The sequence below is a fragment of the Aquitalea sp. LB_tupeE genome (genome assembly GCF_013391415.1).
Lineage (GTDB): Bacteria > Pseudomonadota > Gammaproteobacteria > Burkholderiales > Chromobacteriaceae > Aquitalea.
In genome coordinates this window covers 1-177,477 of the sequence record NZ_JACAXB010000011.1, presented here as the reverse complement: position 1 = coordinate 177,477, position 177,477 = coordinate 1, and the positions used below count along the sequence as shown (strand labels likewise).

Below are 177,477 nucleotides of genomic sequence, written 5' to 3'. Positions count from 1 at the left end.
GGGGGATTAGCTCAGTTGGGAGAGCACCTGCTTTGCAAGCAGGGGGTCGTCGGTTCGATCCCGTCATCCTCCACCACCTCAACTCAAACAAAAGCGTATCTGGAAACGTTGTTTCCGGGTGTCTTTTTGTTTGCGTTGAATTGACCGTCAGGTCAAACGCCCGATCTTTAACAAACTGAAGAAGCCGAATTAATTAGACGGCGAGATGAAACACCTGCAGTTAACTCTGCAAGTGGGACAAATCGTCATCTTGGGAATTTGATTGTATCTAATGTCATGTCGCCATATCAAAAGGGGCGGTGTGACATGTCGCACAAACACAATCCTGTCGGATTGGTGACTTAGGTTACTGAAATGATAGGGTCAAGCGACTAAGTGCATCTGGTGGATGCCTTGGCGATCACAGGCGATGAAGGACGTGTAAGCCTGCGAAAAGCGCGGGGGAGCTGGCAATAAAGCTTTGATCCCGCGATATCCGAATGGGGAAACCCACCCGCAAGGGTATCCCGTACTGAATACATAGGTACGTGGAAGCGAACCGAGTGAACTGAAACATCTAAGTAACTCGAGGAAAAGAAATCAACCGAGATTCCGTCAGTAGTGGCGAGCGAACGCGGAATAGCCTGTATGTGATAGAGATTGAGATAGTGGAAGGACCTGGAAATGTCCGCCGTAGTGGGTGATAGCCCCGTACACGAAATTTCATTCTTGGTACTGAGCATACGAAAAGTAGGGCGGGACACGCGAAATCCTGTCTGAAGATGGGGGGACCATCCTCCAAGGCTAAATACTCGTGATCGACCGATAGTGAACCAGTACCGTGAGGGAAAGGCGAAAAGAACCCCGGGAGGGGAGTGAAATAGAACCTGAAACCGGATGCATACAAACAGTGGGAGCCTCGCAAGGGGTGACTGCGTACCTTTTGTATAATGGGTCAGCGACTTACGTTCAGTAGCAAGCTTAACCGCATAGGGGAGGCGTAGGGAAACCGAGTCCGAATAGGGCGCTTTAGTTGCTGGGCGTAGACCCGAAACCGAGTGATCTATCCATGGCCAGGATGAAGGTGCGGTAACACGCACTGGAGGTCCGAACCCACTAGTGTTGCAAAACTAGGGGATGAGCTGTGGATAGGGGTGAAAGGCTAAACAAACTCGGAGATAGCTGGTTCTCCCCGAAAACTATTTAGGTAGTGCCTCATGTATCACTTCCGGGGGTAAAGCACTGTTATGGCTAGGGGGTCATTGCGATTTACCAAACCATGGCAAACTCTGAATACCGGAAAGTGCGAGCATGGGAGACAGACGGTGGGTGCTAACGTCCATCGTCAAGAGGGAAACAACCCAGACCGCCAGCTAAGGTCCCAAATGATCAGTTAAGTGGTAAACGAAGTGGGAAGGCCCAGACAGCCAGGATGTTGGCTTAGAAGCAGCCATCATTTAAAGAAAGCGTAATAGCTCACTGGTCGAGTCGTCCTGCGCGGAAGATGTAACGGGGCTCAAACTGATAACCGAAGCTGCGGATTTGCACGTAAGTGCAGATGGTAGGGGAGCGTTCTGTAGGTCTGTGAAGGTGTCTCGTAAGGGATGCTGGAGATATCAGAAGTGCGAATGCTGACATGAGTAGCGATAAAGCGGGTGAAAAGCCCGCTCGCCGAAAGCCCAAGGTTTCCTACGCAACGTTCATCGGCGTAGGGTGAGTCGGCCCCTAAGGCGAGGCTGAAAAGCGTAGTCGATGGGAAACGGGTTAAAATTCCCGTACTTTTGTGTAGTGCGATGTGGGGACGGAGAAGGTTAGGTCAGCGGCCTGTTGGAATAGGTCGTTCAAGCCGGTAGGCGTGAAGGGTAGGCAAATCCGCCCTTCTTTAACGCCGAGAAGTGATAACGAGGGTCTACGGACCTGAAGTGACTGATACCACGCTTCCAGGAAAAGCCACTAAGCTTCAGCTACACAAGAACCGTACCGCAAACCGACACAGGTGGGCAGGATGAGAATTCTAAGGCGCTTGAGAGAACTCAGGAGAAGGAACTCGGCAAATTGATACCGTAACTTCGGGAGAAGGTATGCCTGTTGTGGTGAAGTCCCTGCGGATGGAGCTACGACAGGTCGCAGAGAATCGGTGGCTGCGACTGTTTATCAAAAACACAGCACTGTGCCAACACGAAAGTGGACGTATACGGTGTGACGCCTGCCCGGTGCTGGAAGGTTAAGTGATGGGGTGCAAGCTCTTGATCGAAGCCCCAGTAAACGGCGGCCGTAACTATAACGGTCCTAAGGTAGCGAAATTCCTTGTCGGGTAAGTTCCGACCCGCACGAATGGCGTAACGATGGCCACACTGTCTCCTCCTGAGACTCAGCGAAGTTGAAGTGTTTGTGAAGATGCAATCTCCCCGCTGCTAGACGGAAAGACCCCGTGAACCTTTACTGTAGCTTTGCATTGGACTTTGAAGTGGTTTGTGTAGGATAGGTGGGAGGCTTTGAAGCAGGGACGCTAGTTCCTGTGGAGCCGACCTTGAAATACCACCCTGACCCCTTTGAGGTTCTAACCTTGGTCCGTGATCCGGATTGGGGACAGTGCATGGTAGGCAGTTTGACTGGGGCGGTCTCCTCCCAAAGTGTAACGGAGGAGTTCGAAGGTTACCTAGGTACGGTCGGAAATCGTGCTGATAGTGCAATGGCAAAAGGTAGCTTAACTGCGAGACCGACAAGTCGAGCAGGTGCGAAAGCAGGACATAGTGATCCGGTGGTTCTGAATGGAAGGGCCATCGCTCAACGGATAAAAGGTACTCCGGGGATAACAGGCTGATACCGCCCAAGAGTTCACATCGACGGCGGTGTTTGGCACCTCGATGTCGGCTCATCACATCCTGGGGCTGTAGCCGGTCCCAAGGGTATGGCTGTTCGCCATTTAAAGTGGTACGTGAGCTGGGTTCAAAACGTCGTGAGACAGTTTGGTCCCTATCTGCAGTGGGCGTTGGAAGTTTGACGGGGGCTGCTCCTAGTACGAGAGGACCGGAGTGGACGAACCTCTGGTGTACCGGTTGTCACGCCAGTGGCATTGCCGGGTAGCTAAGTTCGGAAGAGATAAGCGCTGAAAGCATCTAAGCGCGAAACTCGCCTGAAGATGAGACTTCCCTGAGGGCTTGACCCTCCTGAAGAGTCGTTCGAGACCAGGACGTTGATAGGTCGGGTGTGGAAGCGCTGTGAGGCGTTAAGCTAACCGATACTAATTGCTCGTGAGGCTTGATCCTATCATTTGAGTGGCTTGGGAAACCGAGACCGGATGGATAGTGAGTGTGCGACGCGATCAAAGACCCAATCTAATTAATTCAGTGCTGCAGACCGAGTCTGGAGTACAAAGCTTCTTCAAGTTTGTTGACAGTTTATGTCTGGTGGCCATAGCAAGGTGGTCCCACGCCTTCCCATCCCGAACAGGACCGTGAAACGCCTTAGCGCCGATGATAGTGTGGCATTCGCCATGTGAAAGTAGGACACCGCCAAACTACCCATTCGCCAGCTATCTGGCAGTAAAAAGCCCGGACATCAAGTTCCGGGCTTTTTGCATTTTGCTGGTGCAAGATCATGTCTTTCGACCGGCAAGCTCCAGCAAGCTGTTGATTTCTGCTTCATTAAATATCTGGATATTGTGCTGGCGTAGCAGGCTGCTGCTTACACCTTCGCCAGGCTGTAGCTGACCGGTGAAACTGCCGTCATAAATGTGCCGGTTGCCGCAAGACGGGCTATTGGCCTTGAGTAAGGCGAGTTGACAGCCATACTGTTGTGCCAGACCCAGGCTGTGCTCTGCGCCATTGGTAAATGCCGTGGTGAGGTCCTTGCCGTCAGCAGTCATAACCTTTGCTTTGCCTTGCCATACGTCGGAGCCATCTCCACCACTAATTTCAGCCGCCGGGCGGGGAACGGACAGGCCTCCAGCGCATTCCGGACAGGTGGGAATCAGTTGAAAACGTTCAGCCAGTGCAGCCAGTTGATCTGGTGCTTGTCCCTTGGCTTGGCCATCGTAGCGGACGGGTTCTCCTAGCAGGCAGGCGCTGATCAATAATGCGGGTTTGTCAGTATTCACAGTAAGGGTTCTACCAGTTGGGCCAGTCGCAGTGCTGACTGGCGAATGTCGTTTTCCTCGACCCCGGCATAGCCAAGGACCAGTCCGTTTCGTTGCCGTGCACCCAAAAAATGGCGTGACAGCGGGCGTAGCCACAACCGCTCGGCCGCAGCTTGCTGACTGAGCAGCTGATCATTGACCGAGGGGGGCAGGCTTGCCACCAAATGCATGCCGGCTTGGCCGGAAGAGAGGGGAATGGCATCCCCTACGGCTTGCTGTAATGTGCTGCGCAGCAATTGCTGGCGTATGCGGTACAGGTCGCGCATGCGGCGGATGTGGCGGGCAAAATGTCCCTGTGCAATGAAATCGGCCAGCGCTGCTTGCTGAGCATAGCAGCCCTCACGATACAGGCGGGCATAGGCTGAGAGGAAGGCATCGACCAGCGCTGGCGGTATAACCAGGTACGCCAGTCGCATGGCAGGAAACATGACTTTGCTGAAGGTGCCGATGTAGATGACCCGTGCACTGTCGGCCAGCCCCTGTAACGAGGCAATGGGTTGGCTATCGTAACGGAATTCGCTGTCGTAGTCGTCTTCGATGATCCAGCTGTTATCAGCTTCAGCGCGCTGCAGCAGCTCCAGGCGGCGGGCAAGGGACATGACGACGCCACTGGGATACTGGTGCGATGGCGTTATGTAAATCAGCCTTGGTCGGCTATCTGGCGGTGCGGCCGCGGGATTCAGTCCTTCATTGTCGACCGGTACCGGGATGATATGTAAACCGGCTGCCTGCATGGCTGCCTGGGCACCGGCGTAGCCCGGGTCTTCCATCCAGGCCTCGTCCGCCGGGTCGGCAAGTAATCTGGCGGTCAGTTCCAGTGCTTGCTGTGCACCTTGCACCACCAGAATTTGCTCTGGGTGACAGTGAACCGAGCGGGATAGTTGCAAATAGCTGCAAATGGCCTGGCGTAAGGCGGGCAGCCCACCTTCTTGCTGATAGTGCCACCAGTGTGACGGCGCTTGCCGGTTATGCTGATGTTGAAGGCGGTGCCACACGGTATGCGGAAATTGGCGTAACTCCGGCAAACCAGGTGCAAAAGCACCACTCAGTCCGGTGGGGAGCCGGTATTGCTCGGATAGCGCCTGTCCCCGTTGCGACAAGCCGGCATGTTCACTGGCGGATGCCTGGTGTTGACCAAGGCTGCTAAACGCCGGGCTGACAAAAGTCCCGGCCCCTGGCCGACTGTAAAGATAGCCTTCGGCCAGTAATTGATCGTAGGCGGCCAGCACGGTATTGCGACCGATCTGTAAGGCTTGTGCCAGCATGCGACTGGCGGGGAGTGCCGTGTCTGCCACCAGCTGCTGGCGCGCAATGGCTTCACGCAGCAGCTTGTATACCTGCTGTGACAGCGTTGATTGCCCTTGTCGCTGCAGCTGTCCTTGCAGATAGTCAATGATCCAGTCGGCATGCATGGGGGAAGTGGTTCCTTGTCATCCGCAAAGAGTGGTTCTTTTAGAGGAATCAATTTGCCCGTAATCTGCAGCTATTGCAAATGCATCAAGCAAGGAGAAGCTCATGACACAGCTGGAGTTTTACCAGGCCAAACTGGCCTATGAAATTGATGCCGCCGATGTCAAGGCTGCGCTGGAAGCGGGTGAAAAACTGATTTTGATTGATACGCGTGCCACTGTCGCGTTCGAACGTGAAAGCATTCCCGGCGCATTATCCCTGCCACATCGCACCATGAATGCAGAAACCACTGCCGCTTTGCCGCGGGACGCCCTGCTGGTGCCCTTCTGTGATGGCATTGGTTGCAATGGCTCTACCAACGGTGCCATCAAGCTGTTGCAGCTCGGGTTCCGTGTGAAGGAGTTGCAAGGTGGGCTGGATTGGTGGAAGCGCGATGGCTTCGCCACGGCAGGCAGCCATGCGACGGCCGGTTCATCCATTCAGTGTGCGTGTTAGGAGACAAAATGTCTGATGAGTTTATCGCGCAGCGCCTGGCGCAGGGTGAACTGAACCAATATGGCCAGTTGCATGGTGTGGCCTTGCCCGAGTGGCGGGCTTGCCCGGCACCGCAGCCGGTTGTCCTGCAGGGGAAATATTGTCGTCTGGAGCCACTATCGGCCGTAGAGCATGCCGCAGGGCTGCATGCGGCCATGCAGGCTGATGGTGCGGATGCAAACTGGACATATCTGGGTTACGGGCCGTTTGCCAGTCTCGCCGACTACACGGCCTGGCTGACTGGCATGGAAGGGCTGAGTGATCCGCAGTTTTATACCATTGTCGATATAGCTAACGGGCAGCCGGTGGGCCTGGCAAGCTATCTGCGCATTGATGCGGCCAATGGGGTAATTGAAGTCGGGCATCTTAACTATTCCCCGCTGTTGCAGCAGAAGCCTGCCGCCACCGAGGCCATGTATCTGATGATGCGCCATGCCTTCGAACTGGGATACCGTCGCTATGAGTGGAAGTGCAATGCACTGAACTTGCCATCGCGGCGTGCAGCAGAGCGGCTGGGCTTTCTGTTTGAAGGCTTGTTCCGCCAGTCCATGGTGATCAAGGGGCGCAATCGGGATACTGCCTGGTACTCCATCCTGGATAGCGAATGGCCTGCAGTGAGGCAAGTTCTGGAGCAATGGCTGAATGCGGAAAACTTTGATGCGACAGGTCGGCAGCGTCAGGCTTTGTCCCGGCTGATGTCCGCCTGGCGTAACCGGGGTGTAACAGACAACTAGCTCATTTCGCACCGCAGCGGTTTCGCCACGTGGGGGTGGCGGGTACAATAGGATGTTTTTGCAGATTTTTTTGGTTGATCGATGACTCCGCATCCCCGTAATGCCCGTATCAAGGGTGAGCCGCAGCCGCCTAACCGTTTCATCTTTGGCGATGCCGTGGACGCGTCAGGCCTGGAGGCCACCGAATATCTGATCCACACCGCAGCCCCTGCCTTTGTTTGCCGCCTGGTTGGCAATGACTTTACCGAGTTTGTAGGTCGTGATACTGACGCATTTGCCAGTGATCTGCTGTTTGATCCGGCCGACAACCAGAGTGTTTATGTCTGCAATCGCGGTTTGCGGCTGTTTGATTTTGTCTTCAGTGCCGAGGTGCCGACGGCAGCCCGCCTGCAAGCGATCTGCGATGAAGCCATGCACACTTATCAGCGGCTGCATGAGGCTTATGCCGAGCGTGAGGTGGGCCCGCGTCCGCGTGAAATGCGCCTGGGGCCGACCGAGCCCTTACCGCCAGCCGAGCGCAGTCAGGCTATCCGCACCTTGCGTGACGCTGCCCGTGCTGCCGCCCTTGACCCCATGCATCGTGCCGGTTTTGCCGCCCAGGTGCAGCAGGCCTTGATGGGTGGCGATCAGGCGGTGTTTACCGAAGCCCAGCTTTCCCTGCTGACGGAACCGGCAGCGCGTGCCTTGCTGGTGAATAGTGCGCGCGATGCCATTGCTTTTCCCGAAGTGGTACGCGCCGACGGTTCCGTGGTTTCCTTCGAATTATGGGCGCTGCCTTTTGCCTTTTCGCGCGCGCAAGGCGGCGTGTGGTGGCATTTCCCCTTGCTGGAGCGGCTGGAAACCCCGCTGGCGGATGCGCTGGATGTGCCGGAAAAGGCCATCCTGTGGATATCTCCCACCCTGTTCACCGTTGACATGCTCAATGAGCGTGCTTGCCAGAACCTGATGCATCTGGCCAGCGTGATGGATGCAGGTTGTGACTTTGCACCGCTGGATCCGGCTTCTTCGCGTGCCACTTATGAAGCCGCACGCAAGACGCAGGACCCGCAGCTGGTGATTTCCTGGCTGCCTTTCCTGGTGGAGCGTGGTGCCTTGCCGGTTGATCAGGCACGCCAGCTGTCGCGCAAGGCGCTGGATGCCGTGATGCCGCTGGTGCAGCAGGCCATTGGTGCCGAGATGGAGTATGGCGAGGCCGAACTGTTTGCTCCGCTGCCGTGGTGGGAGGCGCTGTCCGCTGGTGTGCGTGCCTGGAACCGCAAGCGTCTGGGCCTGACTGTGGCTCTGATTGCCGGCAAGGTGGGCGGCTTGCAGGATCTGGAGGCCGTGGCGGAATATCAGCCGGAAATGCAGGGCTACGAGGTGGGGCTGAAGCTGCAGGGCAAGGATGAACTGCTGGCCCGCTCGCCCTGGTTGCTGGTGCCGGATGTGGCACCGGACAAGGATGCCTGCTGGAAAGACCTGTGTGACTGCCTGCGCGAGGCAGACATTCCGCTGTCGGAAACCATCGTCAAGCTGCACTGAACTGTGCCGCTATCGCAATAAAAAAGGCCGCAAACGCGGCCTTTTTTCGTGGTAGCCGGACTTACTTGTCCAGGCCGCCCAGCAAGACGTACTTGATTTCCAGGTAGTCTTCAATACCGTACTTGCTGCCTTCGCGGCCCAGGCCGGATTGCTTCACGCCACCGAACGGTGCGGCTTCGTTGGACAGCAGGCCGCTGTTGACGGCAACCATGCCGTATTCCAGACCTTCGGAGACGCGGAAGATACGACCCACATCACGGGCATAGAAGTAGCTGGCCAGGCCGAACTCGGTGTCGTTGGCCATCTGGATGGCTTCTTCTTCGGTCTTGAAGCGGAAAACCGGAGCCAGCGGGCCGAAGGTTTCTTCCTTGGCCACCTTCATGGCCGGGGTCACGTTGGTGATCACGGTCGGTTCGAAGAAGCTGTGGCCCAGTGCGTGGCGCTTGCCACCGGCGATCAGCTTGCCACCCTTGGCCAGGGCATCGGCGATGTGCTCTTCCACCTTGGCCACGGCGTTCTGGTCGATCATCGGGCCTTGGGTGATGCCGGCTTCCAGGCCGTTACCCACGTTTAGCTTGGCCACGGCGGCGGCAAATTTTTCGGCGAAGGCATCGTACACGCCATCCTGTACCAGAATGCGGTTGGCGCAGACGCAGGTCTGGCCGGCATTGCGGTACTTGGAAATCATCGCGCCTTCAACGGCGGCATCCAGATCGGCATCATCAAATACGATGAACGGTGCGTTGCCGCCCAGTTCCATCGACACTTTCTTGACGGTGTCGGCACATTGGGCGATCAGCTTGCGACCCACTTCGGTAGAGCCAGTGAAGGAGAATTTCTTCACGGTGTCGCTACCGGTCAGCACGGCACCGATTTCGCTGGAGCTGCCAGTCAGTACCGAGAACACGCCAGCCGGAATGCCGGCACGTTCGGCCAGTACGGCAATGGCCAGAGCCGACAGTGGAGTCTGGCTAGCCGGGCGTACCACCATCGGGCAGCCAGCGGCCAGCGCCGGGGCAGCCTTGCGGGTGATCATGGCATTGGGGAAGTTCCACGGCGTGATGGCGGCGGTAACGCCGATCGGCTCCTTGGTGACCAGAATGCGACGGTCGGATGCCGGAGCTGGAATGGTGTCGCCATACAGGCGCTTGGCTTCTTCGCCATACCATTCGATATAGGAAGCGCCGTAGGCGATTTCGCCCTTGGCTTCGGTCAGCGGCTTGCCTTGTTCGCTGGTGAGGATAACAGCCAGGTCGTCCTGGTTGGCCATCATCAGTTCAAACCAGCGGCGCAGGATGACGGAGCGCTCTTTGGCGGATTTCTTTTTCCAGCTCTTGAAGGCTTCGGCGGCACCGGCTACGGCGCGCTCGGCTTCCGCCTTGCCCATTTTCGGTACGCTGGCAATCACTTCACCGGTGGCCGGGTTGGTGACCGGGATGGTTTCGCCATTGTCAGCATCCAGCCACTGGCCGTTGATGTAGCACTGCTGCTTGAGCAGGGAGGGGTCTTTCAGATTCAGCATGTTTCTCTCCAGAATGGGTGGAGGATGGTGTGCGTGCAGACGGCCAACCCCGTTGCCGGGATTGGCCGTCATCATCAGTCCGTGACGGATCAGGCCTTCAGTGCGGCTTCCAGCTTGGCCAGCGCTTCGGCGAACACTTCGTCTTCGATGGTCAGCGGGAACAGGAAGCGAACCACGTTGTAGTACACGCCGCAAGTCAGCAGGATCAGGCCGGATTCCAGTGCCTTGGTCTGTACCTTCTTGGTGAATTCGGCATCCGGCTCGTGAGTGCCCGGCTTGTTGAATTCAACAGCTACCATGGCACCCAGGCCACGGATGTCGGCGATCTGCGGGATGTCCTTCTTCAGGCTGTGCAGTTTTTCCTTCAGCAGGTCGCCCAGCTTGTTGGAACGTTCCAGCAGGTTTTCTTCCTGGATCACATCGATAACGGCATTGGCAGCAGCCAGGCCCAGTGGGCTACCAGCATAAGTACCACCCAGGCCGCCCGGTGCCGGTGCGTCCATCAGTTCGGCCTTGCCCACCAGTGCGGCCAGCGGGAAACCACCAGCCAGCGACTTGGCCATGGTGGTCAGGTCGGCGGCAACGTCGAAGTGTTCCATGGCAAACAGCTTGCCGGTACGGGCGAAGCCGGCTTGTACTTCGTCGGCAATCATCACGATGCCGTTGTCGTCACACAGCTTGCGGATGGCGCGCACCCATTCTGCCGGGGCAGAGTAGAAACCACCTTCGCCTTGTACCGGTTCGAAGATGATGGCGGCAACGCGCTTGGCTTCGATGTCGTACTTGAACAGTTTTTCGATGCTGGCCAGCGAATCTTCAACCGATACACCATGCAGGGCGTTCGGGTAAGCGGCGTGGTAGATCTCGCCAACAAACGGGCCAAAGCCGATTTTGTACGGGGCAACCTTGCCGGTCAGTGCCATGCCCAGCATGGTACGGCCGTGGAAGGCGCCGCCAAATGCGATCACACCCGGGCGGCCGGTAGCAGCGCGCGCTACCTTGATGGCGTTCTCGACTGCTTCAGCACCCGTGCTGAAAAAGGCGGCTTTCTTGGCGAAGTTGCCGGGGCTGAGCTTGTTCAGCTTTTCGGCCACGGCAACATAGGATTCGTAAGGCACAACCTGGTAGCAGGTGTGGCTGAACTTGTTCAGTTGTTCGGCCACGGCAGCCTGTACCTTGGCATGCAGATGGCCGGTATTCAGTACGCCGATACCACCAGCAAAGTCGATGTAACGATTGCCTTCAACATCCCATACTTCGGCGTTCTTGGCCTTGTCGGCAAAGAAAGTACACATGACGCCCACGCCGCGCGGGGTTGCATCGGCCTTGCGTTGCATCAGATCTTTGTTGCTCATTCCATCTCTCCTAAAGATTGGGGTGCCTGGTGGCATTGTCCTGAACATGAATGCTGGAGCACCTAGGGCATTTGGCGATGCTTTTATCAGTGTCAACCAGTTGGCTGGGCCAGTTTCTGGCGTTTTCCAGAGTGGTTTGATTCTAATCAGGTGTTTAGCAAAAAGCTACACCTGCATCGAAAAGTTAAACACTTGTTGCAAGACAAGCACACCATGAAAAAAGGGCTGCTGCGCAAACAGTAGCCCTATTTGATCACAAATGGCAAATTTGTCTAATGGCGGATTGCTGCGTTCACGATTTGCAGCCGGCCTTCATCCAGCGTGCCGGCCACTTGTTCCAGTTGCAGGCGCGCGGTGAGGTAGTCGTATTTGGCGGTGGCCAGGCTGGTCATGGCATCGTAGTAAGACTGCTCGGCCTGCAATACATCCAGATTGGTACGGATGCCGACTTCCTTGCCCAGCTTGGTGGAGTCCACCTTGCTTTTGGCTGATACCAGCAACTGCTGTTGTGCCCGTACCAGGGCTGCGCCATTGGTCACGCCCAGCCAGCTCTTGCGTACATCCTCGCGTAGCTGGCGGCGGGTGGATTCCAGCTTGTCGCGGGCGGATTCCTCCTTGGCCAGTGCTTCGCGGATTTGCGAGTTGATGCCGCCACCGGCAAACAGCGGCAGGCTGACCGACACGCCGATGCTGCTGCCACGGGTGACAGGTAGTGCACCGTTCTGATTGCTGCGGTTGTCGTTGAAACCTGCATTGAGCGCCACCACCGGTAATTGGTTGCCGCGTTTTTCGGTGACGGTCTGGCTGGCATATTGCAAGGCCTGTTCAGCTGCGCGCAGGGCCAGGCTGTTGTGGGTGGCCAGTTCCAGCCAGCTTTGCAAATCGCCAGCGGGGGGAGGGGGCAGTTGCGCTTTGAGTGGCTGGATGGCACGCGGGTCCAGCCCGGTGAGCCGACGCAGATTGTTCTGGCTGATTTCCTGCTGGTTGAGCGCCACGATTTCCTTGGCGCTGGCAGCGTCAAAACCAGCCTGGGCTTCGTGGGTGTCGATGATGGTGGCCGTTCCCAGATCGAATGCGGTTTTGGCCTGTTGCAGCTGGGTCTGGTACGCCTTCTTGCTAGCGCGGGTGGCAGTCAGGGTGTCTTCGGCCAGCAGGACGTCAAAGTAGGCGCGGGCGATGTCCACCATCAGCTGTTGTTCGGCAGCACCAAAGCTGGTGTCGGCCTGCTGGCTGGCGATTTTGCCTTTCTGATAGGCGCTGTATTTACTGATATCAAACAAGGGCTGTGCCAACTGAATGCCATAGCCGGAGCTGTCGTAAGTGGCCTGGCCTGCTGGCTGGGTGGGGTTGGTATGGCTGTAGCTGCCAGTCAGGCCGACTTGTGGTAACAGCTGGGCGCGGCCTTGTACGGCCAGTTCGCGACCGGCCTCAAGGTCGGCACGCGAGCCGGCGTAGTCGCTGTTGTAACTGCGGGCGGCCTGCCAGGCTTCGCTCAGGTCGAAGGCAAAACTGCTGGTGCTGGCCAGCAGCAGGGCCAGTGCAGGCAGCAAGGGCGTGAATCGGGCAGGATGTTTCATGTTGTTCTCTTTTGCGGACGGTCCACCTTGAACCACTGAGCATACAGGGCCGGCAGGAACAGCAGGGTCAGTACCGTGGCCACCAGCAGTCCACCCATGATGGCCACCGCCATCGGCCCCCAGAAGGTGCTGCGGGTGAGTGGAATCATGGCCAGGATGGCCGCCAGTGCGGTGAGCATGATGGGGCGGAAGCGCCGTATCGTCGAGCCGATAATGGCTTCGTGGCGGTCTATGCCTTCGCTGATGTCATGTTCGATCTGATCCACCAGGATCACCGAGTTACGCATGATCATGCCGGACAGGGCAATCACCCCCAGCATGGCGACAAAGCCGAATGGTGCCTGGAACAGGATGAGGGTAAGCGTGACCCCTATCATGCCTAGCGGTGCAGTCAGCAATACCATCAGCGTGCGCTGGAAGCTGTGCAATTGCAGCATCAAGAGGGTGAGCACCACCACGATCATGAATGGTGCTACTGCGGCAATGGCCGTTTGTGAATTGCTGCTGGATTCCAGCGAGCCGCCCAGTTCGATGTGATAGCCCAGCGGCAGCGTCTGTTCCAACTGCTGCATCTGCGGCCACAGCGCGGTGGAGACATCATCGCCCTGCACGCCATCGGCCACGTCGGCATTGACGGTAATGGTGGGCAGACGGTTGCGCCGCCAGATGATGGATTCTTCCGGCTGATAGTCAATCTTGCCCAGTTGCGACACCGGTACAAAGCGTCCGCTGCTGGTTTGCACTTGCAAATTGCCCAGTGCCGCGACATCGCTCTGCTCCTGCTTGTTCAGCCGCGCCACGATGCCGACGGTGCGGTTGCCATCGCGATAGTCGGTGACGGTGGCTCCGGAAATCAGCATTTGCAGCTGTTGGGACAAGGACTGGCTATTGATGCCCAGCAGGCGGATCTTGTCCTGATCCAGCGTGATGCGCAGCGCCTTCAGCTGCTCGCCCCAGTTGATGTTGACATGGCGGGTGGCCGGATTGGCTCTGACCATTTTTTCCACTTCGGCGGCAATGGCGCGGATCTTGTCATGGTCCGGCCCCATCACGCGGAACTGCACAGGGTAGCCCACCGGCGGGCCGTTTTCCAGTCGGGTGACGCGGCCGCGTACCAGGGGGAAGTCGTGATCGAAAATCTGTTCGATACGGCTCTTCACCAGCTCGCGCACATGCTCGTCACCGGTCATCACCATCAGCTGGGCGTAGTTCAGGTGCTGCTGTTGCTGATCCAGCGGTAAATAAAAGCGAGGGCTGCCGCTGCCGACATAGCTGGTGACGCTGCGCACATTTTTGTCCTGGCGGATCAGCGCTTCCAGTTTTTTCACTTCGCTTTCGGTGGCGGCATAGCTGGCACCGCGCGGCAGCCACAGGTCCACCATCAGCTCCGGCCGGTTGGACGAGGGGAAGAACTGCTGCGCCACCAGCAGGCGGAAGGCCAGCAAGGACAGCACGAAAATGCCCAGGGTGATGGCAATCACGGTTTTGCGGTAGTGCAGACACCATTCCAGCAGGCTGCGGAAGCGCAGATAGAAGGGTTTGTCATAGACATCGTGCTGCTGGTGATGTGCGGTTTTCTCCGACAGCAGTTTGTAACCCAGGAAAGGGGTGAACACCACCGCGACTATCCAGGACAGGATGAGGGCCAGACCCACCACGGCGAACAGGCTGAACACATATTCGCCCGCGTCGGATTTGGCCAGCCCCACCGGCAGGAAGGTGGCGGCGGTAATCAGTGTGCCGGTCAGCATGGGGAAGGCGGTGCTGGTGTAGGCGTAGGTTGCGGCCTGGAATTTGTTCCAGCCTTGTTCCAGCTTCAGCGCCATCATTTCCACTGCGATGATGGCGTCGTCCACCAGCAGGCCCAGCGCAATGATGAGCGAGCCCAGCGAGATGCGTTGCAAGTCCAGCTTGAAGAAGTACATGGCGAGGAAGGTCATGGCCAGCACCAGCGGGATGGACAGCGCCACCACCACGCCGGTACGCAGGCCCAGACTGAAGAAGCTGACCGCCAGCACAATCAGCACGGCTTCGATCAGCGAGCGCATGAATTCACTGACGGCACTCTTGACCACCTTGGGCTGGTCGGAAACCGCGTGAATCTCGATGCCCACCGGCAGCTTGGACTGGATTTGCTTGAGGGTGGCGTCCAGGTGCTCACCCAGTTGCAGGACATCACCACCGCTTTTCATGGTGATGGCCAGGCCCAGCGCCGGTTGGCCATTGAAACGCATGCGGAAGCTGGGCGGGTCGACAAAGCCGCGATGAATCTGCGCGATATCGCCCAGGCGCAGGTTCTTGCCATTGGCAATGATGGGCGTGTTGGCGACGGATTCCACCGTGCTGAAATTGCCGGTCGGGCGCACCCAGATGCGGTCGCTGGCGGTTTCATACGTGCCAGCCGGCATCATGGCGTTCTGTTGTTGCAGAGCGCTCCAGATGGTGCTGGTGTCCAGGCCCAGCGAAGCGAGCTTGCTGCTGGACAGGTCGATGTAGATGTTCTCGCTCTGCTCGCCAATCAGGTTGACCTTGGCGACATCCGGTACGCGCAGGATTTCCTCTTTGGCCTGGTCCACCACACGGCGCAGCTCTTCCGGTGTGAAACCGTCACCCGTGAAGGCATAGATGTTGCCGAAGGTATCGCCGAACTCGTCGTTGAAGAAGGGCCCTTGCGTGGTGGTGGGCAGGCTGTGACGTACATCGCCCAGCTTTTTGCGCACCTGATACCACAGTGACTGCACATTCTTGGCCGGGACGTCCTCTCGCAGAGTAATCAGCAGCAGGGATTCGCCCGGCTTGCTGTAACTCTGCACGTACTTGATTTCCGGCATTTCCTGCAGTTTTTCTTCCAGCCGGTCGCTGATCTGCTGTTCGACCTCCACCGCCTTGGCACCCGGCCAGTAGGTTTGCACCAGCATGGCCTTGAAGGTGAATTCCGGGTCTTCCTTTTGGCCCAGCTGGGTATAGGCCCACAGGCCGGATACCATCAGCATCACCATGAAGTACAGCACCAGCGCCTGATGACGCAGCGCCCATTCCGACAGATTGAGTTTTTTCATTTACAAGGCACCTTGCAGCAAGGTGACGCGCTGCTGGTCGTGCAACAGGTGTACGCCCGCGCTGACCACTTTTTCACCCGGCCGCACGCCGCCCTGCAGGGTGACGCTCTGGCTGTCAATGCGCTGTACGACGACCGGACGACGGCTGACGCGCAAGGTCTTGTCATCCACCACCCACACATAATGCTTGCCCTGCTCGTCCAGCAAGGCGGTCAGCGGCAGACGCAGGCTTTGAGTCTGGCTTGCACCATTGCCGCTCAGGGTGACGGTAACTGTCTGACCCAGTGCCAGTGCGCTGGCATGAGGCAGGCTGATCCGGGCGGCGTAGGTGCGGGTGGCAGGGTCGGCATCGCCGGCCAGTTCACGCAAGCTGCCTGCAAACTGTTGTTGGCCGGCCCACAGGGTGACGGCAAATTGCTTTTGTTGGCGCACCTGTTGCAAGGCATTTTCCGGCACCTGAATGGCAGCTTCCCGCTCACCATCGTGTGCCAGACTTGCCACCGGCTGTCCGGCGGCCACCACCTGACCCGGTTCGGCTGAAATCTGGCTGATAATCCCGTCGGCATCAGCCAGCAATTGGGTGTAGCTGCCCTGATTGCGGCTGGCGCTCAGTTGGGCACGGGCTTCATCCCGTTTGGCGCGGGCGGCATTGACGCCATTTTGCTGGCTGTCTACCTGCGCCTGACTGATGAATTGCTTGGCCAGCAACTGCTGATAACGTTGCAGGTTCAGTTGCTGTTGTGCAAGGTCGGACTCCGCCGCCGCCAGCTGCGCCTGTTTGGCACTGATATCCAGGCTGGTGTCGCTGGGGTCAAGGCGGGCCAGAACCTGGCCTTTTTTTACGTGTTCGCCACTGTTCACCAGCTTGGCAATAATCTTGCCGCCAATGCGAAAAGCAAGGTCGGTTTCGGTGCGGGCGCGGATCTGCCCGGCAAAACTATCGCTAGGCTGGCTGCCAGGCGTCCCGGCAGTGGTGATGCGTACCGGGCGGATTTCTTCCACGCTGTTGTCATGCTGTTGGCAAGCACTCAGCAGCAGGGTGAGGGCTACCAGACTGGCGAGTCGGAAGGGAATGGACATTGGCAGTGTTCCTGTCAGTTCTTTTTCAGGCCGTGCAATACCAGATCAAGCGCATCCTTGAGGAAGCCGAGCGGGTCCTTGGTGGAGCCGATGCAGCAGCCGGGCAGCTGGGCGAAGGAGTGATTGAAAATCATCGTGGTCAGCAGAGGGGCCAGCAGGGCATCCACGGTATGTTCCAGCGACACTTCGCGAAATTCGCCGCTGGCGATGCCGCGCTCCAGCACTGTGCTGAGCATCTGGTTACTGGGGGCGATCACTTCTTCAAAGTAGAACTGTGCAAGTTCCGGGAAATTGGCTGCTTCGGCAATCATCAACTTGCACAGGCCGGCGGATGGCGCAGAGCCTACCTCTTGCCACCAGTGCTCTATCATGTGATGAAACAGCGCGCTGGTACTCCCCTGGAAGTCGGCCGCAACCTGGGCCAGTTGCTGCAGATTGGCAACAATGGTGCTACGGGCGATCGCCTTGAAAATCTCTTCCTTGTTCTGGAAATAAAGATAGGGCGTGCCTTTGGTCACGCCTGCGGCGCGGGCTATGTCTTCCATCTTGGTGGCGCGGTAGCCCTTTTCGACAAACTGGATCAGTGCTGCATCCAGAATTTCGGCCGGCCGTGCTTCCTTCTTCCTGCGCCAACGCGCGATTGGACAGTTTTCTGTCATGGATTTATCTGAATGCCTGTTCATTAATGCTGTGCAATGTAGTGCAAAGCAGTAAGCAGTACAATTAATAAATCAGTGTTCAGTAGTTTGATTGATTAGAATGCAACACATTGTCGCCCATGGCCGGAGCGCTTCCGGCCTTCACTCTGCAGAAGGAGATCGTTGTGTCCGTAAATGCCGCTGAAAAAGCGTTGGTTCTCGCCGAGGCCCTGCCGTATATCCGCCGTTTTTCCGGCAAGACCATCGTGATCAAGTACGGTGGCAATGCCATGACCGACGATGCACTCAAGGAAGGCTTTGCCAAGGACATCGTGTTGCTCAAGCTGGTGGGCATCAACCCGGTGGTGGTGCATGGCGGTGGCCCGCAAATCAACGAGCTGCTGGAACGCGTTGGCAAGGAAGGCAAGTTTGTTCAGGGCATGCGCGTAACCGACCAGGAAACCATGGACGTGGTGGAAATGGTGCTGGGCGGCCTGGTGAACAAGGAAATCGTCTCGCTGATCAACACCCATGGTGGCAAGGCCGTTGGCCTGACCGGCAAGGATGGCCACTTCATCCGCGCGGAAAAGATGTTCCTCAGCGATGAAAGTGAAGAGAAGATCGACATTGGCCAGGTGGGTGAAATTTCCAGTATCGACCCGTCGCTGGTGTCCTTGCTGGACCGCCAGGACTTCATCCCGGTGGTGGCTCCCATCGGCGTAGGGGCAAATGGCGAAGCCTACAACATCAATGCCGATCTGGTAGCGGGCAAGCTGGCGGAAACCCTGAATGCCGAAAAGCTGATCCTGATGACCAACACCCCCGGGGTGCTGGACAAAGAAGGCAAGCTCTTGACCGGCCTGTCCGCCCAGCAAGTGGACGCCCTGTTTGCCGATGGCACCATCCACGGCGGCATGCTGCCCAAGATCAGCTCGGCACTGGATGCCGCCCGCAGCGGCGTGAACACCGTGCACATCATCGACGGCCGTGTGCCGCACGCATTGCTGCTGGAAATCATGACCGATGACGGCGTGGGCACCATGATTCGCGCCAGCTGAACGACTGCTGCGCATTGACCAGGCCGGGGGCGTTCTGCCTGCCGGCCTTTTTCTTGCCTGCCGCCAGCCATGTTGTTGATCAAACTTGTTCTATAGTATTGAAACAGCCTGTTTCAGGTTCTCTTGGCCGATGAGGAGGGTGCAATGCAGACAGTCAGACAGTTGCTGGAGCAAAAGTCCGGGCGGGTACTGGTTACCGTTACGCCGGAAAGTACCGTATTTCAGGCATTACAGGTAATGGCGGAACATGATATCGGTGCGGTGCTGGTGATGGATGGCGGCGAGGTGGTCGGTATTTTCTCTGAACGGGATTACGCCCGCCGCATTGTGCTGCAAGGGCGCACTTCGGCCGGAACCCGCATCCGCGACATCATGACCAGCAAGGTGGTGTATGTCACCCCCGAGCAGAACTCCGACCAGTGCATGGCGCTGATGACTGAAAAACATATCCGCCACCTGCCGGTGCTGGAGGGCAAAACGGTGTTGGGCATGCTGTCGATTGGCGATCTGGTTCATGCCACCATCCATGAGCAGGCGCAGGTCATCAACCAGCTGGTGCATTACATCCAGAGCGCTTGATCCCCAGCCGGCCTGCAAGAAAAAAGCCGCCATTTGGCGGCTTTTGCCATTTTGCCGGAGCCATCAGGCCACCGGCACAATGCGCTGGCGCAAGGCAATCAGCGCGGGTGCCACTTGCTGCTGCATCACCTCGGCGCTGAAGGCAAATGCCGGGCCACTGGCATTCAGGCTCATCGGCGGCTGGCCGGGCGTGGGCGAGGGCAGGTGCACGCCAACGGCCATCACGTCCGGTTCGTACTCGCCGAAGGACGCCGAGTAGCCGCAGCGCTGGTATTCCTCCATCGCCTGTTGCAGGCGTTGTTGCAGCTCCGGCCAGCGTTCGCCATAACGTGTGGCCAGCTCGCCATCCAGTTGCTGGCGCACGTTCACCGGCAGTCCGGCATAAAAAGCCCGGCCGATGGCGGTGGTGGCAATCGGCACGCGTGAGCCCACGGTCAGTTGCACGCTGACGCGGGACTGGCTGCGGTAGGTTTCCAGGTAAACCATGTCGGTGCCGTCGCGCATCGCAAGGCTGATGGAGACATTGTTTTCCAGCGCAAATTCGCGCATCAGCGGCCCGGCCACCTGGCGGATGTCGTAGCTGGCCAGCACCACCGAGCCCAGTGCCAGCAAGGCCACGCCCAAGCGATAAAAGCCGCTGTGCTCATCCTGCGACAGATAGCCCAGCGTGGTCAGGGTGTAGGTCAGCCGCGATACCGTGGATTTGGGCAGGCCGGTGCGCTTGGCGATTTCCAGATTGGACAGTGCCGACTCGCCTGGGCGAAATGCCGCCATCACCTGCAAGCCACGCGCCAGCGCGGTAACGAATAGTCGGTCCTTGTCATCTTCTTCCTGCATTGCATTCCTCATTTCTATATGGATGGCCGAAACATCTGGTATGGGCAGCCTGGCGCGAGCGGCAAGCATAGCCTGCTTGCGACCACGATAAAAGAAAACGCTTTACAGCCGATTTTGGAGTTGCTAGTCTATTCTGCAATGTAAAATGCAATTCCGCAATGCGGAACAAGTTCACCAAGGAGATACCTCGATGGCCGCATCCAACAGCCGCGCACCCTTTGCCTGGGAAGATCCCTTCCTGCTGGCCGACCAGCTGACCGAAGAAGAGCGCCTGGTCCAGCAGACTGCCGAAGCCTACTGTCAGGACCGCCTGCTGCCGCGCGTGCTGACGGCCAACCGTGAAGAACGCTTCGACCGCGAAATCATGAGCGAGATGGGCGAACTGGGCCTGTTGGGCTGCACCATCGACGGCTACGGCTGTGCCGGTCTCAGCCACGTGGCTTATGGTCTGGTGGCACGTGAAGTGGAGCGTGTCGATTCCGGCTACCGCTCGGCCATGAGCGTGCAGTCCAGCCTGGTCATGCACCCGATCTGGGCCTATGGCTCGGAAGCGCAGAAAGACAAATACCTGCCCAAGCTGGCCACTGGCGAATGGGTGGGCTGTTTCGGCCTGACCGAACCGGATGCCGGTTCCGACCCCGCCGGCATGAAAACCCGTGCCCGCAAGGTAGACGGCGGTTATGTCCTGTCCGGCAGCAAGATGTGGATTACCAACAGCCCGGTGGCTGATGTATTCGTGGTGTGGGCCAAGGATGACGAAGGTGAAATCCGCGGCTTCGTGCTGGAAAAAGGCATGAAAGGCCTGTCCGCACCGAAGATTCACGGCAAGTTCAGCCTGCGTGCCTCCATTACCGGTGAAATCGTGATGGACGAAGTGCTGGTGCCGGAAGATGCCATCCTGCCGGGCGTGAAAGGCCTGAAAGGCCCGTTTGGTTGCCTGAACAAGGCCCGTTACGGCATCGCCTGGGGTGCGATGGGTGCCGCCGAGTTCTGCTGGCATGCCGCCCGTCAGTACACGCTGGACCGCAAACAGTTTGGCCGCCCGCTGGCCGCCACCCAGCTGGTCCAGCTGAAACTGGCCAATATGCAGACCGAAATCGCGCTGGGCTTGCAGGCTGCCATCCGCGTGGGCCGCTTGCTGGACGAAGGCAAGGCCGCGCCGGAAATGATTTCGCTGATCAAGCGCAACAACTGCGGCAAGTCGCTGGATATCGCCCGCATCGCCCGCGACATGCACGGCGGTAACGGCATTGCCGACGAATTCCACGTGATCCGCCACGTGATGAACCTGGAAGCCGTCAACACTTATGAAGGCACGCACGATGTGCATGCCCTGATTCTGGGCCGCGCCCAGACCGGTATTCAGGCATTTGCCTGATAGCACAGCGGGGGTGTGGCTCCACCTGCCCCCGTTGTTGGTTCCTGTCTGTCCTTGCGAGGCCCGGTGCTTACCGGGCCCTTTTTTTGGTGAACATTGTCATGTGGCTGCATCAGCGGCGGCATCACACTGTCCATCCGGCCGCCAGACGGCCACTAACGAATCAATCAGGAGAACACCATGGCGGGCGCACTTGCAGGCATCAAGGTTCTGGATCTTTCCCGGGTACTGGCCGGGCCGTGGGCTGGGCAGTTGCTGGCTGATCTGGGTGCCGAAGTGCTCAAGGTGGAGCGCCCCGGTGCCGGTGACGATACCCGCCAATGGGCACCGCCCAGCTTGCCGGATGGCACGGCCGCCTACTTTTTGTGTGCCAACCGTGGCAAGCGCTCGGTGACGGTGGATATTACCAAGCCGGAAGGGCAGGAGATTGTCCGTGCACTGGCACGCGATGCCGACGTGGTGATTGAAAACTACAAGGTGGGCGGGCTGAAAAAATACGGGCTGGATTACGACAGCCTCAGTCAACTCAACCCGCGGCTGGTGTATTGCTCCATCACTGGGTTTGGGCAGGATGGCCCTTATGCCGAGCTGCCGGGTTACGACTACATCGTGCAGGGTATGTCTGGCCTGATGAGCATTACCGGCCCGGCTGATGGCGAGCCGCACAAGGTGGGCGTGGCAGTCACCGACCTGTTCACCGGCATCTATGCCAGCAATGCCATTTTGGCTGCCATCATCGCGCGCCAAAGCAGCGGCAAGGGCCAGTACATTGACATGGCACTGTTCGATTGTGCGCTGGCGTCCTTGGCCAATATCAATATGAACTGGCTGATCGGGCAGCAAGTGCCGCCACGGCTGGGCAATGCCCACGCCAATATCGTGCCCTATCAGGTGTTTGCTTGTGCCGATGGCCATTTCATTCTGGCTTGCGGCAACGACAAGCAATTCCGCGCGGTATGCCAGGTCATCGGCCTGCCGGCACTGGCCGATGACGAACGCTTTGCCAGCAATCCGCAGCGGGTGAAGCACCGCGACAGCGTGGTACCCTTGCTGGCTGAAGCCTTCATGGGCAATACCCGTGAGCAATGGCTCAAACGGCTGGATGAAGCCGGTGTGCCATGTGGACCGATCAACACCGTTGACGAGGCCTTTAACGATCCGCAGATTCGCCATCGCGGCATGGAAATACACATGCAGGACAGCGTAGGGCAAAATGTGCCCCTGGTAGGGTGTCCGATCAAACTTTCCGGCACGCCGGTCGAGTACAATCAGGCCCCTCCCAAACTGGGTGAACATACCGACGACGTACTGCGCGCGCTGGGCTACGACGCTGCCAGGATTGCCACACTGCGTGAGCAAGGCACCGTTTAAACGCTTGTTTGATTTTGACGAGCGTGGCTGCTTCATTGCATGATGACTGCCAGCCAATAAGGACAGCCCTCCGGGCGCAAAGGAGATGTGGTGCAACGCGATTATATGGAATACGACGTGGTGATCGTCGGCGGCGGCCCTGCAGGGCTGTCTGCTGCGATTCGCCTGAAGCAAGTGGCCGAACAGAACGGCCGGGAAATCAGTGTCTGTCTGCTGGAAAAAGGCTCGGAAATCGGCGCACATATCCTATCCGGTGCCGTGATCGAAACCGGGGCGCTTGGCGAGCTGATCCCGGACTGGAAAGAAAAGGGCGCGCCGCTGAATACTCCGGCGCTGTCCGACCGTTTCCTCTACCTGACGGAAACCGAGTCCATTCAGCTGCCAACCCCGCCGCAGATGCACAATCACGGCAACTACATTGTCAGCCTGGGTAACTTCTGCCGCTGGCTGGGCGAGCAGGCCGAAGCCCTGGGCGTGGAAATCTACCCCGGTTTTGCCGCCGCCGAAGTGCTCTACCATGCCGACGGTTCGGTCAAGGGCGTGGCCACCGGTGCCATGGGCACCGGCAAGAATGGCGACCAGCCGGGTGAACCGGGCATGGAGCTGTGGGCAAAACAGACCATTTTTGCCGAAGGCTGTCGTGGCTCGCTCACCAAGATGCTGTTTGAGCGCTTTGGCCTGCGTGACGGTGCCGACCCGCAAACCTACGGCATCGGCATCAAGGAATTGTGGGAAGTCAAACCGGAAAACCACAAGCCCGGCACCATCACCCACACCGTGGGCTGGCCGGTGGATACCGCCACTTACGGCGGCTCCTTCATGTATCACCTGGAAGACAATCAGGTGGTGGTGGGCTATGTGGTGGGGCTGGATTACACCAACCCCTACCTGTCGCCATTCGAGGAATTCCAGCGCTTCAAGACTCACCCGGCCATCAAGGGTGTGTTCGAAGGTGGCCGTCGCCTGAGCTACGGCGCGCGTGCCTTGTCCGAAGGCGGCATCCAGAGTCTGCCCAAGCTCACCTTCCCGGGTGGCTTGCTGGTAGGTGATACCGCGGGCTTTCTCAATGTGCCCAAGATCAAGGGCACCCATACTGCGATGAAGTCCGCCATGCTGGCGGCCGATGCGGTGTTCGCACTGCTGCAGGCCAATCCGGAAGCGCAAGGGCTGGAAGCAAGCGGCTACTCGGCCAGTTTCAAGCAAAGCTGGCTGCATGAAGAACTGCACCAGGTGCGTAACATCCGCCCGTCCTTCCGCTGGGGCCTTTGGCCGGCCATGATCTACTCGGCCATCGACACCTTCCTGTTCCGTGGCAAGGCCCCGTGGACGCTGCGTCACAAGCATGCCGACCACGAAGCGCTGCGCCCGGCCAGCGAATGCACGCGCATCGACTATCCCAAGCCGGACGGGGTGCTGACCTTCGACCGCCTGTCCTCGGTGTTCATTTCCAACACCAACCACAGCGAAGATCAGCCCGCGCACCTGAAGCTGAAAGACGCCAGCGTGCCGATCAGCTTCAACCTGGCCAAATACGATGCACCGGAGCAACGCTACTGCCCGGCCGGTGTGTATGAAATCGTCGGTCAGGAAGAAGGCAGCCCGCGCCTGCAAATCAATGCGCAGAACTGCGTGCATTGCAAAACCTGTGATATCAAGGACCCCAGCCAGAACATCAACTGGTGCACACCGGAAGGTGGTGGCGGTCCCAACTATCCCAATATGTAAGCAGTGCTCAGGATTGCTGTTGCAAAAACCCGGCCAAGGCCGGGTTTTTTTGTGCAATGCAACGATTTCTTGCTTTCCGCCTTGACAGCCCACTGCCCTTGTTGGCAGGATGGTCGACATGATTACTTTTTCCGCAGTCTTTAACGCCTATTTTTATTGGTACCGCACATCATGGCGGCTCCAAGGGGCGTCTCTGCAGCAATAAAAAGTAACAGAGAACGAACACACCCGAACAATGCCGCCGCGGACAACTCCGGCGGCATTTGTTATTTCCAGACAAAGCAGGCGCCGGACCCACCCAGGCAAGCAGACTGGAGATCCAGGTCATGAATGAAGTCAGTGATGCAAGGCAGATTGCCCGAGAAAGCGCCAATCTGGTGCTGGACGGCGCCGTATGGTCCGTAACCCTGTTGACCGATGGTGAGGCCCTGGCCAATACCGTGGCACCGCAAATGGACAGCCTGTATCGCACCCTGCAACAACATGATCAGGCCGCAGCCACCCCGGTACTGGAATCCCTGCTGCCGGATATTCGTGCCCTGGCCATGTTGCTGTCTTCATTGCGCAGCAAAAGCACCTGTTCGCCCAGTCGCTTTGCCGATGAAGCCGACTGGCTGGCTGCCCGGATTGCCGTTCTCGCCTTGAGTCATGTCGCAGTTACCCTGCCGGAGCTGAGCCTGCTGGACGAGGCCAACCGCCGCCTGCGGATGCTGTCTGATCGCTTGCACATGACGCTGCCAACGGCCGCACCGGTTTTGTTGACTGCGCCGCAGCGTAATCCTGGCATGTTGCAGGGCTGGAGCCGTCAACGCATGAGTGGCATGGTCGGTGTGGCGCACGGCATGCAATCCTTGTTCATGGCATCGCGTCTGGCGGCCCAACAATGCCGCGACCGTCTGCACCCGCTGTGGCAGCGACTGCAGGCCCCGGCTGGCAACTGAAAGACAAGCATGGATTTATTCACCCGCGACGATGAGCGTCGATTGAACAACCTCACCCTGCTGGTTTACATCCTGCAAGGCATCAGTCTGTTTACCGGCCTGCCCATGGTGGTGGCGGTGATCATCAATTACCTCAAGCGCGATGATTGTCGCGGAACGCTGTACGAAAGCCATTTTGACTGGCAGATCCGCACCTTCTGGTTCTGCCTGCTCGGCAGTGTGCTGGGCTACGCCTTGCTATGGATACTGGTTGGCTTTGCCATTCTGGGGTTGACCTGGCTGTGGTGCCTGTACCGGGTATTGCGCGGCATTCTGGCCTTGAATGACGGCAAAGCACTGCCGCACTGAGCAAAAAAAGAAGGGCAACCAAGGCTGGCTGCCCGAAGAGGCCTTGAGCGCGAAAGCAGGCTACCGCCTGCTGCCATGTGCAAGCATGCATGGGCACGCTGCCTGCGCCAAAGAACCTACGTCGCTATCACTGAACTGACTTCGTATTGCGGTCGCAATCGGAACCGACCAGACCCCGGTAACGAATGGCCACCATGCTATCCCGTCCACGCCGGTTTTCGACAGAAAAATGACAACGGCACTTGTCGCAGGTCAAATCCGGCAACTCGACAATAAAAGTCCGACAAAACAAGGCTGTGGCGTAAAATGGCAGCCTTTGGCACAATGCGCCTCCTTCAGTCCGGTCTGAAAGCATGCAACAAGAAGATCTGCAGCGTCTGGTTACCACCGCAATGCCCTTTGGCAAACACCAGGGTGTACTGATTTGTGATTTGCCTGGCAATTACCTCAACTGGTTTGCCCGCGAGGGTTTTCCCAAGAGTGAGATCGGACGTCTGCTGCAATTGATGCAGGAGATCGACCACAATGGACTGAGTTATTTACTGGACCCGTTAAGAAAGCGTTAAAGCATGGCAATTCAATGGTTTCCCGGCCACATGAACAAGGCGCGCAAAGATGTGATGGAGCGCCTGAAAGAAATCGATGTGGTCATCGAAATGCTGGATGCGCGCTTGCCGGCGTCCAGCGCCAATCCGATGCTGGCGCGCATGGCCAAGGGCAAGCCGCGCCTGATGATCCTCAACAAGCAAGACCTGGCCGACCCCGCCATCACCAGCCAGTGGCTGGAATGGTATCGCGCCAAAAAGCAGACCCAGGCCATTGGCCTGGATGCCGGCGAGCGTGCGCCGTCGCAAAAGCTGGTGGCCGCCTGTCGTGAGCTGGCCCCCAATCGTGGCGGGCTGGACAAGCCGCTGCGTGTACTGATTTGCGGTATTCCCAATGTCGGCAAGTCCACGCTGATCAACAGCATGAGCAGCCGCAAGATCGCCAAGACCGGCAATATGCCTGGCGTCACCAAGAATGAGCAGCGCATTATCCTGGCCGATGATGTCGAGCTGTACGACACGCCCGGCATGCTGTGGCCCAAGATCGAAGTGGAAGAGGGTGGCTACAATCTGGCCGCTAGCGGTGCTGTTGGCCGCAATGCCATGGACGAGGAAGAAGTGTCGCTGGAGCTGCTCAAATACCTGCTGCAACACTATGTCCCTGAACTGACCGCCCGCTACAAGCTGGATGATGTTGACGGCCTGCAAGACTGGCAGGTGCTGGAAATGATAGGTCGCAAGCGTGGAGCCATGCTGGGTGGTGGTCGCGTCAATATCCAGAAAGCGGCCGAAATCGTGCTGACCGATTTTCGCGATGGCAATACCGGCCGCATCACGCTAGAGCGTCCGCAAGAATGGGTGGTGTGGGAAAAACGCGCCAAGGAACTGGCCGCCCAGAAAGCCGCGGCGCGCGAAGCCATGATGAGCGAAAAGGAAAAGCGCAAGCACGCATCGCGTAACAGCTGATTGCTACCCAAGGCTCAAACCCTTTCGGTTTGAGCCTGCTCATTCTGATTCTTCCTGTTCTTGCTACCGGCATCTGCCAGTGAGCACCGTCCCTGACTTGCTGCATGCCAGCCAGACATGTCCTCTTCTGTTTGTTTTCAATATCAATCCCTTGCTGAACATTCCTGCCTGATTTGTTGTCTGCCCGCTTGCGCATGGCAGTTCTGGGCTTGGCAGATAGGCCAGTAGCATACGGTTTGATCCCTCTCTACCGTGCAGGGCTGTTTCGTCCGATTTCTCCTGGCTGACCTGCGATCTGCAGTCGGCGCGGAGTGGCAGTCCAACCCGTTGGCTGGAGGTGGCAAGGTGGAAAATCCGGTTTCCCGTAAACGGCAAATCATTGCTGCAGTGCTGGGCAATACGCTGGAGTGGTACGACTTCATTGTCTATGGCTTCATGACCAGCATCATTTCCAAACTGTTCTTCCCGGCAGATGGCAACGAATTCATCTCCCTGTTGATGGCAACGGCTACTTTCGGGGTCGGTTTCTTCATGCGGCCCGTCGGTGGGGTGCTGCTGGGCATTTATGCCGATCGCAAAGGACGCAAGGCCGCCATGCAGCTGATCATGGCCATCATGGCGCTGGTTTCCCTGCTGATCGCCTGTGCTCCACCTTATGCTGCCATTGGTGTGGCAGCTCCCTTGCTCATCGTGCTGGCCCGTTTGCTGCAGGGCTTTGCCACCGGAGGAGAATATGCCAGCGCAACGGCATTCCTGGTAGAAGCAGCCCCACCGCATCAGCGTGGCCTGTATGGTTCCTGGCAACTGGTTGGTCAGATGCTGGCTATTCTGGGCGGCGCAGGAATGGGGGCCTTGATCACCCATAATCTGGATCAGGGGCAACTGGAGAGCTGGGGCTGGCGGCTGCCTTTTGTCGTGGGGCTGCTGATTGCGCCGGTAGGCTTGTGGATACGCCGCTACATGGATGAAACCGAGGCATTCGTCGATGCCGCGCAAACCGATGCCAGCGATGAAGCTACTTCCATGCAGGCTGCCTTGCAGCAAAACCGGCGTCATATCCTGCTGACCATCGGCTTGACCATCCCCGGCACTGCTGCCTTCTATGTACTGCTGGTGAACATGCCAGCGTATGTCCATCGCCAGTTCGGCTTGCCGCTGGATCAGGTGTTTTCCATTCAAATGCTGGTGGTGGCCTGGATGACATTGCTGATTCCGCTATCTGGTGCCTTGTCAGACCGCATCGGCCGCCGCCCATTGCTGCTCTGGCCCTATGTCGGCCTGCTGCTGGCTGTCTATCCCGGTTTTGCCTGGTTCGCCGCTGCGCCCGGCATAGAGCGCCTGTTATTGGTGCAGTTACTGTTCTGCACCTTGCTGGGCCTGAGTTTTGGCCCGGCACCCACGGCGGTTTCGGAATTATTCCCGGTCAAGGTGCGCTCCACCGGGGTTTCCATCGGCTACAACCTGGCCGTAATGATTTTTGGCGGCTTTGCGCCCTTCATCGTTACCTGGCTGTCCGGTTCAACGGGTTCACCAATCGCCCCTGTCTACTATTTGCTGTTTTCCACAGCCTTGGGTGTGGTGGCCTGCTATTACCTGCCCCGCGAAGAGGCCGGAATGCAGCCACGGTCAGATGGGATTCCTGCTGGTCAGCATCCGTCCTGATACTTCGTGTGCGAGGCCACTCCGGCTAACCGTACTGTGCCGCGATGATGGGGTGCGCCATTCGCTTTGATGTGCTGCCCTTGGTCGCAGCTTTCAGCGTTTCAACTGCATTTGTATCTATCTTCCAGGAGTTCCCATGCTGGCCAGTACCTCTTCCCTTAACCCGATCGTGGCACTGGACGCGCTGCAATTGTCGCGTGCCATCCATCAGCGGCACTATTCCTGTGTCGAGGTCATGCAGGCTTATCTGTCCCATATCGCGGTGATCAACCCCCAGGTCAACGCACTGGTGTCCTTGCAGGATGAAGAAGGCTTGCTGCAACAGGCTGCGCAATGTGATGCCGAATTACATGCCGGCAAGTCGCGCGGCTGGATGCACGGCATGCCGCAGGCCATCAAGGACTTGTCTGCCACGCAGGGCATTCCCACCACCATGGGCTCGCCCTTGTATCAGAACCACATTCCTGCGGCGGACAGCATCATGGTGGCACGCATGCGCAGCGCCGGTGCCATTGTCATCGGCAAGACCAATACGCCTGAATTCGGTGCCGGTTCACACACCTACAATGCTGTTTTTGGTGCCACGGGCAATGCCTATGATCCCGCACGCAGCGCCGGCGGCAGCAGCGGTGGCGCTGCGGTTGCCCTGGCCTTGCGCATGCTGCCCGTTGCCGATGGCAGCGACATGATGGGTTCCTTGCGTAATCCCGCAGCATTCAACAATGTATTCGGTTTTCGCCCCAGCTGGGGGATGGTTCCCTTGGGGTCATCGCCCGAACTCTTCTTGCAGCAGCTGGCAACCGAAGGGCCAATGGGCAGGTCGGTTCCGGATGTGCTGGCTTTGTTGCGCACACAGATGGGGCCGGACTCAAGAGCTCCGTTAGCCTGTGCCCCGTCATTGCCGGAACAGTCGCTGGAGCAAGACTTCGGAGCTTGCCGCCTCGGCTGGCTGGGCGACTGGAATGGCTATCTGCCGATGGAGCAGGGCGTGTTGTCACAATGTGAGATAGTGCTGTCCGATTTCACCGCGCTTGGCTGTTCCGTAGAGGCCTGCAGCATCGATTTTGATCCATCCAGCCTGTGGGAAAGCTGGGCAGTGCACCGCCACTGGTTGATGGCAGGCAGCCTGTATGCCGATTATCAGGACCCGGCGCGCCGTTGCCAGCTCAAGCCTGAACTGCTGTGGGAGATAGAAGGCGGGCTGCAATTGAGTGCGCTGGATGTTTATCGTGCATCCCGTATCCGCAGCGACTGGTATCGTGCCGTGCTGCGTTTGTTTGAGGACTACGATTTCCTGCTATTGCCCAGTGCTCAGGTCTACCCGTTTGCGCTGGAACAGCATTGGCCACGGATGATTGCCGGGCGCGTGATGAGTAGCTATCACCGCTGGATGGAAGTGGTGATCGGGCCGACCATGGCCGGCTTGCCGGTGATGAATGTACCGGTTGGATTTGGCAGCCAGGGTTTGCCCATGGGCTTGCAAATTATCGGGCGACCGCATGGCGACATGGCCGTCTTGCAATTGGCTCATGCCTATGACCAGCAGTGCCAGTGGGTGCAGCGCTTCCTGCCATCGCTGTTGCACAGGTCGGCTGATGTTGTTTGATTATTCGGCTGTGACAAGAAAAAACCCGCAGTTGCGGGTTTTTTCTTGGGTGTGAGCTGTTAGGGCTTACTGAGCCTTGACGGCTTCAATGGCTACTTTCAGGGTCACGTCGTCAGCAATGGCCGGCAGGAAGGTTTTCATGCCGAAATCGCTACGCTTGATGGTGGTTTCCGCGTTGGCACCGTAGGTTTCCTGGCCGCTCATCGGGTTCTTGCCGCCACCGAAGTTGGTAACGGTCAGGGTAACCGGCTTGGTTACACCCAGAATGGTCAGGTTGCCGTTAACAGCAGTCAGCTTGTCGCCAGCAAATTTCAGGTCGGTAGACTTGAAGGTGATGGTGGGGAACTGGGCCACATTGAAGAAATCCTTGCTCTTCAGGTGGTTGTCGCGGGCGGCCAGGTAGGTTTGCAGGGAGTTGGTGTCGATAGTGATATCAACAGCACCCTTCTTGGCTTCGGTATCCAGCACCACGGTGCCGGCAGTCTTGGTGAATACACCGGACTGCACCGAGAAACCCAGGTGGCGCACATCGTACTGGGCTACGGTGTGGGTCGGATCCACGCTATAGCTTACCGGAGCTGCAACAGCCGCACCTGCAATGGCGGAAAACACGGCAGCGAACAGGGCTTTCTTCATCATGACTTCAACTCTCCTGAGTGTTTATTTGCTGGCCGGAATGGCCACTTTGAACTTGATTTGCACTTCATCAGCCACTGTGCCGGTATCGGCCCAGTCGCCCTCACCAATCTTGTAAGCCAGGCGCGAAACCGGCAGTACGCCTTCCACCACGGTCAGACCGCCTTCCTGACGTGCGGTGAACGGTGCAGTCACATCACGGGTATTGCCCTTGATGGTCAGCTTGCCTGCTACTTGCAATTTGCCACCACCCAGCGGCTTGATGCTGCTGCTGACAAAGCGCGCAGTCGGGAATTTGGCCACATTGAACCAGTCGGCCTTTTTGGCCTCGCCCACCGCTTCGGCTGTGGGCAGGCTGATGCTGGCCGTGTCTATGGTGATGTCAGCCTTGCCGGCTTCCGGCTTTTTCAGGTCCAGCACCACATTGCCGCTGAATTTCTTGAAGCTGCCATTCACCGGCACATTCAGCTGCTTCATGGTGAAGTTGATCTGGCTCTTGCCGGCATCCAGTGCGGCAGCCTGGGTCAGCGGGGCGGCAACAATCAGGGCTGCTGCCATCAGTTTCAGTTGATGCATGCGCATTCTTGCTCCAGTTAACAGTTTTATTGACGGGGACCGCGCAGGCTCATGCGGAAGAGCATGCCGTCCTTGTCCACCACATGATGTTTCACTGCCGCCAGTACATGGCCGACCACACAGGCCGCCATGATCCAGTTCAGGGTTTCATGCACGGTTTTCAGTGTGGCTGCCAGTTGTTCGTTCTGGGCCACCAGATCCGGCAGTTGCACCAGCTTGAACAACACCACCGGGAAGCCATAGGCCGAACTCATCAGCCAGCCGGTTAGCGGTACGGCAAACATCAGCAGGTAGAGGGCGATGTGACCGCCATGTGCCAACAGACGTTCCATGTTGCCCATATGAGCCGGCAGCGCTGGTGGCTGCTTGAGCAAACGAACCACCAGTCGCACTGCAACCAGGGTCAGAACCGAAATGCCAGCCCATTTATGCCAGGCGATATATTTGAACTTGGCCGGGGAGAGCGGCATGTCTGATACCACCAGTCCCCAGATGAAAGTGGCAATGATCAGGCCGGCAATCAGCCAGTGCAGCAAAATGGCTGGCGGCGCATAACGTTCAGTCGGTTTCAATTTTCTTTTGCTCCAATACTTGGTTGAAGGCTGCACGCAAACGTGCCAGTTGCTGGCAAAGTTCAGACATGACGGCAGGTTCCAGCAAATCAAATGCAGGCTGCATGAATGCAAGATGAGCCGGAAAAACCTGCTGGAACAAAGCCTCGCCTTGCGCTGTCAATGCCACCATCACGCTGCGGCGGTCCTGCTCCAGTGTGCAGCGGGTGACGATACCCTTGTCGATCAAGCGGTCAATGACACCCGTCAGCGTGCCCTTGGTAATCAGCGTTTTTTCCGACAGTTCCTTGCAACTCATTCCCGGGGTATTCCCCAGGGTCGCCACAACGTCAAATTGTGGCGGGGTGAGATCCATTTGCCGGATATGAAAGGCCGATAATTGTTCGAATGCCTGGTAAGTCCGGGCCAATTCACGAATGACAGACAGGGACAGCTCCTTGTTGACATGAGGCATGAGGCAACCTTTGTTTTGATCAGTATAGTTCTTGTTAGTACAAAATAACAAGCCATTCGAGAATAATTCTCGTCGCAGCAACAAAAACGCCACAGTACTATCCCGGCGCAAATTGACTGTATTAAACGAAAATAATTCCTGATGGCTGTCGACAAGGAAAAGAAATCGCTATTCTGAATACTATCCGTTTATGTGCAATCGGTTTAACACCCTATCACCCGGTAGCAACATCATGAGCACTCTGCAGGATCGTTTTGGCCGCAGTATTGACTACCTCCGCCTGTCGGTGACCGACCGTTGCGACTTGCGTTGCAGCTATTGCATTCCCAAAGGATTCAAGGACTTCGAAGAGCCGGAGCACTGGCTCACCTTTGAGGAAATCAACCGCGTGGTGGCAGCGTTTGTCCGTTTGGGTACCCGTCGGGTCCGCCTGACCGGCGGCGAACCCTTGCTGCGGCGCAACCTGCCGCAGCTGGCGGCCAGCCTGGCTGCGCTGCCCGGATTGCAGGACCTCTCGCTCAGTACCAATGCCACTCAGCTTGCGCGTCATGCACATGCCTTGCAGGCTGCGGGTGTACACCGGGTGAATGTCAGCCTGGATTCCTTGCGCCGCGAATGCGTCAACAGCATCACCGGCCATGACAGTTTGCCGCAGGTGATGGCCGGGCTGCAGGCCGCCAAGGCGGCGGGCCTCTCTCCCATCAAGATCAATATGGTTGCCATGAAGGGCATCAACGAGGCTGATATTGAAACCATGGTGGGCTTCTGTATCGAGCACGGCTTCATCCTGCGGCTGATCGAAGCCATGCCGATGGGCGATACCGGTCGCAACACCAGTTATCTGGATTTGCAACCTGTACTGGAACAGCTGCGCCAGCGTTTTGCCTTGTTACCGCAAAACCAGGAGCTGGGCGGCGGGCCTGCCCGCTATTGGCGCAGTGCGGATGGGGCCTTCACCCTGGGGGTGATTACCCCGATCTCCCAGCACTTCTGTGCAACTTGCAATCGGGTCCGGCTGTCAGTAGATGGCACACTCTATATGTGCCTTGGCCAGGAGGAACGCTTCGCACTGCGCCCATTGTTGCGGGCCGGTATCAGCGATGCCGAATTGGAAATGGCTATCCGGGAGGCGATCGAACTGAAACCCGAGCGCCACGAATTCCGCGAAAAACCGGGCAAACTCATCCGTATCATGTCGATGACCGGCGGTTAAGCGCACAAACGCTGCAAGTTTGCGCCAGACATAGCCTGTACGGGCCCGCTTTCGTTATACTATTGGCAAATTATTCGCCTTAACGCGGACGGCCTAATGAGCGAATTGCAGATTGGTGTATTGATATTGGGCGTGGCAGTGATTGCCCTGGTGTTCGGATTCAATGTTTTTCAAGAGTGGCGCTTTCGCAAGAAGGCCAGCCAGGCTTTTGCGCGCCCTCATGACGACGTACTGCTGAACGTCCCTAAAAACAATGTGCGTGACGGTGTGCGTGCCGATCGCATGGAGCCAGTGCTGGCTGACGGCATGCATGTTCCGGCGTCATATGATGACGAGCCGTTCGAACCGGAAATTCCGGAAGATACCAGCCTGATCATGCCGGCAGCGGTGGAGCGCCCGGTGCCGCAGCCCGAACCCATGCCCTTGCCCGCGCGTGACGACGAAGAGAACAGCGGCTTCGAATCGGCCGATCACCAGGCACTGGTCGCTGCCTTGCTGGATCCCTCGCTGGACTTCATCGCCGAGGTGGTGTTCCACGAGCCGCACGAACTGGCCGCCATGCCGCGTTTTAACGTCGGCAAACGTACCCACATCATCGGTCGCACCGAAAAGGGCTTGTGGAAACCGGCCGAAGCCCTGCCAGGAACCCGTTACAAGCAAATCAATATCGGCATGCAGATGGTGGATCGCAGCGGTGCCGTTACCGAACCGGAACTGGCCGGCTTTTGCCAGCAGGTTTCCCGTTTTGCCGAAGAACACGATGCCGCAGTCAGCTTCCCGCAACGTCAGCAAAAGCTGGTGGCCGCGCGCGAATTGGACCGCTTCTGTGCCGATGTGGACGTATTGATCGGCATCAATGTGGTGCCACGGGTGGCCGTGGAAGGCACCCGCCTGCGCAGTTTTGTCGAGGCCGGTGGCCTGCAACTGGAGCCGGATGGCGCATTCCATTATCTGGCTGACTCCGGCAATACCCTGTATTCGCTGATGGCGGCAGACCAGATGCCCTTCACCTTCCATACCCTGCTGGACAAATCCTTTCCGGCGCTCACCCTGCTGTTCGACGTGCCGCGCGTAGCCGGTGGCGTGGATGTATTCGACCGCGCCGTGCTGTTTGCCAAGCAACTGGCGGCGGAGTTCGATGCCCAGCTGGTGGATGACAACCGCCGGGTGCTGTCCGATGTGGGGCTGGCCCGCATTCGCGACCAACTGGTCCATATTTACAGCAGCATGGATGACCGGGGTATTGCTCCGGGCAGCGTGGCTGCCCTCAGGTTGTTTGCCTGATACCCATTGCACGCAGGCCGGCTCATGCCGGCCTTTTTCTGTTTGAGACCACGAGATGAGTACCAACGATCTTGTTGCCCGCGCCAGCGACTTGCGTCAACGGCTGACGCGCTATGGCCACGAATACTATGTGCTGGATGCCCCCAGCGTACCGGATGCCGAATACGATCGGCTGTTCCGTGAACTGCAAGCGCTGGAAGACGCCCACCCGGAACTGAAAACCCCGGACTCTCCCACCTTGCGGGTGGGGGGAGCGCCTTTGCCCGCGTTCAGCCAGGTCACCCACCGCGTGCCCATGCTGTCGCTGGGCAATGCCTTTTCCGACATGCAAGCGGATGATTTTGACCTGCGCCATGCCGAGTTGATCCAGTTTGACGAGCGCATTCGCCGCGAACTGGGCGAAACAGTCATCCGCTATGCCACCGAACCCAAATTTGACGGTCTGGCCATCAGCCTGCTGTACCGTGACGGCGTGCTGGAGCAGGCGGCAACCCGCGGTGACGGCATTACCGGCGAAAACGTAACGGAAAACATCCGCACCATTCAGTCCATTCCCCTGAAACTGGCCATCAGCCAGCCACCGGCCTTGCTAGAGGTACGTGGTGAAGTGCTGATGTTCAAGCGGGACTTCGAACGGCTGAATGCCGAGCAACTAGCTCGTGGCGACAAGACTTTTGCCAACCCGCGCAATGCGGCGGCAGGCAGTTTGCGCCAGCTGGATTCCCGCATTACCGCCCAGCGTCGGCTGTCTTTTTTTGCTTATGCCATTGCCCAGGTGGAAGGCGCCAGCTGGCCCGCCACCCATGCAGCAGAAATGGACTGGCTGCAGCAGCTGGGCTTTCCGGTGGTGGCGGCAGACTTGCGTCCGGTAGTGGAAGGTGCCGCAGGCCTGGCCAGCTACTACGAAACGGTCATGCAGCGCCGTCCCGCACTGCCGTTCGAAATTGACGGCGTGGTGTACAAGGTGGATAGCCGTGCCTTGCAAGAAGAGCTGGGCTTTGTGTCGCGCGCGCCGCGCTGGGCCATTGCCCACAAATTCCCGGCCGAAGAGGCCGTCACCCTGGTGGAAGCCATCGAGGAGCAAGTTGGGCGCACTGGTGCCATCACCCCGGTTGCGCGCCTGCAAGCGGTGTTTGTCGGAGGGGTGACCGTCACCAACGCCACCTTGCACAACGAAGACGAAGTGCGCCGCAAGGATGTACGCGTTGGTGACAGCGTTATCGTGCGCCGGGCTGGTGATGTGATTCCCGAAGTGGTAGCCGTGGTGCTGGAGCGCCGCCCGATGCGCCCGCAAGCCGGTGGCGACCTGTTCAGCCAGGGTGAAGAACCGCAGTATCCGGCCTATCGCCTGCCCAGCCATTGCCCGGTATGTGGCAGTCATGTGGTGCGCGAAGAAGGCGAAGCCATTGCCCGCTGTTCCGGCGGACTGTCCTGCCAGGCCCAGCGCAGCCAGGCCATCCAGCATTTTGCCGGACGCCGCATGATGGATATTGACGGCCTGGGCGAACGTTACATCGACAAGCTGGTGGAGTATGGCTATGTGCACAGCGTGGCCGATCTGTACCGGCTGACGCTGGATGATCTGCTGGAAATGAAACGCCGGGCGGATGAAGACGAAGGCGTGACGCCGGAAACGGTAAAAGCCGGCAAGGTGGCCAGCAAATGGGCAGAAAACCTGCTGGAGGCCATAGCCGCCAGCCGTACCCCGCCGCTGGCACGCTTGCTGTTTGCACTGGGCATTCGCCATGTGGGTGAGTCCACCGCCAAGACACTGGCAGACTGGCTGGGTTCACTGGCGCTGATCCGCCGTGCGCCTGCCGCCCTGTTTGCCGCGCTGCCCGATATTGGCGGTGTGGTGGCGCAATCGCTGGCAGATTTTTTTGCCGAAGCCAATAACGAAGCGGCGCTGGATGCCCTGTTGCAGTATGTCAGCCCGGCTGACGAGCATGCCCCCTCTGCCAAGCTGGCAGAGCGGCTGGAGCCGGCAGTCCTGCTGGCCAGGCTGGACATTCCACGGCTGACCGAGGTGCGCAGCCAGCAACTGGCGGCCCAGGTCAGCGGGCTGGAGCAGCTGGCGCGCATGGAAAGACGCCAGCTCTTGCTGCTGCAATTGCCGGCCGAAGTCATCAATGCGCTGGCCGACTGGCTGGACGTCCCGACCCAGCGCAGTGGCTTGCAGGCATTGTCTGCCTTGCGTGACGAAATCCTGACGCAATTGCCATCCGAGACCGCAGCCGCCCATCCGCTGTTTGACGGCAAAACCTTCGTGCTGACCGGCACCCTGCCCACGCTGTCACGCGATGCAGCCAAGGCGCTGATTGAGGCCGCGGGAGGCAAGGTGTCTGGCAGCGTTTCCAAGAAAACCCATTTCGTGGTGGCCGGAGCCGAAGCAGGCAGCAAACTGGCCAAGGCCGAAGAGCTGGGCGTTGCCATTCTGGACGAAGCCGGGTTGCAAGCCATGTTGCAGCAAACTGCGGACTGAAAGGGACATCATGCGCGAAACGGCATTCGAGCGCGGCAACCGTCTGGCGGCAGCCGATCAGCAAGAGCAAGCCATTGCTGCCTTCAGCCAGTGTCTGCAACACAATCCGCAGGATTGGCAGGCCTTGTTCAATCGTGGCACGGCGCATATGCGGCTGAAACAGTACCCGCAGGCATTGGAGGATTATCTGGCTGCTGCAGCCCTGAATCCGTCCTCCAGCAATATCAAATGCAATCTGGCGGTGCTGCTCAAAGAACTGGGCGAACTGACCCTGGCGGAAAACCTGCTGCTGGAAGTGTTGCAGGCCGAACCGCAGCATGCCGAGGCCTGGAGCAATCTGGGCGTGGTGTTGCAATACGCGTTGCGTTACGACGATGCCGTAGTCTGCCACCAGAATGCCCTGCAACTGGCCGGCGCCAGTGGAGGGCTGCTGAACAATCTGGGCAATGCCCTGACTTGCGCCTTGCGGCTGGAAGAGGCGGTCACTGCCTATCGCCAGGGTCTGGAACTGCAGCCGGATAATGCTTATCTGGCTTTCAACCTGTCGGTGGCCTTGCTGTTGCAGGGCGAGTACCGCGCAGCCTGGCCGCTGTACGAACAGCGCTGGCGCACCATCATGCAGCCGCGTTACCGCGAACATGCCTGGCAAGGCCAGCCGCTGGGCGATCAGCACTTGCTGGTGTGGGCCGAACAAGGGCTGGGCGATACCCTGCAAATGGCACGCTTCCTGCCCGTTTTGCGTCAGCAGCACCCGGCAGCTCGCATTACGCTGGCTTGTCAGACGGCTTGCCTGCGTTTGTTCGGTCAGCTGGAGGGCATTGACCTGGTGCCACTGGAAGATGCCCCGCCAGCCTTCGATTGGCAAATTCCACTGATGTCCTTGCCACTGCGGCTGGATGTCACCCTGGACACCTTGTCCGACCAGCCCTATCTACGAGCCGACCCCGTACTGTGTACCGCGCAGGCGCAACGCCTGCCAGCCAGACAGGCTGGCCGCCTGCGGGTGGGGATAGTCTGGGAAACCGGCAGCTGGGGCGTGGGCATTGCCGACCATGGCCGCCAGAACAAATCGGTGCCGCTCGCGCAGTTTCTGCCCTTGCTGGACATGCCGCAGGTGGATTTTGTCTCGCTGCAACTGGGCGCACTGCCTGCGGAATTGCAAGGGCGCGTCCATGCCGCCCAGATCGGCGATTTTGCCGATACCGCCGCCATTATCGAACAGCTGGATCTGGTGATCAGCGTCGATACCTCGGTGGTGCACCTGGCCGGGGCATTGGGCAAGCCGGTATGGGTGTTGATGCGGGCGGAAAGCGCACCGTTTTTCATGGCCAGCGCAGAAGTGTCACCCTGGTATGCCAGCATGCGTATTTGCCGTCAGCAGACCCCGGGCGATTGGCCGCCACTGATTGACAGCGTGGCAAAAACGCTGCGGCAGTGGCATCCCTGTTGAGTTGTTGTTTGGAGCGGCGTGCAAGTCAGGTATAGAATGCGCGCCAGTCAGAAATATTTTCAATTGAAGACTTTTTACGACGATGAAAAAAATCAGCAAGGCTGTATTCCCGGTTGCCGGTCTGGGCACCCGTTTTTTGCCGGCAACCAAGGCCAGTCCCAAAGAAATGCTGCCAGTGGTGGATAAACCGCTGATCCAGTATGCAGTGGAGGAGGCCATCGCCGCCGGCATTACCGAGCTGATTTTCATCACCGGTCGTAACAAGCGCTCCATCGAAGATCATTTCGACAAGGCCTACGAGCTGGAAACCGAGCTGGAGAACAAGAACAAGCAGAAGCTGCTGGACACGGTGCGCGGCATCATCCCGCCGTCGGTCAGCTGCATCTACATCCGCCAGACCGAGGCCCTGGGCCTGGGCCATGCAGTATTGTGTGCCCGTCCGGTGGTGGGGGATGAACCGTTTGCCGTGATTCTGGCGGACGACCTGATTGATGGCGAGCCCGGTGCCATGGAGCAAATGGTGAGCCTGTTCGATACCACGCACAGCTCGGTGCTGGGGGTGGAAACCGTGGCACGCGAAGAGACCGGCTCTTATGGCATTGTGGAAGTCAGCAGCCAGCAGCATGGTCAGCAGCGTGTGGTCAGCATTGTGGAAAAGCCGCATCCGGATGTGGCACCGTCCAATCTGGCCGTGGTGGGGCGTTACATCCTCACCCCGCGCATTTTCGACAAATTGCTGAATACCACGCCGGGTGCCGGTGGTGAAATCCAGCTGACCGACGGCATTGCCGCCTTGCTGAAAGAAGAGGCCGTACTGGCGCTGCCGTTCAAGGGAACCCGCTTTGATTGCGGTTCCAAGCTGGGCTATCTGAAAGCCACGGTCAGCTACGGCCTGAAGCACCATGAAGTAGCAAAAGATTTCTCGGCTTATCTGCAAGAACTGCAGGGCTGATCCATTATTAACCATCACGCCGCTCCAGCGACGGAGCGGCGTTTGCATTTTCTCTAGGAGCCAACATGCCTAACATTGCCGAAGCCCGTGGCCTGATCAACAGTTCGGATATTCTGTTTACTGCCGAACAAGTGAGCGCAGCCGTTGATCGCATGGCAGAAGAAATCACTGCCAAGCTGGGGGAGACCTACCCGCTGGTGCTGTCCGTGATGGGTGGTGCCGTGGTGTTTACCGGTCAGCTGCTGCCGCGTCTGAACTTCCCGCTGGATTTCGACTATGTGCACGTATCCCGCTATGGCGACAAGACCCACGGCGGCGAACTGGTATGGAAACAGGCTCCGAAAGAGGACGTGCAAGATCGCGTGGTACTGGTGCTGGATGACATTCTGGACGAAGGCCACACCATGGCTGCCATCCGCGACAAAGTAATGGGCATGGGTGCCAAGGAATTCTACAGCGGCGTATTTGCCAACAAGCTGATCCCCAAGGACAAGCCGATTGCTGCTGACTTTGTCGGCCTGGACGTGCCGGACCGTTATGTATTCGGTTATGGCATGGACGTACGTGGCGCCTGGCGTAACCTGCCGGCCATCCATGCGCTGAAGTAATCAAGCACACGAAGATCGGCCAGAAAGCCGCCCGCAGTCAGACTGCTGGCGGCTTTTTTCATGCCCGCTGCCCGTCAGGGCGCTTGCAGCGAGAAAGTAATGGGGACTTGCAGGCTGGACTCGAGCGCCACCCCATCCTGCTTTGCCGGGATGAAACGCCAGTCGGCCACCGCTTGCCGGGCCGCTTCGTCCAGACGACGGCTGCGGCTGCTGCCAGTTACTTCCACTTGCAGCGCACGTCCCTCGGCACTCACCCGCACCTGCAAAATCACCCGGCCTTGTTCGCCCAGCTCGCGGGAGCGTTCCGGGTAGGGTGGTTCAGGGTTGTGCAGATAGGCTGAGCGGTACAGTGCAGGCTGATGCACGCTTGCCCCGCTGTTTGCGGGTTTGGCGTTGCTGCCCTCGCCAGTATTGGTCATGGTGCTGCCCGGTGCCGTGCTGACTGTTGCAGCCGGGTTGGCAGTGGCCGCCGGATGCGGGCTGCTGTCGGCCACAGGCTGCACCTGCGTGTTGGCTGGTGCCGTCATCGTGGCATGAGCACTGTGGCTTGTGCTGTGCAGCGGGGACTGGCTGGCTGCTGCACGTGTTCTTGCCTTGGTGGCTGTCGGGGCGGGAGCGGCTTGTAATTGCAATGGCAAGGCGGCGGGCAGCGGCGGTGGTGTGTGCAGCAGGGCAGGGGCCAGCCCGAACAACAATGTGCCATGCAGCAGGCCGGATAGCAGCAAGGCGGTGGACAGCCTGGAGCGGGGCAGAAAGGTAACAGGCATCACGGTTGGTCTTGGGGGCTCAGCAACGCATGCTGGCGCGCGGGCGGGCGTATTGCCACCATGCTACCGCCATCGAAACCAGATAAAAAGCCAGAAACAGCAAAAATGCCGGAACAAAGCTGGCAAACCAGTCCAGCGCATTGCCAAATGCCTTGGGAATGAAAAAACCGCCCAAGGTGGCGGATACCGAACTGATGCTCATGGCGGCCACGCCACGGCGGCCTCCACGGGCATAGGCATCGGCCACGCTTTCACCGCTATCCCTGGCCTGCCGCCCGGCCTCAATCAGGAATACCTTGGGGGATAGCTGATAGGAGGAACCGTTGCCCATGCCGGCGGCAAAGAAAATCAGCTGCATGGACACCAGAAACAGGCTGAAGCTGCCGCCATCGCTGTCGCTCGGCAGGCTGTACAGAACGCCCAGTGTTGCCAGCGCCATCAGCAGATTGCACATCAGCGTGGTGATGCCGCCGCCGATGCGGTCGCCGCACCAGCCGCCAATCGGGCGTGCCAACGCGCAGATCATGGGCCCCAGAAACAGATAGGGCGTGACATTCACCTGCGGGAACAGCGCATGGGCCAATAGCGGGAAGGCGGCAGAAAAGCCGATGAAGGTGCCATAGCTGCTGAGATAAAGCAGGCAGATATACCAGGTATGGCGTTCCTTCATCATCAGCCACTGGTCGTGCAGGGTCAGCCGCAGCTTGGGCAGGTCGTGCGCATACAGGAGGCAGAGTAAGGTCATCAGCAAAATCGGCAGAATCCAGATATAGCCAGCATTTTGCAGCCATATCGGATGGACCTGCGCGCCGCGACCCCAGATTTGCGCATCGCCCGCCAGGCTGCCGAACAGTGGCAGGCTGATTGCCAGCGGTACCACGATCTGCACCACTGACACCCCAAGATTACCCATTCCCGCATTCAGCCCCATGGCAAAGCCCTTGGCTGATTTGGGGAAGAAAAAGCTGGTATTGGACAAGTGGGATGAAGACGCTGCACCACCAATGCCGCAGCAGGCTGCTACCAGCAATAGCAGCGGAAAGGGCGCGCTGATGTCCTGCACCAGCCAGCCCACGCCCAGCGCAGGAATCAGCAGGAACAGGGTGGAAATACCCAGCCAGGTGCCGCCGCCCACCCAGCTCCAGATGCAGGCATAAAACAGGCGCATGATGGCGCCGACCAGCGGCGGAATGGATACCAGCAGAAACTGCTGCTGACCTGTCATGGCAAAGCCGACTGCCGGCAGATTGCTGACAACAATGCTCCACATCATCCAGACGTTGAAGTTCAGATGCAGGGCGAGGGTGGAAAGCAGCAGATTGCGGTTGGCAATCCTGCGGCCGCGGGTCAGCCAGAAAATGATGTTTTCCGGCTCCCAGCGCGTGATGCGGACGGTCATGCCAGCGGTCCCAAAGAAGAATAATCGCAGCCCGTTTTGCTGCAAGTCGCGCAGTATGAGCGCCACCGTCAGAAGATAGATTGCGATGTATCAACTGGGCTACGCAGAAACTTGCGTAGATGCGTCATGCAATTTCGCGCATCTTCAGGGCTTCCACGATATCCACCGCCACGATGCGGCTGACCCCTTGTTCCTGCATGGTCACCCCCACCAGCTGCTCGGCCATTTCCATGGTGAGGCGGTTGTGGGAAATATAGAGGAACTGGGTGCGTTCCGACATTTGCTTGACCAGATCGCAAAAACGGCTGGTGTTGGCATCGTCCAGCGGCGCATCCACTTCGTCCAGCAGGCAGAAGGGGGCCGGATTGAGCGAGAACAGCGAAAACACCAGGCTCATGGCGGTCAGCGCCTTTTCGCCACCGGACAGCAAGTGGATGGTGCTGTTTTTCTTGCCCGGCGGCTGGGCGATGATTTGCACGCCGGCATCCAGCAAGTCCTCACCGGTGAGTACCAGCTCGGCACGGCCACCACCAAACAGGGTGGGGAAGAATTCCCGCATCTTGGCGTTCACCGCCTCGTAAGTGCCTTGCAGCATCTGGCGGGTTTCGCCATCAATCTTCTGGATGGCTTCTTCCAGCGTGGCCATGGCCTGGTTCAGGTCCTCGGCCTGGTTAGCCAGGTATTCGCCGCGCTTGCGCGCTTCTTCCAGCTCTTCCAGTGCCGCCAGATTGACTGCGCCCAGCCCTTCCAGCGCACGGGCCAGGCGGGCGATTTCCGCTGCCAGCGCATTGGGCTTGATGGCGTCGGTCAGGTCGGCCAGCAGGGCGGCTTCATCGGCCTGGGCTTCTTTCAGTTCCTCGGCAAAGCGTTCCATCGCCAGCCGCGCTTCCTGATGTTTGAGCAGCCAGTCGGAGCGTGCCTCGCGCAGGGCTGGCAGCGCGGCATTGGTATCGTGCTGGCGCTGAGTGAGCTGGCGCAGTTGCTCGGTCAGGCCGTTCAGCCGGTCGCGGGTGGCAGCCAGTGCGGCCTCTTGCCGGGTGCGCAGTTCGATGGCCTGTTGCATGGCCTCTTCCGGGACGGTGTCTTCCACCACTTCGGCTTCTTCGGCCAGGGTTTCCAGCCGCTCGGCCAGTTGCTGGTCGCGCTCGTCCAGTTCGCGGGCGCGGCGGGCCAGTTCGGCAGTCTTTTGTTCGGCGGTGTGCAGCTCAAGGCGGATTTCATGTAACTGGCGTTCGGCATCACGGGTTTTGTTGCGCGCCAGTTGCAGGCCGGTTTCGGCATTCAGCCGGTCCAGCCGCACTTCTTCCATTTGTTCGGCCAGTTCTTCCAGCGTCATGGCGGCTTCTTCGCCTTGCAGTTCGCTTTCTTCGATGTCCAGCTGGGCTTGCTGGCGTTCTTCCTGCAGGCGTTGTTGCTCGGCATGGATGAAGGACAGGCGGGCCGCGCCTTGCCGTGCGGCCTGATCCAGCTTGACGTGCTCAAGTGTTACCGCATTGAGTTCGGCTTCCAGCCGGGTAAGCGCCCCTTTTTGCGCCCGCACCGCTTCGGCCAGCATGCCGTTCATGCTTTGCAGTGATTCGCGGCGGCGTTGCAAGCGGTCGATTTCCGGCTGCATCTGCTGCTGGCGTGCCTGGGCGGCTTCCAGTTGCTGTTTGCGTTCCATCACGCCACTGCCACTTGCCGCACTGTAGAAACACACGCTGCTGGCGCTGACCCGATGGCCTTGCGGGGTGAGCAGACATTCGCCAGCCTGCAGTTGTTTGCGTTGGCTGATGGCCTGAGCCAGGTCATCGGCCAGATAGACGCCGCTCAGCCAGTCTTGCAGCGCAGCGTCAAACGGTGCGCTGGCGGTCAGTTGATCCAGCAGCCGTGGCCAGTCCTGAGCCGGGCTGTGCAAGGGAGCGGCCTGACCATCCACCAGGGTCAGTGCGGCAGGGGGGATGTGCTGGCTGGAGGCGGCGCGGGCATTGAGCCGCTCGCCCAGTATGGCTTCCAGTGCGGTTTGCCACTGCGGTGCAACTTGTACCGCCTGCCACAGTTGCGGGGCATCGGCCAGGCCTTGCTCGTGCAGCCAGTCGCCCAGTTTTTCCCCGGCGGCTTCGCGTGCCAGCACGGCAGCCAGTGCCGCGACTTCGGCTTCGGCGCGTGCCAGTTCGGCGCGTTGCTGCGCGAGTTGTTCGTCCAGCTTTTCGCGCTCGGCGGCCAGGTCGGCCAGCTTGGCCTCGTCGGCCACCACGCGGGCGCGCACCGCGTCCAGTGCAGCACGGGCGCGTTCGACTTCGGCCAGTGCGGCGGCTTGCTGCTCCTGATCGGGCAGGTTCAGTTCGGTCAGCTCGCGTTGCAGGGCTTGCTGGCGGCTGGCCAGCTGTTCCAGCGTGCGGCGCTGGTGTTCGCCCTTTTGCCGGGCCAGGTCGCGCTCGCGGGTGAGGTTGGCTTGCTGTGCCAGCAGTTGTGCCTGCAACTGGTCCTTGGCGCGGAATTCGGCTTCGGCGCTGGGTAGCAGGTCGGCACCGTCTTCCAGTGCCATCTGGGCTTCTTCCAGCCGCATTTGCGCCTCTTCACGCCTTGGCAGCCAGTCATCCAGCTCCATGGCGGCCTGCTGGCGGCTTTCCGCCAGTTGCTGGCGTTCGTTACGGGCACTGGCCAGTTCGCGTTCTACCCGTACCTGGTTTTGCTGGCGATGGCGTTGTTGTTCTTCCAGCCGGGCCAGTGCGGCATTGGCTTCAAACAGTTGCTGTTGCGCTTCGTGTACGGCGTCGCTGGCGGCGTAGTGGCTTTCGCGCACGGTTTCCAGCTCGGTGTCCAGATGGGTGAGCGCCGCTTCCATTGCCGCTTCTTCGGTTTCGATGCGCGACAGCTCGGCGCGGGCATGGGCTTCGTTGCGGCCGGCTTCTTCGCGCCGCGCCAGCGCCAGCAGGTTCTGCTTGTGGGTCAGGGTGCCGCGCAGGTCGTGGTACTGGGCGGCCACTTCGGCCTGTTCGCTCAGCCGTTCTACCTGGCGTTCCAGCTCCTGGCGCAGGTCTTCGATGCGTTCCAGATTGGCGCGGGTATCGGCAATGCGGTGTTCGGTTTCACGGCGGCGTTCCTTGTATTTGGACACCCCGGCGGCTTCTTCCAGATAGGCACGCAGTTCTTCCGGCCGCGCTTCGATGATGCGCGAGATCATGCCTTGCTCGATCACTGCATAGCCACGTGCGCCCACGCCGGTGCCGAGGAACAGATCGGTAATGTCGCGGCGGCGCACCTGCTGGTTGTTGATGTAATAGCTGGATTCACCCTGCCGTGTCAGCACGCGCTTGATGGAGACTTCGGCGTATTGGCCCCACGGGCCGGTGAGTTGACCGTCGGCATTATCGAATACCAGCTCCACCGAGGCGCGGCTGACCGGCTTGCGAGTGGAGGATCCATTGAAGATCACGTCTTGCATCGACTCGCCGCGCAGCTGCTTGGCGCTGGATTCGCCCAGCACCCAGCGCACCGCGTCAATCACATTGGATTTGCCACAGCCATTGGGGCCGATTACCGCCACCAGCTGGCCGGGGACCGGAATGCTGGTGGGGTCGACAAATGACTTGAAGCCGGACAGTTTGACGTGGGTGAGGCGCAAGGCGTTCTCGCAAGAAAAGGAAGCAACCGCGGCATTTTATCAGGGTGGCGGCTTTTGTTTGCTTTTGCTGCAAGACAAGCGCATGGGCGCTGTTGTGGCTTGGTAGAACTTTTGTCAGATGTGTTGTGCCATAATGCCCCCATGGAACCGTTATCGCTCACCGATCACTTTCTGATTGCCATGCCCAATATGGCCGACCCGCTGTTTGCCCGCTCGCTGGTGTACCTGTGCGAACACGGCGACCACGGCGCGATGGGCTTGATCGTCAACAAACCGTCGGGCATTGCCATGGCGCAGTTGTTCGACCAGATCGACCTTGCGCTGGAGATCGACCCGCTGCGTGGCGAGTCGGTGTTTTTTGGCGGGCCGGTGCAGCCGGATCGCGGCTTTGTGCTGCACGCACCGGCCGGGCAATGGCAATCCAGCCTGGTGGTGAAGGACGACTTGGCGCTCACCACCTCCAAGGATGTGCTGATTGCTGTGTCGGAAGGCCGGGGGCCGCAGCGCCTGTTGCTCACCCTGGGCTATGCCGGCTGGTCGGCCGGGCAGCTGGAGCAGGAAATCAGCGACAACAGCTGGCTGACCGTCAAGGCCGATCCGGACATCCTGTTCGACCTTCCCGCCGAGTCGCGTTACGACGCTGCCATGGCCTTGCTGGGTTTTGACCCGTCTCTGCTGTCCGGAGATGTCGGCCATGCCTGAGGGAACGGTACTGGCTTTTGATTTTGGTGAACGTCGTATTGGTGTAGCCATGGGTGAAACCATGCTGGGCATTGCCCATCCGCTGCTCACCATTGATACCGAAGTGACCGACGCCCGCTTTGCCGCCATCGGCAAGCTGATCGACGAATGGCATCCGGCCCAGCTGGTGGTGGGCCTGCCCATGCATCAAGACGATACCGAACACCAGATGACCCAGCTGGCACGGCGTTTTGCCAATCGCCTGAAAGGGCGCTTTGGCCTGCCGGTGTGGCTGGTGGACGAGCGGCTGACCTCGGTGATTGCCGAATCCATGCTGGCCGAGGCCGGCGTGCGTGGCCGCAAGCAAAAACCGGCGCTGGACCAGGTAGCCGCCCAGGCCATTCTCACCACCTGGTTTGAAAGCCACGGCACGGCGGTCTGAGCCAGCCCATCATGCATCTTTCCCCGCGTTGGCAAACTTCCATCCTGATGCTGGCCTTCCTGCTCAGTCTGATGGGCCTCATCAACCTGCTGCTGGACCCGGCCCAGGCCGTACAGCACTGGCAGGCTGCTCCCGGTCATGTGGAATCCAGCCGCATCATGGTCAGCAGCCCGGAAGGGCATCCGGACCAAACCCGCTGGGAGCCCTACGTACAATACCTGTACACGGTGAATGGTGAGGTGTACCACGGTGACCAGCTGTATGCGGTGGCCAGTGCGCTGCCCGGCGATCACAGCAGTGCCGAAGACCTGACGCGGCGCTTTCCCACCGGCAAGGCCGTGGTGGTGTATTACAACCCGCAAGCACCGTCACGCTCCGTGTTGATTCGCGAGGGTGACAGCAGCATCGGCAGTGGCCGCTTCATTCTGGCAGCGCTCAGCACCCTGTTTGGCTGGGCCCTGTGCGACCGCTTGTTGCAACGCTGGCGTCATGTCCGGCGGCTGAGGGCTGGTGCCCATGGTTGAAAAACTGCTGCAAGGCCTGATGCTGCTGGCCGGGCTGGCCGCCTTTGCCTATCTGTGGTGGCTGGGGGCCAAGGGCGACGCTTCGGCCAGTTGGCCCAGTGCGGTGGGTATCGTGCAGGAAAGCCGGCTGGAGCAACGGCAGGTGAATGCCGGCGGCGATCGCGACAATACCTGGGAATATTTTCCGCAGCTGCGTTATCAGTACCAGGTACAAGGCCACACCTACCAATCCGGCAACCGCCGTTTTCCCAATCCCGGCTACAGCCGCAGCCAGCAGGAAGTGACGGCCATTCTGGCGCGTTATCCGGCCGGCGCGCAGGTACGGGTGTATTACAATCCGGCCAATCCGGCCGAGGCTTGCCTGGAAACCGGCCAGCACTGGACGGCATGGGTTGGCAAGGCCATTGCCTTGCTGATTGTCGCGGTGGCGGCCTGGTTGCTGTTGCGCGCCGATTAAGCGGCTGCAGCCGCTTGATGCCATCTGCCGGGCTGATGGTTTTCCTCCGGCAAATCATTCCCGGTTTGCCCTGTCCGGGGATAAAGCAATTTATCCCCCCGTCCGATTCAGCCATAATGCGGTAAAAACCAAGCGGCATGGCGTTTGCATTGACGCCATGTCATTACAAGGGGGACCGACTATGTTGGCCATCATCGGAGGCAGCGGCCTGGCCAAGCTGCCCTTACTGGAAGTAACCCATCGTCAGGTTGTGCGCACACCTTATGGCGACCCGTCCTGCGCACTGACATTCGGCCATATCGGCCAGCAAAACGTGGTGTTCATTGCCCGTCACGGTCACGGCCATTCGCTGGCCCCGCACGAAATCAATTACCGCGCCAATATCTGGGCGCTGCACAACCAGGGCGTCAAGGGCATCCTGTCCATCGGCTCGGTCGGTGGCATCCGCGCCGACATGGGGCCGGGCACCCTGGTGGTGCCGGACAACATCATCGACTACAGCTGGGGCCGCAAGCACACCTTTTTTGATGGCCCGGAGCGGCCGGTCGTGCATGTCGACTTCAGCAATCCTTACGACGATGCGCTGCGCGCCAGGCTGATTGCCGCCGTCAATGCCAGTGGCAAACCGGCGGTGAATCAGGGCGTGTATGCCTGCACCCAGGGCCCGCGGCTGGAAACCGCAGCGGAAATCCTCAGGTTGGAGCGGGATGGTGCCGATATTGTCGGCATGACCGGCATGCCGGAGGCCTGCCTCGCCCGTGAAATGAACCTGCCTTATGTCCATCTGTGCCTGGTGGTGAACTGGGCGGCAGGCAAGGGCGGCAGTGCCACGGTGAATTTCGACCCGGCCACGGCCGAAGCCGGCATGAATGATGTCACTGCCGTGCTGCTGGAATTGCTGAGCGTTTGATGCTCCATATCTCTATCCGGATGTAGTTTGATTTGCACCGGTAAATTAAGTGAACGGTTTAGTTCGTATGGCTGCCGAGGTAGACATGAGTACCGAAAATTTTCGAGGCTGGGTGGATAGCCTGGATTGCAATGAAATAGCAGGCTGGGCTGCAAATATAGCGCATAGTGAATCGCCTACTTATGTGTCAATTTATTTGAATGGACAACATATTGGTATTGCTGTGTGTGACGAAATCCGTTCCGATGCAGTGGCAGCAGGTATTCCGGGGGCTCGTCAGTTTCGCTTTGACATGAAGGGCAGGGTAACAGCAGGAGGACGTGTGCAAGTTGGTTTTGAGCATCATCCCTTGCAGCTGCCTCAGGGCGATAAATGGATTGCCGCACAGTCGCAATCTTCAGTGCCAGTGAACAAGCAGATCGTGCATGTAAACCGTCCGGGTATTTATGTGTATGACGAAGATGATTTCAGAATTTTGAAATTCAGTAGCTCAACGCCCACTAGACAAACTTGCATTTCACTCAAGAACCCAGCATTGCTCATGTTGGAATATACCCGCCTCATCATGGCATCCTTTTATCTGAATCCACAGCCGGCCAGCGTTCTGATTATCGGATTAGGGGGTGGCGTCTTACCCGCGGCATTCTGGAGTATTGCTCCTCATGCCACCATTGATATGGTGGAAATTGATGAAGATGTCATTCAGGTCGCACTTGAATACTTCGGGCTTGTGATGCGCAATGACTCTGCCGTTCATCAAATGGACGGCAGGATGTTTGTTGAAAAAGCCTTGGCGAATGGTAAAAAATACGATCTTGTTGTACTGGATGCATTTATCGATGGTGATGTGCCTGTTCACTTGAAAACACTGGAATTTTTGCAGGAAGTTCGTCAAATCCTGAGTGATGACGGAGTATTTGTTGCAAATACATCATGTGGTAGCGTGGATTACCATAAAGAGAGCGCAACCTATTACCAGGTGTTTGGTCGGTATTTGTACATTAAAAAAGCAATGCGAGTGATTTTGGCGGCTAAAAATAATAATTTCACAATGGCTGGGGTGCGAAATCAGGCATCAATGCTTGAACAAGCATTGCAGCAAGTTGGCGTTTCAAATGATGTTTTGCTTTCTGCGTTGCAAGAATTTAATCAGTCTGAAAATTTGGATGATATTTTGCTTGATCCTGCCTGAGTTGTGGTTTTTTCATGATGGATTGATGCCGGATCAAAGGGGTTATGTATGAAAATAGGTATTATGCAGCCCTATTTTTTTCCTTATCTGGGCTATTTTCAGCTCATTGATTCGGTTGATCTATTTGTGCTGCATGACGATGTTCAGTTCATCAAGTCAGGTTGGGTGCATCGAAATCGTTATTTGCGGGATGGAAAGCCGGTATGGTTTGGCTTGTCCCTGGCCAAGGCTTCCTCATTTGCTCTCATCAACGAGCGGCATATTGCTGAAGACTTTGATCCGCAATCCATGATAAGAAAGCTGGATGAAGCATATCGTAGAGCCGCGCGAAGGCAATACGTTATCGATATGGTTTCGGAAGTTGTTTCAAAGAATGAAAAGAGCTTGGCTGCAATTAATGAAAGAGGATTGCGTGCGATATGTGGTGTTGTCAACATCACTACGCCTATTATTTCTTCTTCTTCATTGCAATTACCTTCTTGTTTGACCGGACAGCAACGTGTGATTGAAATTGTTCGACGCTGCCAAGGAACTCGCTATATCAACCCGATTGGTGGCTTGTCGTTGTACAGTGAGGCAGAGTTTGCAAAAAATGGCATCGAACTCAGTTTTCATCGCATGTTACCATGCGAATACAATCAGGGGGTGACTGTATTTGAACCCTCGCTTTCTATTGTTGATGTACTGATGCATGTTGAACCGGCTCAGATGCCTGAATTATTACAGTCAAAACAAATTGAGAGCTTCAGCTTTTATCAGTAGTGGAATCATTGGTTTGATTGATGAATTTTTATCGGTCATGAGTGTTTGAGCCTTTGCGCGCGGGGATATCGCCTTGAATTTTTCGGCTTCTATTAATATTGTTCAAAATGGTGTTGGTAAGGACTATCAAACCAATGTCAATATGCTTGATATTCAGCGCAATGGAATTGCCTGGTGCGAGGTGGTTCGACGCGCATTGGAGGGGAATGGGGATTTAGTCAGCAAACTGGCTACCTTGCTGAATGTTGCTACTGTTTGTCACGCTCAAGGCAAGTATATTGATGAACTTGCTGCATTAAGAATTGCACGGCGGATTGCCAATGGTCGATTCGCTCCAGTGAATGAACTCCTTGAATCGAGATCCGCAGCAGGCCACTTCCCCATGGCTGCGGATGATCGATTACGGATCGTTTCATTTGCTGACGATGGGGTGGAGTTTAGGCAATTGCTTGGTCAGGATGTAATCTGCAACAATTTCGTGCACCCAGGGGCAGTATTCGGTGGTTTGCTGGGCGTTGAAGGGCAAGCAATCCTCCAAAATGATGATAGTGTCGATAATGTTTCCTTTGCGGTTTGTAAGGGAAAACAGCTTTTGGCAGTCGTTCCATGTGTGATTCATTCTGATAATGTCATCAGTTGGGTAGCCCCGATCGTCGCAGACGGAGGTATCCCGATCAGTATTCATTTTGTTGAACCACTATGTGATAAACGAATGGTGTTGGACCTGGTGCTACGATATCTGGAGCATCTGTTGCGTTCTTATGGTGCCAAGGAATATGTCATCAAGGAAGCTAGTCCGGAAGAACTTCTACTCTATCAACTGCTAAGCAAACAGCATGCATTTTCTGCCGAGGTGTGGGATCGCCCAGTGCTCGATCTGAACCAGAGTGAAGAAAGCATTTTCCAGGTAGTCAGGAAGAGCTATAAATCACATATAAACTGGGGGAAAAGCAATTTGGTGGCGGAATATCTTTCTGGTGCTGCTATTGATAATGCAGCGGTTGAAAGAATTTACCAAGCTATTCAACTTTGTCACCAGAAAGTAATCAGCAAGTATGGTGATGGAATGACGGCGGAATTGTTCATGCAGCCAATAGTGCTGTGCCAGCGAGGATTTGGTGAGGTAGCTATTTATCGCACGCAGGAAGGTACTGTTTGTGGTGTTACGGTCACGACGATTGTTGGTGATGTTGCTTATTATGCATTGGGTGGGTCAATCCCACAGGGTAATAAAAACCCCGGGCAGTATGTTGTCTATAATTCGATACTGCGTGCCAAGGCGCGGGGTGCACATACTTATTCATTGAATCGAGATTTTTCGGCACCTATTTCGATGGATAGATTGCAGCTGCGGGTGAAAAGCCAGCATGACATGAATCTGATTTTTTTCAAGCGAGGATTTGCCGGGCAATTGCAGGCAATGAATGTTTATAAAGTTATGCCACTATTACTTGGTTTGCTTGGCCGTGATTGATGCTGCTTGTAATTAATGGTTGCATTGTCCTGAATATTGCCGGTTATTTGCCTTAATTATTGTCCTGATCTCATTAAGGCATTTCTGTGAAAATTGTTTTCTGTTATTCCTAGTGAGGTCTGGCATGACAAGTGAAAATCATCCTGTAAAATGTGGGGCGAAAAATGATTTGACTGATTTGGCCTTGTTTGGTGGATCTGCCCTTTTTGATAAATTTTTGTCTACATCGAATCTGGTCAAACCCTCTTTTGATGTATTTTTAGATTATTCGAAAATTTTCTACACGCAGGGACAGTATACCAATCGTGGACCATTAAGTCAGATGCTGGAAGCCAGGTTGGCAAAGTTGCATGATGTGAAGCACTGCTTGGTTTTATCCGGTGGATTTTGGGCCGTGGTCTTGTCGCTGAAATGTCTGGCACTGACTGGCCGTAAGAATGTAATTCTGCCTTCGTATACCTATCGTAAGTTGGCTGATATTGTCTCATGGGCCGGACTTTCTCCGGTTTTTTGTGAGGTGGATGCTTCCACCCTGGCCATGAGTGCCGAGACCGTTGCCCCTCTGATTGATGACAATACAGCAGCAATATTGGCAGTTCATCCAATTGTCAACCAGTGTCCGGTTGATGATCTGGAGACATTGGCCCAGTCAAGAAAAATTCCGCTTGTTTTTGACTCTGTTGAGTCAACTTATGAAACCGTTAATGGAAGACCCATTGGTTCTTTTGGCGATGCTGAGTGCTTTTCCATGCATGCCAGTAAGCTGATTAATGGTTTTGAGGGAGGTTATGTCACAACGAATAATACGGAATTGGCAAATCAGCTGTATGCAATGAGAGCTTTTGGTTTCGTTGGTCAGGATGAAGTGGTTACATTTGGCATGAATGCAAAGCTTAACGAGGTGCATGCGGCGATGGCTTTGGCGTGTCTGGATGATCTTGACTCGCAGATTGTCCGTAATCAAGAGCGATACCGAACCTACTACACCGAATTTTCTACTGTGCCGGGTGTAAGGCTGCTTGAATTTGATGAGGCAGAACGCTGTGGTTATAAATGTGTAGTGATTGAGTTGCTTGAGAGCTGGCCACTTTCTAGCGAAGTGACACTGAAATTATTGCATGCTGAAAAAGTGATAGCCAGAGCCCAATATACTCCACCTTTGCATCACGTCAGTGCTTCCAGTGAGGTTCGTAATGCCGAGATGGTGGTTACCAATAGCTTGGCAGGAAAGTACTTGCTGCTTCCTAGTGGCCATACAGTTGAGTGTGCAGATATTAATCAGATTGCTGAATTACTGAAATATATCGCAAGCAATTCAAAAGGCATCATTGCGGAGATCAATGGGAGATCGCTATGAAAACTAAAATTTCCGACTTCGCAATTGCTGGTGGGCGTCCGATTTTTGATGTGGCTTTACCCGTTGGTCAACTATATTTTCCTGAGTGGTCTGATTACGCAGCAGAAATGCGTGGTATTTTTGACCGTGGATACTATACCAATCATGGACCCTTGATTGAGCAGTTTGAAAGTGAGCTATCCGCATATCTGGGGGTGAAGCACGCAATCTGTGTCACCAATGCCACGATAGGTTTGATGCTTGCGGCAGTCGCACTTGAATTGGAAGGCAAGGTCATTATGCCTTCCTTTACTTTTGTGGCAACCGGACAATCACTGCTTTGGAATGGTTTGACACCTGTCTTTTGCGATTCCAATCCTGTCGATGGCCAGATGCAGATTGAACATCTTGAATCCCTGATTGATGAAGATACATCAGCCATTCTCGGGGTCAATCTTTGGGGTGGTGTCGCTGATATCCAAGCAATGGAACAGCTGGCGATAAAGTATGGCTTGCATTTGTACTTTGATTCGGCTCATGGCTTTGGCAGCCGGATTGCAGGAAGAACCCTCGGCGCCAACGGTGAGCTGGAGGTCTTCTCTTTTCATGCAACCAAGGTGATGAGTACTGCAGAGGGTGGGTGCATCACAACTAACGATGATTTTGTTGCTGCACGTGTACGCAGCATGCGCAGTAGTTATGGAATTGGCACACAGGTCAAGGTTCCGGTTACTTGTAATGGTCGCTTCTCTGAGGCGCAGGCTGCTATTGGTTTATTGAATCTGAAAGCATTGCCTGTGTATATTTCTCATAACAAGAAGATTTATGATCGATATAGGGAACGCATTTCATCTATACCTGGTTTGCGTATCATTGAGGCAAGTGGTGTTGATTTCAGTAACTGCCAGTATTTTGTTTGCGATGTGGATGCTGATGTTTTTGGTCTGGATAGAGATACTTTGATAGCTTTGTTAAAGCTGGAAAATATTAATGCACGACGTTATTTCTATCCGGGTACACATCGGGTAGTTTCTTTTGCCGATGAATTCTCGCGTAGTGGTAGAAGTCTTCCCGGGGTAGACCTTCTTTCTCGACGTATTTTCCAATTGCCGATAGGGGCGAAGGTTAGTCTGGAAATGGTTGATAAGATTTCTGAACTTTTACATGCCATTCATGTTCATGCGGAAGGGCTGAAAGCGCGTTTCTAGCGATGCAGGATCAGGATTGGGCTGATGTCCGGTTGATGATGTTGCCATCCCTGTGGTTTATTAGTAGGTACTGGTTTGTCGATGGTGGTGGGTTGGCTGCATCATCATTAAGTCTGGTTAGTGATGATGTTTTTTTGTCATGCTGAGTGCATTTTGTGGCGTTGGTTTCTCATGAAGGAATACTTGTGAGTTTGTCTGAGCTGAATATGGTCCATCATCCGTATTATATTGTGTCGCCACCATATCGTGAGACTTCTTCCGGGGTGCGCGTACTGCATTTGCTATGCCATTATTTGCGCCAGCGTGGCATGAATGCCTATGTGACGACGAGTGACGGTGATGCTGCACTGGATACTCCGCAATTGACCGATAAGTTGCGTAAATCACATCATGAAGCCGGGCTTGAGCCAATAGTAATTTATCCGGAAATTATTCCGGGAAATCCTTACGGCGCACGTACTGTCGTTCGCTACATATTGAACAAACCGGGTTTTCTGGGTGGGGAAAGCAAGTATCACAACGCAGAGTTGCTATTCACCTACAATCAGGCTGATTTTGTGCCGGCAGGAATGCAGGCGGATGTTCTCCGGGTTCCGGTTTTCAATACTGAGTTGTTCAATAACAATAATAATCCTCATGATGGCCAGCGCAAGGGGCGCTACTATTATGCCAATCGTTATTGCACATTAGGCGGAGTGGTTGATCCGGAGATTGTCCAGAATGCTACTGAGCTCAGTATGGCCAATCCTCGTAGCTTATCGGAACTTGCCGCCTTGTTCCGTGAAGCGGAGTGTCTTTATAGCTATGAAATGAGCGCGATGTGTACCGAGGCGATGTTATGCGGTTGCCCGGTTATTTACATTCCCAATCCATGGATGCAGAGTATCCCTGCATTACAGTTCTTTCATGGCGATGGTGTTGCATGGGGTAATACTCCTGAGCAAGTCTCCCATGCCAAGGCGACGGTACATAAAATTCTTGGTCATTACCAGGAACATATCCGTCAATTTGATGAGCAGCTGTCCCGCTTTATCGAAGTAACCCAGAAGGCTGCAAGTGATGCTCACCAGCGCTTGATGTCTCGGGTGAGCTTGACCGGTGGTGCATCTGATTTGCGTACGCGTCGCTCATTGCCGCCGGTGTTTGAATCCGGTAATCAACTCCCTTCTCCGGAGGAGCGAATTCGTGTGGGTGTATTGTCCGGCGATGTCGTGGATGGAGCCTGCATGCGCTTGCGCTTGCATGACGGCTTCTCCTTGCTCTCCCCATGGCTGGATACTGTTTATTTCCCCGGTAATGGTGTGTATGGGTGCCGTCCAGAGGCCGTTGATATCGAGCGTCTGGTTGCCTGGTCTGATGTATTTGTCCTGCAGCGCGGTGCGTTCTCTGACCGGAACGATAAGTTTATCAAAGCCCTCTTTGCATCCGGCAAGCCCATTGTGTTCGAGCTGGATGATTGGCTACCGGCAATGCCCAGCTCTCATCGTCAATACTTGGAGTTTGATCCGAACGGTTTGTGGCGTACTTGGAAGCAGCATCTCCATCAGATCAGTGCAGTTACTGTCAGCACAGAGGCAATTGCAGCACATCTCCGCCCATTGCATGACAATGTGCAAGTGTTGCCGAATGCCTTGCTGGCATCTCGTTATGACAAATTGTCTCTGAATGAAAATGACTCATCGAAACCTTTGACCATCGGTTTTGCTGGTACGTCGACTCATGTGGGTGACATCAAGGTAATCAATCAGGCCCTGCTGAATATCCAGCAGAAGTACGGCCCGCATATGGTGCGCTTCGTATTCTGGGGATGTGTACCTCTAGGGTTTGAGGGGGCTCAGAATGTGCGTGTTGTCTCCCAGGGCGTGACTTATCCGCATTATCTGGAACAACTGAACAAGTTAGGGTTGGACATTGCGATTGCTCCGCTGGAAGACAATCTTTTCAACCAAGGCAAATCCGATCTCAAATGGCTTGAATATTCGGCGGCAGGTGCTGCTGCTGTATTGAGTGATGTCGTTGCCTATGAGGAAGCCAAGCAGCTGCAGTTGGCACTGGTGGTGTCGAATGACACCAAGAGCTGGGAAAGTGCACTGATACAACTGATTGAAGATGCTTCGCTCCGGACCAGCTTGGTCGCCCGTTCACGCGAGTATCTTCAACAATTTGCCACTTTGGAAACCCAATGCTATCGGTGGATTGAGTTATTGAAGCCTTTGTTGCCAACTTCCCGGGCCAAGATTCTGGATGGCTATCACCCTGCGTTGCAATCTAACGCACAGCAAGGCGACATCATGTTGATGGGGCCGGATCCGTATCGCGCATGGCAGAACTGGAAAAATAAGCATGAGCTGCGCGAAATCGACGCCGAGATGATGGCCGAGCGCATGTTGATGCAATGGCAGCAACGCCCGCAGTTCCTGATGCTGATGACCATCCGCGCCAGCGAAGCCCAACTGCTGGCCAATACCATCGATGCCCTGCAACAGCAGCTGTACAAAAACTGGAAGCTGATTGTCATTGCCGACTGGGACATGCCGGACCCCATTTTCAGCCAGAACGACACCCTGGGCTGGCTGCAGCTGGACACGCTGGATGACCCGCAGCTGTTCACCATGGCGCTCAACGGTTTGCTGGGCGAAGTGCCGGCTGACTGGGTAATGCTGCTGCCGGCCGGCGCCATGCCTGCCCCACAGCTGTTCTTGCGCATGGGTGACACCATCCACGCCCAGCCGCAAGCGCTGGCCATTTACACCGACCATGACAGCTATACCCAGCCTGAGTGCCGCGTACTGCCGCAACTGAAGCCGGACTTCTCGCTGGATTACCTGCGGGCACAGGATTATGTCGGTGCCGCCGTGGCGCTGTCCTATCAGGGGCTGGCCAGTCTGGGCGGTTTCGAACCCTACCCGGCTTGCGAATGCTGGAACCACCTGCTGCGTCTGGCCGAAAACTTCGGCCTGAACGTGGTGCAGCATATCGACGAAGTGTTGATGCATCTGCCAGCCGAACCCTTGGGTGTGCAGCATCAGCGCGAGGCTGCGCGTCAGGTGGCACTGGAAAATCACCTGCAGCGTCTGGGGATTGCTGCCAGTGTGGTCAACGGCTATGCCGAGAACACCCTGCATGTGGAATACCAGGTCAGCGGCACGCCGCTGGTCTCTGTCATCATCCCCACCCGGGACAAGATGGAATACCTGCAGCCATGCGTGGAAAGCCTGTTTGCCCGCACCACGTATCATCATTTCGAATTGCTGATCATCGACAATGGCTCGCAAGACCCGGACACCTTCCGCTTCTACCAGGACTTGCAACAGGATTACCCGGACCGGGTGCGCATCATTGATTACCCGCAGCCCTTCAATTTCTCCGCCCAGTGCAACCTGGGGGTGGAGCAGGCACGGGGTGAATACATTGTCCTGCTGAACAACGACACCGAAATCATCCAGCCCGAATGGCTGGAACGGATGATAGGCATTGCCCAGCGTCCGGAAGTCGGTGCCGTGGGCATCCGGCTGGTGTATCCGGAAAGCGGCAGCATCCAGCATGCAGGCATTGTACTGGGCTTGCCGGGCGGAGTGCTGTCGGTGGCGGACCACGTATTTGAAAAGTCCGAACTGGACGCGCCGGGCTATATGAACCGCCTGCTGACCGAGCAGAATTACTCCGCCGTCACCGCTGCCTGCCTGATGGTCTCGCGCGAGAAATACCAGGCAGTCGGCGGCTTTGATGCCGAGCAGCTCACCGTGCTGTTCAACGACGTGGACTTCTGCCTCAAGCTGCAGCAGCAGGGCTTGCTGAACGTGTTCACACCCTATATCACCATGGTGCACCACCATGCCAAGAGTATCGGCAAGCTCACTTATGAGCCTGCGGTTGCTCTGGCCGCCGCCGTGCGCGAGCAGCAGGAACTGGCCGTGGTGCTCAAGCGCTGGCTGCCACAGCTGGCGCGTGACCCGGCCTACAATCGACACCTGACTTTCCGTACCAAGGACATGGCGTTCGAGCCGACACGGGATGTGAACTGGCTGCCGCACCTGGCTGGCCGTTACAAGGTGCTGGGCCTGCCCATTCCGGGTGGCAGCGGCGAGTACCGCGTTTCCTTGCCCTTCCATGCCCTGCAAGAAGGCGGGCGACTGGATGTCGCCATGATCTCGCCCGAGAACGGTGCCGCGCCGCTGCTGTCGGTGGTCGAGATGGCACGTTTCAACCCGGATGCCTTGCTGATTCACACCATGCTGACCGATGGCGTTTTGCATGCCGTGAAGCAATACCGTGAATTCATGCCGAACCTGCGTCTGGTATTCGGCCTGGATGACCTGGTGGGAGCCCTGCCGGAAAAGAGCATTCTCAACCGGGTATGGCGCAAGACCATGCCGGATGCCCGCCCGCGCCTGCGTGCCATGCTCAAGCATTTCGACACCCTGGTGGTGTCTACCGAGCCACTGGCCGAGGCCTGCCGCGACATGATTGACGATATCCGCGTGGTGCCAAACCGTTTGGCGCGGCATATGTGGGGCAAGGTGTCCTCATTGCGCGGGCAAGGCAAAAAGCCACGGGTAGGCTGGGTGGGGGCCCAGCAGCATCAGGGCGACCTGTCGCTGATCATCGATGTGGTCAAGCAAACGGCAGATGAAGTCGAGTGGGTATTCATGGGTATGTGCCTGCCGGAAATGCGCCCGTACATTGCGGAAGAACACCCTTGTGTGTCTTTCCAGGAATATCCGGAAAAAATGGCCAGCCTGAATCTGGATCTGGCCATTGCGCCGCTGGAAATCAACCCGTTCAACGAGTCCAAGAGTAATTTGCGCTTGCTGGAGTACGGTGTGATGCGCTGGCCGGTGATCTGCACCGATATCTATCCCTATCGCACCAATGACGCACCGGTGTGCCGCGTGCCCAACACCACCGAGGCGTGGGTGGAAGCCATTCGCAGCCGGATTCATGATCTGGAAAGCACATACCGGGAAGGGGATGCCCTGCGTGCCTGGGTTGACCGTCATTACTGGATAGAGGATCACCTGGAGGACTGGCAGCAGGCACTTACCGGCCAGGCGGTAAAAAAATAATTATCCCGGTACTAAAGTTTGCCAACGGGGGGTCGATAACTAGTCAAGGCCCACACAGTCGCCCCCCCGAATGCTCTAAGGAGAATCATCATGGCACTTACCGTCAACACCAATATTGCGTCGCTCACCGCGCAGAACAACCTGAGCAACTCCAGCACCTCGCTGAATTTGTCCTTGCAACGCCTGTCCTCCGGTCTGCGCGTAAACAGTGCCAAGGATGATGCTGCCGGTCTGGCCATTTCCCAAACCCTGACCTCCGCCATTCGTGGTAACAACCAGGCCATCCGTAATGCCAATGACGGTACCTCTGTCGGCCAGACGGCTGAAGGTGCGTTGGGCCAGATCGGTAACAACCTGCAACGTATCCGTGAAATTGCCACCCAGTCTGCCAACGGCTCGGTCAGTGACACCAACCGTTCGCAGCTGCAAAAAGAAGTTGACCAGCTGACCCAGGAAATCTCGCGTATCGTACAAACCACCCAGTTCAACGGCACCAAATTGCTGTCTGGTGGTAATACCCTGACTTTCCAGGTTGGTTCTTCTGGTTCGACTGACAACACCGTATCGGTATCAGCGTCTGACCTGACCACTCAGTTGTCCTCTTACAACTCGTCTCTGACCAACACCGCTACCATTAACGTGTTGAGCCAGACCGGTGCTCAGGCACAGTTGTCGGCCCTGGATGCGGATATCGGCACTGTTTCCAATATCCGTTCCACTTTCGGTGCGGTACAAAACCGTTTTGATGCTGTGGTTGCCAACCTGCAAAACTACGTGACCAACCTGACAGCAGCGAACAGCCGTATCGTGGACGTGGACTTCGCGTCGGAAACTGCCAACCTGACCAAGAACCAGATTCTGCAACAGGCCGGTACTTCCATCCTGAAACAGGCTAACTCCCTGTCCCAGTCCGCACTGACCCTGCTGCAGTAAGCTACAGTAATAGCTTAAGCTGAAGAGCCGGCCTCGGTCAGCATGCTGACCGGGGCCGTTTGTCCGGGAGTCGTTGTCATGCAAATATCATCTACGAACAACCCTGTTCTTCCTCTGACAGCCACACCAACGGCTCGCCAGCAAAACCAGCTGACTCAGGGAAATACGGCGGATGCCACAGCCAGCTCGGTCACACCCAATACGCCAGGTGGCGTTGTTGCCGTAGGCCAAAGCCAGGCGCAAAATTCCACCAATGACGGAACTCAGCAGAAAAAGCCGGATCCACTGGAATTGCAGAATTCAGTCAAGCAACTGAACGACGTGGCCAAGCTGTATTCCAGCCAGCTGGAGTTCTCGGTCGACAAGGAAACCAACATCCAGGTCGTCAAGGTAGTGGATCAGGAAACGCATCAGGTTATCAGGCAGATACCGACTGAAGATGCAATACGCATTGCCAAGGCGATTGACGATTTCAAGGGCTTGCTGCTCAAGGACAAGGCCTGAGTCCGGCAGCGCTCGCATGCAAGGGAGGTAATGCCAGATGGCTTCAATAACGACGAGTGTCGGTACGCTGGATGTCCAGTCCATCGTCAGTCAGCTGATGACCATTGAGCAGCAGCCTTTGCAAGCCAGCCAGCAGCGCTCCAGCAAATACAATACCCAACTGAGTTCGATCGGTCAGATCAGCTCCGCCTTGTCCAACCTGCAGTCCGTGTCCGGCAAGATGTCCACCGGTGCTTTCCTGCAGCAATTCAAAGCTGGTTCGACCGATACCAGCGTTGCCAGTGTCACCACCACCACCGGCGGTACGGCTGGCAGCTATGCGCTGAACGTGACGCAGCTGGCCAAGTCGCGCCAACTGGTGTTCGACCAGTATGGTGGCAATGCCATTACCGATCCCAAGGCCACGCTTGCCGGTGCGCCCACTTCCTTGACGCTAACCGTAGCTGGCAAGAATACCGTCATCAACCTGACACCCAGCGCCAACGACACCGTAAGCCTGCAGTCCATTTCCGACCGTATCAACCAGAGCGGTGCCGGTGTCAGTGCCTCGGTGGTACAGAACAATGGCCAGTACAAGCTGGTGTTGGCTTCGTCCAATTCCGGCAGTGATAATTCATTCAGCATCAGCGCTGGCGGGACTGATTCGGGTACTACCTCCGGTTCCACGCTGCTGGGGCTGACGCAAAGCACCACCGCTGCCAGTGAATCGGCAGCAGCTTCGGACGCCTTGCTCACCGTCAACGGGGTCAGTGTTTCCTCCGGCAGCAACCACCTGACCAATGTCATTTCCGGTGCCAATGTGGACATTACCAAACTGGGGCAGTCCACCATCACCATGACCTCGGATAGCAGTGGCATCACCACCTCGCTACAGGGTTTTGTCGACGCCTACAATCAGGTGAAATCTGCGGTAGACTCTGCACGTTCCGGCAGCTTGAAGGCCAATGCCTCGGTGCTGGCCATCCAGCAGAAGCTCACCAGCATCCTGAGTACCCCGGTGCCGGGCGTGGATGCCACGACATCCTATGCCTACTTGGCGCAGGCAGGTATTTCCATCCAGAAGGATGGCACACTCAAGCTGGACCAGACCGCCTTCAGCAAGGCGCTCAGCGCCAATCCGACAGCAGTGGCCAATCTGTTCGGTAATACCAGCAGTACCGGTTTTGCCGATAGACTAAGTTCGGCGGTGAATGATTTGCTGGGACCGAATGGGGTGATTGAAACCAGCAAGACATCCATCAACAGCCTGATTACGTCGGAAACCAGTTTGCAAACCAGTCTGAGCGCCAAGCTGAGCGCACGCCAGACCATGTATACCCAGCAATACACAGCGTTGAACGCCGTATTGTCGAAAATGCAGCAATCGACCAGCAATCTGGCCAACCTGTTGGCCTAGGACAGAACCAAACGGTAAAGAATCATGCTGAATTCCAAGATGCTCAAGCAGTTTAACAAGGCTTATGAAGACGATGCCTTGAAAGCTGCCGTTTACGGTGCCAGCCCGGTGGGCCTGGTGGTACTGCTCTATGAAGGTGCTATTAAGGCCATCAACCAAGCTGGTTATGCAATGGAAGCCCAGCGTTACGACGAAAAGGCGCGCTTGGTGTCCAAAACCATCGATATCATTGATGGCCTGCGCGAGTCACTGGATTTGCAGCAAGGCAGTGATGCCGCCAATAATCTGAACGACCTGTACATCTACATGAAGCAGCGGATGAGCATTGCCAACCTCAAGAATGACCTGGAAATCCTGGCCGAAGTGCGTCGTCTGCTGGAAACCATCCTGCCTGCCTGGCAAGAGTTGAATCGTTCCAGCATGTCCGCAGGTGCGGCAAGTAATGCTTATTGATGCGGTACGGAGCCCAGGACATGCAGACCCAGTCTGAACAGATCGGCATCATGCTGGACACGCTGTCACAAGCGCTGGCAGCCTGTGATGCACGTGACTTCGGGCTGGTGATCCGCCTGGCCGAACAGCAGGAAGCCGAACTGGCTGGCTTCATGTCTTCCCGACATGATTTGGCCCAGCTTGCCCAGTCTGAAAGACTGCAACTGGAACAGGTCATTGCCCAGCGTCAGGTCGTGCAGCAACGCATCAGCGAGTGGATTGCGCAGATGCGGGAGGAAATGCAGACAGTCAGTCAGAACAGCCGATTGCTCAAGACCTACACATCGTAATGAGCGGCTTGGGTTACGGCCAGTTTCACCATACACTTAGAAAAAGTGCTGTGTGAGGGGTCATATCATGTCCGGTTCGCTCTTTTTCTATATTGTCGTCGTCTTGCTGCTGGGCCTGTGCGCAGTCTGCGCTTATTTGTACTGGCGCTTGCAGTTGCTGGAAAACCGGCGTGATAGCCTGACGGCCATGTATCTGGATCAGCAACAGCAGCAAATCAGCACCTTGCAGCGCGATTTGTCGCGCCTGATGGCGCGGCTGGAGCAGCAAACGCGTAGTGAACCTGCCAGCCTCAGCCCTTACAACCAGGCTATCGAGATGATCAAGCAAGGTGTCCCCGCCTCTGAAGTTGCCAGTCAGTGTGGCATCTCACGCAGTGAGGCCGAGCTGATCATTTCCCTCTACCGAAACAATTCCACTTCATGATTCCATCCCTGCCCACCACCACCGCGACGACAGGAACCCTTGCCCCGCAAACGGTCTCTTCGCTACGCCTGCTGCTGGAGGGCGGGCGGGCGCTGCTGGATGCCAGTGTTGTTCCGGCCAAACTCCCCCCGTTGATGCTGGGCGAGCAAGTCAGTGCCCAGGTGGTGGATAGCAAGGATAATGGCCAGCAGCTGTCGGTACTGATCAAGAACAGCCTGTTCAACCTGATCGTGCCGCAGGGGATGACGGTAAGCGGCAACAATCTGTCGCTCAAAGTGGCCACACTGGCCCCCACTCTCAGTTTTGCCTTGCAGGAGCAAAGCACAGAGGCCGCACAGGATGGCTCGGTTGAGGTACAGCTTAGCCCGGCATCCAAATACCTGACTGGCATGCTGCAAACCAGCAAGCCCGGCTTGCCGGCCACGGATCTGAGTCTGGACGTTGCCAAGCAGCAACCTGCCGAGACGGCACAAACCCTCAAGAACAATGTCAGCCAGAGCGGCCTGTTTTATGAGTCGCATCTCAAGGAATGGCTGGATGGGCGGCACAACCTGTCCCAGGTGCAGCAGGAGCCTCAGTCGCGCCTGCTCAGCAAGCTCAATGAGGATCTGGCCAGCACAGACAGTCGCAGTAGTACCGCAAATTCCAGCAGCAGCCTGAGCCCGCGCACGGTCGCCCCCGAATTGGCCAATCTGGTACAACGCCAGCTGGATATCGTGGAAAACCAGCAACTGCAATTGAATGGCTATGCTTGGCCCGGCCAGCCCATGCAGCTGCAAATACAACAGGAACACACCAACGAACGCACCGGTAGCCTGGGAGCGGATGACGTCGGGGTGTGGAGTACCTCCCTGTCACTCAAGCTGCCCGCCCTGGGCGGAGTGGCCGCACGGGTGCGCCTGGTGGGGCAGAATGTGCAGGTTTCTTTTGTTGCCGAGGAAGATGAAGCCAGCGGGCTGATCCAGCAGCATGCCGAGCAACTGCAAAGTGGCATGGCGGCCGCTGGGCTGACCCTGGCCAACCTGGTTGTGAAAAATGGCACAGTCACCCAAGACTGAAGAAGGCCGCAAATCAGCGGTCGCCCTGGCCTACCGGGAAGGGCAGCGCTCGCCGACCGTGGTGGCCAAGGGCTATGGCCAACTGGCCGAGCGTATCATCGACCGCGCCAAGGATGCCGGCGTGTTTGTCCACGATTCCCCGGAGCTGGTTTCCCTGCTGATGCAGGTGGATCTGGACCGCCACATTCCAGAAGAACTTTACCGCGCGGTGGCCGAGATTCTGGCCTTTGTTTATTTTCTGGAAAACAAGGCCACCGGCGCCGACTTCGAGTTTGAATCCTGGCTGGCTAGCCGTAAAAACAAGTCCTGACCCCATCCCTGTTGCTGGAGTCCTCCGCTGCATGCAGGCTGTCCTTGTTTGCCGTGCAAGGCGGATGAATAAAATCAGCGCTGTCACGCCCCTGGCTTTGCGGTAATCTTATGCTTTCCCCCTGCACACTGCTGGAGTAGATATGAAAGTCGGTTATATCGGGTTGGGCATCATGGGATTGCCCTGTGTTTTGAATCTGCTGAAAGCCGGTCATGCCGTCTCGGTGTGGTCGCGTCAGCAGCAAAAGGCACAGACCGCACTGGAGGCTGGGGCCACCTGGGCGGACAGCCCGGCGCAACTTGCCGCACAGGTTGATGTACTGATCACCAATGTTTCCGACACCAAGGATGTAGCGCAGGTATTGCTGGGCGAACAAGGCGCGGTACATGGCGCAGCTGCCGGTCTGGTTTGCGTGGACATGAGCACCATCTCGCCGATTGGTGCGCGGGATATTGCCAGTCAACTGGCCGAGCACGGTGTCGACTTCCTGGATTGCCCGGTGTCCGGCGGTCAGGTAGGGGCGGTCAACGGCACCCTCACCATCATGGTGGGCGGCAAGGCTGCGGCACTGGACAAGGTTCGCCCGGTACTGGAAGCCATGGGCAAGACCATCACCCATATCGGCGACTCCGGTGCTGGCCAGGTGGCCAAGGCTTGTAACCAGATTGCAGTTGGCGTGGGTGTGGCAGCGGTGGCCGAAGTCATGAAGCTGGCCAAGGCCTGCGGGGTGGACCCGGCACCGGTGCGTGAAGCCCTGCTGGGTGGTTTTGCCCAGAGCCGGGTGCTGGATATCCACGGTCAGCGCATGATTGATGACAATTATGTGCCGGGCTTCAAGGCGCACTTGCACCTGAAAGACATGGGTATTGTGCTGGATACCGCGCAACAACTGGGCATCCGTTTGCCCGAGGCCGAGCGTGTGGCCGGCTTGATCGGCCAGTTGGTAGAGCAAGGTGAGGGCGAGCTGGATTCTTCAGCCATTGCCCGCCTGATCTGGCAGCAAAATTGATTTCCTGCCGCACTATTTCCAGCCCGCCTCTGTGCGGGCTTTTTCATTTGCGCTGCTGTGCCAGCCACTGTAAATGAGCGGCCAGGTCGACCGGGCGATAGCGTGTTGATGTCGAGGCCGGATAATGCTTCAAGTCATTGCCATGTCGTGTATCGGTGGCTGGTCGCACCGGGCGTGGCACAAAATTGCCGCCACAGTTCGGGCAGGCATGCTGTAGCAGTGCCACGCAGTCGGCACAGAAGGTGCATTCAAACGAACAGATACGGGCCAGTGGCGAGTCGGGGGGCAGGGCGCAGCCGCAATGTTCGCAATTCGGGCGTAGTTCCAGCATGGTTGGCTCCTGATCATGTTGAAGTCAGCTTGCCAGCCTGGCCCTGTCTTGCACAGGGCAAATACAGCCATCATCACCGCCGGATTGCGCCATCTTGCTGGCGGCAATACCGGAACGGCACTGCTGTTTGCCACTCTAACTGCTCATGACCGGATAACCGGTCTGCAGGAGAGTGACATGGATGCCATTGATATCCTCAACCTGATGCGTCAGCACCCGCCGACCGAGCCGGTAAGCCTGACGTCCATCCCCTTGATGCTGGCGCAAGCGCTGGTCGCCATTGCCGGCAAGTTGACGGTGAGTGAGCTGGAACGCCTGATTGCCGTCGGTGCCGCGCTGTGTGCCCATCAGCAGGATCCGCAGTTTGATAGTGTGGCGGCAGATTTGCTGGTCAAGCAGCTTAGCGAACCGCCTTGAGCGCTTTGGCTGGTTTGCTGGTTTGCGGTGCGGATGCCGTCGTTGGCGTGCTCGCTTGCTCAGGCAAGTATTGCACCACCAGCGCACGCAGAATGCGATAGCCATTTTCTTGTGGTGTGCCCAAACGCTCATGCCAGGTCATGCTGTCTATCGCGGTGCGCATGCCTCCGTTGCTATTGAGCAAAATGGCCGCCGAGCCGCCGGAATGTCTTACCTGCTGGGCAATGGCATGCAGCATGGTGGTGTTGACATAGGCCATGTCGTAATCGCTCACCCGTATCATGCCCATGATGCGATAGCGGTGCGGTGGGTCGCCTGCATCCCAGATTTCCACCCCGTCCACGGTCCGTTTACTACCGCCCTCGCCATCGATGATCTTGCTGCCATTGCGGTACTCGAACATGGTGTAGTCGCTTGTAGTACAGGCTTGCAACAGGGTTGTGCACAGTATCAGGCAGGCAAGCCCGCCCAGACGGTATGGTGAAAAGACCGAGGATGGAATCGGAAAGTGAGGCATTACGGGCAGGGTCCGCCAGCGAGGCATGAATGATGCCCGCATCTTAACGTGCCCCATGTCTTGTTGTGCCGTGCATGTCCGCGCGATGAGGTAAAAAAATGCAAACCAGGCCCGCGCCGGGCCTGGCTAATCCTGCCAGCAGCGCAACTGGTATTGCTGCATGAAGTCCGGGGTATTGACCACTGCTTCGGCAAAGCTGCTGTTGGCCATGATCCGCGTCCCCTGACGCAGGAAAACCGCCCGCACTTCCTGCGCGATGGGTTGACCGTATTTCTTGAAACGTATCAGGTATTCGATGTCAAAACCGGCTTCTTGTCCCGCTGGATGCCTGAAGGTAGCGACGGTGGCCGGATTGTCCCAGCCATTGCTGCACTTGGTAATCAGCTGGAACAGGCTTTGCCCGTCCGCCAGCCGGATGTGCCGGGAGAAATAAACGGCGGTACGCGCCTCATCCACCCACTGTCGCTTTGCATCACCGGCATCATTGCCCAATAGCGGGTTGCGCGGCAAACGCGATTTGCGCACTGCCGGGTCGTCATGGATGAAGCGATAAAACTGGTCGGCTGCCCGGCATTGCTGGCAGCCTTCGGCCTGCAGGAAACGCTGCTCTGCCGGGGAGACCTCTAGGCGGACGGCCTGCCGTGACAGGCTGGGAACATAGGATTGATGCCGGTCTGCCGGAATGGTGTCCAGCATGTCACCATAGCTGCAGCCAGTCATGCTCAGCGCTGCCGCCGTCACCAACCATTGTTTCAACATGATTCCTCCCCGTATGCCAATGCGCATTCTAAGGGCTGGGACCGCTGGCGATCTCGGCCTGGCATGTAAAGAAAGGTAAGGCTGTGGCGGCGGAAAACTGCGCAAAAAAGCCCCGGCGGGCGGGGCTTGGTTTGCTTCCCTGTCAGGAGGGCAGGGGACACAGGTTTACTCGATGTTGGATCTGTTTACTGAGTAGGTGGCTCAAAGCCTTGCCAGTAAAGGATTGTGCTACTCGCGTTTTTGTTATGGGTACACCCATGGGTACACGCTAAAACGGAGTGCTCTAGTTTCAGCCCTTACCGGATGACATGGTTGGATCGCCTCATCCATGGGGGAAATATGGTTTCCATTCCCATCGCCCCGAAGCCCCCGAAGAGGGGTTCTCGGTGCTGGGCGGTTCGCGGTGCCTCACCCTGGGCAGGGCAATCACAGTCAGTCTGGTGTAAACACCCATCGGTGGGTCTACTCACTTTTGAGCATACCCTGGTATCCGTGGATACCTGAGTGGATACCACGCGCTGGATACCAGCGTTGACCTCACTGGCAGCCAAGGGGTGACACGCCTCATTCATGGGGCAATTTCGCAAACACACCCTCAGACGGGAAAATGCCCGCGCTGGGCGGGCCGGGTAGCCAAGTAGGTTAAGGTGTTAAACACCGCTAGTGTCTTTGATATAGACATCTAAACCATGGCATCCCATAGGCACAATGCTTTGCCTCTCTCTCTTAAATCCGCTGTGACGGAGTAATGCTTTCATTCCTTTGGCGTAAGGGGTGCACTCTGCCCTGAGTACCCAACACTTTGGTAAGCGCGCCTCAATCAATTCCAGCATTGTCTTGCCTATCCCCATTCCGTTCATGTCTTGTCTGACGGAAAACATCTTGAGCGTGACAATTCCGTTGTGCTGACGGCTGGCACATTCAAGCCAAGCAAAGCCATACAGATTTTCATTGTCCTTGAGAACTTGCATGCTGCCCGCCCCAGTCTCCATTGGAATGGGACATTTTGTATTCGCAGCCCATCCACAAAGCAACTGCCATAGCAATGAAACCAAGCCTTGTTCATTCAGGTAGTTGTCTGAGTACGCGCCTCGCATAGCACCCGCTTGAACCAAGTCGTAGACAGCAGGAATATCCAGTAGGCCTATTGGATGTAACTTTGCATGAAGATGGCTATTCATAGGACGCGGCGAGTTTGTTCTTATGATTTGATAGGTGTCACATTAGTTAGTTGCTGCTTGGAAATAAAGGACGGTTAACACAACTTAACGCATTGGTCGGAAACCAGCCTTTCCCGTGGAAACCACTGTGGAAACCTAGCGACTGGAAACCAGCGTTCTGCTGTCAACCAGCCGTCAACCAGTGACTTGGCAACCAGCCTTTGCTTGGCTTTCCCCTGCAACCAGGCCTGCAAATTTAGTGCTTTGGGTGGAAACCAGCGTGGAAACCTGCTCACTGGCAACCATGCCTTCGGGTGCGAACCGGTGCGAACCAGTGCAGTGCGAACTTGCCATTCTGCTGTTAACCAGTGCTGTTAACTCCCACTGTTAACCGGGCAGCAAGGCTGTGCATGCCTTGCGACTCCTTACGGTGCAGTGGACTGTTTCCGTGCGTACCTCGCTGCGTACCTCTGTCTTGCGTACCGCCTCTTTGTCGGCAGGGCGTTAACCTTGCGCTTCCTTACACCAGCCGTGCAATAAACCCTTGTTTGCAAAGCAAAGCGCAAAACTGCGCAGGGAGGCGCCAGGGGGAGTAAACGAAAAATTCCGTTCAGCAGAATTGAAGTTTTTTGAAGTAGGCAGCCGGGCAGGGGATGGTAAAACGCCACCCCCTTTGTGCCAGTGGAAACTGTATTTCTCTGTGGCAGATGGTCATTGTGCTGTTGGGTAAATTTCTAGTTTTTTCTAGTAGCGGCGCGGCTTTGCGTCCCGTTCCAACTAGCCAGAAAGCTAACATTTGCTAACAGTATGCCCGGCCTGCTGGTGCCCTGAAACCCTCCGGGAAACCTTATCATTCCTTATCAATTGTCCGGCGTGCATGTCAGCAAATGTCAGCATGGCCACGCCAACATTTGCCAGCAATCCAGCTCCCGGCATGTCAAGTTTTGACAAGTATGTGGGCGGCCTGCTTTCGGGTCGGCATGTCAGGTTTTATCAGGTTGCTGGCCGGGTGATCCGTGCGTGCCATCATAGGGTTTCTTGGGGTGCGGCCCCCGTTTTGTCCTGGGTGCGCAACTTTGAAAACGTGCATTTCCATGCGCACGATCTTGCGCACGCTCTGCCATTCGCTCCCATTGCCGTGGGGCGCAAAAGCTGCACCCCATCCCCACGTCGCGCCATAACCTGTTGATCTGAAAGCTCACCCATAAATGTTGTTCAGCAGTGGGCTGGTGGGGAAGTGTGACAAGCAATGCGGATTGTGCGCACGGCAGGGCCTCTTGCTGCGCACTTGCCGCATCGAATGGGGATTGCATGGGGGAGTTTTCAAAATCAGTCGGATTGCCGGAAATACCCCCTTGACAGCCGATTGCATGGGGTTAATTTCAAAAACAGTCTGATTGCAGATTCCAGACGCAAAAAAGGCGGGTCGCCCCGCCTCCATCACCAGCCTGTCACAGGCCCTCCATCATCCGGTTGAGCATGTTGCCCACCTCCATCTGTCCCACGGCATCCACGGCCTTGACCAGGGCGGGCAGCAATCGGCGGGCATCCGGGTTGCCCCGTAGCAGCCACGTTTCCAGATACTCGGCCTGTGGCCAGTGAATCTTGCGCAGCATCGCAACAAACTCAGTGATGACTGCCTTGGCCCGTTGCTGGCCCTCTGGTGTGCTGTCATCGCTGTTGATGCAGTCCGCTATCACCAGCAGGGTTGCGGGCATACTCAGGTGCATAGCGCCGTCAGGATCGCCGGGAATCGGGGTGAAGTGTTCATGCAGGTTCAGCGGCTTAGTCATTTGCGTTTCCTTTCTTCGTTGCGGCCAATCAGCAAGGTTTTGACGTGGCGGCGGTATGTCTCGAATAACTCCCACTCGGTGGACTCTTTGCGGGCTATCTGGCGGCGGGCAAACAGGATGGCTTCGTCAATGCTGTGCTGATCCCATCCATCTAGTCGGGCAGTGGTCGTAATGGCTCGCATCAGGTCGTCGTGGATGGCAGGCAGGGGGTGGCCTGTTCCCGGTGCAATGGCGGTTATCGTGGCGCTTGTCTGCTTAGGTGCTGGCGGAGTGGTCCGGCCAGTACCCTCCAGCCAGACGCACAGGGCATCACGATTGCGCTTGATCTGCTCCACCAGGGCGGCAGGAACAATCGACAGGGGGCTGAGATGCACCTTGCCCTGCTGTGCCCAGCAGTTGGCCCCGGTCGCGGCAATGGCGTTGTAAAGGGTTTCGGGCGTCATCAGAATTTCACCTCGTCAGTGCCGGTGAGCAGGTGGTCAGCGGCCTCATAGGCGGCGTTCCAGTCGTCCAGGCTTTGGCAGTCCAGTTCGGGGGCTGGCGGTGCTGTTGTGACAGGTGGCGGGCTACTCAATACCGGCTCTGAAAAACTCGGTTTGGGCGGATGGCTAAGGCTAATTTGGCTAATCTGGCTAATTTCAGACCCGGCCACCCCCCAGGAATTAGCCGAATTAGCCGTTTTAGCCTTAGCCACACCCTGAGATTGATCTTTTGCGAGGGTGAAGCGTGATCCATCGAAAGACAGCCACCGGCGGCGGACCAGCTCATCAAGAGCAGCATTGCGCCGGTCTTTGTCATCTCGCAGTGGGCGATAGCCTTTCTGTGCCGCGGCGGTTTTCGTGAAGCTGGCCCACTTGCCGGTGTCACGTTGCAGGAATGCCAGCAGGTCGCGGGCGTCGCGCTCTGTTGCGGATAGCTGGGTGGTTTCCGACAAGCGCAGCCATTCAGCCAGGCTGTAGCCCACCAGACGGCAAGCGCGGGCCATGTCCTCACCCAATACCTGCAAATCATCATCAAGGCGCTCAAAGTGCCGCCAGACGGCAAACACGGTGGCCACTCTCACCGCCAGTTCACCAGCACGGCCCCCGAAGGCTTGCAGGCTGCCGGTCAGATCGCCCACCAGTGGCGCTTGCCGCGCTTCTGTTGCGTTGTAGAAGTTCAGCCATAGTGCGGTGGCGTCAGGTGTCAGCGTGGCGCTAGGCAGGTCCAGGCCGCCGTACTGATCCAATGACTCCGGGTACTGGTTCATTCTCCCAAGCGTTGCCCAGTAGTGGATCAGTCGCTGATCTCGGTCAGTTCGTTGTTCCAGTGCGCTTTCATCAAGAAAACGCTCACCTGCCATGCTTGCCGGGCAACTGAGAATGAAGCGCGGCAGCAAGCCTTGCCCCCGTAGCATCGGGTTGGCCAGTGAGGAAGCAATAACACTGGGCTGGCCGGACAGGAACAAGCCAAACCGGACATTAGGCCGGAAGCCACTGCCAGACTCGGCCCCTACGCGGTCGCGCTCTACGCCCTTGCCATCAAATAGCCGGGTAAGGGTGCCAAGGGCTGCCATCATCGTGTCAGACTTCATGGTATGCCCACCAAAAAACTGCCCAGCTTCATCAGACGACCAGGACAGGGCAGGGCGGCTACCTTTCACAAAGTCGCGGACCACTTTTTCAAGTGTGGCCTCGCTGTAGATGGTGCGCGGATCGCGTGGCTTATCTTGCAGGATGCTTTCACGCTCTTGCGGCTTGGCTGTTGCGGCTTCGCGCTCGATGGCCTCTGTCTGGCTTCTATGGTGCTGGCGCTGCTCCACCTCGGCCTTGTCAATTGGACGGGTGGCCAGTGAAAAGGTGGCGCTCTTACGGTCGCCACTATTGGCCAGGCTCAGCACAAACAAGCTGCTAGGCATTGCGCCCATCTTGGGGTGGTCTGCATTGGCAATGCGCTGGGCGACGTGCGCCACGGCAGCTAAAACGGCCATTGCTGCCAATGGCTCAGGGGCTTGGACATGCTCGGCAATTGCTTGGGCAGCCTGTTGCATGGCTCCCGGTAGGCAATCGGCTGGCCACGGTGTCGGCTCACTATCGCGCTCGAAAGGCTCCGGCCCTGTGTCTGGTGTCTCCATTTCGATCAGCGGCAGGTCTGCCAATTCGGCGGGTTTGTGCACGGTCAGCCAGTCCACAACATCGCCCTTGCTGGGCAGTGACAGTGTAGACACGTCCACAATGCTGATTGCCGCCACACCAGTGGCCCATAGCAGCGGCAGGCAGTCTGACAGGTACTTTGTTCCGGCTTCGTCATTGTCGGGCCAGATTGTCACGCTACGGCCCGCCAGTGGCGTCCAGTCAGCCACATTGGCGCTGTCAGCGGCCCCGCTAGTTACTGCAACATGGCCCAGCCTCAGCAGGGCGTCGGCAGCCTTCTCACCTTCCACCAGGTAAACAGCGTCATCCGGTTGCAGGGCGAGGGAGTGCAGGCCGTACAGTGGCTTCCCACCGGCAGGGGCGGGCGGTTCGCCAATGCGGTATTGGCTGCCATCGTAGTGCATGGGCCTGATCCACTTATCACCGTTGTCATGCTTGGCCCTGATGCGCCAGTAAAGCGGGGTGCCGCTGGCGTCGGTGTAAACATGCAGGGCTTCGGCCCTGTAGCCTTCGGCCTTGGCCTGGGCAGACAGGCGGCCTGCTGCCATTCGTGCCTCGTCGCTTGCTTTCATTACCAGGTCAGTCATGGCGCAGTGCCCCCAGTTCAGCGGCAGCTTCACGGAAGCCCTTGCCGGTCAGTAGTCGGTGGAATGCCAGCACATCCCCGCCAGATGCTTGGCAGCTATGGCAGCGGAAAGCCCCGGTGTGGACGTTTACGGATAGGCTGGCGCGGCTGTCATCGTGAAATACGCACTTGGTCATGCGCCAAGCGCCACGGCCCCGCAGCTTCATCCCTTGGGCCTCAAAGTACGCTTGCGGGTCAGGCAGCAAGTCGCGGTTGAATTGCCCTGTAGCTGTGCCAGACTGAGAGGGAAGTTGATGTATTCCCTTTGATCGGCCCATTCCTTGGGCCGTTTCTTTTTTCTGGCGCAGATTGCGGTAAAAACCGTCGATGGCCTCGCCAATGGCCTGCTTCATCTCTGATGGCGTCATGAAATGATCCTTTCAGACGTGCCGCGCCCTGTTGCCCGTTATCGGCCTTGGGACGCGGCCTTAGATTTCAGATTGTCGGGGGAAGGGTCAGCGGTTCAGGCTGGCCAGCAGTTGGGGGGCGTTCTGGATGATTCGCGTCACTAGCACGGTGGACTGTGCCGCACCATATCGCCGCTGTGCGTCTGTCGCGTCTGCCAGGCATTCGCCAAACACGGCGGCAAAGGCTCCCAGCAGGGTGCAGGCCGCTTCTGTGCGGTCGGTGGCGCTATCGTATGCTGCCGGGTGCAGATGCTCGTTCAGCAGCAACAGAAGGCGGTGGGCGGCGGCTTGGCCGTCAAACTCGGCGGCATGGCGCTGGTTCAGGGTCAGCATGGCACGGCCTCCTTGATTGCGCGGATTGTGTATCCAACGGCATCGGTATCCTGATGCAGGCGCTCAAGGCAAGCCCACTGTGCATCCAGTTTGGAAGGAAACACCCCCAAACAAACAGACTCAAGCTTGATCGGCTCTGCGGACTCTTCGGTACGGGTCATCCAATTGGGGTCGCGCTGGATGAATGCTTTGTAGCGGGCGGTCATTGGCAGGCCTCCATTTTGCTGTATGCCTGTTTCCAGCGGGCCATCAGTGCGTCTGCATCGCCATGGATACCGGACTTGCAAGAGCCATCAGACATCATGGCCACGACAAGGCGGGCAGTGGTCGGGCGGGTGTCGTCAGTGTCAGCCAAGCTGTCATCAATCTCGACTGTCTCGTCAACAGCGGCCCTGATGTGGCTGATCAGGTCGGACAGGTCGCAGCTAGGTTTCAGCAGCATTTGACCTGTGGCCAGCAGGGTAATGGTCAGGCGGGAAACTTCGGTCAGGGCAGCCATTAGCGCACCTCCGCCACGGTAAAGCCCACGGCAGCCGGGGCAATGCGTACAGCGTGGCCAGTGCGGGCCAGATGCAGGCGGGCAAGGGCTTGGGCTTCGGCCTGAGTGGCAGCGGTGCCGATGTTGTGAGCAATGGGGTGCAGGCGTGACAAGACGCGGGAAAGCTTAGGCATTGGTGCCTCCTTAGTGAGTTTAGACCCACCATCCCGAGACCAATCGGGGGTGGCAGGCGCATGGCGGGATTGGTCTACCGGCACTAAGGAACCGGCGCGTGCAAGCACGCTCCCACCACGGCCTGCCATAGGAAAAGGCGCACCAGTGGTGTGAAACGGACGCAAAAAATGCTGCAAGTGGCGGCTGTCCGCCTTAGTGTTCGGGAGACCAATCCCGGTGCCGCTATTGAACAGCACGGGGGCATTATCACGCTGAGAAGTCAGGCAGGCAAGGGGAATCATGCGTAGTACCCCCCAGCAGCCACTATCTGGCCATCGCACCACACGCCAAACACTGGATTGGCCCAGCGGGCAAGGCAGACGTACAGGGCAGGGTGCAGCCAAATGCCATCAGGCTTGTGAGCGTACAGGTCGGCAGCGGTGGGCAGCGCCAGATGCTCGGCCATTGCTGCCAGGTACTCTTGCGTCTCGGGCAGGGCCAGCCATTGCGCGGTGGTCTTGCCAGTGCCGCCAACATGCTCGGCCAGTTCGTCGCCGTGCAGCCAATCCTTGCCGGGTGCGTGGTCAGTCTTGCAGGGGAAGGTCAGGATGTTTTCCATGTCGCCCCCTTATGCCGCTTGGCCTTGTTCGTCCAGCCATTGGCGGATGGCCTCAGCTCGCCAAACAGTCACGCGTTCGGACAATTTCAGTGGCTGTGGGAAGGTGGAATTTTTCACCCTTCGCCAAATAGTGGAGTCAGACAGGGGGATGATCTGGCGCAGGTCGGCAAGGCGGACAAAGCCGGTTGCAGGCAGTGCGCCGTAGGTGGCGAGGATATTGGCCTGTGCGTCGGCAATCTTGATGGTTTTGCCAGTTGTGGCGTGGGGTTTCATGTTGCATCGCTCCGTTGATTGACATTGCGAGGCAAAGATAAAGCCGCACGGTGGCGGCTTCGAGGGAATTACCCATGGTACAGAGGGAATTACCTCTTTATCTGGTCTTGCGCTTGTTTGAGATAGCCGCGCAAAGTCTTAACGTCTGGAAGTTGTAGCCCTTCGAGTCCGCCTCTGTTTTGCGTTTCGACTAGGCCGTCAAGAATTTGATTAGCTTTGCTACCAATGTCATCTGTTGAGCCAAGGTATCCGGCGGCAAGGGCTGCAACAACTCTTGCCATGCCGTCTTGCCTCCTTGGCTTCGCATTCAACCCTGAAAATTCCAGCTTTTTGGCTACATCTTCTTTGGTTTGCAATAAGCCTAACTTGAATCGGTATAGGCTTACCGCCATAACATATATAGATCTCATCGTTATGGTTATTTGATCAAGCGGACCTTCAGAAAAATCCTCCTCATCTACTATCTCAACGAGAGAAAAGAATCTGTACGATCCTCGCTGCCCATATCCAATCTCCCATGGCGGCGCTCCGTACACACCAATCGGATTGTTTACAGAGTACCCCCAGAAAGCAAAATGCATTGATGTTTCACCCTTTAATTCAACTTCCCTCGCCTGTCCTGCATTAAGGGCAATAAATTCAATACCTTCTTGTCGTTTGTCATTGGGGTCAAATTCATAATCATCTGGAAGTGTCAGTACGGCAGCCACGGAAATGGACTCTGCGCTCGCAACAACATCAAGTCGCTCTGTTGCAGCATAATGCAATACATCTATCGGACGACATTTTAGGATGCCTGCCGCGTCATCAAGGCTGTAATAAGCTTTGGGTGGTAGGCCATTTTCCGTAAGTCGTGGCAAATCTTCCCAGTGAATTACTTCCTTGCCATAGTATTGGTCTGGCATCACGCCCCCTTCGGCGTCCCTTGTTGGGTTTGCCAACACCAGGCGGCAAGGGTTTCCGCTTTTCGCCCCGTCGGGCTAGGTGTCGGCAAAGCTTGTTAGTTAGAATTTCATGATATTGCTGGTGTAAATTCAGCGTCAGGCCGTTTTCTTTCTGCCCTTGCTGATTGGTGTCACGTTGTACGCTTCGCCCTTGTCCAGGGCATCCAGCAGGCCAGCCCACTTGTTCAGGGCGTCGCGCCGCTCGTTGTAGTAGTCATGCCGGTTGTAAATCCCTTCCACGCCCTTGATCTTGTGATTCAGGCAGCGCTCGGCCACGACTGGATCAATGCCCAGCTCGGCCAGTTGGGTGCGGGCAGTGCGGCGCAGGTCGTGCACGGTGAAGTCTGGCACGTCCGGCATGTGCGGTTTGACCTTGCCCAGGGCTGTGCCGATGGTGCCTTCATGAATGTGGGGAACCATGCGGTGCTGCATCTTGCGGGCAGGTAATACCCAGCTGCTGGGCGCAGCCATTGTGTGAAGCTGTTGCAGCCATTCGATGGCCAAGGCGGGCAGGGGTATATCAATCGGCTTGCCGGTCTTGCTGCGTTCGCCGGGTAGGTGCCACACGGCATTGGCCAGATCAAACTCCTCCCAGCGGGCTGCGCATAGTTCCATCTTGCGGACGCACAGTAGCAATAGCAGCCTGATGGACAGGTCATTTTCTACGCTGAAACCTCTGGCCAGCTTCATGGCTGCAAACAGCTTGGCAATCTCGTCGCGGGATAGGGCCCGGTCGCGGGCTTCTTCTTTACCGCCTGCATCGTTCAGGTCAAAGGCGCTTGCCGGGTTGATTTCCAGAATGTGGCGCTTGATACCGTAGTCAAACATGCGGCGCACCCATCGCAAGGTGTCATTGGCAATGCTGGGCGCTCCCCGTTTGACGATGGCTTGCAGCATGTCATCAATGTGGCGGGGCTTGATGTCCTCCACCTTCATGTGGCCAAGTGCTGGGCCTATGTCCTTGTCGATGCGGCGGCGGACAATATCCGGGTGCTTCCAGCGGCCTAGAATCTGCCGTTCGTAATACTCATTGGCCAGCACCAGCATGGTAATGGCGTTCTTCTCCTCCTCGATCTTGGCCAGGGCTGCGGCCTTGCGCTCTTGCTTCTCCCCGGCCACGTCATAGCCCAGCGCCACACGTGCAGCCAGTTCGCGGGCAGCTTTTCGGGCCTGGGCAATGGGAAACTCGGCATAGCTACCTATTTGCACAATTCGCTGCTTGCCTTCAAAGCGGTAGCGGAATCGCCAAACAGGCATCTTGTCTGATTGACGGAAGCGCAGCCACAAGCCATTACCATCTGACTTTCCCTCAAAGTGCTCCCCAGCCTTAATCCAGGCTTTAATGCCTTGGTCGGTCAGTTTTACCTTAGTTTTCTTATCTTCCTGATCTTCCATGCCATGTCCTGAATAGTGAGTATCAGCCCCAAGCCCTTGCCGCTGCTGGATCAGCAAAAAACAGAACAGCGAATAGGGGTGTGTACCCAAACAATTGCCAGAAAAGTGCATTGGGTACACGCTTGGGTACACGCCAAGTATGCGCTTTGTTGCGATGCAGTGACACGACCTGAAATGAAAAAGCCCCGACTGGCGGGGCTTCTGTTGGTTCGGTGCCACGGTGTGACACGATATGAAAGCTTACTCGATATTCTGGATCTGCTCGCGCATCTGCTCGATCAGCACTTTCAGCTCGACAGATGCCTGGGTGGTTTCGGTGGAGACCGACTTGGAGCCCAGCGTGTTGGCTTCGCGGTTCAGTTCCTGCATCAGGAAATCCAGCCGCTTGCCGGTCTGGCCGCCAGCCTTGAGGATGCGCTTGACTTCGCTCAGGTGGGTGGTCAGGCGCGACAACTCTTCATCCACATCAATCTTCTGGGCAAACAGGGCAAATTCCTGCTTGATGCGGTCGTCCTCCACATTACCCAGCGCATCTTGCAAGCGGCTGGACAGCTTGCTCATGTAGGCATCCAGAATCAGGGGCAGCTTGGGCTTGATGGTGCTAATGATGCCCTCCATGGCCGTAACGCGGTCGTGCAGGATCTGCTTGAGCTTTTCACCTTCGCGTGCGCGTGAGGCGTTGAAGTCTTCCAGCGCGGTGGTCAGGCTTTGCAGGCACAGCTGCTGCAGCACTTCCGGTGCCAGGGTATTGGTTTTGAGAATGCCGGGCCAGCGCAGCAGCTCGCCCACCGACAGGCCCTTGGCCTGAGGGGCTTGCTGTTCAACCTGTGCGGCCACTTGCAGCAGGCTGGCCAGGAAGTCGGCGTTCAGTTCCAGTGTCGGATTGTCGGCTTCAAGCTGATTGAGACCGACACGACATTCCAGCTTGCCACGGCTGACACGAGATGCCACCATCTCACGCAGCTGTGGCTCGATGATGCGCAGCTCTTCGGGCAGACGCATCTGTACATCTAGATAACGGTGATTCACTGCACGTACTTCCAGACTGAGCAAACCGCCTGGAAAGTCTCTGCTGATGGATGCAAAGCCTGTCATACTTAGGATCATTGTGGGCCCCCGCTTGTGGTGTCATTAAAATTCAGAACAGGGCCCGAATTGCTGTGCATGCTCAATTCCGGGCCAACGAACACTATAGCAACTGCCATGTCATGACTCAATCCAGCCAACTGACTGCCTTGCCGGTAGGTTATCGCCTGGCCGAGTACACCATTGTCCGCCAGCTCTCTGTCGGTGGTTTCAGCGTTGTCTACCTGGCCTTGGACGATGCCGACCGCAAATATGCCATCAAGGAATACCTGCCGCGTAACCTGGCCCAGCGTGATGAAGAGGGCATGGTGACGGTTCCGCACGAACTGGACCGCGACGCCTTCAATCTGGGCCTGAAATGCTTTTTTGAAGAAGGCCGCATCCTGGCGGAAATCAGCCACAAGAGCGTGGTACACGTCAGCAATTTTTTCCGTGCCAACCAAACGGTTTACATGGTGATGGAATATGCCGATGGCCGCTCGCTTGGTCGCGAGCTGGAGCTGGCCGGAGGTCGTCTCGAAGAACGCCGGATACGCAAATGGTTTGCCGCCTTGCTGTCCGGCTTGCGCGAAGTGCATTTGCACCGCCTGCTGCATCTGGACATCAAACCGGCAAATATCTACCTGCGCCGTAGCGGTTATCCGCTGTTGCTGGATTTTGGCGCGGCCAGGCAAACCCTGTCACGACGCGACAAGCATTTCGCCTCCATGTACACCCCCGGCTTTGCTGCGCCGGAGCAATATGAAAAAGACCAGCCGCTTGGCCCGTGGACCGATATCTACGCCGTCGGTGCCTGCCTGTACGTCTGTATGGGTGGCCGCACGCCGCAAATCGCCCAGCAGCGCCTGCAAGCGGACAAACTGGTACCGGCCAGCAAGCTGTTTCGCCACTATTATTCCAAAGAGTTGCTCGAATTGACCGACCAATGCCTCAATCTGGCACCGGATGCCCGTCCTTCCACCGTATTGGCCATTCAAAAGCGTTTGCTGGATTCCAGTTACAGCCAACCCGAACCGCTGCCGGAGCCTGCCGTGGCGGCCAAGCGGCTGGTCGGCTGGATCAAGGGCCTGGCTGGCGGCCGTTCTTCCTGAGGAGCATGCGATGAAATTATCCCTGTATCAGGAAAGCCGCATCGGAGGCCGCTCCTACAATCAGGACCGCCAGGTCATTGCCCATTCACGTGAGGCGGTCATGCTGGTGGTCGCCGATGGCATGGGCGGGCACTTGCAAGGCGAGGTGGCCGCACAAATCACCATCGATCTGATGAGCGAGCTGTTTTACCAGCAGGCTACGCCCAGTTTGTCCCATCCCAACCGTTTTCTGGTGAATGCAATCAGTTCCACGCATCAGGCCATTCTGGACTATGCGGCAGACCATCGCCTGCCGGAGATACCCAGTACCACGGTGGTGGCGGCCATCATTCAGCAAGGTGTATTGCACTGGTGCCATGTGGGTGACTCGCGGCTCTATCTGCTTGATGGCAAGCAGGGCATGCGCTTGCGCTCGCGCGACCACTCCCAGGTCCAGCGCCTGATCGACCAGGGCAAGCTGACCGAAGAAGGCGCGCGCACCCATCCGGAACGCAACAAGATCTACAACTGCCTGGGGGCTACCACCGACCCGGATATCGACATAGGCGAAAAACAGTTGCTGCAGCCCGGTTGCTCGGTGCTGCTGTGTACCGATGGCTTGTGGTCGCAAATCAGCGATACCGAGATGGAGAAGGTGTTCATCGGCCGGGCGGTGGGCCAGGTAATGCCAGCCCTGATGAACGTGGCCGAACGGCGTGCCGGTAGCAATGGCGACAATCTGTCCGCCGTTGCAGTGACCTTGCTGGATGATGCCGCCGAACTGGCAGGCAAGCCCGATACACTGGATACGCTGGTCACACCGCCGCGTTATGCCGGCCGCCAGATTCTCGACCCCAATCTGGAGCTGATGCATCAGGAAATCCTGGGTAGCAAACCAGGCTGAAGCGGCCACCCCGAATTTTCATCAGACAGGTGATGTCGCAGGAGATCACCTGTTTTTGTTTCATACAGGACATCGACGATGCGACCTTCCCAACGAAATAACGACGCCTTGCGTTCTATCCGTCTTACCCGTCATTACACCAAGCATGCCGAGGGCTCGGTGCTGGTTGAATTTGGCGACACCAAAGTCATTTGCACTGCCAGTGTGGAGGAGTCTGTACCCGGTTTTCTGAAAGGCAAGGGCAAGGGTTGGGTGACGGCGGAATACGGCATGCTGCCGCGTTCCACCGGCAGCCGCATGCGGCGTGAATCGGCGGCCGGCAAGCAAAGTGGCCGTACGCAGGAAATCCAGCGCCTGATCGGCCGTTCGCTGCGTGCGGTGGTGGATATGGAAAAGCTGGGTGAACGGCAGATCCAGATCGACTGTGACGTGATCCAGGCGGATGGTGGCACCCGTACCGCCAGTATCACCGGCGCATTTGTCGCGCTGCATGATGCCATCAGCGGCCTGATTGCCCAGGGCAAGCTCGCGCAAAGCCCGCTGCGCGATTTCGTGGCAGCCATTTCCGTGGGTATTCACCAGGGTGAAGCGGTGCTGGATCTGGATTACCTGGAAGATTCGGACTGTGAAACCGACATGAATGTGGTGATGACCGGTAATGGCCGCTTTGTCGAAGTGCAAGGCACGGCAGAAGGTGAGCCGTTCAGCGAAGAAGAAATGGCTGCCATGATGCGTCTGGCCAAAAAGGGCATTAGCGAACTGATTGCCCTGCAACGTCAGGCTCTCGACCTTTAAGCCAATAACAGGCGCTGAAGCCATGTTCGACAGGGGCTTTTGCCCCTGTTGTCATTTCTGGGGACGGCCTTGCTGGATGAACTGCTGCAGCTGCTGGTAGAACACCGGGCTGGATAGCGCCATATTGTCTTCCTTGCGGCGGCGTGCTGCCACCGGGGCCGAGCTCTGGATGCCGATCAGCGTCATGCGGCCATTGATGCGCGCCAGAATGGGAGAGCCGCTATTGCCTTCCAGCGTGTCGCAGCGGTGAGTCAGGCGGCCATCGGCCAGCAGACCGGTTGCCTGGCAATTATTGTGGACCAGCAGGTGGGTGAGGTCATCCAGTGGATACCCCCCATTGGTGACCGTATTGTGGATACCTTGCAACTGCTGTTTCAACGCCTGGCTATCGCCGGCAAAGACCGGAATCACCCCACGGCTGCGGCCTAAAGGCTGGCTTAAGCGTACAAAGGCAAAATCGCGCCCGGCGATTTTCTTGGGAATATACGTCCCGTCCGGACGATGCTCCAGGCCTGCCAGAAAGGCCTTGTCCACCTGCACTTCGCGGATGGCACTTTGTTCGCTGAATTCATTACCGGACAGGCCAACCGTAAAACTGATGGCCGGATCGAAGCGCCCATGCTTGTTGATGAAGCAATGACCGGCGGTCACCACCACATCCTCTGCCACCAGCGTGGCGGTGCATACCAGATGGCTTTTGGTTTCCAGCTGTCCGACAGCCTGCCACAAGCCGCTGTCCGGATCGGTCTTGACGCGATCATCCTTGCCGAAAAACAACACCAGTTGTTCGGCGGTGGGTTTGGCCTGGGCCGCCAGGGGCAGCAGACACAGACTCAGGGCAAGCAGGGTAGTGCGCAACATGGGGTGGGGCTCCAATGCAATCGGGGCGCCGAAGCGCCCCGAAGGTAAGACTGACAGCAAACCGGGGTCAGCTGTCGTATCCGTGCGAATTACTTGGCAGCGGAAGCGGCTTTTTTAGCCTTTTTTGCCGGAGCGGAGGCTTCAGCAGCTTGGGCTTTCTGAGCGGAAGCGTCAGCTTTTTTAGCGGCGTGCTTTTTAGCGTGGTGCTTTTTGGCAGCGTGCTTTTTGGCCGGAGCGGAAGCGTCAGCAGCTTGGGCTTTTTGAGCGGAAGCGTCTACTTTTTTGGCAGCGTGCTTTTTAGCGTGCTTTTTGTGAGCTTTTTTGGCCGGAGCGGAAGCGTCAGCAGCTTGGGCTTTTTGAGCAGAAGCGTCTACTTTCTTGGCAGCGTGCTTTTTAGCGTGCTTTTTGTGAGCTTTTTTGGCCGGAGCGGAAGCGTCAGCAGCTTGGGCTTTTTGAGCGGAAGCGTCTACTTTCTTGGCAGCGTGCTTTTTAGCGTGCTTTTTGTGAGCTTTCTTGGCCGGAGCGGAAGCGTCAGCAGCTTGGGCTTTTTGAGCGGAAGCGTCTACTTTCTTGGCAGCGTGCTTTTTAGCGTGCTTTTTGTGGGCTTTCTTGGCCGGAGCGGAAGCGTCAGCAGCTTGAGCTTTCTGAGCGGAAGCGTCTTTCTTGGCTACTTTCTTGGCTTTCTTGGCCGGAGCGGAAGCGTCAGCAGCTTGAGCTTTCTGAGCGGAAGCGTCTTTCTTGGCTACTTTCTTGGCTTTCTTGGCCGGAGCGGAAGCTTCAGCAGCCTGAGCTTTCTGAGCGGAAGCATCTTTCTTGGCTACTTTTTTGGCTTTCTTGGCCGGAGCGGAAGCTTCAGCAGCCTGAGCTTTCTGAGCGGAAGCATCTTTCTTGGCTACTTTTTTGGCTTTCTTGGCCGGAGCGGAAGCTTCAGCAGCTTGAGCTTTCTGAGCAGAAGCGTCTTTCTTGGCTACTTTTTTGGCTTTCTTGGCCGGAGCGGAAGCTTCAGCGGCTTGAGCTTTCTGAGCGGAAGCGTCTTTCTTGGCTACTTTTTTGGCTTTCTTGGCCGGAGCGGAAGCTTCAGCGGCTTGAGCTTTCTGAGCGGAAGCGTCTTTCTTAACTTTCTTCTCAGCCTTCTTGGCCTTGTGGATAGCTACCGGAGCGGAGGTATCAGCAGCGAAGGAAGCAGTGGAGGTCAGGCCAAAGGCGGCGGTCAGAGCGAGCAGAGCCAGCTTTTTCATTTTTGTAAAACTCCTAAGTTCATCTTGAAAATCAAGTTTGAAGGCGGACGGATAGTCCTATTCAGGGGGGCATCCTAACGGTGCTGCACGGCAACGTCTACCCACGCCATGTTTCTCAATGTAACCAAATGTACATTCTCATGTTGGCCAACGAATAATGAAGCGCGCACCACCCAAGGGTGAGGTTTCCACCTTCACCTCGCCATGGTGCAGGCGCGCGATACCGGCAACGATAGCCAGTCCCAGTCCGTGCCCACCGGTCTTGCGGCCACGGCTTTCATCCAGGCGGATGAATGGGTCGAACACCCGGTCCCGATCTTCTTCCGGAATGCCCGGGCCGTCATCGTCCACCATGATGATGCAGTTGCGGTCTTCTACGCGCAGGGTGGTCTGGATCGTGCTGTTGGCATAGCGGCGGGCATTGGACAAAAAGTTATCCAGCGCGCGCGTGACCAGATACTGGTCAGCTAAAAAGCTGAGTGTTTCGGTCGGCGGTTCCAGCCAGTTCAACTCAGGTGCCAGAGTGGCTTGTTCGTGAATGCGCTCGCGGGCCCAGCTGACGGCATCAAACTGGGTCAGCTGCAACGGTGCTTCCGGCCGGTCCAGCTTTGCATGAAACAACAGTTCCTCCACCAGCGAGTCAATGGCGGACAGGTCTTTCTCGATGGCTTGCTTGGCGGGGGAGTCCTCATCGCCTTCCAGCAGGGCCAGCCGGTAGCGCAAACGGGCCAGCGGCGTACGCAGTTCATGGGCAACCGCATTGGTCAGTGCCTTTTTGCTGGCCAGCAGGGCGGCAATACTGTCCGCCATATGGTTGAACGCTGCGGCGACCTGGCGCACCCCGGAGCGGCTGGGCAAATGCACCCGGGCGGAAAAATCACCGCCAGCCAGCTTGCCTGCCGTTTTTTCCAGGGTGACCAAGTCTTTCCAGTGTGGCTGCATCCACAAAAACACCGGAATGGCCAGTGACAGGCCCAGCAGCGCCAGCAAGGCGTAATCCACCGATTTGAGCTGATGCAGGAAGAACAGGTAGCGCAAGGGGCCGGCTACCAGCAAGTAATTGCTGTCTTCTATCTTCTGCAAGAACAGGTATTTGTCCTCCAGCATGACGATTTCGCCATTGTTGAGGGCTTCTTCCGATTCTTCATCCAGCAGATAGTTACTCTGCTTTTCCACCGTCACCTTGAAGGTGAAGTCATGGTTGGAGCTTTGCAGGGTTTCGGTCCAGCGGTCTTCCGGCACACCGTGCAAGTCGGCTTCGATCAGCGACAGGGTGGTGCGCAGCAAGTCCGACAGATAGCGCTCGCCCACATCGTCAACCGCCTGTTTGTAAACCGCGCCAACCATCACCACGGCCACCATGAAGCAGGTGACCAGCAGCAGGTAAAACTGGATGAACAGACGACGCATGGATTATTCCCAGCCGGACAAGGAGAACAGGTAGCCGCGGTTGCGCACGGTCTTGATGCGGAAAGGCTCGGTGGGGTTGTCGCCCAGCTTCTTGCGCAGGCGGGAAATAGCCACGTCAATGCTGCGGTCCAGCCCGTCGTAGCTGACACCGCGCATTTCCTTGAGCAGGATGTCGCGGTTGAGTGTTTCGCCGGCATGATTGGCCAGCAACCACAGCAGGTCGAAGTCGGAGGTGGATAGCGCCACCTTTTCCTTGCCCAGCACCACGTCGCGGCTGACCGGGTCGATGGACAGCTGGCCGAAGACCAGTTTGCGCTGGGTTTTCACTGGTGCGCTCTCGCTGGCGGCCTGGGCCGGGCGCATATTGCGCAGCTGCGAGCGCAAGCGGGCCACCAGTACCGACGGCGGCGTGGTTTTCAGGATGTAGTCATTGGCGCCCAGTTCCAGCCCCAGAATCTGGTTCATGTCGCTGTCCAGCGAGGTCAGCATGATGATGGGCCCGTCAAAATTGGGTCGCAGCTCGCGGCAGATGGACAAGCCGTCCTTGCCCGGCAGCATGATGTCCAGCAGCACCATATCCGGTGCTTCCCTTTCAATGGTGGCTAGCGCCGTATCACCACGCGGCTCTATCACGACGTCCATTTCGTGGCGGGCCAGAAAGTCGCTGATCAATTCGGCCAGATCAGGGTCATCTTCAACAAATACGATACGGTAGGTCATGCCTGCTCATCCATCCGGTTGACACAATACGGGGGGAGTATGGCCTGAGGCCGACTCAGACTCAACCGTGCAGCACATGGACTTGATTCTGAGGTAGATCAGAACATTTCTAATAACCAGCTGGAATGTGCGGTTTTTATTGCTAATATGGAGTTCAACGCATGTCATAAGCATGAAAATAATAATGATTCACATTGCCAACGGGAGAGTGTCAGGATGTTTTTCAAGCGCAATAAACCCACCCTTCAACATGAGCCAGGCAAGCAGGGCTCTGCTCCTATCCAGGTCGTCCGCAGCCGAACTTCTTCGGTAGATGCCGACCTGCGTGCCGCCAGCCGCGGCGACATCGCTCTGGTGCTTGGTTTTATCAACCCGGCAGCTAATCTGGACCAAGTGGCACGTAGCGCCGCCGCAGCCTTTCCCGGTGCCAAAGTGGTGCTGACCACCACCGCCGGTGAATTGTGTTCGCTCAAGGCAAACGACCCGCTCTATCTTCCGGCCAATCCGGGTTGGGACAGCATGGTGTTCCAGTTGTTTGACAAGCAAATCCTGTCTGGCGTGCATGTGGCCAGCGTGCCCTTGGGCTGTGAGGACCTCAAGTCAGGCCAGAGCAAGATGGGACGTGATGAACGGGTGCGCCGCATCATGGACAACCTGTCCCGCGTGCAGCCCGGCTTTTCCATGAGCTATCAGGATGGCTTCGTGCTGACCCTGGTGGACGGCCTGTCCAGTAGTGAAAGCTATCTGATGGAAGCCGTGTACGAGTCGGAACGCTTCCCCTACCTGTTTATCGGTGGTTCGGCCGGTGGGCCGCTGGATTTCTCCATGACCCGCCTGCATGACGGCCAGAGCGTGCGCGACGGTCATGCGGTTCTGGTGTTCATCAAGCTGTCCCCGGCTTATCGCTATGGTGTGTTCAAGTCGCAGAATTTCCAGGAAACCGGCACATCTTTCACTATTGCCAAGGCTAGTGCGGAATTGCGCACCGTGGAGTCGGTATTCGACCGCGATGGCAAGGTGGCCAATGTGGTGGAAGTGCTGGCGCGTCACTTCTCCTGTAGCCCTGCCGACGTGGGGGACCGACTGGGCAAGTACAGCTTCGGTATCAAGATCAAGAACGATATGTTTGTGCGCTCGGTGCTGAGCGTGGATGCCCAGAACGGGGTATTGCACTTTGCCTGTGACCTGTCATTTGGTGAGGAGCTGCACCTGCTCAAACAAGAAGGCCTAGTGGAAAGAACCCAGAGCGATTTCAGCCGTTTTACTCAAGGCAAGCCGGCCGCAGTCGGCGGTCTGCTCAATGACTGCATCTTGCGCCGACTCAACAACAGCACCGCCCTGTCCGGCAGCAATGTCTATGGGGATATCCCGGTAGCCGGTTTCTCTTCGTTTGGCGAGTTGCTGGGCGTCAATATCAACCAGACGCAGACCGCGGTATTTTTCTACCCGGCCAAGGATGGCTTCCAGGATGACTTCATCCAGCGTTTTCCCATTCATTACGCCAACTTCAAGAACTACTTTGCCAGCCGCGAAGTATCGCGCGCCCGTTGTATCGACCACATGAAGTCGCAGGTCATTCACGAATTGCAAGGCTACAAAAGCTTTGCCAGCCAGTTGATGGAAAGCCTGCCGATGTTCCGCCAGGCCTCGGCCGAACTGGTGACGCACCTGATTGCCATCCAGAGCGAGATCTCACGTTTTTCCGGTAGCGTGGAGCAGGGTAACAAGACCTCTGCCAATGTCAGCCTGCGCATTGTCGAGCTGGAGAAGGATGCCCGGCAAATCGGTGATGTGATGCTGATGATCAAGAAAATTGCCGAACAGACCAATCTGCTGGCGCTGAATGCTGCAATTGAGGCTGCGCGAGCCGGGGAAGCCGGTCGTGGTTTCGCCGTGGTGGCAGACGAAGTGCGCAAGTTGGCCAACAATACCCAGTCCAATCTGGATGCCACCGGTGGCGCCGTGGAGCATGTGATGAGCGGTGTGGCACAAGTTGGCATGGATATGCGGCTGATGAGCGAGCATGTCAGCAGTTTTGCTGGCGAAATGCAGCAAGTGGTGAACTTGCTGGGCAAGCTCACCGCTTCGTCCAACAGCAGTCAGGAGCAACTGGATCAGATGGTGGGCAGCACCGGCGAGCTCTACGAGCGCATGCGCAAGGTGGACCAGGACATGGAAGCCATCCTGGAGCTGGAACGCTGAGCTGACGCACCACCAATCAGATCCCCGATCGCCAACCGCCGTCTTGCTTGCAAGCGGCGGTTTTTTATTGCGTGTAGCTGTGGCGTTACGCAACGGGAACTTTTTTGCAACGAAATGTAACCGCCGGAATGGTGCGCTGCACCGTGCATGCGCATGGCTTAAAGCTTTGCTGCTACTGCAATAAATCTGACATTTGCGCATTGATGCAAATCAAATATGCACCATTTTGAGGCGTGTTTGTACTAACAAATCAGGGCTTGATACCTGCCAGATGGCTTGCTAAAGAGAATAAAACTGATTTTTAATAGCGCGCCCGTCACTGTGACAAATTGTCGCAGTCTTGTCAGCCCATGCCGTAAATCAGGCTGATGGCAGATGGTGACGATGCACGTTTTCTTCAAGCAGGTCCACCCAGGACAGATGGCACCGGCGACCCGATCCGGTAGCAGCACGCAGCAGGTGTGCAGCGTGTGCGGCAGCGGGTCATGGCACGGCTGCAGTGTCGTGTGGAATGGTAGTCAAACGGTATTCAACAGGAGCAAGGCCGCAGGTAATCGCCTTGTTCCAGATACGGGCCTCCCGTATCCGACATGAACGATGGCGTCTTCTGACATGACGCTGTCCCTCGCCGCGGCGAGCAAGGAATCTTTAACCCGTAAAGTCGTATGATGAGAAACTCTAGACCCACCCGCCTGTTGTGGGGGCTTTCTCCAGTCGTGACTGCACTGCTCACCGGTTGTCAGGGTGGCATTCTTGACCCGAAAGGGCAGGTCGCAGCCGATGAGAAATCCCTGATCATCACCGCCACTGTGCTGATGTTGCTGGTTGTCATTCCGGTCATCGTGATGACTTTCCTGTTTGCCTGGAAGTATCGTGCCAGCAACAAGGACGCCATCTACACGCCCAAGTGGTCCCACTCCAACAAGATCGAGGCCGTGGTCTGGATCATTCCCATCATCATCGTCAGCTGTCTGGCCGTGGTGACCTGGAACACCACGCACAAGCTGGACCCGTACCGCCCGCTCGATTCGGACAAGAAGCCGATCAACGTGCAGGTGGTCGCCATGAACTGGAAGTGGCTGTTCATCTACCCGGATCTGAACATCGCCACCGTCAACCAGCTGGCCTTCCCCAAGAACGTACCGGTTAACTTCCGCATCACCTCTGATGCCGCAATGAACTCCTTCTTCATCCCGCAGCTGGGTGGCCAGATTTACGCCATGGCCGGGATGGAAACCAAGCTGCACCTGATCGCCAATGAAGCTGGCACTTACAAGGGTATGTCGTCCAACTACAGCGGCGCCGGTTTCTCCGGCATGAAGTTCAACGCCATTGCCACCGAAACGCCCGAGCAGTTTGATGCCTGGGTGCAAAAGGTACGTGCTGCTGGCAAGTCCTTGAATGCTGATGCTTATCTCGCCCTGGCCAAGCCGAGCGAGAACAATCCGGTGGCGTTCTACACCATGCCGGAACCGCGTCTGTTCGATGCCGTACTGCACAAGTACATGGCAGGTCGTCAGTCGCTGGCTGCCACCGACGACGAATTGAAGCTGGCCGCGCTGACCAAGCGTTTGTGCGAAACCCCGGCTGTGAAGGAGCAATAAGCAATGCTGTTAGGCAAACTGACTCTGGATGCCATCCCCTACAAGGAACCCATCATCGTGGCTGCGCTGTCCGGCGCGGGCCTGATGGGCTTGGTGGTGCTGGCGCTCATTACCAAGTTCGGTAAATGGGGCTATTTGTGGAAAGAGTGGCTGACTTCGGTCGACCACAAGAAGATTGGCGTGATGTACATCGTCGTCGCTATGATCATGTTGCTGCGCGGCTTTGCCGATGCACTGATGATGCGTGCCCAGCTGGCCATGGCCACCGACGGGCATCTGGGGGTATTCCCGCCAGAACACTATGACCAGATCTTCACCGCGCACGGTGTGATCATGATCATCTTCATGGCCATGCCTTTCATGACCGGGCTGATGAACATCGTGGTGCCGCTGCAAATCGGCGCGCGCGACGTGGCCTTCCCCTTCCTGAACTCGCTGAGCTTCTGGCTGCTGGTGTCGGCGGTGATTCTGGTCAACCTGTCGCTGGGTGTGGGTAACTTTGCCCGTACCGGCTGGGTGGCCTATCCGCCGCTGTCCGAGCTGGGTTTCAGTCCGGATGTGGGGGTGGATTACTACACCTGGGCGCTACAGATATCCGGTATAGGGACGACGCTGACGGCGATCAACTTCCTGGTCACCATCATCAAGATGCGCGCACCGGGCATGAAGCTGATGCAAATGCCGATCTTCACCTGGACCTGCACCTGGGCCAACGTGCTGATCGTGGCTTCCTTCCCGATTTTGACCGGCGCGCTGGCCATGCTGAGCCTGGACCGTTACCTGGACTTCCACTTCTTTACTGCGGAAGCCGGTGGTAACGCCATGATGTACCTGAACCTGTTCTGGGCCTGGGGCCATCCTGAAGTTTACATTCTGGTGCTGCCGGCTTTCGGTATCTTCTCCGAAGTCATCTCCACCTTCTCTGGCAAGCGCCTGTTTGGCCACACTTCCATGATCATCGCCAGTGGCGTGATTTCGGTGCTGGGCTTCATGGTGTGGCTGCACCACTTCTTCACCATGGGTTCCGGTGCGGATGTCAACGCCTTCTTCGGTATCGCCACCATGGTGATTTCGGTGCCGACCGGCGTGAAGCTGTTCAACTGGCTGTTCACCATGTATCAGGGTCGTATCCGCTTTACCCCGCCGGTACTGTGGACCATGGGCTTCATGGTGACCTTCTCCATCGGCGGCATGACCGGCGTGCTGATGGCCGTTCCGGGTGCCGACTTCGTGCTGCACAACAGCTTGTTCCTGATTGCCCACTTCCACAACACCATTATCGGTGGCGCGGTATTCGGCTATCTGGCTGGTTTCTCCTACTGGTTCCCCAAGGCTTTCGGCTTCAAGCTGAATGAAAAACTGGGCAAGGCTGCCTTCTGGTTCTGGCAAAGCGGCTTCATGTTCGCCTTCATCCCGCTGTACATCCTGGGCTTCCTGGGCATGACGCGTCGTCTGAACCATACCGACAATCCGGCTTGGGACCCATGGCTGTACATCGCCTGCGTGGGTGCGGTGCTGATTGCCTGCGGTATCGGCTGCCAGTTGTTGCAGATCGTGGTGAGCATCCGTGATCGCAAGAAACTGGCCGACGTGACCGGTGACCCGTGGAATGGCCATACCCTGGAATGGTCCACCTCGTCCCCGCCGCCGTTCTACAACTTTGCGGTCGTGCCGCATGTGCATGATATCGACGCCTTCACCGACATGAAGGAAAAGGGCGAGGCTTACAAGGTACCGCAGAAGTACGCTCCGATTCACATGCCAAGCAATACCGCGACCGGCGTGTATATCGGCGGCTTCACCACCCTGCTGGGTTTTGCCTTGATCTGGCATATCTGGTGGCTGGCGATTGTTGGCCTGGTCGGCATCATCGGCGCCATGCTGGCCCGTGCCTACGACAACAATCTGGACTACTACGTACAGCCGGATGAAGTGGAAGCAATCGAGCGTGCCCACTTTGAAAACATGGGCATTGATGTGGACAATTACAGCGAGCGCGATGCTGACAAGCCGCGTCGTGGCAGCCGTCCCACCACTACTGCTTAACAGGTTGAGCCAAGATGAGTACTTATGTAGAACACGCGCACGACGCGCATGATGACCACGAGCATCACGACAGCGGTTCGCAAACCGTGCTGGGCTTCTGGTTCTATCTGATGACCGACTGCATCCTGTTCGCCACGGCTTTTGCGGCGTATGCGGTGCTGTACCGTAACGTTGCCACCGGCGTTTCGGGCAAGGAAATCTTCGAGCTGCCTTATGTGATGGGTGAAACCGCAGCCCTGCTGCTGTCCTCCATCACCTACGGCTTTGCCATGATTGCCGGTTACAAGGGCAACAAGTCGGCCGTGCTGGGCTGGCTGGCTGTGACCTTTGCCTGCGGTGCCGTGTTCATCGGCATGGAAGTGAACGAGTTTCACCACCTGATCGCCGAAGGCCATGGCCCCAATGTCAGCGCCTTCCTGTCTTCCTTCTTCGGCCTGGTTGGCCTGCACGGCCTGCACGTGACCGCCGGCCTGCTGTGGATGGCGGTGATGATGTTCGAAGTGGCCAAGACCGGCCTGACCGGCCGCGCCATGACCCGCCTGAGCTGCCTCAGCCTGTTCTGGCACTTCCTGGACATCGTGTGGATCTGCGTGTTTACCGTCGTGTACCTGAAAGGAGCCATGTAATGAGTCAGGCTCATGAACACGCCGCCGACCACGGCAGCGTAAAAAGCTACCTCACCGGTTTCGTGCTGGCTGTCATCCTCACTGCCATTCCGTTCTGGATGGTAATGAGCGGCAACTTCACCAAACAGGCCACCGTTATCGGCATCTTCGGCTTCGCTGTGGTGCAGATCATCGTGCACCTCAAGTACTTCCTGCATCTGAACTTCACCAAGGAAGGCAAGCTCAACAGCTTCTCCTTCCTGTTCACCGCGATGATCATCGTGATGCTGGTTGGCCTGTCGGTATGGATCATCTCCACCGCCGATGCACTGATGTTGCGCTGAGCCGGGACGTGATGAAACTCAAGCGCTATTTGCAGGTGACCAAGCCGGGCATCATCTTCGGCAACCTCATCTCCACTGTGGGTGGTTTCTTGCTGGCATCGCAGGGCAGGCTGGACTGGACCCTGCTGCTAGCCACGGTGGCAGGGTTGTCGCTGGTGGTGGCCTCCGGCTGCGCCATCAACAACTGCATCGACCGCGATATCGACGCACGCATGGCCCGCACCCAGAAACGGGTGCTGGTGACCGGCGACATGAGCCCCAAGGCAGCACTGGCACATGGTTTTGTGCTGGGTGTTGCCGGCTTTGCCACGCTGGCCATCTGGACCAATGTGCTGGCCTTGTGCTGCGCGCTGTTCGGTTTCCTGATCTATGTCGGTGTGTACAGCCTGTACATGAAGCGCAAGTCGGTTTACGGCACCTTGGTGGGCAGCCTGTCCGGCGCAGTACCGCCGGTGGCGGGCTACTGTGCCGCCAGTGGCCGCTTTGACAGCGGTGCTGCCATCCTGCTGCTGATGTTCTGCCTGTGGCAGATGCCGCACTCCTACGCCATCGCCATCTTCCGCTTCAAGGACTACGAAGCGGCCAAGATTCCGGTGCTGCCGGTGGTGAAGGGCATTTCCGAGGCCAAGCAGCAGATCGTGCTTTACATCCTGGCCTTTGCCGTCGCCACCTTGCTGTTGGTGTTCTACGGCTATGCCGGTTATGGCTACCTGGCCGTGGCCTGTGCCACCAGCCTGTGGTGGCTGAAGATGGCCCTGTCCGGTTACAAGGAAAGCACCGACGACCGCGTCTGGGCGCGTCAGGTGTTCTTCTTCTCCATCATCACCGTCACCGCACTGTCGGTAATGATGGCGGTAGATGGCCAGGTACCGGCCCATATCGGCTGGATGCTCTGAGTCCTGCTCACGTCAGATCCAACCTCCGCCAGCAGCATGGCTGCCGCGGAGGTTTTTCTTTGTCCGCCTGCTTTGACCATGACGAGGCTTGACCCTGCACCAGAGCGCGCCGGATAATGTGCGCCCTGTTAAGTCTCTGTTTTTGCAGCATGTCAGCCGCCGCTGCCCTCTGATGCACCCTGGCCTGCAAGGCCGGGCCCACTTGCCCTGACCACGATGAATGCCACCAAGCCCGTATTGCCCTCACGCCGTCTGTCTGTAGCGCCCATGCTGGACTGGACTGACCGCCATTACCGCTACTTTGCCCGGCAAATCAGCCGCCACACCTGGCTGTACACCGAAATGGTCACCACCGGGGCGCTGCTGTATGGCGATGTGGAGCGGCACCTGCGCTTTGACGATGCAGAACACCCCGTCGCCCTGCAACTGGGCGGCTCCGAGCCGTCCGAACTGGCGCAATGCGCGCGGCTGGCGCAACAGTGGGGCTATGACGAGGTGAACCTTAATGTCGGCTGCCCGTCCGAGCGGGTCCAGAAGGGGGCATTTGGTGCCTGCCTGATGGCCGAGCCGCAACTGGTGGCTGATTGCGTCAAGGCCATGCGCGATGTGGTGGACATTGACGTTACCGTCAAGCACCGCATCGGCATCGACCAGATCGAGCATTACGACTACCTGGCTGGTTTTGTCGACCAGGTGGCCGCTGCTGGTTGCACCACTTTTATCGTGCATGCGCGCAATGCCATCCTCAAGGGTCTCAGCCCCAAGGAAAACCGCGAAATTCCGCCGCTGAAATATGACTATGTCTACCGGCTGAAGCAGGAAAGACCGGAACTGGAAATCCTGATCAATGGCGGGGTAAAAACCAATGCCGAAATCGCCGCACACCTGCGTCATGTCGATGGCGTGATGGTGGGGCGCGAGGCTTATCACAATCCCTGGCTGATGGCCGACTGGGATGCCACTTTCTATGGCGATGACAGCACCGCGGTGAGCCGCCAGCAGGTGGTGGATGCCATGTTGCCGTATATCCGCGCCCGTCTGGCTGAGGGCCACAAGCTGCGTAATATTGCCCGTCATATACTGGGCCTGTTCCAGGGCATGCCGGGTGCACGCCAGTGGCGGCGCATGCTGTCCGATGCCAAGCTGTTGGATGGTGCCGACGAGGGCCTGTTGTTGCAGGCATTGGCGGCCATGCCGTCCCGCAATGAACATACCGAATGATTGACATGACAGCAGGGTGGACGCGACATGTGCTGCCACTTACCCTGCTGTTCTGCACTATACGCAACAGGATGAATCTCCATGTTCGACAAACTGGTTCTCGCCAGCAATAACGCTGGCAAGCTGCGGGAGTTTTCCGCCCTGCTGGCACCGCTGGGTGTCACAGTCATCCCGCAAGGGCAACTCAATGTGCCGGAATGCCCGGAGCCGCATTACACCTTTCTGGAAAATGCCCTGGAAAAAGCCCGTCACGCCAGCCATGTCACCGGCCTGCCGGCGCTGGCTGACGATTCCGGCATCTGCGTGGAAGCACTGGGTGGCAAGCCGGGTGTGCTGTCGGCACGTTATGCCGGCGAGCCCAAATCGGACGAGCGCAATAACGCCAAGCTGATCGAAAAGCTGCAAGGCAAGGACAATCGCCGGGCCTGGTATTACTGCGTGCTGGTGTTGGTACGCCATGCCGACGACCCGCAACCGCTGGTGGCCGACGGCATGTGGCTGGGTGAGGTGCAGGATACGGCGGCAGGCAAGGGTGGCTTCGGCTACGACCCTTACTTCTATCTGCCGGAATTCGGCTGCACCGTGGCCCAGCTGGCAGCCGAGGACAAGAACCGTGTCAGCCATCGTGGCAAAGCCATGCAGGCCATGCTGGGCAAACTGCGTGAGCTGGCATGAGCGTGATTGACCTGTCAGGGCTGAAAGGCGGCCTGCGCGAGCTGCCACCGTTGTCGCTGTATATCCATTTCCCCTGGTGCGTGCGCAAATGCCCGTATTGCGACTTCAACTCGCACGAGCTGAAAAACAGTAACGGCCAGACCGTGCAGTGGAATCCGCAAGCTGGCGTCGCCAGTAGTGGTTTCGATGAAATGGCCTATGTGGAAACCCTGCTGCGCGATCTGGAATACAGTCTGCCTGCCATCTGGGGCCGCAGTGTCAGCACCATCTTCATGGGCGGTGGCACGCCCAGCCTGTTTTCGGCCCAGGCCATGGACACGCTGCTGGCGGGCATTCGCGCCCGGCTGCGCTTGTCGCCGGAAGCGGAAATCACCATGGAGGCCAACCCCGGCACCTTCGAGGCGGAAAAATTCCGTGGCTACCGTGAGGCGGGCATCAACCGCCTGTCTATCGGCATTCAAAGCTTTAATCCGCAACATCTGCAAGTGCTGGGGCGGATTCATGATGGCGATGAAGCACGCCGCGCCATCGATATTGCGCTGTCCTGCTTTGACAACGTCAACCTCGACCTGATGTATGCCTTGCCCGGCCAGACGCTGGAGCAGGCGCTGCAGGATATCGACATCGCCTTGTCGCATGGCATCACTCACCTGTCGGCTTACCACCTCACCATCGAGCCCAACACGCTGTACGCTGTACGCACGCCGCAGAACCTGCCGGATGACGAAGTGTCGGCCGACATGCAGGATGCCATCGAAGCGCGGCTGGCCGCTGCAAGTTTCGAACATTACGAAACCTCGGCCTTTGCCCGGCCCGGCAAGCGCAGCCGCCATAACGTCAATTACTGGCAGTTTGGTGACTATCTGGGCATTGGTGCCGGCGCGCATGGCAAGATCAGCAGCCACGAGGGCATTGTGCGGGAAATGCGCCACAAGCAGCCTGCGGCCTATATCCAGGCCGTGGCCGACGGCCAGCCGGTGCAAAGCAGCCGCAAGGTGCTGCGCGACGAACTGCCGTTTGAATTCATGATGAATCTGTTGCGGCTGACCGGTGGTTTTGAAACGCGCCTGTTCACCGAGCGTACCGGTTTGCCTGTATCCTGTATCCGGAATGAATTACAGCAGGCCATCCAGCAAGGATTGCTGGAGCAGGATGCCACCACCATTCGCCCCACTTTGCAGGGGCAACGTTTTCTCAATGACCTGTTAACCCTGTTTCTCAGGGATGGAGACCAGTAAATGACCAAAGAAATCATCCATACCGAACACGCTCCGGCCGCCATCGGTGCTTACTCCCAGGCTGTGAAGGCTGGCAACACTGTTTACCTGTCCGGCCAGATTCCGCTGGACCCGGCCACCATGACCGTGGTGGAAGGCGGTTTCGCTGCCGAAACCCACCAGGTGTTCAAGAACCTGAAAGCCGTGTGCGAAGCTGCAGGTGGCAGCCTGGACCAGATCGTCAAGCTCAATGCCTACCTGACTGACCTGTCCAATTTCGCTACTTTCAACGAAATCATGGGCCAGTACTTCAGCCAGCCTTACCCGGCACGTGCCGCCGTGGGCGTGGCCAGCCTGCCCAAGGGAGTACAGGTTGAAGCTGAAGCCGTACTGTTCCTGGGCTGATTTTTCGCTCTAATAGTGCAGAAACAGGCGATCTTGATCGCCTGTTTTTTTATTGCTACCACGTCCTGCCTGATGGCGCAGCAGCCAGCCAAGGTGAAATCGGCTCTTATCTGGAGTTCGATTCTCTCCCTGGAGTGCAGCGCATGTCTGCCCGTTTTTTGCTGTTTGTCTGGCTGTTGCTGCCGCTCATGCTGCACGCTGGCGTGTTCAAATGTGTCAGCCCCGCCGGGCAACATAGCTATCAGGATCATCCCTGCCCGGCAGATCATGTCAGCCATGCGTTGAAAAGCGGTTACTTCAGCCAGATCAGCCGCGAACCCTACCAGATCCACGCCTTAAAACAACAGCAGCAACAGCAAGCCCGACAAGAAGCCGGACAGCAACAGCGTCAAGACAAGGCCAGGCAATGGCAGCAGCGCCAACTGAAACAGAGGCAGAAAACCTGCAGGCAACTCCACCGTCGTCAGCAGCAATTGGCAAGTCAGTTGCAAGCGAGTCGTTCAGCCCTGCAAACACAGCGTTTGCAACAACGGCTTGCCAGTCAGCAACAAGCCTTGCAGGATGCCCGTTGTTCAAGCTGATGGGAGAGGTGCATGTCCGGTTTACCTTTTGAAATCGTCAATGTGTTTGCCGAAACCACGTTTGGCGGTAATCCGCTGGCGGTGTTTACTGCTGCGCAGAATCTGCCGGATGCCAGCATGCAGGCACTCGCCCGGCAGATGAATCTGTCCGAAACGGTATTCGTCCTGCCTTCGACCCAGGCCGATGCGCGCTTGCGCATCTTTACGCCAGCCCACGAACTGCCATTTGCCGGTCACCCGACCATAGGCGCGGCATCTGTGCTGTATCACCAGCGGCAATTGGGCGAGAGCTTTGCGCTGGAAACCAAGGCCGGGGTGATCCCGATCAGGCATCAGGACGGGCAGTTCATCTTGCAGGCCAATCCGGCCAGGGAGCGTGCTGCCGCTCTAAGCATCGAAGGCGCAGCCGCCATGTTGCGCCTGCCTGTTTCTGCCATTGCCGCAGCACCCAGCTGGCTGGATACCGGCAGCGAGCAATTGCTGATCCGCGCCGCCAGTGCAGAGGCGGTGCTGGCCGCCCGGCCCGACCCGGCATTGTTTGCACGGGATGCCTGCCTGTACCCAGGTCGCAGCGTGGCCTATCTGTGGCACGTGTCCAACGATCTGGCCACCGTGCGCCTGTTTTACGAACAGGACGGCGCAGTGCTGGAAGACCCGGGTACCGGCTCGGCCTGCGCCAATCTGGGCGGCTGGTGCAGCCTGCATCAGGCCTATCCTGTGCAATGGCGGGTGGAGCAGGGTGCCGTGCTGCAACGCCCCAATGTATTGCACTTGACGGTGGATGAGCAGCGTCGTATTTATGTCGGCGGTTGCGTCATTCCCTTGGCGCGTGGCGAATTTGTCTTGTGAGCCGGAGCCATGCTTGACGGTTGTCCAAGCCCTTGGCATTCTGGAGCCGAAACTTCAAACTAGCGTTTCAATAAGACAAACAACACGAGGAAAAACATCATGAGCACATTGTGGAAAGCCGCTGTCGCGGCGGTGGGATTCATGGCGCTGTCACACGCAGCGCTGGCAGACAGCCCCATTGGCAGCTGGAAAACCATCGACGACGACACCAAGCAGGCCAAGGCCGTGGTGCAGATCGCCGAAGGTGCCAATGGCGAATTGTCCGGCAAGATCGTCAAACTGTTCCAGAACCCTGACGTGGTGTGCGAAGCATGCGATGGCGAGCGCAAAGGCAAGCCGGTCAATGGCATGACCATTCTGTGGGGCCTGAAGAAAGACGGCGATAGCTGGGCCAACGGCAAGATTCTGGACCCGCACAATGGCAAGGTATACAGCGCCAAGATGAAGCTGGTGGATGGCGGCAAAAAGCTTGAAGTACGTGGTTTCCTGGGCGTTTCGCTGCTGGGCCGCACCCAAGTGTGGGAACGCCAGTAAGCATTCTGCGGCAAGGACAAGGCAGGGCGGCGCGCCAGGACGGTGCGCCGCCCTGTTTTTTGGTTACAATCGCTGTCGATGACCCACGCCAACGATCTCGCCAACCAGCCACTGAATGTGGCCCCCGCTCTGGCCAAAAAGCTGGACAAGCTCGGCTTGCGCCGTCGTCTTGATCTGGTCTTGCACCTGCCATTGCGTTACGAAGACGAAACCCATCTCTACCCGATTGGCGCCGCTCCGTATGGCCAGCCTGTTTTGGTGGAAGGACGGGTCATCAGTCATGAAGTGCAGTTCCGCCCACGCAAGCAGCTGATGGTGCGTCTTGAAGATGCCAGTGGCGTGCTGGTATTGCGCTTCATTCATTTTTACCCCAGTCAGCTCAAGCAATTTGCCGATGGTGTGTTGATTCGCGCCATGGGTGAAATCCGTCGTGGTTTTCATGGCGACGAGATGGTGCATCCCAAAACCCGTGAAGTGGTGGAGGGCAGCCCGCTGGCGGAAAGCCTGACGCCGGTCTACCCCACGGTAAACGGCGTTACCCAGCCCATGCTGCGCAAGCTCATCCGCCAGGAACTCAAGTCCCTGCCACTGCCGGAAACCCTGCCAGAGCCGGTGATGACCCGACTGGGCCTGCAAAGCTTTGCCGATGCAGTGCAGCTCCTGCACTCGCCTCCGCCGGAATACAGCGCCAGCCAGCTGTCCGAGCCAGGCTTGCCGGCATGGCAGCGGCTGAAATTTGACGAATTGATGGCGCAGCAGCTTTCCATGCGGCTGGCCTATCGCGGGCGCCGACAAGGGCAGGCTGCCGCCATCCGTGGCAATGGCAAGTTGCGGCAGGCACTGTTTGCCACACTACCTTTTGCGCTGACCCGTGCACAGCAAAAAGTGCTGGCTGAAATTGATGCCGACCTGGCGCAGTCACACCCCATGCACCGCTTGCTGCAGGGCGATGTGGGCAGCGGCAAGACAGTGGTGGCCGCCCTGGCGGCGCTCACCGCCATTGAGGCCGGTTTCCAGGTGGCGCTGATGGCTCCTACCGAAATCCTGGCGGAGCAGCACTACCGCAAATTGTCTGGCTGGCTGGAGCCATTAGGGCTGACGGTAAGCTGGTTATCGGGCAGTCTGCGCAAAAAGCAGAAAGAACAGTCGCTGCAACAGATGGCCAATGGTGAAGCCCAGCTGGCCGTTGGCACCCATGCCCTGTTTCAGGACGGTGTCAGCTTTTCCAGGCTGGGGCTGGTGATTGTGGATGAGCAGCATCGCTTTGGCGTTGGACAGCGCCTGGCACTCAAGCAAAAGGGGCAGGAGCCCCATCAGCTCATGATGTCGGCTACGCCCATACCCCGCACCCTGGCCATGAGCTTCTATGCCGATCTGGATGTTTCTGTCATTGATGAATTGCCCCCGGGCCGCACCCCCATCGTCACCAAGTTGATCAACAGCAGCCGGCGTGAAGAAGTGATCGACTATGTCCACAAGACTTGCAGCGAAGGCCAGCAAGTTTATTGGGTATGTCCGTTGATTGAGGAGTCGGAAACGCTGCAGTTGCAAACTGCGGTAGATACCCACCGCGTGCTGGCCGCTCAACTGGCACAGTGGAAAGTTGGCCTGGTGCATGGCCGCATGAAGCCGGACGAAAAAGCCGCCGTGATGGCTGCCTTTACCAGCCGGGAGCTGCATGTGCTGGTGGCCACCACCGTGATCGAAGTTGGGGTGGATGTACCCAATGCCAGCCTGATGGTGATTGAACATGCCGAGCGCATGGGCTTGTCGCAATTGCACCAGCTGCGTGGTCGGGTCGGTCGGGGGACAGCCCGCAGTGTCTGCATGTTGCTGTTCGAGAATCCCTTGTCAGACCTGGCCAAGGCGCGCCTGAAAGTGATTTACGAAAATGTGGATGGCTTCGAGATTGCACGGCAGGATTTGCTGATACGTGGGCCGGGTGAGTTTCTCGGTGCACGGCAAAGCGGTGTGCCGATGTTACGTTTTGCCAATCTGGAAGACGATATCGAACTGCTGGAAGCTGCCCGCGAGCTGGCGCCAGAAGTGCTGCAGCGCTGGCCGGAAGCGGCAGAAGCGCATCTGGAGCGTTGGTTATCGGGGCGCGAGCAGTATCTCAAGGCCTGAAGTCACACTCGTTTTTCCTGTTCCACCTTCCATAACCGGCCAAAAAAAGCGCCCCATTCCGGTAGGAATGAGGCGTCAAGGGATTGCTGCAAACAACAAAGGAGAAACCATGATGAAGCGATTTAATATTAGCAAATAATTAAATAACGAATCAATGGTGTTTTGTTTGCTGTTTGATCATGATCAAGTTCTGGCTGCCATGATGCCCATCATAGAAAAAGCCGCCCTTGGGCGGCTTTTCAGGCAATCTCGCAGCAAGAAAGCTTACTTGAGCCAGTTGCTGGCCAGGTAGTACAGGCTGCCGGACAGCAGCATGGCCACCGGCATGGTAAACAGCCAGGCCAACAGGATGGAGCGCACAGTCGACCATTGCAGGCCGGCCTTGTCGGCCACCATGGTGCCCGCCACACCGCTGGACAATACATGGGTGGTCGAAACCGGCAGGCCAAACTGACTGGCCAGACCGATGGAGACGGCCGCAGTCAGCTGCGCCGACATACCCTGGGCGTAGGTCATGTCCTTCTTGCCTATGCCCTCACCCACAGTTTTCACCACACGACGCCAACCAATCATGGTGCCACCACCCAGCGCCAGCGCCACGGCAATGATGACCCAGGTGGGAGCGTATTCGGTGGTGACAGTCAGATCCTTGCGCAGATTACTCAGCAGTTGCTTGTCGTCGGCACTCAGATTGGGCAGCGAGCCGGCCTTCTTGGCGGCATCATCCAGACACAGCAAGTCGGTACGGACATCCCAGCGCTTGCTATCCGGCAGGTTGCGATAAGTGCTGCCATCGCCCAGTGCTGCAATCAGGCTGTCGGCAGTGCGCAAGGTATCACGCGGGCGACAGTCATGCACATTGCTGCCAGTGGCGGATGGCTTGAACATGGCATCCAGCGCGGTCTGGTGACGGTTGTAGAACTGCTGCAGGTGCTGGGCCGCATCGCGGGTACGTTCAATCTGGTAAGGGGTACTGTCCAGATTCAGCACGTATTTGGCCGGAACAATACCAATCAGCACCAGCATGATCAGGCCAACACCCTTCTGGCCGTCATTGGAGCCGTGGGAGAAGCTGACCCCCATCGAGCTGACGATCAGCATGAAGCGCATCCAGAACGGCGGATGCTTGCGGCCTTCCACCTGCTGACGCTGGAAGGGCGTCTTGTGCATATTGCTTTGCGGGCGGGAGCGGCGCAGGGCAATCACCAGCAGACCGGACAGCAGGGCACCGACCAGCGGCGAACATAGCAGCGACAAACCCACATCGATGGCCTTGCCCCAGTTCACGCCCTGCGACAGCGGGGTGCCGTTGATCAGGCAATTGGCCAGGCCAACGCCGAGGATGGCGCCGATCAAGGTGTGCGAGCTGGAAGCCGGCAAACCGAAATACCAGGTACCCAGATTCCAGGCAATGGCCGCGGTCAGCAAGGCAAACACCATGGCCATGCCACGTGCGGTGTTGACCGATACCAGCAAATCAACCGGCAGTAAGTGAACAATGGCGTAGGCCACCGCCAGACCGCCGGTCAATACGCCCAAGAAGTTGAATACGCCAGAGGCAAACACCGCCAGGCGTGGTTTCATCGATTGGGTGTAAATGACGGTGGCAACAGCGTTGGCCGTATCGTGGAAACCGTTGATGAACTCGAAGGCCAGGACAAAGCCCAGCGACAAGATCAGGGTGATGGCCACATGGGTGTCCAGCCCTGCAAAGAGGTCCAGCATGATCATGAAAATCGTGTTAAGGAAAGCCGGGATTGTTGTGTCCAGACCTTCGTGCGTCAAGTAAATGAACCAAAAAAAAAGCGGCTTGTCGTTTTCCCGCCGCGTAACTGACAGCTTGCTTGACAGGTGTCTGTTTTCGCCGGTTTTTTCAGGCGTCCCAAGCCAAATCATCTGGAATAATGGCGGGAAAAATAGGGCGGAATGCAAAAGCCCCCGCCCTGGATAAACCAGTTGCGGGGGCCGTAAATGGCGGATCAGCCGAACTTGCCGGTGATGTAATCCTCCGTGGCCTTTTGTTTGGGCGCGGTGAAGATATTGTCGGTTTCGCCAAACTCCACCAGCTCACCCAGATACATATAGGCGGTGAAGTCGGAAACCCGAGCCGCCTGCTGCATGTTGTGGGTCACGATGGCGATGGTGTAGTCCTCTTTCAGTTCATGAATGAGTTCTTCGATATGGGCAGTGGAAATCGGGTCGAGCGCCGACGTCGGTTCATCCAGCAGCAGTACTTCCGGGCGGGATGCCACGGCACGCGCAATGCACAGACGCTGTTGCTGGCCACCGGACAGCGAGTTACCAGACTGCTTCAGTTTGTCCTTTACTTCATCCCACAGTGCGGCCTTGCGCAAGGCCCATTCCACGCGGTCGTCCATCTCGGTCTTGGCCAGTTTTTCGTACAACTTCACCCCGAAGGTAATGTTGTCGTAGATGGACATCGGGAACGGCGTGGGCTTCTGGAACACCATGCCCACCTTGGCGCGCAGCAGGTTGATATCCACATCGCGGCCCAGGATGTTATGCCCGTCCAGCAGGATTTCACCTTCGGAACGCAAGCCAGGGTACAGCTCGTACATGCGGTTGAAGGTACGCAGCAGGGTGGATTTGCCACAGCCGGAAGGGCCGATAAAGGCAGTGACCATGCGCGGTGCAATCTCCAGATTGATGTTCTTCAATGCGTGGAAATTACCGTAAAAGAAGTTCAGATTCTTGACCTGAAGCTTGACGTTGTTATCAGCCATTGTCGTCATGCCTTAATGCGATTGGGTTTTCTGGCTGCCCATCCAGCGGGCAAGGATATTAAGCGTCAGCACGCTCAGGGTAATCAGCAAAGCACCAGTCCAGGCCAGGGTGTGCCAGTCTTCGTACGGGCTCATGGCGAACTGGAAAATCACGATGGGCAGATTGGCCATCGGCTGGTTCATGTTGTTGTTGAAGAACTGGTTGTTCAGCGCGGTAAACAGCAGCGGCGCGGTTTCACCGGAAATCCGTGCCACCGCCAGCAAGATGCCGGTCAGCACCCCGGCCTTGGCCGAGCGCAGTGTCACGTACAGCGTGATTTTCCATTGCGGGGTACCCAGCGCAGCTGCAGCTTCGCGCAGGGTATTGGGTACCAGGCGCAGCATGTTTTCGGTGGTACGCACCACTACCGGAATCACCAGCAGGGCCAGGGCCAAGGCACCGGCCCAGCCGGAGAAGTGACCGACACTGACCACATAAACTTCATATACGAACAGGCCGATCACGATGGACGGTGCCGACAGCAGGATGTCGTTGATGAAGCGGGTGGCGGGTGCCAGCCAGCCGCGCTGACCGAATTCAGCCAGATAGATGCCGGCCATAATCCCGACCGGGGTGCCGATCACGGTTCCAAACAAGGTCATCATCAGGCTGCCGTAAATGGCATTGGCGAGGCCCCCCTGGCTGCCTGGTGGCGGCGTGCTCTGCGTGAATGCCTGCAGGTTCAGGCCGGACAGGCCGTGCTGCAGCAGCGTGAACAGAATCCACAGCAACCAGAACAGGCCAAAGGCCATGGTAAGGGTGGAGGCCCCCATGTTGAAGGCATTCACCAGGCGACGGCGACGATAGATCGAGGTATTCATGGTGCTGCTGCTTTCGCTGCGACCCTGCAGTTTCACGGATTCGCTGATGGTACTGTTGGTCATGGTGATAGCGCCTTGTCAGGATGCCTTGCCTTCCTGTTTCTGCAGGCGCAGTAACAGGAGTTTGGCACAGGCCAGTACGACGAAGGTAATGAAAAACAGGATCAAGCCCAGTTCGATCAGCGAAGCCATGTGGAATTCTCCGGTGGCTTCGGCAAATTCATTGGCCAGTGCCGAAGAAATGGACTGACCCGGTTCGAACAGGCCGACGGCAAAACGGGAAGAGTTACCGATGACGAAGGTCACGGCCATGGTTTCACCCAGTGCACGGCCAAGACCCAGCATGATGCCACCCACCACACCTGTCTTGGTGTAAGGCAGAACCACGTAGCGTACGACTTCCCAGGTGGTGGAACCCAGGCCGTAGGCGGATTCCTTGAGCATGGTGGGCACCACTTCAAACACATCACGCATCACGGATGCGATGAACGGAATCACCATCACGGCCAGGATCAGACCGGCAGTAAACACACCGATGCCCATCGGCGCACCCTGAAACAACATGCCGATCAGCGGAATGTCACCCAGGTTGTCAATCAGCATCGGCTGGATATGGTCGGCAAACATCGGGGCAAACACAAACAGGCCCCACATGCCGTAAATGATGGACGGAATACCTGCCAGCAGCTCGACGGCAATACCCAGCGGACGCTTGAGCATGTTCGGGCACAGTTCGGTCAGGAAGACGGCAATGCCGAAACTGACTGGCACGCCAATCAGCAAGGCAATGAAAGAGGTGGCCAGCGTGCCGAATACCGGCACCAGTGCACCGAATTTCTGCGCTACCGGATCCCAGTCGCTATCGGTCAGGAAACCCCAGCCAAACTTGCTCAGGCTGGGCATGGCACCAATGATCAGGGAGATCAGAATGCCCACCAGCAAAGCCAGTACCAGAAAGGCAAAGCAGCGCGTGGCTATTCTGAATAGATTGTCTAGCAGCAGTTGCCGCTGCATTTGCTGGTTATTGCTGAACTTTTCCATGAGAGATACTCGGTCGCGTCTCAGACAAAAAGCCGGGGTGGTAAGCCCCGGCCTTGCGGCTACAACTATCTGAAAGGTGCACAACAAGCACGCTCATTCGTTGTAGCCAGATTGTTATCAGTTAAAGACCGGCTTACCGCTGGCGTCGGTAATCTGCTTCCAGCTGGTACGAATCACGGTCTTCACGCTATCCGGCATCGGGATGTAGTCCAGATCCAGTGCGGTCTTGTCGCCATTCTTGTAAGCCCAGTCGAAGAACTTCAGTACTTCGGTGCCCTGTGCCGGCTTGTCCTGCTTCTTGTGCATCAGGATGAAGGTGGCACCAGAAATCGGCCAGCTATCCTTGCCCGGCTGATTGGTAAGGATCAGGTAGAAACCAGGAGCCTTTTTCCAGTCTGCATTCGCAGCGGCAGCCTTGAAGGTCTTTTCGTCCGGAGCAACAAAGTTGCCGGATTCATTCTTCAGTTGACCGTAAGTCAGTTTGTTTTGCTTGGCGTAGGCATATTCAACATAACCGATGGCGCCCTTGATGCGGGTTACATAGTTGGCTACGCCTTCATTACCCTTGCCACCCACACCAGTCGGCCAGTTCACGGCGGTGTTGGAACCCACCTTGCTGGACCATTCGCTGGAAACCTTGGACAGGTAGTTGGTGAAGATGAAGCTGGTACCAGAACCGTCGGAACGACGTACCACGGTGATTTTCTGATCCGGCAGCTTGACGCCCGGGTTCAGGCTGGCGATGGCCGGGTCATTCCACTTGGCAACCTTGCCCAGGAAGATATCAGCCAGCAAAGGACCGGTGAACTTCACCTGACCTGCGGCGATACCGGGTACATTGATTACCGGTACAACACCACCGATCACGGTCGGGAACTGGGTCAGGCCGGACTTCTCCAGCTCTTCAGCCTTCAGCGGCATGTCGGAGGCACCGAAATCAACAGTCTTGGACTGGATTTGCTTGATGCCACCACCAGAGCCGATGGACTGGTAGTTCATGTTGTTGCTGGTGCTTGCCTTGTAGGAAGTGGCCCACTTAGCGTACAAGGGGTAGGGGAAAGTAGCGCCGGCGCCGGTGATGTCGGCTGCCATGGCTGCGCCAGCAACAAAGCCGGCGGACAAGGCCAGCGAAGCGACCAGACGTACAGACTGTTTCATGCTTGCTCCTGAGTATTTGGGTAAGGGCGTGCTAAGTGTTGAGGCGCATCCTATCCCCCCAAGTTTTCAGAAATATTACAAGTCGTCGAAAAGCCGTATGCGATGTTTTGACGGCACCGCGAGTGGGGATATAATTCGCAGCTCAAATACGGAGACAAGCGACATGGCAGGCAAGCTGATCATCGGCAACTGGAAGATGAATACCCGCGCGCAAAGCGCACAATCCCTGGTTGCGGCCTTGCTGGCCGATCCGGTCTGCAATCAGCCCTGGGTCGGTGTCGCGGCACCTGCTGTCTATCTGGCAGCGCTGGGTTCACAGCTTGCCGGTCAGGCTCTGCAGCTGTCGGCGCAGGATGTCAGCAGCTTTGCTGCTGACGGTGCCTTCACCGGTGAAGTATCTGCTGACATGCTGCGAGACGTTGGCTGCCGTTATGCGCTGGTTGGTCACTCCGAGCGCCGCCAGTACTTTGGCGAAGCCAATCCGGCCTTGCTCTCCAAGATGAACAATGCCATGGCTGGTGGCCTGGTGCCGGTGCTGTGCGTGGGTGAGACTCTCGAAGAACGTGAGTCCGGGCGCTACCTTGAGGTGATTTTCAGCCAGCTGTCTATTTTGGCTGAAGTGAAAGAGGGCGAGTACGTCATTGCTTACGAGCCTGTCTGGGCGATTGGTACCGGCAAGGTGGCTTCGCTGGAGCAGATTGCCGAGATTCACACCGCAATCAAAACGTGGTGCTTGCAAAATGCCAAGCCCTCGGCTAATATTCGCGTCCTCTACGGCGGCAGTGTAAAGGCAGAGAATGCCGAGTCAATTCTGAAGACAGCAAATGTCGACGGAGCCCTTGTTGGTGGGGCATCTCTGGACGCCGGATCATTCAGGATGATTTGCCAGGCCGCAGGAAAATTGATATAGTATGGAACTTATTAAGACGCTTATTTGGGTGATAAACCTCCTTTCCGCAGTGACGATCGTCGTCCTTGTCCTCATGCAGCATGGCAAGGGTGCGGATATGGGTGCAGCTTTCGGTAGCGGCGCTTCCGGTAGTCTGTTTGGTGCGTCTGGTTCTGCGAATTTCTTGAGTAGAACCACTGCAATTGCAGCGGTTGTATTCTTCTCCACAAGTCTCACCCTTGTTTATCTGTCGGGGGGCGGAAAAACAGATCTGGGTGTGATGGGTGGCAAAGTTGAGCAAGTTGCGCCGCAAATCCCGGTCGGGGCAACCACTGGCAAAGCTTCGGGTACTACATCAAAAATTCCGGAGTGACAGTAAAGTTATATAGTGCCGACATGGTGAAATTGGTAGACACGCTATCTTGAGGGGGTAGTGGCCGTAGGCTGTGTGAGTTCGAGTCTCACTGTCGGCACCACCATTCAAAAATAGGCCACCGGGATTCCGGTGGCCTATTTTATTTGGAGCCAAGGAGGGTAATTCCTCCTTTTTTTGGGGGTGTACGGGAAATGCTGCAAAATTATTTTCCCATTCTGTTGTTTGTCATCGTCGGTTTGTTGGTCGGCGTGGGTCCTATTGTCCTTGGCAAGGTCCTTGCGCCCAATCGTCCCGACCCTGAGAAACTCTCTCCTTATGAGTGTGGATTCGAAGCCTTCGAAGACGCGCGCATGAAGTTTGACGTTCGCTACTACCTCATCGCCATTCTGTTCATCCTGTTCGATCTGGAAATTGCATTTCTGTTTCCCTGGGCTGTGGTCCTGAAAGAACTTGGTGCCTATGGCTTTGGCGTAATGGTGGAGTTCCTGGCGGTGTTGACGCTGGGCTTCGTCTACATGTGGAAAAAGGGAGCGCTGGAATGGGAGTAGAAGGTATTCTGGAAAAAGGCTTCGTGACCACGACAGCCGACAAGCTCATCAACTACACCCGAACCGGTTCGCTGTGGCCCATGACCTTTGGCCTGGCATGCTGTGCGGTGGAGATGATGCATGCCGGTGCCGCACGTTATGACCTGGACCGTTTCGGCATCGTTTTCCGTCCCAGTCCCCGTCAGTCTGACCTGATGATCGTGGCTGGTACACTGTGCAACAAGATGGCACCGGCATTGCGCAAGGTGTATGACCAGATGGCAGAACCACGTTGGGTCATCTCCATGGGTTCCTGTGCCAACGGTGGTGGCTACTACCACTACTCCTATTCTGTCGTCCGTGGCTGTGACCGCATTGTGCCGGTCGATGTCTACGTGCCGGGCTGTCCGCCGACTGCCGAAGCACTGCTGTATGGCATCATCCAGCTGCAGAACAAGATCAAACGCACCTCTACCATCGCCCGATAAGGTAAGCACTTATGGCCTCCAAGAAAATGGAAGCACTGGGATCGGTCGTCGAGCGTGTGCTGGGCGACAAGCTTGTTTCAAGCACGCTGGCCCTCGATGAACTGACCATTGTCTGCAAGGCGGCGGATCTGACCGACGTGGCCACCACGCTGCGTGATCATGCCGAACTTTCCTTCGAACAACTGATCGACCTGTGCGGTATGGACTACAGCGTCTACCGTGACGAGCCGTGGGATGGCCCGCGCTTTGCCGCCGTCTACCACCTGCTGTCACTCAAGCATAACGTCCGTATCCGTCTGCGCGTGTTTGCCGAAGACGACAGCTTCCCGCTGCTCGCCTCGGTCAACCCCATCTGGAATGCAGCCAACTGGTTCGAGCGTGAAGCGTTCGACCTGTACGGCATCGTGTTCGAAGGTCACCCCGACCTGCGTCGCATCCTGACCGACTATGGCTTTGTCGGCCATCCGTTCCGCAAGGATTTCCCGCTGTCCGGTCACGTTGAAATGCGTTACGACCCGACCCAGCAGCGCGTGATCTACCAGCCGGTCACCATCGAACCGCGCGAAATCACTCCGCGCATCATTCGTGAGGAGAACTACGGTGGCTGAGATCCGTAACTACACGCTGAACTTTGGTCCTCAGCACCCGGCAGCCCACGGCGTATTGCGTCTGGTGCTGGAGCTGGACGGCGAAGTGATCCAGCGTGCCGACCCGCACATTGGCCTGCTGCATCGCGGTACCGAGAAACTGGCTGAAAGCAAGACTTTCATCCAGTCTCTGCCGTATATGGATCGTCTCGACTACGTATCCATGATGTGCAACGAGCACGCCTACTGCCTGGCCATCGAAAAGCTGCTGCAAATCGAAGTGCCGCTGCGTGCGCAATACATCCGTGTGATGTTTGCTGAAATCACCCGTATCCTGAACCACCTGCTGTGGATTGGCGCACACGCCATCGACATCGGCGCCATGACCATGTTCCTGTACGCTTTCCGTGAGCGTGAGGACCTGATGGACTGCTACGAAGCCGTGTCCGGTGCTCGTATGCATGCGGCCTACTTCCGCCCGGGTGGTGTTTACCGTGATCTGCCGGACTCCATGCCGCAGTACACCGTATCCAAGATCAAGAACGCCAAGGAACTCGCGCGCCTGAACGAAGGCCGCAAGGGTTCCATGCTGGACTTCATCGACGATTTCACCAAGCGTTTCCCAACTTACGTTGACGAATACGAAACCCTGCTGACCGATAACCGTATCTGGAAGCAGCGTACCGTGGACATCGGCGTGGTCAGCCCGGAACGTGCCAAGAACCTGGGCTTCTCCGGCCCGATGCTGCGTGGTTCCGGCATCGAGTGGGACCTGCGCAAGAAGCAGCCCTACGACGTATACGACCGTCTGGACTTTGATATTCCGGTGGGCAAGAAGGGTGACAGCTACGACCGTTACCTGGTTCGCGTGGAAGAAATGCGCCAGTCCAACCGCATCATCCAGCAATGTGTGGCATGGCTGCGTGACAATCCCGGCCCGGTCATCACCGACAACCATAAAGTGGCTCCGCCTTCCCGCGAAGGCATGAAGTCGAATATGGAAGACCTGATTCACCACTTCAAGCTGTTTACCGAAGGCATGCATGTGCCGGAAGGTGAAGCCTACGCGGCTGTAGAACATCCGAAGGGTGAGTTCGGTATCTATCTGGTATCCGACGGCGCCAACAAACCGTACCGACTGAAAATCCGTGCCCCGGGTTTTGCCCATCTGGCAGCCCTGAATGAAATGGCAACGGGTCACATGATTGCCGACGTGGTGGCCATCATCGGTACCCAGGATATCGTGTTTGGGGAGATTGACCGCTAATGCTATCCGCACAATCACTCGCCGCCATCGATCGCGAAGTCGCCAAGTATCCGGCTGACCAGGCTCGTTCGGCGGTTATGGGCGCGCTGCGCATTGCTCTGGTGGAGCGTCGGGAAACCGGCAAGACACCGGAAGAGCGTTGCCTGAATACCGAGGTGATCGAGTTCGTTGCCAACTACCTGAATATCGCTCCGGTAGCTGCGTACGAAGTCGCCACCTTCTACAACATGTACGACATGAAGCCGGTGGGCAAGTACAAGATTACCGTTTGTACCAACCTGCCCTGTGCCCTGTCCGGTGGCGTGAATGCCGCCGAGTACATCTCCAAGAAGCTGGGCATCGCCATTGGCGAAACCAGCGCTGACGGCAAGTACACCTTGCTGGAAGGGGAGTGCATGGGTGCCTGCGGCGATGCGCCGGTCTTGCTGGTGAACAACCACAAGATGTGCAGCTTCATGACGCCCGAAGCAATCGACAAGAAACTGGCGGAGCTGAACTGATGGCAATCTTCGTCAATGGTGTGATTTTCGACGGCGTGGATACTTCTGCGCAGGACTGCTGGAAGCTGGAGGCCTACGTGGCCCGCGGCGGCTACCAGGCCCTGCGTCGCATCATCGAATCCAAGATGGCGCAAGAAGACGTGATCGCCGAAGTGAAAAATTCCGGTCTGCGCGGCCGTGGTGGTGCGGGTTTCCCCACCGGCCTGAAGTGGAGCTTCATGCCACGCTCCTTCCCGGGCGACAAATACGTGGTGTGCAACACCGACGAGGGCGAGCCGGGTACCTTCAAGGACCGTGACATCCTGCGCTTCAATCCGCATGCGCTGATCGAAGGCATGATCATCGCCGGCTACGCCATGGGTACCAAGGCAGGCTACAACTACATCCACGGTGAAATCTTCGAAGAGTACGAACTGTTCGAAGCCGCACTGGATGAGGCTCGTCAGGCTGGTTTCCTGGGCAAGAACATCCTCGGCAGCGATTTCAGCTTCGATTTGTTCGCCCACCATGGTTATGGCGCCTACATCTGCGGTGAAGAAACCGCGCTGCTCGAATCGCTGGAAGGCAAAAAAGGCCAGCCGCGCTTCAAGCCGCCGTTCCCGGCCAGCTTCGGCCTGTACGGCAAGCCGACCACCATCAACAACACCGAATCCTTCGCCTCCGTGCCTTTCATCATTCGTGATGGCGCACAGAAGTTCCTGGAAGCGGGCAAACCGAACAATGGCGGCACCAAGCTGTTCTCGGTATCCGGTCATGTGAATCGTCCGGGCAACTACGAGATTCCGCTGGGCACCCCGTTCTCGGTACTGCTGGAAATGGCTGGTGGCATGCGTGATGGCAAAAAGCTGAAGGCAGTGATTCCGGGTGGTTCTTCCGCTCCGGTATTGCCTGGCGACGTCATGATGCAATGCACGATGGACTACGACAGCATCTCCAAGGCCGGCTCCATGCTGGGTTCTGGCGCTGTCATCGTGATGAATGAAGATGTGTGCATGGTGAAGGCGCTGGAGCGTCTGGCCTACTTCTATCACGAAGAGTCATGCGGCCAGTGTACGCCGTGCCGCGAAGGCACCGGCTGGCTGTACAAGGTGATCCATCGCATCGCCAACGGTGAAGGCCGTCCGGGTGATCTGGAGCTCCTGGATTCGGTAGGCAATAACATGGCCGGCCGTACCATCTGTGCACTGGCAGATGCTGCCGTGTTCCCGGTTCGCAGTTTCACCAAGCACTTCCGCAATGAGTTCGAGTATCTGATCGAACACAAGAAGCCCTTGGTGGACCACAAATGGTGTTGAGCGATGCTTGAAATCGAAATCGACGGTAAAAAACTGACTGTCCCGCAAGGCAGTACCGTGATGGATGCCGCCCATTCCGTGGGTACGCACATCCCTCACTTCTGCTACCACAAGAAACTGTCCATCGCAGCCAACTGCCGCATGTGTCTGGTTGAAGTGGAAAAGGCACCCAAGCCGCTGCCCGCCTGCGCTACGCCGGTGACCGACGGCATGAAGGTGCATACCCATTCCGACCTGGCCAAGAAGGCCCAGGCCGGCGTGATGGAATTCCTGCTGATCAACCACCCGCTGGATTGCCCGATTTGCGACCAGGGCGGTGAGTGCCAGTTGCAGGATCTGGCTGTGGGCTATGGCAACTCCACCTCGCGCTATCAGGAAGAAAAGCGCACCGTGGTGGCCAAGGACATGGGTCCACTGGTATCGGCTGAAGAAATGGCGCGTTGCATCCACTGCACCCGCTGCGTACGCTTCACCGAAGAAATTGGCGGCTTCCAGGAAATCGGCATGGCCAACCGTAGCGAATTCTCGGAAATCATGCCCTACCTGGGCAAGACCGTTAATTCGGAAATCTCCGGTAACGTCATCGACCTCTGCCCGGTTGGCGCGCTGACCTCCAAGCCTTTCCGCTACACCACCCGTGCCTGGGAGCTGTCCCGCCGCAAGTCGGTCAGCCCGCACGATGGTCTGGGTTCCAACCTGATCGTTCAGGTGAAATCCAACGAAGTGATGCGTGTACTGCCGCTGGAAAACGAAGCCATCAACGAATGCTGGATCGCCGACCGCGACCGCTTCTCGTATGAGGGCCTGAATTCGGCCGAGCGTCTGCAAAAGCCGATGATCAAGTTTGACGGCAAGTGGCACGAAACCGACTGGGAAACCGCACTGGCCTACGTGGTCAAGGGTCTGAACGGCGTATCTGCCGAACACGGCAAGGATGCCATCGGCTTCCTCACCAGTCCGCATTCCACCACCGAAGAACTGTATCTGGCACAAAAGCTGGCTCGCAGCTTTGGTGTCAACAACATCGACTATCGTCTGCGTCGTAGTGACTTCTCGGCCGATGCCGCCCAGCAAGGCGCGCAATGGCTGGGTTCCAGCATTGTCGAGCTGACCACGGCCAAGTCCATCCTGGTGGTGGGCAGCACCCAGCGCAAGGAGCAGCCGCTGCTGGCTTCCCGCCTGCGTCAGGCGGTGAAGAAGGGCAGTGCGCTCAACGTCATCCACGTGACTGACGATGCGCTGCTGACCGCAGTCAATGCAAAGCTGATCGTATCGCCGCTGGCGCTGGTCAACGCGCTGGCCCAGGTGCTGAAGGCAGTGGTTGAGCTCAAGTCTGCTCAAACGGCCGTTGATCTGGCTGCCGTTACCGTAGGTGCCGAGGCGCAAGCCATTGCCGCCAGCCTGGCTGGTGCAGAGTCTGCCGCCATCGTGCTGGGTAATGTAGCGCAACACCATCCGGCATTTGCGCAACTGCTGAAGCTGGCACAGGAAATCTCCGCGCTGACCGGCGCACGTTTCGGCCTGCTGGCTGAAGCTGCCAACAGCACCGGTGCTGAACTGGTTGGTGCCTTGCCGCACCGCGCAGTCTTTGGTGCTGCGGCCACTGCAGGCCTGAACGCTGCCGCAATGATTGCCGCGCCGCGCAAGGCTTACTTCCTGCTCAACACCGAAGTCGAGTCCGACAGCTACAACCCGCAAGCTGCGGTAGCCGCAATGAAACAGGCTGCCACCGTGATTGCGCTGACCGCCTACAAGGGCGCAGGTCTGCTGGATTACGCTGACGTGCTGCTGCCGATCGCGCCGTTCTCCGAGACAGCCGGTTCCTTCGTCAACATGGAAGGCAAGCTGCAGTCCTTCAACGGTGTAGTGCGTCCGCTGGGCGAAACCCGTCCGGCCTGGAAGGTACTGCGTGTGCTGGGCAATATGCTGGGTCTGACCGGCTTCGAGCAGAACAGTGCTGAAGAAGTCCGTGCCGAATTGCTGGCCGAGGGTTCCATCGAATCCTCCCTCAGCAATGCACTGGGCGATGTGGCCATCAATGCCGCTGTAAGCACCGGTCTGGTGCGCATTGGCGAAGTGCCGCTGTACCAGGCTGATGCCATCTGCCGTCGCGCCCCGTCCTTGCAGAAGACTGCTGATGCAGCTGCGCCGGTTGCCACCGCTCACTCCAGCCTGCTGGCCAGCCTGAATGTGGCTGCCGGTTCCCAGGCCGTATTGCGTCAGGGCAGTGGCGAGCTGAAGGTGCTGGTTGAAGCCGACGACAGTCTGCCGGCTGATACGGTGCGCCTGGCAACCGCGCATCCGCTGACTGCTGGTCTGGGTGGCATGTTCGATTCCATCGCGCTTTCACAGGGGTAAAACATGGAGTTCTTGCAAAGCATTCTCGGTAATGAAGCGGGGCTCACGGTGTGGACCCTGCTGAAAATCATCGCCATCGTGGCTCCGATGATGATTACCGTCGCTTATCTGACCTACGCCGAGCGCAAGGTCATTGGCTATATGCAGATCCGTATCGGCCCTAACCGGGTCGGTCCGCTGGGCCTGCTGCAGCCGCTGGCTGACGGCCTGAAGCTGCTGATGAAGGAAATCATTCTGCCGACGCAGTCCAGCAAGGGCTTGTTCCTGCTGGCTCCGGTGCTGGCCATCGGGCCAGCACTGGCTGCCTGGGCTGTGGTTCCCTTCAGCGATACGCTGGTTCTGGCCAACATCAACGCGTCCTTGCTGTACATCCTGGCGCTGTCCTCGATTGGTGTTTACGGCATCATCGTGGCCGGCTGGGCGGGTAACTCCAAGTACTCCTTCCTGGGTGCCATGCGCTCTGCCGCACAGATCGTTTCTTACGAACTGGCAATGGGCTTCGCACTGGTTGGCGTACTGATGGTGTCCAGCAGTCTGAACCTGGTTGACATTGTCAAGCAGCAGGCACACGGCATGGCGGGTGGTTCGCTGTTCTCCTGGAACTGGCTGCCGCTGTTCCCGCTGTTCATCGTCTACCTGATCTCCGGTGTGGCTGAAACCAACCGTGCTCCGTTTGACGTGGCCGAAGGTGAATCTGAAATCGTGGCCGGTTTCCACGTGGAATATTCCGGTATGGCATTCGCCGTGTTCTTCCTCGCCGAATACGCCAACATGATTCTGGTTTCCGCCCTGACTTCCATCCTGTTCCTGGGTGGCTGGCTGTCGCCCTTCCCGGCAAGCTGGGGCCTGCTGGGTGCCGGCGGCTTCTTCTGGCTGGCTGCGAAAATGGCCTTTGTGCTGTTCTGCTTCCTGTGGTTCCGCGCGACTTTCCCGCGTTATCGCTATGACCAGATCATGCGTCTGGGCTGGAAGGTGTTCATTCCGGTTACCCTGGTGTGGATCCTGGTCCTGGGTATCTGGATGATGACCCCGCTGTCGCTGTGGAACTGAGGGGATAGGTAAAGAACATGGATACGATTCGCAACTTTTTCAAAACCTTCCTGCTGGTGGAACTGGTCAAGGGCCTGATGCTGACCGGGCGTTATTTCTTTGCCCGCAAGATTACCGTCCAGTTCCCGGAAGAGAAGACGCCGATCTCCCCGCGTTTCCGCGGCCTGCATGCGCAGCGTCGCTACGCCAACGGTGAAGAGCGTTGCATTGCCTGTAAGTTGTGCGAGGCGGTGTGCCCGGCAATGGCGATCTCGATCGAGTCGGAACAGCGCGAAGACGGCACTCGCCGTACTTCCCGCTACGACATCGACCTGACCAAGTGCATTTTCTGCGGTTTCTGCGAAGAAGCATGCCCGGTCGACGCCATCGTCGAGACCCATATCTTCGAATACCACGGTGAAAAACGTGGCGACCTCTACTACACCAAGCCGATGCTGTTGGCGGTGGGTGACAAGTACGAGGCCGAAATCGCTGCCAACAAGGCAGCCGATGCCAAGTACCGTTAAGGGGGCCTCATGAGCATGACTACGGTTATTTTCTACATCCTGTCCGCCATTCTGCTGTTTGCGGCGGTTCGGGTGGTCACTGCCAAGAACCCGGTACACGCCGTGTTGTATCTGGTTCTGGCCTTCTTCACCAGCTCCGGACACTGGTTGCTGCTGCAGTCCGAGTTCCTGGCCATTACCCTAGTACTGGTTTATGTCGGCGCGGTGATGGTGCTGTTCCTGTTTGTGGTGATGATGCTGGACATCAATATCGAGCAATTGCGTGAGGGTTTCTGGCGCAATTTCCCGGTGGCAGTGACTGTCGGCCTCATCATGGCTTTCGAAATGGTACTGATCCTGACCAACCCGCACACCGGCCTGGCTGACTACAAAGCCGGTGCCGCACTGGCAGCTGATGCCAGCAATGTGAAGGTACTGGGTCGTCAGCTGTATACCACCTACCTGCTGCCGTTCGAGCTGGCTGCGGTTGTGCTGCTGGTGGCCATGGTGGCTGCCATTGGTCTGACCCAGCGTAGCCGCAAGGATACCAAGGTGGTGGATGCCGGCGATCAGGTCAAGGTTCGCAGTCAGGACCGTGTACGCATCGTGAAGATGCAAGCCGAGAAAAACGTGGAAGCGGCCGATACTGCCGAGTCCGGTGAGCAACAGGCCTGACGGCCGAACAACATAAGGGAGGAAATGTGCTGACACTAACTCACTTCCTGGTGCTGGCCGCAATCCTGTTTGCCATCAGCGTGCTGGGGATTTTCCTGAACCGGAAGAACCTGATCGTACTGTTGATGGCCATCGAACTGATGCTGCTGGCAGTGAATTTCAATTTCATTGCCTTCTCGCATTACCTGTCCGATACAGCAGGCCAGATTTTCGTGTTCTTCATCCTGACGGTAGCAGCGGCAGAATCCGCCATTGGCTTGGCCATTCTGGTGGTGCTGTTCCGCAATATGCGGACCATCAACGTTGAAGACCTGGGCAGCCTCAAGGGCTAAGGCAAACCGGTTACCAAACTACAAAGCACACAAGCATGGATATGAAAAGCTTATACCTGCTGATAGCGCTCTCACCTCTGGTGGGGTCCATCATCGCAGGCTTGTTTGGATGGGCAATCGGCCGCCGCGCTTCCCACGTCGTGACCATTCTCGGCGTGGCAGTCTCGGCAGCCCTGTCCTTCAAGGTACTTTATGCCTTCCTTACCGGGCAGGCTGAAGTTTTCAACGCGCCGGTCTACACCTGGCTGACGGTGGGGGGCTATGAGTTCTCCGTCGGCTTCCTGGTGGACTCGCTGACAGCAATGATGCTGGTCGTGGTGACCTTCGTGTCGCTGATGGTGCATATCTACACCATCGGTTACATGCAGGAAGACCCGGGCTATCAGCGCTTCTTCAGCTACATCTCGCTGTTTACCTTCTCGATGCTGATGCTGGTGATGAGCAACAACTTCATCCAGCTGTTCTTCGGTTGGGAAGCAGTGGGTCTGGTGTCCTACCTGTTGATCGGCTTCTGGTTCAAGCGTCCGACCGCCATCTATGCCAACCTCAAGGCATTCCTGGTTAACCGTGTGGGTGACTTCGGTTTCCTGCTGGGTATCGGCCTGGTACTGGCCTACTTCGGTGGTTCGCTGAACTACAGCGATGTGTTTGCTGCTGCTCCGGCTCTGGCGCACAAGACCATCCAGATCATCCCGGGTTGTGAGTGGTCGCTGCTGACCGTCACCTGCATCCTGCTGTTCATCGGCGCGATGGGTAAGTCTGCCCAGTTCCCGCTGCACGTGTGGCTGCCGGACTCGATGGAGGGCCCGACCCCGATCTCCGCACTGATCCACGCGGCGACCATGGTGACTGCCGGTATCTTCATGGTATCGCGCATGAGCCCGCTGTTCGAAATGTCGGATACCGCGCTGAACGTGGTACTGGTGGCTGGTTCCATCACCGCCTTGTTCATGGGTTTCCTGGGCATCGTGCAGAACGACATCAAGCGTGTGGTGGCTTACTCCACGCTGTCGCAGCTGGGTTACATGACCGTGGCACTGGGCGTTTCCGCCTATCCGGTGGCCATGTTCCACGTGATGACCCACGCCTTCTTCAAGGCCTTGCTATTCCTTGGTGCCGGCTCCGTGATCATGGGTATGCACCATGACCAGGACATGCGCAATATGGGTGGCCTGCGCAAGTACATGCCGATTACTTGGCTGACTTCGCTGCTGGGTTCGCTGGCGCTGATCGGTACGCCGTTCTTCTCCGGTTTCTACTCCAAGGACTCCATCATCGAAGCGGTACAGCTGTCGCACCTGCCGGCAGCCGGTTTTGCCTACTTCGCGGTGATTGCCGGTGTATTCGTCACCGCCTTCTACTCCTTCCGCATGTACTTCCTGGTCTTCCATGGCAAGGAACGCTGGATGGAGAAAAAGGACGACCACCATCATGGTCATGACGATCACGACCATCATCATGGTTTGGGTCCGAATGACAAGCCGCACGAGTCCCCGTGGGTGGTGACCCTGCCGCTGGTATTGCTGGCCATTCCGTCGGTGCTGGTAGGCTTCTTCGCCATCGAACCGCTGCTGTACGGTTCCTTCTTCAAGGGTGTGATCACCATCAACAGTGAAGCACATCCGGCGCTGGAAGAACTGGCACACGAATTCCACGGCTCTGTTGCCATGGGGGTTCACGCATTCACTTCGCTGCCATTCCTGCTGGCCCTGGCCGGTGTGGTGACTGCCTGGTTCTTCTACATGAAGGCGCCGCAGATTCCCGCTGCCATCAAGCAGAAGTTCAGCTTCGTGAACCAGATTCTGGAAAACAAGTACTACCTGGACGAACTGTATTTTGCAGTGTTTGCCAAGGGCTCCCGTGCTCTGGGTACCTTCTTCTGGAAGGTGGGCGACATGCTGCTGATCGACGGCCTGGTGGTGAATGGTGCAGCCAAACTGGTGGGAACCTTCTCCAGAGTGGTACGCAAGCTGCAGACTGGCTTCATCTACAGTTATGCCACGACCATGATCATTGGCGTGCTGGCTTTGATGACGCTGTGGTTCTCGCAGATCATCCTGCGCTAAGGCCCAGACCTCTGGAATTGGAATAACTACTTAGGTTTTGACTATGTTCACAAATCAGTTAAGTCTGGTGATCTGGGCCCCGATCGTGGCCGGGTTGCTGGTACTGGCTACGGGAGGAGACCAACGGGCCACCATGGCTCGCTGGGTCGCCGTAGCCGGTGCCCTGATCGGTTTCCTGTTGTCCCTGCCCTTGTTTACCGGCTTTGACAACCTGAACGGCGGCATGCAGTTCGAGGAAGTGAAGCCGTGGATTGCCTCCTTCGGTATCCAGTACCATCTGGGTGTTGACGGCATTTCCATGCTGTTTGTCATCCTGAACAGCTTCACCACCCTGATGGTGGTGCTGGCTGGCTGGGAAGTCATCAAGAAGCGCCAGTCGCAGTACATGGCCGCTTTCCTGATCATGTCCGGCCTGATCAACGGTGCATTTGCCGCGCTGGATGCCATTCTGTTCTATGTCTTCTTTGAAGGCATGCTGATCCCGATGTACCTGATCATCGGTGTCTGGGGTGGTCCGCGTCGTGTGTATGCATCCTTCAAGTTCTTCCTGTACACCCTGCTCGGTTCGCTGCTGATGCTGGTTGCCTTGATCTACCTGTACTTCCAGGCTGGCAAGACATTCGACATCCAGGCCTTTCAGGCAATTGCCAAGATTCCGCTGCACGTACAGATCCTGCTGTTCATCGCCTTCTTCCTGTCGTTCGCCGTAAAGGTGCCGATGTGGCCGGTGCATACCTGGTTGCCGGATGCCCACGTGGAAGCGCCGACTGGTGGTTCCATGGTGCTGGCAGCCATCACGCTGAAGATTGGTGCTTACGGCTTCCTGCGGTTTGCGCTGCCCATCCTGCCGGATGCAGCACGTGAACTGTCGTGGATCATGGTTGCCCTGTCGCTGGTGGCCGTGGTGTACATCGGTCTGGTTGCGCTGGTACAAACCGACATGAAGAAACTGGTGGCTTACTCCTCCATTTCCCACATGGGCTTTGTCACCCTGGGCATGTTCATGTTCACCGGTTCGCACCTGAACCAGTGGGCGGTTGAGGGCGCACTGGTTCAGATGGTGTCGCACGGCTTCGTTTCCGCCGGCATGTTCTTCTGTATCGGTGTGATGTACGACCGCGTGCACAGCCGCAATATCGCCGACTACGGTGGTGTGGCCAACAAGATGCCGATCTTTGCTGCCTTCATGATGCTGTTTGCCATGGCCAACTCCGGTCTGCCGGCAACTTCCGGTTTTGCCGGTGAGTTCATGGTGATCATGGGTGCGGTACAGGTGAACTTCTGGTACGCCGCGCTGGCCGCAACCACCCTGATCTTCGGTGCTGCTTACACACTGTGGATGTACAAGCGGGTGATCTTTGGCGAGGTGAGCAATCACCACGTTGAAGAAATGGCTGACGTGAACAAACGCGAGTTCCTGGTGCTGGTCGTTCTGGCCATTGCGGTGCTGGGCATGGGTCTGTATCCGCAAGGCTTCGTCGAGAAGATGCACCTGTCGGTAAATGACCTGATTGCGCATGTTGCGCAGACCAAGCTCTAAGCTAAGGCCATAAGGAAAACATAATGAATTGGGCTGATCTGAACCTGATGCCTGCATTGCCCGAACTGTTCATGTCCGGGGCAATTCTGGTCATCCTCATGCTCGATGCCTTTATTTCGGACGCAAAGCGCGGCATGCATTACGGCCTCGCCTTGCTGACGTTGGCAGTCTGTGCCCTGTTGCAGGTGCAAACCTACCCGGTGGTTCCGGTACATACCTTCTCTGGCATGTTTGTCAGTGATGCATTGTCCAGTCTGGTAAAGCTGGCCATGTATGGCAGTACCGCCATCGTGCTGGTGTACAGCCGTCAGTACATTGCTGACCGCGGCCTGCTGCGCGGCGAGTTCTTCTCCCTGGCACTGTTTGCACTGCTGGGCATGAACTTCATGGTATCTGCATCCAGCTTCGTGTCGCTGTACATGGGTCTGGAACTGCTGTCGCTGTCGCTGTATTCGCTGATTGCGCTGCAGCGTGATTCGGTGAAGGCAACCGAGTCGGCCATGAAGTACTTCGTGCTGGGTGCACTGGCTTCCGGCCTGCTGTTGTACGGTATTTCCATGATTTACGGTGCTACTGGCACGCTGGATCTGGCGCTGGTTGCCAAGGCAATCAAGGCCCATACCGCCAACGACATGCTGCTGGTATTTGGCCTGGTGTTCATCGTGGCTGGCTTGTGCTTCAAGCTGGGTGCGGTACCGTTCCACATGTGGGTACCGGACGTTTACCAAGGCTCGGCAACAGCCGTTACCCTGATGGTGGGTGCAGCGCCGAAGCTGGCTGCGTTTGTCTTTGTACTGCGCATCCTGGTGCAAGGCCTGGAAGCCATGGTGGCCGACTGGCAGGCCATGCTGGCCCTGGTGGCTGTGCTGTCCATGGCCATCGGTAACATCACTGCCATCGCACAAACCAACATCAAGCGCATGCTGGCTTACTCAACCATCTCCCATATGGGCTTCCTGCTGCTGGGCCTGTTGGCTGGTACCCCGGATGGCTATGCCGCTGCCTTGTTCTACGCCCTGATCTACGTGCTGATGTCCATGGTCAGCTTCGGTATCCTGCTGGGTCTGTCCCGTGCCGGTTTCGAATGCGAAACCCTGGACGACCTGAAGGGCTTGAACAGCCGCAACAGCTGGTATGCCCTGCTGATGCTGCTGACCATGTTCTCCATGGCAGGTGTTCCGCCGCTCGCTGGCTTCTATGCCAAGTTCGCCGTCATCAAGGCCATTGCAGACATCCATCTGTACTGGCTGGCCGTGGTATCCGTGATGATGTCGTTGATTGGTGCCTTCTACTACCTGCGTGTGGTGAAGAACATCTACTTCGACGAAGCACAGGATACTTCCGCCATCGTGATGCGTGCCGACATGAAGCTGGTGCTGTCGCTGAATGCCATTGCGCTGCTGGTACTGGGCGTAGTGCCGGAACGTGTGATCGTGCTGTGCATGCAAGCGATGAAGCAATCGCTGGCTGCCATCTAAACGAAAGCCCTGTACATGCAAGCCAGTGTTGCTACCTTGCTGATCGTCGCCTTCCTGGCGGCAAACCTGCCCTTCCTGACCTCGCGTCTGGCTGGTGTGCTCCCGCTTGCCAACAAGCATTTCGGTTGGCGTTTGCTGGAAATGGCGGTGCTGTTTCTGCTGGTCGGGCTGTTTGCGCGTTTTCTCGAGACCAAGCAGATGCCGGTTCAGCAGCAGCACTGGCAGTTCTATGTCACGACAGCTGCCTTGTTTGTAGTGTTTGCGTTTCCCGGTTTTGTCTATCAGATGTTCTGGAAGAAGCGCAGCCACTAAGCAGTAAGGCTTGCAAAGAAAACCCGGCTTCGGCTGGGTTTTTTCATGGCTTGTCATTGCCTGTTCAGGACAAAGGATTGCTTGCAGGTAGCGACTGGGTTTGCAGTCGCCGGGCATGGCAGTGCAGGGTAGCAGGGGAGTGCAGGCGGGCTACGTTGGGATGTCAAAGAACCCTTCAGGTCGGATTGATCCTTATCTGCGGGCTTTCCAATTGCAACGGACAAGAAAAAACCCGGCACGGGGCCGGGTTTTCTTGTTACAGGCATGGCATTCAATAAATGCGCTGTTCACCTTCTGGGCGGCTTTTGAAGCGTTTGTGCAGCCAGAAGTATTGGGCAGGTATCTCACGGATCCGCTCTTCCAGAAAGGCATTCATGCGCCGTGTATCAGTTACTACATCATCGGTCGGGTAGTTTTCCCATGCCGGATAAAATTCCAGCTCGAAGCGATTGCCAACACGGCGCGCGATCAAGGGAACCACGTGCGCCTTGGCCAGCTTGCTGATGCGTGACAGGCCGGTAATCGTCGCGGCATCCTTCTCGAAGAATTTCACGAACACCGAGTCGCGCGCGCCAAAGTCCTGATCAGGCAGGTAGAGGAAAGGCGTGTGTTCCTTGCGCATGGCCTTGATGATGGAGCGCAAGCCTTCATTACGCGGCACGATATAGCAATTGTTGTAGCGCTGACGGCCAGCGTAGATCTGGGCATCCAGCGTGTCATTCTTCTGTTGCGAATAAACGCTCACCAGCGGCAGCACCTGGTTCAGCGCAAAAACACACATCTCGAAGCCGACAAAGTGGGGATAGAACAGGATCACATCCTCTCCCTTGGCGCGCAGCTCCTCCACGATGTGCAGATTCTTGATGGTAACCAGCTTGCGGATGCGCTCGGCAGAGCTCCACCAGGCAACACCGTATTCCAGTGCCAGGCGGATCATGTAGCCAAAATTGGCCTTGATCAGCCGCTTGCGTTCAGCCTCGCTCATGTCAGGGAAACAAATGCGCAAGTTGGTGAGGCCTACCTTGCGACGGTCAGCTGCCAGGTGATAGGCCACCAATCCAATTCCATCCGCCAGTGAACCAATCGCCCACATGGGCAGCAGGCGAATCAGCCATAACAGGGCAAAAACAATCTTCATGGGTTTCCTTGCTGATGGTCCGGCGGCGTGACGCCCGCCGGGCATTTGTAACGGTTGTAGCTCCACAGGTACTGGCTGGGGAAGCGGCGGATCATGTCTTCCACGGTCCGGTTTAGCAGCGCGCAATCGGCATCCTTGTCACCACTGAATGGCTGGGACATGGCTTCGATATGCACGACGAAGCCCTCGCCACGTGGCAGGCGCTCGCCAACAAAAAACAGCACTTCCACACCGCTAACCTGCGCCAGGCGCGGTACCAGGCTCATGGTGTAAGCCGGTTTGCCAAAAAAAGCTGCCCATACCCCTTCCCCGTTGCCAGGAACCTGATCGGGCAAAATGATGGTGGCTTCGCCCGACTTCAGCGCCTTCATCAGAATACGCACACCGGCCCCGGTGGCCGGTGCGGTCTTGCCCTTGCCGCGCGCGCGGCCTGCCTGCATCACCGGTTCCAGCCAGGCAAGCTTTGGCGGCCGGTACATGGCAGTCAACGGAAAGGGCAGGCGCGAGCTGATGTAACGGCCGGCAATGTCATAGCTGCCAAGGTGCGGGGTGACAAAAACAATACCGTGACCGGCCTGCAAGGCACGTTCAACATGCTCCCAGCCATGACAGTCTTTTACCAGCGCGGCAATGTCTTCCGGCTCCCGGCACCAGGCTATTGACAATTCCAATGCACCTTTACCGGTTTCCAGTGCGGATTGTTTGACTAGTCCTTGTAAAACCTGATAATTTTCACAGATTTTACTCGACGCCAGATTACTTCTCATCCGCTCTGCATAGCGCGGGGATGAAAGGTAAGTAAGCCGCCCCAGAATGGCGCCGAGACATTGCAGCCACGACAGCGGCAAACGCGCCAGCAAGGACAACACGAGTTGGACCAGCTTGGACATGGTTTAGTCAGTGGTGATCGTAAAGCGGCCTATTTTATCATCACACTGTTTTGCTTTATTCGGGAATCAACAAACAAATGAGCGAATATCTGTTTACGTCGGAATCGGTATCGGAAGGCCATCCGGACAAAGTAGCCGACCAAATCTCCGATGCCATCCTCGATGCCATCCTGCGCGAAGACAAATACGCTCGCGTAGCAGCCGAAACCCTGGTCAACACCGGCCTGGTGGTACTGGCTGGTGAAATTACCACCTCGGCCAATGTCGACTACATCAAGATTGCACGCGAGACCATCAAGCGCATCGGTTACGACAACTCCGAGCTGGGTTTCGACTACCATGGCTGCGCCGTCATGGCCTGCTACGACAAGCAATCGCAAGACATCGCCCAGGGCGTGAACGAAGGCGAAGGCCTGGACCTGAACCAGGGCGCTGGCGACCAGGGCCTGATGTTTGGCTATGCCTGCGACGAAACCCCGACGCTGATGCCTTTCCCCATCTACTACGCCCATCGTCTGGTACAGCGGCAGGCCGAACTGCGCAAGGATGGCCGCCTGCCGTGGCTGCGTCCGGATGCCAAGAGCCAGATCACCTGCGTCTACGATGGTGAAACCGGCCTGCCCAAGCGCATCGACACCGTGGTGCTGTCCACCCAGCACAGCCCGGACATCGACCACAAGACGCTGACCGAAGCGGTGATTGAAGACATCATCAAGCCGGTCCTGCCGCCGGAAATGCTGACTGCTGAAACCAAGTATCTGGTGAACCCGACTGGCCGCTTTGTGATTGGCGGCCCGATGGGCGATTGCGGCCTGACCGGTCGCAAGATCATTGTCGACACCTACGGTGGTGCCGCCCCGCACGGTGGTGGCGCCTTCTCCGGCAAGGACCCGTCCAAGGTAGACCGCTCTGCCGCCTATGCTGGTCGTTATGTGGCCAAGAACATCGTCGCTGCCGGCCTCGCCCGTCAGTGCCAGATCCAGGTTTCCTACGCCATCGGCGTGGCCGAGCCTACCTCGATTGCAGTCGATACCTTCGGCACCAACAAGATTCCGAATGAAAAGATCGTGGAACTGGTGAAGAAGCACTTCGACCTGCGTCCGAAAGGCATCATCCAGATGCTGGACCTGCTGCGTCCGATCTACGGCAAGACCGCCGCTTACGGCCACTTCGGCCGTGAAGAGCCGGAATTCACCTGGGAGCGCACCGACAAGGTGGAAGCGCTGCGCGCTGACGCCGGTCTGTAACACAGCTATTTTTTCCAAGCCAGAAAGCACCGATTCATCTCGGTGCTTTTTTTCATGCCTGTTTGCCAAGGACATAAAAAAAGGGCGCCGAAGCGCCCCGAAGTCCCTTACCACAACTTGTAGATGGTGTTGGCTGCTTATTACTCCACACGCTCGCCGTGCAGAACCACATCCAGACCTTCGCGTTCTTCGTCTTCAGCCACACGCAGGCCAACAACCACATCAATGATTTTCAGCAGGATGAAGGTGATGATGGCGCAGTACACCACGGTCACACCCACACCGATTGCCTGAGTCGCCAGGCTACCTTCGGAACCACCAATGCTCTTCACTGCGAATACACCGGTCAGCAGGGCACCAACGATACCGCCAACGCCATGCACACCAAAAGCATCCAGCGAGTCATCGTAGCCCAGCATGTGTTTCAGGCCGGTGGCGCCCCAGAAGCAAACCACGCCTGCCACTGCACCAATAATCAAGGCACCTTTCACATCCACGAAACCAGCTGCCGGAGTGATGGCAACCAGGCCAGCTACCGCACCGGAAGCAATGCCCAGTACCGACGGCTTTTTCTTGTGAATCCACTCAGCAAAAGTCCAGGCCAGTGCAGCCAGGCCGGTTGCAACCTGAGTGGTCACCATGGCCATGCCGGCACGACCATCAGCAGCACCTGCAGAGCCGGCATTGAAGCCGAACCAACCTACCCACAGCATGGAAGCACCAATCAGGGTCAGGATCAGGTTATGCGGCGGCATGGCTTCCTTGCCAAAACCCACACGCTTGCCCATTACCAGCGCACAGATCAGACCGGCAATACCTGCATTGATGTGCACCACGGTGCCGCCAGCAAAGTCCAGCACGCCCTGGCCGCTCATCCAGCCGCCCGGACCCCATACCCAGTGGGCAACCGGTACATAAACCAGCAGGGACCACAGTGCAGTAAAGATCAGCAGGGCAGAGAATTTCATCCGCTCAGCAAATGCGCCGGTGATCAGTGCCGGGGTAATGATGGCAAAGGTCATCTGGAACATCATGAACACCGATTCCGGAATGGTGCCTGCAGCCGGGTGAACCGCTACTTTCTTGGTATCGGCAATGTAGTCCATGCCATCCAGGAAGACACGGCTCAGGTCACCCAGGTAGGGATTGCCAACAGTAAAGGCCAGGCTGTAGCCAACGATGGCCCACAGCACGGTCACCAGTGCGGTGATGGCAAAGCTTTGCATTAGTGTGGCCAGTACGTTCTTTTTGCGGACCATGCCGCCGTAGAACAGGGCCAGGCCCGGAATGGTCATGAACAGCACCAGTGCGGTGGAGGTCAGCATCCAGGCAGTGTCGCCGGAGTTGATGACCTTGAAGTCCGCCATGGCCGGACCTGCCGGTGCATCAGCCAGAACGGGCAGGGCCAGCGACAGCAGGCCGGCACCCAAGGCAGCAAGTTTCTTCTTCATGTGATTTCCCCTGTATGGCTATAGCGTGACTTAAACCGCGTCGGTACCGGTTTCCCCGGTCCGGATCCGCACGATTTGTTCAAGATCGAAGACGAAAATCTTGCCATCGCCAATCTTGCCGGTGCGAGCCGATTTTTCGATGGCCTCGACGACCTGGTCGAGCAGACTGTCATCAATGGCAATTTCCAGCTTGACCTTGGGCAGGAAGTCCACGACATATTCGGCACCACGATACAGTTCGGTATGACCCTTTTGACGGCCAAATCCTTTGACTTCCGTGACGGTAATGCCTTGCACGCCAATGGCGGATAGCGCTTCACGTACTTCATCAAGCTTGAAGGGCTTGATCACGGCGGTGACCAGTTTCATGTTCACTCCTTTTCGGTGGACCCGGTTAGTTGCTTGCGTTACTGAGAAACACTAGTGCATAAACCGTGCCAGCTTTTTATCTTGCTGTTACCTAAGTGTTTTCCGCGATTAAATCTGTAATTGCTGAGCATGAATGACTGTCAGCACCAAGGCAGAGCATTTATGATTGAGCCTCTGCACTCAATTGGTGCGTTGCTCGCTGCGCTGCAGTGCCGAACGGATTTTGCTACACTCGAAACGGACTATCGATTACCTGCAAAGGAGCACCAAGATGTTGAGTCAGAAGATTTTTGAAGAAATCAGCAGCAAGATCAGCGATACCATCGCAGCCAGTCCGGCCAAGGACATCGAGAAGAACATCAAGGCCATGATGGCATCCACTTTCTCCCGCATGGATCTGGTCACGCGTGAAGAGTTCGATGTGCAGCAGGAAGTACTGATACGTACCCGTGAAAAACTTACTGCCTTGGAGGCCCGCCTGGCCAAGCTTGAAGCCCAGGTTTTCCCTGAGGAGGCCCAGGCCAAGACCGAAGCCCAGGCCGAACTGGGACATTCCTGAGTACAATGGCTCTGGCCGTAGTTGCGAGCCGTGCCCTGGCGGGGCTGCATGCCCCGGAAGTTGCCGTTGAAGTCCATCTGGCCAATGGACTTCCGCAATTCACCATCGTCGGCTTGCCCGACACCGAAGTGAAAGAAAGCCGGGACCGTGTCCGCGCAGCCATTCTCAATTCCGGCTTTGAATTCCCCGCGCGTCGCATTACGGTCAATCTGGCACCGGCTGATCTGCCCAAGGACTCAGGCCGTTTCGACCTTCCCATTGCCATTGGCATTCTGGTTGCTGCTGGCCAGATACAATGCCCACATCTAGCTGACTATGAATTTGCCGGCGAGCTGGCACTGAGCGGCCAACTGCGCTCAGTGCGCGGTGCCCTGGCCATGGCATGTCAAACCCGTCGTGCAGGCCGTGCCTTCATGCTGCCGCGGGACTGCGCACAAGAGGCTGTGCTCGTGCTGGCCGATCAGGTTTATGCAGTGGATAGCTTGCTGCAAGTCTGTGCACACCTGAATGGCACCCAGCTGTGTTTGCCCATTACCGTCAACCAGACTGACTCCCGTCCCGTTTATCCGGATTTGGCCGATGTAAAAGGTCAGGGTGCTGCGCGTTATGCGCTGGAGATCGCAGCCGCAGGTGGGCATAGTCTGTTGCTGGTTGGTCCGCCGGGCACGGGGAAGTCGATGCTGGCATCGCGTTTGCCGGGCATTCTACCAACGATGAATGAGGAAGAGGCGTTGGAAGCTGCCTCGGTTCAGTCACTCGGCAGTCAGGGCTTTTTACTGGAGCAGTGGCGGCAAAGGCCCTTCAGGGCACCGCACCATACTGCATCCGCCGTTGCGCTGGTTGGCGGCGGTTCAGACCCCCGGCCGGGTGAAATCAGCCTGGCGCATCATGGCGTGTTGTTTCTGGATGAGTTGCCTGAGTTCGATCGCAAGGTATTGGAAGTATTACGTGAACCTTTGGAGTCCAAGGTAATCCATATTTCGCGCGCCAGCCGGCAAGCCACTTTCCCTGCCGACTTTCAACTGGTTGCCGCCATGAATCCCTGTCCTTGCGGCTATCTGGGCCAATCATCAGGCCGGTGTCAATGTACTCCGGAACAAATTGCGCGCTATGTCGGCAAGTTGTCAGGCCCGCTGCTGGACCGGATCGACATGCATGTGCAGGTTCCCGCCCTCAAGGCAGATGAATTGACCAGTGCAGAGGCAGGGGAGGCAAGCGATCTGGTGCGTATCAGGGTTCAGCAGGCGCGTAATGTTCAGTTGCAGCGCCAGGGATGCAGTAATTCCCGCTTGTCGGGCCTTGCGCTCGAGCAATATGCTGCTGCCGACCCGGCAGCGCTGGCATTGCTGGCAGGCGCTCTTGAGAAGTTGGGGCTGTCTGCCAGAAGTTATCACCGGATTTTACGTATCGCACGTACGGTGGCGGATTTGGAAGGAAAAGTGAAACTGGAGCGACATCATATGCTGCAAGCCATTCAATTAAGAAGGAGTGGTTTTGCTGCGTGATACGGTAAATATATTTTCGTCTGGTTTTAATAGATAATGTACCGATTGATTGTATGGAAATGGTAGTAGTACATGGCAAATCGTGATGTGAAGAATTCTTCTCGTTCCAGCACTTCCGGGCGAGGACGCCCTGGTCGCAAGAGTGGGGGGGGCGGATTGGTAGCGGGAATTGTCATCGGCCTGATCGTGGGGGTTGTTGTTGCAGTTGGCCTGGCCATGTATCTGAATCGTTCCGCAACGCCATTTTCCAATCTGGAAAAGCTGGATCGGAAAGCCGGTTCCACCGCTTCGGCGCCATCGACCGAGCTTTTGGAACCAGGCACCAAGATTGCCGATGTACAAGCGAATCAACCCGCGCCTGTGGCATCTGCGCCGGTGAAGCTTGAACAGCCGGTACCGCCTCCTATGCCTGCGGAGCAACCTGCCGCAACAAGTACAGCGCCTGTGGCAAGCACCAAGAGCAAACCGGCTACCGCTGCTCCGGCCACTACGGGTAAGGATGAGCAACGTTTTGATTTTTACAAAATCCTGCCGGGCCAGGTGGATGCCGTGCCTGCCGATGGCAAGGCTGCGAGTAAAGACCGGGAACCTTCTGCTGCTGCAGCAGCCAAAAAGGTCTTCCTGCAACTGGGCTCTTTTCAGAATGAAAATGAGGCCGACAACCTCAAGGCCAAGCTCGCCTTGCTTGGTGTCGAAGCCAAAATCCAGTCTGTTACGATTCCTGACAAGGGCATGGTCCATCGTGTCCGTATCGGCCCCTTGAGCAAGCCTGAAGATATAGATCGCTTGCGCGCCCAGTTGAAGCAAGATGGTATCAATGCTGCCGTCGTCAAGGCAGAGTGAGTCAAATAAACGTCTAGAGGACAAAAATGAACAAATGGTTGTTGATGACCTTGTTGCTGGTCAGTGGTTTTGCCAATGCAGCTTCCGAGCTGGGCAAGGATTATGTGCTGATGGCCAAGCCGCAGCCGGTGGCGAATCCCAAGAAGGTTGAGGTGATTGAGTTTTTCTCCTACACCTGCATCCATTGCTTTCATCTGGATCCGCTGATTACCGCCTGGGAAAAGAAAAAACCGGGCTATGTCGATTTCCGTCGTGAACAGATTGTTTGGCAAAAGCCGATGGAAGGTTTTGCCCGCCTGTTTGCCACGCTGAACGTGACTGGTTATATGGGGAAGCTGAATGCGCCGGTTTTCGATGCGGTGATGCAGCAAAAAATCAATCTGGCCGATCCTTCGGTGCTGAATGACTGGCTGAAAAAACAGCCTGGTGTGAACCTGGCCAAGTTCATGCAAACCTATAACTCCTTCGGTATCAACAGTCAGGTCGCGCGCGCCAGCCAGATCACTCGCGCCTACAACATCGAAGGAACGCCTACCATTGTTGTGAATGGCAAGTATGCGCTGTCCCCTGCTGCTCCGGAGCGTCTGATCGAAGTGCTCAATGACGTCATTGCCAAAGCCAAGGCTGAAAGCAATATCAAGTAATGCATGTACTGATGGCGGCGCCTGCACTTGCAGGCGTTTGCTTTTTGCGGACGAAAACTTGACGCTTTGATAAATAGCAGGTACTATTCATTTCTCTGACGCGGGGTGGAGCAGTCTGGTAGCTCGTCGGGCTCATAACCCGAAGGTCGTAGGTTCGAATCCTGCCCCCGCAACCAAGTTTTCAAGAAAAGACCACTCAACAGAGTGGTCTTTTCTTGTATGTGCGCAAGCACACCAATTACGTTCAGTTTGCTGTTCAGGAACGTATTCCCTCGAGTCATATTTTCGGGCCGTCTTCTTTGGAAGATGGCCCATTTCTTTTTCTGATGCATGCCTAAGGCAACAATAGACAATAAAAAACCGCCTTCATTGAAGGCGGTTTGCTTGGCCGATGGGGATGATCAGATGCGCTTTGCCAGTTCCGCAGCCTTGCCAACGTAGGCAATCGGGGTCAGTTCCAGCAGGCGTGCCTTTTCAGCTTCCGGAATTTCCAATCCCTTGATGAAGGCGGACAGCGTTTCGCGAGTAATGCCATCTTTGCCGCGGGTCAGCTCTTTCAGTTGCTCGTAAGGGTTGGGTACACCGTAGCGGCGCATCACGGTCTGGATTGGCTCGGCCAGCAATTCCCAGCTGCGACCCAATTCTTCGGTAATGGCTGCCGGGTTGATTTCCAGCTTGTTCAAGCCCTTTAGGCAGGCCTTGAAGCCCAGCATGGTGTAACCAAAGCCAACACCCATATTGCGCAGTACAGTGGAGTCGGTCAGGTCACGCTGCCAGCGGGAAACCGGCAGCTTTTCAGCCAGGTGTTGCAGGATGGCATTGGCCATGCCCAGATTGCCTTCGGAGTTTTCGAAGTCGATCGGGTTGACCTTGTGCGGCATGGTCGAACTGCCCACTTCATCCTTCTTCACTTTTTGCTTGAAGTAGCCCAGCGAGATGTAGCCCCAGATGTCGCGGTTCAGGTCGATCAGGATGGTATTGACGCGGCCTACCACCTGGTACAGCTCGGCCATGTAGTCATGCGGCTCGATCTGGATGGTGTAGGGATTGAAGGTGAGGCCCAGTCCAGAGACGAAGCGGCCGCACAGGCTTTCCCAGTCGATTTGCGGATAAGCCACCAGATGCGCATTGTAGTTACCAACGGCACCGTTGATCTTGCCCAGGATTTCCTGCGACACCAGTTGTTCACGTTGGCGCTTCAGGCGATAAACGGTGTTGGCCAGTTCCTTGCCCATGGTGGACGGCGTGGCGGGTTGGCCATGGGTACGGCACATCATGGGCAGGTCAGCCAGTTCGTGTGCCAGCTGTTGCAGCTTGTGAATCACTTCATCCAGTGCCGGCAATACCACGGTATTACGTGCGGTCTTCAGCATCAGGGCATGCGACAGGTTGTTGATGTCTTCGGAAGTGCAGGCGAAGTGAATGAACTCGCTGGCAGCCATGACTTCGGCATTGCCGGAGAGGCGTTCTTTCAGCCAGTATTCAATCGCCTTGACGTCATGGTTGGTGCGGGCTTCAATTGCCTTGACCTCTTCACCATGCTGTACGGTGAAGTTGGCAATGACGTCATCGATTTCGCGGATGGTCGCTTCGGAGAAAGGTTTCACTTCCTCGATGCCCGGCTCGGCAGCCAGCATTTTCAGCCATTCCAGTTCAACCTTGATACGGAATTTCATCAGGCCATATTCGGAGAACAGGTTGCGCAAGCCTTCAACCTGGGCGGCGTAACGGCCATCCAGAGGACTCAGGGCGATCAGCGGGTTCAGATTCATGACGAGGTATTTCCAAACGTGGTATGCCGGACATGCCGGCAGGTTTCAGTACAAAACAAATCGGTTTTACAGCATGGTCAAGCGGCGTGCTAATCCGCTAGCCAGGCTATCGGCGGCTTCAGGCCGATAGCGGAAAAAAAGCTCCGGTTCAATCATTTCAACTTCCATGATCGCTAGCTGACCAGCATTGTCACGCACAATATCCACACGCGCATAAAGCACATCAAACGGAATCGCCGCAATAGCATGTTCAGCAAACTGCTGCTCTTCAGTGCTGGCGGCATGCGCATGCACGCTGCCGCCGTGATCATCCTGTACCCGGAAGTCGCCGGTTTTTGGCGTCTTGCGGATGGCATGGCTGAACTGACCGTCAATTACCATCAGCGATACCTCGCCTTCGGCCAGAATGGCATGCTGGAAAGGCTGTAACAGCAAGGCTTCCTGTTGCACCAGTTCAGCGAAAGTGCATTCCAGTTCCCGAGCATTATCGAGAGAAATACGATAAGTATGCCGTGCAGAGCCTGATACAACTGGTTTGAGAATGGCATCCGTCCAGCCACTCTCAGCCAGGCATTGTGCCAAGGTGTGTGTATCACCCTTTTCAATGTAGTGGGTGTTCACCACATTGATGCCTTTTTCTGCAAGGAAGCGCAGATAATGTTTGTCGATATTCCAGTCTATCAGTGCTGCACCATTAAACAGGGTGGTCTGCTTGGCCACCTTGCTCAGCCAGGGGCGGAATTCCGCATAGCGGTCAAAGTAGTCCCAAGTGGTGCGAAACAGCAGGCTGCTTGTTTGTTTCCAGTCAAAATCCGGGTCATCCCAAGCTTTGCGTGTTACCCGCAGCCCCTGTCGTTGCAGGGCATCGAGGACTAGTCCATCCTCCAGGTGAACCTGTTTGCTATACCAGTCGGTAAGATCCAGGTCCAGCAGAGTTTGCTTGGTCAGCACGACAACATCGAACTGCATTCATTTCCTTCACATCAAGAAAAACGGGTGACTCGCACCCGTTTTGCTTACATACCCGGCATCATGCCTTTCATGCCACGCATCATCTTCATCAGTCCACCCTTGGCAGAGAACTGTTTCATCATCTTTTGGGTCTGCTCAAACTGGTTCAGTAGCCGGTTGACTTCCTGCACGGTTACGCCGGAACCGGCCGCAATGCGACGCTTGCGACTGGCCTTCAGCAGTTCCGGCTTGCGGCGTTCTTCCATGGTCATCGAGTTGATGATGCCTTCGATACGACGCATGGATTTTTCAGCTTCCGCACCCTGAATACCCTTGGCCATCTGGCCAAGCTGACCTGGCATTTTTTCCAGCAGATTGGACATGCCGCCCATTTTTTTCATCTGCTGCATCTGGGCCTTGAAATCCTCCAGATCAAAGCCCTTGCCGGATTTCAGCTTCTTGGCCATGGCCGCGGCTTCGTCCTGATCAATCCCTTTCTGGACTTCTTCGATCAGGGACAGCACGTCACCCATGCCCAGAATACGGCTGGCAATACGATCCGGGTGGAAGGGCTCAAGACCACTTACTTTTTCGCCCACGCCGATAAACTTGATCGGCTTGCCTGTGATATGACGTACAGACAGCGCCGCACCACCGCGCGAGTCGCCATCCATCTTGGTCAGGATGACGCCGGTCAGTGGCAGGGCTTCATTAAAGGCCTGGGCAGTATTGACCGCATCCTGGCCTTGCATTGCATCCACCACAAACAGCGTTTCGACCGGATTGATGGCGGCGTGTACCGCCTTGATCTCGGCCATCATCGCTTCATCAATGGCCAGGCGACCGGCAGTATCCACCATCAGCACATCAAAAAAGTGACGCTTGGCGTGATCGACAGCGGCACGAGCGATATCCACCGGCTTTTGATTGCCATCGGACGGGAACCACTCAACACCTACCTGTTCAGCCAGCAATTTCAGCTGTTCGATGGCCGCGGGGCGGTAAACGTCAGCGGAAACCACCAGAACTTTCTTCTTCTGGGTTTCTTTCAGCAGTTTGGCCAGCTTGCCAACGGTTGTGGTTTTACCAGCACCTTGCAGACCAGCCATCAGTACAATGGCTGGCGGAACAGCTGCCAGGTTGAGGGCGTCGTTTTTCTCCCCCATCAATTTGACAAGTTCTTCGTTGACCACGCCGACCAGGGCTTGCCCCGGTGTCAGGCTGCCCATGACCTCCTGGCCCAGAGCACGTTCCTTGATCTGGGAAATGAATGCCTTCACAACAGGAAGTGCGACGTCGGCTTCCAGCAATGCCATGCGGACTTCCCGCAGTGCATCCTGGATGTTGGTTTCGGTCAGGCGGGCATTGCCGCGCAGGTTCTTGATGACGCCGGACAGGCGGTTGGTCAGGTTGTCTAACATGCTGAGTCCTTCTGTCTGCCAACAAGGGACAGGTTGGTGTAGACTTTCAAACTTACGATTTTACCACGAGCTGCCGGGTTGACGCCCGCAAATGATGGCGCTAACACCATGACCGCGTTTCTTTTTTCCCTGACTATTCTGCTGAGTCTGGCCTATGCCGGGCTCTCATGGCATTTCATCGGTAACTGGAAGGGTGTTGCCAGTTTGCCGCGTAACCCGAAACTGGAGCATACCGCGCTGGGTTTCTTGCTGTTAGTGCATGCCTATGCGGTAGTGTCTCCTTTGTCGGAAGGCGTGATGTTTTCTTTGGGAGTGGGGCGTGCCCTGTCGGTTGTGGTTTGGATGATGCTGGTGATTTACTGGACATGCGGCTTTTTCTACCGGGTAGAGGGCCTGCAGTTGTTCATGATGCCATTGGCCGTATTCACACTGGTGTTCTCGCTGGTATTTCCGGGTGAGCACATCATCCATGACCTTGGCAATCCGGCTTTCGCCCTGCATGTTTTGGTATCGATTGTGGCTTACAGTCTGTTTGCCATTGCAGCGTTGCTGGCCGTATTGATGTTGTTCCTCGAGAAAGCCCTGCACGACAAGCGTTGGTTATCGCTGGTACGACAGCTTCCGCCTTTGCTCTCGTTGGAAAAAATGATGTTTCAGGTAATCGGCATCGGCTTCCTGCTGCTGACGGTGTCCCTGCTGACCGGCATCGTTTTTTCTGAAGAGGTGTTTGGCAAAGCAGTTGCCCTGAGCCATAAGACAGTCTTTTCCGTCATCTCCTGGTTATTGTTCGCTGCTTTGCTCTTGGGTCGACATTTCAAGGGATGGCGCGGGAAGATTGCCATACGCTGGACACTGGCTGGCTTCGGGACCTTGTTGCTTGCTTACATCGGTAGCAAAGTAGTACTGGAATTACTGTTGCATCGTTATTGACTGGAATGTTTTCAATCAATGTAAGGAGCCTCGTTTCATGAAAAAACTGTTTGCGCTGATTGTTGGTATGTTTTTTATCTGTGCCTCTGCGCTGGCCGCTATTAACATTAATACGGCTAACCAGCAGCAGCTGGAGTCCCTCAATGGTATCGGCCCGGTAAAAGCCAAAGCCATTATCGATTACCGCACCAAGAATGGTGCATTCAAGACCGTGGATGACCTGAAGAAGGTAAGCGGTATCGGCGACAAGACACTGGAAAAGTTGAAGAAGGACATCAGTGTTACTGGTGCCAGTGCGGTGCCTGTTCCTGGGGCAACAACTTCCAGCAAGGCTGCGGCACCAGCCGCCAAGCCAGCGCCGGCTAAGAAGTGAGTTGTTCGCCCGATTGTTGTAAATGAAAAGCGCCCGAAAGGGCGCTTTTTGCGGTTGTTACTCCTTATTCTTACCAAACAGCATCAAGGCTTTCTGTCGCTGTTCTGCATGATCAACCAGTGGTTTCGGGTAGTCTCTGCCAAGTTGAAACCCCATGGGCGGATTTTTGGCCAACCATGGAGCATGAATGTCCTTGTTGTTGAACTCGGCCAGTTCGGGTACATAGCGACGGATGAACTTGCCATCAGGATCAAACTTGGCGGACTGGGTGACCGGGTTGAAGATTCTGAAATATGGTTGGGCATCGCAGCCCGTTGATGCAGCCCATTGCCAGCCACCATTGTTGGCAGCCAAGTCAAAATCCAGCAGCTTCGCGGCGAAATACGCTTCACCCTTGCGCCAGTCAATCAGCAAATCCTTGACCAGAAAACTGGCTGTAATCATGCGTAAGCGGTTATGCATGTAGCCGCTCTGGTTCAGTTGGCGCATGGCCGCATCGACAATCGGATAGCCTGTCCGTCCTTCCTGCCATGCAACCAGCCACTCTTCCCGATCCTCAAATGCAAGCTGGCGATACTCTTCCTTGAAACTCTGTTCGGCCGCGACGGGGAAGTGCCAAATCAGCTGCTGATAAAAATCACGCCAGATCAACTCGCCCAGCCAGCAATCAGCCCCCTCTCCGCCTTGCATGCAGGCAAACTGAACCAGTTTTCTGATTGAAATAGTTCCAAAGCGCAAGTGGGTGGAAAGATAGGACACACCTTTGGTTGCCGGATAATCACGCCATTCCTTGTAGTGTGTGATGCGCTGACAAAAGTCGGCAAAGAGATGCTGTGCCGCATGACTACCGCCTTTCAGGCTCACCAGGCCGGGTTTAAATCCCAGCTCTTCCAGTGATGGAGTAGGGGAGGAGCTCCACCTGTCCATGTGCTCCAGATATTGGAGCGTTGGATAAGCTTGCATGTAAAAGCCATCCAGTTTTTTCAGCCATGCATTCTTATACGGTGTGAATACCGTGTAGGGTCGTCGTGTGGTCGTCAGAACCTCATCTGTTTCAAAGATGACCTGATCCTTGAATAAGTGCAGTTGACGTCCCTGTTGTGCCAGTTGCTCGGCGACATGCAGATCACGCACCTGTGCGGCAGGTTCGTAGTCACGGTTGGCAAACACTGACTCAGCCTGCCACTGTCGCGCCAGTGCCTGAACGACATCACTGGCTTGCCCTTGTGCCACATGCAAATCGCTGCCTATGCGATTCAGCTCCTGACGTAGCTCGACAACAGATTGCCAGATGAAGTCAATCCGCCTGTCATCTGCAGCAAGACCATCGAGGATTTCACGATCAAAAACAAACAGGCAGCGAACCGGTTTTCCGGCTTTCAGTGCATGGTATAGCGCAGCATTGTCATCCAGCCTCAGGTCGCGGCGGAACCAGAATATATTGATGTTGAACATGATGGGGCGTTGTCAGGTGATGTGAGGGTGGGCAAAAACAGTCCATTATTAGCATTTTTGCAACACTTTGCAGGGGTTGTTGTTTTTTTGGTTTAACCGTTTCTCAGGGTTGTTTTTTTAAAATAATCAATAAAAACAATGTGTTGATGTTTGTGTGTCGGCTGTGGGTGTTAGACCGTCGCCACGTATTTGCTGCGATGTTTTGTATTTTTGCAACGGGCGTTTTATATTTCAGCCAGCAACCAGCCGATCAATCGGCGGTGAAAAAATGTCCGGGTGCCCTGCGCTGGTAAGGCAATCTAACAGGACTACATTAACTGACTTCGAAAGGAATTAGCGATGAACAAGAAGCTGATCGCCCTGGCTCTGGCCGCTCTGCCGGTAGCTCACGCAATGGCTGATGTAACCATTTACGGCACTATCGAAGCCGACGTGGAAAGCAGCAAGACCTATGGTGCGAACTCCGCTGCCAACAACACTGGCAAGCTGAAGTCGATTACCCGTGTTGACGATACCGGTTCCCTGATCGGTTTCAAGGGTAACGAAGACCTGGGCAACGGCCTGAAAGCTATCTGGCAAGTTGAACAAGGCCTGAACATCGACGGCACCACTGGTTCCTCTTCCGGTAACGGCTACAGCAACACCTTTGCAAGCCGCGACTCTTTCGTTGGTCTGCAAGGTGCTTTCGGTAAAGTTCGTTTGGGTAAGCTGAGCTCGTTCCTGAACTCCGACGCTGGTGCCCCGGATGCATGGATTTATGGCAACCAAGGTGTTAACGGTCAGTCCTACAGCTCGATCAACCAACTGGACAATCGTTACGCTAACTCGGTTCGTTACGACATCCCCGAGTTCGTTGCAGGTCTTAGCGGCGCCGTTCAGTATGGTGTTGATGAAACCAACGTAAACAACAAGAAGAACGAGTGGAGTGTTGGTGCAACTTATACCAACTCTGGCTACTTCGGTACTTTTGGTTACGTTCGCACCGCCAATGCTATTGCAACTGACAAGGCATCTAACTACTGGCGTTTGGAAGGTGGCTATAATGCCAACAACATCCTGGCTGCGGCTTACTATGGCCATTCCAAGCTGGGTGCGTCTTCTGACGTTGTTGCTAATAACTTCGCTGGTGCCACCACTGTTGGTTCTGCGGCTGTTACCCATAAAGAAGCTGGTCTGACCTTGGGTTACACCATCGGTGCAATCACTCCGAAATTCTCCTACGGTCGCGTATGGGGTGCTTCGGTTGAAGGTGGTTCCGATATCAAGGGTCACCTGAACCAGTACGTTCTGGGTGCTGACTATGCTCTGAGCAAGCGTACCACTGCTTACGCTTCCTACGGCTACGTTCAAAACACCTATCGTGATTCCAGCGATAACAAGTACTCCAACGAGCACACTGTTGCTGTTGGCGTTCAGCACAAGTTCTAATTCTCGTTTAGAGAGTTAAACTTAAGAAAAGGACTGCTTCGGCAGTCCTTTTTGCATTATTCTGCTGGAGTGGCGGGATAGTGAGCGGGTCGGACCAGGGGGCCTGCCACTTTGCCCGTGCAACGCATATAATGCCAGCATGCCATATGGCTTGATTGGTAGCGTCTAGTCGCGAAGGGGAGTTATGGAAGCTTCTGCTGGGATATCTGGTCTGGGAAGAGCGCTGGTTCAGAACAATGCATTGCTATTGCAGGATGCAGAGGCGATCCAGCGTCAGGCGCAGGCATCTGGCATCAGTTTTGTTGAGCAACTGATTGCCAGCAAGAAGATGTCCGCAGTGGAAGTTGCCACGTTTGCATCGGGGGTGTTTGGTTACCCCTTGCTGGATATGAGTGCCATCGACCCCGTTCAACTGCCCAAGGGGTTGGTTGACGATGAGCTGATTGGCAGTCGTCGTCTGGTTCCTTTGTTCAAGCGTGGCAATAAATTGTTTATTGGTACGTCCGACCCGACTCAGACATCCGCATTTCACGCGATTACTTTCAAGACCGGGCTGACGGTTGAAGTCGTGGTAGTTGAGGATGACAAGCTTTCCAAAGTGATTGGAAAGTACACCGAAGATGCTACGGCGGCCATCAAAGCGTTGGAAAACGAAGAGTTTGGTGATTTGGAGTTCGTTGATCCGGATGAGCCGACGCCGCATAGTGAAACTAATCAGCCTGATGTAGATGATGCCCCTGTCGTCAAATTCATTCACAAGGTTCTGCTGGATGCCATTAACGGTGGAGCATCCGATGTCCATTTTGAGCCTTATGAAAAGTTTTACCGCATCCGCTATCGCGTAGATGGCCAGCTGAAAGAGATTGCGCAGCCCCCTTTGCTGCTAAAAGAAAAAATAGCATCCCGCATCAAGGTGATATCGCGCTTGGATATTTCCGAGAAGCGCGTACCACAAGATGGCCGTTTGAAGCTGGTGTTGTCCAAGACACATTCAATTGATTTTCGTGTCAGCACCTTGCCAACCCTGTTTGGCGAGAAGATCGTGATGCGTATTCTGGATGCTTCTGCCGCATCGCTGGATATCGAACAGCTGGGTTTTGAGCCGGAGCAGAAGAAAATGCTGCTCGAGGCTATCGCACGTCCATACGGTATGGTGCTGGTAACCGGGCCTACCGGTAGTGGTAAGACGGTTTCGCTATACACTTGCCTTAATATTCTGAACAAGCCGGATATCAATATTTCAACGGCCGAAGATCCGGTGGAAATCAACTTGCCTGGTATTAACCAGGTGAATGTTAACGAAAAGGCCGGTCTTACCTTCTCATCGGCTTTGAAAGCGTTTCTCCGGCAGGATCCGGACGTCATCATGGTGGGTGAAATTCGTGATTTCGAAACGGCAGACATCTCCATCAAGGCGGCGCAGACCGGTCATATGGTGTTTTCCACCTTGCATACCAATAATGCGCCAGCCACCTTGACCCGTTTGCTGAATATGGGTGTGGCACCATTCAACGTAGCCAGCTCGGTACTGTTGATCATGGCCCAGCGTCTGGCCAGGCGCTTGTGCAACCACTGCAAGGCACCAATAGATATTCCTGAACCGGCATTGCTGCGGGCGGGTTTCCGCCCGGAGGAACTAGATGGCAGCTGGAAACCATACGGTCCGGTTGGCTGCGACGAATGCCGTGGCTCGGGCTATAAAGGACGTACCGGTATTTATGAGGTCATGCCCATCAGTGATGCCATGACCCGTCTGATCATGCAGAATGGTACTGCCATTGATATCAGCGACCTTGCCTTGCAAGAGGGCATGATTGATTTGCGGCATGCCGGCTTGATGAAGGTGAAGCGTGGGCTGACCTCGCTGGCCGAGATCGAGGCTGTGACCAACGATTAGGTATAAGAAAGAAAACCATGGCAACCGTGGCGAAAAAGGTAAACCCGGGTTTTATCTGGGAATGGGAAGGCAAGGATCGCGCAGGAAAGGTGGTGCGTGGCGAGTTGCGTGCCGAAACGGAGGCCGTCGCCAAGACCCAGCTGCGCCGGCAGGGCATTAATGTCGTCAAGGTTAAACGCCGTCGTAGTGGTTTCGGTCGCAAGATTACCGAAAAAGACATCACTTTGTTTACCCGTCAGCTTTCCACCATGATGCGGGCCGGGGTGCCCTTGCTGCAGGCATTTGATATTGCCGCCAAAGGTCATGGTAACCCTGCGGTCACCAAAATGTTGCTGGAAGTTCGTGCCGATGTAGAAACCGGTTTGTCGCTGGCCGAAGCTTTTCGCAAGCGGCCATTGTATTTTGACAAGCTGTTTTGCAATTTGATTGCAGCTGGTGAAACGGGTGGTGTACTCGACTCCTTGCTGGACAAGCTGGCGACCTACAAGGAAAAGGTGATGGCGATCAAGGGCAAGATCAAGTCTGCCATGATCTACCCCACCGCCATTGTGGCAACTGCCTTCATCATTACTGCCGTAATCATGATTTACGTTATCCCGGCATTCAAGGATCTGTTCTCCAGTTTTGGAGCGGATTTGCCTGCCCCAACACTGATTGTCATCTGGTTGTCCGACTTCTTCGTACATTGGTGGTGGCTGATATTCGGTAGCATATTTGGTGCAATCTTTGCCTTTTTCTACGCATTCAAGCGCACGCCCAAGCTGCAGGAGCAATTTGACCGCATCCTGCTGAAACTGCCCGTCATCGGAGACATCATTCGCAAGGCTACCATTGCCCGATGGTCACGCACTTTGTCTACCCTGTTTGCTGCCGGTGTTCCCTTGGTCGAGGCACTGGATTCTGTTGGCGGTGCATCAGGTAATCAGGTGTATAGCGAGGCGACAAAACTGATTCAAAATGATGTCAGTGCAGGTTCCAGCCTGAGCTATTCCATGCAGCGCACCGGGTTGTTTCCCAATATGGTGCTGCAAATGACGTCTATCGGTGAGGAGTCCGGTTCACTCGACCAAATGCTGGACAAGATTGCCGACTTTTATGAAGAAGAAGTGGATAACGCCGTTGCTTCGCTTTCCAGCTTGCTGGAGCCAGCCATCATGGTGATTCTCGGTGTGCTGATTGGCGGTCTGGTCATCGCCATGTACATGCCGATTTTCAAAATGGGTCAGGTGGTGGGTTAAGCATGGGGGAAATCGGAAGTCTGCTGTCAGCAAATGCTGGCTTGCTGGTGGTGATGGCGTTGTTGCTGGGCTTGTTGGTCGGCAGTTTTCTGAATGTAGTCATTCATCGTTTGCCGGTCATGCTGGAGCGTGGCTGGCAGCGCGAATGCGATCGATATCTCGGTCGGGATATGCAGGAAGCAGCACGATACAATCTGCTGGTGCCGGCATCACATTGCCCTGAGTGCAAGCAGGCCGTACAGGCTTGGCAAAACATTCCCTTGCTGAGTTATGCCTTGCTGCGCGGCCGCTGCGCGCACTGTGGCACCGGAATCAGCTGGCGCTATCCAGCAGTAGAGTTGCTCACCGGACTGTTATTTGCTGTCGTGGCATGGCGCTTTGGCTGGGGTGCGCCCATGCTGGGTTATTTGCTGCTGACGGCGGTACTCGTCGCATTGACCTTCATTGATGCAGACACTCAGTTGTTGCCTGATGACTTGACCTTGCCCTTGGTGTGGGGCGGTTTGCTATTCAATCTGTATACCGGAGCGGTTGCGCTTGAGGATGCGGTCATCGGGGCAGTTGCCGGTTATCTGAGCCTATGGCTGGTTTACTGGCTTTTCAAGTTATGTACTGGCAAGGAAGGCATGGGCTATGGTGACTTCAAGTTGCTGGCAGCTTTCGGCGCCTGGCTGGGTTGGAGCATGTTGCCTCTGATTATTTTGCTTTCCTCCCTGGTGGGGGCGGTGGTTGGCATTGTCCTGATGATGTTGTCGCGTATCGGCCGCGGCCAGGCCTTGCCGTTTGGTCCTTATCTGGCTGCTGCCGGGTGGATTGCACTGCTATGGGGCAAGCAAATCGTCAGTTGGTACCTGGGTAGCTATGTCCATTAAGGTCGTTGGCCTGACCGGTGGAATTGGTTCGGGCAAGAGTGCAGCCGCTAGCCATTTTGCTGCGCTGGGGGTGGATGTTGTGGATACCGATGTGATCGCCCATCAGCTGACTGCCGCTGCTGGCAAAGCGATGGCACAGATTGTGGCCGCTTTTGGTGATGCTGTACTGGATGTCAGCGGTGCCATGGACAGAAAGCGAATGCGCGAATTGGTGTTTGCCAATCCGTCGAGCCGTCAGCGCCTGGAGAGCATCCTGCACCCGCTGATCATGGAGCAGAGCGTGCAACAGCTGGCAAATTCAACAGCACCATATGCCGTATTGGTGGTACCCCTGCTGTTTGAAAGCCCGGAATACCGGGCATTGGTGCAGCGCACTCTGCTGGTGGACTGTGACGAGGATTTACAGTTGCAGCGTGTGCAGGCACGCAGTGGTTTGACCGCAGAAGCAGTGCGCGCCATCATGGCGGCGCAAATGAGCCGCGCCCAAAGACTGGCACTGGCCGATGATGTCATTGATAATGGCGGCACACTTGCAGCATTACAGCTTCAAGTCGAGGCCAAACACCAGTATTATCTTGCAAACCTTGCCCACGGCGCGTGACAAGGCATTTTCCAAGCCACCAAGAAGGGCAGACGTCTTGTGATCAGTTTCGAGTTTCCTGTCACCGAGCGAACCCGCACATTGCTGCGTCTGGAGCAGTTGTATGATCGGCTGGCCTATTTTCTGGGCAAAGACCATGCAATGGACCACCATGCGGCGTTGCTGGTGTTGTTCGAGTTGCTGGAGACCGCATCTCGTGCCGACCTGAAAGCCGATTTACTGCAAGAACTTGAGCGTCAGAAGCAGGTGCTCGAAGCGCTGCGCGAGAATCCGAATGTGGCTGAAGACAGCCTGGACAAGGTGCTGGATGAGATTGAACTGGCCGCCGGAAAGCTGCATGGCATTACCGGCAAATTCGGCCAGCATCTGCGCGAAAACGAATGGCTGATGGCCATCAAACAGCGTGCAGGAATCCCCGGCGGGACTTGCCAGTTCGATCTACCATCCTACTACCTGTGGCAACAGAAGCCAGCTGAAGAGCGACGCCGTGACATGCGTCGCTGGGCTGCCCCCCTGATGCCCACGGCAGAAGCGGCCCGCATTTTGTTGCATCTGCTGCGCGATAGCGGCAAGACACATCATTATGTCGCCCGTAATGGTGCGTTCCAGCAGATGTCTGGAGGCAAGGTGGTGCAGATGATCCGTATTGCCTATGATCCGGCCCTGAACGTGCTGCCGGAACTCTCGGCCAATAAATATGCCATCAATGTCCGTTTTGTCAGCGCAGTCACCGGTGAGAGCCGTCCGCGCCAGACCGAGTCGGATGTTGAATTCACTTTGACCAACTGCAAGTTCTAGCCTTATGTCCCAAGCTGTTCGTATTGTGTCCTGTCCCACTTGCGGCTCCGCTGTGCGCTGGGAGCCCGCCAGCCAGTATCGTCCCTTTTGTAGCGAGCGCTGCAAGATGATTGATCTGGGTGAGTGGGCCAACGAGACCTACCGTGTGCCTGCGGTAGAGGAAAGCCCGGATAGCGAGATTGATCCGGCGCGCTACCGCTGATCCATTCAAGAAAAAAGCCCGCGCTTGCGGGCTTTTTTGCGTCCTGTTGCTGCTTCAGGCTCGTGCTGCCAGCGCAGCACCCTGGGTGAAATAGGTTTTTACGCCACTGAGGATGGAGCCTGCCATTTGTTGCTGGAAGTCGCTGTCCAGCAGGCGTTGCTCTTCTTCCGGATTACTGATGAAGGCAGTTTCTACCAGAATGGACGGGATGTCCGGTGCCTTGAGAACAGCAAAGCCGGCTTGTTCAACCTGGGAACTGTGCAGTTTGTTCAGGCCGCCCACCTTGCCCAGCATGATCTTGCCCAGTTTCAGGCTGTCATTGATGGTGGCGGTCTGGGTCAGGTCCAGCAAGGTGTGCGCCAGGAATTTATCCTTGCTGGCTATTTTCACGCCGCCAATCAGGTCGGAGCTGTTTTCCGACTGGGCCATGGTCTTGGCAAAGGCGCTTGAAGCCCCTTTTTCTGACAAGGCAAACACCGAAGATCCGCGTGCGCTGCGGTTGGGGGCTGCATCTGCATGGATGGAAATGAACAGGTCGGCATTCAGCTTGCGCGCCTTGGCTACGCGCACACCCAGCGGGATGAAAATGTCTTCTTCCCGGGTCATGAACGCCTTCATATTGCGTTCGGCATCAATCATGCGTTTCAACTGTTTGCCGATACGCAACACGATGTCTTTCTCGCGCGTGCCATTCATGCCAATGGCACCTGGGTCTTCACCGCCATGGCCAGGGTCCAGCATCACCACGATGGGGCGATTGCTGTCGTTTTTCTTTGGTTTCACCTGCGGTGGCGGTTCGGTCAGCTTGCCCTTGTTGTAATCGTCCAGTAGCGCCATCAGTGGGTCGTCTTGCGCGCCGCTGGAAGGGTAGAGGTCGATCACCAGGCGGTGTTTGTATTCGGCCACCGGATTCAGGGTAAAGGCCTGCGGTTTGACATCGGTTTTGAGTTCCAAAACCAGGCGGACAGTGTCCGGGCTGAATTGCCCGGCACGGGCTGTCCTGATATACGGGTCGGCATCGGCAATCTGGCTGCTGATGTCTTTCAGCACGCTGTTGAGCTGCACGCCTTCCAGATCAATTACCAGCCGGTCAGGATTGCTGATGGTGAACTGTTTGAACTTGATGGCATCGCTGGCTTCCAGCGTGATGCGGGTATAGCTGGACGCCGGCCAGATGCGGATGGCAACCACCTGGCTATTGCTGGCAAAGCCCAGCTTGCTGACGCTAAGCAAAAAAGTAGCGGCAGCCGCACCAATCAGGCGGCGGCGGATGGGGTCGAAAGTCGAGTCAGGCATGACTGTCCGGTTTCTGTTCTTGCAGTTAAACGATACGTGCGACCTGTGTTGCTGACTTCAAGTTCCAGTGTCAGGTCGGCTGATGGCAGCAAATCTTGGGCCTTGTCCGGCCATTCAACCAGACAAACGCTATCCGTGCCGAAGTAATCACGGAAACCTGCATCATCCCATTCTTCGGGGTCAGCAAAACGATACAGGTCAAAATGGTGGATGGTGAAGTCGGCAAACGGGTAGCTTTCCACCAGTGTGTAGGTGGGGCTCTTTACCTTGCCATGATAGGCCAAGCCAGCCAGCAGGCCACGGGTAAATGTGGTTTTTCCTGCGCCCAGGTCGCCTTGCAGGAAAATGACCACCCCTGCCTGCAGTACGGCAGCCATGCTTGCGCCCAGCGCAAGGGTTGCTGACTCATCGGGCAGGTTGCCACTGCGAACACTGGTATCATCCATGGCCATATGACTGAGAAATCCTATCAAAAACTGGATTATCCCGAATTGGCCGGGCAAATCAAAGCCTGGGCGCAAGATTTGGGTTTTGCCGCAGCCCGCATCAGCAAGGCCGAGCTGCCGCCAGAGGCCGAGGCACAGTTACAGGCCTGGCTGGATGAAGGCTGCCATGGCCAGATGGACTACATGGCTCGCCATGGCAGCCTGCGGGTCAAACCGGCTGACCTGGTGCCCGGTACCCTGTCCATTGTCAGCGTCCGTCTGCCTTACTGGCCGGCGGAAGCGAGTGCCAGCGAAGATGTGCTGGCTGATGGCCATCTGGCCTATCTGTCGCGCTATGCGCTGGGGCGGGATTATCACAAGGTGTTGCGGGCACGCTTACAGAAGCTGGCGGACAAAGTGGCCGCGCATATCGGTCCGTTTGGCTATCGTGTGTTTACCGATAGTGCGCCGGTAGCCGAAGTGGCACTGGCAGCGCAGTCCGGTCTGGGCTGGCGTGGCAAGCACACTTTGCTGTTAAACCGTGAGCAAGGCTCGCTGTATTTTCTGGGCGAATTGTTTACCGACCTTCCGCTGCCTGCTGATTTGTCCGAAGCAGGACACTGCGGTCGGTGTACCCGCTGTATCGATGTCTGTCCGACCCAGGCCATCACCGAACCTTATAAAGTGGATGCACGACGTTGTATTTCCTATCTCACCATCGAGTTGAAAACGGCTATTCCGCTGGAATTTCGCTCCATGATTGGCAACCGTGTCTATGGATGTGACGACTGTCAGCTGACCTGCCCGTGGAACCGTTTTGCCGTGCATACCAGTGAGCCGGACTTCGCCGTGAGGCATGGTCTCGATCAAGCCAGCCTGCTGGAATTGTTTGGCTGGAGTGAGGCCATGTTCAAGGATAAGCTGGCCGGCAGCCCGATTTACCGTATCGGTTACGCCAAATGGCTCTCCAATCTGGCGGTGGGGCTGGGCAATGCGCCGTATGATCCGGCCATTGTGGCTGCGCTGGAACAGCGGCTGGATTGGCCGGACGAACTGGTGGCCGAGCCGGTGCGCTGGGCGTTGGCCTGCCAGCATCAGCGGCAACAACAAGCCAAATAAAAAAGGGAGCTTGCGCTCCCTCGTGGTGTGGCTGCGGCCCAGATTAATCCAATGTTTACTTCAATGGCTTGGTGAAGTGAAACGAGGAAATGCTGAAGCCCTGGCGGAAGTACAGGCGATGGGCTTCGGTACGCCAGGTGCCGGAATCCAGCACCTGATAGCCACAGCCCAGCCGGCGGGCTTCTGTGGCACACCAGTCCAGCAACAGACTGCCGATACCGCGTGAGCGGTGCGCTTCGTCACTGACCAGGTCGTCGATGTAAAGCCGCATATCCTCATAGGTATTTTCATAGACCCGGAACAGCGCAAGGCCAAGAGGCCGACCATCCCTGTCCACTGCGGCAACCATGCGGGCACCGTAGCTGCACACCCGTTGCATTTTTGCTGCATATGCAGCACCGTCCAGGGGCAACATGGGGCGTAGCTGATGATGCAGCTGGCTGCAGCTGGCCAGCAGCTCTGGTGCAATGACATGGCCCTGCTCATCGGTCAGGGCGACCACCTGCAAAGTTGTGTTCATCTTTACTCGGAGCGGCTTGGCGCAATCACCAGCGACTCACCATCCAGAATCACCTTGCCTTGTACCAGGCATTGGGTGGCCAGCTTGACGCGTTTTTTCTCGGGGAAAATTTCGACCACGGTGGCGCGGGCGGTGACGGTCTGGCCGATGCGTACCGGTGCCTTGAAACGGGTGGATTGCGACAAATAGATGGTGCCATTGCCCGGCAGCTTGGTGCCCACCACGGTGGAAATCAGACTGGCGGTCAGCATGCCATGGGCAATGCGGCTCTGGAACGGTGTGGTTTCGGCATATTCCTGGTTGATATGCACCGGATTGTCATCGCCGGAGACCGCAGCAAACATCAGGATATCGGCTTCGGTAATGGTTTTGGCGTACTCGGCGGAGTCGCCAATCTTGATATCTTCAAAGTAGACAGTCATGCATGTTTCTCCGGCTATGACGTTGAAATTGTTGCACTGCATTGTGCCATGCGGCAGACGAAATGCAAATTAAGCGGAAATGACGTAGTATCTGCAATCAGTTGTTTTTTTGCTACGTGTCACACACAAATAATCAACCAAACGCTCGTTTGAAAAAGCGTTGGGGCATAATCGGGAAACACCACGGTAGCAAGTCCCTTCCCAGTTCGATTAACCCAGAGAGCTATTCGCTGGAGGAATATGAAAGTTCTAGTCGCTGTTAAACGCGTTGTCGATTACAACGTGAAGGTTCGCGTAAAGGCCGACGGTTCTGATGTGGATGTCGCCAACGTCAAGATGTCGATGAACCCCTTTGACGAAATCGCGGTAGAAGAAGCCGTGCGTCTGAAAGAAGCCGGCAAGGCCAGCGAAATCGTGGTCGTGTCCATGGGCGTGAAGCAGTGTGAGGAAACGCTGCGCACCGCCCTGGCCATGGGTGCCGACCGCGCCATCCTGGTGGAAACCGACACCGAACTGCAGCCCCTGGCCGTGGCCAAGCTGCTCAAGGCCGTTGCAGACAAGGAACAGCCACAGCTGCTGATCGTCGGCAAGCAAGCCATCGATGACGATGCCAACCAGACCGGCCAGATGGCTGCTGCCCTGCTGGGCTGGGCGCAAGGCACCTTCGCCTCCAAGGTGGATATCGCTGCCGAAACCGTGGATGTGATCCGCGAAATCGACGGTGGCCTGGAAACCGTCAAGCTGCGTCTGCCGGCCGTTGTCACCGCCGACCTGCGCCTGAACGAACCGCGCTTCATCAAGCTGCCCAACATCATGGCCGCCAAGAAGAAGCCGCTGGACAAGACCAGCCCGGCCGACCTGGGTGTGGACGTTGCGCCGCGCCTGAAAACGCTGAAAGTGGCCGAACCGGCCAAGCGCTCTGCCGGCATCAAGGTAGCCAACGCTGCCGAGCTGGTAGCCAAACTGAAAAACGACGCAAAGGTGCTGTAAGCCATGGCCATTCTCGTTATCGCTGAACACGACAACCAGAGCCTGAAAGCAGGCACCCTGAATACCGTAACCGCCGCTGCAAAGCTGGGCGAAGTGCACGTGCTGGTAGCCGGTCACAACGCCGCTGCTGCTGCCGATGCCGCCAAGAGCGTGGCTGGTGTGAGCAAGGTCCTGCTGGCTGATGCCGCCCAGTACGCGCATGGCTTGGCCGAATCGCTGTCCGCCCTGGTGGTGGAAGTGGCCAAGGGCTACAGCCATGTACTGGCTCCGGCCAGCTCCTTTGGCAAGAACCTGCTGCCGCGCGTGGCTGCTTTGCTGGATGTGGCGCAGATTTCCGAAATCACCGCCATCGAATCCGCCGACACCTTCGTGCGCCCGGTTTACGCCGGTAACGTGCTGGCTACCGTGCAATCGGCTGACCCCATCAAGGTCATCACCGTGCGTACCACCGCGTTTGACGCGGCTGGCCAGGGTGGCAGCGCCGCTGTTGAAGCCGTGGCTGCGGTGGCTGATACCCAGCTGTCCAGCTTTGTCGGCCAGGAGCTGACCAAGTCGGACCGTCCGGAACTGGGCGCTGCCAAGATCATCGTCTCCGGTGGTCGTGCGCTGGGGTCGGAAGAACAGTTCAAGTCCGTCATCGAGCCGCTGGCTGACAAGCTGGGTGCTGCTGTGGGTGCTTCCCGCGCCGCGGTTGACGCTGGCTACGCCCCGAACGACTACCAGGTTGGCCAGACCGGCAAGGTGGTGGCACCGCAACTGTACTTCGCCGTGGGCATTTCCGGTGCCATCCAGCATCTGGCTGGCATGAAGGACTCCAAGGTGATTGTGGCGATCAACAAGGACGAGGAAGCGCCGATCTTCCAGGTGGCCGATTACGGCATCGTGGGTGACTTGTTCACCGTGGTGCCGGAACTGCTGGCCGAGCTGTCCAAGTAATGGTGTGCGGGGAGGGGTAACCCTCCCCATCCGAGCAGGCAAGATAGCCGCCGGATCAAAACAAAAAAACAACCGGCAACGACCGGTCTGCTTCGTGGAGGAGCCAGCTTTCCCGTCACTCACTCAGTGGCGGGAAGGTGCGCTCATGCATCAGGTAGACGGCGTGCCGGTTTTTTCATATCTACGACGATTGTTGTGCAGCAAGAATGAGGAGAGATTCATGATCTATAACGCGCCAGTCAAAGAAATCCGTTTTGTACTGAATGAATTGGCCGAGTTGACCTCGGTGTGCAGCCTGCCGGGTTATGAAGACTGCTCGGTAGAACTGGTGGATGCCATTCTGGAAGAGGCCGCCAAGTTTGCCGAAGGCGTGCTGGCTCCCATCAACAAGCAGGGTGACAAGGGTGCCACGCTGAAAGATGGTGAAGTGACTGCCGCCCCTGGTTTCAAGGACGCCTGGCAGCAATATGTCGAATCCGGCTGGGTGGGCCTGCGTGCTCCGGCTGATTTTGGCGGGCAGGGTATGCCGGCACTGGTGGCGATTGCCGCTGAAGAAATGTGGTGCTCCTCTAATCTGGCTTTCTCGCTGGCACCGCTGCTGACGCTGGGTGCGGTGGAGGCCATTCATCACCATGCCTCGGAAGAACTGAAGGCGGTGTATCTGCCACGCATGTCCAGTGGCGAATGGACTGGCACCATGAACTTGACCGAGCCGCAGGCCGGTTCTGATCTGGCCCAGGTGCGCTCGCGCGCCGTGCCGCAAGCGGATGGCAGCTATCTGGTGACCGGCCAGAAGATTTTCATCACTTGGGGTGAGCACGATATGGCCGACAACATCGTCCATCTGGTGCTGGCCCGCCTGCCAGATGCACCGGCCGGGGTGAAAGGCATTTCCCTGTTCATCGTGCCCAAGTTCCTGGTCAATGCCGATGGCAGCCTGGGTGCGCGCAACGATGTGCGTTGTGTATCGCTGGAACACAAGCTGGGCATTCATGGCAGCCCGACTGCCGTGATGAGCTTTGGCGACAATGGCGGTGCGGTCGGTTATCTGGTGGGCGAGGCCAACAAGGGCTTGGGCTATATGTTCACCATGATGAACCACGCCCGTCTGGGGGTGGGTGTGGAAGGCATGTCGGTATCCGAGCGTGCCTACCAGAAGGCGGTGGAATATGCCCGTGACCGCGTGCAAAGCCGTGCCATCGGCTCGCCCGACCCGTCTGGTGTTGCCATCATCAAGCATCCTGACATCCGCCGCATGCTGATGACCATGCGTAGCCAGATCGAAGCGCAACGCGCCCTGGCCTTCTACACCGCCGCTGCGCTGGATCGCGCTTCACGTCACCCGGTGGCCAGCGAAGCTGCGCGCAATCAGGCGCTGGTGAACTTCCTCATTCCCATCGTCAAGGGCTGGAATACCGAACAGGCCAACGAGCTGACCAGCCTGGCGGTGCAAGTGCATGGCGGCATGGGCTTCATCGAGGAAACCGGCGTGGCCCAGTTCTATCGCGATGCCCGTATTACCGCCATTTACGAAGGCACCACCGGCATCCAGGCGCTGGACCTGATTGGCCGCAAAACCTTCAGCGAAGGCGGTGCCACCGCCCGTGCGCTGCTGGATGAGGCGCGCGCCACCGCCGGCAAGCTGGAAGCTGCCGGTTACGCCAGCATGGCGAGCAATCTGCAGCAGGCCGCTGCCGAGGCGGAGCGTTGCGTGGCCTTCATTCTGGAGAGCTTTGGCACGCAGCCGCAGCTGGCGGCAGCCGGTTCGGTGCCTTTCCTCAAGCTGATGGGTATTGTGCTGGGTGGCTGGCAACTGGGCCGCGCCGCGCTGATTGCCCGTGAAAAGCTGGGTGAGGATGGTGTGGACGAGGATTTCCTCAAGGCCAAGATCACCACCGCCCGCTTCTTTGCCGAGCATCTGCTGCCACAGGTTGGCGGTCTGGCGGCCGCCATTGTGGACGGGGCTGACAGCGTGCTGGAACTGGACGAGAACCTGTTCTAAGCCCACGTTTTCCTGCTGCCGACAGCCACCTGCTGGTGGCTGTTTCTTTATGTAAAGGTATGGGAGATCAGGCAGGGGAAATCAGGAAGTGATGCAAAAACAGGTGCTTGTGACTTGTTTCAACTGGCCGAAAGCGGTATGATGGTAAGGTTTAACCAAACGGGACAGGCGCAAAACGTCGTGTCCCGTTATTCACATAAAAATCCGCAAAAACATACAAGCGAAAACGCAACAGGAGCTAGTCAGTGTCAACCGTACCAGCGATCCTCGTCTTGGCTGACGGTACCCTCTTCAAGGGCAGTGCCATCGGAGCCACCGGCCATACGGTCGGCGAAGTGGTATTCAATACCGCCATGACCGGGTATCAGGAAATCCTCACCGATCCCTCCTACACCAAACAAATCGTCACCCTGACTTATCCCCACATCGGTAATGTCGGCGCGAATTCGGAAGATACCGAATCCCGCGCCGTTTTCGCATCCGGTCTGATCATTCGTGATCTGCCGCTGCTGCACAGTAACTTCCGCGCGGAAGATTCGCTGTCCGACTACCTGGCCAAGAACAATGTCGTGGCCATTGCCGATATCGACACCCGTCGTCTCACCCGTATCCTGCGTGAAAAGGGTGCCCAGCCCGGCTGCATCATGGCTGGCGCCGATCTGGACGAAGCCCGCGCACTGGAACTGGCACGCGGTTTCGGTTCCATGGCCGGTCAGGATCTGGCCAAAGTAGTGAGCTGCACCGAGTCCTACCAGTGGAAACTGGGCGAATGGAAACTGGGCAGCGGCTACAGCGAGAAGACTGAAACCCCGTTCCACGTGGTGGCTTACGACTTCGGTGTAAAGCACAACATCCTGCGCATGCTGGCCGAACGCGGCTGCAAGCTGACCGTGGTGCCGGCGCAGACGCCGGCCAAGGACGTGCTGGCGCTGAATCCGGATGGTGTGTTCCTTTCCAACGGCCCGGGTGATCCGGAGCCGTGCGACTACGCTATCGCCGCCATCCGCGAAATCCTGGAAACCCGCCTGCCGGTATTCGGCATCTGCCTGGGTCACCAGCTGCTGGGCCTGGCCACTGGTGCCAAGACCAGCAAGATGAAGTTCGGCCACCACGGTGCCAACCACCCGGTGCAGGATCTGGACAGCGGCCGCGTGATGATCACCAGCCAGAACCACGGCTTCCAGGTGGATGAATCCACCCTGCCGGCCAATGTGCGCGTGACCCATCGCAGCCTGTTCGACCAGACTGTACAGGGCATCGCACTGACCGACCGTCCGGCCTTCTCCTTCCAGGGACACCCGGAAGCGAGCCCGGGCCCGGAAGACGTGGCCTATCTGTTTGACCGCTTCATCACGGCGATGAGCCAGGCGAAGTAAACGGACCAGAACGGAGAACAAGCATGCTGGGCATTACCGATATCACCACCTACCTGATCGGCACCATCATCATCGTGCTGCTGCCAGGCCCCAACTCCATGTATGTGCTGTCGGTGGCAGCGCAGCGCGGCATTCGTCGCGGCTTTGTCGGGGCGTGCGGGATTTTTGTCGGTGATGCCATCCTGATGACGCTGGCCGCCACAGGGGCGGCAGGGGTGCTCAAGGCCAATCCGGCCCTGTTTGCCGTGGTCAAGTATGCCGGTGGCGCTTACCTGACCTGGCTGGGCCTGCAGATGCTGTGTGGCGCCTGGCGTGCCTGGCGCAATGCTTCCCGCGGGGAAGCTGCTGTGCCGGAAGCCCGCCGCGAAGTGGACGCCAGCCGTCCCTTCGTCAAGGCGCTGGTCATCAGCCTGATGAACCCCAAAGCCATCTTGTTCTTCGTGTCTTTCTTCGTGCAATTCGTCGACCCGGCCTATCCGCACCCGGTGCTGACCTTTCTTGCGCTGGGCACGCTGCTGCAGTTGTGCAGTGCCCTTTACCTGGCCACCATCATCGTGTCCGGCGCAAGACTGGCCGAAGCTTTCCGCCGCCGCCGCAAACTGTCCTCTGCCATGTCTGGTGGAGTGGGCGCGCTGTTTCTGGGCTTCGGGGCCAAACTGGCGGCAGCCAGCCTGAACTGAACAATTGAAATTGACTGAGCGATAACATGCCGAAACGTACCGACCTCAAGAGTATTCTCATCATCGGCGCTGGCCCCATTGTGATTGGCCAGGCCTGCGAGTTTGACTACTCCGGCGCACAGGCCTGCAAGGCCCTGCGTGAAGAAGGTTACAAAGTCATCCTGGTGAACTCCAATCCGGCCACCATCATGACCGACCCGAACATGGCCGATGTCACCTACATCGAACCGATTACCTGGCCTGTTCTGGAAAAAATCATTGCCAAGGAACGCCCGGACGCCATCCTGCCCACCATGGGCGGCCAGACCGCACTGAACTGTGCGCTGGACCTGGGCCGTAACGGCGTGCTGGAAAAGTACAATGTCGAGCTGATCGGTGCCACCGAAGACGCCATCGACAAGGCCGAAGACCGTGGCCGCTTCAAGGAAGCCATGGCCAAGATCGGCCTGTCCTGCCCGCTGTCCTTTGTTTGCCACACTATGGAAGAGTCGCTGGAAGCGCAATCCAAGGTGGGCTTCCCCACGCTGATCCGTCCGTCCTTCACCATGGGCGGCTCCGGTGGCGGTATCGCCTACAACAAGGAAGAATTCCTGGCGATCTGCGAGCGCGGTTTTGAAGCGTCTCCCACCCATGAACTGCTGATCGAGCAGTCCGTACTCGGCTGGAAAGAGTACGAAATGGAAGTGGTGCGCGACAAGAAAGACAACTGCATCATCATCTGCTCCATCGAGAACTTCGACCCGATGGGCGTGCACACCGGTGACTCCATCACCGTGGCTCCGGCACAAACCCTCACCGACAAGGAATACCAGATCATGCGTAATGCATCGATCGCGGTACTCCGTGAAATCGGCGTGGACACCGGCGGTTCCAATGTGCAGTTCGCCACCAATCCGGTGAACGGCGAAATGATCGTGATCGAGATGAACCCGCGTGTATCGCGCTCTTCGGCACTGGCTTCCAAGGCTACCGGTTTCCCGATTGCCAAGGTTGCAGCCAAGCTGGCCGTGGGTTACACCCTGGACGAACTGAAGAACGACATCACCGGTGGTGCCACCCCGGCTTCGTTCGAACCGTCCATCGACTACGTGGTCACCAAGATTCCGCGTTTCGCCTTCGAAAAATTCCCGCAAGCTGACAACCGCCTGACCACCCAGATGAAGTCGGTGGGCGAAGTGATGGCCATGGGCCGCACCCTGCAGGAATCCATGCACAAGGCGCTGCGTGGCCTGGAAACCGGCCTGTCCGGCTTCAACCCGGTCACCACCAACGAAGAAACCATCCGTCACGAAGTCAGCACCCCGGGACCAGAACGTATCCTGTACGTGGCCGATGCCTTCCGCGTTGGCATGAGCCGTGACGACGTGTTTGCCCTGAGCAAGATCGACCCGTGGTTCCTGGCCCAGATCGAAGACATCGTGGGTGAAGAAAAAGCACTGGCCGGCCGCAAGGTGGAAGAGCTGGACTTTGACGAACTGCGTCGCCTGAAGCGCAAGGGCTTCTCCGACCGTCGTCTGGGCGAACTGCTCAATACCGACCAGGCTGCCGTGCGCGCCAAGCGCTGGGCACTGGGCCTGCACCCGGTTTACAAGCGAGTGGATACCTGCGCGGCCGAGTTCGCCACCTCCACCGCCTACATGTACTCCAGCTACGAAGAAGAGTGCGAAGCCCAGCCGACCGACCGCAAGAAGGTCATGGTACTGGGTGGCGGCCCCAACCGTATCGGTCAGGGTATCGAATTCGACTACTGCTGCGTGCATGCCGCGCTGGCGCTGCGTGAATCCGGTTTTGAGACCATCATGGTCAACTGCAACCCGGAAACCGTATCCACCGACTACGACACGTCCGACCGTCTGTACTTCGAGCCGCTGACGCTGGAAGACGTGCTGGAAATCTGCCGCATCGAAAAACCGTTCGGCGTGATCGTACAGTACGGCGGCCAAACCCCGCTGAAGCTGGCACGTGCGCTGGAAGCCAATGGCGTGTCCATCATCGGCACCTCGCCGGACATGATCGACGCAGCCGAAGACCGCGAGCGTTTCCAGAAACTGCTGAACGAGCTGGGCCTGAAACAGCCGCCGAACCGCACCGCCCGCACTCCGGCCGATGCGATGAAGCTGGCCGAGGAAATCGGGTATCCGCTGGTAGTGCGTCCGTCCTACGTACTGGGCGGCCGCGCGATGGAAATCGTGCACGAACCGGCCGATCTGGAACGCTACATGCGCGAAGCCGTGAAGGTGTCCAACGACAGCCCGGTGCTGCTGGACCGCTTCCTGAACGACGCCATTGAAGTGGACGTGGATTGCATTTCCGACGGCAAGGACGTGGTCATCGGCGGCATCATGCAGCATATCGAACAAGCCGGTGTGCACTCCGGTGACTCCGCTTGCTCGCTGCCGCCGTACAGCCTGTTCCCGGCCGTACAAGATGAAATCCGCCGTCAGACCGAAGCCATGGCGCGTGCGCTGAACGTGGTTGGCCTGATGAACGTACAGTTCGCCATCCAGGGCGACACCATCTTCGTGCTGGAAGTGAACCCGCGTGCCTCGCGTACCGTACCGTTTGTTTCCAAGGTAACCGGCGCACCGCTGGCCAAGATCGCTGCCCGTGCCATGGCCGGCATCGGCCTGGCCGAGCAGGGCTTCACCAAGGAAGTAATCCCGCCGTACTACGCAGTGAAGGAAGCCGTCTTCCCCTTCATCAAGTTCCCGGGCGTCGACACCATCCTGGGACCGGAAATGAAGTCCACCGGCGAAGTAATGGGCGTGGGCAAGAGCTTTGCCGAAGCCTTCGTCAAGAGCCAGCTGGCCGCCGGCGACAAGTTGCCGCGCACCGGCAAGGTGTTCCTGTCGGTACGTCAGTCCGACAAGAATGGTGCGGTTGACGTGGCACGCGAGCTGCAACGCCTGGGCTTTGGCGTCTGCGCCACCCGTGGCACTGCCAAGACCCTGGCCGAAGCCGGCATCGTGGTGCAGGTGGTCAACAAGGTGAACGAGGGCCGTCCGCACATCGTCGACATGATCAAGAACGGCGAAATCGACGTGCTGGTCAACACCGTGGACGAAAAGCGTCAGGCTATCCAGGACAGCCATTCCATCCGCCGCAGTGCCTTGCAGGCGCGCATTCCGCAGTACACCACCCTGGCTGGTGCCAAGGCCGTGTGCGTGGGCATGGCCCATGTGGAAGAGTTTGATGTCTACAGCGTCCAGGAACTGCACGCCTCCATCAAGCCTTGACGTGGTTGACTGTCGGAATGTGATGGCAAGTTGTGCGTTGAAGCTTTGAACCGCGGACGATTTGCCGTTACAATCCAGACATTGAACTGCAACAGCCAAGCCGCCGTCTCGTACGGCGGCTTGTGTTTTTGATGACGGCGGGGGTACCGCCTCAGGAGAGCACCCGAATGAACAAAGTCCCGTTAACGCTGCGTGGCGCCGAACTTCTCAAAGAAGAACTGCAACGCCTGAAAAGCGTGGAGCGCCCGGCGGTGATCGAAGCGATTGCCGAGGCACGGTCGCATGGCGATCTGTCCGAGAATGCCGAATACGATGCGGCCAAAGAGCGCCAGGGCTTCGTGGAAGGCCGTATCGCCGAACTGGAAGGCAAGATTTCCAACGCCATGATCATCAACCCGGCCGAGCTGGACGCTGATGGCCGCGTGGTGTTTGGTGCCACCGTCGAGCTGATGGATCTGGAAACCGAAGACCAGGTAACCTACCAGATCGTCGGTGACGACGAAGCCGACATCAAGCTGTGCAAGGTGTCGGTCAATTCGCCGATCGCCCGTGCGCTGATCGGCAAGGAAAGCGGCGACGTGGCCGAAGTGGTGGCCCCGGGCGGCATTCGCGAATACGAAGTGCTGGACGTCAAATACATCTAAGCAGACAGATCAAACGCGCGTTTTAGCGCGTTTTTGCTGTGGAGTCAGGGAGCACGCATGGACGGATTGCGAGCGATAGCCAGAACCTTCTGGATTGGTGGCTTGTGGGTGATAGGCATCATCGTCGCCCCGGTATTGTTCCGGTCGCTGGATACCGTGACGGCTGGCATGGTAGCCGGCAAATTGTTTGCCGCCATTGCCTGGGTAGGGCTGGTGTGTGGGGTATTCCTGCTGGTGGATGCGATCTGGCGCAATGGCGTGCGCGGCATGAAAGAAGCCAGTTTCTGGCTGATTGTCGGCATGCTGCTGTGTACCGTGATCAACCACTTTGCCGTAACGCCCATCATCGCGGCCCTCAAGCTGCAGATGAACCACGCGGCAGAAGGCCTGTTTGGCGGTGGTTTTGCTACCTGGCACGCCATTTCCAGCCTGATTTACCTGGTGCAGAGCCTGATGGGCCTAGCCTACATCCTGCGCCGTGATTGACCTTGTAATACCGCCAATGGCCTGTCCACAATAAGGTGCGGGCAAAATAAAAGCGGTGGCAAGCCACCGCTTTTGCTATACCGCCCAAGGGCAGTATCAGGATTGGGAAGCAATCTTCAGCGCTTTCTTGTTCTTGGGCAGAACAATGCGCTGCTTGTCGCTGGGGCGCCACAGTACCAGCAATTTGCCGATATGCTGCACCGGTGCCGCACCCAGTTCGTCGCAAATTTGCTCGTAAAGCGCAATGCGCGCAGCGCGGTCATCACCCTGAACACGGATCTTGATCAGTTCATGGGCATCCAGGCTGATGGCGATTTCGCGCAGTACGGAGTCGCTCAGGCCGTTGTTGCCGATCATCACGACCGGGCTGAGAGTCTGAGCCAGGCCCTTGAGATGCTGGCGCTGGAAAGGTTGCAGTTCGATTTTCATTGGACAGGCTTGGTTTCAAAGCAAAACCGGATTCTACTAGAGTTTGGCCCATAGCCCAAACTCTGGTCACAAACAGACTGAAAAACAACAGGATAGCCGACATGGCTGACCTGAGTGAAATGGCAGGAAACGACTCATGGCAAGAAGTACCAGCAGCAATACCTGGCTGCGCGAGCATGTTAACGACCAGTATGTACAGATGGCCAAGAAAGATGGCTATCGGGCGCGGGCAGCCTACAAGCTGCTGGAAATCAACGAAAAAGACAAACTGATCCGCCCGGGCACGGTACTGGCCGACCTGGGCAGCGCACCGGGCAGCTGGTCGCAGGTGGCTGCCCGTATTGTTGGGCCGCAGGGGAAGGTATTTGCGCTGGATATTTTGCCGATGAATCCGATTGCTGACGTCGACTTCATTCAAGGCGACTTCCGTGAAGATGAAGTGTTGGCTGAGTTTGTCGATCTGCTGGATGGTCGCGCGCTGGACCTTGTAATTTCCGACATGGCACCCAATATCTCAGGAATGAGTGCCATGGATCAGGCCAGAAGCTTCCTGCTGTGTGAGCTGGCGCTCGAATTTGCACGTGATCATCTGAAACCTGGCGGCTGTTTTCTCGTCAAAGTGTTCCAGGGCAGCGATTTCCAGGCCTACCTGCAGTCCATGCGAGACCTGTTTGACGAGGTGCTTACCCGCAAACCCAAGGCTTCGCGTGACCGCTCCAGCGAAATTTACCTGCTGGGCAAGGGCCGACGCTGACATATGCCCCCTCGGGGTTTACAATTCATTCCAATGCAATATACAACCGTAAAGTCAGGGCACAGAGGAGTCCGCTACTCGTGAACAATATCGGCAAAAACATCGCCATCTGGGTCATCATCGGTCTGGTACTGATGACTGTATTCAATCAGTTCAACAAACGTCAGGATGCCCAGAACCAGATCGAATACTCGCAATTCATCAGCGATGTCGAATCCGGCAAGGTGCAGTCCCTGAGCATTGAGGGCCATCCGCTGCGTGGCCAGTGGCTGAAGGGCAAGCGCACCGATGGTTCGGCATTTGCCACCTATGCGCCCTACGATCCGCAACTGGTCGAAGACCTGATCAAGAACAATGTCCGCTTCTCGGCCAAGCCGGAAGAAGAACCGTCCATGCTGATGAGCATCTTCATCAGCTGGTTCCCGATGCTGCTGCTCATCGGTGTGTGGGTATTCTTCATGCGCCAGATGCAAGGTGGTGGCAAAGGTGGTGCCTTCTCCTTTGGCAAGAGCAAGGCGCGCATGCTGGACCAGGACACCAACACCGTAACCTTTGCCGATGTGGCCGGTTGTGACGAAGCCAAGGAAGAGGTGAAGGAAATCGTCGATTACCTGCGCGACCCTTCCCGCTACCAAAGCCTGGGTGGCCGCATCCCGCGCGGCATCCTGCTGTGCGGCTCGCCGGGTACCGGTAAAACCCTGCTGGCCAAGGCCATTGCCGGTGAAGCCAAGGTACCGTTCTTCAGCATTTCCGGTTCTGACTTTGTCGAAATGTTTGTCGGTGTGGGCGCCGCCCGTGTGCGTGACATGTTCGAGCAAGCCAAAAAGAACTCTCCTTGCATCATCTTCATCGACGAAATCGACGCGGTAGGTCGCCAGCGTGGTGCCGGTCTTGGCGGCGGTAACGACGAACGCGAACAGACCTTGAACCAGCTGCTGGTGGAGATGGACGGTTTCGAAACCAACCAGACCGTCATCGTGATCGCCGCGACCAACCGTCCGGACGTACTGGACCCTGCCTTGCAGCGTCCGGGTCGTTTCGACCGTCAGGTGGTGGTACCGCTGCCGGACATCCGTGGCCGTGAACAGATTCTGTCGGTGCACATGCGCAAGGTGCCGATTGCCGCCGATGTGGAAGCTTCCATCATCGCTCGTGGCACACCGGGTTTCTCCGGTGCCGATCTGGCCAACCTGGTGAACGAAGCCGCGCTGTTTGCTGCCCGTCGCAGCAAGCGCCTGGTGGACATGCTGGATTTTGAATCGGCCAAGGACAAGATCATGATGGGTGCCGAGCGCCGCAGCATGGTGATGACCGAGGAAGAAAAGCGTAACACTGCTTATCACGAATCCGGTCATGCGGTGGTGGCCAAGTTGCTGCCCAAGTCCGACCCGGTGCACAAGGTCACCATCATCCCGCGCGGTCGTGCGCTGGGTGTCACCATGCAACTGCCGGAGCAGGACCGCTTTGCATATGACCGCGGCTACCTGCTGGACCGTCTGGCCATTCTGTTTGGTGGCCGTATCGCCGAAGAACTGTTCATGAACCAGATGACCACTGGCGCTTCCAACGACTTCGAACGTGCCACCCAAATGGCGCGCGACATGGTGACGCGCTACGGCATGTCCGACAAGCTCGGCCCCATGGTGTATGGCGACAACGAGGGCGAGGTATTTCTGGGCCGTTCGGTCACCACCCACAAGAACATGTCGGAAGCCACCATGCAGCAAGTGGATATGGAAATCCGCCGCATCATCGACGAGCAATACGCCCTGGCCCGTCGCTTGCTGGATGAGAACCGCGACAAGGTGGAAGCCATGACGGCTGCCCTGCTGGAGTGGGAAACCATCGACGCCGAGCAGATCAACGACATCATGGATGGCAAGCCGCCACGTCCGCCCAAGCCGGGCAGTGGCTTCCCGGCCAAACCGGAGGAAAAGGCAGCCCAAGCCACACCCGTAGAACCGACATCCACCCCGGCTCAGGAACTCTGATAACCGGTTTCCACAGGGTGATAGCGCAGGCTGTCACCCTGTTTTGCATTTATCTGGCAGAATTTTCCATGCAATTGCTTCAATGCGGGCGCTTCCAGCTCGATCTTTCCCGGCCCATGATCATGGGCATCCTCAATGTCACCCCCGACTCCTTCTCTGACGGTGGTCGCTACAATACGCTGGACTCTGCATTGCTGCGCGCGCAAAGCATGCTGGCTGATGGCGCAGCTATTCTGGATATTGGTGGCGAATCCACCCGTCCCGGTGCGCCAGAAGTCAGCGTGCAAGAGGAAATGGACCGGGTGCTGCCGGTACTGGAAAAGCTCAAGGACATTGGTGCGCCTTTGTCATTGGATACGCGCCGAACCGCGGTGATGCAAGCGGCTTTGCAACTGGGGGCTGTCGACCTCATCAATGACGTGTCTGCGCTGGAAGACGATGGCGCGGTGGATGCCGTAGCTGCATCCCAGGTGGCACTGTGCCTGATGCACAAGCAGGGTAACCCGGACAGCATGCAGCATGCGCCGGCGTATCAGGATGTGGTCGACGAGGTTGGACAATACCTGCGACGTCGGGTGCAGTTATGCCTTGATGCGGACATTGCTGTCGAGCGTTTGCTGATTGATCCAGGCTTCGGTTTTGGCAAGACACTGGAACATAACCTGCAATTACTGGCAGGCTTGCAGCGTATCGAGGCCATCAGCGGCATTCCACTACTGGTTGGCCTGTCGCGCAAAAGCATGCTGGGTGCCATTACCGGCGAGGCTATTCCATCAGAACGACTTGGTGCCAGCGTCGCAGTGGCGCTGTTGTCCTTGCAAGGCGGTGCCAAAATCGTGCGGGTACACGATGTCAAAGCCAGCCGGCAGGCGCTGGAAGTCTGGGCTGCATTGCAGCCGTATTCGGCCTCAAGCTGATTTTACCATCGGGTGTTATCTGATTTGCCTGCTGCAGTCTTGCACTGCGCACGGGACTGGCAGGTACAATATGCCTGTTCCGTAGGGTTATTGTTGCAGCTACCCGTTGCTGGCCAGGTGCTACAGCAACGTGACTAGGATGATGAAATGAGTCGCAAATATTTTGGTACGGATGGTGTACGTGGTGAAGTAGGGCAGTTTCCCATTACCCCCGATTTTGTTCTCAAGTTAGGTCATGCAGCTGGACGGGTGCTGGTGGATCATGACAAGGATCACCGCCCGACAGTTCTGGTGGGCAAGGACACGCGTATTTCCGGCTATATGCTGGAAGCGGCCTTGCAAGCCGGCTTTACTGCCGCAGGGGTCAATGTGCTGCTGACCGGCCCACTGCCCACCCCTGGTATTGCCTACCTTACCCGCGCCCTGCGTCTGGAAGCCGGTGTGGTGATTTCGGCATCACATAATCCCTATCAGGATAATGGCATCAAGTTCTTTGCCGAGGGAGGCAAGAAGCTGGATGACACGCTGGAGCTGGAAATCGAGGCCATGCTGGAACAGCCGATGACCACCAATTGCTCGGCCGAGTTGGGGCGTGCCCGCCGTATTTCCGGAGCTGCCGAGCGTTATATCGAATTCTGCAAGAGTACTTTCCCCGGCGAGCGTAATCTGAAGCAACTGAAGTTGGTGGTGGATTGTGCCAATGGTGCCACCTATCACATTGCACCCAAGGTATTCCATGAACTGGGCGCAGAAGTCGTGGTGATTGGCGGTGAGCCAGATGGCTACAACATCAACGACAAGGTCGGAGCAACTTATCCGAAAACCCTGCAAGTTGCCGTGTTGGAGCACCATGCTGACTACGGGATTTCGCTGGATGGCGACGGTGATCGTCTGATCATGGTGGACCGCCATGGCAAGGTATACGACGGCGACCAGTTGATTTACGTGATTGCCAAGGCGCGTGCGGCCCAGGGCGAGCTCAAGGGTGGTGTAGTCGGTACGGTGATGACCAATATGGCCATGGAGCTGGCGCTCAACAAGCTTGGCGTGGCCTTTGGCCGTGCCAAGGTAGGCGACCGCTACGTGCTGGAAATGCTGCATGCCAACGGCTGGCTGGTGGGTGGCGAGGCCTCGGGCCACATCCTGTGCCTGGACAAGCACACCACAGGCGATGGCATTATCTCCAGCTTGCAGGTTCTGGCCAGCCTGGCCGAACTGGGCATCAGTCTGGAAGAAGCCTGCAGCGACTGGACGCCCTTCCCGCAAACCATGATCAATGTCCGTCACAATGGTTGCGACTGGAAAGCGGCATCTGCCGAGGCACTGTCTGCCGCAGAAGCTGCGCTGAGCGGGATTGGCCGCGTGGTGTTGCGTCCTTCCGGCACCGAGCCGGTGGTACGGGTGATGGTAGAGGCCAACGACCGTAGTTTGTCGGAAAGGTGGGCCAAAGAAATTGCTGCCACCATCGAACGTGTAGCCTGATTCAGTCGGGCTGCAAAAAAAGCCGCTGTTTGTTGCAGCGGCTTTTTTTATGGAGGCGTGTGATCGGTTCAGATCAAGCGGCGCGGTACGCGCGGCGCAATGGCACACATCAGCTCGTAGCCAATGGTGCCGGCAGCGGCAGCCACTTCTTCTATCGCCACATTTGGCCCCCACAGCTCCACCCGGCTGCCGATGGTGGCTGCAGGAATATGGGTCAAGTCCACCACCAGCATGTCCATGGATACCCGGCCCACGGTGCCGCTGCGCATGCCTTCCACCATCACCGGAGTGCCATTGGCGGCAATGCGCGGGTAGCCGTCGGCATAGCCGCAGGCGACGATGCCTATTCGCATCGGCTTGTCGGCCTTGAAATTCAGACCATAACCCACGGCGTCGCCGGCTTGTAACTGCTGGATGGCAATGATGTCCGCGCTCAATGTCATGGTGGTTTGCAGGCCAAGCGCAGCACCCTGACATTCGGAAAAAGGCGAGCAGCCATACAGGGTGATGCCGGGGCGGACGATAGCACCATGGGTGTGTGGATGGCGGAAGACTGCGGCAGAATTGGCCGCACTGATGGCCAGGCCACTAGCAGTGGCGACCGGCGCAAAGCGTTGCCATTGTGCCGCCACACCACGATCGTCATCCGCAGTGGCGAAGTGCGTCATGATGGTGCTCAGCTGCACTTGCGGTAATGTGCGCAGTTGCTGCATCACGGAGGCAGCCTGTTCCGGACGGAAGCCCAGCCGGTTCATGCCGCTGTTGATCTTGAGCCACACTTCCACCGGTTGTTGCAGGGAACCTTCCGGTAACCAGGCAATCTGGTGAGAGGAGTGAATGGCACCGGCAATGCGGTATTCTGCCATGGCCTCCACTTCGGACTGGTCGAACGGCCCTTCCAGCAGGGTAATCGCCTGCTGGATGCCTGCCTTGCGCAGGGCGATGGCATCTTCAATATTGAGTAAGGCAAATCCGTCGGCAATGTCAGCCAGGGCAAGGGCGCAGCCCAGTGCACCGTGGCCATAGGCATCAGCCTTGATTACGGCCAGCGCAGAACAGCCTGCGGCTTGTTGACGGGAATGCAGATAGTTATGGCGCAGGGCGGAATGATTGATTTCCACCCGTATGGGGCGTGTCATGTCAAGAAAGGATAAGGTCGAGGTGTGCTATTATAAGCGCCCGATCATGCACTCGGACAATCAGCCCGTGGCCAAATCTTGTGACAGGACAAGACTGTGCCGGTCGGCGGAGCACTATGGACATACTGCAGATACTTCTCGATTTCTTTACCGGTTACGGTTATGTGGCTGTCTTTACCGTATTGCTGGTGTGTGGTTTCGGTGTTCCGATTCCGGAAGACATCACGCTGGTGGCTGGCGGCATCATTTCCGGCCTTGGCTATGCTGATGTCGATATCATGTTTATGGTGGGGATGGCCGGGGTTCTGGCTGGTGACGGCATCATGTTTGCTGCGGGGCGTTTCTATGGCCACAAGGTTCAGCGTTTCCGTCCCATCGCCCGCATCCTGACGCCCGAACGCTTTGAAGCTGTGCAGGAAAAGTTTGAAAAATACGGTACCTGGGTGCTGTTCGTTGCCCGTTTCCTGCCCGGCTTGCGTTCTCCCATCTTCATTACCGCTGGCATGACACGGCGCGTACCCTATTGGCGTTTCTTGCTAATGGATGGCTTTGCCGCGCTGATTTCCGTGCCGGTGTGGGTTTACCTGGGCCATTACGGTGCCACACAGCGCGAATGGCTGATGCATATGGTGCATCGTGGCCAGATGGGTATTCTTTCCGTGGTCGGAGTATTACTGGCTGGTCTGGCGATTCTCTACCTGTGTAAGCGCAAGAAATGCTGTGAGGATTCCGGCCTGAAAAAATGAGCCGGACTGCCAAATGAAAAAGCCACCGCGACGGTGGCTTTTTCATGCACAGAAGACGGATCAGCCCACCTGCAGCAGTTCCACTTCGAATACCAGGGTGGCATTGGGCGGAATCACGCCACCAGCACCGCGTGCACCATAACCCAGTTCTGCTGGAATGGTCAGCTTGCGCTTGCCACCTACCTTCATGCCAACGACGCCCTGATCCCAGCCCTTGATCACATGGCCGGCACCCAGCGGAAAGCTGAAGGGCTGGAAGCGGTCCTTGCTGGAGTCGAACTTGCTGCCATTGGTCAGCCAGCCGGTGTAATGCACAGTCACTTCCTGGCCGGCGACAGCTTCGGCACCTTCGCCCACCGTCAGGTCTTCAATGATCAATTCGCTCATCTTGTGTTCCTTGTATCTGGTTCAAGCAGGCTCGTATTGTACCAGTTGCCGCGCGCTGTGGTCTGACAGCATTGATTTGCAATTTGTATTTTGCAATCAGTAGCTTATAAAGAATTAACTGTCTGGTTTACCCACCCACCACCAGAAGGGGATTCGTCATGGACATCACCCACGGCTCGTCCCGGGAACACCCGGTTGTTCATCATGTTGAAGTTTCCCAAACCATGGTCTGGCTGCAGCAGGGCGTGAAGGACCTGCGCCGCGCACCGGCCGATGCGATGTTTTATGGTGCCGTTTTTGTCTTGATGGGCTATCTGTTGATTGCCTATTTCGATAGCGCGCCACAGTTCGTACTTACCTTGTCCACGCTGTTCCTGCTGGCCGGGCCGTTTCTGGCCATTGGTCTGTATGATCTGGCGCGCCAGCATGAAAACACGTTTGCCACGCAGCGGGTCAATTTGTGGCACAGCATGCTTGCCTGGCGAGTCAATCTCCCCGGCTTTACCCTGTACGCCGCCTTGCTGGCCTTGATGGTGTTTGGCTGGTTCCGTGTTTCACTGCTCATGTTTGCGCTGTTTTTTGATACCGCAGCCCTGCCATCACTGGACAGCTTGTTGAGCAATGCCCTGTTGCCGGAAAACATGACATTCCTGCTGGCCTATTTTGGTGTCGGCTTCCTGTTTGCGGTGGCGGTGTTCTCGCTCAGCGTGGTGGCCATCCCGATGATGCTGGACAAGGATGTGGACACGGTGACCGCCATGATCAACAGCGTGCAGGCGGTGTACAAGAATCTGCTGACGATGGCGGTATGGGCCGTTATGATTGTGGCTCTTACTGCGGTGGGCTTTGCTACCTATTTCATTGGCCTGATCGTCATCATGCCCGTACTGGGGCTGGCCAGCTGGCATGCTTACCGCGCCATGATTTCCTACGAAAGCTGACGCCAGACTGATGAGCCAACCTTCCATCGTATTCCTCGACCGGGACAGCCTGCCTGTCCCGGTTCCCGCTTTTCCTTTTGCCCATGCCTATCGCGAAATTTCCGCCACCACGGTGGAGCAGATTGTCCAGCATGTGGGTAATGCCGACATCGTGATCACCAACAAGGTGCTGTTCAGCCGTGAAACCCTGCTGCAGTTGCCGGGGGTGAAGATGCTGGCGGTGGCGGCCACCGGCTACAACCATATCGATATCGCCACTTGCCGTGAGCAGGGCATTGCGGTGGCCAACATCCGCCATTACGGCGACGAAACCGTGGCCGAGCATGCGTTTACCCTGATGCTGGCCCTGATGAAGAATCTGCCGGCCTACCAGCGCGATGTCGCTGCCGGTGTCTGGGAGCAGGCCAAGCAGTTCTGCCATTTTGGCGCGCCCATTCGCGACCTCAAGGGTGCCACGCTGGGTATTCTGGGCGCGGGCGGCATTGGTCAGGCGCTGGCCGAACGTGCTCGCGCCTTTGGCATGCATGTGCAGTTTGGTGAGCGCAAGGGCGTTACCACCGTGCGCGATGGCTATGTCAGCTTTGATCAGCTGCTGGCCAGTTCGGATGTGCTGTCCTTGCATTGCCCGCTGAACGAAGAAACCCGCAACATGATTGCCCAGCCGGAATTGATGGCCATGAAGCCGGGTGCCATCCTGATCAACACCGCGCGTGGCGGACTGGTGGATGAAGAAGCGCTGGTGGCTGCACTCAAGTTCGGCCAGTTGGGTGGCGCTGGTTTTGATGTGCTGAGTACGGAACCGCCGTCGGCTGGCAATCCGCTGCTCAAGGCGCGCTTGCCGCACCTGATTGTCACGCCGCATGTCGGTTGGGCCAGTCAGCAGGCCATGCAGCGTCTGGCACAACAACTGGTGGACAATGTCACGGCCTTTGTCAGCGGTCAGGAAGCCAATCGCCTGGTGTGAGCGCAATGGCGAAGCACATGAAAAAAGCAGGCTTGCGAGCCTGCTTTTTTGTTTCGCGCCTGAATATGCTCAGTCCGGAATATCGTTCGGATTGATGCGCGGTGTTTCTTCTTCGCCCATGCCAAGCTTGCCGCGCACACAGGAAATGTAGCGGTTCACATCCGGGCCGCCACCATAGCGCTGTGCATGCCAGATCATCTCGCCCAGGCATTCCATCATCTCGTGCTGGGCACGATGCTCGTTGCCATGGCGCAAGGCCAGCTGGGCGTAGAGCGAACGGATGCCGAAGGGCTGGTCGATGGAACGCTGTTCCTCGATGGCCACATGCAGGCCCATGTGCAGGAACGGGTTGGTCTCGCCCATTTCCGGCGTCCATTCCTGTTCCAGGTACTTTTCCGGATGATTCAGGATGGAGTGGTACTCGGGGTGGTCTATAAGAATGGAAAGCACGATCTTTTCCAGATCGGTCAGGACGCTGCCGGTCTGGTGTTTTTTCCAGGTTTCAAAAAAGAAGCCGCGCGCATCCTGGCGGCTAGGTGAGAACAACATGCGCAATACCTGAGTAGGTTTCTCGGATAAGGCCTGATTATACGGAATGGAGCCCACCATGACCACGCTTTACGATTTTTCCGTGCCCCTGCCGGATGGCAGTTCCATGGCACTGAGTACCCTGCAGGGCCAGGTGGTACTACTGGTGAATACGGCCAGTGAGTGTGGTTATACCCGGCAATATGCGGGCCTGCAGGAATTGCATGACAGCCTGTCCGGTCAAGGCTTGCGGGTGCTGGCCTTTCCCTGCAACCAGTTTGGCGGGCAAGAGCCCGGTACCGATGCACAGATCGCCAGTTTCTGTGCCAGCCGCTTTCAACTGACGCTGCCGCTGTCGGCCAAGGTGGAGGTTAACGGCCCGCATGCACACCCTTTGTGGCGCTGGCTGACCCAGGCAGATAGTGCACATCCTCACCCGGTGAAATGGAATTTCACCAAGTTTCTGCTGGATGGCAAGGGCAGGGTAGTGAAGCGCTTCGAGCCGGCAGTGGCTCCACATGAACTGCTGCCGGACATCGAAGTCTTGCTGAGCCGGCGTGTTACTGCCGATTAGAACGGGTCTGGCTCAGAACCGCGAACAAAACCTCGTAGAGAACCCGGGCCAAGGCGCGCCGCCGCAGCCAGTACATGGCGTACGGCAAGGCGGTGCAACGCTGGAGCGGGAGTTTTGTTCGCGGGGCTTACTTGCGACGGAAGATGATGTCCCATACGCCATGACCCAGCTTGATGCCACGGGCCTCAAACTTGGTCAGCGGACGGTAGTCCGGGCGCGGGGCATAGCCATCGGCGCTGTTGGCCAGGTCGCTATTGGCGCTGAACACTTCCATGATCTGGATGGCGTAGTCTTCCCAGTCGGTAGCAGCGTGCAGATAGCCGCCTGGCTTCAGTTTCCTGACCAGTTTTTCCACCAGCGGGGCCTGAATCAGGCGGCGCTTGTTGTGGCGCTTCTTGTGCCATGGGTCGGGAAAGAAAATATGCACGCCGTCCAGGCTGCCGTCGGCCAGCATATTGTCCAGCACTTCTACGGCATCGTGACGGATGATGCGCAGATTGCTCAGTTCCTTTTCAGCAATCAGCTTGCACAGATTGCCCACGCCCGGGGAGTGCACTTCCACGCCCAGATAGTCGATGTCGGGATTGGCCGCAGCAATGTCTGCGGTTGCACCACCCATGCCAAAGCCGATTTCCAGCACCTTGGGGGCCTGGCGGCCAAAAGCCTGCTCCAGGTCGATGACGGTTGGCTGATATGCAATGCCCCATTTGGGCATGCCCTCGTCCATGGCGCGTTGCTGGCCTGCAGACAGATGTCCCTGACGCAGCACAAAGCTTCTGATGGCGCGCCCGAATGCCGGATTTTCCATGTGATTCAAACAGATAATTGCAAGAAGACGCGAATGTTACCGAATCTTGCCGCCCTTAGCGAGTGCCACGCTCTGCCAGGCGGGATTTGCCGCCAGTTGTGCGACAAATTCGCGTGCAGTGGGGTAGCGCAGCGTCACGCCCAGTTCTGCCAGGCGATGATGGCGAAAGCGGCGCGACTCGGCCATGTAAGACCATAAACCCGGGCTGACCGCAGCTTGTACTTCTGCGCGGGATAGCCTTGGCGGCAGTGGCATGGACAGCGCCTCGGCCAGCATGGCATACCAGTCGGTAATGGTGAGGGGTTCCTGATCGCAGGCATTGTAAATGCGGATGCCGCCACGGTTTTGCTGCAGGCTGGCAATACACAGGCTGGCCAGGTCGTCAGCGTGGATATGGTTGCTGTAGCTGTCTTCTTCTGGGCGGATCAGCGGGGTGTTTTGCACAAGACGGGTCAGTGGCAGGCGTTCCAGCGCATAAATCCCCGGGGCCCGCAAAACGGTCAACTGGCTGCCATGGCGGCGGGCAAAGGCACGCAGGGTGTTTTCTGCATCCAGCCGACGCCAGGCGCGTTCGGTTTGCGGCATGGGGGGCGAGCATTCATCCAGCCAGCGGCCATGGTTATTTCCATACACGCCAGTAGTGCTGATATAGCTAATACGCTGTGGTATCCTGTCGGCTTTTGCCAGTGCGTACAACAACTTGCGCGTGCGGCTGTCGCGCATTCCGTGGCTGGGTGGCGGTGCGGTTATCCACAGCGCATCAGCCAGACCGGCCAGCCGCTCAAGGCTGGCGGCATCGTCCAGATTGGCCATGATCGGGATGGCACCACCGGCGCGCGCGGTTTCTGCGGCGTGTGCGTGATGTGCCAGAACCAGCACTTTCCAGTGCTGCACGAGTCGGGGCAGGGCCCGTTGGGCGACATCACCCATGCCTGCAATCAATAAAGTACGCATAGGCTGCATCTTACCGAGATTTGGAATAATAAAGGTACCCAATGACTTCCCAGGTCAAAGTGCTCCCGAGCGGGCATACGTTCAGTGTTGAAGCGCATGAAACCATTCTGGAAGCGGCTTTGCGCCAGAATGTCGGTTTGCCTTATGGCTGCCGTGATGGTGCCTGTGGCGCCTGCAAGGGCAAGGTGGTAGAGGGTGAGGTTAGCCAGGATGGCTATCAGGAAAAGGCATTGCCGGAAAGCGAACGTGTCCAGGGCATGACCCTGTTCTGCTGTGCCCGTCCGCAAGGCGATATCACCATTGAAGCCCGTGAAGTGGCCGGTGCCGGTGACATCCAGATCAAGACCCTGCCGTGCCGCGTGGAAAGCATGGTCAAGATGCATGATGTTGCGGTGCTCAAGCTCAAGCTGCCGGTTTCCGAGCGCCTGCAGTTCCGCGCCGGTCAGTACATCGACATCCTGATGAAGGATGGCAAGAAACGCAGTTTTTCCATCGCCAATGCCCCGCATGACGATGCCTTCCTGGAGCTGCATATCCGTCATCAGCCCGGTGGCAGTTTTTCCGACTATGTCTTCACCCAGATGAAAGAGCGCGAGATCATGCGCTTCAAAGGCCCAATGGGTTCTTTCTTCCTGCGTGAAGATTCGGACAAACCCATCATTTTCGTGGCCAGCGGTACCGGTTTTGCGCCGGTCAAGGGCATCATCGAGCACGCCATCCATCATGGCATCCAGCGCCAGATGGTGCTGTACTGGGGCGCACGCACCAAGGCCGACCTGTACATGGCTGACCTTGCCGCCAGCTGGCAGGCCGACAATGCCAATATCACCGTGATTCCGGTGTTGTCCGAAGCGCTGCCGGAAGACGAATGGCAAGGTCGTACCGGCTTTGTACACCAGGCGGTACTGGATGACTTTGCCGATCTGTCCGGCTACCAGGTGTATGCCTGTGGCGCGCCGATCATGGTGGAGTCCGCCCATCGCAGCTTCATTGCCGAACGCAAGCTGCCGGAAGACGAGTTTTTCTCTGATGCCTTCTTCCTGTCCAAGGATATGGGTGGTAACAAGCAGCCCTGATCTGCTTGCGCTTCGCCAATCAAACAGCCCCTGCATGCAGGGGCTTTTTCATGTGTGTATTTTTTTGTCATGCTGTCCGCAAGCAGCATGATGCTGATTTTCAGGCATTTTTCTATCTGGATGGCGCGGCGTACGGATTGTTGATTTGTGTCAACATCCACAATTTTTGTAGGGTTATTATGACCATCGACTAATCAATCAAGGCGGCAAACGCCAGCTATGAGGAGTGGGAGATGGAACTGCTAGGTCAACTTCTTTCCGACGATGTCGGTGTTCTGGGTTTGGCAACCATTGTCTTTGCTACTGTGGTGGTATGTGGTGTGATTTTTGTGATCAGTCGTAAGGTAAAGAACGCAGGACCGAACGACTGACAGGGTTTTATCGTGGTGTGTGTCTAGATTTCCTCTTGATGTGTGTGTTGGTGGATACGGTGGTGGGCCGTATCCATTTTTTTTGCCTGCTGTTTATCTATCAGTCTTTATTGAAAAATAATTTCTTAAAAATTATCAATAAAGAATATGGACATATAAAAAAATCCAATTTGGATAGATAGGCCCCCCAGCCTATAACGCAGCCATCTTTCTTCTGTCCCTCTGTTTTGTTCGTTTTTTTCATTTGATCCTGATCAAACATCTGTATGCGCTTTCTGGAAGCCCGAGGCTTCGATGATTATCATTGCATCATTGAATTAGAAATTAATAATATACAGATAGTTTTCAGATCAATGTATTTCACGGAGAACGAAAATGTCCACTGATACAGAAGTGCAAGGTGGCGGAGCACCCAAACTGAAACTGGGTGCACTTACCGCACTGGTAGTGGGTTCCATGATTGGCGGCGGCATCTTTTCGCTACCGCAAAACATGGCGGCAGGTGCCGGTGCCGGCGCCATCATCATTGGTTGGGCCATCACCTTCTTGGGCATGCTGACACTGGCATTTGCCTTCCAGATGCTGGCCAACCGCAAGCCGGAAGTCGAAGGCGGGGTTTATGGCTATGCCCGGGCAGGCTTTGGCGACTACATGGGCTTCAACTCGGCCTGGGGTTACTGGATTTCGGCCTGGATCGGTAATGTTTCCTACTTTGTGGTGATGTTCTCGGCGCTGGGCTTCTGGTTCCACGCTTTTGGCGACGGCAATACGCCGACTGCCATCATCTGCGCCTCCATCCTGTTGTGGGGCCTGCATTTCCTGGTATTGCGTGGCGTGCATGGTGCAGCTTTCATCAACACCATCACCACCATTGCCAAGTTGGTACCGCTGGCGCTGTTCATCGTGCTGGTCGTGTTTGCCTTCAAGATTGACACCTTCAATCTCGACTTCTGGGGTAATCCGAAACTGGGCTCCATCGTCGATCAGGTGAAGAGCACCATGCTGGTGACCGTGTGGGTGTTCATCGGTATCGAAGGCGCGTCGATGTTCTCGGGCCGTGCTGAAAAAATGAGCGATGTGGGCAAGGCTACCGTAGTGGGTTTCCTGCTGACCATTGCCTTGCTGGTGGCTGTATCGGTACTGGCACTGGGTGTGATGACCCAGCCGGAACTGGCCGCACTGAAGAACCCGTCCACTGCCTATGTGCTGGAAAAGGCCATTGGCCCCTGGGGTGCCAACATCATGAACGCTGGTCTGGTGATCTCTGTCGGTGGTGCGCTGCTGGCCTGGACACTGCTGGCCGCTGAAGCACCTTACCTGGCAGGTAAAGACGGCGTGATGCCGCGCATCTTCGGCACCACCAATGCCAATGGTTCCCCGGCAGCTTCGCTGTGGCTGACCAACGGTCTGATCCAGCTGTTCCTGATCATCACCCTGTTCAGCTCGGCCGGTTACCTGGCACTGCTGTCGCTGGCCACCTCGATGATCCTGATTCCTTACCTGCTGTGTGCCGTGTACTCCTTCATGGTGGCTCAGCGTGGCGAAGGCTACCAGGCTGGTGAAGGCAAGGGTCGTGACCTGAGTATTGCCGGTATCGCCAGTGTGTACGGTGTATGGCTGATCTATGCCGCTGGTGTGAAGTACCTGTTCCTGTCGATGGTGCTGTACGCCCCGGGCCTGCTGTTCTACCTGTGGGCCAAGAAAGAACACGGTGAGAAGCCGTTCAAGGGGGCTGAAGCCGCACTGGCCGCCATCATCGTAGTGCTGGGTGCCATTGCCGCCTACGAACTGATCACCGGCCAGCTCACCCTCTGACCTGAAAACAATACGGAGGAGCGCCGAGAGCGCGCTCCCCGACTCCCTTACCCGAATTGCAGGAGTTTGATCATGACA

Annotated in this window: 169 protein-coding genes, 3 tRNA genes, 2 rRNA genes and 1 pseudogene; 115 read left to right on the top strand and 60 right to left on the bottom strand. The window is 57.1% G+C overall.

Annotation, left to right across the window (positions count from 1 at the left end; all coding sequences use genetic code 11):
• From HWX34_RS05055 to rrf, 3 genes are all read left to right on the top strand, one after another.
• Positions 1-76: transfer RNA gene (locus HWX34_RS05055), tRNA-Ala, on the top strand.
• A gap of 285 nt (positions 77-361) precedes the next feature.
• A 23S ribosomal RNA gene (locus HWX34_RS05050) occupies positions 362-3,248 on the top strand.
• A 137-nt stretch (positions 3,249-3,385) separates the two neighbouring features.
• Positions 3,386-3,500, top strand: a 5S ribosomal RNA gene (gene rrf / locus HWX34_RS05045).
• A gap of 77 nt (positions 3,501-3,577) precedes the next feature.
• Here rrf and HWX34_RS05040 read toward each other — a convergent pair.
• Positions 3,578-4,078, bottom strand: coding sequence for a DUF523 domain-containing protein (locus tag HWX34_RS05040; RefSeq protein ID WP_178971264.1), 501 nt, complete (start codon positions 4,076-4,078; stop codon positions 3,578-3,580).
• Entirely contained in the window at positions 4,075-5,529 is a 1,455-nt protein-coding gene (locus HWX34_RS05035; protein WP_178971263.1) for a PLP-dependent aminotransferase family protein, read from the bottom strand. The genes HWX34_RS05040 and HWX34_RS05035 overlap by 4 nt, the downstream gene beginning before the upstream one ends.
• Before the next feature lie 103 nt (positions 5,530-5,632).
• Here HWX34_RS05035 and HWX34_RS05030 point away from each other — a divergent pair, with 103 nt between their 5' ends.
• The 3 genes from HWX34_RS05030 (at position 5,633) to HWX34_RS05020 (ending at position 8,316) form a co-directional block, all read left to right on the top strand.
• Positions 5,633-6,022: a rhodanese-like domain-containing protein gene (locus HWX34_RS05030; protein ID WP_178971262.1), complete on the top strand. Its 390-nt coding sequence runs from the start codon at positions 5,633-5,635 to the stop codon at positions 6,020-6,022.
• Between the two features lie 8 nt (positions 6,023-6,030).
• Positions 6,031-6,795, top strand: a complete 765-nt coding sequence (locus tag HWX34_RS05025) for a GNAT family N-acetyltransferase (RefSeq protein ID WP_178971261.1) — start codon at positions 6,031-6,033, stop codon at positions 6,793-6,795.
• An 81-nt stretch (positions 6,796-6,876) separates the two neighbouring features.
• Complete coding sequence (locus HWX34_RS05020) at positions 6,877-8,316, top strand: hypothetical protein (RefSeq protein ID WP_178971260.1); 1,440 nt, start codon at positions 6,877-6,879, stop codon at positions 8,314-8,316.
• 61 nt (positions 8,317-8,377) lie between these two features.
• On the opposite strand, the gene gabD is transcribed toward HWX34_RS05020, so the two are convergent.
• The 6 genes from gabD to HWX34_RS04990 all read right to left on the bottom strand — a co-directional run bounded on the left by gabD (position 8,378) and on the right by HWX34_RS04990 (position 17,568).
• A complete protein-coding gene (gene gabD, locus HWX34_RS05015) occupies positions 8,378-9,838 on the bottom strand; it encodes an NADP-dependent succinate-semialdehyde dehydrogenase (RefSeq protein ID WP_178971259.1) in 1,461 nt (486 codons plus the stop codon).
• Positions 9,839-9,927: 89 nt separating this feature from the next.
• Positions 9,928-11,193 carry a 4-aminobutyrate--2-oxoglutarate transaminase gene (gabT, locus tag HWX34_RS05010; RefSeq protein WP_178971258.1) on the bottom strand — a complete coding sequence of 422 codons (1,266 nt, stop codon included), beginning with the start codon at positions 11,191-11,193 and terminating at the stop codon, positions 9,928-9,930.
• A 272-nt stretch (positions 11,194-11,465) separates the two neighbouring features.
• Positions 11,466-12,770 (bottom strand): TolC family outer membrane protein, encoded by a 1,305-nt coding sequence (locus HWX34_RS05005; RefSeq protein ID WP_178971257.1) that lies wholly within the window; start codon positions 12,768-12,770, stop codon positions 11,466-11,468.
• Complete coding sequence (locus tag HWX34_RS05000; RefSeq protein ID WP_178971256.1) at positions 12,767-15,829, bottom strand: efflux RND transporter permease subunit; 3,063 nt, start codon at positions 15,827-15,829, stop codon at positions 12,767-12,769. The genes HWX34_RS05005 and HWX34_RS05000 overlap by 4 nt, the downstream gene beginning before the upstream one ends.
• Positions 15,830-16,909 carry an efflux RND transporter periplasmic adaptor subunit gene (locus HWX34_RS04995; RefSeq protein WP_178971255.1) on the bottom strand — a complete coding sequence of 360 codons (1,080 nt, stop codon included), beginning with the start codon at positions 16,907-16,909 and terminating at the stop codon, positions 15,830-15,832.
• Between the two features lie 14 nt (positions 16,910-16,923).
• The gene (locus tag HWX34_RS04990; protein WP_178971254.1) at positions 16,924-17,568 is read right to left on the bottom strand and encodes a TetR/AcrR family transcriptional regulator; all 645 of its coding nucleotides are present in this window, start codon (positions 17,566-17,568) and stop codon (positions 16,924-16,926) included.
• 164 nt (positions 17,569-17,732) lie between these two features.
• Here HWX34_RS04990 and argB point away from each other — a divergent pair, with 164 nt between their 5' ends.
• Together argB and HWX34_RS04980 are read left to right on the top strand one after the other, a co-directional pair.
• Positions 17,733-18,605 (top strand): acetylglutamate kinase, encoded by an 873-nt coding sequence (gene argB, locus HWX34_RS04985; protein WP_370459669.1) that lies wholly within the window; start codon positions 17,733-17,735, stop codon positions 18,603-18,605.
• Between the two features lie 144 nt (positions 18,606-18,749).
• Positions 18,750-19,184: a CBS domain-containing protein gene (locus tag HWX34_RS04980; protein ID WP_178971252.1), complete on the top strand. Its 435-nt coding sequence runs from the start codon at positions 18,750-18,752 to the stop codon at positions 19,182-19,184.
• Between the two features lie 63 nt (positions 19,185-19,247).
• Here HWX34_RS04980 and HWX34_RS04975 read toward each other — a convergent pair whose 3' ends face one another.
• Complete coding sequence (locus HWX34_RS04975; RefSeq protein ID WP_062786585.1) at positions 19,248-20,021, bottom strand: IclR family transcriptional regulator; 774 nt, start codon at positions 20,019-20,021, stop codon at positions 19,248-19,250.
• 190 nt (positions 20,022-20,211) lie between these two features.
• Here HWX34_RS04975 and HWX34_RS04970 point away from each other — a divergent pair, with 190 nt between their 5' ends.
• From HWX34_RS04970 to HWX34_RS04930, 9 genes are all read left to right on the top strand, one after another.
• The gene (locus tag HWX34_RS04970; protein WP_178971251.1) at positions 20,212-21,399 is read left to right on the top strand and encodes an acyl-CoA dehydrogenase; all 1,188 of its coding nucleotides are present in this window, start codon (positions 20,212-20,214) and stop codon (positions 21,397-21,399) included.
• 180 nt (positions 21,400-21,579) lie between these two features.
• Entirely contained in the window at positions 21,580-22,770 is a 1,191-nt protein-coding gene (locus HWX34_RS04965; RefSeq protein ID WP_178971250.1) for a CaiB/BaiF CoA-transferase family protein, read from the top strand.
• Positions 22,771-22,875: 105 nt separating this feature from the next.
• Positions 22,876-24,495: an electron transfer flavoprotein-ubiquinone oxidoreductase gene (locus HWX34_RS04960; RefSeq protein WP_178971271.1), complete on the top strand. Its 1,620-nt coding sequence runs from the start codon at positions 22,876-22,878 to the stop codon at positions 24,493-24,495.
• 326 nt (positions 24,496-24,821) lie between these two features.
• Positions 24,822-25,436 (top strand): hypothetical protein, encoded by a 615-nt coding sequence (locus HWX34_RS04955; protein WP_178971249.1) that lies wholly within the window; start codon positions 24,822-24,824, stop codon positions 25,434-25,436.
• 9 nt (positions 25,437-25,445) lie between these two features.
• Positions 25,446-25,784 (top strand): hypothetical protein, encoded by a 339-nt coding sequence (locus HWX34_RS04950; RefSeq protein ID WP_178971248.1) that lies wholly within the window; start codon positions 25,446-25,448, stop codon positions 25,782-25,784.
• 353 nt (positions 25,785-26,137) lie between these two features.
• A complete protein-coding gene (locus HWX34_RS04945) occupies positions 26,138-26,350 on the top strand; it encodes a DUF3820 family protein (protein WP_045846780.1) in 213 nt (70 codons plus the stop codon).
• 3 nt (positions 26,351-26,353) lie between these two features.
• A complete protein-coding gene (gene ylqF, locus HWX34_RS04940; RefSeq protein WP_178971247.1) occupies positions 26,354-27,295 on the top strand; it encodes a ribosome biogenesis GTPase YlqF in 942 nt (313 codons plus the stop codon).
• A 345-nt stretch (positions 27,296-27,640) separates the two neighbouring features.
• A complete protein-coding gene (locus HWX34_RS04935; protein ID WP_218645056.1) occupies positions 27,641-28,957 on the top strand; it encodes a citrate-proton symporter in 1,317 nt (438 codons plus the stop codon).
• Between the two features lie 136 nt (positions 28,958-29,093).
• Positions 29,094-30,563: an amidase gene (locus tag HWX34_RS04930; protein ID WP_178971246.1), complete on the top strand. Its 1,470-nt coding sequence runs from the start codon at positions 29,094-29,096 to the stop codon at positions 30,561-30,563.
• A 66-nt stretch (positions 30,564-30,629) separates the two neighbouring features.
• Here the strand turns inward: HWX34_RS04930 and HWX34_RS04925 are convergent, their stop codons facing one another.
• The 4 genes from HWX34_RS04925 to HWX34_RS04910 are packed head-to-tail and all read right to left on the bottom strand — an operon-like array spanning position 30,630 to position 32,894.
• Positions 30,630-31,202: a YceI family protein gene (locus HWX34_RS04925; protein ID WP_178971245.1), complete on the bottom strand. Its 573-nt coding sequence runs from the start codon at positions 31,200-31,202 to the stop codon at positions 30,630-30,632.
• Positions 31,203-31,223: 21 nt separating this feature from the next.
• The gene (locus HWX34_RS04920) at positions 31,224-31,775 is read right to left on the bottom strand and encodes a YceI family protein (protein ID WP_255496578.1); all 552 of its coding nucleotides are present in this window, start codon (positions 31,773-31,775) and stop codon (positions 31,224-31,226) included.
• 26 nt (positions 31,776-31,801) lie between these two features.
• A complete protein-coding gene (locus HWX34_RS04915; RefSeq protein ID WP_178971243.1) occupies positions 31,802-32,347 on the bottom strand; it encodes a cytochrome b in 546 nt (181 codons plus the stop codon).
• Positions 32,334-32,894 (bottom strand): MarR family winged helix-turn-helix transcriptional regulator, encoded by a 561-nt coding sequence (locus HWX34_RS04910; protein ID WP_370459668.1) that lies wholly within the window; start codon positions 32,892-32,894, stop codon positions 32,334-32,336. The genes HWX34_RS04915 and HWX34_RS04910 overlap by 14 nt, the downstream gene beginning before the upstream one ends.
• A gap of 139 nt (positions 32,895-33,033) precedes the next feature.
• Here HWX34_RS04910 and moaA point away from each other — a divergent pair, with 139 nt between their 5' ends.
• From moaA to HWX34_RS04880, 6 genes are all read left to right on the top strand, one after another.
• On the top strand, positions 33,034-34,014 hold the full coding sequence (moaA, locus tag HWX34_RS04905) for a GTP 3',8-cyclase MoaA (RefSeq protein ID WP_178971242.1): 981 nt from the start codon (positions 33,034-33,036) through the stop codon (positions 34,012-34,014).
• Between the two features lie 96 nt (positions 34,015-34,110).
• Positions 34,111-35,298: a cell division protein ZipA C-terminal FtsZ-binding domain-containing protein gene (locus HWX34_RS04900; protein WP_178971241.1), complete on the top strand. Its 1,188-nt coding sequence runs from the start codon at positions 34,111-34,113 to the stop codon at positions 35,296-35,298.
• Positions 35,299-35,353: 55 nt separating this feature from the next.
• Positions 35,354-37,780, top strand: coding sequence for an NAD-dependent DNA ligase LigA (ligA, locus tag HWX34_RS04895; protein WP_178971240.1), 2,427 nt, complete (start codon positions 35,354-35,356; stop codon positions 37,778-37,780).
• A gap of 10 nt (positions 37,781-37,790) precedes the next feature.
• Positions 37,791-39,230 (top strand): tetratricopeptide repeat protein, encoded by a 1,440-nt coding sequence (locus tag HWX34_RS04890; RefSeq protein ID WP_178971239.1) that lies wholly within the window; start codon positions 37,791-37,793, stop codon positions 39,228-39,230.
• 82 nt (positions 39,231-39,312) lie between these two features.
• The gene (galU, locus tag HWX34_RS04885; RefSeq protein WP_178971238.1) at positions 39,313-40,182 is read left to right on the top strand and encodes a UTP--glucose-1-phosphate uridylyltransferase GalU; all 870 of its coding nucleotides are present in this window, start codon (positions 39,313-39,315) and stop codon (positions 40,180-40,182) included.
• A 65-nt stretch (positions 40,183-40,247) separates the two neighbouring features.
• Positions 40,248-40,790, top strand: coding sequence for a hypoxanthine-guanine phosphoribosyltransferase (locus HWX34_RS04880; RefSeq protein ID WP_045846793.1), 543 nt, complete (start codon positions 40,248-40,250; stop codon positions 40,788-40,790).
• Between the two features lie 74 nt (positions 40,791-40,864).
• On the opposite strand, the gene HWX34_RS04875 is transcribed toward HWX34_RS04880, so the two are convergent.
• From HWX34_RS04875 to smc, 3 genes are all read right to left on the bottom strand, one after another.
• Positions 40,865-41,557, bottom strand: coding sequence for an energy transducer TonB (locus HWX34_RS04875; RefSeq protein ID WP_178971237.1), 693 nt, complete (start codon positions 41,555-41,557; stop codon positions 40,865-40,867).
• Between the two features lie 19 nt (positions 41,558-41,576).
• The gene (locus tag HWX34_RS04870) at positions 41,577-42,956 is read right to left on the bottom strand and encodes an MFS transporter (RefSeq protein WP_178971236.1); all 1,380 of its coding nucleotides are present in this window, start codon (positions 42,954-42,956) and stop codon (positions 41,577-41,579) included.
• A 124-nt stretch (positions 42,957-43,080) separates the two neighbouring features.
• The gene (gene smc / locus HWX34_RS04865; RefSeq protein WP_178971235.1) at positions 43,081-46,563 is read right to left on the bottom strand and encodes a chromosome segregation protein SMC; all 3,483 of its coding nucleotides are present in this window, start codon (positions 46,561-46,563) and stop codon (positions 43,081-43,083) included.
• A gap of 141 nt (positions 46,564-46,704) precedes the next feature.
• Between smc and HWX34_RS04860 the strand changes: the two genes are divergently transcribed.
• From HWX34_RS04860 to HWX34_RS04765, 20 genes are all read left to right on the top strand, one after another.
• A complete protein-coding gene (locus tag HWX34_RS04860) occupies positions 46,705-47,265 on the top strand; it encodes a YqgE/AlgH family protein (protein WP_178971234.1) in 561 nt (186 codons plus the stop codon).
• Positions 47,249-47,686 (top strand): Holliday junction resolvase RuvX, encoded by a 438-nt coding sequence (ruvX, locus tag HWX34_RS04855; RefSeq protein ID WP_178971233.1) that lies wholly within the window; start codon positions 47,249-47,251, stop codon positions 47,684-47,686. The genes HWX34_RS04860 and ruvX overlap by 17 nt, the downstream gene beginning before the upstream one ends.
• A gap of 11 nt (positions 47,687-47,697) precedes the next feature.
• A complete protein-coding gene (locus HWX34_RS04850) occupies positions 47,698-48,210 on the top strand; it encodes a DUF3592 domain-containing protein (protein WP_178971232.1) in 513 nt (170 codons plus the stop codon).
• Positions 48,203-48,667, top strand: a complete 465-nt coding sequence (locus HWX34_RS04845) for a DUF3592 domain-containing protein (RefSeq protein ID WP_178971231.1) — start codon at positions 48,203-48,205, stop codon at positions 48,665-48,667. Before HWX34_RS04850 ends, HWX34_RS04845 begins: the two co-directional genes overlap by 8 nt.
• Before the next feature lie 181 nt (positions 48,668-48,848).
• Positions 48,849-49,577, top strand: coding sequence for an S-methyl-5'-thioinosine phosphorylase (locus HWX34_RS04840; RefSeq protein WP_178971230.1), 729 nt, complete (start codon positions 48,849-48,851; stop codon positions 49,575-49,577).
• An 85-nt stretch (positions 49,578-49,662) separates the two neighbouring features.
• Positions 49,663-50,769 (top strand): spermidine synthase, encoded by a 1,107-nt coding sequence (locus tag HWX34_RS04835; protein WP_178971229.1) that lies wholly within the window; start codon positions 49,663-49,665, stop codon positions 50,767-50,769.
• Positions 50,770-50,817: 48 nt separating this feature from the next.
• Positions 50,818-51,531: a WbqC family protein gene (locus HWX34_RS04830; protein WP_178971228.1), complete on the top strand. Its 714-nt coding sequence runs from the start codon at positions 50,818-50,820 to the stop codon at positions 51,529-51,531.
• Between the two features lie 73 nt (positions 51,532-51,604).
• On the top strand, positions 51,605-53,005 hold the full coding sequence (locus HWX34_RS04825) for a hypothetical protein (protein WP_178971227.1): 1,401 nt from the start codon (positions 51,605-51,607) through the stop codon (positions 53,003-53,005).
• Positions 53,006-53,129: 124 nt separating this feature from the next.
• Positions 53,130-54,362: an aminotransferase class I/II-fold pyridoxal phosphate-dependent enzyme gene (locus HWX34_RS04820; protein WP_178971226.1), complete on the top strand. Its 1,233-nt coding sequence runs from the start codon at positions 53,130-53,132 to the stop codon at positions 54,360-54,362.
• A complete protein-coding gene (locus tag HWX34_RS04815) occupies positions 54,359-55,549 on the top strand; it encodes an aminotransferase class I/II-fold pyridoxal phosphate-dependent enzyme (RefSeq protein ID WP_178971225.1) in 1,191 nt (396 codons plus the stop codon). The genes HWX34_RS04820 and HWX34_RS04815 overlap by 4 nt, the downstream gene beginning before the upstream one ends.
• 1,688 nt (positions 55,550-57,237) lie before the next feature.
• Positions 57,238-60,615 (top strand): glycosyltransferase, encoded by a 3,378-nt coding sequence (locus HWX34_RS04810; RefSeq protein WP_255496577.1) that lies wholly within the window; start codon positions 57,238-57,240, stop codon positions 60,613-60,615.
• A gap of 90 nt (positions 60,616-60,705) precedes the next feature.
• Positions 60,706-61,548 (top strand): flagellin, encoded by an 843-nt coding sequence (locus tag HWX34_RS04805; RefSeq protein WP_178971224.1) that lies wholly within the window; start codon positions 60,706-60,708, stop codon positions 61,546-61,548.
• Between the two features lie 78 nt (positions 61,549-61,626).
• On the top strand, positions 61,627-62,052 hold the full coding sequence (locus HWX34_RS04800; RefSeq protein ID WP_178971223.1) for a flagellar protein FlaG: 426 nt from the start codon (positions 61,627-61,629) through the stop codon (positions 62,050-62,052).
• A 37-nt stretch (positions 62,053-62,089) separates the two neighbouring features.
• Complete coding sequence (gene fliD, locus HWX34_RS04795) at positions 62,090-63,448, top strand: flagellar filament capping protein FliD (protein ID WP_178971222.1); 1,359 nt, start codon at positions 62,090-62,092, stop codon at positions 63,446-63,448.
• A 24-nt stretch (positions 63,449-63,472) separates the two neighbouring features.
• Positions 63,473-63,901, top strand: a complete 429-nt coding sequence (fliS, locus tag HWX34_RS04790; protein WP_178971221.1) for a flagellar export chaperone FliS — start codon at positions 63,473-63,475, stop codon at positions 63,899-63,901.
• Between the two features lie 20 nt (positions 63,902-63,921).
• Positions 63,922-64,230, top strand: coding sequence for a hypothetical protein (locus HWX34_RS04785; RefSeq protein WP_178971220.1), 309 nt, complete (start codon positions 63,922-63,924; stop codon positions 64,228-64,230).
• A gap of 67 nt (positions 64,231-64,297) precedes the next feature.
• Complete coding sequence (locus HWX34_RS04780) at positions 64,298-64,654, top strand: DUF2802 domain-containing protein (protein ID WP_178971219.1); 357 nt, start codon at positions 64,298-64,300, stop codon at positions 64,652-64,654.
• Positions 64,651-65,712 carry a flagellar hook-length control protein FliK gene (locus HWX34_RS04775; RefSeq protein WP_178971218.1) on the top strand — a complete coding sequence of 354 codons (1,062 nt, stop codon included), beginning with the start codon at positions 64,651-64,653 and terminating at the stop codon, positions 65,710-65,712. The genes HWX34_RS04780 and HWX34_RS04775 overlap by 4 nt, the downstream gene beginning before the upstream one ends.
• Positions 65,690-66,022 (top strand): EscU/YscU/HrcU family type III secretion system export apparatus switch protein, encoded by a 333-nt coding sequence (locus tag HWX34_RS04770; protein ID WP_178971217.1) that lies wholly within the window; start codon positions 65,690-65,692, stop codon positions 66,020-66,022. The genes HWX34_RS04775 and HWX34_RS04770 overlap by 23 nt, the downstream gene beginning before the upstream one ends.
• A gap of 142 nt (positions 66,023-66,164) precedes the next feature.
• The gene (locus tag HWX34_RS04765; protein WP_178971216.1) at positions 66,165-67,031 is read left to right on the top strand and encodes an NAD(P)-dependent oxidoreductase; all 867 of its coding nucleotides are present in this window, start codon (positions 66,165-66,167) and stop codon (positions 67,029-67,031) included.
• Positions 67,032-67,074: 43 nt separating this feature from the next.
• Here the strand turns inward: HWX34_RS04765 and HWX34_RS04760 are convergent, their stop codons facing one another.
• Entirely contained in the window at positions 67,075-67,362 is a 288-nt protein-coding gene (locus HWX34_RS04760) for a DUF1272 domain-containing protein (RefSeq protein WP_178971215.1), read from the bottom strand.
• 177 nt (positions 67,363-67,539) lie between these two features.
• Here HWX34_RS04760 and HWX34_RS04755 point away from each other — a divergent pair, with 177 nt between their 5' ends.
• Complete coding sequence (locus HWX34_RS04755) at positions 67,540-67,779, top strand: hypothetical protein (RefSeq protein ID WP_178971214.1); 240 nt, start codon at positions 67,540-67,542, stop codon at positions 67,777-67,779.
• On the opposite strand, the gene HWX34_RS04750 is transcribed toward HWX34_RS04755, so the two are convergent.
• The 16 genes from HWX34_RS04750 to HWX34_RS04675 form a co-directional block, all read right to left on the bottom strand.
• A complete protein-coding gene (locus tag HWX34_RS04750) occupies positions 67,763-68,296 on the bottom strand; it encodes a hypothetical protein (RefSeq protein WP_178971213.1) in 534 nt (177 codons plus the stop codon). The genes HWX34_RS04755 and HWX34_RS04750 overlap by 17 nt on opposite strands.
• 126 nt (positions 68,297-68,422) lie before the next feature.
• Entirely contained in the window at positions 68,423-69,055 is a 633-nt protein-coding gene (locus tag HWX34_RS04745) for a hypothetical protein (RefSeq protein ID WP_178971212.1), read from the bottom strand.
• 650 nt (positions 69,056-69,705) lie between these two features.
• Positions 69,706-70,026, bottom strand: a complete 321-nt coding sequence (locus HWX34_RS04740) for a GNAT family N-acetyltransferase (RefSeq protein ID WP_178971211.1) — start codon at positions 70,024-70,026, stop codon at positions 69,706-69,708.
• Between the two features lie 1,640 nt (positions 70,027-71,666).
• A complete protein-coding gene (locus HWX34_RS04735) occupies positions 71,667-72,008 on the bottom strand; it encodes a hypothetical protein (RefSeq protein WP_178971210.1) in 342 nt (113 codons plus the stop codon).
• Positions 72,005-72,451 (bottom strand): hypothetical protein, encoded by a 447-nt coding sequence (locus HWX34_RS04730; protein ID WP_178971209.1) that lies wholly within the window; start codon positions 72,449-72,451, stop codon positions 72,005-72,007. The genes HWX34_RS04735 and HWX34_RS04730 overlap by 4 nt, the downstream gene beginning before the upstream one ends.
• Entirely contained in the window at positions 72,451-74,727 is a 2,277-nt protein-coding gene (locus HWX34_RS04725; protein ID WP_178971208.1) for a DUF3987 domain-containing protein, read from the bottom strand. The genes HWX34_RS04730 and HWX34_RS04725 overlap by 1 nt, the downstream gene beginning before the upstream one ends.
• Positions 74,720-75,118 (bottom strand): CHC2 zinc finger domain-containing protein, encoded by a 399-nt coding sequence (locus HWX34_RS04720; RefSeq protein WP_178971207.1) that lies wholly within the window; start codon positions 75,116-75,118, stop codon positions 74,720-74,722. Before HWX34_RS04720 ends, HWX34_RS04725 begins: the two co-directional genes overlap by 8 nt.
• 102 nt (positions 75,119-75,220) lie before the next feature.
• Entirely contained in the window at positions 75,221-75,505 is a 285-nt protein-coding gene (locus tag HWX34_RS04715; protein ID WP_178971206.1) for a hypothetical protein, read from the bottom strand.
• Positions 75,499-75,711 carry a hypothetical protein gene (locus tag HWX34_RS04710; RefSeq protein WP_178971205.1) on the bottom strand — a complete coding sequence of 71 codons (213 nt, stop codon included), beginning with the start codon at positions 75,709-75,711 and terminating at the stop codon, positions 75,499-75,501. Before HWX34_RS04710 ends, HWX34_RS04715 begins: the two co-directional genes overlap by 7 nt.
• Positions 75,708-76,004, bottom strand: a complete 297-nt coding sequence (locus tag HWX34_RS04705; protein ID WP_178971204.1) for a hypothetical protein — start codon at positions 76,002-76,004, stop codon at positions 75,708-75,710. Before HWX34_RS04705 ends, HWX34_RS04710 begins: the two co-directional genes overlap by 4 nt.
• Positions 76,004-76,177, bottom strand: a complete 174-nt coding sequence (locus tag HWX34_RS04700; protein WP_178971203.1) for a hypothetical protein — start codon at positions 76,175-76,177, stop codon at positions 76,004-76,006. Before HWX34_RS04700 ends, HWX34_RS04705 begins: the two co-directional genes overlap by 1 nt.
• Before the next feature lie 278 nt (positions 76,178-76,455).
• Entirely contained in the window at positions 76,456-76,776 is a 321-nt protein-coding gene (locus tag HWX34_RS04695) for a KilA-N domain-containing protein (RefSeq protein ID WP_178971202.1), read from the bottom strand.
• A 9-nt stretch (positions 76,777-76,785) separates the two neighbouring features.
• Positions 76,786-77,049 (bottom strand): AlpA family transcriptional regulator, encoded by a 264-nt coding sequence (locus HWX34_RS04690; RefSeq protein ID WP_178971201.1) that lies wholly within the window; start codon positions 77,047-77,049, stop codon positions 76,786-76,788.
• 89 nt (positions 77,050-77,138) lie between these two features.
• On the bottom strand, positions 77,139-77,954 hold the full coding sequence (locus HWX34_RS04685) for a hypothetical protein (protein ID WP_178971200.1): 816 nt from the start codon (positions 77,952-77,954) through the stop codon (positions 77,139-77,141).
• A gap of 135 nt (positions 77,955-78,089) precedes the next feature.
• Complete coding sequence (locus tag HWX34_RS04680) at positions 78,090-79,388, bottom strand: site-specific integrase (protein WP_218645055.1); 1,299 nt, start codon at positions 79,386-79,388, stop codon at positions 78,090-78,092.
• Positions 79,389-79,628: 240 nt separating this feature from the next.
• Positions 79,629-80,495, bottom strand: coding sequence for a YicC/YloC family endoribonuclease (locus HWX34_RS04675; RefSeq protein WP_178971198.1), 867 nt, complete (start codon positions 80,493-80,495; stop codon positions 79,629-79,631).
• Between the two features lie 101 nt (positions 80,496-80,596).
• Between HWX34_RS04675 and HWX34_RS04670 the strand changes: the two genes are divergently transcribed.
• From HWX34_RS04670 to rph, 3 genes are all read left to right on the top strand, one after another.
• The gene (locus HWX34_RS04670; RefSeq protein ID WP_178971197.1) at positions 80,597-81,565 is read left to right on the top strand and encodes a serine/threonine-protein kinase; all 969 of its coding nucleotides are present in this window, start codon (positions 80,597-80,599) and stop codon (positions 81,563-81,565) included.
• A 10-nt stretch (positions 81,566-81,575) separates the two neighbouring features.
• Positions 81,576-82,448: a PP2C family serine/threonine-protein phosphatase gene (locus tag HWX34_RS04665; protein ID WP_178971196.1), complete on the top strand. Its 873-nt coding sequence runs from the start codon at positions 81,576-81,578 to the stop codon at positions 82,446-82,448.
• Between the two features lie 78 nt (positions 82,449-82,526).
• Positions 82,527-83,243, top strand: a complete 717-nt coding sequence (gene rph, locus HWX34_RS04660) for a ribonuclease PH (RefSeq protein ID WP_178971195.1) — start codon at positions 82,527-82,529, stop codon at positions 83,241-83,243.
• 51 nt (positions 83,244-83,294) lie between these two features.
• On the opposite strand, the gene HWX34_RS04655 is transcribed toward rph, so the two are convergent.
• From HWX34_RS04655 to rstA, 4 genes are all read right to left on the bottom strand, one after another.
• Complete coding sequence (locus tag HWX34_RS04655; RefSeq protein ID WP_178971194.1) at positions 83,295-84,104, bottom strand: serine protease; 810 nt, start codon at positions 84,102-84,104, stop codon at positions 83,295-83,297.
• An 89-nt stretch (positions 84,105-84,193) separates the two neighbouring features.
• Positions 84,194-85,342, bottom strand: a complete 1,149-nt coding sequence (locus tag HWX34_RS21050; RefSeq protein WP_218645054.1) for a hypothetical protein — start codon at positions 85,340-85,342, stop codon at positions 84,194-84,196.
• Positions 85,343-85,480: 138 nt separating this feature from the next.
• On the bottom strand, positions 85,481-86,752 hold the full coding sequence (gene rstB, locus HWX34_RS04645) for a two-component system sensor histidine kinase RstB (protein WP_178971193.1): 1,272 nt from the start codon (positions 86,750-86,752) through the stop codon (positions 85,481-85,483).
• 3 nt (positions 86,753-86,755) lie between these two features.
• Positions 86,756-87,472 (bottom strand): two-component system response regulator RstA, encoded by a 717-nt coding sequence (rstA, locus tag HWX34_RS04640; RefSeq protein WP_045847672.1) that lies wholly within the window; start codon positions 87,470-87,472, stop codon positions 86,756-86,758.
• 147 nt (positions 87,473-87,619) lie between these two features.
• Between rstA and HWX34_RS21225 the strand changes: the two are divergent.
• From HWX34_RS21225 to recG, 15 genes and pseudogenes are all read left to right on the top strand, one after another.
• Positions 87,620-88,861, top strand: a pseudogene (locus HWX34_RS21225) (FIST signal transduction protein); the annotation flags it as partial.
• A 171-nt stretch (positions 88,862-89,032) separates the two neighbouring features.
• Positions 89,033-89,674 (top strand): methyl-accepting chemotaxis protein, encoded by a 642-nt coding sequence (locus HWX34_RS21220; RefSeq protein WP_370459672.1) that lies wholly within the window; start codon positions 89,033-89,035, stop codon positions 89,672-89,674.
• Positions 89,675-90,339: 665 nt separating this feature from the next.
• Positions 90,340-91,278: a ubiquinol oxidase subunit II gene (cyoA, locus tag HWX34_RS04630; RefSeq protein WP_255496576.1), complete on the top strand. Its 939-nt coding sequence runs from the start codon at positions 90,340-90,342 to the stop codon at positions 91,276-91,278.
• Positions 91,279-91,281: 3 nt separating this feature from the next.
• Positions 91,282-93,324, top strand: coding sequence for a cytochrome o ubiquinol oxidase subunit I (gene cyoB, locus HWX34_RS04625; RefSeq protein WP_178971191.1), 2,043 nt, complete (start codon positions 91,282-91,284; stop codon positions 93,322-93,324).
• Between the two features lie 14 nt (positions 93,325-93,338).
• On the top strand, positions 93,339-93,950 hold the full coding sequence (gene cyoC, locus HWX34_RS04620) for a cytochrome o ubiquinol oxidase subunit III (RefSeq protein ID WP_178971190.1): 612 nt from the start codon (positions 93,339-93,341) through the stop codon (positions 93,948-93,950).
• Positions 93,950-94,273, top strand: a complete 324-nt coding sequence (cyoD, locus tag HWX34_RS04615; protein ID WP_178971189.1) for a cytochrome o ubiquinol oxidase subunit IV — start codon at positions 93,950-93,952, stop codon at positions 94,271-94,273. Before cyoC ends, cyoD begins: the two co-directional genes overlap by 1 nt.
• A gap of 11 nt (positions 94,274-94,284) precedes the next feature.
• A complete protein-coding gene (gene cyoE, locus HWX34_RS04610) occupies positions 94,285-95,169 on the top strand; it encodes a heme o synthase (RefSeq protein WP_178971266.1) in 885 nt (294 codons plus the stop codon).
• A gap of 216 nt (positions 95,170-95,385) precedes the next feature.
• Positions 95,386-96,390 carry a tRNA dihydrouridine(20/20a) synthase DusA gene (gene dusA / locus HWX34_RS04605; RefSeq protein ID WP_178971188.1) on the top strand — a complete coding sequence of 335 codons (1,005 nt, stop codon included), beginning with the start codon at positions 95,386-95,388 and terminating at the stop codon, positions 96,388-96,390.
• 81 nt (positions 96,391-96,471) lie between these two features.
• On the top strand, positions 96,472-97,065 hold the full coding sequence (gene rdgB / locus HWX34_RS04600; RefSeq protein ID WP_178971187.1) for an RdgB/HAM1 family non-canonical purine NTP pyrophosphatase: 594 nt from the start codon (positions 96,472-96,474) through the stop codon (positions 97,063-97,065).
• A complete protein-coding gene (hemW, locus tag HWX34_RS04595) occupies positions 97,062-98,303 on the top strand; it encodes a radical SAM family heme chaperone HemW (RefSeq protein ID WP_178971186.1) in 1,242 nt (413 codons plus the stop codon). Before rdgB ends, hemW begins: the two co-directional genes overlap by 4 nt.
• Positions 98,304-98,687 carry a RidA family protein gene (locus tag HWX34_RS04590; protein WP_045847662.1) on the top strand — a complete coding sequence of 128 codons (384 nt, stop codon included), beginning with the start codon at positions 98,304-98,306 and terminating at the stop codon, positions 98,685-98,687.
• A gap of 143 nt (positions 98,688-98,830) precedes the next feature.
• Positions 98,831-99,268, top strand: coding sequence for a DUF4124 domain-containing protein (locus tag HWX34_RS04585; protein ID WP_178971185.1), 438 nt, complete (start codon positions 98,831-98,833; stop codon positions 99,266-99,268).
• 12 nt (positions 99,269-99,280) lie between these two features.
• Entirely contained in the window at positions 99,281-100,117 is an 837-nt protein-coding gene (locus HWX34_RS04580) for a PhzF family phenazine biosynthesis protein (protein ID WP_178971184.1), read from the top strand.
• Positions 100,118-100,216: 99 nt separating this feature from the next.
• On the top strand, positions 100,217-100,651 hold the full coding sequence (locus HWX34_RS04575; protein ID WP_178971183.1) for a DUF2147 domain-containing protein: 435 nt from the start codon (positions 100,217-100,219) through the stop codon (positions 100,649-100,651).
• A 78-nt stretch (positions 100,652-100,729) separates the two neighbouring features.
• The gene (gene recG / locus HWX34_RS04570; protein ID WP_178971182.1) at positions 100,730-102,778 is read left to right on the top strand and encodes an ATP-dependent DNA helicase RecG; all 2,049 of its coding nucleotides are present in this window, start codon (positions 100,730-100,732) and stop codon (positions 102,776-102,778) included.
• Between the two features lie 264 nt (positions 102,779-103,042).
• Here the strand turns inward: recG and HWX34_RS04565 are convergent, their stop codons facing one another.
• The 5 genes from HWX34_RS04565 to pstS all read right to left on the bottom strand — a co-directional run bounded on the left by HWX34_RS04565 (position 103,043) and on the right by pstS (position 108,582).
• Positions 103,043-104,503: an inorganic phosphate transporter gene (locus HWX34_RS04565; protein ID WP_178971181.1), complete on the bottom strand. Its 1,461-nt coding sequence runs from the start codon at positions 104,501-104,503 to the stop codon at positions 103,043-103,045.
• Between the two features lie 254 nt (positions 104,504-104,757).
• Positions 104,758-105,522 carry a phosphate ABC transporter ATP-binding protein PstB gene (gene pstB / locus HWX34_RS04560; RefSeq protein ID WP_045847657.1) on the bottom strand — a complete coding sequence of 255 codons (765 nt, stop codon included), beginning with the start codon at positions 105,520-105,522 and terminating at the stop codon, positions 104,758-104,760.
• A 12-nt stretch (positions 105,523-105,534) separates the two neighbouring features.
• On the bottom strand, positions 105,535-106,446 hold the full coding sequence (gene pstA / locus HWX34_RS04555) for a phosphate ABC transporter permease PstA (RefSeq protein WP_178971180.1): 912 nt from the start codon (positions 106,444-106,446) through the stop codon (positions 105,535-105,537).
• Positions 106,447-106,461: 15 nt separating this feature from the next.
• A complete protein-coding gene (pstC, locus tag HWX34_RS04550; protein ID WP_178971179.1) occupies positions 106,462-107,424 on the bottom strand; it encodes a phosphate ABC transporter permease subunit PstC in 963 nt (320 codons plus the stop codon).
• 117 nt (positions 107,425-107,541) lie between these two features.
• Positions 107,542-108,582, bottom strand: a complete 1,041-nt coding sequence (gene pstS / locus HWX34_RS04545) for a phosphate ABC transporter substrate-binding protein PstS (RefSeq protein ID WP_178971178.1) — start codon at positions 108,580-108,582, stop codon at positions 107,542-107,544.
• A gap of 163 nt (positions 108,583-108,745) precedes the next feature.
• Between pstS and tpiA the strand changes: the two genes are divergently transcribed.
• The 18 genes from tpiA to HWX34_RS04455 all read left to right on the top strand — a co-directional run bounded on the left by tpiA (position 108,746) and on the right by HWX34_RS04455 (position 124,807).
• Positions 108,746-109,492, top strand: coding sequence for a triose-phosphate isomerase (gene tpiA / locus HWX34_RS04540; RefSeq protein ID WP_178971177.1), 747 nt, complete (start codon positions 108,746-108,748; stop codon positions 109,490-109,492).
• A 1-nt stretch (position 109,493) separates the two neighbouring features.
• The gene (gene secG, locus HWX34_RS04535; RefSeq protein ID WP_178971176.1) at positions 109,494-109,844 is read left to right on the top strand and encodes a preprotein translocase subunit SecG; all 351 of its coding nucleotides are present in this window, start codon (positions 109,494-109,496) and stop codon (positions 109,842-109,844) included.
• Positions 109,845-109,861: 17 nt separating this feature from the next.
• Positions 109,862-109,947: transfer RNA gene (locus HWX34_RS04530), tRNA-Leu, on the top strand.
• A 91-nt stretch (positions 109,948-110,038) separates the two neighbouring features.
• Positions 110,039-110,395, top strand: a complete 357-nt coding sequence (locus tag HWX34_RS04525; RefSeq protein ID WP_045847652.1) for an NADH-quinone oxidoreductase subunit A — start codon at positions 110,039-110,041, stop codon at positions 110,393-110,395.
• Positions 110,386-110,862 carry an NADH-quinone oxidoreductase subunit B family protein gene (locus tag HWX34_RS04520; protein WP_045847651.1) on the top strand — a complete coding sequence of 159 codons (477 nt, stop codon included), beginning with the start codon at positions 110,386-110,388 and terminating at the stop codon, positions 110,860-110,862. Before HWX34_RS04525 ends, HWX34_RS04520 begins: the two co-directional genes overlap by 10 nt.
• An 11-nt stretch (positions 110,863-110,873) precedes the next feature.
• Positions 110,874-111,470 carry an NADH-quinone oxidoreductase subunit C gene (locus HWX34_RS04515; protein WP_178971175.1) on the top strand — a complete coding sequence of 199 codons (597 nt, stop codon included), beginning with the start codon at positions 110,874-110,876 and terminating at the stop codon, positions 111,468-111,470.
• Positions 111,463-112,716 (top strand): NADH-quinone oxidoreductase subunit D, encoded by a 1,254-nt coding sequence (locus HWX34_RS04510; RefSeq protein ID WP_045847649.1) that lies wholly within the window; start codon positions 111,463-111,465, stop codon positions 112,714-112,716. The genes HWX34_RS04515 and HWX34_RS04510 overlap by 8 nt, the downstream gene beginning before the upstream one ends.
• Positions 112,716-113,216, top strand: coding sequence for an NADH-quinone oxidoreductase subunit NuoE (gene nuoE / locus HWX34_RS04505; protein WP_045847648.1), 501 nt, complete (start codon positions 112,716-112,718; stop codon positions 113,214-113,216). Before HWX34_RS04510 ends, nuoE begins: the two co-directional genes overlap by 1 nt.
• Positions 113,216-114,511, top strand: coding sequence for an NADH-quinone oxidoreductase subunit NuoF (gene nuoF, locus HWX34_RS04500; RefSeq protein WP_178971174.1), 1,296 nt, complete (start codon positions 113,216-113,218; stop codon positions 114,509-114,511). The genes nuoE and nuoF overlap by 1 nt, the downstream gene beginning before the upstream one ends.
• A gap of 3 nt (positions 114,512-114,514) precedes the next feature.
• Positions 114,515-116,869: an NADH-quinone oxidoreductase subunit NuoG gene (nuoG, locus tag HWX34_RS04495; protein ID WP_178971173.1), complete on the top strand. Its 2,355-nt coding sequence runs from the start codon at positions 114,515-114,517 to the stop codon at positions 116,867-116,869.
• A 3-nt stretch (positions 116,870-116,872) separates the two neighbouring features.
• Positions 116,873-117,919 (top strand): NADH-quinone oxidoreductase subunit NuoH, encoded by a 1,047-nt coding sequence (nuoH, locus tag HWX34_RS04490; protein ID WP_045847645.1) that lies wholly within the window; start codon positions 116,873-116,875, stop codon positions 117,917-117,919.
• A 26-nt stretch (positions 117,920-117,945) separates the two neighbouring features.
• Entirely contained in the window at positions 117,946-118,425 is a 480-nt protein-coding gene (gene nuoI, locus HWX34_RS04485; RefSeq protein WP_197077215.1) for an NADH-quinone oxidoreductase subunit NuoI, read from the top strand.
• Positions 118,426-118,434: 9 nt separating this feature from the next.
• A complete protein-coding gene (locus HWX34_RS04480) occupies positions 118,435-119,079 on the top strand; it encodes an NADH-quinone oxidoreductase subunit J (protein WP_178971172.1) in 645 nt (214 codons plus the stop codon).
• A 26-nt stretch (positions 119,080-119,105) separates the two neighbouring features.
• A complete protein-coding gene (gene nuoK, locus HWX34_RS04475) occupies positions 119,106-119,411 on the top strand; it encodes an NADH-quinone oxidoreductase subunit NuoK (protein WP_045847642.1) in 306 nt (101 codons plus the stop codon).
• Between the two features lie 35 nt (positions 119,412-119,446).
• Positions 119,447-121,477, top strand: a complete 2,031-nt coding sequence (gene nuoL, locus HWX34_RS04470; RefSeq protein ID WP_045847641.1) for an NADH-quinone oxidoreductase subunit L — start codon at positions 119,447-119,449, stop codon at positions 121,475-121,477.
• A gap of 43 nt (positions 121,478-121,520) precedes the next feature.
• On the top strand, positions 121,521-123,017 hold the full coding sequence (locus HWX34_RS04465; RefSeq protein ID WP_178971171.1) for an NADH-quinone oxidoreductase subunit M: 1,497 nt from the start codon (positions 121,521-121,523) through the stop codon (positions 123,015-123,017).
• 23 nt (positions 123,018-123,040) lie between these two features.
• The gene (nuoN, locus tag HWX34_RS04460; RefSeq protein WP_178971170.1) at positions 123,041-124,495 is read left to right on the top strand and encodes an NADH-quinone oxidoreductase subunit NuoN; all 1,455 of its coding nucleotides are present in this window, start codon (positions 123,041-123,043) and stop codon (positions 124,493-124,495) included.
• Between the two features lie 15 nt (positions 124,496-124,510).
• Positions 124,511-124,807 carry a DUF2818 family protein gene (locus HWX34_RS04455; RefSeq protein WP_178971169.1) on the top strand — a complete coding sequence of 99 codons (297 nt, stop codon included), beginning with the start codon at positions 124,511-124,513 and terminating at the stop codon, positions 124,805-124,807.
• Between the two features lie 271 nt (positions 124,808-125,078).
• On the opposite strand, the gene HWX34_RS04450 is transcribed toward HWX34_RS04455, so the two are convergent.
• Together HWX34_RS04450 and HWX34_RS04445 are read right to left on the bottom strand one after the other, a co-directional pair.
• Positions 125,079-125,945 (bottom strand): lipid A biosynthesis lauroyl acyltransferase, encoded by an 867-nt coding sequence (locus HWX34_RS04450; RefSeq protein ID WP_178971168.1) that lies wholly within the window; start codon positions 125,943-125,945, stop codon positions 125,079-125,081.
• On the bottom strand, positions 125,942-126,835 hold the full coding sequence (locus HWX34_RS04445; RefSeq protein ID WP_178971167.1) for a lysophospholipid acyltransferase family protein: 894 nt from the start codon (positions 126,833-126,835) through the stop codon (positions 125,942-125,944). Before HWX34_RS04445 ends, HWX34_RS04450 begins: the two co-directional genes overlap by 4 nt.
• A 77-nt stretch (positions 126,836-126,912) precedes the next feature.
• On the opposite strand from HWX34_RS04445, the gene metK reads away from it, so the two are divergent.
• Positions 126,913-128,082, top strand: a complete 1,170-nt coding sequence (metK, locus tag HWX34_RS04440; protein WP_178971166.1) for a methionine adenosyltransferase — start codon at positions 126,913-126,915, stop codon at positions 128,080-128,082.
• Between the two features lie 140 nt (positions 128,083-128,222).
• Here metK and HWX34_RS04435 read toward each other — a convergent pair whose 3' ends face one another.
• Positions 128,223-129,533: an ammonium transporter gene (locus HWX34_RS04435; protein WP_178971165.1), complete on the bottom strand. Its 1,311-nt coding sequence runs from the start codon at positions 129,531-129,533 to the stop codon at positions 128,223-128,225.
• Positions 129,534-129,563: 30 nt separating this feature from the next.
• Positions 129,564-129,902, bottom strand: coding sequence for a P-II family nitrogen regulator (gene glnK / locus HWX34_RS04430; protein WP_045845429.1), 339 nt, complete (start codon positions 129,900-129,902; stop codon positions 129,564-129,566).
• Between the two features lie 271 nt (positions 129,903-130,173).
• Between glnK and HWX34_RS04425 the strand changes: the two genes are divergently transcribed.
• From HWX34_RS04425 to HWX34_RS04405, 5 genes are all read left to right on the top strand, one after another.
• Positions 130,174-130,461, top strand: coding sequence for an accessory factor UbiK family protein (locus tag HWX34_RS04425; RefSeq protein WP_178971164.1), 288 nt, complete (start codon positions 130,174-130,176; stop codon positions 130,459-130,461).
• A gap of 5 nt (positions 130,462-130,466) precedes the next feature.
• Complete coding sequence (locus HWX34_RS04420; RefSeq protein ID WP_178971163.1) at positions 130,467-131,966, top strand: YifB family Mg chelatase-like AAA ATPase; 1,500 nt, start codon at positions 130,467-130,469, stop codon at positions 131,964-131,966.
• Positions 131,967-132,038: 72 nt separating this feature from the next.
• Positions 132,039-132,809: an SPOR domain-containing protein gene (locus tag HWX34_RS04415; protein ID WP_178971162.1), complete on the top strand. Its 771-nt coding sequence runs from the start codon at positions 132,039-132,041 to the stop codon at positions 132,807-132,809.
• A 26-nt stretch (positions 132,810-132,835) separates the two neighbouring features.
• Complete coding sequence (locus HWX34_RS04410; protein ID WP_178971161.1) at positions 132,836-133,453, top strand: thiol:disulfide interchange protein DsbA/DsbL; 618 nt, start codon at positions 132,836-132,838, stop codon at positions 133,451-133,453.
• 99 nt (positions 133,454-133,552) lie between these two features.
• Positions 133,553-133,629 (top strand) — tRNA-Met (locus tag HWX34_RS04405).
• Positions 133,630-133,854: 225 nt separating this feature from the next.
• On the opposite strand, the gene purB is transcribed toward HWX34_RS04405, so the two are convergent.
• From purB to ffh, 3 genes are all read right to left on the bottom strand, one after another.
• On the bottom strand, positions 133,855-135,225 hold the full coding sequence (purB, locus tag HWX34_RS04400) for an adenylosuccinate lyase (protein ID WP_178971160.1): 1,371 nt from the start codon (positions 135,223-135,225) through the stop codon (positions 133,855-133,857).
• Positions 135,226-135,291: 66 nt separating this feature from the next.
• A complete protein-coding gene (locus tag HWX34_RS04395; protein ID WP_178971159.1) occupies positions 135,292-136,194 on the bottom strand; it encodes a RimK family alpha-L-glutamate ligase in 903 nt (300 codons plus the stop codon).
• Positions 136,195-136,241: 47 nt separating this feature from the next.
• On the bottom strand, positions 136,242-137,597 hold the full coding sequence (gene ffh / locus HWX34_RS04390) for a signal recognition particle protein (RefSeq protein WP_178971158.1): 1,356 nt from the start codon (positions 137,595-137,597) through the stop codon (positions 136,242-136,244).
• Between the two features lie 108 nt (positions 137,598-137,705).
• Here ffh and HWX34_RS04385 point away from each other — a divergent pair, with 108 nt between their 5' ends.
• Both HWX34_RS04385 and HWX34_RS04380 read left to right on the top strand, forming a co-directional pair.
• Complete coding sequence (locus HWX34_RS04385; RefSeq protein ID WP_062786365.1) at positions 137,706-138,527, top strand: inner membrane protein YpjD; 822 nt, start codon at positions 137,706-137,708, stop codon at positions 138,525-138,527.
• A gap of 37 nt (positions 138,528-138,564) precedes the next feature.
• The gene (locus HWX34_RS04380) at positions 138,565-138,900 is read left to right on the top strand and encodes a ComEA family DNA-binding protein (protein WP_178971157.1); all 336 of its coding nucleotides are present in this window, start codon (positions 138,565-138,567) and stop codon (positions 138,898-138,900) included.
• Positions 138,901-138,957: 57 nt separating this feature from the next.
• Here the strand turns inward: HWX34_RS04380 and HWX34_RS04375 are convergent, their stop codons facing one another.
• Entirely contained in the window at positions 138,958-140,355 is a 1,398-nt protein-coding gene (locus HWX34_RS04375) for a deoxyribodipyrimidine photo-lyase (RefSeq protein ID WP_178971156.1), read from the bottom strand.
• Between the two features lie 339 nt (positions 140,356-140,694).
• Here HWX34_RS04375 and HWX34_RS04370 point away from each other — a divergent pair, with 339 nt between their 5' ends.
• From HWX34_RS04370 to yacG, 7 genes are all read left to right on the top strand, one after another.
• A complete protein-coding gene (locus HWX34_RS04370; RefSeq protein WP_178971155.1) occupies positions 140,695-141,783 on the top strand; it encodes a porin in 1,089 nt (362 codons plus the stop codon).
• Between the two features lie 184 nt (positions 141,784-141,967).
• Positions 141,968-143,680 (top strand): type IV-A pilus assembly ATPase PilB, encoded by a 1,713-nt coding sequence (gene pilB / locus HWX34_RS04365; RefSeq protein ID WP_178971154.1) that lies wholly within the window; start codon positions 141,968-141,970, stop codon positions 143,678-143,680.
• Positions 143,681-143,697: 17 nt separating this feature from the next.
• Complete coding sequence (locus HWX34_RS04360) at positions 143,698-144,918, top strand: type II secretion system F family protein (RefSeq protein ID WP_131355824.1); 1,221 nt, start codon at positions 143,698-143,700, stop codon at positions 144,916-144,918.
• A 2-nt stretch (positions 144,919-144,920) separates the two neighbouring features.
• Positions 144,921-145,790, top strand: coding sequence for an A24 family peptidase (locus HWX34_RS04355; RefSeq protein WP_178971153.1), 870 nt, complete (start codon positions 144,921-144,923; stop codon positions 145,788-145,790).
• Positions 145,780-146,391: a dephospho-CoA kinase gene (gene coaE / locus HWX34_RS04350; RefSeq protein ID WP_178971152.1), complete on the top strand. Its 612-nt coding sequence runs from the start codon at positions 145,780-145,782 to the stop codon at positions 146,389-146,391. Before HWX34_RS04355 ends, coaE begins: the two co-directional genes overlap by 11 nt.
• 39 nt (positions 146,392-146,430) lie before the next feature.
• Complete coding sequence (gene zapD, locus HWX34_RS04345) at positions 146,431-147,189, top strand: cell division protein ZapD (protein WP_045845413.1); 759 nt, start codon at positions 146,431-146,433, stop codon at positions 147,187-147,189.
• A 4-nt stretch (positions 147,190-147,193) separates the two neighbouring features.
• A complete protein-coding gene (gene yacG, locus HWX34_RS04340; protein ID WP_178971151.1) occupies positions 147,194-147,391 on the top strand; it encodes a DNA gyrase inhibitor YacG in 198 nt (65 codons plus the stop codon).
• A gap of 54 nt (positions 147,392-147,445) precedes the next feature.
• Here yacG and HWX34_RS04335 read toward each other — a convergent pair whose 3' ends face one another.
• Complete coding sequence (locus HWX34_RS04335; RefSeq protein WP_178971150.1) at positions 147,446-148,687, bottom strand: N-acetylmuramoyl-L-alanine amidase; 1,242 nt, start codon at positions 148,685-148,687, stop codon at positions 147,446-147,448.
• On the bottom strand, positions 148,648-149,133 hold the full coding sequence (tsaE, locus tag HWX34_RS04330) for a tRNA (adenosine(37)-N6)-threonylcarbamoyltransferase complex ATPase subunit type 1 TsaE (RefSeq protein WP_370459671.1): 486 nt from the start codon (positions 149,131-149,133) through the stop codon (positions 148,648-148,650). Before tsaE ends, HWX34_RS04335 begins: the two co-directional genes overlap by 40 nt.
• 45 nt (positions 149,134-149,178) lie before the next feature.
• Here tsaE and queG point away from each other — a divergent pair, with 45 nt between their 5' ends.
• Positions 149,179-150,231, top strand: a complete 1,053-nt coding sequence (gene queG / locus HWX34_RS04325; protein WP_255496575.1) for a tRNA epoxyqueuosine(34) reductase QueG — start codon at positions 149,179-149,181, stop codon at positions 150,229-150,231.
• A 55-nt stretch (positions 150,232-150,286) separates the two neighbouring features.
• Here the strand turns inward: queG and HWX34_RS04320 are convergent, their stop codons facing one another.
• Together HWX34_RS04320 and HWX34_RS04315 are read right to left on the bottom strand one after the other, a co-directional pair.
• A complete protein-coding gene (locus HWX34_RS04320) occupies positions 150,287-150,751 on the bottom strand; it encodes a GNAT family N-acetyltransferase (RefSeq protein ID WP_178971148.1) in 465 nt (154 codons plus the stop codon).
• A gap of 2 nt (positions 150,752-150,753) precedes the next feature.
• Positions 150,754-151,173, bottom strand: coding sequence for a MaoC family dehydratase (locus HWX34_RS04315; protein ID WP_178971147.1), 420 nt, complete (start codon positions 151,171-151,173; stop codon positions 150,754-150,756).
• Positions 151,174-151,413: 240 nt separating this feature from the next.
• Here HWX34_RS04315 and HWX34_RS04310 point away from each other — a divergent pair, with 240 nt between their 5' ends.
• The 8 genes from HWX34_RS04310 (at position 151,414) to HWX34_RS04275 (ending at position 161,523) form a co-directional block, all read left to right on the top strand.
• Entirely contained in the window at positions 151,414-152,163 is a 750-nt protein-coding gene (locus HWX34_RS04310) for an electron transfer flavoprotein subunit beta/FixA family protein (RefSeq protein ID WP_178971146.1), read from the top strand.
• 3 nt (positions 152,164-152,166) lie between these two features.
• Positions 152,167-153,099: an electron transfer flavoprotein subunit alpha/FixB family protein gene (locus HWX34_RS04305; RefSeq protein ID WP_178971145.1), complete on the top strand. Its 933-nt coding sequence runs from the start codon at positions 152,167-152,169 to the stop codon at positions 153,097-153,099.
• Between the two features lie 220 nt (positions 153,100-153,319).
• A complete protein-coding gene (locus HWX34_RS04300; protein ID WP_178971144.1) occupies positions 153,320-155,101 on the top strand; it encodes an acyl-CoA dehydrogenase in 1,782 nt (593 codons plus the stop codon).
• A 245-nt stretch (positions 155,102-155,346) separates the two neighbouring features.
• On the top strand, positions 155,347-156,477 hold the full coding sequence (carA, locus tag HWX34_RS04295) for a glutamine-hydrolyzing carbamoyl-phosphate synthase small subunit (RefSeq protein ID WP_178971143.1): 1,131 nt from the start codon (positions 155,347-155,349) through the stop codon (positions 156,475-156,477).
• A 23-nt stretch (positions 156,478-156,500) separates the two neighbouring features.
• Positions 156,501-157,157, top strand: coding sequence for a leucine efflux protein LeuE (gene leuE, locus HWX34_RS04290; protein ID WP_178971142.1), 657 nt, complete (start codon positions 156,501-156,503; stop codon positions 157,155-157,157).
• Positions 157,158-157,183: 26 nt separating this feature from the next.
• Positions 157,184-160,393, top strand: a complete 3,210-nt coding sequence (gene carB, locus HWX34_RS04285) for a carbamoyl-phosphate synthase large subunit (protein WP_178971141.1) — start codon at positions 157,184-157,186, stop codon at positions 160,391-160,393.
• Positions 160,394-160,560: 167 nt separating this feature from the next.
• Positions 160,561-161,037: a transcription elongation factor GreA gene (greA, locus tag HWX34_RS04280; RefSeq protein ID WP_045845402.1), complete on the top strand. Its 477-nt coding sequence runs from the start codon at positions 160,561-160,563 to the stop codon at positions 161,035-161,037.
• 57 nt (positions 161,038-161,094) lie between these two features.
• Positions 161,095-161,523: a DUF4149 domain-containing protein gene (locus HWX34_RS04275; RefSeq protein ID WP_178971140.1), complete on the top strand. Its 429-nt coding sequence runs from the start codon at positions 161,095-161,097 to the stop codon at positions 161,521-161,523.
• 96 nt (positions 161,524-161,619) lie between these two features.
• On the opposite strand, the gene HWX34_RS04270 is transcribed toward HWX34_RS04275, so the two are convergent.
• On the bottom strand, positions 161,620-161,946 hold the full coding sequence (locus HWX34_RS04270) for a YhbY family RNA-binding protein (protein WP_370459670.1): 327 nt from the start codon (positions 161,944-161,946) through the stop codon (positions 161,620-161,622).
• 142 nt (positions 161,947-162,088) lie between these two features.
• Here HWX34_RS04270 and rlmE point away from each other — a divergent pair, with 142 nt between their 5' ends.
• The 4 genes from rlmE to glmM all read left to right on the top strand — a co-directional run bounded on the left by rlmE (position 162,089) and on the right by glmM (position 167,096).
• Positions 162,089-162,706 carry a 23S rRNA (uridine(2552)-2'-O)-methyltransferase RlmE gene (gene rlmE / locus HWX34_RS04265; RefSeq protein ID WP_178971139.1) on the top strand — a complete coding sequence of 206 codons (618 nt, stop codon included), beginning with the start codon at positions 162,089-162,091 and terminating at the stop codon, positions 162,704-162,706.
• Positions 162,707-162,786: 80 nt separating this feature from the next.
• The gene (gene ftsH, locus HWX34_RS04260) at positions 162,787-164,697 is read left to right on the top strand and encodes an ATP-dependent zinc metalloprotease FtsH (protein ID WP_178971138.1); all 1,911 of its coding nucleotides are present in this window, start codon (positions 162,787-162,789) and stop codon (positions 164,695-164,697) included.
• Positions 164,698-164,765: 68 nt separating this feature from the next.
• On the top strand, positions 164,766-165,614 hold the full coding sequence (gene folP / locus HWX34_RS04255; RefSeq protein ID WP_178971137.1) for a dihydropteroate synthase: 849 nt from the start codon (positions 164,766-164,768) through the stop codon (positions 165,612-165,614).
• Between the two features lie 147 nt (positions 165,615-165,761).
• Entirely contained in the window at positions 165,762-167,096 is a 1,335-nt protein-coding gene (glmM, locus tag HWX34_RS04250) for a phosphoglucosamine mutase (protein WP_178971136.1), read from the top strand.
• Between the two features lie 68 nt (positions 167,097-167,164).
• Here glmM and alr read toward each other — a convergent pair whose 3' ends face one another.
• On the bottom strand, positions 167,165-168,235 hold the full coding sequence (gene alr, locus HWX34_RS04245) for an alanine racemase (protein ID WP_178971135.1): 1,071 nt from the start codon (positions 168,233-168,235) through the stop codon (positions 167,165-167,167).
• A 116-nt stretch (positions 168,236-168,351) separates the two neighbouring features.
• Between alr and HWX34_RS04240 the strand changes: the two genes are divergently transcribed.
• Positions 168,352-168,981 (top strand): DedA family protein, encoded by a 630-nt coding sequence (locus tag HWX34_RS04240; RefSeq protein ID WP_045845395.1) that lies wholly within the window; start codon positions 168,352-168,354, stop codon positions 168,979-168,981.
• Positions 168,982-169,041: 60 nt separating this feature from the next.
• Here HWX34_RS04240 and HWX34_RS04235 read toward each other — a convergent pair whose 3' ends face one another.
• Entirely contained in the window at positions 169,042-169,368 is a 327-nt protein-coding gene (locus HWX34_RS04235; RefSeq protein WP_089083143.1) for an FKBP-type peptidyl-prolyl cis-trans isomerase, read from the bottom strand.
• A gap of 158 nt (positions 169,369-169,526) precedes the next feature.
• On the opposite strand from HWX34_RS04235, the gene HWX34_RS04230 reads away from it, so the two are divergent.
• Positions 169,527-170,309: a DUF2189 domain-containing protein gene (locus HWX34_RS04230; RefSeq protein ID WP_178971134.1), complete on the top strand. Its 783-nt coding sequence runs from the start codon at positions 169,527-169,529 to the stop codon at positions 170,307-170,309.
• Positions 170,310-170,319: 10 nt separating this feature from the next.
• A complete protein-coding gene (locus HWX34_RS04225) occupies positions 170,320-171,273 on the top strand; it encodes a D-2-hydroxyacid dehydrogenase (RefSeq protein WP_178971133.1) in 954 nt (317 codons plus the stop codon).
• A gap of 69 nt (positions 171,274-171,342) precedes the next feature.
• On the opposite strand, the gene HWX34_RS04220 is transcribed toward HWX34_RS04225, so the two are convergent.
• Positions 171,343-171,822 (bottom strand): DUF1841 family protein, encoded by a 480-nt coding sequence (locus HWX34_RS04220; protein WP_045845391.1) that lies wholly within the window; start codon positions 171,820-171,822, stop codon positions 171,343-171,345.
• A gap of 58 nt (positions 171,823-171,880) precedes the next feature.
• Here HWX34_RS04220 and HWX34_RS04215 point away from each other — a divergent pair, with 58 nt between their 5' ends.
• Positions 171,881-172,375, top strand: a complete 495-nt coding sequence (locus HWX34_RS04215) for a glutathione peroxidase (protein WP_178971132.1) — start codon at positions 171,881-171,883, stop codon at positions 172,373-172,375.
• A gap of 127 nt (positions 172,376-172,502) precedes the next feature.
• On the opposite strand, the gene trmB is transcribed toward HWX34_RS04215, so the two are convergent.
• Complete coding sequence (gene trmB / locus HWX34_RS04210) at positions 172,503-173,183, bottom strand: tRNA (guanosine(46)-N7)-methyltransferase TrmB (RefSeq protein WP_178971131.1); 681 nt, start codon at positions 173,181-173,183, stop codon at positions 172,503-172,505.
• Between the two features lie 36 nt (positions 173,184-173,219).
• Positions 173,220-174,137, bottom strand: coding sequence for an NAD(P)H-binding protein (locus HWX34_RS04205; RefSeq protein WP_178971130.1), 918 nt, complete (start codon positions 174,135-174,137; stop codon positions 173,220-173,222).
• Between the two features lie 41 nt (positions 174,138-174,178).
• Here HWX34_RS04205 and HWX34_RS04200 point away from each other — a divergent pair, with 41 nt between their 5' ends.
• The 3 genes from HWX34_RS04200 to arcD all read left to right on the top strand — a co-directional run bounded on the left by HWX34_RS04200 (position 174,179) and on the right by arcD (position 177,399).
• A complete protein-coding gene (locus HWX34_RS04200) occupies positions 174,179-175,213 on the top strand; it encodes a CDP-6-deoxy-delta-3,4-glucoseen reductase (RefSeq protein WP_178971129.1) in 1,035 nt (344 codons plus the stop codon).
• Between the two features lie 233 nt (positions 175,214-175,446).
• Positions 175,447-175,584 (top strand): DUF3149 domain-containing protein, encoded by a 138-nt coding sequence (locus HWX34_RS04195; protein ID WP_082086308.1) that lies wholly within the window; start codon positions 175,447-175,449, stop codon positions 175,582-175,584.
• Positions 175,585-175,959: 375 nt separating this feature from the next.
• Positions 175,960-177,399, top strand: a complete 1,440-nt coding sequence (gene arcD, locus HWX34_RS04190; protein ID WP_178971128.1) for an arginine-ornithine antiporter — start codon at positions 175,960-175,962, stop codon at positions 177,397-177,399.
• The last annotated feature ends 78 nt before the right edge of the window (positions 177,400-177,477 follow it).

Excerpts from the sequence above, each read along its gene's own strand:
- HWX34_RS05035 (WP_178971263.1), bottom strand. The coding sequence starts at position 5,529 with ATGCATGCCGACTGGATCATTGACTATCTGCAAGGACAGCTGCAGCGA.
- HWX34_RS05030 (WP_178971262.1), top strand. The coding sequence starts at position 5,633 with ATGACACAGCTGGAGTTTTACCAGGCCAAACTGGCCTATGAAATTGAT.
- HWX34_RS05025 (WP_178971261.1), top strand. The coding sequence starts at position 6,031 with ATGTCTGATGAGTTTATCGCGCAGCGCCTGGCGCAGGGTGAACTGAAC.
- HWX34_RS05020 (WP_178971260.1), top strand. The coding sequence starts at position 6,877 with ATGACTCCGCATCCCCGTAATGCCCGTATCAAGGGTGAGCCGCAGCCG.
- gabD (WP_178971259.1), bottom strand. The coding sequence starts at position 9,838 with ATGCTGAATCTGAAAGACCCCTCCCTGCTCAAGCAGCAGTGCTACATC.
- gabT (WP_178971258.1), bottom strand. The coding sequence starts at position 11,193 with ATGAGCAACAAAGATCTGATGCAACGCAAGGCCGATGCAACCCCGCGC.
- HWX34_RS05005 (WP_178971257.1), bottom strand. The coding sequence starts at position 12,770 with ATGAAACATCCTGCCCGATTCACGCCCTTGCTGCCTGCACTGGCCCTG.
- HWX34_RS05000 (WP_178971256.1), bottom strand. The coding sequence starts at position 15,829 with ATGAAAAAACTCAATCTGTCGGAATGGGCGCTGCGTCATCAGGCGCTG.
- HWX34_RS04995 (WP_178971255.1), bottom strand. The coding sequence starts at position 16,909 with ATGTCCATTCCCTTCCGACTCGCCAGTCTGGTAGCCCTCACCCTGCTG.
- HWX34_RS04990 (WP_178971254.1), bottom strand. The coding sequence starts at position 17,568 with ATGACAGAAAACTGTCCAATCGCGCGTTGGCGCAGGAAGAAGGAAGCA.
- HWX34_RS04980 (WP_178971252.1), top strand. The coding sequence starts at position 18,750 with ATGCAGACAGTCAGACAGTTGCTGGAGCAAAAGTCCGGGCGGGTACTG.
- HWX34_RS04975 (WP_062786585.1), bottom strand. The coding sequence starts at position 20,021 with ATGCAGGAAGAAGATGACAAGGACCGACTATTCGTTACCGCGCTGGCG.
- HWX34_RS04970 (WP_178971251.1), top strand. The coding sequence starts at position 20,212 with ATGGCCGCATCCAACAGCCGCGCACCCTTTGCCTGGGAAGATCCCTTC.
- HWX34_RS04965 (WP_178971250.1), top strand. The coding sequence starts at position 21,580 with ATGGCGGGCGCACTTGCAGGCATCAAGGTTCTGGATCTTTCCCGGGTA.
- HWX34_RS04960 (WP_178971271.1), top strand. The coding sequence starts at position 22,876 with ATGGAATACGACGTGGTGATCGTCGGCGGCGGCCCTGCAGGGCTGTCT.
- HWX34_RS04955 (WP_178971249.1), top strand. The coding sequence starts at position 24,822 with ATGAATGAAGTCAGTGATGCAAGGCAGATTGCCCGAGAAAGCGCCAAT.
- HWX34_RS04950 (WP_178971248.1), top strand. The coding sequence starts at position 25,446 with ATGGATTTATTCACCCGCGACGATGAGCGTCGATTGAACAACCTCACC.
- HWX34_RS04945 (WP_045846780.1), top strand. The coding sequence starts at position 26,138 with ATGCAACAAGAAGATCTGCAGCGTCTGGTTACCACCGCAATGCCCTTT.
- ylqF (WP_178971247.1), top strand. The coding sequence starts at position 26,354 with ATGGCAATTCAATGGTTTCCCGGCCACATGAACAAGGCGCGCAAAGAT.
- HWX34_RS04930 (WP_178971246.1), top strand. The coding sequence starts at position 29,094 with ATGCTGGCCAGTACCTCTTCCCTTAACCCGATCGTGGCACTGGACGCG.
- HWX34_RS04925 (WP_178971245.1), bottom strand. The coding sequence starts at position 31,202 with ATGATGAAGAAAGCCCTGTTCGCTGCCGTGTTTTCCGCCATTGCAGGT.
- HWX34_RS04920 (WP_255496578.1), bottom strand. The coding sequence starts at position 31,775 with ATGCATCAACTGAAACTGATGGCAGCAGCCCTGATTGTTGCCGCCCCG.
- moaA (WP_178971242.1), top strand. The coding sequence starts at position 33,034 with ATGAGCACTCTGCAGGATCGTTTTGGCCGCAGTATTGACTACCTCCGC.
- HWX34_RS04900 (WP_178971241.1), top strand. The coding sequence starts at position 34,111 with ATGAGCGAATTGCAGATTGGTGTATTGATATTGGGCGTGGCAGTGATT.
- ligA (WP_178971240.1), top strand. The coding sequence starts at position 35,354 with ATGAGTACCAACGATCTTGTTGCCCGCGCCAGCGACTTGCGTCAACGG.
- HWX34_RS04890 (WP_178971239.1), top strand. The coding sequence starts at position 37,791 with ATGCGCGAAACGGCATTCGAGCGCGGCAACCGTCTGGCGGCAGCCGAT.
- galU (WP_178971238.1), top strand. The coding sequence starts at position 39,313 with ATGAAAAAAATCAGCAAGGCTGTATTCCCGGTTGCCGGTCTGGGCACC.
- HWX34_RS04880 (WP_045846793.1), top strand. The coding sequence starts at position 40,248 with ATGCCTAACATTGCCGAAGCCCGTGGCCTGATCAACAGTTCGGATATT.
- HWX34_RS04875 (WP_178971237.1), bottom strand. The coding sequence starts at position 41,557 with ATGCCTGTTACCTTTCTGCCCCGCTCCAGGCTGTCCACCGCCTTGCTG.
- HWX34_RS04870 (WP_178971236.1), bottom strand. The coding sequence starts at position 42,956 with ATGACCGTCCGCATCACGCGCTGGGAGCCGGAAAACATCATTTTCTGG.
- HWX34_RS04860 (WP_178971234.1), top strand. The coding sequence starts at position 46,705 with ATGGAACCGTTATCGCTCACCGATCACTTTCTGATTGCCATGCCCAAT.
- ruvX (WP_178971233.1), top strand. The coding sequence starts at position 47,249 with ATGTCGGCCATGCCTGAGGGAACGGTACTGGCTTTTGATTTTGGTGAA.
- HWX34_RS04850 (WP_178971232.1), top strand. The coding sequence starts at position 47,698 with ATGCATCTTTCCCCGCGTTGGCAAACTTCCATCCTGATGCTGGCCTTC.
- HWX34_RS04845 (WP_178971231.1), top strand. The coding sequence starts at position 48,203 with ATGGTTGAAAAACTGCTGCAAGGCCTGATGCTGCTGGCCGGGCTGGCC.
- HWX34_RS04840 (WP_178971230.1), top strand. The coding sequence starts at position 48,849 with ATGTTGGCCATCATCGGAGGCAGCGGCCTGGCCAAGCTGCCCTTACTG.
- HWX34_RS04835 (WP_178971229.1), top strand. The coding sequence starts at position 49,663 with ATGAGTACCGAAAATTTTCGAGGCTGGGTGGATAGCCTGGATTGCAAT.
- HWX34_RS04830 (WP_178971228.1), top strand. The coding sequence starts at position 50,818 with ATGAAAATAGGTATTATGCAGCCCTATTTTTTTCCTTATCTGGGCTAT.
- HWX34_RS04820 (WP_178971226.1), top strand. The coding sequence starts at position 53,130 with ATGACAAGTGAAAATCATCCTGTAAAATGTGGGGCGAAAAATGATTTG.
- HWX34_RS04815 (WP_178971225.1), top strand. The coding sequence starts at position 54,359 with ATGAAAACTAAAATTTCCGACTTCGCAATTGCTGGTGGGCGTCCGATT.
- HWX34_RS04805 (WP_178971224.1), top strand. The coding sequence starts at position 60,706 with ATGGCACTTACCGTCAACACCAATATTGCGTCGCTCACCGCGCAGAAC.
- HWX34_RS04800 (WP_178971223.1), top strand. The coding sequence starts at position 61,627 with ATGCAAATATCATCTACGAACAACCCTGTTCTTCCTCTGACAGCCACA.
- fliD (WP_178971222.1), top strand. The coding sequence starts at position 62,090 with ATGGCTTCAATAACGACGAGTGTCGGTACGCTGGATGTCCAGTCCATC.
- fliS (WP_178971221.1), top strand. The coding sequence starts at position 63,473 with ATGCTGAATTCCAAGATGCTCAAGCAGTTTAACAAGGCTTATGAAGAC.
- HWX34_RS04785 (WP_178971220.1), top strand. The coding sequence starts at position 63,922 with ATGCAGACCCAGTCTGAACAGATCGGCATCATGCTGGACACGCTGTCA.
- HWX34_RS04780 (WP_178971219.1), top strand. The coding sequence starts at position 64,298 with ATGTCCGGTTCGCTCTTTTTCTATATTGTCGTCGTCTTGCTGCTGGGC.
- HWX34_RS04775 (WP_178971218.1), top strand. The coding sequence starts at position 64,651 with ATGATTCCATCCCTGCCCACCACCACCGCGACGACAGGAACCCTTGCC.
- HWX34_RS04770 (WP_178971217.1), top strand. The coding sequence starts at position 65,690 with ATGGCACAGTCACCCAAGACTGAAGAAGGCCGCAAATCAGCGGTCGCC.
- HWX34_RS04765 (WP_178971216.1), top strand. The coding sequence starts at position 66,165 with ATGAAAGTCGGTTATATCGGGTTGGGCATCATGGGATTGCCCTGTGTT.
- HWX34_RS04760 (WP_178971215.1), bottom strand. The coding sequence starts at position 67,362 with ATGCTGGAACTACGCCCGAATTGCGAACATTGCGGCTGCGCCCTGCCC.
- HWX34_RS04755 (WP_178971214.1), top strand. The coding sequence starts at position 67,540 with ATGGATGCCATTGATATCCTCAACCTGATGCGTCAGCACCCGCCGACC.
- HWX34_RS04750 (WP_178971213.1), bottom strand. The coding sequence starts at position 68,296 with ATGCCTCACTTTCCGATTCCATCCTCGGTCTTTTCACCATACCGTCTG.
- HWX34_RS04745 (WP_178971212.1), bottom strand. The coding sequence starts at position 69,055 with ATGTTGAAACAATGGTTGGTGACGGCGGCAGCGCTGAGCATGACTGGC.
- HWX34_RS04740 (WP_178971211.1), bottom strand. The coding sequence starts at position 70,026 with ATGCAAGTTCTCAAGGACAATGAAAATCTGTATGGCTTTGCTTGGCTT.
- HWX34_RS04735 (WP_178971210.1), bottom strand. The coding sequence starts at position 72,008 with ATGACTAAGCCGCTGAACCTGCATGAACACTTCACCCCGATTCCCGGC.
- HWX34_RS04730 (WP_178971209.1), bottom strand. The coding sequence starts at position 72,451 with ATGACGCCCGAAACCCTTTACAACGCCATTGCCGCGACCGGGGCCAAC.
- HWX34_RS04725 (WP_178971208.1), bottom strand. The coding sequence starts at position 74,727 with ATGACTGACCTGGTAATGAAAGCAAGCGACGAGGCACGAATGGCAGCA.
- HWX34_RS04720 (WP_178971207.1), bottom strand. The coding sequence starts at position 75,118 with ATGAAGCAGGCCATTGGCGAGGCCATCGACGGTTTTTACCGCAATCTG.
- HWX34_RS04715 (WP_178971206.1), bottom strand. The coding sequence starts at position 75,505 with ATGCTGACCCTGAACCAGCGCCATGCCGCCGAGTTTGACGGCCAAGCC.
- HWX34_RS04710 (WP_178971205.1), bottom strand. The coding sequence starts at position 75,711 with ATGACCGCCCGCTACAAAGCATTCATCCAGCGCGACCCCAATTGGATG.
- HWX34_RS04705 (WP_178971204.1), bottom strand. The coding sequence starts at position 76,004 with ATGGCTGCCCTGACCGAAGTTTCCCGCCTGACCATTACCCTGCTGGCC.
- HWX34_RS04700 (WP_178971203.1), bottom strand. The coding sequence starts at position 76,177 with ATGCCTAAGCTTTCCCGCGTCTTGTCACGCCTGCACCCCATTGCTCAC.
- HWX34_RS04695 (WP_178971202.1), bottom strand. The coding sequence starts at position 76,776 with ATGGAAAACATCCTGACCTTCCCCTGCAAGACTGACCACGCACCCGGC.
- HWX34_RS04690 (WP_178971201.1), bottom strand. The coding sequence starts at position 77,049 with ATGAAACCCCACGCCACAACTGGCAAAACCATCAAGATTGCCGACGCA.
- HWX34_RS04685 (WP_178971200.1), bottom strand. The coding sequence starts at position 77,954 with ATGCCAGACCAATACTATGGCAAGGAAGTAATTCACTGGGAAGATTTG.
- HWX34_RS04680 (WP_218645055.1), bottom strand. The coding sequence starts at position 79,388 with ATGGAAGATCAGGAAGATAAGAAAACTAAGGTAAAACTGACCGACCAA.
- HWX34_RS04675 (WP_178971198.1), bottom strand. The coding sequence starts at position 80,495 with ATGATCCTAAGTATGACAGGCTTTGCATCCATCAGCAGAGACTTTCCA.
- HWX34_RS04670 (WP_178971197.1), top strand. The coding sequence starts at position 80,597 with ATGACTCAATCCAGCCAACTGACTGCCTTGCCGGTAGGTTATCGCCTG.
- HWX34_RS04665 (WP_178971196.1), top strand. The coding sequence starts at position 81,576 with ATGAAATTATCCCTGTATCAGGAAAGCCGCATCGGAGGCCGCTCCTAC.
- rph (WP_178971195.1), top strand. The coding sequence starts at position 82,527 with ATGCGACCTTCCCAACGAAATAACGACGCCTTGCGTTCTATCCGTCTT.
- HWX34_RS04655 (WP_178971194.1), bottom strand. The coding sequence starts at position 84,104 with ATGTTGCGCACTACCCTGCTTGCCCTGAGTCTGTGTCTGCTGCCCCTG.
- HWX34_RS21050 (WP_218645054.1), bottom strand. The coding sequence starts at position 85,342 with ATGAAAAAGCTGGCTCTGCTCGCTCTGACCGCCGCCTTTGGCCTGACC.
- rstB (WP_178971193.1), bottom strand. The coding sequence starts at position 86,752 with ATGCGTCGTCTGTTCATCCAGTTTTACCTGCTGCTGGTCACCTGCTTC.
- rstA (WP_045847672.1), bottom strand. The coding sequence starts at position 87,472 with ATGACCTACCGTATCGTATTTGTTGAAGATGACCCTGATCTGGCCGAA.
- HWX34_RS21220 (WP_370459672.1), top strand. The coding sequence starts at position 89,033 with ATGAAGTCGCAGGTCATTCACGAATTGCAAGGCTACAAAAGCTTTGCC.
- cyoA (WP_255496576.1), top strand. The coding sequence starts at position 90,340 with ATGATGAGAAACTCTAGACCCACCCGCCTGTTGTGGGGGCTTTCTCCA.
- cyoB (WP_178971191.1), top strand. The coding sequence starts at position 91,282 with ATGCTGTTAGGCAAACTGACTCTGGATGCCATCCCCTACAAGGAACCC.
- cyoC (WP_178971190.1), top strand. The coding sequence starts at position 93,339 with ATGAGTACTTATGTAGAACACGCGCACGACGCGCATGATGACCACGAG.
- cyoD (WP_178971189.1), top strand. The coding sequence starts at position 93,950 with ATGAGTCAGGCTCATGAACACGCCGCCGACCACGGCAGCGTAAAAAGC.
- cyoE (WP_178971266.1), top strand. The coding sequence starts at position 94,285 with ATGAAACTCAAGCGCTATTTGCAGGTGACCAAGCCGGGCATCATCTTC.
- dusA (WP_178971188.1), top strand. The coding sequence starts at position 95,386 with ATGAATGCCACCAAGCCCGTATTGCCCTCACGCCGTCTGTCTGTAGCG.
- rdgB (WP_178971187.1), top strand. The coding sequence starts at position 96,472 with ATGTTCGACAAACTGGTTCTCGCCAGCAATAACGCTGGCAAGCTGCGG.
- hemW (WP_178971186.1), top strand. The coding sequence starts at position 97,062 with ATGAGCGTGATTGACCTGTCAGGGCTGAAAGGCGGCCTGCGCGAGCTG.
- HWX34_RS04590 (WP_045847662.1), top strand. The coding sequence starts at position 98,304 with ATGACCAAAGAAATCATCCATACCGAACACGCTCCGGCCGCCATCGGT.
- HWX34_RS04585 (WP_178971185.1), top strand. The coding sequence starts at position 98,831 with ATGTCTGCCCGTTTTTTGCTGTTTGTCTGGCTGTTGCTGCCGCTCATG.
- HWX34_RS04580 (WP_178971184.1), top strand. The coding sequence starts at position 99,281 with ATGTCCGGTTTACCTTTTGAAATCGTCAATGTGTTTGCCGAAACCACG.
- HWX34_RS04575 (WP_178971183.1), top strand. The coding sequence starts at position 100,217 with ATGAGCACATTGTGGAAAGCCGCTGTCGCGGCGGTGGGATTCATGGCG.
- recG (WP_178971182.1), top strand. The coding sequence starts at position 100,730 with ATGACCCACGCCAACGATCTCGCCAACCAGCCACTGAATGTGGCCCCC.
- HWX34_RS04565 (WP_178971181.1), bottom strand. The coding sequence starts at position 104,503 with ATGCTGGACCTCTTTGCAGGGCTGGACACCCATGTGGCCATCACCCTG.
- pstB (WP_045847657.1), bottom strand. The coding sequence starts at position 105,522 with ATGGCTGATAACAACGTCAAGCTTCAGGTCAAGAATCTGAACTTCTTT.
- pstA (WP_178971180.1), bottom strand. The coding sequence starts at position 106,446 with ATGACCAACAGTACCATCAGCGAATCCGTGAAACTGCAGGGTCGCAGC.
- pstC (WP_178971179.1), bottom strand. The coding sequence starts at position 107,424 with ATGGAAAAGTTCAGCAATAACCAGCAAATGCAGCGGCAACTGCTGCTA.
- pstS (WP_178971178.1), bottom strand. The coding sequence starts at position 108,582 with ATGAAACAGTCTGTACGTCTGGTCGCTTCGCTGGCCTTGTCCGCCGGC.
- tpiA (WP_178971177.1), top strand. The coding sequence starts at position 108,746 with ATGGCAGGCAAGCTGATCATCGGCAACTGGAAGATGAATACCCGCGCG.
- secG (WP_178971176.1), top strand. The coding sequence starts at position 109,494 with ATGGAACTTATTAAGACGCTTATTTGGGTGATAAACCTCCTTTCCGCA.
- HWX34_RS04525 (WP_045847652.1), top strand. The coding sequence starts at position 110,039 with ATGCTGCAAAATTATTTTCCCATTCTGTTGTTTGTCATCGTCGGTTTG.
- HWX34_RS04520 (WP_045847651.1), top strand. The coding sequence starts at position 110,386 with ATGGGAGTAGAAGGTATTCTGGAAAAAGGCTTCGTGACCACGACAGCC.
- HWX34_RS04515 (WP_178971175.1), top strand. The coding sequence starts at position 110,874 with ATGGCCTCCAAGAAAATGGAAGCACTGGGATCGGTCGTCGAGCGTGTG.
- nuoE (WP_045847648.1), top strand. The coding sequence starts at position 112,716 with ATGCTATCCGCACAATCACTCGCCGCCATCGATCGCGAAGTCGCCAAG.
- nuoF (WP_178971174.1), top strand. The coding sequence starts at position 113,216 with ATGGCAATCTTCGTCAATGGTGTGATTTTCGACGGCGTGGATACTTCT.
- nuoG (WP_178971173.1), top strand. The coding sequence starts at position 114,515 with ATGCTTGAAATCGAAATCGACGGTAAAAAACTGACTGTCCCGCAAGGC.
- nuoH (WP_045847645.1), top strand. The coding sequence starts at position 116,873 with ATGGAGTTCTTGCAAAGCATTCTCGGTAATGAAGCGGGGCTCACGGTG.
- HWX34_RS04480 (WP_178971172.1), top strand. The coding sequence starts at position 118,435 with ATGAGCATGACTACGGTTATTTTCTACATCCTGTCCGCCATTCTGCTG.
- nuoL (WP_045847641.1), top strand. The coding sequence starts at position 119,447 with ATGGATATGAAAAGCTTATACCTGCTGATAGCGCTCTCACCTCTGGTG.
- HWX34_RS04465 (WP_178971171.1), top strand. The coding sequence starts at position 121,521 with ATGTTCACAAATCAGTTAAGTCTGGTGATCTGGGCCCCGATCGTGGCC.
- nuoN (WP_178971170.1), top strand. The coding sequence starts at position 123,041 with ATGAATTGGGCTGATCTGAACCTGATGCCTGCATTGCCCGAACTGTTC.
- HWX34_RS04455 (WP_178971169.1), top strand. The coding sequence starts at position 124,511 with ATGCAAGCCAGTGTTGCTACCTTGCTGATCGTCGCCTTCCTGGCGGCA.
- HWX34_RS04450 (WP_178971168.1), bottom strand. The coding sequence starts at position 125,945 with ATGAAGATTGTTTTTGCCCTGTTATGGCTGATTCGCCTGCTGCCCATG.
- HWX34_RS04445 (WP_178971167.1), bottom strand. The coding sequence starts at position 126,835 with ATGTCCAAGCTGGTCCAACTCGTGTTGTCCTTGCTGGCGCGTTTGCCG.
- metK (WP_178971166.1), top strand. The coding sequence starts at position 126,913 with ATGAGCGAATATCTGTTTACGTCGGAATCGGTATCGGAAGGCCATCCG.
- HWX34_RS04435 (WP_178971165.1), bottom strand. The coding sequence starts at position 129,533 with ATGAAGAAGAAACTTGCTGCCTTGGGTGCCGGCCTGCTGTCGCTGGCC.
- glnK (WP_045845429.1), bottom strand. The coding sequence starts at position 129,902 with ATGAAACTGGTCACCGCCGTGATCAAGCCCTTCAAGCTTGATGAAGTA.
- HWX34_RS04425 (WP_178971164.1), top strand. The coding sequence starts at position 130,174 with ATGTTGAGTCAGAAGATTTTTGAAGAAATCAGCAGCAAGATCAGCGAT.
- HWX34_RS04420 (WP_178971163.1), top strand. The coding sequence starts at position 130,467 with ATGGCTCTGGCCGTAGTTGCGAGCCGTGCCCTGGCGGGGCTGCATGCC.
- HWX34_RS04415 (WP_178971162.1), top strand. The coding sequence starts at position 132,039 with ATGGCAAATCGTGATGTGAAGAATTCTTCTCGTTCCAGCACTTCCGGG.
- HWX34_RS04410 (WP_178971161.1), top strand. The coding sequence starts at position 132,836 with ATGAACAAATGGTTGTTGATGACCTTGTTGCTGGTCAGTGGTTTTGCC.
- purB (WP_178971160.1), bottom strand. The coding sequence starts at position 135,225 with ATGAATCTGAACCCGCTGATCGCCCTGAGTCCTCTGGATGGCCGTTAC.
- HWX34_RS04395 (WP_178971159.1), bottom strand. The coding sequence starts at position 136,194 with ATGCAGTTCGATGTTGTCGTGCTGACCAAGCAAACTCTGCTGGACCTG.
- ffh (WP_178971158.1), bottom strand. The coding sequence starts at position 137,597 with ATGTTAGACAACCTGACCAACCGCCTGTCCGGCGTCATCAAGAACCTG.
- HWX34_RS04385 (WP_062786365.1), top strand. The coding sequence starts at position 137,706 with ATGACCGCGTTTCTTTTTTCCCTGACTATTCTGCTGAGTCTGGCCTAT.
- HWX34_RS04380 (WP_178971157.1), top strand. The coding sequence starts at position 138,565 with ATGAAAAAACTGTTTGCGCTGATTGTTGGTATGTTTTTTATCTGTGCC.
- HWX34_RS04375 (WP_178971156.1), bottom strand. The coding sequence starts at position 140,355 with ATGTTCAACATCAATATATTCTGGTTCCGCCGCGACCTGAGGCTGGAT.
- HWX34_RS04370 (WP_178971155.1), top strand. The coding sequence starts at position 140,695 with ATGAACAAGAAGCTGATCGCCCTGGCTCTGGCCGCTCTGCCGGTAGCT.
- pilB (WP_178971154.1), top strand. The coding sequence starts at position 141,968 with ATGGAAGCTTCTGCTGGGATATCTGGTCTGGGAAGAGCGCTGGTTCAG.
- HWX34_RS04360 (WP_131355824.1), top strand. The coding sequence starts at position 143,698 with ATGGCAACCGTGGCGAAAAAGGTAAACCCGGGTTTTATCTGGGAATGG.
- HWX34_RS04355 (WP_178971153.1), top strand. The coding sequence starts at position 144,921 with ATGGGGGAAATCGGAAGTCTGCTGTCAGCAAATGCTGGCTTGCTGGTG.
- coaE (WP_178971152.1), top strand. The coding sequence starts at position 145,780 with ATGTCCATTAAGGTCGTTGGCCTGACCGGTGGAATTGGTTCGGGCAAG.
- yacG (WP_178971151.1), top strand. The coding sequence starts at position 147,194 with ATGTCCCAAGCTGTTCGTATTGTGTCCTGTCCCACTTGCGGCTCCGCT.
- HWX34_RS04335 (WP_178971150.1), bottom strand. The coding sequence starts at position 148,687 with ATGCCTGACTCGACTTTCGACCCCATCCGCCGCCGCCTGATTGGTGCG.
- tsaE (WP_370459671.1), bottom strand. The coding sequence starts at position 149,133 with ATGGATGATACCAGTGTTCGCAGTGGCAACCTGCCCGATGAGTCAGCA.
- HWX34_RS04320 (WP_178971148.1), bottom strand. The coding sequence starts at position 150,751 with ATGAACACAACTTTGCAGGTGGTCGCCCTGACCGATGAGCAGGGCCAT.
- HWX34_RS04315 (WP_178971147.1), bottom strand. The coding sequence starts at position 151,173 with ATGACTGTCTACTTTGAAGATATCAAGATTGGCGACTCCGCCGAGTAC.
- HWX34_RS04310 (WP_178971146.1), top strand. The coding sequence starts at position 151,414 with ATGAAAGTTCTAGTCGCTGTTAAACGCGTTGTCGATTACAACGTGAAG.
- HWX34_RS04305 (WP_178971145.1), top strand. The coding sequence starts at position 152,167 with ATGGCCATTCTCGTTATCGCTGAACACGACAACCAGAGCCTGAAAGCA.
- HWX34_RS04300 (WP_178971144.1), top strand. The coding sequence starts at position 153,320 with ATGATCTATAACGCGCCAGTCAAAGAAATCCGTTTTGTACTGAATGAA.
- leuE (WP_178971142.1), top strand. The coding sequence starts at position 156,501 with ATGCTGGGCATTACCGATATCACCACCTACCTGATCGGCACCATCATC.
- carB (WP_178971141.1), top strand. The coding sequence starts at position 157,184 with ATGCCGAAACGTACCGACCTCAAGAGTATTCTCATCATCGGCGCTGGC.
- greA (WP_045845402.1), top strand. The coding sequence starts at position 160,561 with ATGAACAAAGTCCCGTTAACGCTGCGTGGCGCCGAACTTCTCAAAGAA.
- HWX34_RS04275 (WP_178971140.1), top strand. The coding sequence starts at position 161,095 with ATGGACGGATTGCGAGCGATAGCCAGAACCTTCTGGATTGGTGGCTTG.
- rlmE (WP_178971139.1), top strand. The coding sequence starts at position 162,089 with ATGGCAAGAAGTACCAGCAGCAATACCTGGCTGCGCGAGCATGTTAAC.
- folP (WP_178971137.1), top strand. The coding sequence starts at position 164,766 with ATGCAATTGCTTCAATGCGGGCGCTTCCAGCTCGATCTTTCCCGGCCC.
- glmM (WP_178971136.1), top strand. The coding sequence starts at position 165,762 with ATGAGTCGCAAATATTTTGGTACGGATGGTGTACGTGGTGAAGTAGGG.
- alr (WP_178971135.1), bottom strand. The coding sequence starts at position 168,235 with ATGACACGCCCCATACGGGTGGAAATCAATCATTCCGCCCTGCGCCAT.
- HWX34_RS04240 (WP_045845395.1), top strand. The coding sequence starts at position 168,352 with ATGGACATACTGCAGATACTTCTCGATTTCTTTACCGGTTACGGTTAT.
- HWX34_RS04235 (WP_089083143.1), bottom strand. The coding sequence starts at position 169,368 with ATGAGCGAATTGATCATTGAAGACCTGACGGTGGGCGAAGGTGCCGAA.
- HWX34_RS04230 (WP_178971134.1), top strand. The coding sequence starts at position 169,527 with ATGGACATCACCCACGGCTCGTCCCGGGAACACCCGGTTGTTCATCAT.
- HWX34_RS04225 (WP_178971133.1), top strand. The coding sequence starts at position 170,320 with ATGAGCCAACCTTCCATCGTATTCCTCGACCGGGACAGCCTGCCTGTC.
- HWX34_RS04220 (WP_045845391.1), bottom strand. The coding sequence starts at position 171,822 with ATGTTGTTCTCACCTAGCCGCCAGGATGCGCGCGGCTTCTTTTTTGAA.
- HWX34_RS04215 (WP_178971132.1), top strand. The coding sequence starts at position 171,881 with ATGACCACGCTTTACGATTTTTCCGTGCCCCTGCCGGATGGCAGTTCC.
- trmB (WP_178971131.1), bottom strand. The coding sequence starts at position 173,183 with ATGGAAAATCCGGCATTCGGGCGCGCCATCAGAAGCTTTGTGCTGCGT.
- HWX34_RS04205 (WP_178971130.1), bottom strand. The coding sequence starts at position 174,137 with ATGCGTACTTTATTGATTGCAGGCATGGGTGATGTCGCCCAACGGGCC.
- HWX34_RS04200 (WP_178971129.1), top strand. The coding sequence starts at position 174,179 with ATGACTTCCCAGGTCAAAGTGCTCCCGAGCGGGCATACGTTCAGTGTT.
- HWX34_RS04195 (WP_082086308.1), top strand. The coding sequence starts at position 175,447 with ATGGAACTGCTAGGTCAACTTCTTTCCGACGATGTCGGTGTTCTGGGT.
- arcD (WP_178971128.1), top strand. The coding sequence starts at position 175,960 with ATGTCCACTGATACAGAAGTGCAAGGTGGCGGAGCACCCAAACTGAAA.